Annotated in this window: 139 protein-coding genes, 2 tRNA genes, 6 pseudogenes and 1 other annotated feature; of the genes and pseudogenes, 69 read left to right on the forward strand and 78 right to left on the reverse strand. The window is 58.8% G+C overall.

Going from position 1 to position 167,450, the window contains the following annotated elements:
- The 4 genes from ACVWXZ_RS00885 to ACVWXZ_RS00900 form a co-directional block, all read right to left on the reverse strand.
- Positions 1-493 (reverse strand): RNA-guided endonuclease InsQ/TnpB family protein (locus tag ACVWXZ_RS00885; protein WP_457482021.1); only part of this gene is annotated, 493 nt, incomplete at its 3' end.
- A 353-nt stretch (positions 494-846) separates the two neighbouring features.
- Entirely contained in the window at positions 847-1,458 is a 612-nt protein-coding gene (gene rpsD, locus ACVWXZ_RS00890) for a 30S ribosomal protein S4 (RefSeq protein WP_011432724.1), read from the reverse strand.
- A 176-nt stretch (positions 1,459-1,634) separates the two neighbouring features.
- Positions 1,635-2,771, reverse strand: a complete 1,137-nt coding sequence (gmd, locus tag ACVWXZ_RS00895) for a GDP-mannose 4,6-dehydratase (protein WP_414344822.1) — start codon at positions 2,769-2,771, stop codon at positions 1,635-1,637.
- Positions 2,772-2,903: 132 nt separating this feature from the next.
- Positions 2,904-4,286 (reverse strand): nicotinate phosphoribosyltransferase, encoded by a 1,383-nt coding sequence (locus tag ACVWXZ_RS00900; protein WP_457482022.1) that lies wholly within the window; start codon positions 4,284-4,286, stop codon positions 2,904-2,906.
- 306 nt (positions 4,287-4,592) lie between these two features.
- Between ACVWXZ_RS00900 and ACVWXZ_RS00905 the strand changes: the two genes are divergently transcribed.
- Positions 4,593-5,663, forward strand: a complete 1,071-nt coding sequence (locus tag ACVWXZ_RS00905; RefSeq protein ID WP_457482023.1) for an isochorismatase — start codon at positions 4,593-4,595, stop codon at positions 5,661-5,663.
- Between the two features lie 49 nt (positions 5,664-5,712).
- Positions 5,713-7,029 (forward strand): ATP phosphoribosyltransferase regulatory subunit, encoded by a 1,317-nt coding sequence (locus tag ACVWXZ_RS00910; RefSeq protein WP_457482024.1) that lies wholly within the window; start codon positions 5,713-5,715, stop codon positions 7,027-7,029.
- Here ACVWXZ_RS00910 and ACVWXZ_RS00915 read toward each other — a convergent pair.
- The 4 genes and pseudogenes from ACVWXZ_RS00915 to ACVWXZ_RS00930 all read right to left on the reverse strand — a co-directional run bounded on the left by ACVWXZ_RS00915 (position 7,013) and on the right by ACVWXZ_RS00930 (position 12,023).
- Positions 7,013-8,092 carry a DNA polymerase III subunit delta' gene (locus tag ACVWXZ_RS00915; protein ID WP_457403663.1) on the reverse strand — a complete coding sequence of 360 codons (1,080 nt, stop codon included), beginning with the start codon at positions 8,090-8,092 and terminating at the stop codon, positions 7,013-7,015. The genes ACVWXZ_RS00910 and ACVWXZ_RS00915 overlap by 17 nt on opposite strands.
- Before the next feature lie 3 nt (positions 8,093-8,095).
- A complete protein-coding gene (locus ACVWXZ_RS00920) occupies positions 8,096-8,275 on the reverse strand; it encodes a hypothetical protein (protein WP_011432732.1) in 180 nt (59 codons plus the stop codon).
- Between the two features lie 252 nt (positions 8,276-8,527).
- Entirely contained in the window at positions 8,528-10,780 is a 2,253-nt protein-coding gene (locus ACVWXZ_RS00925) for a hypothetical protein (RefSeq protein WP_457403664.1), read from the reverse strand.
- 320 nt (positions 10,781-11,100) lie between these two features.
- Positions 11,101-12,023: pseudogene (locus tag ACVWXZ_RS00930) on the reverse strand (IS630 family transposase).
- Positions 12,024-12,201: 178 nt separating this feature from the next.
- Here ACVWXZ_RS00930 and ACVWXZ_RS00935 point away from each other — a divergent pair.
- From ACVWXZ_RS00935 to ACVWXZ_RS00945, 3 genes are all read left to right on the forward strand, one after another.
- Positions 12,202-12,369: a hypothetical protein gene (locus ACVWXZ_RS00935; protein ID WP_083757636.1), complete on the forward strand. Its 168-nt coding sequence runs from the start codon at positions 12,202-12,204 to the stop codon at positions 12,367-12,369.
- Positions 12,370-12,464: 95 nt separating this feature from the next.
- Positions 12,465-14,729: a single-stranded-DNA-specific exonuclease RecJ gene (gene recJ, locus ACVWXZ_RS00940; protein ID WP_457403665.1), complete on the forward strand. Its 2,265-nt coding sequence runs from the start codon at positions 12,465-12,467 to the stop codon at positions 14,727-14,729.
- 270 nt (positions 14,730-14,999) lie between these two features.
- Positions 15,000-18,431 carry an AAA family ATPase gene (locus tag ACVWXZ_RS00945; protein ID WP_457404337.1) on the forward strand — a complete coding sequence of 1,144 codons (3,432 nt, stop codon included), beginning with the start codon at positions 15,000-15,002 and terminating at the stop codon, positions 18,429-18,431.
- 5 nt (positions 18,432-18,436) lie between these two features.
- Here ACVWXZ_RS00945 and ACVWXZ_RS00950 read toward each other — a convergent pair whose 3' ends face one another.
- The 6 genes from ACVWXZ_RS00950 to ACVWXZ_RS00975 form a co-directional block, all read right to left on the reverse strand.
- Complete coding sequence (locus ACVWXZ_RS00950; protein WP_457404335.1) at positions 18,437-18,862, reverse strand: GerW family sporulation protein; 426 nt, start codon at positions 18,860-18,862, stop codon at positions 18,437-18,439.
- A gap of 65 nt (positions 18,863-18,927) precedes the next feature.
- Positions 18,928-19,191, reverse strand: a complete 264-nt coding sequence (locus ACVWXZ_RS00955) for a DUF2973 domain-containing protein (RefSeq protein ID WP_457404333.1) — start codon at positions 19,189-19,191, stop codon at positions 18,928-18,930.
- Positions 19,191-19,502: a DUF2605 domain-containing protein gene (locus tag ACVWXZ_RS00960; protein WP_457404332.1), complete on the reverse strand. Its 312-nt coding sequence runs from the start codon at positions 19,500-19,502 to the stop codon at positions 19,191-19,193. Before ACVWXZ_RS00960 ends, ACVWXZ_RS00955 begins: the two co-directional genes overlap by 1 nt.
- A gap of 50 nt (positions 19,503-19,552) precedes the next feature.
- Positions 19,553-21,049: a cobaltochelatase subunit CobN gene (locus ACVWXZ_RS00965; RefSeq protein ID WP_457404331.1), complete on the reverse strand. Its 1,497-nt coding sequence runs from the start codon at positions 21,047-21,049 to the stop codon at positions 19,553-19,555.
- A gap of 35 nt (positions 21,050-21,084) precedes the next feature.
- Complete coding sequence (locus ACVWXZ_RS00970) at positions 21,085-22,263, reverse strand: transaldolase (protein WP_011432742.1); 1,179 nt, start codon at positions 22,261-22,263, stop codon at positions 21,085-21,087.
- Positions 22,264-22,837: 574 nt separating this feature from the next.
- Positions 22,838-23,791 carry an RluA family pseudouridine synthase gene (locus ACVWXZ_RS00975; protein ID WP_414331111.1) on the reverse strand — a complete coding sequence of 318 codons (954 nt, stop codon included), beginning with the start codon at positions 23,789-23,791 and terminating at the stop codon, positions 22,838-22,840.
- 337 nt (positions 23,792-24,128) lie between these two features.
- Here ACVWXZ_RS00975 and ppsA point away from each other — a divergent pair, with 337 nt between their 5' ends.
- Complete coding sequence (ppsA, locus tag ACVWXZ_RS00980) at positions 24,129-26,594, forward strand: phosphoenolpyruvate synthase (protein ID WP_457482025.1); 2,466 nt, start codon at positions 24,129-24,131, stop codon at positions 26,592-26,594.
- Between the two features lie 81 nt (positions 26,595-26,675).
- Positions 26,676-27,950 carry a dihydrolipoamide acetyltransferase family protein gene (locus ACVWXZ_RS00985; RefSeq protein ID WP_457403412.1) on the forward strand — a complete coding sequence of 425 codons (1,275 nt, stop codon included), beginning with the start codon at positions 26,676-26,678 and terminating at the stop codon, positions 27,948-27,950.
- A 91-nt stretch (positions 27,951-28,041) separates the two neighbouring features.
- Here ACVWXZ_RS00985 and lipA read toward each other — a convergent pair whose 3' ends face one another.
- Positions 28,042-28,929, reverse strand: coding sequence for a lipoyl synthase (gene lipA, locus ACVWXZ_RS00990; RefSeq protein ID WP_457403411.1), 888 nt, complete (start codon positions 28,927-28,929; stop codon positions 28,042-28,044).
- 174 nt (positions 28,930-29,103) lie between these two features.
- Between lipA and tkt the strand changes: the two genes are divergently transcribed.
- Positions 29,104-31,104 (forward strand): transketolase, encoded by a 2,001-nt coding sequence (tkt, locus tag ACVWXZ_RS00995; protein ID WP_457403410.1) that lies wholly within the window; start codon positions 29,104-29,106, stop codon positions 31,102-31,104.
- Between the two features lie 407 nt (positions 31,105-31,511).
- Here tkt and ACVWXZ_RS01000 read toward each other — a convergent pair whose 3' ends face one another.
- Positions 31,512-31,640: a hypothetical protein gene (locus ACVWXZ_RS01000; RefSeq protein ID WP_011432750.1), complete on the reverse strand. Its 129-nt coding sequence runs from the start codon at positions 31,638-31,640 to the stop codon at positions 31,512-31,514.
- A gap of 184 nt (positions 31,641-31,824) precedes the next feature.
- Here ACVWXZ_RS01000 and ACVWXZ_RS01005 point away from each other — a divergent pair, with 184 nt between their 5' ends.
- Together ACVWXZ_RS01005 and ACVWXZ_RS01010 are read left to right on the forward strand one after the other, a co-directional pair.
- Complete coding sequence (locus ACVWXZ_RS01005) at positions 31,825-32,310, forward strand: hypothetical protein (protein WP_457403408.1); 486 nt, start codon at positions 31,825-31,827, stop codon at positions 32,308-32,310.
- Positions 32,311-32,649: 339 nt separating this feature from the next.
- The gene (locus ACVWXZ_RS01010) at positions 32,650-33,699 is read left to right on the forward strand and encodes a hypothetical protein (protein ID WP_414344338.1); all 1,050 of its coding nucleotides are present in this window, start codon (positions 32,650-32,652) and stop codon (positions 33,697-33,699) included.
- 81 nt (positions 33,700-33,780) lie between these two features.
- Here the strand turns inward: ACVWXZ_RS01010 and ACVWXZ_RS01015 are convergent, their stop codons facing one another.
- The 10 genes from ACVWXZ_RS01015 to ACVWXZ_RS01060 all read right to left on the reverse strand — a co-directional run bounded on the left by ACVWXZ_RS01015 (position 33,781) and on the right by ACVWXZ_RS01060 (position 45,201).
- Positions 33,781-34,068, reverse strand: a complete 288-nt coding sequence (locus ACVWXZ_RS01015; RefSeq protein ID WP_457482026.1) for a hypothetical protein — start codon at positions 34,066-34,068, stop codon at positions 33,781-33,783.
- Between the two features lie 27 nt (positions 34,069-34,095).
- Positions 34,096-34,713 (reverse strand): hypothetical protein, encoded by a 618-nt coding sequence (locus ACVWXZ_RS01020; RefSeq protein ID WP_457388587.1) that lies wholly within the window; start codon positions 34,711-34,713, stop codon positions 34,096-34,098.
- Between the two features lie 21 nt (positions 34,714-34,734).
- Positions 34,735-36,564, reverse strand: a complete 1,830-nt coding sequence (locus tag ACVWXZ_RS01025; RefSeq protein ID WP_457482027.1) for a proline--tRNA ligase — start codon at positions 36,562-36,564, stop codon at positions 34,735-34,737.
- Between the two features lie 125 nt (positions 36,565-36,689).
- Complete coding sequence (infB, locus tag ACVWXZ_RS01030; protein ID WP_457482028.1) at positions 36,690-39,854, reverse strand: translation initiation factor IF-2; 3,165 nt, start codon at positions 39,852-39,854, stop codon at positions 36,690-36,692.
- 396 nt (positions 39,855-40,250) lie between these two features.
- Entirely contained in the window at positions 40,251-40,541 is a 291-nt protein-coding gene (locus ACVWXZ_RS01035) for a YlxR family protein (protein WP_457384393.1), read from the reverse strand.
- 44 nt (positions 40,542-40,585) lie between these two features.
- A complete protein-coding gene (locus tag ACVWXZ_RS01040) occupies positions 40,586-41,605 on the reverse strand; it encodes an HD domain-containing phosphohydrolase (RefSeq protein ID WP_457482029.1) in 1,020 nt (339 codons plus the stop codon).
- Positions 41,606-42,120: 515 nt separating this feature from the next.
- On the reverse strand, positions 42,121-42,990 hold the full coding sequence (locus tag ACVWXZ_RS01045) for a prohibitin family protein (protein WP_148202707.1): 870 nt from the start codon (positions 42,988-42,990) through the stop codon (positions 42,121-42,123).
- A gap of 51 nt (positions 42,991-43,041) precedes the next feature.
- Positions 43,042-43,326 carry a hypothetical protein gene (locus ACVWXZ_RS01050; RefSeq protein WP_041436379.1) on the reverse strand — a complete coding sequence of 95 codons (285 nt, stop codon included), beginning with the start codon at positions 43,324-43,326 and terminating at the stop codon, positions 43,042-43,044.
- Positions 43,323-43,889, reverse strand: coding sequence for a thylakoid membrane photosystem I accumulation factor (locus ACVWXZ_RS01055; protein ID WP_011432764.1), 567 nt, complete (start codon positions 43,887-43,889; stop codon positions 43,323-43,325). Before ACVWXZ_RS01055 ends, ACVWXZ_RS01050 begins: the two co-directional genes overlap by 4 nt.
- A gap of 133 nt (positions 43,890-44,022) precedes the next feature.
- Positions 44,023-45,201: a TRC40/GET3/ArsA family transport-energizing ATPase gene (locus ACVWXZ_RS01060; RefSeq protein ID WP_414332153.1), complete on the reverse strand. Its 1,179-nt coding sequence runs from the start codon at positions 45,199-45,201 to the stop codon at positions 44,023-44,025.
- Between the two features lie 143 nt (positions 45,202-45,344).
- Here ACVWXZ_RS01060 and psbQ point away from each other — a divergent pair, with 143 nt between their 5' ends.
- Positions 45,345-45,788, forward strand: a complete 444-nt coding sequence (gene psbQ / locus ACVWXZ_RS01065; RefSeq protein WP_414349863.1) for a photosystem II protein PsbQ — start codon at positions 45,345-45,347, stop codon at positions 45,786-45,788.
- Between the two features lie 361 nt (positions 45,789-46,149).
- Here psbQ and ACVWXZ_RS01070 read toward each other — a convergent pair whose 3' ends face one another.
- Both ACVWXZ_RS01070 and ACVWXZ_RS01075 read right to left on the reverse strand, forming a co-directional pair.
- Positions 46,150-47,031, reverse strand: a complete 882-nt coding sequence (locus ACVWXZ_RS01070; protein WP_011432767.1) for a Tab2/Atab2 family RNA-binding protein — start codon at positions 47,029-47,031, stop codon at positions 46,150-46,152.
- A gap of 18 nt (positions 47,032-47,049) precedes the next feature.
- The gene (locus ACVWXZ_RS01075; RefSeq protein WP_414424831.1) at positions 47,050-47,526 is read right to left on the reverse strand and encodes a VOC family protein; all 477 of its coding nucleotides are present in this window, start codon (positions 47,524-47,526) and stop codon (positions 47,050-47,052) included.
- 299 nt (positions 47,527-47,825) lie between these two features.
- Here ACVWXZ_RS01075 and ACVWXZ_RS01080 point away from each other — a divergent pair, with 299 nt between their 5' ends.
- A complete protein-coding gene (locus ACVWXZ_RS01080) occupies positions 47,826-48,965 on the forward strand; it encodes an energy transducer TonB (protein ID WP_457403400.1) in 1,140 nt (379 codons plus the stop codon).
- Positions 48,966-49,134: 169 nt separating this feature from the next.
- Here the strand turns inward: ACVWXZ_RS01080 and ACVWXZ_RS01085 are convergent, their stop codons facing one another.
- The gene (locus ACVWXZ_RS01085; protein ID WP_011432770.1) at positions 49,135-49,842 is read right to left on the reverse strand and encodes an RNA-guided endonuclease InsQ/TnpB family protein; all 708 of its coding nucleotides are present in this window, start codon (positions 49,840-49,842) and stop codon (positions 49,135-49,137) included.
- Positions 49,843-50,098: 256 nt separating this feature from the next.
- Here ACVWXZ_RS01085 and gcvT point away from each other — a divergent pair, with 256 nt between their 5' ends.
- A complete protein-coding gene (gene gcvT, locus ACVWXZ_RS01090; RefSeq protein WP_457403399.1) occupies positions 50,099-51,223 on the forward strand; it encodes a glycine cleavage system aminomethyltransferase GcvT in 1,125 nt (374 codons plus the stop codon).
- Positions 51,224-51,232: 9 nt separating this feature from the next.
- Here gcvT and ACVWXZ_RS01095 read toward each other — a convergent pair whose 3' ends face one another.
- A complete protein-coding gene (locus ACVWXZ_RS01095) occupies positions 51,233-52,192 on the reverse strand; it encodes a sigma-70 family RNA polymerase sigma factor (protein ID WP_011432772.1) in 960 nt (319 codons plus the stop codon).
- Between the two features lie 929 nt (positions 52,193-53,121).
- On the opposite strand from ACVWXZ_RS01095, the gene ACVWXZ_RS01100 reads away from it, so the two are divergent.
- The 5 genes from ACVWXZ_RS01100 to ACVWXZ_RS01120 all read left to right on the forward strand — a co-directional run bounded on the left by ACVWXZ_RS01100 (position 53,122) and on the right by ACVWXZ_RS01120 (position 61,180).
- On the forward strand, positions 53,122-53,496 hold the full coding sequence (locus ACVWXZ_RS01100) for a DUF1257 domain-containing protein (protein ID WP_011432773.1): 375 nt from the start codon (positions 53,122-53,124) through the stop codon (positions 53,494-53,496).
- A gap of 23 nt (positions 53,497-53,519) precedes the next feature.
- Positions 53,520-54,635 carry a pentapeptide repeat-containing protein gene (locus tag ACVWXZ_RS01105; RefSeq protein WP_457482030.1) on the forward strand — a complete coding sequence of 372 codons (1,116 nt, stop codon included), beginning with the start codon at positions 53,520-53,522 and terminating at the stop codon, positions 54,633-54,635.
- A gap of 111 nt (positions 54,636-54,746) precedes the next feature.
- On the forward strand, positions 54,747-57,122 hold the full coding sequence (locus ACVWXZ_RS01110; protein WP_457482031.1) for a phosphoketolase family protein: 2,376 nt from the start codon (positions 54,747-54,749) through the stop codon (positions 57,120-57,122).
- Positions 57,123-57,270: 148 nt separating this feature from the next.
- Positions 57,271-58,293, forward strand: coding sequence for a phospho-N-acetylmuramoyl-pentapeptide-transferase (mraY, locus tag ACVWXZ_RS01115; RefSeq protein WP_457482060.1), 1,023 nt, complete (start codon positions 57,271-57,273; stop codon positions 58,291-58,293).
- Between the two features lie 295 nt (positions 58,294-58,588).
- On the forward strand, positions 58,589-61,180 hold the full coding sequence (locus ACVWXZ_RS01120) for a DUF3536 domain-containing protein (protein ID WP_457403395.1): 2,592 nt from the start codon (positions 58,589-58,591) through the stop codon (positions 61,178-61,180).
- A gap of 42 nt (positions 61,181-61,222) precedes the next feature.
- Here the strand turns inward: ACVWXZ_RS01120 and ACVWXZ_RS01125 are convergent.
- A tRNA-Pro gene (locus ACVWXZ_RS01125) sits at positions 61,223-61,296 on the reverse strand.
- Between the two features lie 144 nt (positions 61,297-61,440).
- Between ACVWXZ_RS01125 and ACVWXZ_RS01130 the strand changes: the two genes are divergently transcribed.
- Positions 61,441-61,896, forward strand: a complete 456-nt coding sequence (locus ACVWXZ_RS01130) for an HHL1-like protein (protein ID WP_457403394.1) — start codon at positions 61,441-61,443, stop codon at positions 61,894-61,896.
- On the opposite strand, the gene ACVWXZ_RS01135 is transcribed toward ACVWXZ_RS01130, so the two are convergent.
- Complete coding sequence (locus tag ACVWXZ_RS01135; protein ID WP_457403393.1) at positions 61,893-62,804, reverse strand: alpha/beta fold hydrolase; 912 nt, start codon at positions 62,802-62,804, stop codon at positions 61,893-61,895. The genes ACVWXZ_RS01130 and ACVWXZ_RS01135 overlap by 4 nt on opposite strands.
- A 308-nt stretch (positions 62,805-63,112) precedes the next feature.
- Here ACVWXZ_RS01135 and ACVWXZ_RS01140 point away from each other — a divergent pair, with 308 nt between their 5' ends.
- From ACVWXZ_RS01140 to ACVWXZ_RS01150, 3 genes are all read left to right on the forward strand, one after another.
- Complete coding sequence (locus ACVWXZ_RS01140; protein ID WP_457403392.1) at positions 63,113-64,306, forward strand: RNA-guided endonuclease InsQ/TnpB family protein; 1,194 nt, start codon at positions 63,113-63,115, stop codon at positions 64,304-64,306.
- A gap of 246 nt (positions 64,307-64,552) precedes the next feature.
- Positions 64,553-65,980, forward strand: coding sequence for a folate/biopterin family MFS transporter (locus ACVWXZ_RS01145; protein ID WP_457403391.1), 1,428 nt, complete (start codon positions 64,553-64,555; stop codon positions 65,978-65,980).
- A 117-nt stretch (positions 65,981-66,097) separates the two neighbouring features.
- On the forward strand, positions 66,098-66,553 hold the full coding sequence (locus ACVWXZ_RS01150) for a DUF6679 family protein (protein ID WP_011432782.1): 456 nt from the start codon (positions 66,098-66,100) through the stop codon (positions 66,551-66,553).
- 151 nt (positions 66,554-66,704) lie between these two features.
- Here the strand turns inward: ACVWXZ_RS01150 and ACVWXZ_RS01155 are convergent, their stop codons facing one another.
- Positions 66,705-67,457: a segregation/condensation protein A gene (locus ACVWXZ_RS01155; RefSeq protein ID WP_414349871.1), complete on the reverse strand. Its 753-nt coding sequence runs from the start codon at positions 67,455-67,457 to the stop codon at positions 66,705-66,707.
- A gap of 156 nt (positions 67,458-67,613) precedes the next feature.
- Here ACVWXZ_RS01155 and ACVWXZ_RS01160 point away from each other — a divergent pair.
- From ACVWXZ_RS01160 to ACVWXZ_RS01170, 3 genes are all read left to right on the forward strand, one after another.
- Positions 67,614-67,685: transfer RNA gene (locus ACVWXZ_RS01160), tRNA-Val, on the forward strand.
- Positions 67,686-67,984: 299 nt separating this feature from the next.
- Positions 67,985-68,425: a hypothetical protein gene (locus tag ACVWXZ_RS01165; protein ID WP_238376922.1), complete on the forward strand. Its 441-nt coding sequence runs from the start codon at positions 67,985-67,987 to the stop codon at positions 68,423-68,425.
- On the forward strand, positions 68,413-69,309 hold the full coding sequence (locus ACVWXZ_RS01170) for a sulfatase-like hydrolase/transferase (RefSeq protein WP_011432786.1): 897 nt from the start codon (positions 68,413-68,415) through the stop codon (positions 69,307-69,309). Before ACVWXZ_RS01165 ends, ACVWXZ_RS01170 begins: the two co-directional genes overlap by 13 nt.
- A gap of 153 nt (positions 69,310-69,462) precedes the next feature.
- Here ACVWXZ_RS01170 and ACVWXZ_RS01175 read toward each other — a convergent pair whose 3' ends face one another.
- The 4 genes from ACVWXZ_RS01175 to ACVWXZ_RS01190 all read right to left on the reverse strand — a co-directional run bounded on the left by ACVWXZ_RS01175 (position 69,463) and on the right by ACVWXZ_RS01190 (position 74,483).
- A complete protein-coding gene (locus ACVWXZ_RS01175; RefSeq protein WP_414341734.1) occupies positions 69,463-70,611 on the reverse strand; it encodes an AI-2E family transporter in 1,149 nt (382 codons plus the stop codon).
- A 32-nt stretch (positions 70,612-70,643) separates the two neighbouring features.
- Positions 70,644-71,420, reverse strand: a complete 777-nt coding sequence (gene fabI / locus ACVWXZ_RS01180) for an enoyl-ACP reductase FabI (protein ID WP_011432788.1) — start codon at positions 71,418-71,420, stop codon at positions 70,644-70,646.
- A gap of 219 nt (positions 71,421-71,639) precedes the next feature.
- Complete coding sequence (gene aspS, locus ACVWXZ_RS01185; RefSeq protein WP_457403390.1) at positions 71,640-73,445, reverse strand: aspartate--tRNA ligase; 1,806 nt, start codon at positions 73,443-73,445, stop codon at positions 71,640-71,642.
- 72 nt (positions 73,446-73,517) lie between these two features.
- On the reverse strand, positions 73,518-74,483 hold the full coding sequence (locus ACVWXZ_RS01190) for a metal ABC transporter solute-binding protein, Zn/Mn family (RefSeq protein WP_457482032.1): 966 nt from the start codon (positions 74,481-74,483) through the stop codon (positions 73,518-73,520).
- 59 nt (positions 74,484-74,542) lie between these two features.
- On the opposite strand from ACVWXZ_RS01190, the gene ACVWXZ_RS01195 reads away from it, so the two are divergent.
- Both ACVWXZ_RS01195 and ACVWXZ_RS01200 read left to right on the forward strand, forming a co-directional pair.
- Entirely contained in the window at positions 74,543-75,304 is a 762-nt protein-coding gene (locus tag ACVWXZ_RS01195) for a metal ABC transporter ATP-binding protein (RefSeq protein ID WP_457482033.1), read from the forward strand.
- A gap of 24 nt (positions 75,305-75,328) precedes the next feature.
- Positions 75,329-76,162, forward strand: coding sequence for a metal ABC transporter permease (locus ACVWXZ_RS01200; RefSeq protein ID WP_011432792.1), 834 nt, complete (start codon positions 75,329-75,331; stop codon positions 76,160-76,162).
- A 68-nt stretch (positions 76,163-76,230) separates the two neighbouring features.
- On the opposite strand, the gene ACVWXZ_RS01205 is transcribed toward ACVWXZ_RS01200, so the two are convergent.
- From ACVWXZ_RS01205 to ACVWXZ_RS01215, 3 genes are all read right to left on the reverse strand, one after another.
- Positions 76,231-76,518 (reverse strand): RNA recognition motif domain-containing protein, encoded by a 288-nt coding sequence (locus tag ACVWXZ_RS01205; protein ID WP_414329140.1) that lies wholly within the window; start codon positions 76,516-76,518, stop codon positions 76,231-76,233.
- Between the two features lie 195 nt (positions 76,519-76,713).
- A complete protein-coding gene (rsmG, locus tag ACVWXZ_RS01210; RefSeq protein ID WP_457482034.1) occupies positions 76,714-77,496 on the reverse strand; it encodes a 16S rRNA (guanine(527)-N(7))-methyltransferase RsmG in 783 nt (260 codons plus the stop codon).
- Positions 77,493-78,482 (reverse strand): hypothetical protein, encoded by a 990-nt coding sequence (locus tag ACVWXZ_RS01215; RefSeq protein WP_457482035.1) that lies wholly within the window; start codon positions 78,480-78,482, stop codon positions 77,493-77,495. The genes rsmG and ACVWXZ_RS01215 overlap by 4 nt, the downstream gene beginning before the upstream one ends.
- Before the next feature lie 420 nt (positions 78,483-78,902).
- On the opposite strand from ACVWXZ_RS01215, the gene guaA reads away from it, so the two are divergent.
- A complete protein-coding gene (gene guaA, locus ACVWXZ_RS01220) occupies positions 78,903-80,453 on the forward strand; it encodes a glutamine-hydrolyzing GMP synthase (protein WP_457482061.1) in 1,551 nt (516 codons plus the stop codon).
- Between the two features lie 45 nt (positions 80,454-80,498).
- On the opposite strand, the gene ACVWXZ_RS01225 is transcribed toward guaA, so the two are convergent.
- The 5 genes from ACVWXZ_RS01225 to ACVWXZ_RS01245 all read right to left on the reverse strand — a co-directional run bounded on the left by ACVWXZ_RS01225 (position 80,499) and on the right by ACVWXZ_RS01245 (position 84,260).
- Positions 80,499-80,720 (reverse strand): hypothetical protein, encoded by a 222-nt coding sequence (locus tag ACVWXZ_RS01225; RefSeq protein ID WP_011432797.1) that lies wholly within the window; start codon positions 80,718-80,720, stop codon positions 80,499-80,501.
- Positions 80,721-80,722: 2 nt separating this feature from the next.
- Positions 80,723-81,049: a hypothetical protein gene (locus ACVWXZ_RS01230; protein ID WP_414329244.1), complete on the reverse strand. Its 327-nt coding sequence runs from the start codon at positions 81,047-81,049 to the stop codon at positions 80,723-80,725.
- Positions 81,050-81,140: 91 nt separating this feature from the next.
- Positions 81,141-82,196: a CobW family GTP-binding protein gene (locus tag ACVWXZ_RS01235; RefSeq protein WP_457482036.1), complete on the reverse strand. Its 1,056-nt coding sequence runs from the start codon at positions 82,194-82,196 to the stop codon at positions 81,141-81,143.
- Positions 82,197-82,594: 398 nt separating this feature from the next.
- Positions 82,595-83,542 (reverse strand): DUF4335 domain-containing protein, encoded by a 948-nt coding sequence (locus ACVWXZ_RS01240; protein ID WP_457482037.1) that lies wholly within the window; start codon positions 83,540-83,542, stop codon positions 82,595-82,597.
- 73 nt (positions 83,543-83,615) lie between these two features.
- Complete coding sequence (locus tag ACVWXZ_RS01245; RefSeq protein WP_457482038.1) at positions 83,616-84,260, reverse strand: DUF3038 domain-containing protein; 645 nt, start codon at positions 84,258-84,260, stop codon at positions 83,616-83,618.
- 502 nt (positions 84,261-84,762) lie between these two features.
- On the opposite strand from ACVWXZ_RS01245, the gene ACVWXZ_RS01250 reads away from it, so the two are divergent.
- The 5 genes and pseudogenes from ACVWXZ_RS01250 to ACVWXZ_RS01270 all read left to right on the forward strand — a co-directional run.
- Positions 84,763-85,179: an FHA domain-containing protein gene (locus ACVWXZ_RS01250; protein ID WP_238376925.1), complete on the forward strand. Its 417-nt coding sequence runs from the start codon at positions 84,763-84,765 to the stop codon at positions 85,177-85,179.
- Between the two features lie 30 nt (positions 85,180-85,209).
- Positions 85,210-85,953, forward strand: coding sequence for a class I SAM-dependent methyltransferase (locus tag ACVWXZ_RS01255; protein ID WP_011432803.1), 744 nt, complete (start codon positions 85,210-85,212; stop codon positions 85,951-85,953).
- A gap of 17 nt (positions 85,954-85,970) precedes the next feature.
- Positions 85,971-86,753 (forward strand): ABC transporter permease, encoded by a 783-nt coding sequence (locus tag ACVWXZ_RS01260; protein WP_414349888.1) that lies wholly within the window; start codon positions 85,971-85,973, stop codon positions 86,751-86,753.
- A gap of 341 nt (positions 86,754-87,094) precedes the next feature.
- Complete coding sequence (locus ACVWXZ_RS01265) at positions 87,095-87,808, forward strand: DUF4394 domain-containing protein (RefSeq protein WP_457394078.1); 714 nt, start codon at positions 87,095-87,097, stop codon at positions 87,806-87,808.
- A gap of 298 nt (positions 87,809-88,106) precedes the next feature.
- A pseudogene (locus tag ACVWXZ_RS01270) lies at positions 88,107-88,319 on the forward strand (sigma factor); the annotation flags it as partial.
- 41 nt (positions 88,320-88,360) lie between these two features.
- Here the strand turns inward: ACVWXZ_RS01270 and ACVWXZ_RS01275 are convergent.
- Positions 88,361-88,544: pseudogene (locus ACVWXZ_RS01275) on the reverse strand (hypothetical protein); the annotation flags it as partial.
- Between the two features lie 42 nt (positions 88,545-88,586).
- On the opposite strand from ACVWXZ_RS01275, the pseudogene ACVWXZ_RS01280 reads away from it, so the two are divergent.
- The 5 genes and pseudogenes from ACVWXZ_RS01280 to ACVWXZ_RS01300 all read left to right on the forward strand — a co-directional run.
- Positions 88,587-88,967: pseudogene (locus tag ACVWXZ_RS01280) on the forward strand (sigma-70 family RNA polymerase sigma factor); the annotation flags it as partial.
- On the forward strand, positions 88,964-89,725 hold the full coding sequence (locus ACVWXZ_RS01285) for an anti-sigma factor domain-containing protein (RefSeq protein WP_457482039.1): 762 nt from the start codon (positions 88,964-88,966) through the stop codon (positions 89,723-89,725). The pseudogene ACVWXZ_RS01280 and the gene ACVWXZ_RS01285, both read left to right, overlap by 4 nt.
- Before the next feature lie 133 nt (positions 89,726-89,858).
- Complete coding sequence (locus ACVWXZ_RS01290; RefSeq protein WP_414329235.1) at positions 89,859-90,080, forward strand: DUF2839 domain-containing protein; 222 nt, start codon at positions 89,859-89,861, stop codon at positions 90,078-90,080.
- A gap of 40 nt (positions 90,081-90,120) precedes the next feature.
- Entirely contained in the window at positions 90,121-90,948 is an 828-nt protein-coding gene (locus ACVWXZ_RS01295; protein ID WP_011432809.1) for a carbon-nitrogen hydrolase family protein, read from the forward strand.
- A gap of 9 nt (positions 90,949-90,957) precedes the next feature.
- On the forward strand, positions 90,958-91,218 hold the full coding sequence (locus ACVWXZ_RS01300; protein ID WP_011432810.1) for a glutaredoxin family protein: 261 nt from the start codon (positions 90,958-90,960) through the stop codon (positions 91,216-91,218).
- Between the two features lie 37 nt (positions 91,219-91,255).
- Here ACVWXZ_RS01300 and ACVWXZ_RS01305 read toward each other — a convergent pair whose 3' ends face one another.
- The gene (locus tag ACVWXZ_RS01305) at positions 91,256-94,753 is read right to left on the reverse strand and encodes a DNA polymerase III subunit alpha (protein WP_457482040.1); all 3,498 of its coding nucleotides are present in this window, start codon (positions 94,751-94,753) and stop codon (positions 91,256-91,258) included.
- Positions 94,754-94,870: 117 nt separating this feature from the next.
- Here ACVWXZ_RS01305 and selD point away from each other — a divergent pair, with 117 nt between their 5' ends.
- From selD to ACVWXZ_RS01320, 3 genes are all read left to right on the forward strand, one after another.
- Positions 94,871-95,938 carry a selenide, water dikinase SelD gene (gene selD / locus ACVWXZ_RS01310; RefSeq protein ID WP_457403377.1) on the forward strand — a complete coding sequence of 356 codons (1,068 nt, stop codon included), beginning with the start codon at positions 94,871-94,873 and terminating at the stop codon, positions 95,936-95,938.
- Positions 95,939-96,081: 143 nt separating this feature from the next.
- On the forward strand, positions 96,082-96,579 hold the full coding sequence (locus tag ACVWXZ_RS01315) for a hypothetical protein (RefSeq protein ID WP_414381897.1): 498 nt from the start codon (positions 96,082-96,084) through the stop codon (positions 96,577-96,579).
- A gap of 156 nt (positions 96,580-96,735) precedes the next feature.
- Positions 96,736-97,872, forward strand: coding sequence for an ABC transporter permease (locus ACVWXZ_RS01320; protein WP_457482041.1), 1,137 nt, complete (start codon positions 96,736-96,738; stop codon positions 97,870-97,872).
- A 47-nt stretch (positions 97,873-97,919) separates the two neighbouring features.
- Here the strand turns inward: ACVWXZ_RS01320 and ACVWXZ_RS01325 are convergent, their stop codons facing one another.
- Positions 97,920-98,861 carry a hypothetical protein gene (locus tag ACVWXZ_RS01325; RefSeq protein WP_457442968.1) on the reverse strand — a complete coding sequence of 314 codons (942 nt, stop codon included), beginning with the start codon at positions 98,859-98,861 and terminating at the stop codon, positions 97,920-97,922.
- Positions 98,862-99,168: 307 nt separating this feature from the next.
- On the opposite strand from ACVWXZ_RS01325, the gene ACVWXZ_RS01330 reads away from it, so the two are divergent.
- Positions 99,169-99,756 (forward strand): hypothetical protein, encoded by a 588-nt coding sequence (locus tag ACVWXZ_RS01330; RefSeq protein ID WP_414329849.1) that lies wholly within the window; start codon positions 99,169-99,171, stop codon positions 99,754-99,756.
- A 221-nt stretch (positions 99,757-99,977) separates the two neighbouring features.
- Here ACVWXZ_RS01330 and ACVWXZ_RS01335 read toward each other — a convergent pair whose 3' ends face one another.
- Positions 99,978-100,862: a hypothetical protein gene (locus ACVWXZ_RS01335; RefSeq protein ID WP_457482042.1), complete on the reverse strand. Its 885-nt coding sequence runs from the start codon at positions 100,860-100,862 to the stop codon at positions 99,978-99,980.
- A 226-nt stretch (positions 100,863-101,088) separates the two neighbouring features.
- Here ACVWXZ_RS01335 and ACVWXZ_RS01340 point away from each other — a divergent pair, with 226 nt between their 5' ends.
- Positions 101,089-101,838 (forward strand): HEAT repeat domain-containing protein, encoded by a 750-nt coding sequence (locus ACVWXZ_RS01340; protein WP_414329744.1) that lies wholly within the window; start codon positions 101,089-101,091, stop codon positions 101,836-101,838.
- A gap of 102 nt (positions 101,839-101,940) precedes the next feature.
- On the forward strand, positions 101,941-103,047 hold the full coding sequence (gene mnmA / locus ACVWXZ_RS01345) for a tRNA 2-thiouridine(34) synthase MnmA (protein ID WP_414350891.1): 1,107 nt from the start codon (positions 101,941-101,943) through the stop codon (positions 103,045-103,047).
- A gap of 58 nt (positions 103,048-103,105) precedes the next feature.
- On the opposite strand, the gene ACVWXZ_RS01350 is transcribed toward mnmA, so the two are convergent.
- The 5 genes from ACVWXZ_RS01350 to uvrA all read right to left on the reverse strand — a co-directional run bounded on the left by ACVWXZ_RS01350 (position 103,106) and on the right by uvrA (position 111,448).
- Positions 103,106-103,900, reverse strand: a complete 795-nt coding sequence (locus ACVWXZ_RS01350) for a glycerophosphoryl diester phosphodiesterase membrane domain-containing protein (RefSeq protein ID WP_457482043.1) — start codon at positions 103,898-103,900, stop codon at positions 103,106-103,108.
- Positions 103,901-103,997: 97 nt separating this feature from the next.
- Positions 103,998-104,759: a glycerophosphoryl diester phosphodiesterase membrane domain-containing protein gene (locus ACVWXZ_RS01355; RefSeq protein WP_457403587.1), complete on the reverse strand. Its 762-nt coding sequence runs from the start codon at positions 104,757-104,759 to the stop codon at positions 103,998-104,000.
- 68 nt (positions 104,760-104,827) lie between these two features.
- On the reverse strand, positions 104,828-106,123 hold the full coding sequence (locus ACVWXZ_RS01360; protein WP_457403586.1) for an FAD-dependent oxidoreductase: 1,296 nt from the start codon (positions 106,121-106,123) through the stop codon (positions 104,828-104,830).
- A gap of 50 nt (positions 106,124-106,173) precedes the next feature.
- On the reverse strand, positions 106,174-108,414 hold the full coding sequence (locus ACVWXZ_RS01365; RefSeq protein WP_457441329.1) for a WD40 repeat domain-containing serine/threonine-protein kinase: 2,241 nt from the start codon (positions 108,412-108,414) through the stop codon (positions 106,174-106,176).
- A gap of 130 nt (positions 108,415-108,544) precedes the next feature.
- A complete protein-coding gene (gene uvrA / locus ACVWXZ_RS01370) occupies positions 108,545-111,448 on the reverse strand; it encodes an excinuclease ABC subunit UvrA (protein WP_457482044.1) in 2,904 nt (967 codons plus the stop codon).
- Positions 111,449-111,684: 236 nt separating this feature from the next.
- Between uvrA and ACVWXZ_RS01375 the strand changes: the two genes are divergently transcribed.
- The 3 genes from ACVWXZ_RS01375 (at position 111,685) to ACVWXZ_RS01385 (ending at position 116,404) form a co-directional block, all read left to right on the forward strand.
- Positions 111,685-114,051 carry a transglutaminase family protein gene (locus tag ACVWXZ_RS01375; protein WP_457482045.1) on the forward strand — a complete coding sequence of 789 codons (2,367 nt, stop codon included), beginning with the start codon at positions 111,685-111,687 and terminating at the stop codon, positions 114,049-114,051.
- A gap of 247 nt (positions 114,052-114,298) precedes the next feature.
- A complete protein-coding gene (locus ACVWXZ_RS01380; RefSeq protein ID WP_457403582.1) occupies positions 114,299-115,642 on the forward strand; it encodes an alkaline phosphatase in 1,344 nt (447 codons plus the stop codon).
- A 336-nt stretch (positions 115,643-115,978) separates the two neighbouring features.
- Positions 115,979-116,404 (forward strand): MarR family winged helix-turn-helix transcriptional regulator, encoded by a 426-nt coding sequence (locus ACVWXZ_RS01385; RefSeq protein ID WP_011432828.1) that lies wholly within the window; start codon positions 115,979-115,981, stop codon positions 116,402-116,404.
- 37 nt (positions 116,405-116,441) lie between these two features.
- On the opposite strand, the gene ACVWXZ_RS01390 is transcribed toward ACVWXZ_RS01385, so the two are convergent.
- On the reverse strand, positions 116,442-117,416 hold the full coding sequence (locus tag ACVWXZ_RS01390) for an ABC transporter permease (RefSeq protein WP_457403580.1): 975 nt from the start codon (positions 117,414-117,416) through the stop codon (positions 116,442-116,444).
- 80 nt (positions 117,417-117,496) lie between these two features.
- Positions 117,497-117,772, reverse strand: a complete 276-nt coding sequence (locus ACVWXZ_RS01395; protein WP_041436392.1) for a hypothetical protein — start codon at positions 117,770-117,772, stop codon at positions 117,497-117,499.
- A 246-nt stretch (positions 117,773-118,018) separates the two neighbouring features.
- Here ACVWXZ_RS01395 and ACVWXZ_RS01400 point away from each other — a divergent pair, with 246 nt between their 5' ends.
- Positions 118,019-118,546 carry a TM2 domain-containing protein gene (locus ACVWXZ_RS01400; protein ID WP_414331507.1) on the forward strand — a complete coding sequence of 176 codons (528 nt, stop codon included), beginning with the start codon at positions 118,019-118,021 and terminating at the stop codon, positions 118,544-118,546.
- 18 nt (positions 118,547-118,564) lie between these two features.
- On the opposite strand, the gene ACVWXZ_RS01405 is transcribed toward ACVWXZ_RS01400, so the two are convergent.
- The 3 genes from ACVWXZ_RS01405 to mfd form a co-directional block, all read right to left on the reverse strand.
- The gene (locus ACVWXZ_RS01405; protein WP_457403579.1) at positions 118,565-119,347 is read right to left on the reverse strand and encodes an ABC transporter permease; all 783 of its coding nucleotides are present in this window, start codon (positions 119,345-119,347) and stop codon (positions 118,565-118,567) included.
- Positions 119,344-120,291, reverse strand: coding sequence for an ABC transporter ATP-binding protein (locus ACVWXZ_RS01410; protein ID WP_457403578.1), 948 nt, complete (start codon positions 120,289-120,291; stop codon positions 119,344-119,346). Before ACVWXZ_RS01410 ends, ACVWXZ_RS01405 begins: the two co-directional genes overlap by 4 nt.
- Positions 120,292-120,400: 109 nt before the next feature.
- Positions 120,401-123,877: a transcription-repair coupling factor gene (gene mfd / locus ACVWXZ_RS01415; protein WP_457403577.1), complete on the reverse strand. Its 3,477-nt coding sequence runs from the start codon at positions 123,875-123,877 to the stop codon at positions 120,401-120,403.
- 490 nt (positions 123,878-124,367) lie between these two features.
- Between mfd and ACVWXZ_RS01420 the strand changes: the two genes are divergently transcribed.
- Together ACVWXZ_RS01420 and cydB are read left to right on the forward strand one after the other, a co-directional pair.
- Positions 124,368-125,801: a cytochrome ubiquinol oxidase subunit I gene (locus tag ACVWXZ_RS01420; protein WP_457403576.1), complete on the forward strand. Its 1,434-nt coding sequence runs from the start codon at positions 124,368-124,370 to the stop codon at positions 125,799-125,801.
- A 193-nt stretch (positions 125,802-125,994) separates the two neighbouring features.
- Positions 125,995-127,044: a cytochrome d ubiquinol oxidase subunit II gene (gene cydB, locus ACVWXZ_RS01425; RefSeq protein ID WP_011432837.1), complete on the forward strand. Its 1,050-nt coding sequence runs from the start codon at positions 125,995-125,997 to the stop codon at positions 127,042-127,044.
- Positions 127,045-127,137: 93 nt separating this feature from the next.
- On the opposite strand, the pseudogene ACVWXZ_RS01430 reads toward cydB, so the two are convergent.
- The 5 genes and pseudogenes from ACVWXZ_RS01430 to ACVWXZ_RS01450 form a co-directional block, all read right to left on the reverse strand.
- A pseudogene (locus tag ACVWXZ_RS01430) lies at positions 127,138-127,740 on the reverse strand (zinc ribbon domain-containing protein); the annotation flags it as partial.
- Between the two features lie 2 nt (positions 127,741-127,742).
- Positions 127,743-129,329, reverse strand: coding sequence for a mechanosensitive ion channel (locus tag ACVWXZ_RS01435; protein ID WP_457403574.1), 1,587 nt, complete (start codon positions 129,327-129,329; stop codon positions 127,743-127,745).
- Between the two features lie 547 nt (positions 129,330-129,876).
- On the reverse strand, positions 129,877-130,410 hold the full coding sequence (rimI, locus tag ACVWXZ_RS01440; protein ID WP_457482046.1) for a ribosomal protein S18-alanine N-acetyltransferase: 534 nt from the start codon (positions 130,408-130,410) through the stop codon (positions 129,877-129,879).
- A gap of 6 nt (positions 130,411-130,416) precedes the next feature.
- Positions 130,417-130,866, reverse strand: a complete 450-nt coding sequence (locus tag ACVWXZ_RS01445) for a hypothetical protein (protein WP_457482047.1) — start codon at positions 130,864-130,866, stop codon at positions 130,417-130,419.
- A complete protein-coding gene (locus ACVWXZ_RS01450) occupies positions 130,863-132,047 on the reverse strand; it encodes a 5-(carboxyamino)imidazole ribonucleotide synthase (RefSeq protein ID WP_457482048.1) in 1,185 nt (394 codons plus the stop codon). The genes ACVWXZ_RS01445 and ACVWXZ_RS01450 overlap by 4 nt, the downstream gene beginning before the upstream one ends.
- A 100-nt stretch (positions 132,048-132,147) precedes the next feature.
- On the opposite strand from ACVWXZ_RS01450, the gene ACVWXZ_RS01455 reads away from it, so the two are divergent.
- The 10 genes from ACVWXZ_RS01455 (at position 132,148) to rplL (ending at position 137,725) form a co-directional block, all read left to right on the forward strand.
- Complete coding sequence (locus tag ACVWXZ_RS01455) at positions 132,148-132,342, forward strand: hypothetical protein (protein WP_414329471.1); 195 nt, start codon at positions 132,148-132,150, stop codon at positions 132,340-132,342.
- Between the two features lie 151 nt (positions 132,343-132,493).
- Positions 132,494-132,892 (forward strand): hypothetical protein, encoded by a 399-nt coding sequence (locus tag ACVWXZ_RS01460; RefSeq protein WP_457482049.1) that lies wholly within the window; start codon positions 132,494-132,496, stop codon positions 132,890-132,892.
- Between the two features lie 5 nt (positions 132,893-132,897).
- Positions 132,898-133,653: a tRNA (guanosine(37)-N1)-methyltransferase TrmD gene (gene trmD, locus ACVWXZ_RS01465; RefSeq protein WP_414342776.1), complete on the forward strand. Its 756-nt coding sequence runs from the start codon at positions 132,898-132,900 to the stop codon at positions 133,651-133,653.
- 3 nt (positions 133,654-133,656) lie between these two features.
- A complete protein-coding gene (locus ACVWXZ_RS01470; protein ID WP_414351005.1) occupies positions 133,657-134,034 on the forward strand; it encodes a hypothetical protein in 378 nt (125 codons plus the stop codon).
- 103 nt (positions 134,035-134,137) lie between these two features.
- Positions 134,138-134,410: a preprotein translocase subunit SecE gene (gene secE / locus ACVWXZ_RS01475; RefSeq protein WP_457482050.1), complete on the forward strand. Its 273-nt coding sequence runs from the start codon at positions 134,138-134,140 to the stop codon at positions 134,408-134,410.
- Positions 134,411-134,472: 62 nt separating this feature from the next.
- Complete coding sequence (nusG, locus tag ACVWXZ_RS01480) at positions 134,473-135,138, forward strand: transcription termination/antitermination protein NusG (RefSeq protein WP_414342805.1); 666 nt, start codon at positions 134,473-134,475, stop codon at positions 135,136-135,138.
- 9 nt (positions 135,139-135,147) lie between these two features.
- On the forward strand, positions 135,148-135,573 hold the full coding sequence (gene rplK, locus ACVWXZ_RS01485) for a 50S ribosomal protein L11 (RefSeq protein WP_011432849.1): 426 nt from the start codon (positions 135,148-135,150) through the stop codon (positions 135,571-135,573).
- A 106-nt stretch (positions 135,574-135,679) separates the two neighbouring features.
- On the forward strand, positions 135,680-136,390 hold the full coding sequence (rplA, locus tag ACVWXZ_RS01490; RefSeq protein ID WP_011432850.1) for a 50S ribosomal protein L1: 711 nt from the start codon (positions 135,680-135,682) through the stop codon (positions 136,388-136,390).
- A 78-nt stretch (positions 136,391-136,468) separates the two neighbouring features.
- Positions 136,469-136,628: a sequence feature (ribosomal protein L10 leader region), on the forward strand.
- 59 nt (positions 136,629-136,687) lie between these two features.
- Positions 136,688-137,251: a 50S ribosomal protein L10 gene (gene rplJ, locus ACVWXZ_RS01495; RefSeq protein ID WP_011432851.1), complete on the forward strand. Its 564-nt coding sequence runs from the start codon at positions 136,688-136,690 to the stop codon at positions 137,249-137,251.
- A 63-nt stretch (positions 137,252-137,314) separates the two neighbouring features.
- Positions 137,315-137,725 (forward strand): 50S ribosomal protein L7/L12, encoded by a 411-nt coding sequence (gene rplL / locus ACVWXZ_RS01500; protein ID WP_414329114.1) that lies wholly within the window; start codon positions 137,315-137,317, stop codon positions 137,723-137,725.
- 57 nt (positions 137,726-137,782) lie between these two features.
- Here the strand turns inward: rplL and ACVWXZ_RS01505 are convergent.
- Positions 137,783-138,049 (reverse strand): annotated as a pseudogene (locus ACVWXZ_RS01505) (hypothetical protein); the annotation flags it as partial.
- Between the two features lie 73 nt (positions 138,050-138,122).
- On the opposite strand from ACVWXZ_RS01505, the gene ACVWXZ_RS01510 reads away from it, so the two are divergent.
- Complete coding sequence (locus ACVWXZ_RS01510) at positions 138,123-139,358, forward strand: RNA-guided endonuclease InsQ/TnpB family protein (RefSeq protein ID WP_457403571.1); 1,236 nt, start codon at positions 138,123-138,125, stop codon at positions 139,356-139,358.
- Here ACVWXZ_RS01510 and ACVWXZ_RS01515 read toward each other — a convergent pair.
- The gene (locus ACVWXZ_RS01515) at positions 139,338-140,183 is read right to left on the reverse strand and encodes a Rieske 2Fe-2S domain-containing protein (protein WP_457403570.1); all 846 of its coding nucleotides are present in this window, start codon (positions 140,181-140,183) and stop codon (positions 139,338-139,340) included. The genes ACVWXZ_RS01510 and ACVWXZ_RS01515 overlap by 21 nt on opposite strands.
- Positions 140,184-140,439: 256 nt before the next feature.
- Between ACVWXZ_RS01515 and ACVWXZ_RS01520 the strand changes: the two genes are divergently transcribed.
- Complete coding sequence (locus ACVWXZ_RS01520) at positions 140,440-141,792, forward strand: TonB family protein (RefSeq protein ID WP_457482051.1); 1,353 nt, start codon at positions 140,440-140,442, stop codon at positions 141,790-141,792.
- Between the two features lie 69 nt (positions 141,793-141,861).
- Here the strand turns inward: ACVWXZ_RS01520 and rpsU are convergent, their stop codons facing one another.
- Together rpsU and ACVWXZ_RS01530 are read right to left on the reverse strand one after the other, a co-directional pair.
- Positions 141,862-142,047 (reverse strand): 30S ribosomal protein S21, encoded by a 186-nt coding sequence (gene rpsU / locus ACVWXZ_RS01525; RefSeq protein WP_011432857.1) that lies wholly within the window; start codon positions 142,045-142,047, stop codon positions 141,862-141,864.
- A 378-nt stretch (positions 142,048-142,425) separates the two neighbouring features.
- Positions 142,426-143,712, reverse strand: a complete 1,287-nt coding sequence (locus ACVWXZ_RS01530) for a trypsin-like serine protease (protein WP_457403568.1) — start codon at positions 143,710-143,712, stop codon at positions 142,426-142,428.
- A gap of 194 nt (positions 143,713-143,906) precedes the next feature.
- Between ACVWXZ_RS01530 and ACVWXZ_RS01535 the strand changes: the two genes are divergently transcribed.
- The 5 genes from ACVWXZ_RS01535 (at position 143,907) to ACVWXZ_RS01555 (ending at position 150,530) form a co-directional block, all read left to right on the forward strand.
- Entirely contained in the window at positions 143,907-144,206 is a 300-nt protein-coding gene (locus tag ACVWXZ_RS01535; RefSeq protein WP_457441336.1) for a nucleotide-binding protein, read from the forward strand.
- A gap of 78 nt (positions 144,207-144,284) precedes the next feature.
- A complete protein-coding gene (locus ACVWXZ_RS01540; protein WP_457441338.1) occupies positions 144,285-145,547 on the forward strand; it encodes an RNA-guided endonuclease InsQ/TnpB family protein in 1,263 nt (420 codons plus the stop codon).
- 388 nt (positions 145,548-145,935) lie between these two features.
- Complete coding sequence (locus tag ACVWXZ_RS01545; RefSeq protein WP_414329119.1) at positions 145,936-147,114, forward strand: 1-deoxy-D-xylulose-5-phosphate reductoisomerase; 1,179 nt, start codon at positions 145,936-145,938, stop codon at positions 147,112-147,114.
- A gap of 59 nt (positions 147,115-147,173) precedes the next feature.
- Positions 147,174-148,937 carry an ABC transporter ATP-binding protein gene (locus ACVWXZ_RS01550; RefSeq protein ID WP_457441340.1) on the forward strand — a complete coding sequence of 588 codons (1,764 nt, stop codon included), beginning with the start codon at positions 147,174-147,176 and terminating at the stop codon, positions 148,935-148,937.
- A gap of 60 nt (positions 148,938-148,997) precedes the next feature.
- A complete protein-coding gene (locus ACVWXZ_RS01555) occupies positions 148,998-150,530 on the forward strand; it encodes a UDP-N-acetylmuramoyl-L-alanyl-D-glutamate--2,6-diaminopimelate ligase (RefSeq protein WP_457482052.1) in 1,533 nt (510 codons plus the stop codon).
- A 2-nt stretch (positions 150,531-150,532) separates the two neighbouring features.
- Here the strand turns inward: ACVWXZ_RS01555 and carA are convergent, their stop codons facing one another.
- The 10 genes from carA to ACVWXZ_RS01605 form a co-directional block, all read right to left on the reverse strand.
- Positions 150,533-151,711: a glutamine-hydrolyzing carbamoyl-phosphate synthase small subunit gene (carA, locus tag ACVWXZ_RS01560; protein WP_457482053.1), complete on the reverse strand. Its 1,179-nt coding sequence runs from the start codon at positions 151,709-151,711 to the stop codon at positions 150,533-150,535.
- A gap of 96 nt (positions 151,712-151,807) precedes the next feature.
- Complete coding sequence (locus ACVWXZ_RS01565) at positions 151,808-152,410, reverse strand: pilus assembly FimT family protein (RefSeq protein WP_457482054.1); 603 nt, start codon at positions 152,408-152,410, stop codon at positions 151,808-151,810.
- Positions 152,411-152,462: 52 nt separating this feature from the next.
- A complete protein-coding gene (locus ACVWXZ_RS01570) occupies positions 152,463-153,575 on the reverse strand; it encodes a prepilin-type N-terminal cleavage/methylation domain-containing protein (protein ID WP_457440041.1) in 1,113 nt (370 codons plus the stop codon).
- 50 nt (positions 153,576-153,625) lie between these two features.
- On the reverse strand, positions 153,626-154,378 hold the full coding sequence (locus ACVWXZ_RS01575) for a prepilin-type N-terminal cleavage/methylation domain-containing protein (protein ID WP_457440043.1): 753 nt from the start codon (positions 154,376-154,378) through the stop codon (positions 153,626-153,628).
- Between the two features lie 63 nt (positions 154,379-154,441).
- Positions 154,442-161,902: a hormogonium polysaccharide biosynthesis protein HpsA gene (hpsA, locus tag ACVWXZ_RS01580; protein ID WP_457482055.1), complete on the reverse strand. Its 7,461-nt coding sequence runs from the start codon at positions 161,900-161,902 to the stop codon at positions 154,442-154,444.
- Positions 161,903-162,043: 141 nt separating this feature from the next.
- Entirely contained in the window at positions 162,044-162,640 is a 597-nt protein-coding gene (locus tag ACVWXZ_RS01585; protein ID WP_457482056.1) for a response regulator, read from the reverse strand.
- A 55-nt stretch (positions 162,641-162,695) separates the two neighbouring features.
- Positions 162,696-163,958: an RNA-guided endonuclease InsQ/TnpB family protein gene (locus ACVWXZ_RS01590; protein ID WP_457482057.1), complete on the reverse strand. Its 1,263-nt coding sequence runs from the start codon at positions 163,956-163,958 to the stop codon at positions 162,696-162,698.
- A gap of 212 nt (positions 163,959-164,170) precedes the next feature.
- On the reverse strand, positions 164,171-164,800 hold the full coding sequence (locus ACVWXZ_RS01595; protein ID WP_457482058.1) for a pentapeptide repeat-containing protein: 630 nt from the start codon (positions 164,798-164,800) through the stop codon (positions 164,171-164,173).
- Positions 164,801-164,886: 86 nt separating this feature from the next.
- Positions 164,887-165,726 carry a DNA-formamidopyrimidine glycosylase gene (locus ACVWXZ_RS01600; RefSeq protein WP_414421773.1) on the reverse strand — a complete coding sequence of 280 codons (840 nt, stop codon included), beginning with the start codon at positions 165,724-165,726 and terminating at the stop codon, positions 164,887-164,889.
- 46 nt (positions 165,727-165,772) lie between these two features.
- A complete protein-coding gene (locus ACVWXZ_RS01605) occupies positions 165,773-165,997 on the reverse strand; it encodes a photosystem I reaction center subunit IV (RefSeq protein WP_011432873.1) in 225 nt (74 codons plus the stop codon).
- Between the two features lie 119 nt (positions 165,998-166,116).
- On the opposite strand from ACVWXZ_RS01605, the gene ACVWXZ_RS01610 reads away from it, so the two are divergent.
- Together ACVWXZ_RS01610 and ACVWXZ_RS01615 are read left to right on the forward strand one after the other, a co-directional pair.
- Positions 166,117-167,001 carry a penicillin-binding transpeptidase domain-containing protein gene (locus ACVWXZ_RS01610; RefSeq protein WP_457482059.1) on the forward strand — a complete coding sequence of 295 codons (885 nt, stop codon included), beginning with the start codon at positions 166,117-166,119 and terminating at the stop codon, positions 166,999-167,001.
- 116 nt (positions 167,002-167,117) lie between these two features.
- Entirely contained in the window at positions 167,118-167,270 is a 153-nt protein-coding gene (locus ACVWXZ_RS01615) for a chlorophyll a/b-binding protein (protein WP_011429120.1), read from the forward strand.
- Positions 167,271-167,450: the final 180 nt, after the last annotated feature.

Consider the following 167,450-nt stretch of genomic DNA (forward strand, 5'->3'; position numbering starts at 1 on the left):
CAAAACCGTCAGGCAAAGGACGGTGCTGAATTATCCGAACAGCACCGATTTTGGGCAGATGGATAAACTGCCCGCAAATGCAGTCCTGTTGCATCAGGGGGAAACTGAAGGAGCGATACCGCCCAACTCCCTTGAATCTGGGTTTCCCTGCCCGCTTGCCGTTACCGTCCCCCTTCAGCCAGCGGTCGAATGCTTTGTGCACTCGCTCTATGCAGTTCTGGAGGACTTGCGAATGGACTGCTCTGTACTCCGGAAACAGGGCTTTCGTGCTCACCAAGTCCCGTTTCTGGGAGTAGAAATCGGGCTTGTCTTTCAGCTCAGGCAAGTGACAGATTAAGGGACAAGCATTGATGTCACAGCGATTGTGTTCCCACCACGCAAAGCGCTCTGCCAAGCGGTAGTTGTACTGCTTGCGTAACAAGTCTAGCCACTCGCTCATCAAAGCAATCTGGCTGGGCGTAGGTCGCAAACGGTACTGGTAAGCAGTTCTCATTGAGGCAAGGGTAATCTACTGGAATGAATCCTACCCTATTGCCCCTATTGCTTCATGCGGTGGGGTTACCGTCTCGGTTTTAGGCCAGTCCATTGAAAACCAAAGTGTCCCCGCCTCTCATCCCGACCTTCACCCTGGATAGTGGTGAGTGGATAGTGACCAGCCACTAGTCACTAACAGAGGGCAGGGCTTCCCGGCGGTCTAGCTAACGCTACGCATCGCCAACAGGAGCGATGAGCAGGGGAAACGCTACAAAAAACAAACCGTGAAAAATCCCCCGGCCTCAAGGGTGAGGAGAACGTCAAACTGCCCAAAATTCCCCTGCAATTTGCAATGGCCACAAAAGGGGATCCCTAGAGCTTGCGGGAATAGAACTCAACCACCAAAAGCTCGTTGACCGGGGCGCAAATTTGCTCGCGGGGGGGCAATTCCTTGATGCGTCCGCGCAGCTTTTCTTTGTCAAACTCCAGGTAGTCCGGCAAAAACAACCCCGGATACTCCGCGTAGGCGGCCACCAGCTTGCGGGAAGATTCCTTGTTTTTTACTGTAATCACATCCCCCACTTTGCAGCCATAGCTGGGAATGGTTACCTTTTGGCCGTTAACCTCTATGTGGCCGTGGCTCACGAGCTGCCGAGCTGCCGGAATGGTTGGAGCCATGCCCAGACGAAACACGATGCAATCCAACCGCATTTCCAGCATTTGCAGCAAGGCCAAACCGGTGGATCCCTTGGAGCGCCGTGCCTTGCGCATGTAGCGGATCATCTGCCGCTCGCTCAGCCCGTAGTTGAAGCGCACCTTCTGCTTTTCTTCTAAGCGAATGGCATATTCGGATTTTTTCTTGCGCTCGGCGCCATGCATACCGGGCGGGTTGGTATTTTTGGGGCGCTTGCGCGTCAAGCCGGGCAGATCAAGTCCCCCGAAGCGACGAATAATTTTTAGGCGGGGGCCTGTGTAGCGGGACATGCGGGCATTTCTCCGAAATCAGCAAACAAAGTCAGCAAGAGATGGTCAGCTGGGGAGCAAGAGGACGAGGCACCAAAAGAATCGGCGATCTACTATATTAAGCGTTTAGTTCCTGCTTTGGACAAGGGGTCAAGGCTGTCTTTTGGGATCCCGTCTCCACCGTTGTATTCACCCTGTCAGTCGTAGTGAACCCCCAGCTGAGTGCGGATGAAAGCGCGATCTTCGCTAAGCAAGCCGTTGAGGGTGCGCCGTTCCCCCAAGATGGGATCCGGATCCAGGCCGATGGCTTCCAAGTCGGCCAGCACCATCAGCTCCACCAACTGCGGGAAGCTCACCTTGGGCTCCCATCCTAGGACTCGCTTGGCTTTTGAAGCATCCCCCAACAGCAGATCCACCTCGGTTGGGCGGTAGTAGCGGGGATCGATCTCGATCAACACTTGGTCTTTGTACAACCCCTGTTCGGCTTGGCCGGAGCCTTTCCAGGTAATCGGCAGGCCCACCAGCGCGAAGGCCCGTTCCACAAACTCGCGCACAGTGTGGGTTTCCCCAGTAGCCAGCACATAGTCATCCGGCTGGGGTTGTTGGAGCATCATCCACATCCCCTCGACGTAGTCTTTGGCGTAGCCCCAGTCCCGCTTGGCATCCAGGTTGCCCAGGTAGAGCTTGTCCTGTTTGCCGGCCACAATGCGGCTGACGGCGCGGGTGATCTTGCGGGTTACAAAGGTTTCCCCTCGCCGTGGGCTTTCGTGGTTGAACAAGATACCGTTGCAGGCGAAGAGGTTGTAGGCTTCGCGGTAGTTGACCGTCTGCCAGTAGCCGTACACCTTGGCACAGGCATAGGGGCTGCGCGGGTAGAAGGGGGTGGTTTCCTTTTGCGGGATCTCTTGCACTAGGCCGAACATCTCCGAGGAGCCTGCCTGGTAAAACTTCACCCGGATCCCGGTGCGCTGCTGGTAGTCGCGGATGGCCTCTAGAAGACGCAGCGTGCCCATGGCCACTGCATCGACGGTGTATTCCGGCGCATCAAAGCTCACCCGCACGTGGGATTGGGCCCCCAGGTTGTACACTTCCGTCGGCTGCACCTGTTCCAAAATCCTGCGCAGGGTGGTGCCATCCGTGAGATCCCCGTAGTGGAGAAACAGCCTGGCCTGGGGGTTGTGGGCATCCACGTAGATGTGGTCGATGCGGTCGGTGTTGAAGGTGCTGGCGCGGCGGATGATGCCGTGAACTTCGTAGTTTTTCTTCAACAACAGCTCGGCCAGATAGGAGCCATCCTGTCCGGTGATGCCGGTAATTAGGGCACGTTGGGTCATAGAGCTGGGGGCAAAGACTAGGAAAACACCAAAAATCAAAATGGCCTGAGGCTCAAGTCCAATGGCAAAACTCAAACCTCAAAGCGGAGACCTTGAAGCTAGAACATTATAGTGCAGCGGGACTCCTTCTCCTCAGGCAGGGCCCGCCGAGGCACATTCCTGGCCAAGGGTGTGGTCTTTCAACCGTTGCAAAGCGGCAGTCAGGGCTGTGGGCCAGGGATCCGGCTGGCGCAGTTGTCGCACTCCCTGGGGCAGGCACAGCACAGAGGCGCGGCTGGTGCGGGCAATGGCTTCCAGATCCGGCAAGGGATCCAGCAGCAGCCCTTTTTCCATAACTTTGCGCAAGAGCGGTTCGTAGCCAGGAGGCGGGGGCTCGTCAGCATGGCCCAACAAGTCTCCTTCAGGGCCGCGAAAGATCTGCTTGCGACCGGGAAGGGTGGCTTTGGCAAAGGAAGCTTTGGCCACTGGGATCCCATTGATTTCCACCAATTTGTACACCCCGTTTACGCCTTCTCCAGTTACCAGGCGGGTGCCCACCCCATAACCGCTGATGGGGGCTTGGGAGCGATGCAGGCGCTCGATCTCGTATTCGTCCAAATCCCCACTGACGAACACCGGGGCGCCTTGAGGCAAAATTTGTTTCACCCGGCGAGAGAGATCTTCCAAATCTCCCGAGTCGATGCGCACCCCGCCGATTTCCCCCTGGGATCCCAGTTGATCTGGGCTTCTGGCCGCAAAGAGCTGGGCTGCTGTGCGCGCCCCTTGGATGGGATCGTAGGTATCGATTAGAAGCGCAGCTTGGGGAAAGTAGCGCCGAAAGGATTGAAAGGCGCGGGTTTCGTCTCCCGAGAGAGCAGCAATGGCCATCACTAGGGAATGGGCCATGGTTCCTGCCGGCTTGCGCCCCAATTTCAGGGCTGCCAAGACGTTGGAGGTGGCATTGAACCCTGCCGCCAGAGCCGCCCGGGCTGCCCACAGCCCCGCCTGGGGACCAAAAGCTCGCCGGGTGCCGAACTCCAACAAAATGGCCTCATCCCCTGCTGCATCTCGCATACGGGCCGCCTTGGTGGCGATCAGGGTCTGGTAGTTAAAGGTGGACAGCAAGTAAGTTTCCACCAGTTGGGCTTGCCAGAGGGGGGCTTCCACCCGCAACAGGGGCTGGTTGGCGAAAATGGCGGTTCCTTCCGGCACCGCCCACACATCCCCCTCAAACCGGCAGCGGGCCAGCAGATCCCAAAAGCGCTCCGGCGCATCGGCGAAAATGCCCGTTTCCCGCAGCGCTCGCAAAGCCTCGGGGGCGAAGCTCAGTTGCTGCAGATAGTCCACTGCCTGGGTGAGCCCCATGGCGATTAGGTAGCCATAGTCGGTGGGCAGCCGCCGCACAAACAGCTCAAAGGCAGCGGGCTGAGACTCTAGCCCTTCCCCCACGTAGCAGGCGGCCATGGTGAACTGGTACAGGTCGGTTAGCAGGCCATAGTCTTGGGGCCGCAACGACGAGAAATCAGGGCTCAACATGAAAAACCTCGGGGCAGAAGCCAGTGGGGAACGGCGGGATCGAGCAGAGGGCTGTTGCGAAGGTTATAGTGAAACTTACCATAAGTAAGGCTGCTTGTAGGGATCCACCAGAAGCATCACAACCCCAAAAAACCCTAAAAATCGGCCTCGACAAGACACCAAACCCAAACTCAGCCAGAAATGCAGGCGGCCATCTGGACAAAATCTTGCCCCCAACTTATAGTGAAACCAACCATAAGTGTTACCCGTCCAACTCTATCGAGCGGGTGCAAGCCTGGTCAATCCAGCCCCCACCGGAAGAACGCCATGAATACCACTCTACAGGAGCTAACTGTTAAGGCTCCAGCGGGCCTTCCCCCCCACTTTGATCCGGAGCGGGTGGGAGAGATTTGGCGCGTGCCCTACCAACAGCGGGCAGCAGAAGCCGAGCGCTGGGCCAAGGAGCAAGGGATCCCGCCGGCAGAGGCGGATCGGGTGCGGGTGGGCTTGTTGCTCATTGATGTGCAGAACACCTTTTGCATTCCCGGCTTTGAGTTGTTTGTGGCCGGTTCCGGCGGATTGGGAGCGGTGGAAGACAATCGACGGCTTTGTCAGTTCATCTACCGCAATTTGGCTTGCCTCACCCAGATCATTGCCACTCTCGACACCCACACGGCCATGCAGATCTTCCACCCCGTCTTTTGGGTGGACGCGCAGGGAGCCCATCCTGAGCCGGCCACGGCCATTTCGGCAGCCGATATCCGCTGCGGACGCTGGCGGGTTAACCCCGCCATGGCTGCCAACCTCACCCAGGGGGATCTGACGCGGTTGCAGGTCTACGCTCTGCACTACGCCGAGCAGTTGGAGCAGGGGGGAAAATATCCCCTCATCGTCTGGCCCTACCACTCCATGCTGGGGGGGATTGGCCATGCCCTGGTGCCGGCGGTGGAGGAGGCGATTTTCTTTCACGGCATGGCCCGCTGCAGCCAGCCCAGCCTGCAGCTCAAGGGAGCCAATCCCTTGACGGAAAATTATTCCGTGCTTAGCCCGGAGGTTTTGACTGGGCCGGAAGGGGATCCCATCGACGAGAAAAATGAGCTCCTCATCCACCACCTGCTGCAGTTTGACGCCCTGATCGTGGCTGGCCAAGCCAAAAGCCACTGCGTGGCCTGGACGGTGAGCGACCTGCTGCAAGAGATCCAGGCCACGGATCCCAGCTTGGCCAAGAAAGTCTACCTTCTGGAGGACTGCACCTCGCCGGTGGTGATCCCCGGCGTTGTGGATTTCAGCGAACAGGCGGAGGCCGCCTTCGCCCGCTTTGCGGAAGCAGGAATGCACCGAGTGCGCTCCACGGATCCCATCTGGGAGTGGCCTGAGTTTCCCCGGGATCCCAGCTGACCTCCAACATCCGGTATGATGCAGCAGGATCCTCTGCTGGAGCAGCCCTGTGTACAATCGCGTTAGCGGTGCGGAGCACTCTCGCGGTAGCGGTGCGGAGCACTTTTGGGATCCCCGCCCTGAGGCCAGTTCTACCGTCTCCAGCAGCCTGCGCCCCCCCAGCGGTGCCCGGGATCTCCTGCCGCGGGAGGTACAACGGCGGGAGAAGCTGGAGGCTCAGCTTACCCAGGTTTTCCGACGCTACGGCTACCAGCGCATCATCACTCCCACCCTGGAGCGGCTGGAAACGCTGCTGGCGGGGGGATCCATCCGTGCCGAGTCGGTGCTGCAATTGCGGGATGGCGAAGGGACGATGCTGGGGCTGCGCCCCGAGTTGACCGCTTCCATTGTGCGGGCGGCAGCCACCCGTCTGGCCGGTGGGCCCTTGCCGTTGCGGCTCTACTACCACGGCAGCGTTTTTCGCAACAGCCGCCGGGAGGAGGGATCCTACAGTAGCCAGGAGTTTTTTCAGTCCGGAGTGGAGCTGATCGGGGCAGGGGGATGGCTGGCAGATGCCGAGATTCTGCTGCTGCTGGCCGATTGCATTCGCTCGATCGGCATCTCTTCTTGTGTAAACGGGACGGAGGCCGCCTGGACGCTGCTGCTGGGAGATGTCAGCCTCACCGAGAGTTTGCTCAGCGCCGTTGCCCCCACGGCTCAAGCGGCAGTGCGCCGTGCCATTGCCCAGCTCGACTACGTTTACCTGGAATCGGCCCCTCTGCCGGAAGCCGCCCGCCAGATTGGCTTGCAGATTCTGGGGCTGCGGGGCCAGCCCGGCTCAGTTCTTTCTGACCTGGCTCAGTTGCCTGTGCCGCCTGAGCGGCTGCGGGATCTGCGGCAGCTCTGCCAGGTGCTGGAGGAACATGGGGTGCGGGTGGTGCTGGATCTGAGCTTGTTGCAAACCCTGGCCTACTACACCGGCATCGTTTTTCAGGCAGTGGCAGGCGGGGAGATCATTGCTCTGGGGGGACGCTACGACCGGCTGCATGCTCTCTACAGCCCTCAGCAGGTCGAACAGCCGGGGATCGGCTTTACCCTTCTGCCGGATACGCTGCTGCGGCTCTTGCCCCCCGATCCCCAAACCGAGGAGATGGGCTGCAAACGGTTGGTGGTGCCCCTGGTGCCGGCAGGGATCCCGGCGGCGCTGGCCTTGGCCGCCCGCTGGCGAGAAGAGTGCACCGCACCGCTGACGCGAACGGAGGCGGTGGAGCTGGAATTGCTGGATCGGGCCCCTGAAGAGATCGAAGCCTATGCCCGCCAATGTCGGATCCCGGAGATCGCCTGGGTACAAGCCGACGGCAGCTACCACATCACCCACCCGGGCTAATGCTGGCAAGGTTGACCTCCCAACAGAGACGGGGCTGCACCAGTTGCAACAGGTGTTGGCGAATGCGTTCCAACTGCCGGATGGCGCTCTGCACCCCTGGCGCAAACGGCTGACGGGATCCCTGCGCCCAAAAATGCTGCTGCAAATAATCGATCAGCCACAGTTGTGCCGGCAGCTCCAAACTGGCCACCGCTCTGCCCAATTCCAATGCCTGCTGGAGAGAAGAGTGCCAGGGCCAACGTTTGAGTTCCTCAAGGAGCGACGGCGGGATCTGCTGCAGGTGCTGGTGGGCCAGCAAGGCCAAGCCGGGGCTGCCCTGGGCCAAGGCAATCAGCTCGGATCGAGAGATCCCTGCCAGATCTGGGCAACCCAACCCACTCAGCACCCGGTCGACCTCTTCTGGGCTGAGGCGGCGAAAAGGCACCATCTGGCAGCGGGACAACAGCGTCGGCAACAGCGAGGCCGCCTGGGGGGCGATGAGTATAATATGGGCTGGGCCTGGCTCCTCCAGGGTTTTCAACAAAGCATTGGCAGCGCTTTCCGCCAAGGTTTCGGCTCCCTCCAGCACCACCACCGCTCCCGTTCGCGTAAGCGGGACGGAGTCCTTTAGCGGGGCGGAGCCCTTTCGCTGGGCTCGAATCGGCTTGCGGGCACAGAAGCGGGATACCCCCTGCACCTGCTCCAGGCGAATTTGGGGCGGCGAGCGCCGTTGCAAGGTTTGCGCCTCCGGGGAGTCTGCCGCAATTAGGCGGCCTTGGTGCAGGTAGGTGGGGCTGACCCAGTGGAGATTGGGATGGTTGCCCGCCAGCAGCCAACGGCAGTGGGAGCACTTGCCGCAAGGGATCCCGGAGCTGGATTCGCACAAGAGGGCCTGGGCAAACCAACGGGCCATCAGCTTCCGCCCCACCCCTTGGGGGCCCAAGAAGCAGTAGCTGGAAGTCACCCGCCCCTTCTCCAGGGCCGCCACAAGCAGTCGTGCCGCCATCTCCTGCCCGACAATGTGCTGTGGAGGCAAGACCTTCATCCGCTTGACGGTCTCGGCGCTCGGACGGAGTTCTGGCATATCTCAGCATCCGCTGGCAGAAGCTGGCAGGAAATGTTTGCGAAAATACTGCAGCGTCTCCGGTCGCAATAACCCCCGCTCCACCAAGGGATCCCCCCAGTGGGGCGAAGATTCATCCATCGGCGGCAAGGACTCCAGCACTTCAGCAGCCAACAAGTCGGCAGCCTTGAGGAACTGATACATTTACGCTGAACACTGCTGAACATCACTGTTCAACTATGCAGCGATAGCATTCTGTTTGTTTCCAAACAGAATGGCGGTATCCCGCAAAGCTTTGAGTAGAATACCCAAAGCGCAGTTTCCGTGTCGTCTTACTACCAATTTTCTGCTTTGCTTTGGCTACCATGTTGGCAGACTCGAAAGTAAACAGAAAGATCAACTGGTAGTAATCCGTACTGAACATATTATACATTATTTTCAGTATAGTTGAGCTTATTATTGACTAGAGTCATGCTCTCCCACCGTGCGGCACCCCGACAAACGGGCAGAATACCCCCCATCCGCAAAGAACTTGAAAGTGCTATGCCTCCGGCACCCTACCGGGAACCGCACCGCTACCGCGACCGTGGTTGCCTTCAGGCCGGTACACTCGCCAATGACCGCGGTCAGCTTGCCCCCCGACTGTTGCCAGCGGCTGAGGATGTCTTGGATCTGGGGCCGATCCAGCAAGCCCGCTGCCTGCAAGTTTTGGAACAGATGCCTGGCCCAGGGGGTGAGTTCCGCCAGCAAAGGATCCGTCGGCGTGTCCTCAGGATTGGCGGGAAGCTCCCCGGCATCGGTCGCAGGTTCCTCCAGTCTCCTCGTAAGGACTGTGTTTCGCTCACGCGAACGTGCTGGCTCATCTTTGGCGGTTGAGCCAGAGAAGTTGGCTGCTCTCAACTGAGCCTGCGCTGCCTCGGCGATCAGCTTTTGCTGTTCGTAACTCACCTGCAGCAGACGGTTGCGATTCTGCTCAATCTTGAGGTTCTCCTGTAAAGTCTCCAAGCTCTGTCGGTAGGCCGCTAGCAGCTCTCGCGCATCTCGCAGTTCCACCGTCAAGTTGGCCTGCTGCTGTTGAAGGGCGCTGAGGCGGGATCCCGTGGTTTTCAGTTGTTGTTGAGCTTGCTCCAAGGCTTCTTGGCGGGCTTGCAGGGATCCCTCCAGTTGGACAATGCGCTGGTCGGCCTCGGCCCGTTCTGCCCTGAGCTGGTGGATCAGGGCTTGGCTCTGCTGCAGTTGCTCCTCCAGTTGAGCAAGGTGCGCTTCGTAGTCACGGTTGGCTGCCATCAGCCGCGCCATTTCCGCTTGCAGTTGTTGTAGCTGCGCCTGTAAGCTTTCCACCTGCTCTGGGGGAACATAGCCGGAAAGCCGCGCCATTTGGGCCTCGTGCTCTTGCTGTAGCTGGGCGTAGCGCTCTTGCCACATCTGCAAAGCGGCCCTCAGCTCCGCAATCTGTTGCTCTAAAGCGGCAACCTGCTCTGGCCAGAAGGAGTCCAGATGCCGGGATGGGGCAGCTTCTGGCTCTGCAGCTTGCTGGGCAAGTTGGGCCTGCAGCTGATCCCGCCCCGACCGGAGCTGCTGGAGCTGCTGGAGCGCCGCTTCCAATTGAGCGCGTAGGTCAGCCACAACGCTGCTGGGCACCGAGTCCAACTGGCGTTTCTGCAGAATCTGGATTTGCTCTTGCAACTGCTCCAATTCCGACTGATAGCAATCTTGCTGGGTTTGCAACTGCCGCTGCGCCCTTTGCTCAGCAGCGCGGGCAAGAGCCAGCTCCGTTTCCAGCCTTTGCAGTTGTTCCCGCCAAACCCGCAAATCCTGCTGCAACGTTGCCTGGTGCTGGAGCTCTGCTTGTTGGAGACGGATGGTGGCTTCCAGTTTTTGAATGCGCTGCTGATACTGGTTTTGAAAATCGGCAATCTGCTGGTTCATGCTGGCCAGGATCCGATCCCATTCCTGTTCCTGGAGCTCGATTTGTAGCCGCAAGGCTTCCACTTGCTTGCGGTAGTCAGCCAAGGTGGCCGGTTGAGGCTCATCGGCAAAGGGATCCGAGGCTGCCGCGGCTAATGTTCCAGGGATGGAATCTCCCCCAGCCGCAGATTCAAGACTCGGCGGCTGAACCGTACTCTCTCTCCTGGCCTCTTCGGGTGCAGGCCAATCCTGAGCTGGGTCTTCTCGGCCAGGAATTGTCGATCTTCGGGGGATAGGCTGAACCTCGGGTACGGGATCCTTAGCCAAAAAAGGCTGCAGTGCTTCCCACGCATTGGGGGAAGCCATCCGTTGCAGTTGCACCTGAACATCCAAGGCGCGATCCAAAATGGCGGGCTGTACCCAGCCTTTCCAGGTGAGAATCTCCCCCAATTTCCGCCCGTAGCGACGCTGTTGGGCCAGAGCAACCCGCAACTGCTCAAAATCCAAGTGGCCCAGTGCCACCAAAATCTCTCCCAGAGAAAGGGACTGGCTGGGCAGGAAGCGGTAGAGAGCGGCTGGGGTGAGCCAGCCGTGCTCGAGACACACTTCTCCCAACTTGAGGTGGTTTTGCTGTTGCTCTCGCAGAGCCTGAGCCAACTGGGATTGGGAGATCAGACCCGCCCGCAGCAAACGCTGTCCCAGCGGTAAGCTCGACTCAGCCCCGTCGGCAGCAGCACCCCGCCCCTCCAGAAAGGGGAATGGGGTAGAGCCACTCTGGGAGGAAGAGGAGCGCGGAGGCATCAATAAAGTTCCCAGTTTAGGACTGTGTTGTTGCTGTACTTTAGCTTATCGCCCCTCAGGATAAAGCACAAAGAGATGCCAACGCCACATTGACCAGAAAACTGGGTTACAAGCCCCGCCCTTTATGACGGCTTCTTGATACAGTAACTGCGAACTCCGCCAGCTTGTTCGCCTGCGGCGGCACTGAGTGCTTCGTGGTGCAGTACCTCTTACTAGAGGGACATTAGAGGGACAAAGTATCTGGGAGTCTCTTCCCAGTAATTAGGGCGGCGGCATCCCTCTTCGTGCATAGGGATGGAGCAGTACAGCCTGTTAAGGAATCAAGGGGCACAGTAGCAACACCTAGCAAACCAACTTCGGAAGCAGAATGGATTGATGAGTAGTCAAGAGGTCTCTGCTATCTGCTCCATCCCATACTTCCCGGCTCTGGAAAACTGCCGGATAAAAGGCTTCAATACCGACCACATCCTCTCAATCGGATTCAACTCTGGTGCATACACAGGCAGGTCTATGATCCGCGCACCTGTTCCTTGAATCAAACCCTCCACTTCCGAACTCTAATCACCACCTTCCGCGCATCCAGTTCCGGACATGAGTCACTTTGCAAAAACTCCAGAAAATTGCTCTTCCGCATTCCACCCTTGATAACACAACAGCCTACTGCCTCTCTCCAGGAAATAGCTTCAATAATCTTATGTTTTTTCCCTTTGCATCTCTGACGGTAACTGTAAGCTCTTTGACTGCGTAAACTCCGAGATACCCCTCCGTTCCATTGCCTCTCACACCCTTGTCTGGTCTAGAATAGCTATATCTTCCACTGGTATATTCTTGACTTCTTAACTATAGGCTAATTGTTGCCTTTGCACCTCCTCTTCTCTGATTTTTACACTGCGGTAATTCTTTTTAGCGTCATTCCTCGCTTTTTTAAAAAGTTGTCTATCGTAACAGCACTCACATCAGTATCCAGTTGCTCTCGTAGCAGTTCTTGATACTACCACGGATAATAGTTCAGGCGCCTTTCAATGACCGTCATAACTTCTTGCCGGTGTTGTTCCAGAATACCTACTCGCTTTGTGCCGACTTTCTTGGGGGATAAATCCTGAGTTTGTTGATACTGATGCACCCAGTGGTGCAGTGTTCTTTGGGTTACCATGAACTGTTCCGCTACCTGGCGAGTGGAGGTCTTGCCTGCCTGATAAGCTGCCACAACTCTTTGGGATAAATCTAACAAATAGGTTGGTATATATCTCTCTTTTCTCTTGGATACTTGTATCCTAATTCATAGGCTGTAATCGGTGAAGTGCCAAAAATGATTCTGATTCTTGTTTCAGCATCGTTGCTGAGCAACCGCTAGGGTGTAGAGACGCGGATCTTCGACAAGAGGATCCCTAGGAAAAAACGAGAAAGAAGGAGAGAAAATCATGTCTGCCAGCACCCTTGTCCGTTGCGCCTGTGAACACTGCAACTGCAGCTTCGAGAGCAGCCAAGGCTATCGCTACGAAGGTCAACTCTACTGCAGCGAAGCCTGTGCCACCCACAATCACGAGCACCCTTCCGCCTGCTGTGTGGCTTCCCACTGCTGTCAATAAGCAGGTCACCAGGCCTTCTTGGGGATCCCAAGCTGCTTTTCTCCCCAGGCAGTTTTTGATAGGCTCCTAGGAACCTTTATCCCTGTCGAGCTTGCATGGAATACCGCTGGGAGCTGCTGCCCACTCCCCCCCAGTTCAATCCGCAACTGAGCCGGGAATATGGCAAGTATGCGGCCAAGGTGATGGCTCTGCGGGGTCTGCACACCTGGGAGCAGGCGCAGGCCTTCGTGGATCCCGAACACTATTCCCCCACACCACCAGCATCCCTGCCGGATCTGGAGCGGGCGGTGGCGCGGCTGCTGCAGGCACGGGAAAGGGAAGAGACCCTGTGCATTTGGGGGGACTTTGACTGCGATGGTGTCACCAGTACCAGTCTCCTGCTCTCGGCGTTACAACCCTTGGGCTTCCGAGTCCAGTTCTCCATACCGCTGCGCAGCACCGAGGGGCACGGGCTCAATCCTCAACGGCTACAGCAGGTGCTGGCCCAGGGCTGCCAAGTGATCCTGACGGTGGATTGCGGGGTGGGCAATGCTGCCGAAATTGCCATGGCCCAAGTCCAGGGGGTGGACGTGATCGTGACGGATCACCACATGCTGCCGGATCCCTTGCCCGCTGCCTATGCGGTGGTCAACCCCTTGCGATTGCCGGCTGAACATCCGCTGCGCTTCTTGCCGGGGGTGGGAGTGGTCTACGAGTTGGCGGAGGCGCTCTACCAAGCCCTAGGGATCCCTGGTGTCGAGCAGCACCTGGATCTGGTGGCGGTGGGAATTGTGGCCGATGTGGCGGTGTTGCAGCGGGAGTGCCGCTACTTGGTGCAGCGGGGCCTGCCGGTGCTGGCCAGTACGCAGCGCCCGGGGTTGCGAGCTCTGCTGGCCCAGGTTAGCAACGGCCAGCTCCAGAGGTCGCCGACAGCCCAGGATATTGCTTTTCGCATCGCCCCCAAGTTGAACGTCATTGGCCGCTTGGAAGACGCCAGCTTAGCAGTGGAGCTGCTGACCACCTCCGATCCAGAGCGGGCCCAGGCGCTGGTGCAACGGTTTGTTGCCCTTGACGAAGAGCGCCGGCAGCTCACCCAGCAAGTGATCCAAGAGGCCAGCCAACAGGTAGAGAGCTTGGATCTGACCCGGGAAGGAGCCATTGTTCTGGCGGAAGCCGGCTGGAACCCAGGGGTTCTGGAGATCGCGGCGGCGCGCTTGGTGGAGCAGTACCGCTGCCCGACGGTGTTGATTGCCAAAGACGAAGCCACAGGGCTGGGCCATGGGTCGGGTCGTTCCCTGCCAGGGGTGAACCTGGTGGAGGCCATCGAGGCTGTGCGCCCCCTCTTGCGGCGGGGAGGCGGACACCCCATGGCCGCCAGGATCCAAGTGGATCTGGCTTGCCTGGCCGCTGTGCAACTGGCGTTGCAGCGGGAGCTGGCCGCGCGGGTTAGCCCGGATCAGCGGGCTCGCGCCTTGGCGGTGGAGATTATCCTCGACTGGGAGCTACTGGTCTCTCAGGATCGGGATGGGGTGGCAGAGCTGGATGAGGTGTATCGGCAATTGCAGCTTCTGCAGCCCTTTGGGCACGGCAACCCCAACCCCGTCGTTGCCTTGATGAACTTCCGTCCCAATAGCTCCAACCTGGGAGTCTCCCGCAATGGCCGCCACCTCAAGTTTGAACTCCAAGGCTCGCTGGGATCCCGTACCCTGTGGTTTTGGCAAGCCGGAGAAGAGCTGGAGCGCTGGCAAAAATGCCAGGCTTTGGACATCGCCCTCCAGTTGGAAGCGGATGACCGGGGCAGACAGCCTTGGCAGGGCAAAGTGCTGGCGGTGCGCCCTGCGGGAGAGTGGCAGGCACCCACCATTTCCGCCCCTCGCCTACAGATCCAAGATTTTCGGCAGAAACCCCTGCCGGATTCGCTGAAAGGGGCCATCTGTTACGACGGGCAGGAGGCCGAGAACCTTGTTCCACCACCAAAAGGGGCAAAGCTGGTGCTGGCCCGCTGGCCCTGGCTACCGGCGGACTTGGCACAACTGCTGCAACAGGTACAGCCCCGAACCCTGATCCTGGCCGCTTCTGCCTCCCCCTGGGAGCAGATCCCCGCCCGAGTCAACTGGCTGATGCAACAGTGGCAGGCAGGCCAACGGGATCCCGAGGATCTGGCTGCAGTAACTGGCTTTCCCCGGCAATGGCTGGCGGAACTGGACGGCCCGGAGCAGATCCCCACGCTGCTGATGGGCCGCCTTCAGGAATCCCAAGCCTTTCACCGCTGGCTGGATGAGGCTAGCCCCACCCAGATTGCCCAACTGTGTCAGCGGCTGCTGCGACCGGATCCCCTCTCAAGAGAGACAAGAGAGAAAAGAGAAAAGAACGGAGAGTAGTGAGAAGGGAGCATGCCTCTAACCCCCAAAACCCTGAACTTTGCTGAATTTACTGAGCTTTAGGCGGTTTGGCAAAAGTCATTGAGAGGGATATAGTAGACCAAGTTTCCCCCTGATCCTTGAGTCCACCGCAACGGTTGCCGGGAAGTGAAGGGGGAAAGCGCTCGAGGGGTATTCCTCAGGGCTTTGCGGGATACCGCCTTCCTGCTCAGAGATAGGCAGGATGCGATCGCTTCTTTCCTGAACCATGTTCAGGAGAGTTCAGCGTGAATGTATCGGTATCCTCACTCCTCTCTCCTCACTTCTCACTCCTCATTGTTGCTCCCCACCGCTGACGCGATACTCTGGATCAAATGGCTCAACCTCATTTTTTCCAGCAACCAGAGCCCCTCAGAGTTTTCTGTGATCCCGGTTCGCCTAACCTTGCACAATTTTCTCTGTTACGCTCACGCCGTTTTGGATCTGCGCGGGATCCACACCGCCTGTATCTGTGGCCCCAATGGGGCAGGCAAGTCTGCCCTGCTCGATGCCCTCACCTGGGGCCTTTGGGGGCAAAGCCGGGCTAGCAATGACAGCGATCTCATCCGCAAGGGGGCCAGCGAAGCCTGGGTAGAGGTGATCTACCGCTCCCGAGGACAAACCTACCGCATCCTGCGCAGCCGTCATCTATCGGGCGAGGGATCCCTGGAGTGGCAAATTCAAACCGGAGAAACCGACGGCCAACCTCGCTGGCGTAGCTTGACCCGCCGCGGCATGCGCGCCACCCAACAGGCCATTCAAAGTCAGCTCAGCCTCGACTACGAGACCTTTATTCACTCCGCCTATCTGCGACAAGGACAAGCGGATGCCTTCACCCTGAAGCGTCCCAGCGAGCGCAAGCAAATTTTGGCCGACATGCTCAAGCTGGGGCAGTACGATCTGCTGGCCGACCGCTGCCGGGAACGGGCACGCAGCGCCAAGCTCAAAGCGGATCTGCTCCAAGAGCGCCTGCAGCAGCTCGACCAACAACAGGCCCACCTTGGCCAAATCCAAGCCGAACTGGAGCAACTCCAACAACAGCAAACTCATCTGCAGCAGCTCCTAGCCCAGCAACAGCAGGAATTGCAAGCCCTAGAGCGCCTCTACGAACATCGCTGCATCCTGCAGGAGCGCCACCAACACCTTACCCAACACTTGCAAAAGCTCGGCGCCAACCTGCAGCACACCGAGCAACAGTGGCGTGCCCAGCGACAGCACCTGCTCCAGTTGGAAGAGCTGATCGCCCAGAGTGAAGACATCCTGGCGGGCTACGAACGCTACCAAGCCCTGATGGCCCAAGATCGCCATCTCCACCACCTCTTCGAGCAACAGCAGCATCTGCTCCAAGAACGCCAAAAGCTGCAAGCCCGGCAAGCAGAGCAGCAACAGCAGCAACTGCGCAAGATGCAACGGCTGCAACAGGAGTTGGCCACCTGCCAAGCTCAGGCCCAAGCCGATGCCCAATTGCTGGCAGAACAGGAGCGCATCGAAATCGGCCTGCGCCACTACCAGCAAGCTCAAGAGCGTCTCCAGGCCTTGAACCAAGCCCAAGCGCAAGCCGCCATCCTTCTCCAGCAGCAACAGCATTGGCAAGAGCAAATCCGCCGCGAGCGGGAACGTCTGCAAGCCCGCCTCCAGCTTCTCAGCCAGCAACTGCAAAGCCAGGAAACTCTAGCCCAGCAGCAGCAGCACCTGGAGCAGAAAATTGCCGAAGGAGAGGCCGCCTTGGCAGAGCTGGAGCGACGGCGTCTCTACCAGCAGCAGGTGTTGGAAAAAGTCCAAGAACGACGGCTGTTCGTGCAAAAGCTCCAGGAACGCCAGCGGGTTCTCCAGCAACAGTGGCAACAGGAAGAAGAACGCTGCCGCCTGTTGGTGACCACCTGGGAGGAAGGTCAAGAGGTGTTTTCCGCTCAAAGTGCTCCGCGCAGCGAACGAGATCAGGTCACCCCCACTTTGGCGAGGGTGACGGCCCTTGTCGAGGAGGCAGCAGAACAAGAGAAGGGATCCCCGGCCCTATCTTCTGTCGGCCAGCCTGCAGAGCCATCCCCTGCAACGCCGACAGCAGAGCCGCAGGGATCCGGCTTTATGGCTCCGCAACGCCGTCGCCACTGGACTTGCCCCCTCTGCGCCCGTCCCCTCAGCCCGCGCCTGCGGGATGTGGTGCTGAAAAAACACCGCGAGCGTCAAGAAGAAATTGCCGGCGAACTGTTTGTTATCCGCGAACAACTGGCGGTGGCCGACCGGGAGATTGAACTCTTGCAAGCAGAATACCACCGTCTCAGCCAAGAACTGGCCACCTGGGATGAGCGCCTGCATCTGCAAGGGCGATTGCAACAGCAGTGGGAAGCCGAGCAGGAACGCCGCCGGCAAATCCAGCTCTGGCAAGCAGAAGCGGCAGAGTTGAGGGAAATCCTCGACCGGGAAGCTTACGCTCAAGAAGCTCGGCAACAGCTCCAGCAGATCCAGCAGGCCCTGCAACAACTGGGCTATGACGAGCGCGAGCACGCCTTACAACGAGGAGAACTGGAGCGCTGGCGCTGGGCCCTGGGCCGCTCTCAGGAACTCCGCAAGGCCCAGGAGCGCCGCTCTCACCTATGGGAGCAAATCGCCTCCCTACAGGCACAACTGGAAACCCTGCAACAGGTGGGATCCAAGGACTCCGTCCCGCCAGTGGGATCGGATTCTCCCCTGGCGGAGCGGTTGGCTCAGGTGGAACAGGTGTTAAACCACCTGGGCTACGATGGATCCCTGCACCAGCAGGTGAAAGCCGAACTGGCCCAAGCGCAACTCTGGCCGGTGCGCCTGCAAGCCCTACAGGTGGCCCGCCAGGAACTGCCGGAGGTGGCAGCCCGCACCCAAGCCTTATCCCAACGCCTACAGGAAAGCCGCCAGCACTTTGCCCAGGCCACCCAAGAGTTGGAACGGCTTCAGCAACAACTGGCGGAGCATCCCGAGGTTTTGCCTGCTCAGCTGGAAGGGATCCGCCAAACCCTGCGGGAGCACCGCCGGCGGCTGGATGAGGTGCTGTCTCAGATAGGGGCCGCCCAACAACGGCTACAACAGGCGGTTCAACAGCAGGCGGAACAGGCCGAGCTGGAACAGCAACTGCAACAGGCCCGCCGCCAGCAGCAGGTGTACCAAGAGCTGGCCAATGCCTACGGCCGCAACGGCATCCCCGCCCTGATCGTCGAAAATGTCCTGCCCGAGCTGGAAGCCCAGGCCAACCAGATCCTGGCCCGCCTTACCCAACACCGCCTGCACCTGCAATTGGTTACCCAGCGCTCCGGGCGACGCTATTGCTCACCGGCCAAGCTGTCCTCCGTAGCGGGACGGAGTCCCTATGACACCCTTGACATTCTCATTGCCGATCCCCACGGCACCCGCCCCTACGAGACTTACTCCGGTGGAGAAGCCTTCCGCATCAACTTCGCCATTCGCCTGGCCTTGTCCCGCCTGCTCACCCAGCGCTCGGGATCCGACCTGCAAACCTTAATCATCGACGAGGGGTTTGGATCCCAGGATGCCACCGGACGCGCCCAACTGCTGGCCGCCATCAACGCCATCGCCCCCGACTTTGCCTGCATCTTGGTGATTACCCACATCCCCAGCCTGCAGGATGCTTTCCCCCACCGCATCGAGGTACAGCCCTCTCCCCAGGGATCCCGCCTCTCCATTCGCGGCTAGTCCCTTCAGGAGTTGCCGGCACGATTTTGCAGCCACTGCTGCAACAGGGGCACCAGAGTCTCGCTGAGTTGGTTCCACTGGTCGGGCTTCTGGACGGTGGTCAGCAGCTCCACTCGCTCGCCTCGGATCACCAGAAAGCCAACTGGCTCGATGCGCACCCCACCCCCCGCTCCCCCGAACAGACTGGCCGGATCCCCGCCGTTGCCGCGACAGCCAGGAGCAGTCTTTCCAAAGTTACCCCCTCCCCCACCCAAGCCAAAATGCAAGGACATGTAAGGGACAATAATCGTCTCACCAATAGTGATCGGCTGACCAAAGGTTTGTCCCGTTTCCGCCAAAACCTTCAGCTTGCCGAGCACCGCCTCCAGCACCGATTCCACGTTGAAGTCGGATCCCATCTCGGTTGACTTGCCCACCAGACGCTCGGGCAAATGGCGCGCAGTACCTTCCCAGGCTAGTGCAGCCACGCCCAAGAGAGAAAGCCCAAGAAACTCCCCTAATCTTCGTCCGGCGAGCCGGAATAGAGATCTTCCAAACGGCTGCGAGCTTCTTCCAAGCTGGCCGAGCGAATCACCAGTAGAGGCTCCTCGGTGAGGTTGCCATCTTCATCCAGCAGCTCTGGGTGAGGGATCCGCTTGCGGGCACGACGAGGAGAGGCCTTGCGCTCTTCCACGCCCAGTGTGATGACATTGGTAACCAAGTTGCGCAGGGCCAAAAAGGCAATGGCCATAAAAGCGATGAGGTAGAGAATCTGCAGCATTACAGGTCGGGGGAGGGGTGAATATGGCGAAATTGACGGCCCAATTCGGCACATTTCATAAGCAGGCGATGCCATTTTGCCATCAGCCCAGGGTCGATGCCAACCTCTTGATCGGACGCCTGATAAAGCGCTTTGGCTACCTGTAGCTCCGCCTGGGCAGCCAAAACCTCTTCCAGCAAGGACTGCTGCTCTTCTGGGCTGATCAATTCCAGGGTCTCTTCCTGCAAAAAGCGGCGAGAACGCTCAAACCAGTAGCGGTAGTCCTCCAACAGTGGCCCCAGAATCTCTCGCAACAGCTCAGATTTGCTCATGGCCTGGGATCCCTCCACAACTGGTTTGGATGAAAAAATCTTAGCAGAACTTAACCTTCTCTCGCCACGGGAGAGCGGGATTCCAGGTAGGCTTCCATCTCCAGCATCAGGGCTTCGATCTGAGGCAGCAATTCCAGGGCCTGCTCTTGCCAGTAGCCCCGCTGGTGGGCTTCCAGCAGCCGCTCGCTCATGTCCCGCAGCGCCCAGGGGTTGCGGGATCGCAGGAACTCCTGGACTTGGGGATCCAATAGGTAGGCGCGGGCCAGGCCGGCGTACATGAAATCCGGCACAGCATGGGTGGTGACGTCGTAGGCAAAGAGGTAGTCCAGGGTGGCAGCCATCTCGAAGGCGCCCTTGTAGCCGTGGCGCATCACGCCGGCAATCCACTTGGGGTTGATCACGCGGGCGCGATAGACGCGGTCAATTTCTTCGGCCAGGGTGCGGATCTTAGGGTTGTGGGGACGGGCGTGATCCCCGAAGTAAATCCGCGGGTTGCGGCCCTGGAGCGTTCGCACTGCCGCCACCATCCCCCCTTGAAACTGGTAGTAGTCATCGGAGTCCAGCAGGTCGTGCTCGCGGTTGTCTTGGTTGTGGAGCACAATTTGCAGGTGGGCCAATTGCCGCCGCAGGGCTTCGGGGGCCGGCTCTCCCTCGCCATCGGCCCGGTAGGCGTAGCTGCTCCAGTTGAGGTAGGCGCGGGCCAGATCCGCTTCTGTTTCCCAGTTTTGCGCCTCGATCAGCCCCTGTAGGCCGGCCCCGTAGGCCCCTGGCTTGGAACCGAAGATGCGCAGCCGCGCCCGCTCCGCCGCTGCTTGCGTTGGGATCCCTTGCTCCTGCCAGTACTGGGTATCGGCCAGCACGTGGGCCCGCAGGGGATTGTCGGCTTCTGGCTCCTCCAGGTCAGCCACGGCCTGCACGGCCCGGTCAAACAGGGCAATCAGATTGGGAAAGGCATCGCGAAAGAAGCCAGAAATGCGCAAGGTTACATCCACACGGGGGCGGCCCAAAACCGCTACAGGCAGGATCTCGATGTCCACCACCCGTCCTCCATCCCAGCGGGGTTTGACCCCCAAGAGCGCCAGGGCCTCGGCCCAATCGTCGCCGCCAGTTCTTAGAGTTGAAGTGCCCCAAACGGATAGGCCCAGGCGACGGGGATATTCCCCCTGCTCTTGCACGTAGCGCTCCACCAGCCGCTCGGCGGCCAGTGAGCCGACCTGCCAGGCGGTGGGGGTGGGGATGGCGCGAATGTCCACCGAGTAAAAGTTGCGCCCCGTGGGCAACACGTCCACTCGGCCTCGGGTGGGGGCGCCGGAAGGGCCGCTGGGCACATAGCCGCCCCCTAGCCCATGCAGCAGGTTCTCCAGCTCCTGGGGGGTTTGCTGCAGGCGCGGCAGCAGATCCGTCTCGATCCAATGCAGCACCTGCCTGGCTGCTGGCCCCGGCGGCGGATCGTAAGGGATCCCTTGCAGCCGCTGGGCAATCCAGCGACGGGCTTGTGCCTCCAGGGCGGCAACCCCATCTCCGATGTGGCGAAAGTTCTCGCCCATAGACCTTGAGGTTTTCCCAGGCCGGCTGCCAGCGGCTAATTCTTCAGATAGACCGCCGCCCCTAGGCCGACCAACATTTCCTCAGGGGTAATTTTGCCATCTTGGTTGGTATCCAGGGCATCGAAAACGCGATCTGCCCCCATCCACTCCTCGCGGGTGATGAAGCCATCCCCATCCAGGTCGTAGAGGCGGAAGACATCCTGGGCGGCGTGGGTAATGGTTTCCTTGGCACCCTCCAGCTTCTGCAGCCGCTCGGTGAGCAGTTTTTCCAGCACCTCCAGCGCTTTGGAGAAGCCCTGGATCCCTTCTTCCAGCTTTTCTGAGGCCATGCGGTTTTCCCGGTGCATCTGGTCGAAGGTAGCTCGATCCATCACCAGGCGCGGGATGTCCATTTTCTTGGCTTTTTCCGGATCCAGTTTGCGCTCCAGGTAACCCTCGGTGTTCTGCAGCTCCGCCAGCAAGGCGGGCGAGATGGTCAGGAGATCACAGCCGGCCAACTCGATGATCTCCCCGATGTTGCGGAAGCTGGCCCCCATCACTTCCGTCGGAAAATCGTATTTGCGGAAGTAGTTGTAAATCTGGGTCACCGACTGCACCCCCGGATCTTCGGCAGGGGGATAGCTCTCCCGGCCCGTGTGTTTCTTGTACCAATCCAAGATGCGGCCTACAAAGGGCGAGATCAGCTTCACCCCCGCTTCGGCGCAGGCTATGGCTTGGTGCAAGCCAAACAACAGGGTGAGGTTGCAATGGATCCCTTCTTTCTCCAGGATCTCGGCAGCTCGGATCCCTTCCCAAGTCGAGGCAATTTTAATCAGCACCCGCTTGGGATCCGCTCCTGCCGCCTTGTAGAGCTCGATCAAATGGCGGGCTTTGGCAACTGTGGCTTCTGTGTCGTAAGAGAGGCGGGCATCCACCTCCGTCGAGACCCGGCCAGGAATGATGGACAAAATGCGCACGCCAAAGGCCACGGCCAGTTGATCGATGGCGTGGGCCACCACGGTTTTGATGTCGGCTTTGGATCCCAGTTCTTGGCGGGCCTTGAGCAAGGTTTCATCGACAATGCCCTGATACTGAGGCATTTGGGCTGCAGCCGTGATCAATGAGGGATTGGTGGTGGCATCCTGCGGCTTAAAGCTCTCGATGGCGTTGATATCCCCCGTATCAGCCACCACGACAGTCATCTGTCGCAATTGCTCCAGCAAGCTCTTGCTCATGTTCGGCTCCTTGAGATTGCGCTACGCGCCGCTTCTGCGACCTAGTTTCAGTGTTACCCATCCCATTCAGGGATCCCGGTAGACATGAGATTGTCTTAATTCTGATACATTCACGCTGAACTCTCCTGAACATGGTTCAGGAAAGAAGCGATCGCATCCTGCCTATCTCTGTTCGCGTCAGCGGGACGGAGTCCAAGCAGGAAGGCGGTATCCCGCAAAGCCCTGAGGAATACCCCCCGAGCGCTTTCCCCCTTCACTTCCCGGCAACCGTTGCGGTGGACTCAAGGATCAGGGGGAAACTTGGTCTACTATATCCCTCTCAATGACTTTTGCCAAACCGCCTAAAGCTCAGTAAATTCAGCAAAGTTCAGGGTTTTGGGGGTTAGAGGCATGCTCTGCCGCTCACCCCCACGGGTGTGGGGACAACTGGGCATACTCGTTTCAAACAAGATGAAGACCCTTCGCCGCTGACCCTCACCCCTTGCGGGCGAGGGGAGCTGGGGATCAACCAACCAGCTGTTCCACAGCCGTTTGCAATGACCAGGCAAAGCAAGGGGGAAACCCCAGAGGCTGCCTAGCCCGCCTGGCTGCGCAACTGCCGCAAGAGCCGCTCAAACTCTTCCGGCAGGGGAGCGGTAAACTGCAGCGGCTGGCCTGTGCGCGGGTGAACAAAGGAGAGCTTCCAGGCATGGAGAGCTTGGCCGCCCAGCTTAACAGGGCTGGTTTTGCTCTGGGTGTAGAGGGGATCCCCGACAATGGGTAGGCGCATGTGGGCAGCATGCACCCGAATTTGATGGGTGCGCCCGGTCTCCAGCTCAAACTGCATCAGGGTGTAGTTGCCCAGCCGCTCCAACACTTGCCAGTGGGTTACCGCCACTCGCCCTTGGCCAGGGGTCAGGACGGCCATTTTCTGCCGATCCACCGGGTGCCTCCCAATGGGGGCAGAGACGGTGCCTTGGCTTTGGGCCGGCCGGCCAAACACCACCCCCAAGTAGATGCGCCGGGCGGTTTTGGCCTGGATCTGGGCTTGTAGGTGCTGGTGGGCCTGATCGTGTTTGGCAATCACCAGGGCACCAGTGGTGTCTTTGTCAAGGCGATGGACAATACCTGGACGCAGCTCGCCGTTGATGCCTGAAAGATGGGGGCAGTGGGCCAGCAGGGCGTGCACCAGGGTGCCACTGGCGTGGCCGGGGGCGGGGTGCACCACCAAACCGCGGGGCTTGTTGATCACAAGCAAATCGTCATCTTCGTAAAGAATGTCCAAGGGGATCGGCTCCGGCTGCAGGGCAGTCGGGGTGGCTGGCGGGATCCGCACCTCGACTTCATCCCCAGCTTGCAGGGGGCGATCCTTATCCCGGCAGGGCTGCCCATTGAGCCAAACCTGGCCCTGGCGGATAAGCTGCTGCAGGCGCGACCGCGACAGCTCCGGCAGTTGCTCTGCCAATCCTCGATCCAGCCGCAAGCCCTGCTGTTTTTCCGTCACCCTGATCTGGCGAATGTCTGCTGCAGCCTCCTTGTGGCCCTCCATGCCGTTGTTGCCCAAATCGCCTTCTTTGACCATTGTGGCAGCCCGGCTACTTTTGCACTGAGTAAAAAAGGTCGAAGATTTGCAGCAACTTCCACAGGCAGGTGGTGGGGGGATCTGCCTTGTCTCATCGCCTTCTAAGCCTTCTTGGGGGGATCCCTGGGCAATTTTAAGGGGCAGAAAATCCTGACTAGAGTGAGGCTATGGCCCACCAAGAATGAGTTGGGCCGAGTGTTGGCATAGGAGAGCCGGGAGCGATCCCAAGCCGACAACACAGCACACCCCAGCAATTGGCGTTGGCTCAATGGATCGCTCAATGGATCTAAGAAGGAGGTAAGGCATGTCGGATGGAGCAACCAGGGGATCCCAGCTTCAGCAACCCTCTCAACCCCAGCTTGGCTCAGAGCCGCCTTTGGTCTTGCCCCTGACGGAGGTGGGGCTGCGGGACGTTGCCCAGGTGGGCGGGAAAAACGCCTCCTTGGGAGAAATGCTGCAGCAGCTCACCTCAAAGGGAATCCAGGTGCCGACAGGATTTGCCACCACCGCCCATGCGTATCGCCAGTTCATCGCCTCTGCGGGCCTAGAGGAGAAGTTGCAGGAGATCTTCAAAGACTTAGACATTGAGAATGTCCAAAATTTGCGCGAGCGGGGCAAGGCTGCCCGCACCTTGATCTTGCAAACTCCCTTCCCCCCTCAGCTAGAGCAGGCCATCGCCGAAGCCTACCAAAAGCTGTGCGAGCGCTACGGCCCCGACACCGATGTGGCGGTGCGCTCCAGTGCCACGGCAGAAGACTTGCCGGATGCCAGCTTTGCCGGCCAGCAGGAGACCTACCTGAACGTGCGTGGAGTGCGGGCAGTGCTCAATGCCTGTCACCACTGTTTTGCCAGCTTGTTTACCGACCGGGCCATCTCCTACCGCCAAATCAAGGGCTTTGACCACTTTCAAGTGGCCCTTTCGGTGGGGGTGCAGAAGATGGTGCGCTCCGACCTGGCCTGTTCGGGGGTGATGTTCTCCATCGACCCGGAAACCGGCTTCAAAGACGCAGTGCTGATCACCGCCGCCTATGGTCTGGGGGAAAACGTGGTGCAAGGGATCGTCAACCCCGATGAGTACGTGGTCTTCAAACCCACCCTCAAGCAGGGACTGCGCCCCATCCTCTCCCGCAAGCTGGGCAGCAAGGCCCTGAAGCTGGTCTACGACGAGGGGGGATCCCGTTCCACCAAAAACGTGGCTGTCCCCGAAAGCCTGCGCCGGCAATATGCCCTCAGGGATGAGGAAATCCTCAAATTGGCCCAGTGGGCCTGCTTGATCGAGGAGCACTACTCGGCGCTGCGGGGCCGCTTCACCCCCATGGACATCGAGTGGGCCAAAGATGGGATCACCGGCGAGCTGTTTATCGTCCAGGCCCGCCCCGAAACGGTGCAGTCGCAAAAAGGGGCCAACCAGCTGACCACCTATCGCTTCACCCAGCCTGGGGCGCAGCCCGAGCCTCTGGTGCGGGGACGGGCCGTAGGCGAGGCCATTGGCCAGGGCACAGCCCGCGTCATTTTGGATGTGCGCCGCTCGGATCAGTTTCAGGCCGGCGAGGTGCTGGTGACCGAAAAAACGGATCCCGACTGGGAGCCAATCATGAAAAAGGCCAGCGCCATCGTCACCAACCAGGGGGGCAGAACTTGCCATGCGGCCATCATCGCCCGCGAGCTGGGGATCCCGGCCATTGTTGGCTGCGGCAACGCCACGCAGGTGCTCCGTTCCGGCGAGCCCATCACCGTCTCCTGCGCTGAAGGGGAAGAAGGGCGGGTCTACCCGGGCCTGTTGCCCTATGAGGTGACGGAGATCCCGCTGGAGGAGCTGCCCCGTCCCCGCACCCAGCTGATGATGAATGTGGGCAACCCAGAAAAAGCCTTCGGCCTCAGCGGGATCCCTTGCGATGGCGTGGGGCTGGCGCGGCTGGAGTTCATCATTGCCAACCACATTCAAGTCCACCCGCTGGCTTTGCTCAACTACGAGCAGGCGGTGAAAGAGGAGCCGCGCCTGGCGGAGCTGACCGCCCAGTATGCCGACAAGCCTGAATACTTTGTGGATAAGCTGGCCCAAGGGGTGAGCACCATCGCCGCCGCCTTCTATCCCAAGCCGGTGATCGTGCGGCTGTCGGATTTCAAGAGCAACGAGTATGCCCACCTGTTGGGGGGATCCCGCTACGAGCCCCACGAGGAAAACCCGATGATCGGCTGGCGGGGGGCCTCCCGCTACACGGATCCCCGCTACCGTGAGGGCTTTGCCTTGGAGTGTCGGGCCATGAAACGGGTGCGGGATGAGATGGGCCTGACCAACGTCATCTTGATGATCCCCTTCTGCCGCACGCCGGAAGAGGGGCACAAGGTGCTGGAAGAGATGGCCCGCCATGGCCTGGTGCGGGGAGAAAACGGTCTGCAGGTGTACGTGATGTGTGAATTGCCCAGCAACGTCATCCTGGCCGACGCGTTTTGCCAGATCTTCGACGGCTTCTCCATCGGCTCCAACGACCTCACCCAGCTCACCCTGGGGTTAGACCGCGACTCAGCCCTGGTGGCCCATCTTTTTGACGAGCGCCACGAGGCCGTCAGGCGGATGATCGCCCAGGTAATCCAGACGGTGAAAAGCCACGGGCGCAAGATCGGCATCTGTGGCCAGGCTCCCAGCGACTACCCTGAATTTGCCCGCTTCCTGGTGCAAGCAGGGATCGATTCCATCAGCCTCAACCCCGATTCCCTGCTGAAAACCCTGCTGGTGGTGGCCGAAGCAGAAGCGGCTGGCGCCCGGTGAGCCCAAAGCCGGCCCAGAGACGTGCGCGGGGATCCCGTCTCCTGAGTTACAATCTCTTCTGCTGTGTTCCCATCCCCATTGATGATCCACGAACTCTCCATGCCGGCCCTCAGCTCCACCATGGAAACGGGCAAGATCGTCACCTGGCTTAAGAACCCCGGCGACCGCGTGGAGAAAGGAGAAAACATCCTGGTGGTGGAGTCCGACAAAGCGGACATGGACGTGGAGTCCTTCCACAGCGGCATCCTGGCCAGTATCCTGGTGCCGGCAGGGGAATCAGCCCCGGTGGGCGCCCCCATTGCCCTGATTGCCGAAAGCGAAGCGGAAGTGGCCCAAGCTCAGGAAAAAGCCAAAGCCCTCGCTGCTGGCGTTACCCCTGCGGCTCCACCTAGCGCAGACCGCGCCTCTGCAGCTCAGCCGACAAGTCCTGCCCCTGCGGCAACCCCCACCTCTACACTGCCAAATGGATCGGATGGCGCCGGATCCCAGCGGGTCGTGGCTTCCCCGCGGGCGAAAAAATTGGCGGAGAGCCTGGGGATCGATCTGCGCACCGTGCGCGGCTCTGGCCCCAATGGTCGCATCGTCGCTGAAGACGTGGAGCGAGCTGCGGCCCTTTCCGCTCCTGCAGTGGCTGCCCCCTCTGCTCCAGCCCCCGCGCCTCCAGCTCCTGTGGCTGTCCCCTTGGGAGAGACAGTTCCCCTCAGCACCCTACAAGCGGCGGTGGTGCGCAATATGAACGCCAGCCTGGGCGTGCCAGTGTTCCACGTCGGCTACACCATCACCACCGATAGCCTGGATCACCTCTACCAACAGGTGAAGCCCAAAGGAGTCACCCTGACGGCCCTCTTGGTCAAAGCGGTGGCCCTGACCCTGGAGAAGCATCCCCTTTTGAATGCCAGCTACACAGAAAACGGCATCCATTACAAATCGGATATCAACATCGCCGTGGCCGTGGCCATGGAGGATGGCGGGCTGATCACCCCTGTCCTAAAGCAAGCCAACCGGCTGGATCTGTATGAGATCTCCCGCCGCTGGAAGGATCTGGTGGAGCGGGCGCGGCGCAAGCAACTGCAGCCAGAGGAGTACACCAGCGGCACCTTCACCCTCTCCAACCTGGGCATGTTTGGGGTGGATCGCTTCGACGCCATTTTGCCCCCCAACCAGGGATCTATTTTGGCCGTTGGCGCTTCTCGCCCCACGGTAGTAGCGACACCGGAAAAAGCGATTGCCATCCGTTCCCAAATGCAGGTGAACCTCACCTGCGATCACCGTGTCATCTACGGCGCCCATGCAGCGGCCTTCCTGCAAGATCTGGCGCAGCTCATAGAGCACAAGGTGGGATCCCTGACGTTGTAGCCGCCCTGAAACCCGGCCTTGAGCCAATCTCAGAGTAGGTTTCTCCTCTCGCGCAACCCACAAGGTCGGGCAGCCGGCGAGGCCCCAGCGCTCAGGAGCTCCTCCTGGGAAAGCGCTGCATCAACTCTTGCACAGCCTCGGCATGGTAAGAGCTGCGGGTGAGAGGGGAGGACACCACCTGCAAAAAGCCCAGTTCCTCTCCCACCCGTCGCCAATGGTCGAACTCTTCGGGGGGAACGTAGCGCTCCACCGGCAGGTGTTTGGGGCTAGGCGCCAGGTATTGGCCGAGCGTGAGGATGTCACAACCCACCCGGCGCAGATCCCGCATCACCTGCAAGATCTCCTCGGCAGTTTCTCCCAGGCCCAACATCACCCCTGACTTGGTGTACAGGCCGGGATCCCATTGCCGTGCCAACTCCAACAGTTTGAGGGAGCGCTCGTAGTTCCCTTGCGGGCGTACACGGCGATAGAGGCGGGGCACCGTTTCGGTATTGTGGTTGAGCACCGTCGGTCGGGCGGCCAAGATCTGCTGCAGCGCCTGCCAGTTACCACATAGGTCTGGGATCAAGACCTCGATGGTGGTCTGGGGCATGCGGCGGCGGATTTCCGCAATGCAGGCCACAAACTGGCTGGCTCCCCCATCGGGCAGGTCGTCCCGATTCACCGACGTAATCACCGCATGGCGCAATCCCAAGCGCTCCACTGCTTCCGCCACCCGCCGGGGTTCGGTGGCATCCAGGGGCAGGGGGCGTTTGGTGAAGTCGATATCGCAGTAGGGGCAGGCGCGGGTACAGGCCGGGCCCATGATCAAAAAGGTGGCGGTGCCGTTGGCGAAGCACTCCCCCAAGTTGGGACAGGAAGCTTCTTCGCAAACCGTGTTCAGGCCCAAGTCCCGCAGCAGTTGCTGGACGGATCCCACCCGTTGAGGGGCCTTGGCCCGCAGCCAGGAGGGTTTGCTACCAGAAGAAACAACAGTCAAAGAAGCGCTCCAGCACGAAACAGCGGCGACGGTATCACTCAGCTTAGCCTGTCATTTGGCCCCCTTGAATTTGGACAAAGCCAATTTCCCGGCCCAATTGATCCCTAGCGCCTCGGAAGCAAGACCCAAAACACGGCATACTGGAAAGCAAATGTCGAGCGATAGGGATCCCACATGGTTGTTGCTGCTCCTCCCTCTCTGGAACAACTTGCCATCAATACGATTCGCTTTTTGGCGGTGGATGCTGTTCAGAAGGCCAACTCCGGCCACCCTGGCCTGCCGATGGGAGCAGCACCCATGGCCTATGTGTTGTGGCAGCAGTTCATGAAGTTCAACCCCCGCAACCCCAAGTGGGTGGATCGGGATCGCTTTGTGCTCTCGGCGGGGCATGGCTGCATGCTGCAGTACGCGCTGCTGCACCTAACCGGCTTCGATGTAAGCCTGGAGGACATTAAGCAGTTTCGCCAGTGGGGATCCAAAACCCCCGGCCACCCGGAAAACTTTGAAACTCCGGGGGTAGAGGTCACCACCGGCCCGCTGGGGCAAGGGGTGGGTAACGCGGTTGGGCTGGCGATTGCCGAGGCCCATCTGGCCGCCCGCTTCAACAAGCCCGGCCACACCATTGTGGATCACTACACCTACGTGATCTTGGGGGATGGCTGCAACATGGAGGGGGTGGCTTCCGAAGCAGCTTCTTTGGCCGGCCACCTGCAACTGGGCAAGCTGATCATGCTTTACGACAGCAACCACATCTCCATCGACGGCAGCACAGAAATCGCCTTTACGGAAGATGTGGGCAAACGCTATGAAGCCTACGGCTGGCACGTGCAAAAGGTAGACGACGGCAACCACGACCTGAAGGGGATCGCCGAGGCCATCCAAAAAGCCAAGGAAGTCACCAACAAGCCTTCTTTGATCATTGTCGAGACCACCATCGGCTACGGATCCCCCAACAAGGCCGGCAGCGAGAGCGTCCATGGGGCACCCCTAGGGCCGGAAGAGGTGAAGCTCACCAAACAAAACCTGGGTTGGCCTCTGGAGCCGGAGTTTTACATTCCCGACGAGGTGCTGGCCCACTTCCGCCAGGCCATCGAAAAAGGGGCCAAGGCCGAGGCCGAGTGGAACGAGCGCTTCGCCGCCTACGAGAAGGCTTACCCCGAAGAGGCCGCCGAGTTCAAGCGCATCATGGCCGGGGAGCTGCCGGTGGGCTGGAAAGAAGCGCTGGCCCCCATTGCCGAAACCGGCAGAGAATCCACCCGCAACCTCTCCAAGTTTTGTCTGAATGCCTTGGCCAAAGCGGTGCCGGAACTGCTGGGGGGATCCGCAGATCTCGCCCACTCCAACATGACCTATTTAAAAGGGATCCCAGAGTTTCAGGCTGGATCTTACGAGGGGCGCAACTTCCGCTTTGGGGTGCGGGAACACGGCATGGGAGCCATCGCCAACGGCATGGCGCTTCATGGAGGCCTCATCCCTTACGACGCCACCTTTTTGATCTTCACCGACTACATGCGGCCTGCCATCCGCCTATCCGCCCTCTCGCAAGTGCGGGTGCTGCACGTCATGACCCACGACTCCGTCGCCTTGGGAGAAGATGGCCCCACCCACCAGCCCATTGAGACACTGGCTTCCCTACGGGCTATCCCCAACCTCTATGTGCTGCGCCCAGCGGATGCCCGCGAAACGGTGGGATCTTACCAGGTGGCCCTAGAAGCCAAGACCACCCCTTCTGTGCTGGTGTTCACCCGGCAGGCGGTCAACCCGGTGGAAGGCACCTCCATTGAAGGCGTAGCCAAAGGGGCCTATGTGGTGGTGGATGCCCCCAATCCAGAGCTGATCTTGATCGCCACCGGCTCTGAACTGGAGCTGGCGGTGAAAGCTGCAGCCCAACTGAAGCAGGAAGGCCGGGCCGTGCGGGTGGTCTCTATGCCCTGTATGGAGCTGTTTGAGGCCCAGCCCCAGAGCTACCGCGATTCCGTTCTGCCCCCCAACGTCACCAAGCGCGTCTCCGTCGAGGCAGGCTGCACCTTCGGCTGGCACAAGTACCTGGGGTTTGAGGGGGTGGCCATTGGCATCGATCGCTTTGGCGCTTCCGCCCCCGGCCCGGTGTGTATGGAGAAGTTCGGCTTCACGGTGGAAAACGTGGTCAACACTGCCCGCCGGCTGCTGGGCTGAGGGCACTTTACCCCTTCCTCGGCGCTTTCAAGGGGCTCAGCAGGGATCCCTTCTCTGCTGGGCTTTTTTCCCTGTTGAGCCTGCTGCCCAGCGGCGTGACCCGGACAGGCGTAGCGAACCTCGCATCAACCAATCAGCAGGACTTCCAAAGCATCCGGATCTGCTTCTTTCTGTAGGGCAGCCATGGCGGAGAACGCAGTCGAGGGCGGCTTCCTGCCCCGCAGACAACACCTTTGCCTTGAGGACATCTTCAACCATGGCGGGGATGATCCTTGAAGGCAAGTTGGAAGTCGAGCAGGCTGCCACCATCGCCTTGAAATCGCCTTGAAGAAGAAACTTTGGCTTCCGCCGCCGTGCTGAGGTGCTTGTGCCGGCTGCAGACACAAACAGCTTTGCCTACTGTTTGCCTACTGTAGGAACCCCGCCAGTAAAATCACCGCGGCTCCCACGGCAGCCAAAATCGTCAGCGCCCGGCCCGCGTCGGCACTGCCCTTCCACGAGAAGTTTTTCTCCGACTTTTTCGGTTCTGCTGGCATGGCCATGCCTCCCTTTGCATTGCCAACTCTAACTTAACTTCCCCCCCACGGGATCTTAGCTGGTTGGGGCATACCCTGGAAAAAACAGCAGCCATCTGGCCCGGCCAGCCGTTTTTGGGAACAATACAAGCAGGCAAGGGATCCAACTCCCACCAGTCTGGAAGCACATCCTGAGGCGAAAGCCATGAGCTATGCAGAACGGAGCAAAAGAATGGTTTTGACGTTGGCGACTCTGCTGGGCGGCTGGGTTGGCGGAGGGTTGTTGCAGGGATCCCTCTGGGTTGCCGCTCAGCCTACCTTTCAGACAGTGCCGTTGCCGCGCCTGCCTGTGGGTGTCGATCAATTGGTTTTTGATCGCCCGGTAGCCCGCTTTAACCCCAACCTGCCGGCAGAGCTGGTGATCCGCAATCGCACCGGTCTGCCTTTGGAATACGGCTTTACCGATCCCCGCCAGAAAGTCTCGGAACTGCCTGCAGGCGAAACGTTGCGCCTGAGCAACCTGTTGATCCCCAATTGCATGGCCATCAACACGCCGATGTTGGCTCCTGTGGGCTACCAGGTGAGCGTGGATTCTTTCAACGTGATCACTGTAGAAGTGCGCCTGGTCAACGATGTCTCCGGCGATCATTGCCTCGATCTGCAAGAGACAGGGGCTATTTTTGTGAATTGAGATGAGCTGATACCCATCGATTACCCATCGAACACAAGTTAAGTCAAATCCTTCAAAGGGATCCCTTACATTCTCACCTACAGTCATCTTCTGGATTTTGCCAGGATGGACGTGGGATCCGGCACGGCAGATGGCAGTTGACTTTGCCCGGTTTTGACGCTGGGATTGAGTCTATTGGAGAGCCGATCAGAGGTTTAGGCGTATCGACAGGGGCCATCCCCTGTGACAGGATGCGAACAGGATATCGAGGCCGATATTCTCCTGGACTCTGTTTAGCCTTTCTCTGGGCTTGTTGCCTGTGTAGTCTGTCTGTACTCTATCTTTTTCTTGGATGGTCTCATGAGCGATAACTTGTATTCCTGGTTTCCCCGGGCCTTGGTGATTGGCGCTGCGGTTGTGGGGTTGTCGAGCTTGCCTGCAAGGGCTCAGCAAATTACGGATCCCAGCCCAGCTCAAGCGGCCACCAATGTTGAACCTACCTCGCCAATCTCGGCTTCTTTTCGCAGCCAAGATGGAGTCAGCGTGCGTCCGGAAACGGTGAGGGTTTTCCTGGATGGCCAAGACGTCACTTCCCAGTCGGTGATTACCCGCGATTTCTTCACCTATCGCCCTGCCCAACCCCTGCCGCCGGGGCGCCGGGAAGTTCTGCTGGAGTTCACCAATACCCAGGGGGTGACCCGCCGCGTGACCTGGAGCTTCACCGTGGGTAGCCCTGTCCGCGCTTCCATCGACCTGGTGGATCACAATGCCGGCAGTCGCCCCTTGGCAGCCGGGGAAATCCTGCTGGTTACCGTCAAAGGCACTCCTTCCAGCCGGGTGACGGTTTACCTCATCCAAGATGGACGGCAAGTGCAAACCTTGCCGGCTCAGGAAGTTTCCAGCGGCACCTATGTAGTGAACGCCCTAATCGAGGCGAAAGATACCACCCGGGAAGGGATCGTCGTCGCCCGCCTGGAAAATGGTGGCCAAGTGCGCTTCATGACCGCCGAACAACCGGCCCGCCTGATCGAAGGGGCCACCGGGGGCATCCAGCGGCTGACCACCCAAGAGGTTTCCGCCACGGTCAGCGCCCCCGGCCCACTCTTGCCTCAGATCACCAACCTGCGGGATGGGGATCGGGTTTCCGGTTCTTCGTTTACGCTGCAGGGCACTACAGCTCCCAATGCTTCGGTGCGGGTGAATGTAACGGCTTCTACTTCTCTGGGGGGCATCATCAGCGCCCAACAGACCGTGACCAACCAAACGGTGCAGGCAGATGCCCAGGGCCGTTTCACAATCACCGTTCGACCTCCCATTCCGGCCTCTGGCACGGTGTATCAGGTGAATCTCACGGCCACTTCCGGCAACCAAACCAGCCCAACGGTAACCCTGCGCCTTACCCAGCAGTAGGGGTTCAAGGGATCCCAATCCATCCCGATAGCCTTCCCCCCACCCATCAAGGGATCTGGGCAGCCTTCCATGTCCAGCAGTTCAGACTTCCCTCTCTCCCCTGGGAGAAGGGCTGGGGGTGAAGGCTCTATCATCTTCAATTCCCAGGGATCCCTTGCCGGCTTGTAGGGGAGTTTTGGATAGAGGAGACTGCATTTGCCAGCGCCACAGGAGCCCGGCCACGATCAGGGTGGGCAAAACGATCATCCCGATCACCACCGGTATTTGCTCCGGCAAGGCCAAGTAAGGGCCACCATACTTGATGGCTGTGCTGATCCCGGCAGCAGCCAGTATCAATTTTAGGGCAAACCAGACTGTTTTTCGATCCATGACTTACTTTTAATTCACGCTTTTAATTCACGATTGGCTAGGGTTGCTGACCATGGCAGTGAGAATGCCGGCAATGGTTTCCAGCTCCTCAGGTACTCGATACAGCGTTAAGTCTTGTTTGATCATCTGCTGATGGGCAAGAATTTGTCCGAACTGCCAGATAGACCCCATCGTCACTGCACCGTAGATCTGAGCCTGCTGCTCCACCTGCGCCAGGGCAATCATTTCTACAGCCATTTGCACAAAGGCCCGCGTTAGATCGTCCTTTTTGGCTTCAACCACCAGCAGGATGTTCTTCCCTCGCAACAGATAATCGAGGCTGCCCTTCAACCAATTGTTGACCATCAGGGGATACTCCAGCCGCAAAGGAACTCGACAATGGAGAGCCACTTCGGTCAGCACAGGAGCCACCAGCAATTCCCGCCGCGCTGTTTCGCTGGTGAGGCTAACCAAAGGTAACAATTGTCGGATCCGATCTTTCAAAACTGGGGTTTGCGGCGGCGCAGGGGCAACAGGCCATGTCCACTCCCCAATTTCCAGTCGATAGCCAAACTGAGCCAAGATTTCATCCGGCTCGTAGGGCATCTCAAAATAAGAGCGAAAAGTATAGGATTCGTCTTCTTTAAGAATGGAGATGTTCAGCATCGGGTTCAGGAGAAGCCACGCTCAGTCTGGCACAGCTAGGGCTGCTTCAATCCGCTCTTTCAGGGTAGTCACCACTTCTTCAATGGGAATTTCCGTGGCTTGGCCGCTGGCCCGCTCGCTGAGTTCCACCTTGCCCTGTTTGAGGCTGCGCCCTGTGGTGAGGCGATAGGGGATCCCGATCAGATCCGCATCTTTGAATTTCACCCCGGCCCGCTCGTCCCGGTCATCCCAGAGGGTCTCGATGCCGGCAGTAGCGAGATCTTGCACCAGTTTTTCCGCCACGCTCATCTGCTCGGCGTCGGAGATGTTGGGCACCACCACCACTACGTGATAGGGGGCAATGGCCACGGGCCAGATGATCCCGTTGGCATCGTGGGACTGTTCCACCGCCGCCTGGGCCAAGCGGGATACCCCAATGCCATAACAGCCCATCCAGAGGGGCTGCTCGGATCCCTGTTCGTCGGTAAAGGTGGCCCGCATCGGCAGTGAGAACTTGAGACCCAACTGGAAGATATGGCCGATCTCGATGCCACGAGCCGTTTCCAGAATCTGGTCGGGGTTGAGTACAGAACGATCCCCCGCTTGCGCTTTGCGCACATCCACCACTTCCGGCAGGGGATATTGCTCGCCCCAGTTGGCCCCCACCACGTGCCGCCCCACCTGGTTGCTGCCGGTTACGAAGTTCTGCAGCAGAGCTGCCGTCTGGTCGGCCAAGCGTAAGATCTGGGGGGCAAGGTTTTTCTGCGGGCCCAAACAGCTATCCGGCAAATCAGGAGCGATGTAGCCCACCGGGATGGGATCCCCCTGCCAACTGTTCTGGATCTCGGCATCGGCCAAGGCGAGCTTGAGCAATTTGCTGGCTTGGTAGCGCTCTGCCAGGCGGCTGAGGTGGTTGGCCAGTTTGACCTCATTGACTTCTTGATCCCCGCGAATGCTGAGCAGCACTGCCACCCGCAGGCCGTTGTCGTAAAGGGCTTGGTAGAGGACGTTTTTGACGATCAGGGTAGAGGAGATTTTTAGGAAAGCGGCCAGCTTCTCGATGGTTTCGGTTCCCGGCGTATCCAGAACCTGGAAGGCGGTGTAGGGAGACTCTGCCGCTGGCGGCGGGATGGAGACGGCCTTCTCCACATTGGCAGCATAGGAGCCATCGGGCGTGTAGAGGATCTCATCTTCTCCGGCAGAGGCCAGCACCATAAACTCCTGCGAGGCCGCCGATGGACCCCCGATCGCCCCGGCATCAGCATCCACCACGCGAAACTCCAGCCCACAGCGTCTGAGGATGCGGCTATAGGCTCGGTACATATCCTGGTAGGTCTGGCGCAGGCTTTCCTCGTTGGCATGGAAGGAGTAGGCGTCTTTCATGATGAACTCCCGCCCTCGCATCAGGCCAAAGCGGGGTCGAATCTCATCCCGGAACTTGGTCTGGATCTGGTAGAGCGTCTGCGGCAACTGGCGATAGGAGCGGATGAGATCCCGGGCCAGCAAGGTGATCACCTCCTCATGGGTGGGGCCTAGGGCCTGCTCACGTCCCTGGCGATCCTTAAGGGCAAACATGATCCCTTCCGCCTGGGTGTACACCTCCCAGCGGCCCGACTCCCGCCAGATCTCTGCCGGCTGCAGCTGGGGCAAAAGACACTCCTGAGCGCCGATGGCGTTCATCTCCTCCCGGACAATCTCCGAGATCTTTTGCAGCACCCGCCAGAGGAGCGGCAGATAGGTGTAGATCCCTGGGGAGAGCCGCCGGATAAAGCAGCCCCGCAGCAGCAATTTGTGGCTGGGCAGCTCGGCCTCAACGGGATCCTCCCGCAGCGTTACAAACAGCATCTGGCTCAGTCTCTGGCTCTGTTGCATCCATTCCCCCCTCTGAGGACTCCTCCCGCTCGCACGATCAGCTCAAACTTTCCCGCCCTGTTTGGGATCCTCTGCCCGAGAACGCAGGCCTGACCGGCAGGCCAACCTGAAGTGCCTTGATGAAGCTAGACAGAGGCCAGCGTCCGCCGCTTGGTGACCATCTGGTACACCTCGATGATGTCGCCTTCCTGCCAGGATTGGAACTTGTCGATGCCGATCCCACACTCGAAGCCGGCAGCCACCTCCCGCACGTCGTCCTTGAAGCGCTTCAGAGAGTCGAGACGACCTTCGTAAACCACCTCCCCTTTGCGACGAACTCGCACCAGAGCATTGCGCTGCACCTTGCCCGAGAGCACATAGCTGCCGGCAACCGCACCGCGCCCGATGGGGATCACCAGGCGCACTTCCGCTTGGCCCAGCGGCTCCTCCACTTCTTCCGGCTCCAGCAGGCCCTCCATGGCCGCCCGCAGATCGTCCAGCAGGTTGTAGATGATGTCGTACTCCCGCACATCCACGCCCTTGTCATCGGCAGCCTGGCGGGCGCCGGGGGCCAGGGTGGTGTTGAAACCGAGGATGATGGCGTCGCTGGCCGCAGCCAAATCCACATCGGTTTCCGTGATCTCGCCAGGGGCCGCCAGCAGAACCCGCAACTGGACTTCCTCTTGGGGCAAATCCCGCAGCGCTGTCTGAATGGCCTCGGCGGATCCCTGGACATCCGTCTTGATGATCAAGTTCAACTCCTTGAGCTGGCCTTCTTGGGCTTTGGCGGAAACGCTACCCAAGCTCACGCGACGAGACAGCAGCGCCTGTTGCAGACGGGTTTGCCGCAGCACCTCCGCCCGCTCTTGGGCAATGCGACGGGCCTCTTTTTCGTCGGTGTAAACCTGAAACTCATCCCCGGCTGCCGGGACTTCATCCAAGCCCAGCAGTTGTACCGCCGAAGAGGGCCCGGCTTCCTGCAACCGCTGGCCGCGGTCGTCCATCATCGCTTTGACCCGGCCCAGCACTGCGCCGGCCACCAGGGTATCCCCCACCCGCAGGGTGCCGTTTTGCACCAACAAAGTGGCCACTGGCCCGCGGGCTTTGTCCAAGTGGGCCTCGATCACCGTGCCGCGAGCGGGACGATTGGGGTTGGCCTGCAGCTCCGCCACATCGGCCACCAATAGGATCATCTCCAGCAGAGCATCCAGGTTACGGCGGGTGAGAGCGCTCACCTCCACCATGGGCGTGTCGCCACCCCACTCCTCTGGCAATAGGCCGTGCTCCGCCAACTGCTGCTTGATGCGCTCTGGCTGGCTGCCGGGCTTGTCGATCTTGTTAATGGCCACGATGATCGGCACCTGAGCCGCCCGCGCATGGCTGATCGCTTCCAGAGTTTGCGGTTGTACCCCATCGTCGGCGGCCACCACCAAAACCGCAATGTCGGTGACGCGGGCTCCCCGGGCGCGCATGGCGGTAAAAGCCTGGTGGCCAGGAGTATCCAGGAAAACGATGCGCCGCTTCTGGCCTTCAAAGTTCACATCCACATGGTAGGCACCGATGCGCTGGGTGATCCCGCCAGCCTCTCCCTGCGCCACTTTGGTGTCGCGGATGGCATCGAGGAGAGTGGTTTTGCCGTGGTCCACGTGGCCCATGATGGTTACCACCGGCGGACGCGAGACCAGATGGTCGATGTCCTCCACGTCCAGCATTTCGGTTTTTTTAGCCTCGGGTTCTGCCTTGGGCCGGCGAATCTCGTAGCCCAACTCTTTGGCCACCGACTCGGCCAGCGACTCATCCAAGACCTGGTTGATGGTCACCATCACCCCCTTGAAAAAGAGGGTTTTGATGATCTCAGTTTCGGCCACGCGCAGGCGATGGGCCAATTCCTGAACGGTGAGGCTGCCATCCAAGAGCAACACCTTCTCTTCGGGCAAGGGCTCTGTCCCGCTAGCGCGATCGGCAGCACCAGCCTCAGCGGAGGTAGGTTGCTGCTGCAAACGGGCAGCAGGGCGGGGGCGGGCAGGGGGAGCAGCCGTTGCCGCGGGTGGGCGATAGGAAGGAGGCTTGGCGGTGGGGCGAGCCAAGGGCTTGAGGGCGTTCAGCTCAGCCTGCTTGACCGCTGAAATGATGGTCATGGGATCCAAATCCAAACCATCTCCATCTCCTTCCCCCCGTCTCCGACTGCGTTTGCGTTTGGCTTGGACGCGGGCAGCCCGCCGACTGAGAGCTTGTAGCTCGTCGTCCTCTTCTTCTTCCGTTTTGCGCTTGACCTTGGGTGGGGTAGGTCTTACGGGAGCCTCCGCCAACACTGGGCTGGGACGTTCCCCAGGGATTCTTTCTGGCAAGGGAGAGGCAGCATCTGGCTCAGGGGGAGCCGGCTTGGCCACAGGACGGGTAGGGGGCCCCACCAATTCCATCCGCCGCTGCGGACGAGGAGCTTCACCGACTTTGCTGCTGCTGACACTGTCTTCTTTGGTTGCCGGGGAGCGCGTGCCAGGGCGAACGGGTGCGCTCACCAGTTGTGGACGGGGGCGCTGCGCAGGTGGAGGAGAAGGAGCTTTTTCTTCCGCAGGCTGAGGAACGCGGGCGTGGCTGGGGGATGGTGCTTCTGAGGGGCTGGGGCGACTGGGCTCGGGAGCTTTTTGCGGCGGTTCAGGCCGCTCTGCCGGCGGTTTTGTCCCGGAGGTAGCTCGTTGAGGGGGCGAGAGTACAATTGGGCGCTTGGCCACAGGACTGGGCTCCGAGCCGCTGGCTTTGGCCGTGGCAGACTCAGAGGGAGTGGGAGGGGTTGCCGGTTGAGAAACAGTCTCCGGCTTTTGGGTGGCCTCAGACGAGCGGACAAGAGGGGTAACCTGCCGCCGCGGTGGGCCTATGAGCTGAGCACCACCAGCCGATCCCTTTTCGGGGGAGACTCGCTCAGGTCGAGACAGCGAGGGCTTGGCAGCCGGCAGAGTTTCAGCAGTCTTGGCTTCGCCAACTGGAGCTGGCTGCTGAGCGGGCGCGGGCCGACGAATGCCGACGATCGCGCTAGCGGTGCCGGGAACTTTCTGCTGAGGGCGCTCACCGACTTTGGCTTCAGCAGGAGGCTCCGGCGGCAGGCTTTCAGATGGGGGTTTGGGCCGGGGTCGAGGAGGTTTCACAATGTGGGGGGCGCCCAGCTTGCTGCGCACCAACTCAGCTTGCTCCGGAGAAATGGTGCTGCTGTGGGTTTTGAAAGGGATCCCCAGTTGCTCACAAACCTCCAGCACATCCCGACTGTCACGCCCCATCTCACGGGCAATATCATAAATTCGAACTTTATCGGTCATTCGTCTGCTAGCCTCTGCTCCTTTACTTCTCGTCAGTTTTACTATCCAAACTCAATGGGAACCAAGTTATTGGGTTGAGCCGAACCTTTCGGGCTTGCGGGGGCTTCCTCCGGCGCATCGAGAACAGCTCGGCAATCCTCCGGGGATCCGGCCTGAAGGGAACCCAGGTCTGAAGCTGCTCTGGCAACATCCACAGGGGACATCCAGTAAAGCAACCGAGGAAGAACGAGCAAATGTCAACAGCGCCTCCAGAATAACCTCTCTGCAGTTCATCCCACTTGGCCTCAGTTTTCCAGCCAACTCCCATTCTGACAGTTGAGAGGGGCTGCCGTGTGGTTCGCAACTTAGCGAACCTGAAGAGGCGCTTTGAATATCTTACCTACATTGGGAATACCTCTAAGGCTCAGGCTTTTGGAGGAGATGCCCCTGGGAATCTTGCTCAAGAGAATCCAGCAGCCGTTGGAACAACGAGTCAGGCACCGGTGCCTTGAGAGCTCTGCTGATTTGCTGCTTGCGTCGGGCTGCCTGCAGACATTCCAGCCGACGACAGACATAGGCAGAACGCCCCATACCCTCATCCAAAAGCACTTGGTGGGAATCAAATTGCCTGACCAGCCGCCACAGTTGTGAGCGAGGAAACAACTGGCGACAGCCTACACAACGGCGCAGCGGATCGGCACCCGGCAAGAGACTCTATCCTGCTGGTACACTACAAGCAAGCCCTATCTAGCCTACTCCAAATCTGGCGCCTGCGATCGCAGAAACTCAAAGAAATACTCCACCAACTGGGGATCCCGCCAACCCCTGTCTGTTTCTTCCCGCAAGATGCTTATGGCCTCTTGAACGGTGAACGCTCGCTTGTAAGGTCGCTCTGAGGTGAGGGCGTCGTAGATGTCGATGATCTGAAAGATGCGGGCCACCAGAGGGATCTCTTCCCCCTTGAGGCCGTCGGGATAACCGCTGCCATCCCAACGCTCGTGGTGGTGACGGATGAGGGGCAACACCTCTTTCATGGTGCGTAGTGGGCGGCAGATTTGCTCCCCGATCAAGACATGGGATTTCATCACCTCCCACTCTTCCGGGGTATGTTTGCCTGTTTTACCCAAGATGGCATCGGGTATGCCCACTTTGCCGATGTCGTGCAGGTAACCTCCCCACATCAGCACCTTGATCAGGGGACGGGGCAGATGCAAAAACTCGCCGAAGCTCTTGGCCATTTGTGCCAGGCGCTCACAGTGATCCCCGGTGGTGGGATCCCGGCTTTCCACACTGCGGGCAATGGCGAACAGAACCTGAGCAGCATGATCCAAGTCTTCATTGAGGTGCTTTTGGCGAACGAGGGAACGCACCCGCGCCAACAATTCCGACTCGTCAAAGGGCTTGCTCAAGAAATCATCTGCCCCAGCTTCAATACCGCGCACGCGATTTTTGCGATCGCTGGCCGCTGTAACCAATACCACCGGGATCAAGCGTGTCTCATCATTCGCTTTGATGCGTCGACAGACCTCGAACCCATCTAACCCCGGCATCATGACATCCAGCAAGATCAGATCCGGCTGGAAGGTTTTCAACATTTGCAGGGCTTGATTGCCGCTTTCGGCCTCGCTGACCCGATAGCCAATGCTCTCCAGCAGATCCCCCAGCAGCAGGCGGCTGTTGGGCTGATCATCGACGATCAAAAGATGACCGATCTCTGTCTCATCCGCCTCATCCGCAGAAGGTGTGACAGGGATCCCAACTGTCACGGGCATCTTGGGCATCTCGAGTTTGGCGAGTTGGGCACAGGAAAAGCTGGTCACTGCAGGATCCCAGTAGCAACACCTCTACGGTAATCCCATCAGAGAAAAAAGAGCATCAGGCTTTACACTGAGCTGCTCCGGGAAAGGGAAGGGTTTTCTCCCATCAACCCAGGGCTTTGTGAGCAATTGTACAAAGCCTAGATATCCTGGCAGCCTCCTTCTGTTTAGTCTGATACAGATGCTCCGGAGAGTGGATGCCCCAGTCAACTCCCCAGGCTCCTACGTCAGCTTGCCAGTTGAGTGTCGGGCCCGGTATTTGGCCCCCGGAGTACCGGAGAGTGCTGGGTTCTCTATGAATGCAAAATGAATGCAAAGGCCGAGAATTACGGCCCATCAAGAAATTAAGGGGCACAGCAGCAACACTTCTCTGGGAGAGGGGCTGGGGCTGATGGTCTGTTGAGAACGGGCTTGGAGTGGATGCACCTGAACTGGATGGATCCAATCCTAACTTGGGACTCTCGAATCGATTACTTGTTGAGAAAGTCCCCCAGATTGAGGATGGTGTTTTGCTCGCTGACGATGGCTTGGATGTCGTCGGGCAAGTTGCGGACATACTCGAGCTGGATGACGTTCGGGTTGCTGCGCAGCGCTTCCCCTTTGAGGGCGATGGCTTGGGCCTCACCGCTGGCTTTGACAATCATTCGTTGTTTGATGAGTTGAGCCTGCTCTACGCGAAACACTTCTCTTTGCTTCTCTTGCTCGGCAATTTGTTTGGCTTCGATGGCCGACTGAAACTCTTTGGAAAATTCCACATTGCGTAAGAGCAAGCTCTGCAGCACCAGCCCTTCTGGCTGCATTAGGCGAGAGAGCTCAGCGGCAATTTGTTCTTGGATTTCAGCTCGTTGCTCAGAATAAACGCCAATGGCCGAATAGCGGGCGATAACATTGCGCACCACGGCTTGGGAGGCGGGGCGAATAATTTTGTTCAGGTAATCGGGGCCTACATTGCGATGGATTTCGGGAACCCGATCCGGATCCAGGCGATAGCGCACCGAAACATCCAGATCCACCCGTTGCCCATCGGCAGTGAGAGCGGTGAGGGTATCGTCGGCTTTGACGCTGCGCTCTTCACTTCGGCTGGTCATGTTGTAGGTTTGGGTGCGCACATCGTAAAGGGTGGGGAACTGCAGCACCGGAATCAGCAGATGGATCCCCTCGCGGCGGGGAGTCATTTCCACTCCCGTGAGGCGGTTGAAGATGACGGCTTCGTAGCCGGGTTGGACAACCAGCAGACAACGGGGCAGGAGGGTCAGCAGCGCCAAAAGCAGGCCCAGCAGAGGCAGAAAGCGCGAAGTCTTGCGGTCAAGACTAAATGGTCTAGGGCGTCGCATGCGCATGGGCAAGGGCTCCGGGATCCAAGAGCTTTTTTATCTTAAGGGGTGTGCTGGCTAGCTCAGCACCCAGCGCTGCAGGGCAATGCCCAGCAGCAGGCCAAGGCCGCCGAAGCGTACCACCTGCCAAAAGGTAGCGGGGACAGGATTAAACACCTCTAGCACATAAGCCTGCAGGCGTTGCTCCAGTTGACTGGCTTCAGCTTGGATTTCGGCCCATTGTTCAGGGGAAAGCTGGGCTATGCGCTCCAATTCTCTGAGGTCGGCAAGACGAGCCTGGAGACTCTGGAGTTTTTCCTGCAGAGCCTCGAGAGGATCAAAGGGATCGGGATTGGCCGTCACGGCTGGGCTTTTGTGGGGGGGTAGGCTTGGGGAGAACGGGATCCGGCAAATCCGGTTTGGATCTCGTTGAAAGGTTTGGCTTTGATCAGCCCTGGGGGAACGGGATCCAACTTGAAGAGGGCGCGAATAGCGTTTTCCACCTCGGTGATGGGGCGGTTGCCGACGGATTGATAGACGATATTTCCCTCTGGGTCGAAGAGGAGGGTTTGAGGCACTTGTCCGGTGTAGTATTGGCCGCGCTCGTCGCCGGGCAGGAGGGAATCGACGGAATAGGGGATGAAATAGACCCCCAGCCCGTAGCGAACCTGCAGGTTGGCAATGGTGGCGGCGTATTTTTTGCAATCGCTACTGTCATCGATGTAATACACGAGGAGGGCCGGGATCCCTTGCTCTTTCGCCTGCTTCAAGGAAACGCGGGGGGGGATCATGCCGCCATTGGCCCCGTAGAGGGCAAAGATGTTGCCATCGTAACGGTCGTCGTTGAGCAGGGCGCTGGCGGGAGGGGAAAACCAACCTGTCAAAGCGATGAGCAGAGCCACCAGGAAGATACGAAGCAACAGCATGATCTCATCCTCTTCTGAGAAGGGATCCTCGGCGATCCATCTTTAGAAGTAGGGAACACCCTCATTGTGCCATCTGGCGCTGACGCTGCCCCGTTGCCGTTCAACACTGACGCAACCAAGAGCAGCTACAGCCTCAAGCAGCAAAATGAATGCGCAGGTAGTCTTCTTCCATCTTGGCGCGGGCCGGGGTCATGGCCGCTAAAGTCTGGGGCAGAACCAAGTTGCGGCGGTGGTTGCCGATGCGGATGTTCAGCTCATCCCCGGTTTTGGTCAATTCCACCTGCTCTTTCGGGATCCCGGGCAAGTAAAGATCCAGCCGGTACTGGCCGTTGTCGGTTACCACATTCAGGGTTTGCTCGGCATAGAGCACGTCCGCCGGGTTGCGATCCCCCCAGAGGTCTTTTTTCAGGCGGGCTAGGGCGTCCCATCCCACCAACTCCTCGGAGTACAGCGGGATCTCGAAGACCGGCAGGGGGGCAAAGTTTTCGTGGATTTCCTGGCGATATTTCTGTTGGGCTGCCTTCCAGGCGGCAAAGTAGGGATCCACCACTCCATCGGGCAAGATGCGGTTGGCAATCACCAAATCGGTGGCCACCCCGTAAAGGCTGAGGTAGGCGTGGGCCCGCAGCGATTCTTTGATCACCATCTTTTCGGGGTTAGTGACCAGCCGCACTGAGGTGATGCGGTTGTTGGTGAGGATGCGCTCCAGCCGCTCAATCTTCTGATAGAACTCATAAGGAGCATCCAGCACCTGGTCATTCGGCAGCGGGATCCCGGTCAGCCCCTTCACAATCGGCTCGGCAATAGGACGCAGCATTTGCGCCAGCCCCTGCAGGGGTTTGTAGAACCTGCGCATGTACCAGCCAGAAACATCCGGCAGGCTCAAGAGGCGCAGGGCCGTGCCTGTAGGGGCCGAGTCGATGATCAACACATCGAACTTGCCTTCGTCGTAATGGCGATTCACCCGCACTAGGGCAAAGATCTCATCCATCCCTGGCAAAATCGCCAGCTCCTGTGCCTGCACCCCATCTAGCCCTCGCGCCTGCAACACCTGGGTAATGTAGGTTTTGACGGATCCCCAATTCAGCTCCAGTTCGTTGAGGGCGTCCAGCTCCGCCCCCCAAAGGTTAGGTTTGACCTCGACCGGCTCATGGCCCAAGGGCTGATCGAAGCTATCGGCCAAAGAGTGGGCCGGATCTGTGCTCAGCACCAAAGTTTTCAGGCCAATCTCGGCACAACGCCAGCCGGTCGCCGCCGCCATCGAGGTTTTGCCGACTCCACCCTTGCCGGTCATGAGGATGATGCGTTGCATGAGAGTGCCATTTACATTCTTTTACATCCCTAGCCTAACCGATTTGCTGTGCTCTTCGAGAGGCAGCCAAGGGGCTGAGGTGCAGCCAGCGGGTAAACTATTCATTTGATTACCAAATGATTGCCAAAAAGCTGATGGCAATCATGGCCAAGAAGTCAAGCCTGTTGCAGGCATGTGGGAGGTATGTGATGATCTGTCGCTGGCGGAGTGTGTTGCTGGTTGCCATCCTGACATTGGGGCTGTGGCTGGGATCCCTTTCTGTGCAAGCGGCTGCTGGCCTGCCCCGAGAGCTGCAACAACTGGAGCAACAGGTAGAGCGGCTGCAAAGCCTGGTGGAGGCGGAGGACTGGTTGGAGATCCGCTCCTACATCCACGGGCCGATGGGACTCACTCGTAAGACCTTGACCGGCCTGGCGGCTACCCTGCCAGATAAACAAAAGCGGGAAGTGCTGCGCCTGGCTAAGGAGATGGGCCGCAGCTTAGAACAACTAGACTTTGCCGCCAAAGCCTATGACCAACCCGAGGTGGAGGCAGCCCAGGCCAAGGTGAAAAAGACCTTGCAGGCGCTGGAGGCTGTGTTTTCCTAGTGAGGATCCCTTCTCTCTTTGGCGACTTTGGCGATATGGTGGTTTCAAGTTAGGGTGAGACGCCTAGGCCACTGATCGCGCCAGCAGGACGGAGTCCTTGAAAAGCCTTCTGGCCCTGCGCATTCAAGGTTTTGGGTGCGGATGCAGGGCCCTAGTTTGAATCGAAAACGCAGTCATTTCAAGTAGTGTAGTCATTTTTTAAACAGGTAATGAAACATTTCTGTCGCATTGGTCTCTAACTCCCCTCTCCCTCTGGGAGAGGAGCTGGGGGTGGTCGCGGCAGCGGCGCGGAGCGTTTGGGGAGTGTCTCAATCTAGTTTGAAATGACTGTAATTTACAAACAGGCTGTAACGGCTGCTACTTACAGCGGATGTTGCATCAGCCAGAAGCCGGCGAAAGACTGGGCCCTGAGATCGGTTTGAATGGCAAGAAAGTGGAGCCCCTGGGCCTGCTGCTGGCGCTGGGCAAAGACTTCTGCCTCTGTTCGCAGTGTTTCATCTCTCAATTGTGCAAACAGATAACAATCGTTGAGGCCCGCCTCGAGCAGTAGCCGTCCGTCTGCCACACTCAAGTAGGCGGGTTCCATACCGCTCATCCAGGCTGCCATCGGCAAAGCCCGCTGCGAGGTAATCACCAAGCCGGGAATGAGGGTGCTCCGCACCACTGGTGCCAATGTGTCGGGCGTCAAAGTGTCCCAGGCAACCGGAAAAAGCTCGCCAAATTCTATCGGCCAGGCGTCGGCTTCCCGCAGATCCTCAGCTCGCAAGGTCACGAAGGCCCAGCGTTCTCCCTGCAACTTGTCCGGCAGACGGATGGGATCCGGCGGATCCGGATCCACAGGAGGTTCGGGGCTGTAGGTAAACTGAGTCTCTTGAGGGTAAACCTGCTCTGCCCGTTCTCGCATCCAAGCTTTGAGGGTGTAAACGCGACGACTGGGCAGCATCGGGATCCCAACCGCATCGCAGGCCCGTTGCAGGATGGAACTCATGCGGGCTCGAAACACACGAATGGCCGAGGGAGGCTGGGGAGCCGCTTCGAGGTAGCTCCGCAACTGTCGTGCCACCCAGGTGCTATTCACCTCTTGGTTACTGCAATACTGCGCTTGGCGAAACCGGCCGGTGGGATCGCATACCAACAGCTCCCAAACCCTTCGGTTCTGCTCATCCCGCAGGGGGACGGCGTTGAAATCCATCTGCCAGATAGGGCCGCGCGCGGGGCCAGAACGCAGGGGTTGAGTGGCCAAAGGTTCCTCCTGTTTGCACTACATGCCACTTGAGCGGGCCGGGGATCGTTCGCGCGAGCGGTGGGAAGCACTGTCCCCGACCAAGGCCAACTCCCGCTCCCCAAAAATGGCGGAAGCGTGGCGGTAGTACTTAAACTCCAGCAGGTTGTAGAAGGGATCCTGCAAAAAGAAGGTGCCGTGTTCCAAGGGGGTGTCAACAAAGCGCCAACGCGGCTCCTGATAAAAGGGCAAGGCTCGCTCCAGGGCACGGTCGGCCAGCGCCTGCCAATCCCCTTGGGTAGGGAAGATCAGGCCAAAATGACGAGGGTAGATGCCCCGCTGGGGCGTCAGCTCTTCGTGGGTGAGGTGGGCCACCAGTTGATGGCCGTACAGGTTAAAAATAACGGCAGCAGAGGTTTCTCGACCGATCTCACAGCCCAAGCCATCGCCGTAGTAGGCCTTGGCCAAGGCAATATCGGCAACTGGAAAGGCCAGATGAAAGCGGATGGGTTCCATAACGTCGCTCCTAAAAAGCCACCAAAAGTGCCCCACCAGCCAACATCAGAGCCAGCACCCCGAGCTGTGGGGCTTTTCCCCGGCTAATGGGATCCCCGCTCTTTTCAAGGTAGGCGATCTTAGAGCTGCTGCAAGGTGGGATCCCTTCCCGAGCCCGAGATAGACTATACGCCTTTGCGCAGGAGTGCCAACTGCTCGGATGCTATAACACTAGCTGGGGTGTTACCCCCGTGGCCCAGTCTGCAACAGACAACTCGGTGTGTTGAGAGCGTTGAAGAAAGGAAAGGGCAATCTTGGCTATGACCAGCATCTGGATTGAGCAGCGCCGCCGCGAGGATGAATCTCGCAACTTTTTTTGGATGGTGGCGCTGTCGCTGCTGCTGCACGTGCTGGTGCTGCTGGGATTGCTCCACTTGGGGCGGCTTTGGCTCACTCGCGAGCCAGAACAAGAAGCCATTGAGTTTATCCTTCTGGATCCAGAAGAGCTGCAGCCCCCAGAGGAAGCAGATCTGGTTTCAGAAGTTGATTCCCGCGATGGGGGTGAGCGGGTAGAAGCCCCTCCGTCTCAAGGCAGTCCACCTCAATCTCAGGCCGCCCCTCCCCAGGAGGCCCCTCCGCCGCCGCCGCCAAGACCCCAACCACCGCCACCGCCTGCCCCTGTTCCACCACCACCTGCCCCGGCTGCAGTTGCCCTGGCAACCCCAACTCCAACCCCTCCACCCAAGCCCACGCCTACCCCAACCCCCGCTCCCCCTCAGCCCACCGCGACCCCGACTGCGGCACCGTCCCCTCCCACGCCTGTCCCCAGACCTACTCCGACCCAAACTCCACCGCCTGTGGCGGCTGCTCCCTCCCCAAGGCCCACTCCCCCGCCAACTGCGGAGCCCTTGCCCATACAGCCAAGCGAGCGGGTTTCGGATCCCAGCCAATTGGCTCCCGTTCCGCCCGCTCCGCAACCGGTGACAGAGGTTCTTCCCGCCCAGCGGCCCTCTGACTCTTCCCAGTTGGGGCCTCCGGTCAGTGCCTCTGCTCCCAGCAATGGAGCCGGGATCCAGGGCAGTGGAGCTAGTGGATTGGCCAACCCCACCCAATCCGCTCCCAATCCCCCCAGTGTGGCAGCGCGGGCCAATGTGGATTGGGGTCCTTGGCTGGCCGCTTTGCAGCGAAAAGTGGAGCAAAATTGGATACCTGGGCAGACCGGTACCTCGCGCCGCACAGTGGTGATCTTTACAGTGGGTCGAGCTGGCGATCTGCAGAGCATTCGCCTGGGGCGCACGTCCGGCAGCCAACAAACAGACGATGCAGCGCTGACGGCTATCCAGAGGGCAGCTCCCTTCCTGCCCCTGCCTGAGGCTTATGAGGGCAACTCGGTGACAATTAATTTCACCTTTGATATCAACGTGCTGGGCCAGTTGACTGTAGGGGGATCCGCCAAGTAAACTACCCGACCCTGACTGCTTCGCGGTACAGAGTAGGCTTTTAGTAGCCCTGCAGTTAGTAAACTAACCACGGACCTCTGGGATGGTTTACGACACCCCCAATCGACCGTTACCAGTGCCTTAAACAACCGTTCCTGGTGTCCGCAGTATTATTATATCACAAGTTATATCACAAGGCAAGTGAAGTTGTGTATTCCTCCCGATACTGACTTAATCTGCGCTGGTGCTGCTTTAACCTCCTTTCGCTGCGTCTGAGAAACTTTGGACACTCTACAGAGTTGCCGTTCTGGTCGGTGTAGAAAGCCTTCCAGCCCAAGTCAATGCCAATAACATTGCCTGTGTATTCTCCCTGCTCCTTGCGCTCCACATCCAAGCAGAACTGGGCATAGTACCCATCTGCCCTGCGTATCACCCGCACCCGATTGATTTTGGAGTTTAGGATATGGTGTCTTGCCTCACCATTGCAGTACAAGGCAAATGTTCCTGCGTTGAAGCCGTCGGTGAACGTGATGGACATGCCGTCAGGAGACAGCTTCCAGCCGGACAGCTTGTACTCGACCGACCGACAGTTCTTCTTGAACTGCGGATAGCCTTTCCTTGGCTCTTTGTTCTTGCAACGGCGGTAGAAGTTGGAGAGGGCAGACCAAGCTCTTTCGGCACTAGCTTGACGGGCGGCAGAGTTGAGCTGGCGGGCGAAGGGGAACTCTTTGGCCAAGTCCTTGCAGAGGGAATACAGAACCGCTTTGGTCGCGCCCCGGTTATCCATCCAGTACCGTAGACACTTGTTTTGCACAAACTGCGCAGTGCGAATGGCTTCATCCAGAGCTTGGTACTGCTCTGCTGTGCCGTTGAGCAGCTTGGCTTCTCTGACCAACATATTGCTATTTTAAAGTGCTACGCACCGCTACCGCGAACAGCGTTCCTGAAGGGATAAAACGGTCTGCGCCTTACATCCCTACCCTCAAGGGCAGGGCTTTACGGCGTTTTCTCGGTAAAACCGCAGGGAGCGCTCCAGGTTGCCGACGCGGATCATGGTGTGGAGAAGGCGCATGGCACAAGCTCCGAGAAATGGGCGATGCTGCACTTATTTTAGTCTTTGACCTTTTAGTCTTTAGACCGCTGAGGATCCCTTGATGAGCCAAACGCCTCTGCAACGCACCCCCTTGTTCTCCCTTCATCAAGCTTTGGGGGCGCGATTTGTCTCTTTTGCCGGCTGGGAAATGCCGCTGCAGTATCGGGGAGTGATAGCAGAACATCGGGCAGTGCGGGAGAGGGTGGGGACATTCGACATTTCCCACATGGGCAAGTTCACCCTCTGGGGGCCGGAGCTGGGATCCCACCTCAGCCGTCTGGTTCCCAGCGATCTGAGCGCCGTTCCTGTGGGATCTGGTCGGTACACCGTCCTGCTCAATCCACTGGGGGGCATTTTGGATGATGTCATCTTCTACCGGCATCCACCGGAGGGTGAGCTGGAGCACTGGAGCGTGATCGTCAATGCAGCCACCCGGCAGAAAGATTGGGATTGGCTCAACCACCACTTCCAAGGGATCCCCGGAGTTAACCTGCAGGATCACTCCGATGCTCAGGTTCTGTTGGCGGTGCAGGGGCCGGCAGCCGAACAGGTTCTCCAGCCCTTTTTGGAGGGATCCCTGAAGGCTTTGCGCCGGTTTCAGCACGGTCAGTTTGCCGGAGCGGCGGGAGCCTTGGGAGAGTCTATCTTCGTGGCCCGCACTGGCTACACCGGAGAAGATGGCTTTGAAGTCATGCTCAGCCCCGAAGACGGCATCCGCCTTTGGGAGCAACTGATTCAGGCCGGCGTACAACCCTGTGGGCTGGGCTGCCGCGATACCCTGCGCCTGGAGGCTGCCTTCCATCTTTACGGGCAGGACATGGACGAGAGCACCACTCCCTTAGAAGCGGGCTTGGGCTGGTTGGTGAACAACCCAGGGGACTACATCGGCAAGCCCGCCATCGAAAGCCAACGGCAGCAAGGGATCCCTCGCCACCTGGTGGGGTTTCGCATGCTGCATCCGGCCATCCCCCGCAGCGGCTATGCCATCTACGCTCCCAACTCCCCTGAGCCGATCGGACGGGTAACCAGCGGCACCCATTCTCCCAGTTTGGGCTACGGCATCGGCTTGGGCTATGTCGCTCCGGCTTGGGCCAAGGTGGGATCCCGGCTGGAAATTGAAATTCGGGGGCAGCGCCAGCCTGCCGAAGTGGTGAAAAAACCTTTCTACAGTGCTGCGCACCGCTGACGCAAACGGTTACAGGTTCCCGTTAACCCAGGGTTTGGCAGCTTTGGGCGTGGAGTATTCCTGTTGCAGCCGCCGCAATTTCCGCAAGGCCCGCCGCTCAATTTGTCGGACTCGCTCTCGCGAAAGGCCGATGTGCTCCCCAATTTCCCGCAGCGTTAGGCCCCTCGATCCATCCAGCCCATAGCGAGCCACGATCACCTGTCGTTCTCGTTCACTCAGTTGGCCCACCAGCGCGCGGACTTCCTCTCGACGGGCAAGCTGGGTTAGGTGTTCAACAGGGTCGTTGTCTTCATCTGGGATGAAGTGCTGCAGCTCGGTGCCGTCTTCATCCCCTACCCCCACATTCAAGGAACGCATCTCTGCCATGTGGCGGGTGATCAGCTCCCGGTAGTTATCGCCAATATCCAGAGAATCAAAAACTTCTTCCGCTTGGGGACGGGATCCCCTTTCGGCAGATAACTCGCGGTAGCGCCGCTTCACCTGGGAGACCTTTTCGTACATGTGGGCCGGCAGACGGATCATCCGCCCCTTGTTTTGGATGCCCCGGTTCACGCTTTGCCGGATCCACCAAGTGGCATAGGTGGAGAACTTGTAGCCACGGGTGGGATCGAACTTTTCCACGGCGCGGGTGAGGCCGATGGTGCCTTCCTGAATCAGATCCAGAAACGGCAAGCCTCGATTGCGATAGCGCTTGGCAATCGACACCACCAAGCGGAGGTTACACTCCACCATTCGTTTCTTGGCTGCTTCCCCCTGCCGCAGGATCTGCTGCAGCTCTGCTAAAGGGATCCCCAGCCGCTGGCTCCAACCTTCCACAGACTCATGGGGCTGCCGTTGCTCCAAGAGCGTCACCATCCGCTGCACCTGGTGAGCCAGGCGGAGCTCTTCTTCAGCGGTGAGCAACGAGTAGCGGCCAATCGTCTTTAAGAAACGCCCCACCGCATCTTGCAAGTCAAGACTTTCTGACATATCAAACCCCACACCATAAATTCATGTCCTGTCAGAATCGCCACTTCTCCTGTTGTTGCATCAAGCCGTCTTCCTGTGTGTGAAGCTGACCTTTCTGCAAACAGCACCTTATTCATAACAGCACAAAAGCCTTTTCGTAAAGGCTTTGACTTCGAAAAATCTAATCCAGAACTCGGTGTTTGACTCACTAAATTTATTGAGTCTGGCTCACTAGACTCTATTAGGAGCGTCTAGCTGCCCATTTTGTTGATTAAAAACTCTACTAAAAGGGTGGCCGAGAAATTAACCATTTCATAAGCCTGGATTTAAGGCTTAGGAAAGTTACGAAAGATTGTTCTAAACAATCAACAAGTTTTTGATGCCAAATCAGATTGCTCATAAGCTAAGAAAGCAAATTTTTTCACTCATTTTGTTAGAACTAGAAATGGATATTTCTGTTTGCAGAACTATCGGAAGGGCTTGCTCGGCAGGGAATAGAAAGGTTCATCAGCAGGTTTTTGGAATGCCTTGAGGTGAATTTGGCACGTCATCGCCGACAACCTCAGCCGGAAACAGATGAGGACGGATCCCTGTGGGACAGATTTTTGCTGCTGCCTCCAAACATAGTGGAGACTATCGTCAATTCTTGACTTTAGACGCTAGATGTAGATCCAAGATTTCTGTGTTACCGAACACGCCAGGCGCGGATGCCTCAGCCTTGGTGCTCCGTACCGCTATCGCGAATGCCGCAGCGCGCGCCTACATAAGAAGGCAGGTCAGGCCAGCCCAGCGACCCTCCAGGCCCAGGTGTGTTGCACTCCTGCGGGAGAAAGGGGGAGCTGCGTTCCGCTCGCTCGACCCACCGCAGGATGGTTTACATTTCTTCCACCACCCCAAGGGCGCTTTATAGTGAGGATCCGGTCTCCATCGGTCAAAGGATTGGAAGGGCCATGTCTCACTTCACCACCCTGCAAGTGCAAATCAAAGACGCCGATCTCCTGGAAGAGACTCTGAAGGAATTGGGCTACGCTGTGCAGCGGAATGCCAGCCTGCGGGGCTATCTCTGGAACCGCACCCGCGCCGATCTGGTGATCCGGCAAAAGAATGGCTTCGACATCGGGTTTCGTCGCAACGGGGATCACTACGAGCTGGTGGCCGATCTGTGGGGGGCGGGCATCGATCCCAAGACCTTCCTGGAGCCGATTTTGCAGCGCTACGCCCACAAAAGTTTGCTGCGCTCAGCCCGTGAGCAGGGCTATACCATCGAGGCCGAAGAAGTGCTGGAGGATGGCACCATCCGCGTGGTGGTGGGGCGTTGGCTATAAGCCAGGTTCATCGGGATCTGCCCATGGTAGGTAAGCCTCAGCCGGCTGTCAGAACTGGCCAGGGATCCCGGCCCCAACCTTGGGATCTGGTGTTGGGGGGGCAAACGGCAACCGGGAGCGCCCCTGCCCACGCCTTGGTGTTGGGAGGTATCGAGGGGGCGCGGCGACGACTCGCCCATAGCGATGAAGCCGTGCGCTTAGCCACCCTGCCCCAGTTGCTGCAGTACGGGTCGGCGGGCCTGGCCGAACTCATTGAAGCCCTCGCCGGCAATAGCTCTTGGGCAGTCCGCTTGGCAGCTTGGCGGCTGTTGTCTCAGCTTGGCCAGCCGGAGGCAGAACAGGCCTGTTGCACCTACAGCCCCTTTCGCCCGGTGGGGGGAGCGCAAGGGGTGATCGTGGCCTATCGGCGTGGGGAGCGGGATTTTGCCTATGCAGACCTGGAGGGAGCCGACCTTCAAGAAGCACGGCTGGGGGGGATCAACCTGTGGGAGGCCAACCTGAGGCGGGCCAACTTGCGCTTTTGCAACTTCAACGGCGCCCGGCTGCGGCAAACGGATTTGCGCCAAGCGGATTTGCAAGGGGCCAAGCTGAGCGGAGCCGACTTACAGGGAGCCGACCTGCGGGGATCCGACCTCAGAGGGGCCAAGGTCAGCGGCACCAGCCTGCGGGGATCCCGGCTTTCGGAAGAGACCCACCTAGAAGAACGGGTGCGCCACATTTGGCAGTTGCAAAACTGGGGGGGACAGGGGCAAGATTTCTCCGGCCAAGACCTGAGCAAAGCCGATCTGCGGGAACTGGTGCTCTGTCAGATCCGGCTGAGGGGAGCGGATCTGAACCGGGCGGATCTGCGTGGATCCAACCTAGAGGGAGCAGATTTGGGGGGAGCCAACCTACAGCGAGCGGACTTGCGGGGGGCCAACTTGCAAAATGCCGACCTGGAAGGGGCCAATCTCAGCGGCGCCGAGCTGCGTCAGGCCCAGTTTCAGGGGGCTAACCTGCGGCGGGCCGATGTCAGCGGGGCCAACCTAACCCAAGCCAACCTGGAAGGAGCTCAGATCGAAGGGTTAAAGCACAGCGGATCCCGGATTGCCGGCCTGATCTTTCCCGACGGCACCCCGATCAAGCCCTGGTGGTGGTAACAGGTGCCTACCGCTCACCCAATGAGCCAAATCCAAAAGAATCCCAAGATCCCCCGGCAATTGGGCAAACCCGGATCACCATAGGAGTAGAGATACCTATGGGGTACAGCTATGGTTCTGGCAGAACAGCTCTCGACAAAACCGCTCACCGCCGACGAGCTTCGCAAAATGGATGCCTACTGGCGGGCCGCCAACTATCTGTCGGTCGGGCAAATCTATTTGATGGACAACCCGCTGCTGCGAGAACCCCTGAAACTGGAACATGTGAAGCCACGCCTGCTGGGGCACTGGGGCACCACACCCGGGTTGAACTTCATCTACGTGCATCTCAACCGCATCATCAAACGGGAAAACCTCAACATCCTCTACATCACCGGCCCCGGCCACGGTGGCCCTGCTCTGGTGGCCAACACCTACTTGGAAGGCACCTACAGCGAGGTGTATCCCAACATCGGCCAAGACGCCGAAGGCATGCGCAAGCTCTTCAAGCAATTCTCCTTCCCCGGCGGCGTGCCCAGCCACGTGGCTCCGGAAACCCCTGGCTCCATCCACGAGGGGGGAGAACTGGGCTATGCCCTGGCCCACGCCTTTGGGGCTGCCTTTGATAACCCCGATCTGCTGGTGGCCTGTGTGGTGGGGGATGGAGAAGCGGAAACCGGCCCCTTGGCCGCTTCCTGGCATTCCAACAAGTTCCTCAACCCCATCCACGACGGGGCGGTGCTGCCGATTCTGCACCTGAACGGCTACAAGATCGCCAATCCCACTGTTTTGGCCCGCCTCAGCCGTGAAGAGCTGCAAAGCCTGTTTGTGGGCTACGGCTACAAGCCCTACTTTGTGGAAGGCTGCGAGCCGGCAGAGATGCACCAGTTGATGGCCGCCACTTTGGACACGGTGATCCACGAGATCCAAGAAATCCAGCAGCATGCCCGCAGCAAAGGGGATCCCACTCGTCCCCAATGGCCGATGATCATCCTGCGCACCCCCAAAGGCTGGACCGGCCCCAAAGAGGTGGACGGCAAAAAGGTGGAAGATTTCTGGCGCTCCCACCAAGTGCCTCTGGCGGATCTGGCCAAAAAACCCGATCACCTCAAAGCTCTGGAAGACTGGATGCGCAGCTACAAGCCGGAAGAACTCTTCGATGAAAATGGCCGTCTGCTGCCGGAGCTGCAAGAGCTGGCCCCCAAAGGGGAAAAACGCATGGGCGCTTTGCCCCACGCCAACGGCGGCCTGCTGACGCAGGAGCTGAAAATGCCAGATTTCCGCCGCTACGCCGTGCCTGTCCCCCGCCCCGGCACCACCGAAGCCGAGGCCACGCGAGTGCTGGGGCAATTTCTGCGGGATGTGATGAAGCTCAACCCCCACAACTTCCGCCTCTTTGGCCCCGACGAGACGGCTTCCAACCGCTTGGATGCTGTGTTTGAGGCCAGTGACCGCACCTGGGTAGCTCCCATCTACGATTGCGACGAGCACCTCTCCCCAGATGGACGGGTGATGGAGATCCTCAGCGAGCACGTCTGTCAGGGCTGGCTAGAAGGCTACCTGTTGACCGGGCGACACGGGTTCTTCTCCTGTTACGAAGCCTTCATCCACCTGGTGGACTCCATGTTCAACCAACACGCCAAGTGGCTGAAAACCACCCGTCACATTCCTTGGCGGCGGCCCATCCCTTCCCTCAACTACCTGCTGACTTCCCACGTGTGGCGGCAGGATCACAACGGCTTTAGCCATCAGGATCCCGGCTTTTTGGATCACGTGGTCAACAAAAAGGCCGAAATCATCCGCGTCTACCTGCCCCCGGATACCAATACTCTGCTCTCGGTGGCCGACCACTGTCTGCGCAGTCGCCACTACGTGAACGTGATCGTGGCAGGCAAACAGCCGGCCCTGCAGTACCTGGATATGGATGCGGCCATCAAACACTGCACCCAGGGCTTGGGAATCTGGGAATGGGCCAGCAATGATCAGGGTTCAGAGCCGGATGTGGTCATGGCCTGCTGTGGCGATGTGCCCACCATGGAAACCCTGGCGGCGGTGGACTTTTTGCGGCAGCACCTGCCGGAGATCAAGATCCGGGTGGTGAACGTGGTGAACCTAATGAAGCTGCAGCCGCCCAGCGAACACCCCCACGGCATTAGCGACAAGGAGTTTGTCAGTATCTTCACCCCCGACAAGCCCATCGTGTTTGCCTTCCACGGCTATCCCTGGCTGATTCACCGCCTCACCTACCGTCGCCCCAACCACCACAACCTGCACGTGCGCGGCTACAAGGAGGAAGGCACCACCACCACCCCCTTCGACATGTGCGTTCTCAACCAGGTGGATCGCTTTAACTTGGCCAACGACGTCTTGGAGCGGGTGGATCGCTTCAAGTACCGGCGGGATCACGTCCAGCAGCTTATCCGGGACAAGCTGGTGGAGCACAAGCAGTACATCTGCAAACACGGGGAAGATCTGCCGGAGGTGCGCAACTGGAAGTGGCCCTATTGAAGGGATCCCCACTCAACTAACTTTCGCCTCTGAGCTCTGGCAGGATAGAGTTTTTGAGGGTTTGGAGGTTGAGGGTGTGAGGGGTTCAGAAAGGGTGGATGCGGATACCCTTCCCGATCTGGAGGTGGAAGAAACAGAGTGGGGCGGGATGGCGCTCTCGCTGGGGCTGGGTTTAGCCCTCTCGGCCCTTGTGATTGGGATCCGCCCCCAGGTGGTCGTTCCTTTTGGGTTGAGCGCGTTGGGTTCGGCCCTGCTGGGATCCCTGCTCATCCCCGGGTTGCGGCGCTGGAAGGCGGGGCAAGTGATCCGCCAGGAGGGGCCCCAATCCCACCAGAAAAAAGCAGGCACACCCACCATGGGCGGGATCAGCTTTTTGCCCGTGGGGCTGCTGGTGGCCGGGATCTGGAGCGGCTGGGATCCCCATTGGCTGGCCGTCGCGCTGCTCACGCTGGCCTACAGCTTTGTCGGCTGGCTGGACGATTGGCTGGTGATCCGACAGCAATCCAACAAGGGGTTGTCTCCCCAACACAAGCTGTTGCTCCAGGTGGGAGTTGCCCTTGGGTTTTGTGTCTACCTGGCCTGGCAGGGGATCCCGACAACCCTAACGCTGCCCGGAATCGGCACCCTAGCTTTGGGCTGGCTGTTCTGGCCCTTGGCCCTGTTTGTGTTGGTGGGCACCAATAATGCCGTAAACCTCACCGATGGTATGGACGGCTTGGCGGCAGGGGTGGTGGCCATCCTGCTGATTGGGCTGGGGCTCCTTCACAGGGATCCAGAGCTATCGGTGTTGGCTTTCACCCTGAGCGGTGCCTGCTTGGGGTTCCTGGTTCACAACCACCACCGGGCGCGGCTGTTCATGGGCGATACCGGATCCCTGGGGTTGGGGGGCGCTCTGGCCGGGTTGGCGCTGCTGGGGGATCAGCTCTGGGCCTTGGCCCTGATGGGGGGAGTGCTGGTGGCAGAGGCGCTGTCGGTGATGCTGCAGGTGGGCTACTTCCAATACACCAAACGCAAAACCGGCACAGGCAGACGGCTGTTGCGCATGTCGCCCTTGCACCACCATCTGGAGCTGGGGGGCTGGTCGGAGGTGCAGGTGGTGGGATCCCTCTATGGGATAACGGCGCTGCTGGTGGGGCTGGGCTGGGCCTGGTGGCACTGGACCGGAATGTGAGTTCGAGCTGGGGATCCACCGGGATTCCAATGGGGGCCTGACCTCAAACGGGTTGTTCGGCGTGGGAAATGGCCACCGGCAGATCGGCCCCCACCCGCTAAGTCCCGGGATCCCTTCTGTTGTGAGGAAAACGCAAAGATTACTGACCGATGTTTGTTCCCTGTCAAATTTCCAACTGAATCTTTTACATTCACCGTTGCAGATCGGGGATCGCTGTAACGTATAGATATGAACTTAAGTTAACATTGCCTTCCCCTGTAACCCAGTTGGAGGCCTCTAAAAGGAGTGTAATCTCATGATGCCGAGTGGCTCCAAAAATTCCGATAGGCCAGCGGCACAGTCAGGGCACAGCGATTTGGTCTCCGACCCGCCGATGCAAGCGGCTCCTTCTCCGGCAGGTGCTGCTGAGCTTTCCTCTGCGCGGCCGTACGTGGTGTTGCACGGCCATTTCTATCAGCCGCCCCGAGAGGATCCCTGCCTCAACCGCATTCAGCGACAGCCGAGCGCCAGCCCCTTTCACGACTGGAACGAGCGCATTTGGGCGGAATGTTACCGCCCCAACGCCTTTGCCCGCGTTCTGGACGACCAAGGACGGGTGGTGCGCATTGTCAACAACTATGAATTCTTGAGCTTTAACTTCGGCCCTACTCTCCTCTCTTGGCTAGAGGAGCATGACATTGAAGTTTACCAACGCATTTTGGCCGGCGACCGCCTCAGCGCTGAGCGGCTGGAGGGTCATGGCAATGCCATCGCCCAAGTCTACAACCACGTCATCCTGCCCCTGGCCAACGAGCGAGACAAGTACACCCAGATCCGCTGGGGAATTGCCGATTTCCAACACCGCTTCGGGCGCCATCCACAGGGCATGTGGCTGGCCGAAACCGCTATCGATGCAGCAACGGTCACAGCCTTGGTTGAGTGTGGGATCCGCTTCGTCATTTTGGCCCCCAGCCAAGCGCAGCGCATTCGCCCCTTGGGACAAACCGAGTGGATCGATGTCAGCCAAGGCCAGATCGATCCCCGTCGGCCCTACCGCTGCTTTACCCCCGATCGGGAGGGGTACTTGGATATTTTCTTTTTCGATGGCCCCATTTCCCGTGACTTGGGCTTTGGGGATATCGTTTACAGTACTTATTCGCTGGCGGAGCGGATCCGTTCCGCTCTGCGCTCGGACAAAGAGGGGGAAGCCTATCTGGTCAACTGTGCCACCGATGGCGAGACTTTTGGCCACCACAAGCGGGGTGTAGAACGCACGCTGGCCTATGCCTTTTGCGAGGAATTTCCCCGCCGGGGCTGGCAGGTGGGCAACTACAGCCATTTTCTCAGCCAACATCCCCCCACTTGGGAGGTGCAACTGAAACCGGTCACCGCCTGGAGCTGCGCCCACGGGGTAGGACGGTGGTCGCGAGACTGTGGCTGCGGAGCGGTGGGAGGGTGGCACCAACGCTGGCGGCAACCGCTGCGGGAGGCCCTCAACTGGCTGCGGGATCAGCTGGCCGAGATCTACGAGACGGAGGCCAGAGCCTACCTGCGGGATCCCTGGCTGGCGCGGGATCGTTACATCGAGGTGATTTTGGATCGGGAGCGCTGTGATGCCTTTTTGCAGGAGCACCAAAGCCACCGCCTCACCGCCGAAGATCGGGTGCAAGTGCTGCGCCTGTTGGAGATGCAGCGCTACAGCCAGTTGATGTTCACCAGTTGTGGCTGGTTTTTCGAGGAGCTATCCCGTCCTGAAGGGGTGCAGATCCTGCGTTACGCGGCACGGGCTATCCAGTTGGCAGCAGCAGTGGCGGATGTCAACCTAGAAGAGGAGTTTTTGCAGCGCCTGAGCAAGGCCCCCAGCAACCTCGACCTCTACAGAGACGGCAAGGGGGTCTATTGCGCCTTGGTGCGCCCCAGCTTGATCAGCCCGCAACGGCTGGTGGCTCAGCACGCCATGTTTTCCCTGTTTAACGGGATCCCCCGTTCCCAAGGATATGTGCTGGATCAAGTGGATCAAGAGCGCCTGACGATAGGCGGGTCGACACTGGCTATCGGGCGGGTGAAGCTCACTTTTCCCACCACCCGCGAAGAGCACGATCTAATCTACGCCATGCTCCATCTCGGCGGCTGGGACTTTCAATGTGGCGTCAAGCCGTTCGCTGGGCGGCGCATCTACGAGCAGATAAAAGCGCGGCTGCTGGCCGGATCCCACAGTCGGATACAGATGATCCTGACCCTGCAAGACCTATTTGGGCCGGAAACCTTCGACTTGAACGCCCTCGACGACGAAGATCGGCAGCAGATGATGCGCTGGCTCACTCAAGATACCCTAGACCGCCTGGCCCAGCTCTACCGCCAAACCTACCTGGACAATTACGGGGTCTTGATGGCCTTTCGGGCCGACGGCCTGCCGATCCCGGAAGAGTTGTTGGCTGCCGCTCAGATCACCCTCAACCAACGCCTGTTGACCAGTTTGCGGGCGATGGAAATGGAAGAGGGCAAGCGGGATCACCTGCTGGAATTGCGGGCAATTGTGCGCGAGGCCGAGCAGTTGGGGTGTCAGTTGCGGCGGGAAGAGGCAGCCCGGGTTCTGGATCGGCTCCTACAGCGGGGGATGTGGCACCTTGCCCACGCTTTTGAGCCGGAGACCTTCGGCGAACAGCTCTACAACCTGGAAGAATGGCTGCAATTGGCTGCAGACCTGCGCCTGCCCATCAACTTGGATCGCCTGCAAGAGCTCTATCTGACAGCGCTGGAGCGTCAAATTGGCCCGCGTTGCCCAGCTTGGCCCCAAGAAGACTGCCGAGACATTTCTGCCGAAAACCTGCACCGCCTCTTACAGGTTGGGCAGCGAATTCGGGTCAACGTCAATGCCTGGCTGCGTCACCTACACCCCCAAAATTAAACCCCCAAGATTAAGTTGAGAGCTCAGTGAACTTTAAAGCCATCGGGATGACAGGATTCGAACCTGCGACCCCTTCGTCCCGAACGAAGTGCGCTACCAAGCTGCGCTACATCCCGACTGACAGGCCCCTTTAACCGCCCGCCGAAGCTCAACAAGTATAGCACGCCGGCTACGAACAATGAGGACAAGGGATCCCCAGCAGAGAAGGGGATCCAATCTGCGCTAAGCTGCAAAAAATCCCCCCTCTCGTCAGCCCAAGTATGAGTCAGTCTAAGGGTTTCCGCAAATCCAAGCCTGAGAAAAAACCGGCCAGCTCCAACACTGCCAAGCGCAAGGAAGCCGCCAAACGGTACGACGAGCTGAAAGCCAAGGGGATGCCGGAGTTCAACATCTTTGCCCGCCGTCGCCAGCCCGCGCCTGGCCAGCCCAACCCTTGGCTGCCGGTGGGATCCCTGGCAGTGGGGCGTTCCAGCGCCATTCACCAGGCCATTTTCCAAAACGAGGAAGAACTCAAAAAAGCAGCCGTCAGGCTGTTTCCCCGTCTCGGCAAGGTGAAAGATGACCTGGAGTTTGGGTTTCGCCTCAAGGACAAGGACTTCCAAGACGAGCCGATCCAGGTGGCGATCCGTCCCCAGCCTTCACCCCTTCAAGTCTGGATGGCCAAAATCCGAGGTTGGTTGGGCCTCTCCAGCAAAGGAACCTCCAAAAAAGCTTAGACCGCCGCAAAGGCCCTGGGCAGCCAGCCCAAAATCAGAGGGTTGACCACCTCTGGGCGCTCGTCGTGGGGGCAATGGCCTGTATCGGGGATGGGGAGAAACTGGTAGTCGATCCCTTGCACATGGTTTTGAAAGCCGCGACCCCGTTGAATGGGCGTCCAGGGATCCCCTTCTCCCCAGAGCACCAACAGCGGGCAGCGCACCTGAGGCAATAGGGCTTCAGGAGTTGGGCCAGGGGGAGCGGTGAGAATCGAGGCAAACACCTGCTGAGCGCCCACATCACAGGAAGGGGCATAGAGAATCTCCACCAGCTCATCCGTAATGGCGGCGGGGTTGCGGTACACCTGCTTGAGAGTTGCGCGAATACGCTGCCGCTGCCGCACCCGATCGAACAAAAATGGCCCCGTCACCGGAGAAGCCGCCAGAGCGGTGAAAACACCCATGAAAAGGCGAAACATCGGGTTGAGCTCATGGGAGCGATGGTTCAATCCCCCGGCGCAGTTGAGCAGCACCGCCCCTGCTGTTAACTGGGGATGCCGGGCAGCCATCATCAAGCTGAGCAAGGCACCGATGGAATTGCCGATAAATACAGCAGGCTGCTGAATGTGCTGCTGCCAAAAATCCACCAGCAACTCCGCCCACAGATCCAAGGTGTAGGGGAGAGCAGGCTTGGCCGAGCCGCCAAACCCCAGCAAATCCAGGGCATAGACCCGGTATCCTGCCGCAGCCAGCACGGGGATGTTGTGCCGCCAATGGCCGATGGAAGCCCCAAATCCATGCACCAAGACCAGCGGGGATCCGGATCCCTGCACCACATAGCGAATGGCATGTCCGCGCCAGCTCCAGACTTGTGGAGCAAAAGGAGCAATGGCATCAACCGCAGAACCGGCAGGAGAAGCAGTCAGCACAGCCTGAAAACAGACCCAGTTAAAGATGTAGGTAGAAACTCAGAGCCATCCCTGTTCATCATAGCTTCGGAATGCCTTTGTCTCCCGTCTCTACTGCCCTGCCTGCTGCTGCAGTTGCGGGTTCAGGTGCCGCCGAGGTGGGGTTGGGCCGGTCAACATGGGACGAAAGCATGCTGGACTTCTTGGGATCCCCGCCCTTGGCTGGATGGCATAGCACCCGGGGATCAGCTAGAAATCGCAGGAGCCCCGCACTGTACCCGTAGGGTCAGTGTCGGGAGGAATGCGCTTTGATGAAGTACAATGAACTTATGAGCCAAATCCTGACCATCTCCTGCAAGCTCAAGGTGTCCCCGTCGCAAGCCGCTAAATTGGACGTGACGATGGATGCCTTTATGCAGGCACTGAACTGGGTCAACCAGAACACGCCGGAGAAGATCGTCAATGCGGTCAAACTGCAATCCCTTTGCTACTACGAGATTCGCGCCCGATTCGGCTTGTCCAGTAACTTGGCCCAGCAGGTCTGCAGACGGGTGGCCGGCGCCCGCAAAGTGGCGAGACAGCGCAACCGTCCAGTTAAAGAGTTCAAGCGTAGGTTCGCTACCTACGACGCTCGTATCTTCTCGTTCCGCGAGAAAGACTGGACGGTGTCGCTGACCACGGTGGAGGGTCGGGAGCGCTTTGAGCTGTCCATCGGCAACTACCAGCGTGGGATACTGGCGGGTTCCAACCCAAAAGCCGCCACGCTGGTCAAGCGGAAAGACGGCTCCTACTACATCCAGATTTGCGTAGAGGAAAAAACACCCAAGCAACAAGATACCGACAAGGTGATCGGGGTGGACTTGGGGAGGACAGATATTGCCCATACATCGGAAGGAGATAACTGGAATGGACAGCAGTTGAACAGAGTCCGCGACCACTACTCCCGGTTGAGGGCGGTACTCCAACGCAAAGCCAGTAAGGGCACCCGCAGTTCGCGGCGCAGATGCAGAGAACTGTTGCAACGGCTGTCTGGCAAGGAGAGACGCTTTCAAGTGTGGGTCAATCATCGCATCTCCAAAGCTATTGTCTCCAGGGCAAAAGCTACCAACAGCGCTATTGCTCTGGAAGACCTGACAGGGATCCGGGAAAGGGTCAATCAACAGCCACGCAGCAAAGCCGAGCGGCGTAGGACCAACAGTTGGGCGTTCTACCAACTACGTCAGTTTCTGGAGTACAAGGCGAGGGTTGCAGGGGTTTCTCTGATTCTTGTTCCGCCTGCCTACACGTCGCAGACCTGCCACCGGTGTTTGCACATCCATCCCGACCCTGCGCAATCCTACCGCAGTGGTAAGTCGTTCAAGTGTGGGCACTGTGGATGGGAAGGGGATGCGGATTTGAATGGTGCGAATGTGATTGCGCTCTTGGGGGCTGTCGTAAACCAGCCTAGAGGTCCGGGCTTGTTTTGTTCTCTGGTAGAGCAGAGCAGGCTCAGGGCTACTGAAAGCCCGCTCCGTACCGCTTAGCGGTCGGAGCCGGGTAGTTTACCTTTCGACCTCATTTCGACCTCATTATTACCTCATTATTTTGTAGATTTTGTAGCTCGGCTGGGTTGAGCAGAAAGAGCGCTGGGAAGCGCAACCCGTCCAAGGAGGTCGGAGCCGGAAGCCAGTTGGACAGGTTAAGGTGAAGAGACTGTTAAGATTCTTATGGTTTTGCTGTTGCCAAGGCAACACCGCACCAACTAACATCTCGCTACACTGCGACCGCTCATGATTCATCCTCTGCTGCAACGGCTGCACCAATCCACCCTGACCCCGCTGCGGGATATCCACTGGACGCCGGAATTGTTCGGAATCCTCTTGGTGTACTTTGTGCAGGGGGCGGTGGGGCTGGCACGGCTGGCCACCAGCTTTTACCTGAAGGATAGCTTGGGCCTCAGCCCGTCTCAGGTGGCGGCGTTGATGGGCGTTGCCATGAGCCCCTGGATCCTCAAGCCCCTCTACGGCCTGCTGTCGGATACCGTACCGGTGGCGGGCTATCGGCGTCGTCCCTACCTCTTGTTGTCAGGGCTTCTGGGGTGTGGGGCTTGGCTGGGGATGGCCCTGTGGGCACCGACGGCTGGTCTGGCCACCCTGTGGATGGTTTTGGGATCCCTGGCGGTGGCGGTAGGGGATGTAATCGTAGATTCGCTGGTGGTGGAGCGGGTACACGGCAGTGACTGGGCGGGGACGGGCACGCTGCAATCTTTGACTTGGGGGGCAACGGCCTTGGGATCCCTGCTCACCGCCTATTTGGGAGGAGCGCTCTTGGCCCATTATCCGCCGCAGGTGGTGTTTGGGCTGACGGCCTTTTTGCCGTTGTTCATCGCTCTGGCAGCTTGGGTTATCGCCGATCAACCGGTGGTGTTGTCTCAGGGCTGGGATCCCTTGCAACAACAGGTGGGGCAGGTGTGGCGGGCGCTGCGGCAACCCAGCATTTTGCTGCCGGTGCTGTTTGTGTTCGTTTGGCAGGCCACTCCCAGCGCCGATGCGGCTCTTTTTTACTTTGTCACCAACGATCTCGGCTTTGGGCCGGAATTTTTGGGTCAGGTGCGCTTGGTTACCAGCATCGCCAGTTTGCTGGGGGTAGGGATCTTCCAGGTGTACCTGCGGCGGATCCCACTGCGGCCCCTGTTCGGCTGGATGACCGTGATCTCGGCAGGGTTGGGCCTGACCAGCCTCATCTTGGTCTATCACCTCAACCGGGATTGGGGTATCGACGATCATTGGTTTAGCTTGGGGGACAGCCTGGTGCTGACGGTGGCAGGACAAATTGCCTTTATGCCAGTGCTGGTCTTGGCCGCCCGCCTCTGCCCCCCTGGGATCGAGGCCACCCTCTTTGCTCTGCTGATGTCGGCCTTTAATTTGGCGGGGTTTCTCTCCCAAGAGCTGGGATCCCTGCTGATGCATGGGCTGGGGGTAACGGAGACCGATTTCAGCCGGCTGGGGCTGCTGCTGATCCTGACCAACCTTTCCACCCTCTTGCCCCTGCCGTTTTTGGGCTGGCTGCCGGAAGAGAGCATGACCCTTGGCGGAGCAGAACTTGAGGCGGAAGCCCATGCCTCTCTGGAATCCTTTCTGCGGGATGTGCAGGCAGAAGAAGCGGAGACAGCCTTGGCGATGGAAGGGGTCTCTCTGGCCGAAACCGACCCAACCTAAAGAGACTCTGTCTGGCCTCGGGAAAGGCATACAGCCTCGGTGTCCAGCCGCTAAGATGGAGGGATGAGCTGGGTAGCCCCCACAACTCACTCGGATCTTTCACTTCAGGAGGGGACCGTGCTTCATCGTAGGATCTATCAACTCAGCCGCGAAGGCAAGGATGTGTGGATCTATCTGCGGGATCAGGGACGCTGGCTGGAACGGGCCAAGATCCTCGATATCGAAGGGGACACCATCCTAGTTCGCTACGAGACAGAAGATGAGGAGGAGATCTGCTCCTGGGAGGAGATGATTCGCCTGGAAAGCATTGGAGCTGTTGCTCAGCGCCTTTCCACCATTCCCAAGGGGATGCTCAGCACGTCAGATTTGCTCACCTCAGAAGACTGCCCTCCGGCTGAATTGCTGCATCCGCCACTGTTGCCTACCGAAGGAGAAGATCATCCCAGCAGCGAGCGCCTCGTGGAGGATTACTACCTGGATCGGGAGGCTCCTGCCGAGCTGCCGGTGCGCTCCAGTGGGGAAGATCTCAAACGGGCGGATCGTGCCCGGCACGATGCTGAAGGCACGGATTGAGTTCTCCGTTTGCCAGAGCGGCGCAGAAGAGCGCTTGACATCCTCAGGTTCAGACGCCAGCTCAGAAGCCTAGAGGTGGATGGCCCGGCCACGGCCAGAAAAGTTCTCTAGAGTTCACCTTGGCAGATGAAGGGGATCCCAAGGGCGGGATTTACTTTGCCAGGCCCTCAGTTGTGCAGGGTCGGATGGTCAGTGGGCCGTAGAACTCCTCTTGGCACAGCTCCACCTGAGAGCGGGCAGCCATTAGCAGCAATGACCAGAAGACTTGAATGGGGTGAATGGTCCCGCTGCTGCCGTTTTGATAGCTTTTTTGGCAAAAGTGTTGCTGGAGATCGACAAAGCTGATCTGGGTCAGACCCTGCTGCCAAAGCTGAGCCAGCAGAGATTCTAGCTCGGCGGTGGTTTCCAAAAGGTTTTCCGGGTGGGCTAGCTGAGTGATGGCCGACAGCGCTTGCTGGCGAGAAATCCGTTGGGCCAGCGGCTTTGGGGCAGCTTCGGGCTGGTGTTCCAGCAGGGTTTCCAGCTCTTGCAGGTGGGCGATGAGTTCTTTGAGGGTGATGGGCCGGGTACGTTGAAGACGGGGTGCTGCCCTGGGTTGCAACACGCGATCCAAGTGCGCCAAAGACCAGCTTGGCCAGGGATCCACTTCTACCTCCACCGGGCTGGGCTCACTTTCTTCTGCTTCCGGTTCTGCCAAAGCCATCGCCTTAAGATAGACCAACATGGCAGCGTGGAGCAGGGCTTGTCCCGACTCAGACAGGTCATGGCTGCTGCTGGTGGGAGCCATACGGGCCAGAAAGCGATCGATAACCTCGATGACCTGCACATCCCAGGGATCGATCTCGCCTCGTTCTGCCAAATCAATGAGCAGAGCAATTGCCTCTTCGGTCGGTGAGTAGGCCATAGCACCCCACAGCTCCCTGACCCTTACTGTAGCCCTCAGGCCGGATCCCGGCTATCTCTAGCCATCTCCCATGCCGATCCGAATCCTCTGGCTCAATCGCTGACGTGGTAATATAGAGATCCTGCTCTAGTCGATAGCTGCTAGAGTGGTATCTGCGGGCGGTTAGCACAGTGGTAGCGCACTTCCTTCACACGGAAGGGGTCACAAGTTCGAATCTTGTACCGCCCATACCCGCAAACCTGCTCCTGCAGCGAGCTTCAACAGTCCAAGTCCTTCTCCTGGAGGAGAGATACAGGCGGCTAGAAACGACTTTTTCCGCCCCGGGGTCTCCCTGAAGCGCGCCTTAGGGAGAGGGCTAATGGCTGTTGAGAACAACTCCGCTTGAGCTTCCAGCGTCTTTGCTGCCAGGCCAGTGGAGAAAGGGAAGAATGGTAGCCTAATCAAAGGGTAGGGTTGAGGCCATGCAAGAATTTCGTCCCGCTAACGCGATCAGAAACCTTCGCTTCATACTCCTGGGCTTGTGGATCTTGAGCCTGCTCGTTCTCCTCATCCAAAACTGGGGATCCCCGGCAAGGGTTGTGGTGGGTGGGCAATCGGGATCCCCGCTTCCTCTATCGTTGGTGCTATTGGCCTCTTATGGGGCAGGGATGGGGCTGGGATTTTTGTATGTAGGCTCCTGGCGATTGCACGACCGGGTGTTCCAGCGACAGGCCATCCGTAAGTTAACTCAGTTGAGCGACCGAGTTCGCTTTTTGGAAGCCCAGCTGATTCCCCCCGACCACTATTTGCCCCAAGATCTGCCGGAGTACGAGCCGGATCCCCAAGCAGGCCGCTATTCCTATTCCAATATCCCGCCGGAACGCATTCGCGATCCCGCTCCTGAGGACGACGATGCGGCAGCAGCTCCCAACTGGCGGATTGTCCAGCGGCCCTACGCCGACGAGGAGGAGGAAGGATGGGATTCCTAAACTGGTGGAAATCGTCTGCCGCTCCTGCGTCTGAGCCCGACCCCCGCCCTGAACCGCGGGGACAGAACAACTATCTGCTCATCGTCCTAGACAGTTGCCGCTTCGACAGCCTGCTGGCGGCCAACCCCAAGCACTTGCTGAAGTTGGGCCCTCTGGAAAAGCGCTGGAGCTACGCTTCCTGGACGGCCCCTGCCCATTACAACCTGCTCATGGGCCTGCTGCCCCACACCAGCCCCATCCACGTTTTTGCGTCCGAGCACTACAAGCAAGATTATCTGCGCTACAACGAGCGGCTCGGCACCCGGCAACCCATTGAGTTCAAGCATCTGCTGCCTCATCTCTATTTGCCGACGCTGCTGAAGCATCAACTGGGCTACACCACCCACGCCATGGTCTCCATGCCGGTGCTCAACCCCAGCACGCTGCTGAATCGGGATTTCGATTCCTACCGCCTCATGCCCCAGCACAACGATATGGCGGCCATGGTGGAACAGTTGCGCTTCGAGCCGGATCGCCCCAGCTTTTACCTGTTAAACGTGGGCGAAACTCACTATCCCTACGCGCTGCCCGATGAGGATCCCAGCTTGTGGCCCCGCATCTCGGGGGTGAATGGGGTGTTGAAGCGGCTGGATGAAGGAGAAGAGGACGGGATCCCCTTTTTCGATTCGGCCCAGTTGGAAGAGCTACGGCAGCGACAGATCCAGGCGGTGCGCTACCTGGATGGGATCTTTGAACAGCTGTTCGACCTGGTTCCCAAAAACACCTACATCACGGTTACAGCCGATCACGGCGAACTGTTTGGGGAGGGAGGCTACTTCGGCCACGGCCCTATCCACCACGAAAAAGTGCTGGAGGTGCCTTTTATCGAGGGCAAGATTCGCTAGGATGAGGCCCTCACCCCCAGCCCCTCTCCCTGAGGACAAGGGTGGCCATCGATAGCCCAGCAACTGGGCTTACCAGGATTGAGCCTCTGTTTGCCTGCCGGTTAACGCGATCGCCTGAATCGCATGGGCAGAGCCTCTTCCCTTTTGGAGCAGCTAGATCTGCTGGGTCTCCGGCTTGGGCAGGGTAGGATCCCGGCGGGGTTCGCCGTTGGCGCTACTCGGACGGAGCCCTTGCGGGGATCCTTTTACACCGGAACCCAACCCATCTTCGGCGGCCAGGTCGGCAGAGCGGGCGATCTCGTAAAGGCTTTTCACCACACTGCTGAGGGGAATGGCGACGATCACGCCCAGGATGCCCCCCAGTTGCGCCCCCACCAACAGGGCAATCAAGATCCACACTGGATTTAGCCCGATCAGCTCTCCCATCAGGCGGGGGGCGATGACCCGATCCTTCACCTGCTGCACGATCAGGGAAACCAGCACCACTTTAAGGCTGAGCCAAATGTCCTGAAAGGCCAGCAACACCGCCGCCGCCCCAATGCCAATCACCCCCCCCACCAGGGGGATGACCTCCAGCAGGCCGATCAGCAGGCCAAACAGGAGCCCGAAAGGTACCCGCAAAAACCCAAAAACCGGCACCAGCATCAAGGCCATGATGAACCCCAACACCAACTGGCTGATGAGGAAGTTCTGAAAGCTGAGGGCTAGGGCTTCGCCAATGCGCGGCCCCCAAGGTTTGGGGAAGAGGCTGAGCAACCCCTGCCAGAACTGGCCCCCGTAGAGCAGCATGTAGAGGGCCAACACCAGCACCAGCACCAAGTCGATCACCTGGTTGAACGTACCCAGAAGGAGATCCAGGGATTGGCCGGCAATTTTCTCGGCGCTGGCCTGCAGGCGGTTGAGAAGGGTATTGACCAGCTCCGTCTGGCCAAGGTTGATGTTGCGCTCGGCGGCCCAAAGGCTAATCTGGTCGAGCCAATTTTGTAAGGTGTCCACCCACTCTGGGATCCGCGCCCCCAGCTGCACCACTTGCTTGGCCAAGACCGGCACCACGGCGATCCCCACCAAGACCAGCAGCACCACCGAGAGAGCAAAGACCAGGGTGACCGCCAAACCTCGACTGACCCGATAGCGCCGCAGCACCTGCACCGGGTAGTTGAGCAAAAAGGCCAGCACCGCCGCTGTCAGGATGGTGGTGAGCAAATGCCCAAACAGCCGACCCACCTGTATGGCCAGCCAGCCGCTGATGACGATCAAGATCCAGGTGAGCAGCAACCGCTGCAAGGGTGAGAAGCGATTCATGCCGGAGCCATCCCCAAGGGATCCCAAAGCGCTTAAAAACCCAGGATGCTATACCCACTATCCACGTAGATCACCTGGCCGGTAATGCCGCTGGCCAGGTCGCTGGCCAGAAAAGCCGCCACATTGCCCACCTCTATTTGAGTGACATTGCGCCGTAGGGGAGCTTTCTCCTCCACAGCATGCAGCATGGCATGAAAATCGGAAATGGCCGATGAGGCCAAGGTGCGGATTGGGCCGGCAGAAATGGCGTTCACCCGGATCCCGGCAGGGCCCAGCTCGGCAGCCAGGTAGCGGACACAGGTTTCCAGGCCCGCTTTGGTGACGGCAGCCATGTTGTAGTTGGGCACCACTCGCACTCCTCCCAAGTAGGTCAAGGTGAGGACACTGCTGCCGGATCTCAGTAGGGGCTTGGCAGCCCGGCAGAGGGCAATCAGGGAGTAGGTGCTCACATCCATGGCCAGGGCAAACCCCTCCCGCGAGATATCGCTGAAGTTGCCGCTCAGCTCCTCTTTTTTGACATAGGCCAGGCAGTGAACCAGAATATCGACCTGACCCCATTTTTCGGTTACCCCCTGAAACAGATCGCTGATCTGCTGATCGCTTTGCACGTCGCAGGGGAGGAGAAAATCTGGCTGCAAGGGATCCGTGAGTTGCTGAACTTTGGTTTTGAAGCGATCCCGCTCGTCCGGCAGATAGGTAACCCCTAGGCTGGCCCCCGCTTTGTGCAGTTGCTGAGCAATGCCCCAGGCAATGGAGCGCTCGTTGGCAATGCCGGTTACCAAGGCTTTCTTTCCCGTCAGCTGTAGCATGGCAAAAAAAGTAGGGGTGTATTCCTTTCTATCCTCCCACAGGTGGGAGCTGGGGCTGGGAGAAGGGATCCCAGGCACTCCTGAACTCCCGTTAAAAAGGCCCGGCTTCCACAATGAAAGTCCTTTTGGTTGAAAAGGAATATTGTCTGCTGGATCTCCGCAGCCCTGTTACCCGTGCCGAAATCATCGAGCACCCGTGGTCGTTGGAAGATACCTCCCTCAACCGGGCTGATAGGTGGAAGCAACGTGCAGTTCCTTGAGCTGCTTCGCCTCAACGCTGGAAGGAGCGCCGGTGAGCAAACATCGCGCCTGCTGGGTTTTGGGAAAGGCGATGACATCCCGGATGGAATCTTCCCCGGCCAGCAACATCACCAGCCGATCCAGGCCGTAGGCAATGCCGCCGTGGGGCGGGGTGCCATACTCAAAGGCTTCCAACAAAAAGCCAAACTTGTCCCGCGCCTGTTCGGGGGTGAGGCCAATCGCTTGAAAAACCTGCTCCTGAATTTCCCGCTGGTAAATCCGCAGGGATCCCCCTCCTACTTCCACGCCGTTCCACACCAGGTCATAAGCCTGGGCCCGCGCCGTTTTCAGGTCGGCCAAGTCGTCGGGGTGGGGGGCGGTAAAGGGGTGGTGCAGGGCTTCCAGGCGATTTTCTTCGGCGTTGAACTCAAACATGGGAAAGTCGGTGATCCAGAGGAGATTCAAGGCGTTCTCTGGGATCAAACCCAGCTCCTGGCCCAGGTGCAGCCGCAGCCGGCCCAAAGACTCGTTCACCACTGCCGCCGGCCCTGCCCCAAACAGCAACAGATCCCCTGGCTTGGCCTGGGTGAGATCCAGCAACCGCTTCTCCTGCTCGGGGCTCAAGCTCTCTTTCAGGGCGCCGATGGTATCGAGGCTGTCGGGCCGCACCCGGATAAAGGCCAAGCCGCCCGCCCCATACTGGGTGACCAGCTTGAACAGATCCCCGCCTGGTTTGATGCGGGTGTTGGAGATCTTTTCATCGCCGCCGGGCACTGGCAGGATTTTGATCAAACCGCCCTCAGCCAGCACTTTGGCGAAGACTTTGAATCGGGATCCCTGAAACACCTCCGAAACATCCACCAACTCCATCCCAAAGCGGGTGTCAGGCTTGTCGGAGCCGTAGCGGGCCATGGCCTCGGCATAGGTCAGGCGCGGGAAGGGACGGGGCAGGTGGATCCCTTTGACAGTTTTGAAGATATGGCAGATCAGTCGCTCGTTGAGCTCCAGGATCCCTTCTTGATCCATGAAGCTCATCTCCATGTCCAACTGGGTGAACTCCGGCTGCCGATCCGCCCGCAGATCCTCATCCCGAAAGCAGCGGGCGATCTGGTAGTAGCGATCCACGCCAGCCACCATCAGCAGCTGCTTAAAGAGCTGGGGCGACTGCGGCAGGGCAAACCACTCGCCGGGGTTGACGCGGCTGGGCACCAGGTAGTCTCTGGCCCCTTCTGGGGTGGAGCGGGTGAGGATGGGGGTCTCCACCTCAATGAAGCCCTCTTCATCCTCTAGGAAACGGCGGATGGCCTGGATGACCCGGTGGCGCAGTTGCAGGTTACGGGACATGCGCTCCCGCCGCAAATCCAGGTAGCGATAGCGCAGGCGGATCTCTTCTCGCACTTCCTCTGCTTCTTCTCCCGAGACGCTGAAGGGGAGCTGCTTGCCGACTGGACTGAGCACTTCCAACTGTTCGGCGTAGATCTCGACCTCGCCGGTGGCCAGGCGAGGGTTGAAGGAGTCGGGGGGCCGTTGCTGGACAGTTCCCGTTACCCGCACCACATATTCGTTGCGCACTTCCCCCGCCAGTGGATATGACTGCGGAGTTTTCTGCGGATCCGCCACCAGTTGCACAATGCCAGAGCGATCCCGCAAATCCAGAAAGATCACCCCCCCGTGGTCGCGGCGGCGGTCGATCCAGCCGTAGAGGGTGACGGTCTGGCCAATGTGGGCCGGGCGGACTTCGCCACAGTAGAGGGTGCGGGCCGGGCGATGGATGGCAGCAGGCATGGAAGAGGTGAGAGAACAAGGGTCTGAGCCCCTATCATACAAAACTCAGACCTCCTGCCTCGACTCAGCTTCTCAAGAGCATTCAGGGGATCCGCCCAGGGCTACCACAATCGTGCAGGTGTTGAGGCGCATCATGGCGATGTAGGTTTCAGCACCGCTGCCTGCTTCCCCCAAAGAATCGGAGTACAGCTCCTGTTCCGCTACCTTGACTCCCGCTTCAGCGGCCACCGTTTGGATCAGGGCCGGGTTGAGGGTGGTCTCGGCAAAGACAGCCGGCACCTGTAGAGCGCGGATCTCGGCCACCAACCGGGCCACTGTCTGGGCGCTGGGCTGTTCTTCGGTGCTGATCCCCAGCAGGGATCCCCCCATTTTCAGGCCGTAGGCTTGGGTGTAGTAGGCAAAGGCATCGTGAGTGGTCACCAAAACCCGGTTGGGAGGGGGGATGGTCTGAATTTGCTCCCCAATCCAGGCATGAAGCTCCTCCAGCTCTGCTCGATAGGCAGCAGCATTGGTTTGGAAGAAGGTCGCCTCGCCAGGCACCTGTTCCGCCAGCTCTTGGGCAATGCGCTCCACCATGAGGATGACGTTTTCCACATTGCCCCACACGTGGGGGTCGGGAGTGGGGATCCCATCCTCCTCATTAGTGACGATGGGATCGAGGATCTCGGCCAAGGCAACCCGCCGCGCTCCTTGGGCCGTGGCTTCGATGAGACGCATCAACCCCGGCTCCAGGTTGTAGCCATTCCAGAACACCAAGTCTGCCTGCTCTAGGGCCACCCCATCCGCCGGCGTTGGCTCGTAGACATGGGGATCCATTCCCGGCTGCAGCAGGCTGGTGAGCTGGATGCGATCTTGGCCCACCTGCTCTACCCAATCGGCGATCAACGTAGTGGTAGCCACAACGCGGGGACGCGCCCATCCCGAACCGGCCAAGGCCAGAAAACTGCCGTTCCCGTCAGCGAGACAGAGTCCTATTGCCAAGCCGAAGGCCGCTACCCAACGGCGCCGCCCCCAAAGGAAGACAAGACTTTTGATCATCGTTTCATGGTTTAGATGTCCCTTTAGGGTACACTGGACTTACCGAAAATGAAAACAAAATGAAAAAGCAACTTCCTCCTCTCCCTCTTGGTCCGGCCAGGGGATCCCTGGTGGTGCGGGATCTGACGGTGCGTTACGGCAGCCTGCAGGTGCTGCAAGGGATCCAAGCTGAAATCGCGCCGGGGCGCATCACGGGCATCCTCGGGCCCAACGGAGCCGGCAAAAGTACGTTTCTCAGAGCGCTGCTGGGGTTGGTGCCGCTGGAACGGGGGGAAGTGCGCTACGGTGGGCAAGCGCTGTGGGGAGAGCAAGTGGCCTATGTACCCCAGCGCTCGGCCATCGACTGGTCGTTTCCCGCCACGGTGTGGGATGTGGTGTTGATGGGGCAGGTGAGAGCTGCTGGCTGGTTTCGCCGCATCGGGAAAAAGGGGCAGCAGCGGGCTGCTCAAGCCCTGGAGCGGGTGGGGATGGGGGCCTACCGGGATCGCCCCATTGGAAAGCTGTCGGGGGGACAACAGCAGCGGGTGTTCCTGGCGCGGGCCTTGGCGCAAGAAGCGGAGATCTACGCCCTTGACGAACCCTTTGCCGGGATCGACCAGCCCAGCGAAGCTATTTTGTTCCAGGTGATGCGGGAGCTGGCAGATGCCGGCCACATCGTGATGGTGGTTCACCATGATTTGGGTCAGGCTTTGGCCCGCTTCGACGAAGTGCTCCTGCTGAACCGGGTGTTGATCGCCCAGGGATCCCCGCGGGAGGTGTTGCAGCCAGCGGTGTTGCAGCGGGCCTATGGCCGAGCCCTGCTGCTGGACTCAGCTGCCTAGGGAGAGTTTGAGGTCAACAACGTTATGGAATGGCTCTGGCACAGCCTGGCGGATCCCTTGAGTTTTGCCTTCATGCAACGGGCTCTGCTGGTGGCGGTGGCCGTCGGCATTCTCTGTGCCGTGGTGGGCAGCTATCTGCTGGTGCAAAGCTTGGCCCTCCTGGGGGATGCCATCAGCCATTCGCTGCTGCCGGGCCTGGCCATTGCCTACATGCTGGGCCTCAACCTGTTTGTGGGAGCCTTTGTGGCCGGTCTCCTCAGCGCCCTCTTAATTCAATGGATCCGCTCCGCCAGCCCCCTCAAGCCGGATGCAGCCATGGGGATCGTCTTTTCGGCCTTTTTTGCCTTGGGGATCCTGTTGATCACTTTGATCCAACGGCGGGCTCGCATCGATCTCAACCACTTCCTCTTCGGCAACCTCCTGGGGGTGAATGCTGTCGATGTGCTGACAGTGGTGGGCATCACCCTTTTGGTGTTGGGGTTAGTGGCCCTCTTCTTCAAGGAATTGACCTTTTACAGCTTCGATCCCTTGGGGGCCAAAGCAGCCGGCCTGCCCACCGAGCGGCTGGGGTGGGGGCTGATGGTGCTCACTTCCCTGACGTTGGTGGCCAGCATGAAGGCAGTGGGCGTGCTCTTAGTGTTGGCCATGCTGATCACGCCAGCGGCAACCGCCTATCTGGTGGTGCCTCGATTGCACCAGGTGATGCTGTTGGGATCCCTATTTGGGGTGAGCGCCAGCCTGCTGGGGATGTACGCCAGCTACTACCTCAACGTCGCCTCCGGCCCAGCCATCGTCCTGGTGGCCTCCGCCTGGTTTAGCCTGGCCTTTCTGGGCAGAGTGTTCTCAGGAACGCGCTAGAAACCAGGGATCGCGGGTTGGGATCCCTGGCTCAAACCTCATCTGAGAAAGGGTAGATGCATGTTAACTCAAAAGCGGGAAGAGCGGCCATCCCGACTGCCGCCTGCACCGGCCTGCCGAGGCAACGCCTTGTTGACCCTCAAATCCCGGCCCATCCAAGTAGCGCCATCCAGCTCGTCGATGGCTTTTTGCTCATCAGCTTCGTTTTCCAGCTCCACAAAGGCAAAGCCCCGTTTACGGCCAGTCTCCCGATCCACTGGCAGCTTAATTTGCTTAACGGTGCCGTATTCGGCGAACACAAGTCGCAGGTCCTCTTCGCTGGCCTTGAAGGACAAATTACCTACAAAAATGGTCATGGTGTAGCAAACTCCGAACCTTACCCTTTAGCGTTCAGTTCGGAGGCTCACCTGGTTAAACCATTCGCTCAATCCGAACCTCATGCCAACCACATCTTAGTCTTCCCAATGGCATTTGCAAAGCCATCCTTCCAGCTTTTTGTCCGAGAATTGGGAGAACTTTTGTAGCAAGATGGAAACTCAGGATCCTAACCTTCATGGGCGATTGCTTTGGCCCAACGGTTGGCGTTTGGGAGCGCCGGGAGAGCGGGGATAAGGAGGCGGCGTGGGGGCTACTTTCTCCAGCAGTAGGCAGTGGCGCACCCCACGGCTGCGGGGTGTGGTGAAGGCTTCTACATGGATCAGTTTTCCGCCCAGGATCTTGAGGGCCCGCTCCAGCGTTTGGGCTTCTGCCTCCGTCCAATGGCCACGATAGAGAATGGCACGCCCCCCCACCTTGAGCAGTGGCAGGCAATACTCGGCGCAGGTCTCCGCCGAGGCCAGGGCCCTGGCCAGAGCAATATCATAGCTGCCCCGTTCCTGCGGGTCTTGCCCCCAAATTTCGGCCCGTTGAGCCACCGCCCGCGCTTGGGTGAGAGAGAGCCTTTGCAAGATGTCCTGCACAAAGGCAATCTTGCGTTGGGTGCTGTCCAGCAGGGTAAAGCGGGTTTGGGGCAGGGCAATTTGGGCCGGGATCCCTGGAAACCCTGCCCCGGTGCCGATGTCGATCCCCCGCCAGGGTTGAGCTTGGATTGCCTCCCAGGATCCCAGCAGGCGTAGGCCCCGCAGCGAATCCCACAGGTGTTTCTCCCAAAAGTCGATGGGATCGGTGATGCGGGTCAGGTTCTGGGTTCGGTTTCCGGCCATCACCAGCGGATAGAGCTGTTGCAGTTGCTGCTGCTGCTGTTCAGAAGGCTGCCAACCCAGCTCCGCCAGCCAGCTTTCCCACAGCGTCTTGAGCTGTGGGGGCTCAGAGGAAGAAGCGTCAGCCTTCTTCATCCCAGGGATCCCAGTTTCAATCCAGCGGGGATGGCTCTGTCGGCCCAGCCTTTCAGCTCTTGGGTCAAGCCCTGCAAAGAACGGTCGGTGCCCAGCAGCTCTTGGTTTAAGCAAACCAACTCCTGCAAATCCAGCTCCTGACAGTTGGCCCAATCTTCCGCCAGCAAGTTAATCGGCTGCGGCTGAGCCTGAAGCAACTGATGAGAGGCCAACTCCAGCTCTACATTCAAAAGCACCTGCTCCAACCGCTCTACCCGCTCCTGCATTTGCGCCAGCAGGGCTGCCAACTGCTGACAGCAATGGTGAACCCGCTGAGCATAGACCTTGAGCGGCAGGGTCAGCGGCAGCAACGACTCAGACAACAGTTGAATCAGGTGCTGGGCCTCCAGTTCTTCCAGTTGCAGGTCTTGCCAAATGGCGTGGTAAAGATGAAGCGAGCGACGACAGGCTTCCAGGCGCTGGTAGCAGGGCTGTAATACAGAACCGCGCAGCTCCTGCAGATAGTCGGCCCACAGTTGCCCAGCCTCTACTACCCAACCTGTCTGGAAAAAACTCCACCCCTGGGCCAACAGCCAACTGATCAACAGGCCCGCCAACAATTGGTTTTTTTGTCGCAACAGGAAAGGCGAAAGGTGCTCTCCCCAAACGGCTAACCCCAGCCAGATCAGGGCAGCCAAAGTCAAATGGGGCAAGCTGATCATCTCGGCCAACAGCTGGGCAGACCAGCGCTGGCGCAGCATCCAGATCACCCCGGCGCCCAAGCTGTACAGCCCTCCCCCCAACAGCGGGATCAACACCAGCCACAGGGGTTGTCCCCTCCACAGGTGCGATAGTGACCCATCTTCGCCCAGCGCATCCCAACTGAGCAAGTACAAAGCCAGCAGAGCCAAAACCACGACCCAGCCCTGCTGTCGCTTGAGACGGCGGGCTAGAAGACGACGGCGGCGGCGCAGATAGGTTTGAAAGGACTCGGCAACAATCGACATAAAAAAATGGCACTGCGGATCCCTACCAATACCCCCACCGGCCTGGAGCGCTCCTTCACGATCATAAGTCTTAACTTTGCTAGGTCATCTGGCTTCTGTATTGCGTTGTTGGCGGGAGTCATGCCCAGCCGGTGGCCAGCTTTTTCAGGGGCTCATCAGGCGGTTTTTCGGCGAGACTCCTCCGAGAAGCGCTGTTTTCTCGGCAAGCCTGACAGAGGCTTTTTAGAGCAGGCAGCCGCGTGCAAGCTCTCCACCCCTGTTACCATGGAAGAGCCCTTAATGTTTCTTTCGTATCCATCGTATCCATAGCCAAGCTAGTCTCTTGGACCGGCTTTTTTATTGTGCACTGTGCCAGGTTTTGTGATCCCTTCTGCATCTCCTCCCAGTTCCGGCCTTTCCCCCCTCGAAGTGCAGCGCCAGATGATCGTCATTCTCGATTTTGGATCCCAGTACTCTGAGCTCATTGCCCGCCGCATTCGCGAAACCCACGTCTATTCGGAAATCCTTTCCTATCGCACCTCTGCTGAGCAACTGCGGCAACTGCAACCGCAGGGCATTATCCTCTCCGGGGGCCCCAACTCGGTGTATGAGCCAGCCGCTCCGGTGTGTGACCCCGAGATTTGGAACCTAGGGATCCCGGTTCTGGGGGTGTGCTACGGCATGCAACTCATGGTGCAGCAGTTGGGGGGCAAGGTGGAAGCAGCCCAGAAGGGGGAATATGGCCGTGCCGCTCTGCACATTTTGGATCCCACCGACCTGCTCACCAACCTGCCGGAAAACAGCATCATGTGGATGAGCCACGGGGATTCGGTTACCGAACTGCCGCCGGGCTTTCACACCTTGGCCTCTACCGACAACACCCCCTATGCCGCCATTGCCGATCCAAGGCGTCGTCTCTACGGGGTGCAATTTCATCCGGAGGTGGCCCACTCAGAGGCTGGCGCCTTTCTCATCCGCAACTTTGTCTATCACATCTGCGGTTGCGAGCCCACCTGGACAACGGCAGCTTTTCTGGAGGAAGCCATTCGAGAGGTACGTGCCCGTGTGGGCAATAAGAAGGTGCTGTTGGCCCTCTCGGGGGGGGTAGACAGCTCTACTTTGGCTTTTCTGCTGCACAAGGCCATCGGCGACCAGCTCACCTGCGTGTTCATCGACCAAGGGTTTATGCGCAAGGAAGAGCCCCAGCGGCTGCTGCGCCTTTTCCAAGAGCAATTTCACATTCCCGTCCACTACGTGGATGGCCAGGAGCGGTTTCTCCGGCAGTTGCAGGGGGTTACCGATCCCGAAGAAAAACGCAAACGAATTGGGGCAGAGTTTATTCGCGTGTTTGAGGAAGAATCCCAGCGGCTGGGTCCTTTTGAGTACTTAGCCCAAGGCACTCTCTACCCAGACGTGATCGAGTCTGCCAATACCCATGTGGATCCGGTTACTGGAGAACGCATTGCCGTCAAGATCAAAAGCCATCACAATGTCGGCGGCCTGCCCGAAAATCTGCGCTTTAAGCTGGTAGAGCCTTTGCGCAAGCTCTTCAAAGACGAGGTGCGGCAACTGGCCCGCTCTTTGGGTCTGCCGGAAGAGATTGTGGGCCGCCATCCTTTTCCGGGGCCGGGGCTGGCCATCCGCATTGTAGGCGAGGTTACCAAAGAACGGCTGGAAACCCTGCGAGAAGCGGACATGATCGTGCGGCAGGAGATCAACCGCTCCGGCTACTATCCCAAACTTTGGCAAGCCTTTGCCGTGCTGCTGCCAGAGGTGCGGTCGGTGGGGGTGATGGGGGATAAGCGCACCTATGCCTGCCCGGTGGTGGTGCGGCTGGTTACCAGTGAAGACGGTATGACCGCCGATTGGGCGCGAGTTCCCTACGACCTCTTGGCCACCATTTCCAACCGCATCGTCAACGAGGTGCCCGGCATCAACCGCGTGGTTTACGACATCACCTCCAAGCCCCCTGGCACCATCGAGTGGGAGTAGGCGGGATCCCTTGCGTCTGGCCTCGATTCCCGGCTGGATCGATGGCTACCTATGGCCAGCTTCCGGCAGGGAATAGGAAGGGCTTGAGCTGAAGGGCTGAGCGGCTTGGACTTCCATTCGGGCCAAAGTCGTAGCGGCATCCGCCAGTTGCAGAGCAAGGTTGGCACGGCTAATCGGATCCCGGGCATTCCAGAGATCCTGTCCCAAACAAAACACCCGATAGCGAAAGGCTTTGATCGAGCGCGATGGGATGACCTTGACAGTCATGGCTACAACCTCTTCTCCACAGAGACGTGAATAGTCAGCAGAACCCGCTCGGGCTCAAGGTAAACAAATGTTACCAAAACAACCTCGTCCTCAGAGGTAATGCTTACCGGGCAGGTGGCTTTCGGGGGTTCCACCCGTTCATGCCGTACCCCCACAGTGTATTCTCCAATTGGCAGGTCATCAAATCCAGCGTCCGCATAGATCAACTCAATGGTTTCTTCCGCAATCAACTGCCCCTCTCGCTCCAGGAAACTGAGAAAAGGGATTCCATCGATGGAGGTGAGCGCGTTGTTGGCCTGATTGCGGATCATCACAAAGATGTCGGACATGGAAGGTAAGCCCTCACCTCTGGGCTTTAGGGCCAAGGCTGCTGGAATATAGCCCAACTTTCTTTAGCCTGGACCGCTGTCAATCCATGGTTCAGCGACCCAACCCTCGACCCTGTGTATCCGGACGGACAAGACAGGCCTGGAGCTTTTCCCGCAACTGGGCTGTATCGAGATGTTGACCGATGAGCACCAACTGGTTCTTGGGCTGACCCGGCCATTCATCGCTGCTGAGGGTATAGCGCCGCCCACTGAGGTGAAAGATGTGTCGTTCTGGGCTTTCCTCGAACCACAACACCCCCTTGGCGCGAAAGACTGCATCGGGCAACTCGTTGAGAAAATTTTGGAAAGCATCCAAAGAGAAGGGCTGATCGCTCTCAAAGGCCAGGGAGTTAAAGCCGTCAGCCTCAATGTGGCTGTGATGGGAGTGGTGGTGGTCAGGGTGTTCGCAGTGGTCATGATCGTGATCGTGGTCATGGTGGTCGTGACTGGGATGGTCATGGGCCTCTTCTCGGGGCAAGGAACTGGCCTGAAACAGGTCTGTATCCAAGATCAGCTCCAGGGGGACTGCGCTGTTGACGGTGCGCAAAATACGGGCATCCTCTTTGATCTCGCGGATGCGTTTTTCCAGACGCTCGATTTCGGCTTCCTCAACCAAGTCAGTTTTGTTAAGGAGAATCACATCCCCATAGGCAATTTGGCTATAGGCCACGTCGCTGTTAAACAGATCGGGGGCAAAATTGGTGGCGTCTACCAGCGTGACAATCGAGTCTAGCCGCGTCAGGTCTCGCAATTCTGGCCCTAAAAAGGTGAGGGCAACCGGCAAAGGATCCGCCAATCCCGTGGTCTCCACCACCAAGTAGTCGATTTTGTCGGAGCGTTCCATCAACCGCAACACGCTCTCGGCGATGTCGTCCCGGATGGTGCAGCAGATGCAGCCGTTGTTCAGCTCGACCAAATCTTCTTCGCTGGAGACAATCAATTGCGCATCAATGCTGATCTCGCCGAATTCGTTGACCAGCACCGCTGTGCGCATCCCTTTTTGGTTGTTGAGGATGTGGTTGAGAAGGGTGGTTTTCCCACTGCCCAAAAAGCCCGTGATGATGGTGACAGGTAAGCCTCGCTTGGGCACTTCGATGGTTACGGTCATAGAGTGGCAGCGATCCGATATAGAGGGAACTCTTCCACTTTATCCTCTTGTCCTCATTGCCCTAGCTGTCTGAAGCCGATTAAACCCTTCAGATGCGATCAGTAGAGCCTTTGCGCCTCGGCATTGGCGGCAGCCTTGGCTGTCTGAACTGGATGGTCTCTCTCTTTCCGGCTTAATCCTCCAGGGTCAGATCGCTTCCTCTAATCCCCCGGCCCTGAAAGTAGGGTTATTTCGATTCAAACTGGGACAATGCACCCAACACCTAAAACGTTGAACGCAGGGGGCCAGGGAGCTGTTCTCAGTGGCCCACGGGTCTCACCCTAACCTGAAGTGACTATCGATAACATCCCTAGGTAGACTATAGTGCTGACCCACCCCAGCTTGGCCTGTCAAGATGCCTACCTGTCCTGGGTTACTTCCACCTGGTTGCCCGGCTCTAGGCTGACGCGGAACTGTTGTGCGCCTGTTGGCAAGGGATCCGGTGTCAGATCGGGCAGGTTGGCAAAGGGGGTTTCGGCTCGGCGCTCTCGGGCAAGCTCATTCTCCGGCTCGGCAGCCAGCAGGGATCCCGTCCTATCCACCGTTACCCGGTAGACCAAGCTCTCTGGCCAATCGGGGGGAGACTGCCACTGCTCTGCCAAAATGTCTCGCAGACGGGAAAGGGGATCCGCCCCTGCTGCCTCTCTTCCCGCTGTTGGGTCAGATTCTTGGAGGGATGTGGCCAAAGGCTGCGATTGACCCGTCAAGGCAGGGGTGGTGAGCCGCTCTTGCGGGGAAGGGGAAACTGCGGGATCCCTGGGGGTGCGGCTGGCCCAGATCCCAACACCGGCCACAACTGCGATCCCTCCCACCAGCAGGGCCGCGATTCCGGTGGGCTGTCGATACCAAGCCCGCGTCACCGGAGTTCCCAGATTGGCCAGTTGGGGAATGTCATCCGCCACCTGGGAGAGGTTCTCCAGCAGGTCGTACAACTGCGTCATCGACAAATCCACCTGCGCGATGCGATCTTCCCCTTGGCGCACCGTGAGACGATGAAAAATAAAATCAAGCGGACGGATGGCCACGGTACCGCTGAAGGTTCCCTTGGGTTCCCCACTCAAGTGGGATCCCACGTAGCGGTCGATTACGGTGATCAAATCGTTGAGCCAAACGTTATCGCCGTGTAAAGTTTTGACTGTCTCCCCCTGGCGGATTTCCAACTGACACTCGAAGCTGCGCTGGATGGCTTGCAGCGGCGGCGTTGCAGAGGAGTCTGAAGAATTGGAATCGGCAGGGGCTTCTCCCCATACAGTCAGCGTAGAAGTGGGCTGTTGATAGGTGTGGCTAATCAGGGTGAGGCTGGGCATGGCAACTGCGGGCAAACAACACGGGTAGAGGGCTACAGAGGCGATAACAGAGGTGATAATTGACGAACCTGCCTCAAGAAGAGGGTGAGGTATCGGGGCCGGAGCTGTGGGCTACCCCCTCTTCTTCCAGATCGCTGCCGGCAGGCAAATCCATCTCAGGACGGCTGAGCAAGGCTTTCCACAGGCGCTGAGCGCCTTTCGGGCTACTGTAGAACATCAGCTCAATCAAGATGCGCAGGGCCAGCTCGGTGAGGCTATTCTCATCGCGCACGTCCCCATCCACCATGCGGCTGCGGTAGTGAGAGAGGAATTCATCCAAGTAATCTCCCACCAGCGGCTGACGGAAGGGGCTGAGCTCTTGATCGACAGCGGCTTCCAGTTGCTCCAAGGTGCTGCGGATACGGGCTTGTTGCTGAGCAGCCAGATAGGCAATCACCATCACCAGGGCACGGGCCTCTTCGATATCCACCTTTTTGCGCCCACCGCTGCTGCGGCGCAAGGGGTTAGCATTGCGCAGTCGCCAGAGAGTCACCCGATCGCCAATCTGCTCTTCCAAGTTGAGGGCTTTGGCTGCGGACAGAACCGCTTCGGAACTTTCTCCGCTCAGGGACTCCAGCCCCAGCAGTAGCAAGTCCAACTGGGCTTTGATGGTACCGGTGGCTGTGTTCAGGCCAACGGGCCGACTGTCTAACTGAATGTGCTTGTGTTCCACCGTCACGCTGTCAATGGGAGCTTTGGGTTTTGACGAAACTCTATGATCTCCTGTCCAAGCCAAACCTGCAACCTACCTCCCTGCGCTCTAGTCTAAAAGACTTTGGGCATGCTAGACTGCTCGCCAGCCTGCCGAGAGTTGAGCTCTCAGGGTTCTTCCCCAAAACGGGGTAACTCTGGATGCATCTTAGACCAATAAGAATGGGTTTTCTGGGCCGGTTTCTGTTTCGGCAACACCCCTACTCCTAGCTGAACTTGGGCTTTTGGACTCAGGGGGATGGCTACTTATAATGGGGAAAGCAGCTGCTGCTTTGGCCTTTAAGAGCTAAGTGACTACCCACCTTTATTGAGTTTCCCTTTTGTTGACACCAGCGACTCTAGGTGCAGCTTGATTCATCATGGCCTCTTCTGCTCGCTGCAGTACTCAGCCTGTCCCTGTTCACTGGGTCTTGATCTTCAGGGATCGATTGGGGCAGAGGGGGGTTGTTCTGGATAGTATCTATTACTCAGTGGGACGGTCTAAAGACAATCATATTCGCCTTTACGATCCCTGCGTCTCTCGGAAACACGCTTCCCTCATCCGCATCCCAGGTTCAGGGCCAACTGCACAGGGATCCCTGCAGTACAGCTACATGGTATTCGATGGCAGTCCGGGATCCAGGCCCAGCACCAATGGCCTATTCGTCAACGGAAAACGGGTTTTGTCCCATCGCCTTCAGCTTCTAGATAAGATAAGGTTTGGGCCGAACGTAACAGCAATTGTGGAGACAACGGATCGACTCAGCCCGGAAACCCTAGCCAAGTTATTGCAGCCTCTGGATGCTGCTAGCTCTACATCCCCATCCACCTTTGATTTTAATAAAGACACGGAGCCGAACCCGGAAAACCTGGCTCAGCCAGAGGAAGAGGATTTCACTGTTGCCTAAGCCAACCCAACCAGTCTTCTGAATCCTCCTGTGCCCCCCATCCCACCTGCTCTGAGCGGCTACTGGCAAAATGCCTTTGACCTAGAAGCCCATCTGGGATCCTTCCTGGGCCTTGGGGCTGCCGATCTGCGGGAGAAACTGCGGGCAGGGCAGCAGCAATTGGCGGAGTTGGGCCGGCGAGACTTTGGCTGGGATCGGGCAGATGCGTTTTATCGGGATCAGGTGAGATCCGCCTATCTGCTGGATTTGGCGGCTTGGCACCTGAGCAGCACCGACTACATCGGCGATACCTTACGCCTGGTGGCGGATCATGCCCGCGGGTTGGTGTTGGATTTTGGCGGCGGCATCGGCACCCATGCTATCGGGGCGGCCCTCTGCGCAGCGGTGGATCAGGTGATCTTCTGGGATATCAACCCCATCCATCGGCAGTTTGTGCAATGGCGGGCGGAAAAGCTGGGCTTAACCGAGCGCATCCACTGTCCAGAAAACTTCCCAGAAGAGATCTTTTTTGACACGGTCATCTGCTTCGATGTGGTGGAACATCTGGCGGATCCGGCAGCGCAGTTGCGGCAGTTTTACGACTGGCTCAAGCCGTCAGGTAAGCTTTTGATCAACTGGTACTTTTTCAAGGGGTTTAACGGCGAGTTTCCTTTTCACCTGGACGACCCGCAAAAGGTAGAGCAATTCTTTCAGGTGCTGCAAAGCTGTTTTTTGGAGGTGTTTCACCCCTATTTCATTACCGCCCGCTGTTACCGCAAGTGGGATAAAAGCTGAGATTGGAGAAAACCAAGGTGCTGCGCTATTTGCGGATATTGTGGCTGTTTTGGAGCACCTCAATCGCGGCAGAAATGGAGTACCGTGCCAATTTTTTCTTTGCCAGCCTCAGCAGTCTGGGTGGCTTGGGATCCGCTCTGTTTGGGCTGTCGTTGTTTTACCAGCAGGGGCACCGGCTGGGCGGTTGGAGTTGGCCGGAAGCCCTCATCGTGTTGGGGGTGTTCACCATTCTGCAGGGGGTGTCGGCCAGTCTCTTTAACGTCAACCTCAATCGCATTGTGCAGCAGGTGCAGGAAGGCACCTTGGATTTTGTTTTGCTAAAGCCAATAAGCAGCCAGTTTTGGCTGTCGGCCAGGGTGTTTTCCCCCTGGGGCCTGGTGGATATCGGCTTTGGCCTGTTGCTGATTCTCTACGCCGGGATCCAGCTCCATTTGCCTGCTTGGGCCTATGCTCTGGGGCTGCTGCCTCTGCTGCTGGGGCTGATCATCCTCTACAGCCTCTGGTTTATGTTGGGAGCCACCAGCATTTGGTTTGTCAAAATCTACAACGTCACCGAGGTGCTGCGGGGCCTAGTAGAGGCAGGACGATTTCCGATAGTGGCCTATCCGGTGGCCTACCGCGTGTTTTTCACCTTCGTCGTGCCGGTGGCTTTCCTGACCACCATCCCGGCGGAGACCCTGCTGGGGCGAGCCCAATGGCCGTGGCTGCTGGGATCCGCTCTGCTGGCGGCAGGGCTGTTGTGGGGATCCCATCTCTTCTGGCGCTTTGCCCTGCGCTTTTACACCAGCGCTTCCAGTTAAAGTCTGGGCCAAAAAGCTTGGATCCCACGCATCCGAGTTTCCAGGAGTTGAGTAATTTCTACAGACGCGCCCCACGCGCTGACATCGCGGAGAACAACTGCCTTCAGTACAAGGCAGAGGGAATCGCAGAGTTCTCTGGGTTGAGGGCAAAAAAGTTTTCACTGCAGCGCTTTGCAGCCACAGGCTCTGTGGTTTAGGGGGGCTTGTCTGTCAGTGGTTTTGATGGTTTGTCGATCTTTTGAGGAGCCTGTTCAATGCACAAACACACAAGCTTTGTAGCAGCATCTGTGATAGCCGGCAGTTTTGCTCTCTTGGGCTGTGGCAGCAGCACTTCGTCTTCGATGATGCCTTCCCAAGCGGATTTGGTGGCTTTGAGCAGCGGCAATCGCCTCACCTTTATCCGCTCTGCCGATGCCTTTGTGCAGGGATCCCTGACGGTAACAGGAGTGAACGGCAACCTCATTGGTATCGATGTGCGCCCTGCCAACCGGCTGCTTTACGGGCTGACCGACACCAGCATCCTTTACACCATCAACTTGCAGACCGGTGTCGCTACCGTGGCCAGCACTCTGTCGGTTCCCTTCACCGCGGGCACGCTTTCTGGCATGGATTTCAACCCTGTTCCGGATCGGCTGCGCTTGGTGGGAGCCAATGGCCAGAACTTCCGCATCAATGTGGATACGGGCGAAGTGATCCAAGATAGACCTTTGGCCTTTGGCCCAATGGAACTACAGGGATCCCAGCCGGCCATCACCGCCGCCGCCTACACCAACAATGTGGCGGGTGCCCAATCCACGCGGCTGCTGAACATCGACGGGCAACGGAACCTGCTGGTGTTGCAGAATCCCCCCAACGATGGGGTTCAGGTGCCCATTGGCCCTCTGGGGGTGAACTTCGGCCCTATGGGTGGGTTTGACATCCGTACTGCTGATGGAGTGGATACCGGCTTTGCCATCGGCGGCTCCACCTTGTATCGAATTGACCTCAACACCGGTCGGGCCACATCCCTGGGCACCCTGCCGGGTGGGCCGTTCTTTGGCTTGGCCGCCCTCTAGGAAAGCCGATTCCCATTTGCCTATCTAAATCAAGGTTAATCAACATTAATCAATGTTTTGGATTCATTGATTTGGAACCAATTGTTGGAATCGTTTTGAGATCGTTGCTGCTGTTGATCCTTGACCCGGCCCGATCCCAGCTCAGGATTGGGCCTTCTATTTCCCCACAAGTCAGGGTTGACCTTCGCCTATGCAGACGATAAATTATGAGAGCCGCTGCCCTGCTTGGATTACTCTGGGCGATGCTTGTGCCTCTGCAGTTTCTCTCTCTCTTCCATCCCGTTTCCTCTTCCCGCTCATGAAGATCGAGGGCGACAAAGCTGAGGAATCCCTGCAGGAAAAAACCGATGCAGAGGTGTTTGCAGCCCTAAAAGCAGGCCGGTCACAAGCTCTGGCCATTCTCTACGACCGACACGCCGGCTTGGTGTACGGAATTGCCTGCAAAATGCTGGGCAGTACTGCCGAAGCCGAAGATCTCACCCAGGATATTTTTTTGAACTTGGCTCGTTCCTGATACATTTACGCTGAACACTGCTGAACATCACTGTTCAACTATGCAGCGATAGCATTCTGTTTGTTTCCAAACAGAATGGCGGTATTCCGCAAAGCTTTGAGTGGAATACCCAAAGCGCAGTTTCCGTGTCGTCTTACTACCAATTTTCTGCTTTGCTTTGGCTACCATGTTGGCAGACTCGAAAGTAAACAGAAAGATCAACTGGTAGTAATCCGTACTGAACATATTATACATTATTTTCAGTATAGTTGAGCTTATTATTGACTAGAGTCATGCTCCTTTGATCCCAGACGGGGATCCCTGCGCACCTACCTGAGCATCTTGGCTCGCTCTCGCTGTTTGGATCGGCTGCGCTCTTGGCGGAATCGACAGCGCTCCCTGGAACAGGGCAGAGTGGAATTGCAGGGTAGTCCTGCTGCGGATCCCACCTTGGAGCAGTTGGCCCAAGCGGAACGGGTGGCCGAGGTGCAAACGGCCTTGGCCGAGTTGTCCGAAAGTCAACGGCAAGTCTTAAAGATGGCCTATTACGAAGGCATGAGCCAAACGGAAATTGCCAAGCAACTGGATCTGCCTTTGGGAACGGTCAAAGCCAGAGCTCGGCGGGCTCTGCTGCGGCTGCGCGAGTTGTTGGGAGGCCCCTCATGAAAGCCGAATCTGTGTCTCCCGAAGAACTGCAACTGTGGCTGGCAGGCTATGTGCTGGGGGATCTCTCCCCGGAAGAGGCCGAGCGGCTGGAAGCCTTGCTCAAGCTGCGCCCGGAGCTGCACCGAGAACTGCAAGCGTTGCAACGGGCGTTGGAGACAGCCTACGGCGTGGAGGAAAAGCAACCTCCCCCCGCCCTGCGGGCTTCTCTGTTGCAGGCACATGCGGAGCAGGCAGCCCAACCGATGCGCACCCCCGCCTGGATTGCCAAGGGATCCCGTCTCTGGCAACGGGGCTTGGGGGCGGTGGCCGCAGGCTTGATCGTCGCTTTGGGGCTGGGGAACCTCTACCTGTGGCGCAGGCTGCAGCTAGCCCAGACGCAAGGGATCCCGATCCCTGGCGAGGTGTTGACCTATGAATTGCAGCCGACTGCGGAGAACCTAACCGGCTCGGTCAAGCTTGAGGTGGATCCCCAGCGCCTGCAAGGGCGATTGGTGGCCCAAGGGTTGCCGCCTTTGCCGGAAGGCCGGGTCTATGCCCTGTGGGTGGTGCTGGAACCGGAGGCGCCCTTTACCACCGATAGGGCGGGGGCCGTTCTCGTGGCAGCTTTTCCGGTGGATGAAACAGGAAATCGCCAACAGGAGCTGCGCCTACCGCCGGTGTTTGAATCTACAGAATGGGTGCGGGCTGTGGCCATTACCGAAGAGGATGGCAATCGTCCCCAAGAGCACCAGGGATCCCCTTTGTGGATTTCCGGCTAGGGATGGATTGGCGTGGCCCGATGGCACAAGTAGGCGATTGTGATGCAGATGGATGTCAACCCAGTCTTGTGACCAAGGCAGAAGGCCTTAAGATAAAAGTCGCCACCCCAGCGAAGAACTTGGAGGCCACCCCATGGGCGAAGCGAAGCGCCGTAAAACCCGCATCAGCCAAGATCCCGACCAAGAGCTGGTGTTTCCCAACCTCAAGGATATTCCCCTCACCAAAGGGCAAGCTCGCGCCATCTACAATTGGACAACCCGTGGCGCTTGGGCAGGCATCATTCTCCTGGCCATCATTTGGGTGGTGATCCGATTTGTAGGGCCTGCCTTCGGCTGGTGGCATCTGGTCGGCTAGCCGGCCGGATCCCCTCTAGCATCCTTTGGAGTTTCCGTCTATGCGCTCTTATCTGGCAGCCGCCATTCAAATGACCAGCATTCCCGATCTGGCCAGCAACTTGCAGCAGGCGGAAGAGTGGATCGACTTTGCAGTGCGCCAGGGATGCGAGCTGGTGACGCTACCAGAAAACTTTGCCTTCATGGGGCCGGAAGCCGAGAAAGCCCGCCTTGCTCCTGAGATTGCGGAGCGGGCGGAGGAGTTTTTGGCCAAGATGGCCCAGCGTTACCAAGTATTTATTTTGGGAGGAGGGTATCCTGTGCCGGACGGGCAGGGCAAAGTTTACAATACCGCTGCCCTCTACAGCCCTGACGGCAAAGAGCTGGCCCGCTATCGCAAAATCCACCTGTTCGATGTCAATCTGCCCGACGGCAATACCTACCGCGAGTCGAACACGGTGGTCAGCGGAGATGAGGTGGTCACCTGCGAGCAAGAGCAACTGGGGAACCTCGGTTTGTCGGTCTGCTACGACGTACGCTTTCCAGAGCTGTACCGATCCCTGGTGGATCGCGGCGCCCAGATTTTGCTCATCCCTGCCGCCTTCACGGCCTACACGGGTCGGGATCACTGGCAGGTTTTGCTGCAATGCCGGGCCATTGAGAACACCTGTTACGTGATAGCCCCCGCCCAGGTGGGCACCCACTACGAGCGGCGACAGTGTCACGGCCATGCCATGATCGTGGACCCCTGGGGGACTATCTTGGCGGATGCGGGTGGCGAAAAACCGGGGGTGGCCATTGCTGAAATTAACCCAGAGCGTTTCCAGTTGGTCAGGCGGCAGATGCCTTCCCTACAACACCGTCGGCTGGCCTGCACCGTCACCCGCTAGGGATCCGCTATGCCTTGGCCCCCCCTGATTCTCTACAGCAAACCCGGCTGCCACCTCTGCGAGAGCTTGGTGGAGAAGTTGCGGCAGATCCCCGAAATTCGTGATCTGGAAGTCCGCGACATCACCTCCAACCCGAGTTGGTGGGAGCAATACCAACTGGAAGTTCCCGTGCTCACCCTGGCAGGGGATCCCGAGCGACCTTTGCCACGTCCTTCCCCTCGGCTGACGGTGAGCCAGTTGCGGGCTTGGCTTGAGAAACAGCTCCGTTGAATTTCTCCTGCTGCTGCCGGAGCTTTCTCTGCCATGCCTATGGAGAGAGCAGCGATTCGCTGCGGGCGGTGTAGCCGGCTTGACGCAGGGCTTCAACGGCGGCTTGGGCATTGTTAACCCAAAATTGGGATCCCATTCTCACCCAAAGGGTATGGGGATGGGCGGTGATGGCAGCCACGACAGGAATGCGATTTTCTTCTTTAATTTCCGAGCGTTGGCGAGCGATTAGCGTCTGTAAACGGTATCGATCCTCCAGTGTCCCAGCAGAGTCGAGAGGGATCTCCACCGTTACCCAACTAACAGATTCAATCGGTTGTAAATCTTCCACAATCAGTTGCACCTGTTCATCCCGCTGATCCACTTTGGCCCAGACCCACAGCCGTTGATCCACCTCCAGGCGACCTCGCAAACGTTCGTAGGTTTTGGGAAAGATCACCGCTTCACAACTGCCGGTGAGATCTTCCAGTTGCAAAATGGCCATGCGATCCCCTTTCTTGGTTGTGACATTTTTAATGGCAGTCACCAGGGCGAGAACGCCCACAGAGGCATCGGCTGCGCAGCCGCCCAAGTCAGCTAGGTTTACAGGGGCCAGCAGCCGCGCTTGCTCCTGAATGCGCCGCAGCGGATGATCCGAGACATAAAACCCCAGCAGCTCCCGTTCCAGCCTCAACTTTTCCTGAGGTGGAAAATCTTCAGTAGCCGGCCCACGCGGAGCCTCCACAAATCCATTGCCGGCGCTGCTATTGCTCTCCAGTAGATCGAACAAGCTGGCTTGGCCGATGGCTTTGGACTTGGCTCGCTGCGCTGCCCAACTGAGGATGGGATCCAAATCGGCAATTAGTTGTTTACGATTTCCAGAAATACAATCAAAAGCGCCCGCACAAATCAGGGCCTCCAGGGCACGACGGTTAACAATGCGCAGATCCACCCGCTGGCAAAAATCCGCCAGAGAGGTGAAGGGGCCATCAGCTTGACGGGCAGCCAAAATGTTTTGAATGGCCCCCTCCCCTACATTCTTCACTGCCCCCAGACCAAACAAAATGCTGGATCCCTGGGGAGTAAAGTCCATTCCAGAACGGTTGATATCCGGCGGCTGAATTTGGATCCCAATTGACAAGCAATAGGTAATGTAGCGCTGTACCTTGTCCTGATCTCCCCCCACAGAAGAGAGCAAGGCTGCCATATATTCCGTTGGGTAATTGGCCTTGAGGTAAGCTGTTTGAAAAGTAATCAACCCATAGGCAGTAGAATGCGATTTATTGAAGCAATACTCGGCAAAAGCAACCATTTGATCAAACAATTCTGTGGCAACTTCTTGGCTTACACCCCGCTTAGCTGCCCCCTGCACAAATTGCTCGCGGTGTTTCTCCATCTCGGAGACTTTCTTTTTCCCCATCGCTCGCCGCAGCAGATCGGCTTGGCCTAAGGTGTATCCGGCCATGTCTTGGGCAATGCGCATGATCTGTTCCTGGTAGAGGATGGCTCCGTAGGTATCCTGAAGAATGGGCTTGAGGAGTTCGTGGGCATAGGTTACCGGTTTGCGACCGTGCTTGCGATCGATAAAGTCGGGGATCATTCCCGTATCCAATGGGCCTGGCCGGTACAAGGCCAATACTGAAGAAATATCTTCCAGGTTGGAAGGTTTGAGCTCCCGCACCACCTGCTTCATGCCAGAAGATTCCAGTTGGAAGATCCCTTCCAGCTCTCCCTTTTCCAAAAGCTGGTAGGTTTTCTTGTCGTCTAGGGGTAGGTTATCCAGATCTATATTGACGCCATTGTGTTCTCGGATCAGTTCCACTGCCCGCTGAATCATCGTCAGGTTGCGCAGACCCAAAAAGTCCATCTTCAGCAAGCCCAAAGACTCGATATCTTCCATCGAGTACTGGGTGATAATTTGGCCTTCATTGTTGTACTGCAGAGGCACGATCTCATCTAAGGGATCCTTAGCAATCACCACACCGGCAGCGTGAACCCCGAAGGTTTTGTTGGTGCCCTCCAACAAACGTGCCAGCTCGATCCAGCGGTGGGTGGTTGGGTCTTTCTCGTATTTTTCTTTGAACTCTGGAGCCGGAGTATCCTCGCCAATCATCTCTTCCAATTTTGCGGGCTTGCCTCGGGATACCGGGATCAATTTTGCCATTTTGTCGGCTTCTGAGTAGGGAATGTCTAAGACTCGACCGACATCCTTGAGAATGGCTTTAGAGGTCATGCGGTTAAAGGTGATGATCTGGGCGACTCGCTCTTGGCCGTATTTGCGGGTCACATAGTCGATCAGCTCTCCCCGCCGCTCGATGCAAAAATCCGTATCGATATCCGGCATCGATTGACGTTCTGGATTGAGAAATCGCTCAAACAGTAGGCCGTATTTAACCGGGTCAATGTTGGTAATTTGTAGGGCATAGGCCACCAGGGATCCTGCTGCCGAGCCTCGCCCCGGCCCCACCGGGATCCCCTGCTCGCGGGCATAGCGAACGTAGTCCCAGACCACCAGGAAATAGCTGGAGAAGCCCTTTTGTTGGATGATGTTCAGCTCAAAGCGCAGGCGCTCCTGGTAGTTTTGGGGGATCTGATCCGGCTGAGCAACACCGCAGCGCTTCGCCAGCCCCTGCCAGGCCAATTCTGTGAGATAGCTATCGGCAGAATGGCCCGGTGGAACCGGGTAGTCGGGCATGCGCATTTCCCCAAATAGGTCATAGCCCTCGATCTTTTCCAGCACCTTCAGGGTGTTGGCGATGGCCTCGTCAATCACCTCCTGTTCCAAATGGTCACGGCAGAGACGGCGCATCTCTTCTGGGCTTTTCAGGTATTCGGTTCCGGTGTAGCGAAGGCGATTTTTTTCAGTAAGGGATTTGCCTGTTTGAATGCAGAGCAGCGCATCGTGGGCCTCTACATCCCAGCAGGAAATAAAATGGCTATCGTTGGTGAGGATGATCGGGATCCCCAATTCGCGGGCGATGCGCACCAACTGCACATTGACAAAGCGATCTTCTTGATAACCGTGATCCTGAATCTCGATGTAATAATCATCCCCAAACTGCTCTTGGTACCAAGCGGCAACTTCACGGGCAATTTCTGGCCGCCGCTGCAAAATAGCTTGAGGCACTTCTCCTGCCAAGCAGCCGCTGGTGACGATCAGCCCTTCTTTGTATTGCACCAAATACTCTTTGTTGATGCAGGGGCGAGAGAAAATCCCTTTCCCTTGAATGCCATTTAGATGGGAAATGGTGGTTAGCTTCACTAAGTTTTTGTAGCCCTGGGTATTTTTGGCCAGAACCACTTGGTGATACTTGGGGTACTTGCGGCTTTTGTCGCGGATATCGCCGTTGATTACATACATTTCATTGCCGATGATTGGAGTAATCCCTTTGCTTTTACACAGTTTCACTAGCTCTAACGCCCCATACATGACACCGTGATCCGTCAGGGCCAGCCCCGGCAAACCCATAGCCACCACCTGCTCGATCAGACGCGGCAATTGGCTGGCGCCATCCAAGAGGCTGTATTCGCTGTGGAGATGCAAAGGAACAAAAGACATGGCAACGCTATGGATAGTGGGATCCCTTTAACCTTAACTCAGCGTGTCCATTTCTCGACTGCCTGCAGATGCCGCTACAGTAAAGTCAGCTGATGTTTTTTCCCTTTTCTTGAATCTATGGATGCTCCCATTCGCCTCACCCAGTACTCCCACGGCGGTGGCTGCGGCTGTAAAATTGCCCCGGCCCTGCTGCAACAAATTCTTAAGGATGTGCCCCTGCTATCCCCAAATCCGGCTTTGTTGGTGGGAGCTGAAACCAGCGATGATGCGGCTGTCTATCAAATAAGCGACCACCAAGCCCTAATTTTGACCACCGACTTCTTCATGCCGATTGTGGATGAGCCGGTGGATTTTGGTCGGATCGCGGCGACCAATGCCCTTTCCGATGTCTACGCGATGGGGGGCACTCCCATTCTGGCTTTGGCAGTTTTGGGCATGCCGGTCAATACCCTGCCGATGCAGGCCATCCAAGGGATCATGGCCGGAGGGATCCAGGTTTGCCAAGAAGCCGGGATCCCTTTGGCAGGGGGGCACTCCATCGATTCGCCGGAGCCCATCTTCGGCTTGGTGGCAGCAGGTTTGGCCCATCCACACCACATTCGCCGCAATGCCACGGCCCAAGCCGGGGACGATCTGATCCTGACCAAGCCGCTGGGGATCGGGGTGATGACCACCGCTCTGAAAAAGGGTCAGCTCAGTGCGGCAGGCTACGCGGAAGTTTTGCAGGTGATGACCCAGCTGAATCGCATCGGCTCGCAACTGGCCCAGCGACCGCAAGTTCACGCCATGACGGATGTAACAGGGTTTGGCCTGGTGGGACACTTGCTGGAAGTCTGTCGCGGCTCGGGGGTGGGGGCCAGTTTGGATCTGGCTTCCATTCCGTTTTTGGCAGAAGCGCTCTCGCTGGCAGAGGCGGGGATCTTCCCAGGGGCGGCTCGTCGCAATTGGCAGGGCTATGAGGGGGTACAGGCAGAATCCCTGCCCGAGTGGCAGCAACTGCTGCTGGCAGATCCCCAAACCAGCGGGGGCTTGCTGGTGGCGGTGGATCCCGGCTACACCTCAGACCTCTTGCAAGAGCTGCACAGTGCCGGCTACCCCTACGCCCGTCGCATTGGCCGCTGCCAAGCTGGAGACACCAGAATCCATGTTACCGGCAAGATCAGCCTCAGCCCAGCGGCAGCCTGAAGAAGACCCTCTGGCAATACTCACCATGCAAAGTCTCATGCAAAGTCTCGATAGAGGGCTCAGTATGAAGATTGCGTCAAGCAGCTCTGAGAAAGTTAAAGATACCATGTGAGGCAAGGGAAGGTTAGGATATCCTGAGATCTATGAGCGAGCTTCCCCCCAGCCGTAGTCTGGTTCAGCGAGTTGAGCCTGGCCAGCTGATTCGAACCCTCAGCAGTGGGCAATTGCTGATGGTGGATCCCCAGCGGCACAACGCCCTGATCATCTGCAAGACGTTTCATGCTGAGTTTGCCGGGCCGGGTGCTGCTGTTGGGGGGCCATTGGATGTGGAGTCCGGCGGCGTTGTCCCCATTGGGGATGTGGTTTTGCTGCATCCGCAAGACCACCAAGAGCGGCAAAATGCCTATGCCAAGCGGCTGCACTGGATGCGTTGGCTGCAGCAAATCACCGATAATCCTTTGCCGGCGCAACGGGCGCGGGTTTTGCTCTTTAGCTTAGAGGAATTTTTCTCTGCGGATTTGGTTAGCCAATTGCCAGATGACATTTTGGCGCGGCTGGTGGGGGTGCTGCCCCAGACGATTGCTGCGGTGCGGATGGAGATGACGGCCCTCTACAGCCCCAGCTATTCCTTGGCAGGCTGAGCTTGTCTTGGACTGGGGAAGGGACTCGTCCTGCCAGCATGAATCGGTGACACCTTGCAGCCCTCTCTGCAACTGGAACAAGACACGATCAGCTACACTGAAAGCCAATTTGCGTTGGCATTTGGTTCAACTGGACTCGACTGGAATCTCTGCCTTATGCAGTGGTGGAAACGGCTTCGCCGCAATCGATGGGCCCAAGCAGGAGCCTACATTCTTCTTGTTTTCTACGCCTGCGCCATTTTTGCCGAGTTCGTTGCCCCCTACAGCCCACTGGAATCTCAACCGGGGGGATCCCTTCTGCCGCCCACCGCCATTCACTTTTGGGATGAATCGGGCGCTTGGATTGGGCCCCACGTTTATCCAACCCGCCAGGGGCCAGTGGATCTGGAAACGGGAGAACGCCCGCTCTTGGTGGATACCAGCCGTCCAGCCGGGATCCGCTTGTTTGTGGCCGGTACTCCCTACCGTTGGTTGGGGTTGATCCCCTCCAATCGGCATCTGTTCGGCACCGTCCCGCTGCGGCCTGTTGCAGAAGCAGGACAAGTGGGATCGCAAATCAGCGAAGAGCCACCTCTGGCACGGCTGCACCTGCTGGGCACAGATGATCAAGGTCGGGACTATTTCAGTCGCTTGGTCTATGGCGGGCGCGTCAGCCTGTTTATCGGCTTGGTGGGCATTGGCATCTCTTTCCCCATTGGTCTGCTGGTGGGGGCCATATCCGGCTACCTTGGGGGCTGGGTGGATACGCTCCTGATGCGCTTGGCCGAGGTGTTGATGTCGATTCCGACGCTGTATCTGCTGGTGTCGCTGGCAGCGGTGTTGCAGGTGAATCCGCTGACCGGGGTGCCTTTCAGCAATGCCGAGCGCTTCTTGGTGATTGTGGTGATCCTCTCTTTTGTGGGTTGGGCGGGCCTAGCCAGGGTGATTCGTGGGCAGGTGCTGTCCTTGCGAGAGCGGGACTTTGTGCAGGCAGCGCGGGTAGCCGGGGCGGGATCCCTGTATCTGCTGGTGCGGCATATTTTGCCCCAGACAGCCACTTATGTGGTGATCTCGGCAACCTTGGCGGTGCCCGGCTACATTGCGGCAGAGTCGGTGCTGAGCCTCATCGGGTTGGGGATCCAACAGCCGGATGCCTCTTGGGGCAACATGCTCTCGCTGGCCACCAACGCTTCGGTGATCATCCTACAGCCCTGGCTGGTGCTGGCCCCCACTTTGATGGTGGTGCTGACCTCTCTATCCTTTAACCTGCTGGGGGATGGTTTGCGGGACGCCCTCGATCCTCGGGAAGGGTGAGCTGCTTCCCCATTGCGCCGAGTGAGGGGAATGGAGTGGCCTGCAAATCACCGCTTTCCGTCGGGATAGAGCCGGTTTAGACCCTTGCGAGCCTTAGCATGGACATCCAGGGTGGCATCCATTTTCAGGATCTGCCGGTAAACTTGCTCGGCACGAGCCACTTCCCCTTCCTGTTCCAACTTTTGTCCTAGCTTGAGCAAGTTTTGGGCTGAGAGATCTGCCCAAGGATTCTGTTCGGCTGTTGGCTCCTGCAGTTGCCGCAGCTCTTCTAGGCGCTCTTGCACCATCGGTCGTAACAGCCAAGAGTCATCCAGATCCAAAACCTCTCGGTAGTAGCGCTGGGCCTCTTTAAAGTTCTTTTGCTCGTCGTAGGCTTCCGCCAGTTGTAGCGCCAGTTCCGCTGTGGGCTGATCCTTAAACTGGCGATGCAGTTGGTTCAGTCGCCGCACAAAGGGGGATCCCTGCTGCGGGTTTTTCAAATCCGGGGCGTGCTGAACCGGCAGATAGTCGTCCCTCTCCGCCGATGGTTGAGGGGAAGGGGCAGGCTCTGCAGCTTGAGGTCGAAGGGGCGCTTGGCGGCTGATACTTTTGGGATCGATGGGGGTGGGCTTGTAAACCCAAATTGGCTGATCCGGAGGAGATGCGGGTGGGGTTGGGCGTGGGATCGGCTGCGGCAAGGGAATGGTCTTGCGATCCGGCGGTTCAGGAGATGGCTGCTTCAGCTCCTCAAGGGTGCCGGGAGGTTTGGGGGCCTGAAATTGAATCGCTTTGGGAGTCTCCCTGCGCTCTTGGGCCAATTCTCGGTACAGAGCGGCCAATTGAAGGTAACCCGCCTCCTCGTAGGCGGTGGCCAGCCAACGGGCATTCTCTGGGCTGGGATCCGCACGATAAGCTCGCCGGAGCAACTGCAAAGCAGTGCCGTAGTTGCGCTCTCGAATGGCTGCCCGTCCCAAACTCGCTGAGCTGACCCCGATGGTATCGCTGGCCATAGTCCCCCATCTGTCTTGGCGCCGACAATAGAGCTAAGAGTCAAGGCTGAGCTGCTGATAATTCAGGTTTTCCAAGCCAGCCACGTGGGTTGACGCTTGCTTAATATAACTGGATTCCTTGGCCATAGCATACCCTCACCAGCCGGGATATTATCTGCTCGGACAGCTCCCTCTTGTTGAGATCTCTCGCTTTATATCAATTCAATGTCGATATTGAGGGTGGGATTGGATTGAGATCTGGATGCCAAGTTAACTTTCGGGCTAGCTTGTAGTCAGAGCTTCAGCAGCAACAGGTTCTGACACCAACATGATCCAAGACTTTCGAGAGCGGTACCCTATGGGCAGTTTGCTCACCGATCTGTTGCGGGTGGAAGAAGGGATCTACATCGTCAGAGCCCAGGTGGTGGTGAACAACACGGTTTTGGGCAGTGGCATGGCTGGCTCGAACACCGTCGAAGAGGCGGAAGATGCTGCCTTGAAGCGCGCCCTCCACCACGCAGGATTTGGTCGCCCCACTTCCTCTTTGAGTTTGGGCATGGATTCTGCTGCCGCCAGGGTGCCTTATCTGCCAACTCCTGAGTTGGCCAACGGACACGCTCAGTCTTCCCCTGCTTCTCCAGCCCCCGAGTCGATAGGGATCCCTGCAAAGCCAAGTTCCCCAGAGCTGCCCGGTCTAAGTGAGCCGGCGGCCTATGGGGATGACCTATCGGACATCATTGCCCAAACGGATGTGGAGATGCAGCGCATTGGCTGGGGCCGCAAGGAAGGACAAGAGTTTTTGGAACGTCGCTTTCAGAAGAAATCTCGCCACCAACTCAGCGACGCCGAGCTGCGGGAGTTTTTGCGCTACCTAAAACAGCAGCCCTCCCGCCTCAGCAGCGAACCCCGCTTTTGAAGTCTTCTCGGCCTTGCCGCCAAGATCTCGGGATCTGGAGATCTGGCAACTCCTATCTTCCAACTAGGGTTGTTCCGAGCCCGTTCAAGTAGCCTCTGACCCTTGCCCCCGGCCCCTCTGGAAGGGGGAGTTGGGAATCAAGCCAGCCAACTGTTTTACTGCTAGTTGGCTGCTACTTGGAATAAGCCCGTTCTACCGTCGGTGTCTTGCTGCTGCTGAAGCTAGGGCGCACCTACAATCACGCTGGTGTCTTCCATTTGCTTCACGACCGTTTCTCCCCCTTCCGAGAGCACAACCCGTCGCTCTGGCACTGACACTCCGGCCACCTTGGCAGTTTGATAGTTTTGACCGGCCTGCACCACAGAGGGAATAACACCTGGGCCAGAAACCAGAGCAAAGGACTCGCCGCCAATCTGTATCATCCCGGAAACCTGTACACTGCGGGCAAACGCAGCTGGGTCAGGGGTAGGCGTTGGGATCGGGGTGGCCACGGCTACAGGGGCGCCATTGCCGCTGCCAGGAGGGGGCAAAACCGGAGGTGGAGGCAGGGGCGGCAGGACAATCTGCGGTTCAGGAGCACGCACGTTTTGAGGCACAAAGGGATCCACACGGCCAGCCCCACTCAAGGCCCGCTGGGTTTCCTGCTCTCGATCCACTGGCGGGATCAGGCTAGAGGCAGCTTGGGTAACCTGCAGAAGGGAGGGCACCGGCGGCGGGGGTTGATCGGGGGCGGTCTGGCCAAAGCCGGCAGGCAAGTTCACCGTTTGTTGCCGGGCGAGAGCTTGCATCTGGCTGGCTCCGCGGGCCAAGGTGGCGCTCATATCCTGTTCCCAAGTCCCTGCAGCATTCAGCCGCATGATCACAGGGCTGGTTCCCCCCCGAGACTCCACCCAAATTTCCGCTTCTGTGTCGCTCAATCGCCGCGAGCTGAGGATCCGGGATCCCGGAGGCAAGAGGGGCCGAAGCGCCAGTTCGGCCTCAGGAACAGCCTGTTCGTTGGCCAGAGCCGGGAACCAACGGGGGGCCAAAAACGCAACGCCCCCTGCCAACAGCAGGCCGGCTACAAGAAAGCAGGACAATGGGCGAGCAGGCAGCGATTTCAGCATAGAGACCACCGGGAGAGAGCCTCGTATCCTCTCCACCAAAATATCCAAAATCTTCGTGATGGGGCCAAGTCAACCTGCTTTTCTCGACAACAGTGCTAGGATTTGTCGATCGAAACAGTGGCACCATGTCCCCAGAGATCCCGACCGGGCCAGACAAAGACGGCCTCTGTCCAAGCGCAGCCTCGTTTGCCATACTGAAGAAAGATTGTAAATATTTGTTAACGCCATGACTGTCTCTGCTTTGGATCCCGCCAACCCCGCCCGTTTACAGGAGATCGCTCAACGCTTGCGCAGCCCGCGTTCTGCAGACCGGATGGTGGCCTTGGCCCAGTTGCGGGATGTGCCGGCAGAGCAGGCGGTGCCGCTGATTTTGCAGGTCATCGACGATGAGAACCTGCAGGTGCGCTCTTTTGCCGTCTTTGCCCTGGGGATCAAGCAAACGGACGCCTGTCTGCCCAAATTGCTGGAAATCCTCACCCAAGACCCGGATTATGGCATTCGCGCCGACGCGGCAGGTGCCCTGGGCTACTTGGAAGATCCGCGGGCTTTTGAAGCTTTAGTGCGTGCTTTCTACGAGGATGTAGAATGGCTGGTGCGCTTCAGTGCCGCGGTGGCCTTGGGGAACTTGAAGGATCCGCGGGCTTACGAGGTGCTTCTGCGAGCCTTGGATGGGCCGGAGGTGTTGCTGCAGCAAGCGGCCATTGCGGCTTTGGGAGAATTGGGGGATCCGCGGGCCTTGGATCACATCCTGCGGTTTGCCCAATCAGAAGACTGGCTGGTGCGGCAGCGGCTGGCCCAGGCCTTGGGCAATTTGCCTTCCCCCAAGAGCGTTTCTGCTCTCAACTACCTGGCCAGGGATCCCCACGATAGCGTTGCGGCGGCGGCTCTGGATTCGCTGCGGCGCTTGCGGCAAAGGGGCATCTCAGAAACCACCCCTGAGAAGGGATCCGGGCCAGCCAATTCTGAGGAAGGCTAAAGTAAAGATCCCGGCTCAGCTTGTTCCGGGTTCCCCAATTCCCAGAGAGAGGCTTCCTCTGTTTCCGGCTGAGCCTTTCTTTTCCTAGGATCCCTTGTCTCAATGGTTATCAGCCCCCACTCATCGGTTTCACCTGTTGCATCCCCGTCGCGGCCCCGCATTGTGGCGGCCCTTTCTGGGGGTGTGGATAGCTCTACGGTGGCGGCCCTTTTGCAGGAACAGGGCTACGCCGTGGAGGGGGTCACCCTCTGGCTCATGAGGGGGAAGGGGCAGTGCTGTACCGAAGGCTTGGTGGATGCGGCAGCTGTTTGTGAGCAGCTGGGGATCCCGCACCATGTGGTGGATAGCCGCGAGCTGTTCCAGGCCAACATTGTCGATTACCTGGTAGCCGGCTACGCGGAGGGCATTACCCCTCTACCCTGCTCCCAATGCAACAAAACGGTGAAGTTCGGCCCCCTGCTGGCCTATGCCCGCGAAAAGCTGGGCATCTCGCAGATGGCCACCGGCCACTACGCACGGGTGCGCTTTAACGCCGAGCTAGGACGTTACCAACTCCTGCGGGCGGTAGATCGGCAGAAGGATCAGTCCTATTTTCTCTACGACCTCAGCCAAGAGCACCTAGCCCATAGCCTCTTCCCCTTGGGCGAGTACACCAAGGCCCAAACCCGTCAGTTGGCTGCCCGCTACGGGCTGGTTACAGCCGATAAGCCCGAAAGCCAGGATCTCTGCTTGATTGAAACCTATGGCTCGATGCGGAGCTTTTTGGATCAGTACCTTGGGCAAAGGCCAGGGGAAATCGTCGATACCCAGGGGCGAGTGCTGGGATCCCATGAGGGCATCCACCACTACACGGTGGGCCAGCGCAAGGGGTTGGGGATTGCCTCTTCCCGTCCGCTTTACGTGGTGCGCATCGATGCGGCCATGAACCGCGTTGTCGTGGGGGAACGGGAGGAGGCTACCCAGGCTGAAGCGTGGGTAAGCCAAGTCAACTGGGTCTCTATCCCGGCGCCGACGGCATCCTTGGCTGTTGAGGTTCAGGTGCGCTACCGTACCCCCCCAGTGCCCGCCATGGTGATCCCGGAATCGCCAGAGCGGGTAAAGCTGCAGTTTGCCGAGCCGCAGTTTGGGGTCACTCCTGGCCAAGCCGCCGTCTGGTACCACGGGGATCTCCTGCTGGGGGGAGGGATCCTGGAGCGCCCTTCTCCCTAGGCCAACTGCAACTTCCCTCTCGCCAGGGGGGAAGGATTGGGGGTGAGGGCAAGCCAAACTACGCTGCTTGCGCTTGCAGCTGCTGCAGGGATCGGAACAGGAGCACCGTGTAGACATTGAAGATAGGCGTGACTGCCGTGAAAGCGACAAACCCGACCACAACTGCTAAGAGAGCTACCACAGGCGCCCAAACCAGAAGCGCAAGTCCTATGATGTCGGTATTACCCCCAGTTACAACTGCAGCTAGGGTAGCTCCCAAGATCGCCACAACAAAAGGCAAAAGCAGGATTGAGATGCCGAAGATCAAAACCACGACCAGGAATGCCCAAAACACCCCCCACCAACGGCCCCTGACGAGGTTCCAACTGTAGCCCAACCCTTCTGTGGCACCCTTGTCCTCCAGGGCAATTGCGCAGAGGGTGAAAGCTAGCCTTACCCGGCAATAGATGCCGGGAAACACAAACAGCTGCATCCCTAGTGAGGAAATCAGATTCACCAGGAGGCTGCCGAATATCAGAGGCACTGCCTTAGAGAAAGCCTGATCCAAGCTATTGCCCAGCAAGGGAGTTCGCTGCTTCAAGTGCTGATCCACCAGCCAAAAGGCTGCTCCTGTCAAGATGGGCGCGCCGACTAGGACACAGGCCAGGAGGAGCAAGGAGAGGATCATCCCGAGGGAAGGTGAGGTCAGACCTACAACGAAGAACGCGATATGGCTAGAAGAGGTCAGGATCAGCAGCGGCCAGTAGATGGGACCTACCAACTCAAACGACCGCCGCAAGAGCAGAATCGGGCTAAGGGTGGCGCTTTGCATGGCAGAGGGATCCTCGTGGGCAGCCCAGTCCACCCCCTTCATACCACGGGATCTCACCTAGGACATCTTGGGTTGAGCCGAAATCCCAAAAAGGGATCCCTTCTCATCTCAAAGCTAGGCACGGGGAGCACCCTTTTTGCTATCCCCAACAGGAGGCCGCCTGCCCCTTCAATTGTTGCAGGGATCGGAACAGGAGCACGACGTAGACATTCAGGATAGGCACGACTGCCGTGATGGCAGCAATCCCAGCCACAGGGCTTCCAGCTTCCACGATTCTGTCAGAAAAGGTCTCAGCGGAAGGCGAAATCACAACTACCGTGAAGACAAAGATGTAAATCCCGGCCAGAAATGCCACAACCACCGTGAGGCCAAAGATAAGAAGTGCCCAAAACACTCCCCACCAGCGACCCTTGACAAGGTTCCAACTGTAGCCCAACCCTTCTGTGACTCCTTTGTCTTCCAAAACAATCGCGCAGAGAGCGAAAGCCAGCCTTACCCCCCAGTAGATGCCGGGAAGTACAAGCAGCGGCATCCCAAGCAAGACAATCAACACCAACAGGATGTTGGCGAATACCAGAGGTACTGCCTTCGAGACAGCTCGGTTGAGGCTGTTGCCCAGCAGGGGAGCTTGCCGCTTCAGGTGCTGATCCACCAGCCAAAAGGCTGCCCCTGCCAGGATGGGCAGGCCAATCAGGCCATAGGCCAAGTTGAGGATCCCCCCGGCAAGCGGGATCAGCTCCGCGACGATGAGAATGACAAAGCCAGGAGAAGCCAGGATCAGCAGCGGCCCATAGATAGGGCCTACCAGTTCCAGCGAGCGCAGCAAAAGGGAGAAGGGGTTGAGGGTAACATTCTGCATAACAGAGGGATCCTCGTGGGCGACCAAGTTCACCCCCTTCATACCACGGGATCCCAGCTTTGTTGCTGGGAATAGGCTCAAGAAAGTCTGTATTGCTTTGTACAGATTTTTTACGCCGATTTTTGGAGAATCCACGCCGCTGCCTGTTCGCCGCTGCGCAGGGATCCCTCGAGGCTGCTCTGGTGGGTGTATTCTCCAGCCCAGAGAAGGCCCGGCAGGCCGCTGTAGGTGAGAACCAAATGCTGCTGAAAGCCGGGCGGCTGCACAAACTGGGCAAAAGGGATCCGGTATACCCGCAACAGGCGAAATTGCTCTAGGGGAGCTTTCGGGAAGTAAGCTTGCAGCTCGGCCCGGCAGGCTTGGGCCAGTTCCTCGTCCCTCAAGGGGGGATCCCCTAGCACCACCACCGAATACAGGTGTTGGCCAGGAGGAGCCAGCGCCGGGCTGATACGGGTAAGTTGGACCCAATGGTTGATCCAGCCCTGGCCGGTGGCGTTGAGGTACAAGTAGGCGCCGCGGCTGAGGGAAAAGGGGGCGCAGAAGTAGAGACAGGTCACCGCTCGCCCCTGGGTGGGAATGGGGGTGGGGGCTTGAGGGCACAGCTCCGCCTGCCAGGCCCGTGCCTGAGGGGCATCAGTAGCACAAACTACCCACTCGGCAGGGATCTCTTCACCCTTGGCGGTGCGGATCCCGCGCACTCTCCCTTCCTCGACCAGGATGCGCTCCACCGGGGTTTGGTAGCGAATCTGTTCGGGGGACAGGTGACCGGCCAGTTGTCGGGCCAGTTCTCCCATGCCCAAGGCCGGGGTGACAATGGATCCCTCGGCCATCATCTTGAAATAAAAGGCAAAGAGGCGGGCGCTACTGCCCAGATCCGGATCTAGAAGGATCCCGCGGAAAAAGGGGTAGAAAAAGTGCTGGCAGATCTGTTGGGAAAAGCCGTACTGCTCCAGAAACTCCCGCAGCGAGCAATCGGATCCCCCTAGCCCTTCTTGAAAAACCTGCTCCGGGCTGCGGCGCGCCAGCTCGGATCGCAATTGCAGCACCTTGAGCTTGTCCCCAAAGCTGGCCAAGGGGTTGAGCAAAGAGGGGAGAAGGCTGGACAGATCCCGTAGGGGATCCCCCAACAGCCAGCAGCGACCGGGTTGAGCCAAAATAGCGCCGGGCCGGTAGGGACGGGGATCGAGCTTGCCCAGATCCAAATGCTGTCGCACTTTGGGATAGGCGGTGAACAGCACCTGAAAGCCGCGATCCAGGCGAAAGCCATCCACCTTGTCGGTACGCACCCGCCCCCCAGGGCCATCGCTTTTTTCCAGAACCAGGACATCCCTCCACCCCGCCTGGCTCAGCACTTTGGCGCAAGCCAAGCCGGCCAGCCCCGCCCCAATGATGACAACTTTGCCCATGCTCTGCCGGGATCCCTTCTTCGTCGAGTATTTTATCTGCTTGGATCCCACTAGGGCTGAGCTGGGTCGGCTGGCCCCCAAATGCGAATTGAGCCATCGGCGCCACCACTGAGAAGGGTCTGCCCATATCGCTGCGCGACGCTTCCGCGACCGGGGCCAAACAGCAAGACGCTCACCATCCAAGTCTGGCCGCCCAGGGTGCGCAACTGTTCTCCGCTGCGCAGATCCCAGAGCTTGATCTGGTGAGCGCGGTAATCGGTGCCGCTGGCGAGCAAGCGGCCATCAGGGCTGAGGGCAAGGGCGGCCAAGCCGGACAAAGTCTGGGGCAAGGTGCGCTCCAAGGATCCCGTGCCCAAGTTCCAGACCAAGATGCCACCGGTACTGCCAGCGAGCAAATAGCGGCCATCTGGGCTCAGAAGCACCTGCTCGATGGGGTAGTCGGCCTTTAGGGTTTCCAGCAAGGCCCCGCTGCCAGGATCCCAAAGGTGAACGGTGGGATCTCCATTGGCGGCCACCAAGATCCAAGGGGGGATCCCTTCAGATTGGTGGGAAGTATTCATACGGGTAGGTCTTGGGCCAAAGGCCACTGCTGTAATGCCAGCCCTCTGAGGGGTCTCCTGGGCGGCAGCAGTGGGAGGCGCCAGGGTGCGGATCAACTGGCCGTTGTCGGCCTGCCAAAGGCGGATGGTGCGGTCGGCGCTGCCACTGGCAATCCAACGACCATCGGGGCTAATGGCGACACTGTTGATCAACCCGGTGTGCCCTTGCAACTGCAGCCGCGCCAGCACATCCCCAGGCGAGAGAGCCGGATCCCCCAGGGTCGCCAGATCCCAGACCCGTACCGTCTTGTCTGCCCCCCCACTCACCAAAAAGGTACCATCTGGGCTGATGGCCAGTGCCTCAACGGATCCCTCGTGGCCTGCCCAGCTCTGGAGCAGTTGGCCAGCCTGGGGATCCCAAAGCCGGATTATGCCGTCGTCTCCCCCGGCAGCAAGGAGATTTCCATCCGGGCTGATGGCCAGAGCAGTGACGGCGACAGGGCCTTCCAGCGTAGCCTTGAGCTGCAAAGACTTGGCCCAGTCTGCCGGGTCGTTATCGCTACGCGACGCTTCCGCGACCGTGACGGCGGTGGGGACGGAGGCATGAGAACCGTTCTCGCGAGTAGGACGGAGTCCCAGGCCGTTGCGCTTTGCCGGGCCAGAGGATCCCGTTCTCGTGAAGGGGACAGAATCCTTGGGCTCCCCCCGCAGGCCAAAGTTCGCCCTCATCTGCCAGGCCCCTGCCACCGTCAACGCCAGCAAAGCCGCCAAGCTGCCTCCTGCCCAAACCGGTGGGATCCGGAGACGCGCCCGCAGCGATACCGGAGAACGCGGTGGGGTGGTTGGCTCCTGTAAGGGCTCGGCGGCGACAGGGCTGGGCTGGGACAGGAGTTCGGCGGCAGGGGGGCTCTCGGCGGGGGGCAAAGCCTGCAAAGCGGCCAGAGCTGCTGTTGCTGAAGGAAAGCACTGTTGTGGGTTGCAGCTCACCAAACGATCCAGAAAAGCAGCAAAAGGAGCGCTAGTAGAGGCCAGATCGTGCCAGCGCAACTCCCCCGTCAACGGGTCGCGAAACAGCTTCTGGGGCGGGATCCCGCAGAGGGCCTGCAGGGCAATCAGCCCAAGAGCATAGAGGTCGCTGCAATGCCTGGGGCCATAGGGGTTCCCGAAGCCAGAGCCGGAAAAAGCCAGACCCTGTTCCTCACCCCCCCACTTCAACAACACCCATCGGCCATCCGCCTGACGGTAGATCAAGCGAGAGGGCTGCAGGTTGCAGCAGCTCACCCCTTCCCCATTCAGGAAGGCCAAGGTTTGCAGCACATCCTGCAACAAGGCTCGTACCTCAGCCTCTGTCCAGTCGTGCCCCCAATGGCAGTGCATTTGGCGGGACGGAGTCGTTAGCTGGCCCCTCTCGGTTGCGTTACCTAGCAATAGAGCTTGTTCCAGGGTGGGCCCTTCAACCCATTCTTCCACCCAATAAAACTCCCCCTCTTGCTCAAAGCAGGCCAACAGGCGGGGGATACCCTCGTGGGATCCCAGGTGCTCCCGCAGCGCCACTTCTTGCTGAAAGAGATGCCGTAGCGAGGCGGAGTCCTCACTGTGTTCGCGGTGCGGAGCATTTTGGCCGGCCTGCCAGCGTTTGAGCACCACCCGAAGCCGCTCAGGATGATGGCTATCCTGTGCCAAGTAGGTTTGTCCGCTGGATCCCAGTGCTTCCAAGATCTGATAGCGGCCACCCAGGGTCTGCCCTACCATGGGGAGAGTGCGAACCTTTTCCTTCCGACCCATCATGCCATAGCGACGTGAGACTCAGGCCAACCGTTCGCGGTGCGGAGCACTTTGGGCCGCTTTCGGTCAACTTTCTCCCTGGAGCAGGCTGAGTTGCTCAGCGACCTGGGGGATGTTGTTGCAAAACCTGCTTCAAATATCGCCCTGTATGGGATCCGGGCTGCTCAGCCACCTGTTCTGGAGTGCCAACGGCGATGATCTGGCCGCCGCGGTCGCCGCCTTCTGGCCCCAAGTCAATAATCCAATCAGCACAGCGGAGAATGTCCAGGTTATGCTCGATCACCAGCACGGTGTTGCCTGTATCCACCAGCCGTTGCAGGACGTTCAAGAGCTTGTGGACATCGTAAAAAGACAAGCCGGTGGAGGGCTCATCCAGCAGATAGAGGGTTTTGCCGGTGGAGCGGCGGGCCAGTTCTGCGGCCAGCTTGACCCGTTGCGCTTCCCCACCGGAGAGGGTAGGAGCTGGCTGGCCCAGCTTGATGTAATCGAGGCCCACATCGGCCAAGGTCTGCAGGATCTTGGCGGCAGGAGGCAGGGCAGCGAAAAACTCCAGCGCCTCCCCCACCGTCATATCCAGGACTTCGGCGATGTTCTTGCCTTTGTACTTGATCTGCAGGGTTTCGCGGCTGTAGCGGCTGCCCCCACAGACTTCACAGGTGACGTACACATCGGGCAGAAAGTTCATTTCAATCACGTTCACCCCCTGCCCTTTGCAGGCTTCACAGCGCCCCCCCTTGACATTGAAGGAAAAGTGGCCGGATGGGTAGCCTCTGGCCTTGGCATCCAAGGTTTGGGCAAAGGTTTGGCGGATGGGATCAAACAAACCCGTGTAGGTGGCAGGGTTGGAGCGGGGGGTACGGCCAATGGGAGATTGGTCGATGACGATCACCTTGTCGATGTGTTCGATGCCCTCAAGTTCTCCCATCTCCGCGGGTTGGGGCACCTTGTGTCCAAGATGGTGCTGCAGGGCAGGGTAGAGCAATTCGTTGACCAAGGTGGATTTGCCGGAGCCGGAGACGCCTGTAACACAGACCAACTTGCCCAGGGGGATCTCTACATCAATGTGCTTGAGGTTGTTTTTGTGGGCATTGGTGAGCTTGAGGGCAACCGCTTTCCCAGCCCGCCGCTGCGCAGGGGTAGGGATCCGCAGCCGCCCCGAAAGATAAGCTCCGGTGATGGAGCGCTCGCAGGCCATGATGTCCGCCAGGGATCCCTGGGCCACCACTTCCCCCCCGTGGATGCCGGCCCCAGGGCCGATATCGACGATGTGGTCGGCGGCACGGATGGTTTCTTCGTCGTGTTCCACCACGATCAGGGTGTTGCCCAGATCTCGCAGGCGAAACAGGGTTTGCAACAGGCGCTCGTTGTCCCGCTGGTGGAGGCCAATCGAGGGTTCGTCCAACACGTAGAGCACCCCCGTCAAGCCGGAGCCCATCTGGCTGGCCAGCCGGATCCGCTGCGCCTCGCCCCCGGAGAGGGTCATGGCCGGGCGGGCCAGCGTTAGGTAGTCCAGGCCCACATCCACCAAAAACTGCAGCCGGGTTTTGATCTCCCGCAGCACCAGCTCGCCGATCTGCACTTGTCGCGGGGTAAGTTTCAACTGCTCCAGGCGGTGCAGGCAGTCGCGGATGGAGATCTCGGTGAGATCGGTAATGCGGTAGCCGCCGATGCGCACGGCCAGAGCTTCCGGCTTGAGACGGGATCCCCCACAGGCGGAACAGGGACGGTAGGTGAGGTAGGCTTCCAGCTTTTGCCGATAGATTTCGGAAGTGGTTTCCTGGTAGTGCCGCTGCAATTGGGGAATCACCCCCTCATAGCGGCGATAGTACCCCCGGCCTCGGTACTGAGATTCTACCTCGGCGATGTAGACCTCCTGGTCGGCGCCGTAGAGGAGGATCTGCTGTTGTTGGGGGGTGAGATCGCACCAGCGGGTGCTGAGGTCGAAGCCAAAAGCCTTGGCAGCTCCCGCCAACAAAGCCAGATAGTAGGGGTTCTCCCGCTCCGACCAAGGCGCGATGGCAGCGTAGAGGGGCAGCTTCGGATCGGGCACCACCCGGTCGGGGTCGAAGATCGGCTCAAAGCCCAGCCCGTGACAAACCGGGCAGGCGCCGATGGGCGAGTTGAAGGAAAATAAGCGCGGCGACAGCTCGCTCATCACCGAACCGTGCTCCGGGCAGGCAAATTGCTCGGAAAAGATCAGCTCTGTCGGCTTGCCGTTCAGGTATTGCCCCGCCGACTCGGCCACTTTTTGCAGCAGCTGTTCTCGCTCCTCTTCCCGCGGCAGCAGCTCCACCACCGCAATTCCTCCCGACTGGCGCAGGCAGGTTGCTAGAGAATCGGCCAGTCGCTCCGCTATGTCGGGGCTCTTGACCAGCCGATCCACCACAACCTCAAGGGTGTGGGTTTTGTTTTTGGCTAACTCGATCTCCTCGCTCAGATCCCGCACCTGGCCATCGACGCGCACCCGCACAAACCCCTGCTGTCGTAGGCTTTGCAACAAGTTGGCATGGGTGCCCTTTTTCCCCTTCACCACCGGCGAGAGCAACTGAAACCGCGTCCGATCCGGCAGGGCCATGATCTGATCCACAATCTGATCCACCGTCTGCGGGGCGATCACCCGGTTGCAATGGGGACAGTGAGGGATCCCAGCTCGCCCATACAGAAGCCGCAGGTAGTCGTAGATTTCGGTAACGGTGCCGACGGTGGAACGGGGGTTGTGGCTGGTGGACTTTTGATCGATGGAGATGGCCGGACTCAGCCCTTCGATGCGATCCACATCCGGCTTGTCCAGTTGCCCCAAAAACTGTCGCGCATAGGCACTGAGGGATTCCACATAGCGCCGCTGTCCCTCGGCAAAGATGGTGTCGAAAGCCAAGGAGGACTTGCCCGATCCGGAGACGCCGGTGAACACCACCAGGCGATCCCGCGGGATCCGCAGCTCGACATTCTTGAGGTTGTGCTGCCGCGCCCCCACCACGTGAATTTCGTTTTGGCTGGACATCTCACCACCTTTTCGCGCAGCGTGTCACAGGTATCCCGTCGAGACCGGCGAGTAACAAAATCTTAACGATTCTTAGCTAACGATTCTAATGCCCTTCGCTTTGTCCAGAAGGGGATCCCAGCCGACCAGGGGACGACAAATCGGTAGCAAAAAAGACTTGGCTATGCTGGAAAAGATCGACCCCCAAGGGCCATGACCTGGACACTGCCATCCGTTCAAATCGACCCCCAAGGGCCATGACCTGGACACTGCCATCCGTTCAAAAGGTGTTTGTTTACCTGTTGGTGGGGATCGCCTTCACGGCCCTTTGTCTGGGGGATCAGGCTCTGTCGCCACCGGTCATTGCCGTTTGCTTGGCCGCAGGGGCCTGCAGTTGGTTTTGGGAGCCGCCAAGGATTGCTTTTGCCCGCTATGCCCCCCTGTGGATGCCCCTGACGGTGGCGGTGTTGCTTAGCCTGCTGGCTTTGGTTATCTTTGGGATCCTTCCCTTTTCCGATGGGGCCATTGGCTTGGTGCTTTACCTAACGGGGGCCAAGCTGTTTCAGCGGGAACGGGCAGCCGATCACATCCAGTTGGCGGTGCTGTCTCTGCTGCTGATGGCCATTGCCACCCTGTTCAACGAAGACATCAGCTTTGGGCTGCTGTTTTTGCTGTACGTGGGGGTAGGGCTAATCAACCTCACCCTTTACCACCTGCGCCTGCAAGCAGAGCAGCACCCGCAGGCAGCCAGCCAAACCCGTGGCATCAACCTCAACTTTTTGGGCTTTCTCGGATCCCTGGCTTTGCTGGCGGTGATCCTGTCCGTGGCTTTGTTTTTCTTGTTCCCGCGGGTCAGTTTAGGAATTCTGGGTCGCCAGGCCCGCTCGCCGGTGATGACCACTGGCTTTGCCGAGGAAGTCAGCCTGGGAGCATTCGGCACCCTCAAAACCGATAACACCGTTGTCATGCGGGTGGAATTTCCGGCAGGGGTGCCGCCCCGTGTGGAGTCCCTCTACTGGCGCGGGATCAGCTTCGATCGCTACGATGGACGGGCCTGGTCGCGAACGCTAGACCGCTTCATCCCCATTTTCCCCAACGCAGCAGGGGTATTTGATCTCTCTGCCTCCAGCTTGATCCCCACTGCTCCCGACCTGCTGCTTCTCCCCTTGGAGCAGCTTATCTATCTGGAGCCGCTGGTCACCAACACCGTTTTTGGGGTGGCCCCGCTGGTGGAGATGGAATGGCTGGAGCGGGGGGGAGCGGCGACGGTGCAACAAGCTTGGCAACGGCAGAATCGCCGCCTCATCCTGAGCGAGACCGGAGATGTTGGCCATTCTCTGCCTCGGCAGGTGCCCCATCTTTACCGCGCCCGGAGCCGGATCCCAAGGGAGTTAAGCCCGCGCTTGCGCCGGCTAGGCCACGCGGAGCTGCTCAATGCCCTCGATGCGGTTCAACGGGAAGCCTATCTGCAACTACCGCAAGATTTGGATCCGCGCGTTCCGGCTTTGGCGGAGCAGATCACCGCTGGGATCCCTGACGTTTTCAGCAAGATGACCGCCTTGCAGAATTACCTGCTGGAGAACTATGCCTACACCACCGATCTGCCGGATCCCGGCTCTGAGCCGCCTTTGGACGCCTTTCTGTTCACCCATCGGCGGGGCCACTGCGAATATTTCGCCACAGCCCTGACGGTGCTGGCCCGCAGCATTGGCATCCCGGCCCGAATGGTGAATGGCTTTTTGGGCGGGCGCTGGGTGGCGCAGGAACGGTATCTGGCAGTGCGCAATGCCGACGCCCATTCCTGGACAGAGATCCCCTTTGGCTCCTACGGGTGGATCATTTTCGATGCCACACCGGCAGAGGCCAATGTCAGCCGGCGGGAAACCTGGTGGGATCCCCTTCAAGATTTCTACGACAGCTTGCGCTTTCGCTGGTTCAAGTACGTCATCCAGTACGACCTATCCACCCAGCAGCAGATCTGGCGGCAGATTCAGGAGATGGCCAGCGCTGTAGCCGCCTCTCCGGATCGAGAGGATGTCGGTGCTGGCTTCCGTCGCAGCCTGGTTGCCTTGGGGCAAACGTTGCAGCAGAATGGCCTGCCGGTGTTGGGGGTGGTTTTGATCACCGGATCCATGGCCTATTGGGGTCGCCGCCGCCGCTATCGGGCTTTGCGCTGGCAGGATGGGGGGTGGATTCTGTTGGCCACTGCCGGCAATGGGGTTTTGCTGGGATCCCTGTGGCAGCCTCCGCCCCCCTGGCCCACCTGGATGGTTGGCCTCTTGCTACCGAGTCTGGCCTTTGCTGGGATGCGCTGGAGTCCGGCAGCTCTGCCCAGATCCCAGCACCGGCGACAGGCGATCTCAAAGCTGTACCTGCAACTGCGGGAGGCTTCGACAGCAGTGGGGATCCCAGCCCACCTAGGCCCTGAGGCCTGCCTGGAACACTTGCGCCACTCCGACTTACCACAAGCCCAGGTGGCCATCCAGTTCTTGGAGCGCTACCTGGAGGTGCGCTTCGGTGGGATCCCGTTGGAGGCGGGCGAATTGCAGCGCTGGCAACAGCAATTCAAACAGCTCAGACGAGCATGGCAGCCACTGGCCAAAACCCCCAGAAGAGCCGCCTGACCAGAAGGACGGCTATGCCCTGGAGCAGGTACCCCAAAAGCCCTGCGAGAAGCCTTGACAGTTATGAGACAGTTAAGAGATAGTTAACGTTAGTTATAGACCCCGTAAGCTGCACTGTCAGACGGGGAAGTCGCTCAGTGGCGCACTCGCTTCAGGCACGTTTCGCGCTGCTGCGTTGCTATGCCCTTGCAAACTCATCTGAAGCTGTGTTACTTTTTTCAACGTTCAGCTTCGAACGAGCAAGGGCGTGTTAGCTATGCGTAGCTATTCTTTGAGGGCGGCTTTGGCTGCAACTTTGTGTCTGCTGTCCTCGTCAGTTTTTTCCTCTAGTGTGGCTCAAGCGGCGCCTAAGCCAACCGGCAACGGTGCAATCTTCTTTCACCCAGATGGAACCTCAGCTTCCCACTGGGACATTACGCGCATTCTCCACTACGGCCCCGATGGCTTTCTGAACTGGGATCGTCTCCCCGTGATTGCCCCCTATCGCGGGCACCTTTTCGACCAGCTTGGGGGAACTTCCAACGCCGGAGCGGTGACCCATGCCACAGGAACTCGTGTCCACGCCAAGAGCTTTGGGTTGGATCCGGACGGCAAAGAGTACCCCTCTGCCAACGGCACCCTGAACACGATCATGGAAGATGCCGTGGCGGCAGGCTTGGGTACGGCTCTGGTGCAAACGGGATCCATCATTGAGCCGGGGACGGCTGCCTTCGTTGCCAAAGCTGCCAAGCGCAGCGACTATGAGGAGATTACCCTGCAGGTGGTGGAGTCAGGGGTAGACATCATCCTCGGCGCTGGCGAGGAATGGCTGCTGCCGGAAGGTGTCCAGGGCCGCTTTGGCAAAGGGAAGCGCAAGGATGGCCGCAACCTGATTGAGGAGGCCAAGAAAAAGGGGTACGCCGTTGTCTACACCCGCGACGAGCTGCTCAAGCTGCCGGCAGATGTCTCCAAGGTTTTGGGGGTGTTCAACGTCGAGGACACCTTCTACGACAAGCCTGAAGAAGAGTTGCGGAAAGAAAACTTGCCCAACTACATCGCCAGCGCCCCCACCATTGCCGAGATGACCGAATTTGCCCTGGCGCGGATCTCCCGCAATCCTAAGGGCTTCTTCGCCGTCATCGAAGAAGAGGGCACTGATAACATGTGCAACAACCTCAATGCCTCTGGCTGCCTGGAGGCCATGAAGCGGGCCGACGATGCCATCGGGGTGATTCTCAACTTTATCGAGAAGAATCCCAAGACCTTCATGATTACCACCAGCGACAGCAATGCCGGTGGCATGCAGCTGGTGGATGTCGAGTCTGCCGATAATCCTCTGCCGCCCACTGACGAAAGCGGCGCTCCCCTTGACGGGGTGGACGGCACGGGCACAAAGCCGTTCATTTCCGCTCCCGACAAAAATGGCAAGCGCTTTCCCTTTGCCGTGGCTTGGGCTACCGGAGATGACGTCGGCAGTGGAGTCATCGCTCGCGCTGCGGGCTTGAACGCTCGAGAGCTAGTGCCGGTCACTGGAATCCTGAACACAGACATCTACCGCATTCTCTACTTCGTGCTCTTCGGGGAGCGCATCCCCAGCGAGCTGAAGCCCTAGTGTCTGCTGTGGTCACCTGCCTTGGGCGGGTGTTTGCCCCACAAGCTCTGTCCGTCACGGGGGATCCATCCAGTGGATCCCCTTTTTTTATGAGAACCACATAACGGCGAAGGGGCTAGCTCAGCAAAGCAGATAGACGTAGTTCATTTTGCGTTAGAACTGTACTACAGTGGGCTATCATGGAGCCGAGACTGTCCTTTGGGTTTGAGTTTGTTCCACCAACGCGAACTGCGATCTTCAACCATGCCCACTCCCGCTGACTCCTCTCCATCCCCCCTTCTCCAAAGCGACGAGGTTCTCAAGCCTGAGGACTCTGTTCCGCTGAGGGGGACGGTATTGGCGGCCCGTGAGCCTTTTTTGGGGCTGTTGCGGGATCTGGCGCGGGCCTACCAAGCTTTTGAAAATTACGCCGGGGTTCACATTCGGCAAATGGGGCTGACGGCCCCCCAATTCGATGTGTTGGTTACCCTTGGCAATACCCCTGGGATGACCATGAATGTCTTGGCCCAAAAAACGCTGGTGACCAAAGGGACACTGACCGGCATTGTGGATCGCCTGGAACAAAAAGGGCTGGTGCGCCGGGAAGTGCCCCCGGAAAACCGACGCTGCTTTAAGGTCGTGCTGACAGAAGCGGGGGAAAAACTGTTTGAGGAAATTTTCCCGGCCCACGTCGCCTACTTGAAAGAGCGCTTCCAAAAGCTGGATCCCTCGGAGATGGCGCAGATCCAGGCTTGCCTTAAAAAACTGCAGGCTATTTTCTAGCGCTTTCAGATTCCCCCTTGCTGAGGAGGGATCCCCTCTAGCCCGGTTCAAACGGCTGCCCCAGAGCTGCCGGCGGAGTGGCCTTCACCGCCTGCTGGATCCAGCGCCGCAGCCGAGGTGGGATCCCGCGCAAGCCGTACTCCCACCATTCCCCAGAAGTGAGCACCAACACCAAAATCATCAACACAAAGGGAGCCACCGTAAAAACTTGGGTGGGCACGGCGCGGATGGTAGTCTGGGCAACTCCGGCAAAGGACTGCAAAATGCCGAACAGGTAGGCCCCCAGAGCTACCCGCAAGGGGTTCCAGCCGCCGAAGATGACGATGGCCAAGGCAATCCAGCCATACCCTGCTGTATGTCGGTGGCTCCAGCCGGCCTTGAAATCCAGAGAAAAGGCAGCCCCCGCCAAGCCCAATAGGGATCCCCCCACAAGGGTGTAAACATAGCGCCAGAAAATGACATCGGTGCCGCGGGCAAAGGCTGCTGCCGGCTGTTCTCCCATGGCCCGCAACATCAGGCCAGGCTGAGTGCGATACAAAAAGAACCAAGTTCCCCCGATGAGCGCGTAGCTGGCGTACAGCAACAGATCCCCTTGGAACAGGAGTGGCCCCAGCAGCGGCACCTCTCTCAGGAAGGGGATGGGCAGGCTGGGCACCGTTGGCCCTGGGATCCGCACGAACGGATTGCCCAAAAAGGAAGACAAATCCGCCCCCAATAGGGTCAAGACGAAACCAATGGCAATTTGGGATCCCTTCAGGGTCAGCGAGCCAAAGGCCACGATCCCAGCAAACAGCGCTCCCACCGCGGCGGCAGCCAAAAAGCCCAATACCAAGCTTCCCGTCAGCTTGGCCACGGCGAACCCAACCATGGCGGCCAGCATGATCGTCCCCTCTGCGGAGAGGTTGATCACCCCTGCCCGCTCGGTAATGGTTTCCCCTATGCAGGCAAAGACCAACGGTGTGGCGGTGGCAATGGCAGTGGAGAGAATAGCAACCAGTTGGGCAGCGGTCATTATGAGCCTGTCGAGAACTCGGGTTGGGTTAACGCATTTGCAGTTGCTGCGGGAATGCGCCTGTCGATCTGGTCATCGCCTCACCCCAACACCCAGAGCATGAAAGCCACCCCTAGGGTGACGGCACCAAACAGAGCATAGCTGATCCGGCGCAGCGGCCTCAGTTGCAGGGCATGCAGATCCTTAAGCCAGCCCAGCCCCAAGGATTCGACAAAGCGATCCAGCACCGCCTGCATAGGGTAGGCGTAAACCGATCCTTGCTCCTTAAAGTTCACCAGCACAACCAGCAGTGTAGCGTAGCCCCAGAGGAGGCCCCAGAGCACAGCGCTCAACCCGATTAAAATTGGCTCAAACATCGACTTTCCCTTGCCTTCTATAGGCATGTCCACTGCTTGCGTGAGCGGGAGACGGAGTTCTTTGAGCCTGGGGGACTTGGATCTCATTATTCCGGTTGTTTTCCCGTTGAGGCTGCCCTCCCTCAGACAAGAGCGTAGAAGGGATCCCAGCTTGCTTGCAGAGATCACGCCGGTTCTCTTCTGCCCGTCCAGGCCAGAAGATGACAAACTGGAAGTACCCGCTCGGAGTTATCTCGTCAAATCTCCATGAGTTCTCGCTACCTGCTGCCCCCCGCTGAACCCAAGTCTGTCGGTACTGCCTATATCCTCTGGGCGTTGGGCATATTCGGGATCTGTGGCGTCCATCGCTTCTACCTGGGCAAGACTGGAACAGGCATCCTCTGGCTGTTCACCTTTGGCCTGCTGGGCTTTGGCCAGTTAATTGACCTGTTTTTGATCCCAGGCATGGTGGAAAATCACAACTTCAAACTGGCAGTTCTACAGGGATCCCAGCCTTCCCCAACGCCTGCAAAGGCCGTTTCAGCGCCTTCTCAGCCCTTGAAAGGTCAAGCTCTGATGCGGGAGATCCTGCGGCTAGCCCAACAGCGGCAAGGGATCCTCACTCTTGCGGAGATAGCTATCGACTTACCTGCCGACTTTGACGAAATTGAAAAGGCGCTGCAAGAGCTGAGCCGGCGGAGCATGGCTTTCCCCGAAAACAACCCGGTCACTGGAGCGGTAGAATACCACTTCCCTCACCTGCTGCACCGCTCCCCCGACCAACGTTCGCTCTAGATGCCCTCCTGCAGACCTCTACTGGGATCCCAGGATCCCTTGACGTTTGGCTAGCCGCATTGCCCGGCGAAAGGTCAGCAAGCCCAGGCCGAAGTAGAAAACGCCGCTGGCTAGAGCCATGGCCAAGCGCACGGGATCCAAGCCCGCCTCCCGCACCATCACGTCTCGCAGCAGCCCCGCCCCCGCTGTCATGGGTAGCATCTGCCCCAGCCCCTTCAGGGATCCCGGCCATTCTTCCGTGGGAGCAGCCAACAGGAAAAGCAGGCCGAATTGGCTGATGATCAAAAGCTGCTGAATTCGCTTCCAAATTAGAGCAGCGGATCCCAGCAAAAACGAGAAGCCGTAGGCCCCCAGCACCACGCTCACCAAAGGCAACACCAGAGCAGGGGGAAACCGCAACCGGCTGCCCGTCAGCAATAAGATGACGCCCAGAATGACGACGACAATGGAAAAGCGCAACACCAAGCTGGCACAAGCCCGTGCCAGAAACAGGGTGGCCGCGGAAAAGGGCGAAAGCAGCACCTGCTCTAGCGTCCCCGTCTGGGCTTCCACCTGCAGGTTAAGGGCAATATCGTTGACCACAAAAATGACCAGCGTCCAGAGCACATAGCCAATCACGACCGCATCCAACCGTTCGCCAAATTGGGAGGCAGGCCCTGCCACATATTGGGCGCCGGCAAAGAGGGCATAGAAGAAGAACGTGGTGATCAGGATCCCGCCCAGGGCCTCCGCCGGATAGCGAATGTACTGGATCCAGGCCCGCTTTAGTTCAGCCCAAAACAGGTGTATCACCGGCATCATCCTTGCCCCTCTCCCCTTTTCAACAACTCGAGGAAAATATGGGTGAGATCGGCTTCCTCTCGTTTGAGGCTGAGCAAGGGCAAAGGCTTCAAGATCTCCAGCACCTGATAGAGCATCTCTGGCGGGCCGCTGAACCGCACCCGATGGGATCCGAGAATCTCCACCCCTTGGCGGGCCAGTTGTTCAACCCTCCAGGGATCCAGCCCCTGTTCCAGCTCGATCCGGTAAGTACCGACGGCGCCGGCAAAGTGCCGGATCAACTCTCCCGTGGGGGCTTGGGCGATGATCACCCCTTGTCGAATAACGGCTACCTGATCCGAGAGCGCTTCCGCAATATCCAGTTGATGGGTGGTGAGCAAGATGGCTCGACCCGAAGCGGCAATTTGGCGGATCAGGGATTTCACCGCTTGCGCCGATTCCACATCCAACCCCAGGGTGGGCTCATCCAGCAGCAACAGGGCCGGTTGATGCAGGAGGGCGACGGCAATGGCCACCTTCTGCTGCATGCCCCGCGAAAGGGTTTGCACGGCAACATCCCGCTTTTCCCACAGGCCAAAGGTCTCCAGGAGCTCTAGCCCCCGTTGCCGAGCGGTTCTGGGGGATAGCCCCCGCAGCACACCGAAGTACTCCAGGTTCTGTAGGGGGGTCATCCGCCAGTAGAGGTTGCGGTTGCCTTCCAGCACCGCCCCTACTTGGGCCAATGTGCCAGGATCCCTGTGGGGATCCCGTCCGAGAACGCACACTGTGCCCGCGTCGGGTTGGATCAGGCCGGCAATCATCTTAATGGTGGTGGTCTTGCCGGCCCCGTTGGGCCCCAAAAAAGCCAGGATCTCCCCTGCCGCCATCGTCAGGGATACATCCACCACCGCCCGCACCTCCTTGCTCCCCTGCCGGTAGGTCTTCTGCAGGTGGTGGGCTTCTAGAACTTTACATGACGCGAACACGATGCAAACGCGAAGCCGATGCAAAAAGGAGCGCTGAAGAGAGGAGGGCCGGCCATTCCACTCTCTCACACCAGAGCATGGGCCCGCCTCGAGAGGGATCCGGCAAGATCTAGGGGGTCATTGGGATCCCAGCCTCCATCCGGCTCAGGGCCAGGCTCATCTTGTCCAGCCACTGCAAAAGGCTCTCCAGTTGCTGCGCTGCCGGTACCATCCCCAGCCCTCGCACCGTCACCTTGCCCGGTTGGTAGACAAAGCGAGGCTGCAGGTGAGTGGGCAGAGCCTCTTTCAGGCGATTCCAAGCCGGCTCCTCCATGGGGGTTTCCAAAAGGACATGCTCCTTGGCTGGCCTAATGCGGGAAAAGCCCAGCGTGCGGGCCAGGATCTTCAGCTCCATCACCCGCAGCAGCTCCTGGGTAGGCTTGGGCAGGGGGCCAAAGCGGTCTTGCCATTCCTGGGCAATTTGCAACAGCTCGACCCGAGAGCCAGCAGCGGCCAGTTGTCGATAAGCCTGCATCTTTTGATCTTCGTCGGGAATATAGCTTTGCGGGATCATAGCGGTAACATTCAGGTCGATTTGCGTGTCCTCCACCTGTGGGATCTCCTGGCCGCGAATTTCTCGAATAGCCTCTTGCAGCATCTCCAGGTAAAGATCGAAGCCCACTGCATTGACTTGCCCGGATTGTTCCGTTCCCAGCAGGTTGCCAATGCCACGAATTTCCATATCCCGCATTGCCAACTGATAGCCGGATCCCAGTTGGGTAAATTCCTGAATGGCCTGTAGGCGTTTGCGGGCCTCCTCGGTGAGGATCCCGTCTTCTCGGTAAAACAGCCAAGCATGGGCTTGGATCCCAGCCCGGCCCACCCGCCCCCGCAGCTGGTATAGCTGAGCCAATCCAAACTCCTGAGCATTTTCAATCAAAATGGTGTTGACGCGGGGAATATCCAAACCGGATTCGATAATCGTCGTGCAGACCAGGATATCGATTTCCCCATTGTTAAAAGCCAGCATCGTTGCCTCTAGCTCCCCTTCCGGCATCTGCCCGTGGGCAATGGCAATGCGAGCACCGGGCACCCACTCCCGCAATTTGGCACTGGTTTCTTCGATGCCTTCAATGCGGTTGACGACATAGAAGACTTGACCGCCGCGATCCAACTCTTGGCGGATAGCCGTGCGGATGACTTCGGGGTTGTAGGGAGAAAGGTGAGTTTTGATAGGCCGGCGGGAAGGAGGCGGAGTTTGGATCAAGCTCATTTCCCGCAAACCCGACAAGGCCATATACAGAGTGCGGGGAATAGGGGTGGCGGTGAGGGTGAGTACATCCACCTGGGTTTTGAGAAGTTTGATTTTCTCTTTTTGGTTGACGCCAAAGCGCTGCTCTTCGTCAATAACCAAAAGGCCTAAATCCCGAAATTGCACATCCTTGCCCAAAAGCTGGTGGGTGCCCACCACAACATCCAGTTCGCCACTCTTGAGACGGGATAGGATTTCTTTTTTCTCCTCCGAGGTGCGGAAGCGGTTGAGCAAGCCCACTTGAATAGGATAGGGAGCAAAGCGCTCTTTGAGGGTGTGGTAGTGCTGCTGGGTAAGAATGGTGGTTGGCGCCAGGAGAGCTACTTGCTTGCCGGCGGTTACGGCTTTGAAAATGGCACGGATTGCCACCTCTGTTTTGCCAAAGCCCACGTCCCCACACAGCAGCCGATCCATAGGGCGTGGAGATTCCATATCCCGCTTGATCTCCTGGACAGCTCGGAGTTGATCCGGCGTCAGGGGATAGGGGAAAGAATCTTCCAGCTCCTGTTGCCAAGGAGAATCGGGCGGGAAGGCATAGCCCTCCTGTTCGGCGCGTTTGGCATAGAGCTGCAGCAGGTCAAAGGCCACTTTTCGCAGGCTCTTTTTCACCTTCTGTTTGGTCTTTTCCCAGGTGCTGCCGGACATCTTGTGCAGGGCAGGTGGTCCATCCCCGCTGGCGCGGTAGCGGGAAAGGGAGTTGACCTGGTCGGCAGCCACCCGCAACAGGCCATCGCTGTATTGAATAACCAGGTACTCGCGGGTTTCGCCCCCAATGGTGAGGCTTTCTAAGCGCAGAAACTGGCCAATGCCATGGGCCTTGTGAACGACAAAATCCCCTGGCTTGAGCAGGTTGGGATCCACCTGGCGAGAGCTGGCCTGGCGGCGCTTGCGCACATAAGTAGGGGTGGCCAGGCTGTGCTGGCCGAAAAACTCGCGGTCGGTGAGCACCACCCACCCCAAGGTGGGCAGGAGAACCCCCTCCAGCTCGGCCAGGCCGGAATACTTGAGGGCCACCGGGGTGTAGGACTGCAGCTGGCGCTCGATGGCCGGGAAGTCTTTGGGATTGGGCACGTACTGGGCGGGGCAGTCGTGTTCCTGCAGCAGAGCTACGGTGCGGGAGGGCTGAGCAGAGAGGATCCACACCTGCAACTGCTGCTTGCGGTACTCGCGCAGGGTTTTGGCCAGGGATCCAAATTGGTGGGGAGCAGTAGGCACAGGCCGGCTTTTTAGGTCAAGGGCAGCTTCGGCTTCGCCAGCAGGGGCAAAGGTGCGGGCCAACAGGCAGGGGAAGGGATCCCAGTCGGGAGCCTTGAGATCAAAGGGGCGGTGGAAAGGCACCAGAGCTGGCTCGCTGGCCCGGGCCAGCTGCCACTGCTCCTGGGCGTGGCTTAGCCACTGCCGGCTGTGGGCTTGGCACTGCTCCGGCTCGTCGATCAGGATCAAAGCCTCGGGATCCAGATAGCTGAGCAGATTGGCGGGAGGGGTGTAGAGCAGGCCGAGAAAACGGCGCAAGCCCTCCGGAGGAGACGGCGACTGCTCCAACTGCTGCCGTAGGCCCTGGGAGAGCTGATCGGCTTTTTCGTGCAGAGCTGGCCAGAGGATGGGTCCGTAGCCAGTGGGGGTCAGCCAGACGTAGGGGATCCCATCTTGGGAGCGCTGGCTGACTGGGTCAAACTCCCGCAGTCGCTCCAGCTCGTTGCCAAACCACTCTAGGCGCACCGGCCATTCGCAGGCCACCGGGAAAACGTCGAGAATATCGCCTCTCTGGCTCCACTCCCCTTCGCTTTCCACCAGGCTTACCCGCCGATAGCCCAGACGAGCCAACTGCTGCCCCAACTGCTGCGGCGACATCTCCAGGCCGGGTTCCAGCTTGAGGCAAAAGGCCCGCAACACCTCTGGAGGGGGAAGGTGGGGTTGGAGGGCCCGCTCCGTGGCTACAATGGCCATGTCCTTCCTGCCCTGGAGACCATCGGCCAGCACCTGAAACTGACCCCACACCAGCTCCGGTTCCAGGTCAAAAGGTTCGTAAGGGGAAGCCTCGGAGGTGGGGTAGAGCTGCACCGTCTCCCAGCCCATGCCCTCCAGTTGCGCCGTCCAGCGGCCTGCCTCCTCCAAGGTGGCGGTGACCACCAGCAGGGATCTTCCCTCCTGCTGGGCCAAAGCCGAGGCGATCAACCCCTTGGCAATCCGCCCTGCCCCCTGCAGATCTGCCTGTCGCCGTGATCTCAACCGGGCGGCCAACTCTTGCATCAAGCCAGATTGGGCCAGAAAGCGCACCAGCGGAATAAACGACATCTTCCACCCCACACTGCAAACTGCGATCCCAACAAGCAGGGATCCCAATTCTGGCAGGCTCCGGGGACAATCAGCAGCTGTCTGCTGGCGCTGTAGACGGGAAGTCGCCCCTTGCTGGGAATTGCTCCTCGATCTATTGGGACAACAGTTTTGTTGTTTAAAGACGAAGAAAACCAGAACCCTATGTCAATGGCCTGCCAGTTTTTGGCCGCTAGGTTCACAGAGGGCTTTTTGCTTTGTAGTCCAAATTACAAAAAAAGGTCTATATCTCACAGAATCCTAAAATTAACCTTTAGAGTCGGACGGCTTGTCGATTGTCTTAGCCAAGATTCGATGTTAGAAGGAACCACAAAGCGCGGCTTTCCCGGCCTCATCTGATGTCTGCCAGTCAGCAAGATGTTTTTCATGCAAGAGATGTAGCTGTATCAATTGCAGCAGATGTTGTCGGAAAAAGCTGCATGAATCAATCCACCTAAACTTGGTACAAATTATGTTTCTAGACACCGTCGCGCTTTCTCGGCTACAATTTGCCCTCACGGCCATTTTTCACATGTTGTGGCCGGTTTTAACAACGGGGATGGCCATTTACCTTGTTGTTATTGAGGGGCTTTGGCTAAAAACCCGCAACCTAGATTACTATCGTCACGCTCGTTTCTGGTCAAAACTCTATGTGTTGAACTTTGGCATTGGCGTGGCCTCAGGCTTGCCAATGGCCTTTCAATTTGGCATGAACTGGGCACCCTTTTCCGAAGCGGTGGGAGATTTTTTTGGAACCATCCTGGGCTTTGAGGGCACGATGGCCTTTATGCTGGAGGCCAGCTTTCTGGGGATCATGCTGTTCGGCTGGGAGCGCGTCCCGCCGGTGATTCACTGGATCTCGACGATCCTGGTGGCTTTTGGCGCCAACCTCTCCACCTTTTGGATCCTGACGGCCAACTCTTGGCTGCAGACGCCGGCAGGTGGCGTGTTCGTCGATGGGAAATTTGTGGTGCGGGACTACCTGCAAGCTATTGTCAACCCCTTCATGGTCAACAGCTTTCTGCACATGTTTTTTGCCACCTTGGAAACCTCTTTGTTTGTTATCGGTGGCATCAGTGCCTGGTACATTCTCAAGCGGCGGCACAGCGAGTTCTTCTCCCGCTCCCTCAAAGTGGTCTTGGCAATGACCCTGGTGGTCGCCCCTTTGCAGGTGTTCGTCGGCCATCTGAGCGCGGAGCAAGTCTATCGCTATCAGCCGGCCAAGCTGGCGGCCATGGAGGCCCAGTGGGAGACGATCCCTGCCGGCGAGCGGGCAGACTGGAGCCTGTTGGCTGTGCCCAACGACCGCGAAGAGCGCAACGAGTGGGAGGTGAAGATCCCTGGCGCGCTGGGCTATCTGCTGGAGTTCAAACCCAGGCTGGATCGACCCATTCAAGGGCTCAAAAGCTGGGATCCCCAAAATCGTCCCCACATGGTTGGCCTCATCTACTACTCCTTTAGGACAATGGTGGCCATTGGCCTCCTCCTAGCCGGGCTTGTCGGAGTTACCCTTGTGCAATGGCTGAGGGGCAAGCTCTCAGTGGAGGCCCTTTCTCAGCAAAAGTGGCTGATGAGAGCTTGGATCTTCGCAGCACCCCTGGGATACATCGCCGTTGAAACCGGTTGGATCGTCCGCTGTGTGGGTCGGCAGCCCTGGATTGTGTATGGACAACTGCGCACGGTGGAATCGGTTTCGCCCCTGCCGGCAGGAGAAGTGCTGTTTTCTCTGGTTGGCCTGACCGCGTTGTACACTGTGTTCTTCGTTGCCGCTCTCTACTTTGGCAGCCGCATCATCCGCGAAGGGCCAAACCTGGAGTTGCCCGCCCCTGTCCCGGCAACGCAGCCGGTGATCGTGGTCGAGCCTGCCCGCCACGAGCCAGATCGCCGTCCTGCAGAAGCTCGGTAGCAGCAGTTTGGTAGCCATCTAACTGGTGACTCCAAGTAGCAACAGGGCAACGTAGCAGGCCCATTCCCCACAGCAGTGAAACCCTTCGCTACGTCAACTCCCAACTTCCCTTCCCTAGAGGGAGAGGGACTGGGGATCGCCATCGGGAACTGTCTCGCACTGGTCAGAAATACTCAAAGCAGAGGGAACAGCGATGGAATCTTTTGAGCCTTTACAGCGGTTTCTGCCCCAGGTTTGGTTTTTTATCCTGGGCCTATTCCTATTTCTCTACGTTCTGCTGGACGGGTTTGATCTGGGAGTTGGTATCCTCTCCCTGACGGCCTCCAGCGAGACGCGGCGCAGCATTCTCATGACCAGCTTGGGCAATGTTTGGGATGCCAACGAGACGTGGCTGGTGTTGATGGGGGGATCCCTATTTGGATCTTTTCCTCTCGCCTACGCCACCATTCTCAATGCCCTCTACATACCCTTGGTGATCATGGTGGTGGGCCTGATCTTGCGGGCCGTTTCCTTCGAGTTTCGGGAAAACGCCGACAACAAGTTGGTTTGGAACCTGGCCTTTGGAGTGGGCAGCTTTTTGGCAGCCTTGGGCCAGGGATTTGCCTTGGGCAGCGTCTTCGAAGGGATCCGCGTGGACGAAGCCGGCCACTTTGCCGGCAGCCCCTGGGATTGGCTGACCTGGCGCACGCTGTTGGTGGCTCTTACTTTGATCCAGGGCTATGTGTTAATCGGCTCAGCCTACCTAATCGTTAAGACCACCGGCGAGCTTCAGGAAACCTACTACAAGACGGCAACCATCGCCACCTGGACAACTTTACTGGGGGCAGTGTTTATCACCATCAGCACTCCTATCATGTCCGAGCAGGCGCGTGCTCAGCTTTTCTCGCCCCCTCTTTTCTACATCTTTGCTGCCATCCCAGTTCTGGGACTTTTGTTGGTGGCGTTGTTGCTGCGCAGCCTGCGCCGGCGGGAAGAAAATAGCGTTTTGGTTTACACTTTTTTGATCTTTGCGCTTTCTTTTATCGGCTTGGGGTTCATGGTCTTCCCCAACATCATCCCCCCCAGCGTCACCATCTACGAAGCGGCAGCCTCCCCCAGCTCGCTGGTGTTTATGCTCACCTTTATTGGCTTTCTGATCCCGGTTATCTTGTCCTACAACATCTACAACTACGTGGTGTTCCGGGGCAAGATCGTGGTGCAGGAAGTGGCGGCGGAAGAGGCCAAAGTTCCAGAGGCAGTTTAAGCTGGCCTGAGGATGCAGCAATAACCCCGCCCGGTGATGGGCGGGGCAATTTTTTAGGTGCAATCGAACGTCTACAGAGAAAGGCTGATACATTTACGCTGAACACTGCTGAGCATTACTGCTCAACGGTGAAGCGATAGCATTCTGTCCGTCTCCGAACAGAAAGGCGGTATCCCGCAAAGCCCTGAGCATAACACCCAGAGCGCCTTGCCAATCTCGTGGTAGCCTATGGTTGCACTTTGGGCATCTAAACACCTTTGCACCACCCAACTTAGTGTGGATGTGCCCGCACTTGGTACAGGTTTTGCTGGTGTACGCTTCCGATACTTCCACGACAACCACGTTTTTCTTCTTGGCTTGAAACTTCAGGAACTGCTTGAACCGGTAGTGCGCCCAGGTGAGCATCGCCCTTGCTGTCTTGCTACCAAACTTCCTCCCTGCCTTGGCAACCATCTTGGCTGACTCGAAAGTGGGGAGGAATATCAATCGGTAGTTATCCGTTAGGAACGCCGCTACCTTGCGATGGCACTCGTCCACCAAGTTCCTGATTCTCTCCCGCAGACGAAACGCCGCTTGCCGCATTCGCCTACGCTTGGGTCTCGGTGCTTTACTCAGCCTAGACTGCAGATCGTCTAGGTGGTAGCACAGCCGAGTGATTCTACCAAAGTCCCCCTTGGCGATATCTACAAAACCTGCTCTCACTCTCTCTTGAGCCATTGCCGGATCTGCTCGGCAGCTACATCGCGACCTCCCAACCCAAAAGCCAACGCCACCGCCACGGCAATCGCCCCCAGAACCAGACCAAAAGCCAACACCACAATGTCGGTGGCCACGCCCATCTGCTGCAGGGCCATGGCGCCAACAAAAACCAAGATAGCCACCCGCGCCGCCTGGGCCAGTACCCCTGAGGAAGGGCTACCCAAGCTCTTGATCATAGAGTGGGCCAAATTGGCCAAATAAAGACCGATCCCAAACACCAGGGCGCCGATGAGCACCCGACCGGAAATCAGCAACAGCCCCTGCACAATGTCGGTTAGGGCGGCAAACTGCAGCAACTCCACTGCCGGCACCGCCCCAAACAAGACCACGCCTACCCAGACCACCAAGCCGGCGATCTCGGAGGGAGTGCGACGTTTGGCAGCGGGATCCCCTTCAGGCTCAGGAGCAGCGGCCAGGGGCAAGCCCAGCCCCGCGACCAGACGGTCAAAACCCACCGCCTGCAGCAACTGGGTTACCAAGCTGGCCAAAAATTGCCCCAGCAAGTAAAAGACGGCCAGGATCAAAGCGGATCCCGCGATCAAGGGAATGGCCCGCAACACCTGCTCCAGCATCGCCACCGCCGGATCGGAGATGGCCCGAATTTCCAAGGCATTCAGCGCCGCAATCACCGCCGGGATCAACACCAAGACATACACCACCGTCCCGACGATCTGGGCCAACTGGGGAACGCCAAAGCGTGCCCCCAACCGATTTGCCCCTGCTGCCACCAACAAATTGGAGACGATCCCACGCACGATGCGGGCCAAAAACCAGCCCACTGCACCGATGATCAGCGCTCCCAAAATCCGCGGCACCATCGACAGCAACTGATCCAGCAGGTTTTGCACCGGCTGCAGCGGCCCCTGCAGGTTCAGGGTATCCAGGATGATCGGCAAAAAGAACAGCAGAATCAGCCAGTAAAGGGCATTGCCCAAAGTTTCATTCAGCAGGAAAGGGGTGACCTCTGTACCTCCCTCTTGGCCGGTCGGGGTTCCTTCTGCACCTGCCTCACCGGCAGTGCTTTCCTGCTGTAGAGGCCGGGCCAACTGCTCATCGAGGTTGAAACGCCGCAGCCCCTGGATGACTGCCAGCCGGGCAACTGTAGCCACCGCCCAGCCCACAGCCAGCAGCACCAGCGCCCCACCCACCCGTGGCAGATAAACGAAGATTTCCCCCAAAAACCTGTTGAGCGGATCGGAGACAGCTTGAAGCTGCAGGGCATTCAGTACCGCCACCAACACAAAAGCAAGAATCACCCAGTAGACGGCAGCGGCCACCCAGCGCTCCGTTTGGGGCAGCTTCTCGCCGGGCTTTTGGCCCAAAACCCAAGCAGCCAAGCGATTGTCCAGTTGCGTCCTTTTGAGCAGTCCTCTAACGCCGAAGGCTACTGCCATGGCCACTATCCAACCCAGAATTAAGATGGCAATCGCCGCAAGGAGATTGGGCATAAAATCGATAAGCCTAGACCAAAGACTGACGACAAAAGAGATGGCCTCATCTCCAATGGTGTTTCCAGAGGTGTCCATAATGATCCTCACAGCTTGAAAATGCTCAGGATGGACAGATAACAAGTGTAGGTTAACCTGAAGTGTTTTTTCAGGCAAGTTGGCCAAAGGGGGAATATGATATGAGAAATATATATTGAGGCAGAAATGTCGGATCTCGAAATAAAACTTCACATTCTATTAACCCAAGGGCTCCAGCCATCAGTCAAAGCTCCGATGGGCCATCGAACGGCAAGGATCGAATTCAAGTTGTTGATACCGCAGATTATAGCTTTTCCCCACCGAGCAGGAGCTTTGTAGATTAAGTCAGGATCTCTGTTGTGCGATGGATGCGGCTGCATTGGCTAGAGTCAGTGTTGCTGGGAGGAACTGTAGCGGGCAGTTTGCATCCACAGAATGAGAGCATTTTGATGACCTATATAAAGAATCAAACGGGCAATCGACACTCGGTCAATGGGTTGGATCCCCTGTAGCCTTGATATGCTTAGCCTATTGGCTTGCTCACTGTCTGACCTAAGGTGTATCCCGAAATACGTTTGCAGTTCTTCAATTTACAATTGATAGCCTTCTAAATCGGTTTCTTCCAATACACCAGCGCATCTTCTCCGTTGTAATACCCCTTGCGACGTCCCAGCCGTTGAAACCCTGCCGATTCGTACAGGCGGATTGCCGCTTGATTGGAAGCCTTTACCTCCAGAGTGGCCCAGCGGCAGCCTGCTGCTCTCGCTTGGTTCAGCAGTTCTTCCAGAATCCGCCGGCCCAAACCCTGTTGCCGGTGCTCGGGATCCACCGCCAGAGAGATGATATGTGCTTCTTCTTCAATACGCCAGAGAATGCCGAAGCCCACCAGCTCTTTTGTCGTCTGCGTCGGCGAAGTGGGGCCTGGAGAGGGAAGGGGAAACTCGGCTCGGCCCGAGCCACACGAAGCGCCAACGGCAGCGGGTTCCGCCACTACCCCAATCACCGTGCTTGTGGGTCGTTCCAGCTCCGCTCGATATCCCTGTTCTCCCCAGTATCCCCCATAGCACCGCCGATCCAGCTCCAGCAGTTGGGGCAGGGCAGTGATGTCCAACAGCTGCAGCCGATAACTCGTACCGCTCATGGTGGCCTAGTCTCGCAATTCGCAGAATTCCGCCAACAACAACTGCCCCAAGGGATCGTCATCGGGAGCCGCGTAGGGCAAGGCTCTGCGGCTGATGCTCAAGATGTTGCCCCCCGATTGGGGATGGTGCTCTGCACCGCTTTCGCGAACAGGCTTGAATTCGTAGTCGATCCCTTCGGTGAAGCCGGCTTCCTGTAGGTAGTCTTGGGCGGCTTTGAGGATCCCTTCTCGCAGTTGCGCTTTGACCGCAGGGGCCATGAGGTGGCGAACAAACCACTGGGCGCTGGCGGGATCCACCTCGGCCAGGTATTGGAGGGCAGGGGTCAACACAGCAGGGCGCTCTTGGGGGGAGAGGCGGTTGACCTGCTGAGCTACCGCGGGCACATCCCGCCGTTGCATGGCCTGGATCAGGGCTTGAATGTCTGGGGAGAAGGAGGGATCCGACACTTGGCTCATGGCTGGGGGTACCAGAGGGATTCGAGGGTGCGGACAAGGGCTGCTGCTTCGAAAGGAGAGGGAGCAGTCGGCAGACAGACGGTTACATGGCCCAGTTTTCGCCCTGGGCGGGCAGGGGTTTTGTGGTACCAATGCACCGTGGCATTGGGGAGCTGGGCCAGGCGCTGCCGCTTTTCTGGGTAATCGCCGGTGGCATGCTCATAGCCCAAGAGATTGACCATCACTGCCCCCGCACACTTGAGGGAGGGATCCCCCAAAGGCAGGCCGAGGATGGCCCGCAGGTGTTGCTCGAATTGTGAGGTGTGGCAGGCTTCTAGGGTGTAGTGGCCGGAATTGTGGACCCGCGGCGAGATTTCGTTGATCCAGATCCCGGCCTTGGGGTGGGTCGGCGGCACCCAGAACAGCTCGATGCCGAACACGCCAACTGCACCCAGTTTTTCCATCAGATCGGCTGCCAAGCGCCGGATCTCGGCCTCGGTGGTTGGGGGGATGCGGGCAGGCACCAGGACATGGCGGCAGACTTGCTCGATCTGCACAGTTTCCACCACCGGGTAAACCCGGATCTCTCCCTTCAGCCCCCGCGCCACCATCACCGCCAGCTCCCGCTCGAACGGGATCCATTCCTCCAGCAATAGCGGGATCCCCTCAGATTGGCTAAGGGCCTGCTGCAAAGCCGCTCGCTCGCGCAAGATGCAGGTGCCCTGCCCATCGTAGCCCTGTCGCCGTCGCTTGAGCACCACCGGAAAGCCCAGTCCAGCCAGGTCTGCCGAATCCAACACCGCCTCCAGCGGGAAGAAAGTCGGCACCGGCAACCCCAACCGCGCCAGGAACTGCCGTTGGTGCAACTTGTCCAGCAGCGGCTCTAGCGTGCTGAGGCTGGGACGAAAGCGGGATCCCTCCGGATCCAGTTTTTTCAGCTCCGGCAGAGGGATAAACTCGTTTTCAAAAGTAACCACCGGGCAGCGCTCCAACAACTGGGCCGTGGCCTGGCTGTCGGCTGTGGATCCCCAAACCACCCCATCGGCCACTGCCACCGCCGGATCGGTGGGAGCAGCAGCCTGCACCACCAGCGGGATCCCCATCTGGCGAGCTGCCAAGGCCAACATCTGCGCCAACTGCCCGCCGCCGATCACCCCCACAGGTTGGGATCTCTGGTCTTTTGAGGATACCTGGGTTTCCACAGCCGTACCGTTATACTGGGTGGTGGGCCGCTGTCCATTGCTTCTTGGATCCAGAACCCCATTATGGGACCCCTTGCCCTCCAGCGCTAGGAGAAAAACGGTGGAACCCTCTCAACCCTCTGAGCTGAGAGCTCTAATCAACCGGGCTTTGGCGGACAAAGTCTTGACTCGCGCCGAGCAACAGCAGATTCTCAGTGCCGTCATGGCCGATCAAGAAATTTCCCCAGAAGAGCACGAACTGCTGGAATCGATTGTGGAGCGCCTAAACAGTGGCGAGATCCGCGCTGTCGATTGAGCCCTGCCTTAAGACTGAGAGTGTCCCTAGGATTTTGGAGAATTGGATCCCAGTCTGTCCTTCGGCGCTGGGTATTCAGTCTGCAATGCTTGGGTCAATCCCGGTGGGTGGATCGCCTAGAATAATCCACAACCCACCTCTTTCTGCTGCCATGAGTTCTCACTCTTCAGATTGGTTCACGCGGGCTCGCCACATTTTTTACGGCACGGCCACCGCTCTGGTGGAGATCCTGCAAGACCCGGAAAAGCGCACCGAAAACCTCAACCGCCTTTCGATGGACTTGGGACAACTGGCGGCGGAGCTGGAGCAAAAGGGAGAGTTGATCGAGCAGGAGGCAGTTCGTTACGTTGAGAGTCTCAGGGATCCAGCCGCCAACGCCCCCTCGGCAAGTCCTGACTCTGAAGCGCCTGTCGAGAATGCTCCCCCGACACCAGCTTCCTCCCCCAACAAGCCGGCTATCTCCAGAGAAGAGATGACTGAGTTGATGGAGCTGATCCATCAGATTGAGTCCTTGCGCCTGGATTTGGAGCGGTTGCGCACCTCGTCCTGAGTCCTGTGCGGTTCGATATCCTTACCCTTTTCCCCGAATTTTTTGAAACGCCGCTGCGCATTGGGCTGGTGGGCAAAGCCCTACAGCAGGGGATCGCCGAAGTCCACTGCACCAATCCACGCGACTTCGCCACCGATAAGCACCGCCGTGTCGATGATGAGCCCTACGGGGGTGGGGTGGGCATGGTGCTCAAGCCAGAGCCTTTCTTCGCTGCTGTCGCCTCCCTGCCCCGGTTGGATCCCTGCGAGATCATTCTGCTGACGCCCCAGGGGCAACCGCTAAACCAGGCGCTGCTGCAGGAGCTGGCCCAGAAGGCGCAGCTGATCCTGCTGTGTGGCCAGTACGAAGGCTTTGACGAACGCATCCGACAATACCTGGCCACCCGCGAGGTGTCGCTGGGGGATTTTGTCCTGACCGGGGGGGAAATTCCGGCGCTGGCCCTGATCAACGGCGTGGTGCGGCTCTTGCCGGGCACCGTAGGCAAGGTAGACTCGTTAAAGAGGGAAAGCTTCGAGGCGGGGCTGCTGGACTATCCTCAGTACACCCGCCCGCCAGAGTTTCAGGGGTACAAGGTGCCGCCGGTACTCCTCTCAGGCGACCATCAAGCCATTGCCCGTTGGCGTCTGCAGCAGCAGCTGGTTCGAACCTGGCAAAGGCGGCCAGACCTGTTGGCCAAGCGCCCCTTGACCGCCGAAGAGCAGCAGTTGTTGGTAGAGGGGCTGGCGGAGCAGCACCCTCGTGTAAACGAAGCGGAGAAATAAATCATGCTCGGCAAGCTTCTCAACCGTCTCCTGAATCCATCGCCCGTCTGCTGGCGTGGGATCCCCTCGCCCCCAGTGCTGCTTCTGGTGGGAATGGCCTTGAGCTCGGTTCTGAGCGGTTCTGGGGTGGCCCTGGCCCAAAGCGGAAGTGTCAACGATGCCATTCGCCGCGACAGCAATCCCCCTCTGTTGGATGGCACCAGCATCAACGTCAACGATCTCTTCCGGGCTGCCGACTTCCTCTCCCGCCAGAATGCTGCTTCCCGCTGGGACGGCAAGGCCAGCGTTGATGCTGCTGTGGAGCAATTTAACCAATCCCGCCGCCGCTCCCTCCCGCTTTCTCCCGGTTCCTTGGCACCTGAGCCCACCCCCACTCCCTAAGGTTGGATCCCATTCCCGGTAAATCTGTTAGGATCGCAAAGCCGATCCCGTGCCTGCTGAAATGCGGTACACCGTTTTCGGGATCCATTAGGAGAACACCGCCGTGGTTAAGAGCACCCCCTCCAGCAAAGCCGATACGGAACAGCGTTTGGATCCCGCCAGCCGGGGTCACTCCAAAGACAGTTCCACCGCACCCAAAGGGATCCTGGGTTTTATTCAAGAGACCCGTGTGGAATTGGGCAAGATTGTTTGGCCGAGCCGCCGGCAATTGATCGGTGAGTCCGTAGGAGTCTTACTGATTGTGTTGGCTTTTGCTTCCTTCATCTACCTGGTCGATCAAGTGTTTGCTTGGGTAGCCACTCAGCTGTTCTTGTGATGTTCTGTCCTGAGGGGCAAGAGAGTCATGTTCAAGGATGGCTACAGGGAGGATGTGAGGTGATGAGGCCAGAGCAGCAGCGAAAACGTCGTGGGGGCCGTGTGGAGCACTTTGAGCCTGCAGACGCGATCCCGGAACCAGACGAGGGGGAAGGTCAAGAGCGTCGTAACCTGCGCTGGTACGCCGTGCAGGTGGCCTCAGGCTGCGAGAACAAAGTGAAGAGCACCCTGATGCAACGGGCGGCTGCTTTGGATGTGGCGGATCAAATTGTCGAGGTGGTGATCCCGAAGCGGACGGGCTTCAAGCTGGATCGAACCGGCAAGCGCCAGGAGCAAGAGGAGAAGATTTTTCCCGGCTATGTCCTGGTGCGCATGGACATGAACGACGACACTTGGATGGTGGTGAAAACAACCCCCAATGTGATCAACTTTGTTGGCACGGAAGAAAAACGGGCCTACGGTCGTGGTCGGGGGCATGTTACGCCGCGTCCCCTCAGCCAAAGTGAGGTGCAGCGCATCTTCAGCAGCGTCGAGGTGGAGGAAGTGCCCCTCAAAATCGACATGGCCCCTGGCGATCGCATCGAGGTGCTATCCGGCCCCTTCCAGGGTTTCTACGGCGAGGTGGTGGAGGTCAGCCCAGAACGGGGCAAGCTCAAGGCGTTGATCTCGATTTTCGGGCGCGATACCCCGGTAGAATTAGAGTTTGGTCAAGTGCGAAAAGAGGTGTAACTGCGTTTCATGGCTAAGAAGTTGGTGGCCGTGGTCAAGTTGGCCATTCAGGCGGGCAAGGCCACCCCCGCTCCCCCCATTGGCCCAGCCTTGGGTCAACACGGGGTCAACATCATGGCCTTTTGTAAGGAGTACAACGCCAAGACGGCGGATCAGGCCGGGATGGTGGTGCCTGTTGAAATCTCCATCTTCGAGGATCGCAGCTTTACCTTCGTCCTCAAGACGCCGCCAGCTTCGGTGTTGATCAAGAAGGCTCTGGGCATTGAGTCTGGCTCCAGCGAGCCCCACAAAACCAAGGTGGGATCCCTGACCCGAGCTCAACTGCGCCAGATCGCCGAGCAGAAGCTGCCGGATTTGAATGCCCACGATGTGGAGGCGGCCATGAAAATTATTGCCGGAACTGCTCGCAGCATGGGGGTGACGGTAGTGGATTGATGGAGGGATCCCTTGCCCGGTCTGAGGTGTTCACGGTCTTGAAAAAGTTGTTCTAGCAAACCACTGTGGGGGAGAGAAGTTCTCGTCAGTACCCCGAGGAGAAACGATGGCTCGAAAGCTTTCCAAACGTATGCAGGCTTTGCGGGAGAAGGTGAAGCCCATTGCCTATGCTCCCGAAGCGGCTTTGGCCCTGATGAAAGAGACGGCCACCGCCAAATTTGAAGAGGCGGCAGAGGTTCACATCCGCCTGGGGATCGACCCCAAGTACGCCGACCAACAACTGCGCACCACTGTAGTCTTGCCCAGGGGCACCGGCCAAGAGATCCGGGTGGCGGTGATTGCCCGCGGCGAGAAAGTGGTGGAGGCCCAAAATGCAGGGGCGGATCGGGTTGGATATGAAGACCTGATCGAGGAAATCAGCAAGGGCATGATGGATTTTGACCTTCTGATCGCCACCCCCGATGTGATGCCCCAAGTGGCCAAGCTGGGGCGGCTGTTGGGGCCGCGCGGCCTCATGCCCTCTCCCAAGGGGGGAACGGTAACCATGGATCTGGCCCAAGCGATTAAGGAGTTCAAGGCCGGCAAGCTGGAGTACCGGGCAGATCGCACCGGCATTGTGCATTTGATCTTCGGCAAGTGCAAGTTCCCCGTCGAAGCTCTGCTGGAGAACCTAAAAGCGGTGCAGGAGTCCATCGATCGCAACCGTCCTTCTGGAGCCAAGGGCAAGTATTGGCGAACCCTACACGTTTCTGCTACAATGGGGCCCTCGATTGAGGTTGATATCAATGCCCTGCGGGAGCTGAAGTTGGCAACTTAAGCCTTGCTTCGGTGCCGCGATGGGTTGAGAAGAGTTTGAGTGGGTGAATTTGGAGGAGGATCCCGGCAGAGCGTTTTTCCCCAGTTGAATAGCAAGCCGAAGACAGCAGGTGCCCGCGGGCTTAATGTCCTGCCGAGGTTTGAGCGAAGTTCAAAGGGATCCCTTCTTGGATCGCTTTTGATGGTGCGCTTATCTCCATGCGTCTCGGCTACGGCTGGGGCGCATTCTGTTTGGTAGAACCCAGATTCACCACCCGTTCAACCCTGGGTGACCATTGACAACAAAGGAGGTGAGCGCATGGGCAAGCAACCTTTAGCGAAGAAAGCGGAGATCGTCGATAAAGTCCGATCCCTGCTGCAGGCCAGCCAAATGGTGCTGGTGATCGACTACAAGGGGCTGACCGTTGCGGAGATGGACCAACTGCGGGCAGAGCTGCGCAAGTCGGATTCGGTTTGCATGGTTGTTAAGAATACCCTGATGCGGCGAGCCATCGCCGACCAAAAAGCTTGGGCAGGGATCATTCCCTTTTTGGCGGGGCCGACGGCCTTTATCTTGATTCGGGGCGATATTTCAGCCGCCCTGAAGGCGTATCAGGATTTTGCCAAGCAAACCAAGAAAACCGAGTTCCGCGGTGCCGGCATTGAAGGGCTATCCCTGACCTTGGAGCAGGCCAAGGCCATCGCCGAGCTACCGCCCAAGGAAGTGCTCATGGCCCAAGTGGCGGGCAGCCTCAAGTCGGTGGCCACCGGCCTGGCGGTCGGGCTCAATGCTGTGCCCACGCAAGTGGCGCGCGGTATCCACGAGATCCCAGCCTCTCTGGGGCGGGCCATCCGGGCCATTGCCGACAAGGAGGCCGCATAAAGGGCTTCAGTTCATCAGCCCAAACCTGTGTATCGATTCTGTTACCCCCAAGGAGAAACCATCATGTCTTCAGAGCGCGTTGCAAAGATTTTGGAAGAGTTGAAAGCCTTGAGCTTGCTGGAAGCTTCCGAGCTGGTGAAAGCCATCGAGGAAACCTTTGGCGTCAGTGCAGCAGCCCCAGCCGGCGGTATGGTCATGGCAGCTCCTGTGGCAGCGGCGGCGGCAGCTCCGGCGGCAGCCCCTGAGCCGGTGGAAGAGCAAACTGCCTTTGATGTCATCCTCGAGGCTGTGCCAGCCGACAAGAAGATCGCCATCCTCAAGGTGGTGCGCGAGTTGACCGGCTTGGGTCTGAAGGATGCCAAAGATCTGGTCGAGGCGGCTCCCAAACCCGTCAAAGAAGGGGTTGCCAAAGAGGAAGCCAACGACATCAAGAAGAAGCTGGAAGAAGCCGGCGCTACCGTCAAGATCAAGTAGTTCAAGTTACGGGGAAAGCGCTTCTTTCTGGTCTAACGAGAAATCCAATCGAGACACTCAAACCCAAGAAGGGGGGCTGCTTCGGCCCCTCTTTTGGGTCTGCCCGACCATTGGCGTGAGTTCAGGATCCCTGCTCCGCCGCGCTTCCACCTCTCCGTGAGCTTTCAAGAGGGCAGCCAGCTTGCGACGCATGACGATGCTGGGTTTATCGGTAAACATGTGCTGCTCCGCCTTGATATCGAGGGGAACGTCATAGTCGGTGCTTTCCAGAACCCGTTGATCCTCAAGGGTCACCTGCCGATCGAAGGCGATGATACTCTCAGCTAGAAATCGCAGGAGCCCCGCACTGTACCCGTAGGGTCAGTGTCGGGAGGAATGCGGAAGTTATGATAGAACCATGACCCAAGTCCTGACCGTATCCTGCAAGCTCAAGGCGTCCCAGTCGCAAGCCGCCAAATTGGACGCGACTTTGGAGGCTTTTGGCCAAGCCTTGAATTGGGTCAACCAGAACACGCCGGAGAAAGTCGCCAACGCCGTTAAGCTCCAGTCTCTGTGCTACCGCGAAATCCATGCCCGGTTCGGCTTATCCAGTAACTTGGCAAGGACTACGTCCCGCTTACGCGACCAGCAGGTCTGCAGACGGCTGGCCGGCGCCCGTAAAGTTGCCCAACAGAAAAACCGCCCCGTCAAAACGTTCAAAGGGGGCTTCGCTACCTACGATGCACGTATCTTTTCGTTCCGCGAGAAAGACTGGACGGTGTCGCTGACCACGGTGGAGGGTCGGGAGCGCTTTGAGCTGGCGATTGGCCGCTACCAGAGAGAACGGCTGGCTGGTTCCAACCCCAAATCTGCCACCCTGGTCAAGCGTAAAGACGGCTCCTACTCCATTCAAATCTGTGTGGAAGCGGAGCCATCCCCGCCGCAACGCACGGGCAGAGTGCTGGGGGTGGACTTGGGGAGGACGGATATTGCCCATACGTCAGAGGGGGACAACTGGAATGGACAGCAGTTGAACAGAGTCCGCGACCACTACTCCCGGTTGAGGGCGGCACTCCAACGCAAAGCCAGTAAGGGCACACGCAGTTCGCGGCGCAGATGCAGAGAACTGCTGCAACGGCTGTCTGGCAAGGAGAGACGTTTTCAGGCGTGGGTCAATCATCGCATCTCCAAAGCTATTGTCTCTAGGGCAAAAGCTACCAACAGCGCTATCGCCCTGGAAGACCTGACAGGGATCCGGAAAAGAGTCAATCAACAGCCGCGCAGCAAAGCCGAGCGGCGCAGGGCCAACAGTTGGGCGTTCTACCAACTACGCCAGTTTCTGGAATACAAGGCGAGGGTTGCAGGGGTTTCTCTGATTCCTGTGCCGCCTGCTTACACGTCGCAGACCTGTCACCGGTGCTTACACATCCACCCTGAGCAGGGCAAGTCCTACCGCAGTGGCAAGTCGTTCAAGTGTGGGCACTGTGGATGGGAAGGGGATGCGGATTTGAATGGTGCGAATGTGATTGCGCTCTTGGGGGCTGTCGTAAACCAGCCTAGAGGTTCGGGCCTGTTTTGTTCTCTGGTAGAGCAGAGCAGGCTCAGGGCTACTGAAAGCCCGCTCCGTACCGCTTTAGCGGTCGGAGTCGGGTAGTTTACCACTCACCTCTGCTTCTGAATCGTTGCGCAAACAGAATTGCACCACCTGCGAGGTTTGGTCGTCGATGGGGGTAGCCGCTGTGAAAATGATGTGGATGAGGCCGTTGGGGTAGGTGATTTTGAGCTTGCGACCAAAAGGCATAAACCAGGTGCCCTCCAGGATACGCACTGTGCGATCCTCTGACATCCGCAAGTTTTGCTTCTGCAAGTCACTGTTGAACACCGGCAAAACAGAGGTGGCCCGAAGGCCGTACTCCAGCCCTTCAAGGCTGTCCAGATCGGGGGGTACAGGCTCGGAGATCACCCCAAAGCTCTGCTGATGGACGAAGTGGGGATGGGCATTGTCAAAGGAGTTTTCCATCAGGCGCAGGCCAGCACATTTCCAGACCTCATAGAACTGATGAATTTGGCGAAACCGGGGATCCGCCACCTCTGAGATCTCGGGAATATCGGTCAAGGGATCCGCCAATGCCACCCAAACATAGCCATAGCGCTCTTGGCAGCGAAACCCCTCCACCTTGTAGGTGCGAGGGATGAAGTTGTCTGTAAGTTGGGGTACCTTCACACAGGTGCCAGAGCCGTCAAATTCCCAGCCGTGATAGGGGCAGCGGATGTGACCATTGCAAACAACCCCTTTGGAAAGTTGGGCCGAGCGATGGCAGCAACGATCCAAGACGGCGCAAGGCTGCCCTGACTCATTGAGCCAAAGCACCAGAGGAGTCTTCAGCAGCGTGAAAGCTTGTGGGCCGGTTTCCAGGGCCGACATCGGGATCACGGGGTACCAAAACCGCCTCAGGACAGGTTGCTGGGTAACAAGCATAAACCCGCTCCACAAGCTCTAGTTCGGAGAATCATGAGCTGGCTTTTCGTGAGCCTAGGTGGCTCAAAGCACCGCCCCCCGTGAAAAAGATAGGCGTTGAAATGGCAGAAGTCCGTATAAGCCAACACAGCTTTGCCCTGGGCGCGTTTGTGCATCGATGGCTACCCCCCTGCCCGGGGATGGGCTATTGATCGAAGGAAGCAGAGAAGCGTCGGTGGGCTTCTGTTGGCATGTGGCTGTGAGGAAAGGTGGAAAGGTGCAAAACGAATTGAACCCCGCTCGAGATCCTTGTAGCGCAGGGATCCCGGCCCAACCTACTGCAGAGTCCACCTCCCCCAAACCAGAACCGGCTGCTGAGAGCCGGCCAAACCAACTGACGGATCCAGATCCTCGCCTCAGCCGTTCTCAACAAAAACGAGAGCAGGAACGCCGCTCCTTACCTTGGCGTCTGGGGCTGGCCAACGTGCTCTCGGCAGGGTTGCATTTCATCGCGATGAGCTGGGTGGGTTGGCAGCCTAGGATCCGGGAAGAGGAGGAGATCCTCCCCTTTCAGTGGGTGGAGGTGGCAGACGAGCCGCCCCCAGAGCCGCAGTGGATTGCGCCCGTCTCCGCCCGTGAGTCCGGTGTCTCTGAACCTCGGGATCACGTATCGGTGCGGCAGTCGCAAGTGCCCAGCCCAAGTGAAGAGGCCACTTCTGCGGCGGCACAGCCTTTGGTTGCCTCAGCCGCAGGGAGTCCTGTCCCTGGGATCCTCCCCCCATCCCCAAGGGAGCTTGAGATGCCCCAACCCAACCGCGACTCTGCCTCTCCTCAGCAGCAGCCAAAGGCCAGGTTAGAAAATCTGTCAGCGGGTTTAGCAGCTCTGGAGCAGGCAGTTGCCGATCACAATTGGGCGGAGGCGCTACATCTGACGGAAGAATGGCTGGATCACTGGCCTCTGTCCTCTCCACAGCGCCAGCAACTGCAGGACTATCGTCAGCATCTGCAAAGCCTACTGGCTACCTCCTCGGCAGCAGCAGTGGAGACCAAATCGGCTCAGATCTCTCCTGCTCAATCCCTCAAGCCTCAACCCGAAAGAGCAGCAAGTTCTCCTGAGGTTTTGCCACAACCCTACCTGTCGGCTCCAGCGGATCCGCATCCAACTTTGCCCTCTCCAGAGCCGATCGCAGCCCCGTTGGAAGAGCCTTCTCCCACCTTGCCCCCGACTTTTCCTACCGGATCCCACAGCTCCAGCCTTGGTCGCACCAGTGGGATAGAGTCCTCGCGGGCAGGCCCACCCAGCCTCAATGCCGTCGCCGATCCGGATTGGGGAGACTACTTGGCTCAATTCCAAGAAAGGGTTCGCCAACACTGGATGGTACGGCGGGCATCCGGATCCTACGTAACAGTGGTGCAGGTGCGTCTGGATCGACAGGGATCCTTGCGGGAACTGCGCCTGCAAACCCCCTCAGAAGATCCCCTGTTGGATGCAGCCGTGCTCAGTGCCATCCAGCGCTCAGCCCCCTTTGCTCCTTTGCCCGAGAGCTATGTTGGCGAAGAACTGATGCTGGAAATTAACGTGTTGAGCGGATCCCTGCAGGCTGGCCCAACCCAGATTCCGAGAAACTAACGTCAGAACCTCAGGCAAGGCCACAAGCCCTGTTCAGAGGGGTTCAGATTTCCGAGTGTCGGCAGTAGCCTAGGCCATGGACTTGCGGCGGTTGCGCCGGACGGCCACCGCTTTGCGCTTGCGCTTTTCTAGGTTGGTTTCAAAGTGCCGATGGTTGCGCAAATCCCGCAAAATGCCCGCCTTAGAAACCTGGCGCTTGAAGCGGCGCAGCGCCGATTCGATCCCTTCGTTTTCGCCAATCGTCACTTGGGTCATAGGAAAGACATCTCCTCCGTCAATCAAATGGGTTTGGTTACAACAGGGATCCCTATCGTGACATACTCCCGACTCCGACTGCTGGCGGTACGGAGCGGGCTTCTCGCTTCAAAGTGCTACGCACCGCTGACGCGAATGGGGAGCTAGTGCAAGAACCCTCCACGAGCAGACACGGGATGCCCCACCGCGTAGCTGTACCAGATTCCGGCAATGCCGTTTTGCACAGCCAGGTTGATTATAGAACAGGGGATGTCCGCCTTTCATTCCGACCCTCGTCCTACGGGCAGAGGGCAGGGCTTCAAGGACTCCGTCCCGCTAGCGCGAACGGCGGCCTAGCTAAACAATCGCCACACCACTGCTTGCTGCCACAGTTCGTGTTCACTGCGCCCGGCTGCCAAAGTTGAGCCCCGAAACCACCTCACCTTCCCTCAAATTCACAACAAATGAGGCCGTTGTCCCAGTGGGGGGCGGGGGAGAGGGTGCTGGAGTTGGGCTGGGGGCACTGCCGATTACCGATTGCACAAAACCGGCGAAGCTAGACACCCGCGTATACACCCCATAGAAATTGGGCTGGGCGCAGCCGATGCCAAAACTGGTGATTCCGGCCAGGGCAAAACCCGTGCCACTGGACACAATCAAAGGCCCACCACTATCGCCCTGACACGTATCGACTCCCCCCTGAGGAAAGCCGGCGCAGAGCATGGTATCTAAAATGGTGCCATTGTAGGATTGGGGCGCATTGCACACCGCATTGGAGACGATGGGAACGGTGGCCTGCTGCAAATCTCGGGGAAAGCCGCTGGGTTCCTCGTTGTCCAGAGCACGGGGGAAGGTAGCTCCCCAGCCGAGGATGGTGGCGGCAGTGCCAGGGGCCGTCAGGTTGGTTTGGTTGGGCTGCACCAGTGGCAGGGTGGCCAGAGCCACTGGCCGAGAAAGGCGCACCAGGGCAATGTCGTTCCCCCCAAGTTTCCCCACCTGGGGGTTGTAGCCGGGGTTGAGGACAATTTGCGCGGCGCGAATGCGTTGGCCGGCACCGATTTGCAAGCGGTTGGTACCCAACAGCAGATCCAGATTTTGGGCACTCACTACCTGGTTGCCTTGTCCGTCGAAAAAACAATGGGCAGCGGTAACTACCCACTCCGGCGCGATCAGGGATCCGCCGCAAAACTGCGCTTGAAAAGGATCTGGCTCAGCCGCCCTCAGCAAGGCCACCATCCAGGGAAAGGCTCCTTCGGGAGCAGGACTGCCGCCCACAATCCGCTCCAGCCCCAAGCCTGAGCGCGGCGTGGTGAAGATTCGCCCTGGGGGCAAAAGGGCGGTGACGCGGTAGATGCCAGGGGGCAAGTTGGAGAAGCGGAAGTTGCCGCCGCCGTCGCTGACGGTGCTGGGCTCCCCCGGGTCGAGGCGGCCATTGCCGTTTAAGTCCAAAAACGTGGTAATGCCCGGCAGCCCCGGCTCCCCCGGATCCCGCAGCCCATTGCCGTTGAGATCGTCGAAATGGGATCCCTCAATTCGTCCTGTGGGAGGGGCCGAGACTGGGGGAAGCAGGCGACTGGAACCGCCACCGCCACAGGCGCTCACACTCAAGGCCAGACTCAACCCCAGCAGAACAGACCAGGAGCGAGCCAAGCCAAGGGGGGAATGGGATCGCGAGAGATGAGGCATGGTCAGATTCTCCAAAGCCAGCCGGTTATGCCAGCCAAGGATATCCTACCGGCGAAGCCTAAAGATTGCGCAACCGGGAGAACTTCTCCCCGCGGCCGGCTCTCCCGAGTTGCCCCAAGACCCCAATGCCCACTTTTGCCTCTTGCCGCCCGTGCACCTGGGCAGTAAAACCAGGGTGGGAGGGTGTGTGGCAGATGAATATCGCGGTCTTGGGGTTCAAAGGGGGCGTGGGCAAAACCACCACAGCGGTGCATTTGGCCCTCTACCTTCAGCAAAAACAAGGGGCAGCTCCTGCGGGTGGGTCGGGGATGGCCCTGTTGATCGACGCCGATCCCAATCGCTCGGCCTCTCGCTGGGCAGAACGGGGATCATCCTTTCCTATTAAGGTATTGGCTGCGGATCCCACCACTCCCACGCCCACAGGCTTTCAGCACACGGTGATTGACACCCCTGCCCGTCCCACCTCGGAACAGTTACCAAAAAACTGGGTCTAAAGCCCCGCCCTAAGGCCTACGGCCCGCTGACGCGACCAGGGCGGCTTTTATCTTGCTAACCTGCGCTAGAGTGGGCCCATGCGCGTCCTCGAAGCCAAGCTCCTCAACGGCACAGCCCAGCAGTACCAAGCCCTGGATGAGGCCATCCGGACTGCCCAGTTCGTGCGCAACAAGTGCCTGCGCCACTGGATGGATCATCAGGGGGTGAACAGGGCCACGTTGTACTCCCTCTGCAAGGACTTGGCTCAGGAGTTCCCCTTCGCCCAGAAGCTCAACTCCTCTGCCCGACAAGCCAGTGCCGAGCGAGCTTGGTCTGCTATTTCCAACTTTTACCGCCGCTGCCAGAACCAGGCAGCCCAAAAAGGCTATCCCCAGTTCCAGAAACACTGTCGCTCCGTGGAGTACAAAGTCTCCGGCTGGAAGCTCTCCCAGGATGGAATGTCCATCACCTTCACGGACGGCTTCCATGCGGGTACTTTTGCCCTCTACTGCAACGGCGAGGCACGGCGGGACATCCTCACCCTGAAAATCAACCGGGTGAGGGTCATACGCAGGGCCGATGGGTACTACGCCCAGTTCTGTCTGGACGTGGAGCGTCGGGAGAAGGTGGGCTACACCGGCGAGGCGGTGGGGCTGGATGTGGGCTTGATGCACTTCTACACCGACAGCCACGGCCACAAGGTAGAGTGCCCCAAATTCTTGCGTCGTGCCGAAAGGAGGTTGAAGCGAGAGCAACGCAGGTTAAGTCGGAAGTTTCGGAGAGGGGCCAAACCTCAATCCAAGAACTACCACAAGCAGAGGAAGCGGCTGGGCAAGGTACACCTGAAGGTCCAACGCCAGCGTAGAGACTGGGTCATCAAGCTGGCCCGGTGCGTGGTGGCGTCTCACGACGTCGTGGCGTACGAGGACTTGCAGGTGCGCAACTTGGTGCGGAATCGCCACTTGGCCAAGTCGATTCACGATGCGAGCTGGAGTTTATTCACCGGGTGGCTCGACTACTACGGGAAGGTCTTCAACAAGGTGGTGGTGGCCGTGCCGCCCCAGTACACCAGTCAGGACTGTTCTCGGTGTGGCCACCGGGTGAAGAAGAGGCTGTCCACTCGCACCCATCAATGCCCGCAGTGTGGGGTGGTACTTTGCCGGGATGAGAATGCGGCCATCAACATCCTGCGCCGAGGGCTGGAGTTGCTGGGTGAGGAGTGGAACAACGGTACCTTTGGGCAAAAGGGAACCGCCCCGAAAGGGGGAACGCCTGGAGAGACAAGCACCGCTGCTGTGGAGGGGCAACCTGACACGGTAAGTGCTGTCGCAGAACCAGGAACCAGAATCCCCTGTCTTTAGGCAGGGGAGCATGTCAAATCCCCAAAGAGACCCACCGAGCCGTGAAGCGCCTTCTGTTGGAGTCGGATCAAGATCTCTCGGAGTTAGTCGAGACGCTGCTCAGCCAGTGGCTGCGTTCTCAGTCGGGAAAGGTTTGAAACCAAAATCTGGGGAAGGGGGGCATCGCGGACCCCACAGCCGCATAGGATCCCGCTGTCGGGGATCGGAGGGAGCACACAGATTCCAGATCAGAACCAGATAAGAATAAGATGAAGGGGCGTGAGGCAGGGATCCCCGAACGCGAGGTGGGGCCGTTCGCAATAGCGGGACGGAGTCCTTGGGCAAGTTGCGCGAGGGGAAGTCTGCGTTGGGAGGACGTCACGCTCTTTCAGGGGTAAAGGGATCCTTTATGCAAGCCATCACCTTGCTCGGCTCCACCGGCTCGATTGGCACCCAAACTCTGGACTTGGTGGCCCAGTATCCGGAGCGTTTTCAGGTTGTTGGCCTGACCAGCTACAGCAACGTCGCCCTCTTGGCCGAGCAGGTACGGCGGTTTCGGCCCCAGATGGTTGCCATTGGCCGGGAAGAACTGCTGCCGGAGCTGCGGTCGCTGCTGACCGGGATCCGACCGCTGCCGGAGTTGGTGGCCGGAACGGAGGGGCTGTGTCAGGTGGCGGCTCACCCGGCGGCCCAGCGGGTGGTGACGGGGATCGTCGGCTGCGCCGGTTTGTTGCCAACCCTGGCGGCCATCCGTGCCGGCAAAGACATTGCCCTGGCCAACAAAGAAACCCTGGTGGCAGGGGGGCCGGTGGTGCTGCCCTTGGTGCGGCAGTACGGGGTGAACCTGATCCCCGTCGACTCTGAGCATTCGGCCATTTTCCAGTGTTTACAGGGGGTGCCCGCGGGATCCCTGCGAAGAATCCTGTTGACTGCCTCGGGTGGCGCCTTTCGGGATTGGCCTGCCGAAAAATTGGATCAGGTCACCCTGGCCGATGCCCTCAAGCACCCCAACTGGGTGATGGGGCGCAAAATCACCATCGACTCGGCCACCCTGATGAACAAGGGCCTGGAGGTGATCGAGGCCCACTGGCTCTTCGGCCTGGACTACGACCACATCGACATCCTCATCCATCCGCAAAGCATTGTCCACTCCCTGATCGAGCTGGCCGATACCTCGGTTCTGGCCCAGTTGGGCTGGCCGGACATGCACCTGCCCATCCTCTACGGCCTCAGTTGGCCGGAACGCCTGGCCACCCCCTGGGATCCCCTCGATTTGGTCAAGCTGGGATCCCTCACCTTTAAGGCTCCGGATCACCGCAAGTACCCCTGCATGGAGTTGGCCTATGCCGCTGGACGGAGGGGGGGAACGCTGCCGGCAGTGTTGAATGCGGCCAACGAAGCGGCGGTGGCCCTGTTCTTGCAGGAGCGCATCCGTTTTTTGGATATTCCCCGTCTCTTGGAGCGGGTTTGTGAGCGGCATCAAGTCATTGCCGATCCCAGCCTGGAGGACATTTTGCAGGCAGATGCCTGGGCACGGCGGGAAACGGCGCAACTGGCCCAGCAAGCCCCGGCTCAGGTTCTGGTCTGATCCCCACCGGGGGGATCCGGCTGAACGCTAGAGTGGAAGAGGATGCAGGGAGCAAGTGAGTGACCGGATCCCATCTCCGACAATTGGCCCATTATCTGCGCCCCTATCGACGACAGGTGGGGTTGGGCATTGGATCCCTGCTCCTGGTCAATGGCCTGGGGGTGTTCCTGCCCTGGTACGTCAAGCTGGTCATCGATGACCTCAGCCAGAACCTGGCCACTTTGTCGGACCGGCGCATTGCCCTTTACGCCCTAACGGTGCTGGTCGTCTCCAGCCTGATGATGGGCATTCGCATTGCCTCGCGGGTGTGGATGTTTGGGGTGGGACGGCAGGTGGAGTTTCACCTCAAGCAAGCCATCTTCGAGCATTTGCTCACCCTGCAGCCTTCCTACTTTGCCCAGCAGACCATCGGGGACATTCTCACCTGCATCACCAGCGATGTGGAAAACATCCGCCGCCTGTTGGGGTTCGCCCTACTCAATTTGGCCAACACGATCTTTGCCTATGCCACCACCTTGCCCGCCATGTTTGGCATCGAGCCCCGTCTGAGCACCTTGGCGCTGTCGGTGTTTCCGGTGATGTTGGTGCTGGTGAAGTTGAGCAGCAACCGCCTGCAGCAGGAGCAGCTCCAGGTGCAGCAGGAGTTGGCGGATCTGAGCGATCTCATTCAAGAGGACCTGAACGGCATTGCCCTGATCAAGGTGTACAGCCAGGAACAGCACGAGCAGCGGGAGTTTCGCCGCCAGAACCAGCGGCTGCTGCAGGCCAATTTGCGCTTGGCCCTCACTCGCAACTTGCTTTTCCCTTCTTTGGTGGCGCTGGTCAGCCTCAGTTTGTTGCTACTGCTGGCGGTGGGGGGGCCGCAGATTGCGGCAGGGACGCTGACCATCGGGGATTTTTCGGCCCTCACCCTCTACGTGGAACGGTTGGTATTTCCCACCGCCCTGCTGGGCTTCACCATCACGGCCTACCAGCGGGGGCAGGTCAGCTTGGAGCGGATCGATGCTCTGTTGGGGGTAGAACCCACCATCCGAGACGCCCCAGGCGCTTTGCCGTTGCCTCTGGAGAGGGTGCAGGGTCGCCTCGAGGCCAGAGGTCTCGCGTTTGCCTTCGCCGGCCCTGCGGCAGCTCCGGCTCTAGAGGATTTGCACTTTTGCATAGAACCGGGCCAGATGGTGGCGGTGGTGGGGCCGATTGGGGCGGGCAAGTCCACTCTGGCCAATGCCCTTCCTCGGCTGCTGGAGATCCAGCCGGGGCAACTGTTTTTGGATGGGCAGGATATCACCCAGATTCAACTGGGATCCCTGCGCCGGGCCATTGCCTATGTGCCCCAGGAGAGCTTCCTGTTCAGCGCCACGGTCCGGGACAACATCCGCTACGGCAAGCCAGATGCCGAAGATTGGGAGGTGGAATGGGCTGCCAAAGCCGCCCACATCCACGCCGAGATCCTCAACTTTCCCAAGGGCTACGACACTCTGGTGGGAGAGCGGGGCATCACCCTCTCCGGTGGCCAGCGACAGCGGGTGGCCTTGGCCCGGGCTTTGCTGGTGGATGCTCCCATCTTGATCCTGGATGACTCTCTCTCCAGCGTGGATAACCAGACGGCCCAAGCCATCCTTCGCCATCTGCGTCGGGTCACGGCCCAGAAAACGGTGATCTTCATCACCCATCGCCTTACGGCTGCGGTGGAAGCCGATCAGATTTGGGTGATGGACAGGGGCCGCCTTGTGCAGAAGGGATCCCATGCCGAATTGCTGGCGGACGAGAAGGGCCTCTACGCTTCTCTGTGGGCCAAGCAAAAGCTGGAGGAAGCCCTGGCCTAATTTGACGGCGGCAATCCCTGGCCGCTACCCTAACCGGCAAAGCTGTGGGGAGTGGCAACGATGGAAACTGCTGGGATCACTTTGTCCAAATTGCTCCACCAAGCCGGGATCCAGCCCCGATTGGCCCAGGGATCCCTGGAGGGGGTGCAGGTCTGGGGCCTCTGTGCCGACTCTCGCCAGGTGCAGGCCGGGGATCTCTTCTTGGGGATGCCGGGATCCCGCGTGGATGGGGGTTGCTTCGTGGCCCAAGCCCTGGCGGCAGGGGCAGTGGCGGCCCTCATTTCCCAAGAGGCGTGGGAGAGCGTCAGCGGAGAGGCTGGATGGGGAAGTCAGCCCGTCCTGGTTTTGCCTCGCGCCAGCCTGAACAGGGCCGTGGCCCAGGTGGCGGCAGCTTTCTATGGGTTTCCCGCCCGCCAACTGACCTTGGTGGGGGTGACGGGCACCAATGGCAAAACCACCACCACCCACTTAATCGAACATTTGGTGCAAGCTGCCGGCCGCTCCGCGGCTTTGCTGGGCACTCTGTACAACCGCTGGCCTGGCTATAGGGAGGTGGCCTCCCACACCACCCTTTTTCCCCTAGAGCTGCAGCGCAGCCTGCGGCAGGCCCACCAAGTCGGGGCAGAGGTGGCCGTGATGGAAGTGAGCTCTCACGCATTGGCTCAAGATCGAGTGTGGGGGTGTTCCTTTGCCGCTGCCGTCTGGACCAACCTTACCCAGGATCACCTGGATTTCCACGGCAGCATGGAGAACTACTGGCAGGCCAAAGCCACCCTCTTCCGACAGGAGTATCTCCAAGGGCGGGCGGTGATCAACGCCGACGATGCTGGGGGACGGCGGCTCTTGCAAGCCATTCGGCCCGATCTGCAGCCCTGGGCCTACTCGCTGCAGCCCCTGCAGGGGATCCCCAGCCTCTGGCCCGGCCAAGTTCAACTGCGCCCCACCGGCCTGAGCGCGACCCTGCACACCCCTGCGGGCACGTTTGCCGTGGAGGCCCCCCTGGTGGGATCCTTCAACCTGGCCAACCTGCTGGCGGCGGTGGGGGTAGCCCTGCACTTGGGGATCCCTGTCGAGATCATCCAGTCGGCCCTGCCCCACTTTCCGGGCGTACCGGGGCGGATGGAGCGGGTGACCCTGCCGGGGCAGGATATCGCGGTAGTTGTGGACTACGCCCACACCCCCGACGGCCTGGAAAACTTGCTCAAGGCCCTGCGATCCCAGGTGCAAGGGCAACTTATCTGCGTCTTTGGCTGTGGCGGGGATCGGGATCGGGGCAAACGACCGCAGATGGGCCGCATTGCCGCCACCTGGGCCGATCAGGTGATCGTTACCTCCGACAACCCCCGCACCGAAGATCCCCAGCAGATCCTACGGGATATTTTGGCCGGGATCCCTGGATCCCCCAGGGCGGTGGAGGTGGATCGGCGGCAGGCCATTCGCCTGGCCATCCTCGCAGCCCAGCCAGGGGATACGGTGGTCATTGCCGGCAAAGGCCATGAGGACTACCAAATCCTGGGCACCGAGAAGGTTCACTTCGACGACCGGGAAGAAGCCCGCGCCGCCCTGGCCCTGAGGGAAAAAAGCCGGGGGTGAGGCTAACGGGAGCGGTGCTGCAGCATCAGCTCCACGAACTCGCGGAAGAGGTGATCGGCGTCGTGGGGGCCGGGGCTGGCCTCCGGGTGATACTGCACAGAAAACAGGGGCAGGTGACGGTGGCGGATCCCGGCCACGGTACGGTCATTCAAGTTGAGGTAGGTGATTACCACCCCATCGGCGGGGATCGAAGCGGCATCCACCGCAAATCCGTGGTTCTGGCTGGTGATCTCCACTTGCTTCTCCAACCCGCAAGGGTGGTTGAGGCCGCGGTGGCCAAACTTGAGCTTGTAGGTGGATCCCCCTAGGGCCAAACTGAGAATCTGATGGCCCAGGCAGATCCCAAATAGGGGCTTCCCGGTTTGCAGCAGCGCTTGCGTGGTGCGGATGGCCGTGGTCTCTGCCGCCGGATCCCCTGGCCCATTGGAGAGGAAGATCCCATCGGGGTTGTAACTCAAAATCTGCTCCGGGCTGGCATTGGCCGGCAACACCATCACCCGACAGCCATAGCGGGTAAGGCGGCGCAGAATGTTGCGCTTAACGCCGAAATCCAGGGCCACCACCCGCAGGGGCGGCTCCGGGATCGGGATCCCTTGGCTGCGGCCATAGTCCCAGTCGGCGGGGGTAGGTTCCAGCCACTCGTAGGGTTGAGGAGTGGTAACCTCTGCCACCAAGCTCAACCCCTGCATGGAAGGAGCTTGGCGCACCCGCTCCAACAAAACCTGGGGATCCAAAGTCTCCGTGGAAAGGGCCCCGTTCATCACCCCCTGAGAGCGCAGCCGCCGCGCCAAAGCCCGCGTATCTACCCCAGCAATGGCCGGGATCCCATATCGTTGCAGGTATTCGGGGAGGGTGGATGTAGCCCGCCAGGAGCTGGCCAGGCGAGACACATTGCGGGCGATGATCCCCGCAACCTGAGGCCGAGCCGATTCTTCGTCCAGCTCATTCACTCCGGTGTTTCCCAGCTCAGGGCAGGTGAAAGTAATGATCTGCCCCCGGTAGCTAGGGTCGGTGATCACCTCCTGGTAGCCGGTCATGCCTGTGTTGAACACCACCTCGCCCACCGCCGTGCCCGGCGCCCCAAAAGACCAGCCGGAGAAAGCAGTGCCATCCGCCAGCACCAAGAGAGCCGGCTGACGAGTTTGCCAGGGAAAAACAAGCGGTGGGGAAGCCGTGAGCATAGAAGGAACCTACAGCATTACCAGCCCCCCAAACCCTCCTCTCCCTTTGGGAGAGGGGCCGGGGGTGAGGGCGGCAGTCCGACCATCCTACCCCAACTATTCTCCCTCTACCACGCTGCCACACTCAGGGTTGTTGTCCTTGCGAATGGTACCGATTAAGGTGCTTACCACCACGCAGCGGTTTTCTCCCTGAGAGTAGGTGCTGCTGACTACAAAGCGACCCAGTTGACGGGCTCGGCCATCGGATTCAAAAACCGCCCTTCCGTTGGCGAAGGTGGGGGCGTTCTCTATAACCTCCACTGACCGCTCTGGTATGGCAATTAAAGTGGATGTCACTTCATCAGGGAAGATACTGTTGACGGTTACAAAATTATTCAGGCGCACCCGCTGACAGGGGGTGGGTTCATCGCAAAGGCCCTGCTCATCTTGAATAACCAGAGTCGGTACATTCGGCTCCGAATTGTCCACCCCAACCACCCAAGCTCGGCCCAAGAGAGAAGCCCTGGCATTGGTGCGAGCAGTGCGTAAGGCCCGCTCCACCTTGTTTTGCGCATCGTCTAGCTGGATCCGCGCCCAGATGTTGATCCCAGAAGGAACCGCCAGCACAGCCATGATGCCGATGATGACGATGACTGCCAAGACTTCTACTAGGGTAAAGCCCTTCGTCTGGGCAGGTGCAGTCCGTCTGAATCTGCTCATCGAGGCCAACATAGGTAGGAATCCTCCCTCGGGGCAAGTCACATAGGCTTGACTAGGCTTGACGATTAAACACACCACGGGCCAACACCTGAGTTTGCATTGTCGTCAGATACCGCGACACCTGCTCCGCATCAACGCTGGTGGCATCTTGGATGTAGCGCCGGAACAGGCCGGGATTGGATCGCTCCATGGCAGTTGCCGTGATGGTAACAATCACATCTTGGGGAAGGCTGGCGGCGGCGCTGCGCCGGACGCAAACATGGAAGCCCACGTCGTTTTGATTGACCTCTAGGCCTGAGAAAGTGACTCCATTGGGCCTACCCCCTCCAAAGGCATAGCCCTGTGGGCAATTCGGCGCAACCTGCGGACTTCCCTGTCGGCTGCTGAAGATGTTGGAGACCAGAGTTACAAGACGAGGGCCTCGATTGCCTGCCGCGGCAATGGGTTCCTGGGGTGTCCCCCTCCGCTCGAGATCTTGAAGATCCTTCTCAGCGGGCCAGTCAAGGAAGCCTTGCCGATATGGATCGGGATCAACCCTGAAGAATGGGCTGCGCTCAATGCATGTATCATTAAAAGGTTGCAACTCAAACCTAGCAATGCGCGCGTTGCCCTCCCAAGGGGTGTTGCCGTCTGGGTTACCGGCGTTGTTGTAGTTACGTTGCAAGTAGTACACAACCAAGCTATAGATGTTGCGGCGGTTGCGGATGTTGTCCCAGTCAGCTTCGGAAATACCCGTAGGTCTCTCCTTCAAAGTTACTCGGCCTTCTCGAATTTGTTGCAAGGTCGGAGGGCCTTGATAGCAATCGCGTGGGATCGGATTCAGCTTCCAAAAGGCGACCACTGGAATGGCTCCATCGGGGCGGCGAATCCAGCCGGGGGTGTAAAGCCTTTGGATGAGATCTGGCGTTCCGTCTCCGTTGGGCTGTTCCGCATCGTTGTAGATGTAAAGCGCCTCCGCCAGATCCTGCTGGATATACTGCATGGCCTGGGTCAGCTCTGCCTGCACCTGAGTGCGCCCTGTCTCTTCCCGATCCACCCGCATGGTTTCAATGACGATCATGCCGGTGGCCAGCAGAAAGATCGAGGCTACCACCAGCGACACCAAAAGCTCGGTGAGGGTAAACCCCGCACTCTGGTAAACCCTGTGGCGAAAAACCTTGAACATAGGAAAACACCACCTTTTTGTGAGCCTGCAGGAGGAGCTTACCCGTCGCTTCAAAGCGAGGTAGGGCTTGGGCTGGGCAGCGGGAAGGCATTGCAGTTGTTGGTCGGGATCCCACCCCTAGCTTGAACATCGGCCAAAATGGCCCGGCAAACATCCCCCAAATTGGCGGCCAGGTTGACTTCTACAATCGAGCTGGCCATGGGAAATAGCCACACATCGGCATTGGCCAAGTTCTGATTGGCGGAGACCGTCTCAGTGCGCAGCCCAGGAAGAGCCTGTCGAGTGGTTGGGTTGAAGGAAAAGCGGTGGTACACCCTCACCCCCAAAAAGAAGGAGCAGGGAACCCCTGAGATGACGGTGTTGTTGCGTCGGTCAATGCATTCCCCGCCCCTATCCCGAAAGGTTTGGATGACATAGACCTCGGGGTTTCGCCCCGGCAACCGCACTTCGGCCAGGCGAATGGAGTAGTTGGGGCCGGGGTTGTCCATATCGGCAGGGGGCGGTGTATTGCGCAAGGGGCTTGCTCCAATCCTGGGCAGACGAGCCAACTGAGCTGGGTCCTGGAAGGCGCTTCGGTTAGCGGCCAGCTCCAGGTCAACCAGGGTGCGGATGCGATCCACTTCAGCCCGGGCCAGTTGATTGGCCACTTCTATCCGCTCCGTCATGGCCCGTCGATAGGCGATCAGGGTGAGAGCAGGAGCAAGAGCGGCCATAGCCAAAGCCACAATGACCACCGACGCCAAGACCTCAATGAGGGTAAAGCCCCCTGTTTCTTGTTGCCGCCAAAGCCGCCACTTGTTCATGGATCCCTCCCTTAGCCCACTCTGCTCCTACCTTGAATCTACCCCTGGCATGGGAAGTCAATATCAGTTGAATTCGTTGCAGCCTCCAATCCGAGCAGCCGCCTGCAGGGGCACATCTGGCTGAGCTTGCAGCCCGCAGCGCAGCCGCCGCACATACGGATCCTGAGGATCCAACTCCCGCAAGAACTCAGTGCGGGCATTGGAGGGGAATTGGAAGCGAGCCGACACCGCGCTGGGACGACGGGCAATTTGCAAGCCCACATCGTAGCCGAAGCGGCGGTTGGGTGGGTAGTAGTAGTCGTAGCCCCGCGTGAGGGCCGAGCCCGTAACCAAGTTGGGCGGCTCAAAGCTCTGCTGCAGGAAGGGGCCGGTGGCATAGGTGCTGTAGTTGAGCTGGATCATCGAGCCGCTGAAGAAGAGGTTGGTATTTCTCCACAGCTCGTTGAGACGCAGGAAGTTGTGCATGCCGCCGGCAGTTTGGTCTAGCCGCGAGGGCAGGGTGCCGCTGATGGCAGTGGCATTCACCCGCGTTTCCCTGGCCGGCTGCAGCTGCCGGTTTTGGCTGCCATCGTCGTTGCGGCGGCGCTGGTTCACATCGGTTGAAGCCAGCTCTTGGAAGCGGGGAATGGGAATGGGCCGACGGGTCACCTCATCCAGGATTACCCCCAGCACCGGGTTTTCGCCGGCAAAGCCAGTGGGAGCCTTGTTCAGGTCCAGGGTGAACGGCTCCACATCCACCCAAGCAAAAGCGGCGGTGTCGTTGGTGAAGTCGCTGTCGGTCATTGTGGAACCGTTGCGATCAATCTGGATTTGAACCCTCTTGGTGCCCGAGTCCGAGCCCACCCTGACGTAGAAGCACAGGCCATTGCGGATATCTTCGCTCCCCTTGGTGTCAATGTAGTAACCGCCACGATAGTTGGAGCTTGGGGAGTAGTTCTGAGTGTCACCTTCGTTTACCCAAGCATAGGGGTTCAACGCCATCTGGGGCTGAACCAGCAGTTTATTGGGATTGTTATTGGGATTGGCAGGATTCTTCTCCGCAAACAGCGGATCCCGATCTCGAATCTCACCCGGATCCGGTTGACCGTTGTCGTTTTTGTCCTCAAAGCGCAACGTGCTGGGGCGGCTGTCACCGGTGTAGGCGGTGTACTTGAAGCGGTCGTTGAAGTTGGGGCGAAACACTCCGGGCACCCAGAAGCCGCCTTTGGAATCTGGGCCTTCCTCCTCCGAGGGGCAGCCCACCGTCAGATCTTTCTTGAGTAATTCGCGCCTCAGCCTTCTGGCCCAGTCTTCGCTCCCCTTCGTAAACGAGCCTTCTAGAGCCTCTCCCTTGATAGCCGGGCGGATGCCGGGCTCGCGGTTGGGTTGAGAAACGATCTCGGAGAGAACGCCACCTCTCACCAAGCCCTCGCGGGCAGCATAGGCCGGTTCGCCAAACATCCAATTGAAGGCCGCCTGCAGAGCCTCGGCAGGGTTGGGCCACTTGGGCGGCTTGGGCACCCCGGCTTTCACCTCCAGCACCGGCGAAAGCTGCGGCTGCAGAGCAATGGTTACGCCCTCGGCAGGAGCCGCGGCCACCGTATTCACGCTGATGGTCTCCGGCTCCGGATCCGCTTGGATTTCCCAGACGGGGCGCAGATCCACCGTGTTGGGCTTGGCCGCCATCCACTCGCCCAAGGGGCTCTTGGAAGGAGTTTCTGGGGCAAAGGTGCTGGGCCCGCAAGGCCGACCTTGACAGGTCAAATTTTGTGTCCCCGTTGTGGTGGGCGAGCAGGTGGGGCTGCTGGTGCTGGCGATGAGGGTGCCCGTCCGGGTTTGGGTAAAGGTTTTGGTTGTGCCGCAGGCGATCTGGTTGATGACCTCATCGCAACTGGCCGGTGACCAAGGGCCCCAGTTGTAGTTGCAGGTCTGCGGGCAAGTAACCGTCTCGGATTGCGTCTCGGTGTAGCTGGTTCTGCAAGCTTCCACTGTGCAGGTGCGGCTGCGAGTTTGGGTGACTTTGGTGCCGCCGTTGGCCACCGTACACTTAGGAGTCCATTCAGACCAAGCACCGCACCTAGCATCTGGAGGCCTGCAGGTAAAGGCTCGGGTTTCTTTTTCGGTGAAGGGGCTTTGGCTGGTACAGAGCGGCGTTACCGTGCGGCTGCGGGTTTGGGTAATGGTGGTTTTGTTGCACTGCTGCTGCTGGGTACACTGAGGCGTCCAGTCCGACCATTTCCCGTAGTTGTACTGAGGGTAGCAGGTGATCGTCCGAGTTTCCGACGGCGGAGTGCCAGGGCAACCGGCAGGCAAGGTGGCAGTTCTGGTTTGTTTAATAGTGGTTTGCTGACAGATGTTGGTTTTACATGCAGGAGTCCAGTCTGTCCAGATGGGATCGCAATTGAGGGGTTCTGCGCAGTACTGCTGGTTGGGTGCCAGAGGTTTAGTCTGATCCGGCTGGCAAGGTTGGTTGACCGGCTTCAGCGGCTTCAGGTAGCGCAGGTCATAGTTTTCCAGCGGCTGCCCATCTCCCTGGGTTGTAAAGCGGACGAAGGCATTGCCCATGTTCTCGTAGGTTTGGATCTCCACCAGGTAGGGAGAAGGCCGAGTGTAGTCGGTAACGCACTGCAGCTCCAGCCGGAAGCTCACGTGGTTATTGCCGCCATCCCACCAGGCTTCGACACCAACAGCCTCATCCTCCGACAGCTCTTCTAGACGAGTGCCCGCATTGCGATAGAAGCCTCTAAAAGCTGGCTCTTCCTCATCTGGGTTAGGAGTGTAGTTGGGGTTCCTGCGGATGATGAGTCGGCCCCCATCGTCGGTGTTGAGGTTGTAGGTGGCAACACCTGGCCAACGGGGATACAGCTCCCCTACCCAGCGCACCACAAAAAAGTCGTTGCCGAGGTTGTTGCCACTTCCCCATGATCCGTCTCTGCGCCGCCAGCAGGAGCGCCAGAAGCCTATGTTGCCCCTGTCTATGTCTGGAGCATCAGCGGGAAGTTGAGGCGGATTCATATCCGGCTCACTGCATCTTGGCATCCACAAAAAGTCAGCCTTGGGAAAGTTGGGTTGAGTATTCCACAAAGGCCAGCCGTCCCAGCCAAAGGGCCAGAGGAAGGGGGAGTTGGTGTTCAGGTAGTTCTGGTCGGCAAACAGGTAGTAGAACCCACCCCAAGGCGGGAGATCGGGATGGCCACCGTCTTCCCAGAAGGCAAAGCCTTTTCCAGGTGGATTTCTAGGGGGATCCCAGCCGGAAATACCGGAACCATCGGTTTTTAAAGCATCGCGAATACAGGCCCATCGCGAGCCGGCTGAGCTGCCCCAGCCGCCTGAGGTGTTGCAGGTTGGCCCTTCCTGAGCCTCCTCCCTCATGAAGGAGCCAATCTGCCAATCTTGAACAGGGTAGGTTGGATCCGGCCAGCGCACTGCCCGCAGGTAGGGCAGGTTGGCCGGAGGCAGGGGGCCTATGGCTCCGGTGTCCCCAAACCCTGTGTCGCGGTTGTAGTTGTACTGGTTCTGCGGGCTGGTTATCCAGCCGTTGTAGTACTCGGCCAACAGGCCACCGCCTCCTTCTATTTCAGGCGGTCGGCAAGGCTGGAGGGAAGCTATCAGCAGCCAGCGGGAGGTATCCAGCACCGGGTTGCCCAAAGCCGAAATGCGGGTGCCAAAGTTGGCATAGCCCGCATCGGGTGCGCGCAAGAGCCGCACTTCTGGCACGCCAAGCCCTGCTGTCCTGTCAGCGTTATTTGAGCTCGGGTCGGCACTGTCGCGACGGGCAAAGATGGTGTCGCGGGCGAAGACCTCCGGCCAGCCTGGCCGCCGCACGTGGTTGCCCAAATTCTGCGCCCCGTTGGTGTTGTCGAAGCGCAGAACCCCAGCACCATCTCTGTTGGGATTCGGAGCCGGCCAGTTGTTGCCCCGGATCACCAGCGCTTGGTTGAGGAAGGAGGTGTTGGCTCCTAAGTTACTTCCGCTGCAGCCGTAGTGGTCGTTGCGGCGAGGAGCAGAGGCCCGCGCTGGGCTACCCTGGTAGTTACGATCGGCTACAAAACTAGTGCCACCGCCGTTGAGCGTAGCATCCTGCACAAAGCCGTCGTCGATGCTGCCATCGCAGAAATCGGCAGAGAGGATGTTCACCGAGTCGCCCAACACGTCGCTAGGCCGCCAGAGATCCTCCGCCGCCCGGGCAAAGCGCCGATCTTCATTGGCCCGCAGCCGCCCGTAGAAGTTGCTGTAGAGGCCGTCTGCTCCGAAATTGAGGAGAGTTGTGAACTCCTCCAGCCGCTGCCCGTTCCTCGTCCGGTGCAGGTTAAAGTCCCCTTGGATGTAAACGGGGTTGTCGGAAACGAAGGAGAGGCCAAAAATCGCGTCATCAGGGTTGAACCCGCCGCGGGCCAGCACCGCCCCGTTGCGCAGCCGGAAGCCGTAGGGCCGCCGATCCGGATCGGCATAGTAGTCCACCGGTTTGGGGCTGAGTCCACCCGGATTGGAAACAGGGGGATCCCAGACCGTTTGGCCATTGGCCGTGCCTCGATTCGGCTGACCGGCGTTCATAACGCCAGCGCTGCCCAAAGTGCCGCGGGCGTTTGCGTTGCGCCAGTTGGTCAGGTAGCCAGCAAAAGCGCCCAAGGGTGGGCGGGCAATGGCATCTTCCCGCACGGCATCTTCCCGGAAGGCGTAGAAAATCCCTCCTTCTCGGTTCTCGCCAATGCCGGCAGGCAGCCAAGTGTCCCCGTTAATCAACCCCCTGGCCTGTCCGTTGACGTTGTTGGTCAGCAGGGCCAGGTCGATGTTGAGGGCCCGCACCGCCATCGCCTCGCGGCCATCGTAGAAGACGGAATCTTTAAAGGGCACGCGATGACACTGGTTACCATTACCAACCCGAATCAGCTCAAACTGGTTGCTGTTGGGGCCAGCAGTGTTATTGGGGCAGTTGGCAGTGGCACGGGGCAAAGTCCACTGGTCAATGGTGGCCCGGGGCCTCAGCCTCATGGATTCCAGATCCACCACGGCTTGATAGGTTACTGGCCCCTGTAGGAAGGGGTAGGCCTGCCTCCGCTCATTTTCAAGGTCATCGTCGGGGTTGGGAGGCACACTGTGGTGGAAGGTCTGCAGAGGGAAAATGTAGCGCAGCGGCAGATAAAACCGGTTGGCTGCCTCTCGGTTCCCAGCTCGGCTGGCTTGGATGTCATCCCGGAGGATTTCGGCTATGGGATTGCTGGCAGTGGCAGCCGCCTCAATGCGCAGGATGTTGTCGGCCAGCATGCCCAACATGCAGCCTGCCGTTTGCAGGGTGGTTTGGTCGGCTAGGCTCAATTGGTCAACAGAGGTGCCTCGGTTGACGATATCAATAACCCGCCGCAGCTCGGAGAAGTTGCCAAAAGCCGTAATAAACGGATCCGGGTGAATGCGGCCCGCTTCTTGCCTGGGTGGATAGGCCCCGTCAGGATCGCCGGCAAAATTGGCCAGGTTGGTGAGCGCTGTCCACAAAGGAGTGCCAGGCCGCAGTTGCTCCCGCATCGGCTCGGGGTCATACTCCCAAACGTTGGTGCCCTCTCCAGTAAAGAAGTTGATGCCCAGTTGAGTGCGCTGGTCGCCGGTAGGGAAGGTGGAAGCCCGCTGCAAGCTCCAGGGAGAGCCTGGGTGGGCCACCGTAGCCAGGCAGGCTATCGGAAAGCGGCCATCTCTGTGGCTGTAGTGGTAAACGGCTGTAGCCTGCACTGCCGCCGGGTTATCCCGCAGCGTCAGGCGTTGCCGCGCCTCGTTGCTGATGAAAATGGCCTGCAGCTTGGTGGGATCATCCGCATTCCCGGTGGGCACCAGAGGCAAAGGCAAAGAATCGGTGCGGGTTAGTTCCAGCCGCTGGCCCACGATCACCCGCAGACCTTCCACACGGGCCCGCCGCTCCCAATAGCCATCCAAGCCCACCTCGGAAAGGGCGCCTGGGGGTGGGTTGTCCTCGGTCAAAGACTCATTCTGGTTGTTCCTGGCATTAGCAGGAATCGGGCTACCGGCACTGACACCAAACCTCTGAGCAAAGGTGTCCACATCGCAGCCCCTCTGCAGGTCAGGTTCGACCGGTGGACGGTCATAGCTGGCCTTGGGGCCAAAGCGGTTGTCGGCCCGGTAAACATCGTCCACGTAGGGGGGGCAGGTCTGGTCGGACCGAAAGCCGCCAGCTTTAATCCGGCCAGGGTTCTCCCTCTCTTGGGCGTCAGGGTTCTCCCTCCTTCTGAGAGGAGAATTTGCCCATCCTGTTGCATCTTGGGCGTAGGTTCCGCGGGTGCGAATGCGGCCAAAAAGCTGGAGCTCCAGCGGATCCAGAGCTACCATTTCGGGGGCTGCCGAGTTCTGAACTGAATCGAAATTGAGGTTATTCAGGCGGGGAAGCGGCACACTTGGCGGTACATTCGCCTCCCTAGGGTGGGCATCAAAAATTAGGGTGTCGCTCGCCTCCTGTCCGGCGTAGCCAATGGCCCCTGCCACCAGCTCTCCATAGGCTGTAATTTCCGAGTTTTCCGGCGGCATGTAGAAGCAAGACTGCTCCGAGCTGATGGTGAAAGCCCGGAACAAGTTGTTGGCAGTGTACCGGAAGAAAAGGCTACCGCCTGCGTAGATAGCACCGTTCCAGTTGTAGCCAGGAGTAAAGAAAAACTCCACGTCGCCGCGGTTGAAAATTCCCCACTTGTTCAGCAGATCCCGCCGCCGATCTTGCTGAAACTGCAGAGCCGAAACGGCGCGGGTGGTGGAGTCGGCCCCCTCAATGGGAAGAGTAACTGCATAGACCTGAAAGGGCTTTTGCAAAGATGAGCCCACCTGGAACCAGTCCCCCACGTTGGGGTTGACCGTCTGTTCAGCCGGAGAATCGGTACACCCCGCCAAGGCCGAACCCTGCAGTGGCCCACCGCGGATCACCAGTCGCCGCGCCCGCTCAGTATCGGAAATGTTTTCCTCAAAGTCCTGGAGGTTCCTTTGCCCCGTAACCGGCGCTCGGCGGTTGTACAGAATGGTGTAGGCGGTAACGGAGTCGTCGATCCCGTTGTTGTCGGTATCCACCAAGAACCACCAGACTGGGGCTTGCCGCTGCACTTCAATTCCCTGGCTCCGATTCTGGGGATCCGGAACAAGGGCGCTGTAGTTCAGCAAAAAGCGCCGCTCATCGGGAAGGGTGTAGGGATCCGAGGGCTCTGCAGGCACCGCCGTGCCATCGTTGGTCAGGGCAGAGGTAAATTGGGCATCGGTGGGGGCACTGTTGGGCAGGCGGCGATCCCGAATCAGGTTGTCGATCTTGGCCCTGGCCCGGTCGATGGCAGCATTCAGTTGCCGGCTGATGGTCAGCTCCGCCCGTTCCACCTGGGTTTGGATGGTGCGCTGGGTAGAGCGGGTCAGCAGGCCTACCGTAACCAAGCTCAAGACCAGCACGATCAAAATGGCAACCGGCAGGACGAAGCCCCGCTCTCGAATCTTGCGCCGATCCACCCGTGCTTTCAAAGAGGCGAGCAAGCGCAGGGTGAGCTTGAGCAGCAGCGTGGAAGGAGCAGACATACCGTATCTCGGACAACGTGAAGGGGAAGGCGGCACCCCAGGGATCCCTTGTCAAGATGCCAAGCTAGCAACAGTATGGCGGTGATCATGGCCGCCGCAAATCCCCACCTCTGGGGGGAATCCCCAAGCCCTTTCTCCAATTCACAAGATCCCCAGTTGCTGCGCCTTGAGCAGGGCGGTGACACGGTCGCTAGCATCCAGCTTGCGGTAGGCGGTGCTGGCGTATTCTTTGACAGTTTCGATGCTGAGGCCCAGACGGCGGGCAATCTGTTTGTTGGCCAAGCCCTCTTTCATCAGTTGCAGCACACACAGCTCGCGGGGGGTGAGCTTGGGCAGCTCCTGTCGGGCAGGCAGCCAGTCTCGTTCGGGGTTGGACAAAATCTGACGGATGACGCGGGCCAATTCCGCCGGGTCGGTTTCTTTGGAAAGGTAGCCTTTGGCCCCGGCGCGGCGGGCTGCCTCAATCAGACCCGGCTCCTGAAAGGTGGTCATCATCACCACCACCACCGGCAGGCCCAGCTCGGTGATTTGCTGGCAGGCGGCGATCCCATCCCCATCCGGCATGCGCACATCCAAAATGGCTACGTCGATGGGGCAACTGCGGCAGTACTGAACGGCCTGGGATCCCGTCTCCGCCTCCGCCACCACCTCAAATCCTTGCGCCTGCAGGGCAAACTTTAGCCCCAACCGAAAGAGGGGATGATCGTCGGCAATGAGAATGCGGACAGGAGAACTCATGGCAGGGGATCCCAGCCGAGGGGGTGCTGGTTGTGACATCCTCCCGACGCTGACCCTACGGGTACAGCGCGGGCTTCCTAACCTCACGGTTAGGCATTCCTGCCCCACGCCACTTATCTAGGTCATAGACCCCCGACAGAACGACTTGGCAGGCTGTTTCCGTTCCCCAGAGTCCCTGGGCTACTAAATTCTCTAGTCCACGATGCAAAACCATTTCTGCTGCTGCATGGTCACGATGAGTTCGATACCCACACTCAGGACAATGATGCTCCCTTGCTGTCAACGTTTTGCTGACAGTAGCAAAACATTTGGGACAGGTTTGGCTAGTCCCGTTGGAGTTGACTTTAGCGAAGTACACTCCACGTTTCCAGCACACCCATTCCAACAGAGACAGAAATTGTCCAAAGGCGGCATCAACACAACCTTTTCGCAGCATTCCCCGTGTCAAGCCTGTGACATTGAGGTCTTCTGCAAAGATGGTTTGCGCTTGGTCACAAAGCTTATGAGCCGTCTTCAGGTGGAAATCTTTACGACGGTTCGCAATCCGATGGTGCATTCTGGCAACTTTGATTTGTGCCTTCTCCCAGTTTCGTGACCCCTTCTGTTTTCGTGCCGCTCTGCGTTGCAGCAATTTCAGCTTGCGTTGCATCGACCTAAAAAACTTGGGTCGCTCCTGGAAGCTACCATCTGAAACCGTCAAAAACCGTTCCAATCCCAGATCAATCCCAATCGCACGACCGTGAACCGGAGCATCGGGAACCGATATGTCCGATTCGATGGTAACGACGACATACCATTGCGTCCCTCTTACCTTGGACAGTACCCTCACCTGCTTGACCTTGAACCCATCTGGGATAGGACGATGCAAGTTGATAGGCACTTTTCCTATCTTTGGTAGCTTGATACTGCTGCCGGAGATGGGATTGTCCTTGAACTGGGGAAACACAAAAGACTTAAATTGGCCTTGTTTCTTGAAACGGGGAAACCCATATCCCCGCTTCTGGAATGCCTCCCAAGTATCATGCAGCCTGCGAATCGTAGCCTGCAAGACCTGAGAATGCACCTTGGCCAAATGCGGGAATTGCTTCTTTGCTTTGGGTAGGTTATTTTGCTGACGATGATAAGACGGAAATGGCTCATCGGCAGGAATGATGTACTCCTTCTCCAGTGAGCATCTGTCTATGGGACACTTACGGGAAGCAATCCAGTCTTTGAGTTCGCGCAAAGCGTAGTTGTACACGCCTCTGCACGTCTCAAGCCACGACCGCAGCTTGGCCTGCTGCGCGGCATCTGGATAGATCCGGTAAGTGTAGTTCATGGTCAGCATAGTGGCAGTTTACCACAAGCTATAGCTGCTGGTAAATACTTGTCTTATCCCATCGAGAGAATCGACAAGTGCGGGGAGTCCATGTATCCCGACGCTGATGCTTTGCATACAGCGCGGGACTTATAGCTCCCCGCGCCCCTCCTTTGTTAATCTGCCCAAGGGGGGATCCCAAATCAAATGGCGGAGCAAGCGGTAACTCTTGGTCAAGATCCTTCTTTCACGAAAACCATGCCCCAAGCACTAGGGTTGAAGGTGGGATCCAGCCGGGTTTGGGCATTGTACAGGGCGCCGGTCAGATCCGCCCCCTCCAGAAAAGCGCCTCGCAGGTCGGCCCCCCGCAGATCGGCATTGTGTAACTTGGCCCCTGTGAGGTCGGCGCCGGTGAGGATGGCTCGACGCAAGTCGGCCCCGCTTAAGTTGGCCACCTGCAGATTGGCACCCGTCAGATCTGTCTGCTGCAGGTTGGCCTGCGCCAGATCGGCTTCCCACAAGAAAGCCCCTGCCTGAGCTGAGCCACTCAGATTGGCCCCTCTCAAATCGGCCAGATTGAGGATTGCTTGGGAGAGGTCGGCAGCTTGGAGATTGGCCTGTCTGAGGATCGCTTCTTTTAGGTTGGCCCCCCTGAGGTCAGCTCCCGGCAGTTCTGCCCCCGTTAGGTTGCAGGCGGGGCAATCTTTGCTGGGAAAAACAATTTGGGAGCGGCCCAGTTGGGCATCCAACTCCAGTTGGGCAAAGGCCGCAGCCGTCGGGATCCCCAGCGCCAACAGCGCTCCCGACCAGAGGCGACTTCCCCTCATCAAGGGCTTTACAGGTTGGAGCCGTGCCCATCCCATGGTTTTCACCGGGATCCCCTCCTACTGCTGATGGTAGCCGCTCTGGCCCATTTCTCCAGGGATCCCCCATATCTTGAGGAGCGCCACTAGCTCTGTTGCGGCTGGCAGCGGGGGCAAAAGTGGGCCGAACGCCCTGCCAGCTTGATCCGCCGAATCGGATGGCCACAGACGCGACAGGGATCCCCTTCCCGACCGTACACCCACGCTTGCCCTTGATAGTTGCCGTTGAGCCCACGCAGATCCCGGTAATCCCGCAAGGTGGTGCCCCGCTGCTCCAGCCCGGCCCGTAACACCTCGATCAAAGCTTCTCGCAGGCGTGCCTTGGCCACATCCGAAAGCTGAACTGCTGGCGTCAAAGGGTGAATGCCGCTCAGAAACAGGGCTTCGTCGGCGTAAATGTTGCCCACCCCGGCTACCAGCGATTGATCCAGCAGCGCGGTTTTAATAAGACGGCGGCTCTTCTGCAGGGCAGCCTGGAAATAGGCCTCAGAAAAAGCTGGCGAAAAGGGCTCCGGCCCCAAAGTCTGCAGGGTGGGGATCACCGCCTCCAGCTCAACACCGGCAGGCACCAGCCACATCTGGCCAAAGGTGCGCTGATCCACAAAGCGCAAGTCCCACCCTTCCTCGAAGGCCAAACGAACACGAGTGTGAGCTGATAAAGGGGTGGATCCCTGCACCCAGAGCAACTGCCCGGTCATGCGCAGATGCACGCCCAGAACAGCTCTCGAATCCAGGGATCCCAGGAGATACTTTCCTCGCCGCTGCCACTGGGTAAAACGGGTGCCAATCAAGCTCCGCCCAAACATCTCCCCTGCAGGGTAGGCAATGGTGCGGGCCAGGAGCACCTCCACCGCAAGTATCCGCGGCCCCAAGGTGAGGCGTTGCAAATCTTGCCGAACTGTTTCAACTTCCGGCAGTTCAGGCACAGAACGACTTGCTCAAGAACACAGTCCCCGGCATCAGAACTTTGGCTTAGCTGGCCGCAGCTTTGGCCTTGGCTTTGGGAGCTTCCAACACTTCCAGTTCATCTTCGCGGAAGTTGTTGGTGTTGATGTTGTAGTAGTTGATCTTGTCAAAGCGGACGATCACCGGGTAGAGAATGCCGCTGGTATCCACCGCCGCAACCGTTCCCACATCCCGGTACCAGTAGGATTCTTTCCGCAGCACACGGACTTTGGCACCACGCTGAATTGCCATGAGGGTTATCTCCATTGACCTGAACTCAGATTACCCTAGTCCGTGAGAAGGCTGCGATTTCCGAATTTTTGTAACAGGGATCCGCTTTTGTCTGGCTGGGTTTTCGGGGCCAACAGCAGATGAACCGTCGCACCTGTGGAGCCTGGCTATTGGGTTCTGCTTTGACCTGGGGCTTGCAGGGGAAATCTGCAGGGCTGCCCCATCCGCGCGATTTTGCCGCCGTCCTCAACCTGAACACCGGTCGTTTAACAAGGGTTTGGCAGCCGGAGCAGGCTTCCAGAATCAGGGCCAGCCCTGGCTCAACCGTCAAGTGTGCCGTTGCCGCTGCTGCTCTGCAGACCGGGATCAGCTCCGGCGAGCGCTTGATCCACTGTCCGGGTTGGTGGGATCCGCCGCCGCAACTGGGGTTGGGCCGCCTACCCTGCTGGGATCCCCGCGGCCATGGGGCTTTGAACTTGCGCCAGGCCCTGGCCCACTCTTGCAACGTGCATTTTTACCAGTTGGGCTGGGAGCTGGGGGCCGATACCCTGGTGGAGTGGCTGCGGCGCTTCGGCCTAGGGAGTGTGCAGAATACGGCTCCGGCTCCGCTCTTGGCGACCGGTCTGGCTGGGCCGGTAGATCCCTGGGAGCTGTTGGTTTATGGGGGCGTGATTGCCCGCCGAGGTGTACCCCTTTCTGGCGAGGTCTCTCTGCCCGCTTTCTCTTTACCGGCTTGGATTTGGGAGGCTCTCCATGCCGGCATGAGCTTGGCGGCAACAGCGGGCACCTGTCGCGGCATTGCCCCAGAAGGGATCCCAGTGGCAGCCAAGTCTGGCACCATCCTCAATCCTCAACGACGAGGACGACCAATTCTCTGGGCAGAAGATTTTCAAGCCTGGTTGCTGGCCTTTTGGCCCCTGCCGGATCCCAACTGGACGCTGGTGCTGCACCTGCATCAGGGCAAAGCCTATGAGGCGGCCATTCCCCTGGCGCGGCAGATCATCGCCGCCATCGGCAGCGGGTGACCACCTTGCTTGCGATCATGAAGAAATGCAAACTATACTGAAGGTCAAGTGCCGTTCTCGTTTTCGTTCTTTACGGATCCCACTCCCTGTCGTTCCCATTTACCCTGGAGGTTCTCATGTCTAATCCCAATTTGTCTGAGCCCAAGTTTGGCTTTAACGAGTATGCCGAGCGCCTCAACGGTCGGGCTGCCATGATTGGCTTTGTGTTGGCCATTGTCATCGAAGCGGTGACGGGCCAAGGCGTTGCTTCCTGGCTGGGCCTGATCTAAGAGACCTCAACTTACCGCCTTTTGGCTTTTCCTTGGGTCTGCTGGCTTGCAGGCCCTTTATTGTATTGAGCAGGAAGCGTAAACTACCCGACACCCGCGCTATGCGCAGGGTGCGGGCTTTATCCCAATCCCTAGCGGCCCCAGAGGACAGCTAAGTTTCGGAATTTCAGGCGAGTTTAC

The organism is Thermostichus sp. MS-CIW-38 (assembly GCF_054058415.1).

What these genes read in the sequence shown, in the direction of transcription:
- rpsD (WP_011432724.1), bottom strand. Translation starts at nt 1,458, where the DNA reads ATGTCCCGCTACACAGGCCCCCGCCTAAAAATTATTCGTCGCTTCGGG.
- gmd (WP_414344822.1), bottom strand. Translation starts at nt 2,771, where the DNA reads ATGACCCAACGTGCCCTAATTACCGGCATCACCGGACAGGATGGCTCC.
- ACVWXZ_RS00900 (WP_457482022.1), bottom strand. Translation starts at nt 4,286, where the DNA reads ATGTTGAGCCCTGATTTCTCGTCGTTGCGGCCCCAAGACTATGGCCTG.
- ACVWXZ_RS00905 (WP_457482023.1), top strand. Translation starts at nt 4,593, where the DNA reads ATGAATACCACTCTACAGGAGCTAACTGTTAAGGCTCCAGCGGGCCTT.
- ACVWXZ_RS00915 (WP_457403663.1), bottom strand. Translation starts at nt 8,092, where the DNA reads ATGCCAGAACTCCGTCCGAGCGCCGAGACCGTCAAGCGGATGAAGGTC.
- ACVWXZ_RS00920 (WP_011432732.1), bottom strand. Translation starts at nt 8,275, where the DNA reads ATGTATCAGTTCCTCAAGGCTGCCGACTTGTTGGCTGCTGAAGTGCTG.
- ACVWXZ_RS00925 (WP_457403664.1), bottom strand. Translation starts at nt 10,780, where the DNA reads ATGCCTCCGCGCTCCTCTTCCTCCCAGAGTGGCTCTACCCCATTCCCC.
- ACVWXZ_RS00935 (WP_083757636.1), top strand. Translation starts at nt 12,202, where the DNA reads ATGTCTGCCAGCACCCTTGTCCGTTGCGCCTGTGAACACTGCAACTGC.
- recJ (WP_457403665.1), top strand. Translation starts at nt 12,465, where the DNA reads ATGGAATACCGCTGGGAGCTGCTGCCCACTCCCCCCCAGTTCAATCCG.
- ACVWXZ_RS00945 (WP_457404337.1), top strand. Translation starts at nt 15,000, where the DNA reads ATGTATCGGTATCCTCACTCCTCTCTCCTCACTTCTCACTCCTCATTG.
- ACVWXZ_RS00955 (WP_457404333.1), bottom strand. Translation starts at nt 19,191, where the DNA reads ATGCTGCAGATTCTCTACCTCATCGCTTTTATGGCCATTGCCTTTTTG.
- ACVWXZ_RS00960 (WP_457404332.1), bottom strand. Translation starts at nt 19,502, where the DNA reads ATGAGCAAATCTGAGCTGTTGCGAGAGATTCTGGGGCCACTGTTGGAG.
- ACVWXZ_RS00965 (WP_457404331.1), bottom strand. Translation starts at nt 21,049, where the DNA reads ATGGGCGAGAACTTTCGCCACATCGGAGATGGGGTTGCCGCCCTGGAG.
- ACVWXZ_RS00970 (WP_011432742.1), bottom strand. Translation starts at nt 22,263, where the DNA reads ATGAGCAAGAGCTTGCTGGAGCAATTGCGACAGATGACTGTCGTGGTG.
- ACVWXZ_RS00975 (WP_414331111.1), bottom strand. Translation starts at nt 23,791, where the DNA reads ATGGAGGGCCACAAGGAGGCTGCAGCAGACATTCGCCAGATCAGGGTG.
- ppsA (WP_457482025.1), top strand. Translation starts at nt 24,129, where the DNA reads ATGTCGGATGGAGCAACCAGGGGATCCCAGCTTCAGCAACCCTCTCAA.
- ACVWXZ_RS00985 (WP_457403412.1), top strand. Translation starts at nt 26,676, where the DNA reads ATGATCCACGAACTCTCCATGCCGGCCCTCAGCTCCACCATGGAAACG.
- tkt (WP_457403410.1), top strand. Translation starts at nt 29,104, where the DNA reads ATGGTTGTTGCTGCTCCTCCCTCTCTGGAACAACTTGCCATCAATACG.
- ACVWXZ_RS01000 (WP_011432750.1), bottom strand. Translation starts at nt 31,640, where the DNA reads ATGCCAGCAGAACCGAAAAAGTCGGAGAAAAACTTCTCGTGGAAGGGC.
- ACVWXZ_RS01005 (WP_457403408.1), top strand. Translation starts at nt 31,825, where the DNA reads ATGAGCTATGCAGAACGGAGCAAAAGAATGGTTTTGACGTTGGCGACT.
- ACVWXZ_RS01010 (WP_414344338.1), top strand. Translation starts at nt 32,650, where the DNA reads ATGAGCGATAACTTGTATTCCTGGTTTCCCCGGGCCTTGGTGATTGGC.
- ACVWXZ_RS01015 (WP_457482026.1), bottom strand. Translation starts at nt 34,068, where the DNA reads ATGGATCGAAAAACAGTCTGGTTTGCCCTAAAATTGATACTGGCTGCT.
- ACVWXZ_RS01020 (WP_457388587.1), bottom strand. Translation starts at nt 34,713, where the DNA reads ATGCTGAACATCTCCATTCTTAAAGAAGACGAATCCTATACTTTTCGC.
- ACVWXZ_RS01025 (WP_457482027.1), bottom strand. Translation starts at nt 36,564, where the DNA reads ATGCAACAGAGCCAGAGACTGAGCCAGATGCTGTTTGTAACGCTGCGG.
- infB (WP_457482028.1), bottom strand. Translation starts at nt 39,854, where the DNA reads ATGACCGATAAAGTTCGAATTTATGATATTGCCCGTGAGATGGGGCGT.
- ACVWXZ_RS01040 (WP_457482029.1), bottom strand. Translation starts at nt 41,605, where the DNA reads ATGCCCGTGACAGTTGGGATCCCTGTCACACCTTCTGCGGATGAGGCG.
- ACVWXZ_RS01045 (WP_148202707.1), bottom strand. Translation starts at nt 42,990, where the DNA reads ATGCGCATGCGACGCCCTAGACCATTTAGTCTTGACCGCAAGACTTCG.
- ACVWXZ_RS01055 (WP_011432764.1), bottom strand. Translation starts at nt 43,889, where the DNA reads ATGCTGTTGCTTCGTATCTTCCTGGTGGCTCTGCTCATCGCTTTGACA.
- ACVWXZ_RS01060 (WP_414332153.1), bottom strand. Translation starts at nt 45,201, where the DNA reads ATGCAACGCATCATCCTCATGACCGGCAAGGGTGGAGTCGGCAAAACC.
- psbQ (WP_414349863.1), top strand. Translation starts at nt 45,345, where the DNA reads ATGGCCAAGAAGTCAAGCCTGTTGCAGGCATGTGGGAGGTATGTGATG.
- ACVWXZ_RS01075 (WP_414424831.1), bottom strand. Translation starts at nt 47,526, where the DNA reads ATGGAACCCATCCGCTTTCATCTGGCCTTTCCAGTTGCCGATATTGCC.
- ACVWXZ_RS01080 (WP_457403400.1), top strand. Translation starts at nt 47,826, where the DNA reads ATGACCAGCATCTGGATTGAGCAGCGCCGCCGCGAGGATGAATCTCGC.
- ACVWXZ_RS01085 (WP_011432770.1), bottom strand. Translation starts at nt 49,842, where the DNA reads ATGTTGGTCAGAGAAGCCAAGCTGCTCAACGGCACAGCAGAGCAGTAC.
- gcvT (WP_457403399.1), top strand. Translation starts at nt 50,099, where the DNA reads ATGAGCCAAACGCCTCTGCAACGCACCCCCTTGTTCTCCCTTCATCAA.
- ACVWXZ_RS01095 (WP_011432772.1), bottom strand. Translation starts at nt 52,192, where the DNA reads ATGTCAGAAAGTCTTGACTTGCAAGATGCGGTGGGGCGTTTCTTAAAG.
- ACVWXZ_RS01100 (WP_011432773.1), top strand. Translation starts at nt 53,122, where the DNA reads ATGTCTCACTTCACCACCCTGCAAGTGCAAATCAAAGACGCCGATCTC.
- ACVWXZ_RS01105 (WP_457482030.1), top strand. Translation starts at nt 53,520, where the DNA reads ATGGTAGGTAAGCCTCAGCCGGCTGTCAGAACTGGCCAGGGATCCCGG.
- ACVWXZ_RS01110 (WP_457482031.1), top strand. Translation starts at nt 54,747, where the DNA reads ATGGTTCTGGCAGAACAGCTCTCGACAAAACCGCTCACCGCCGACGAG.
- mraY (WP_457482060.1), top strand. Translation starts at nt 57,271, where the DNA reads ATGGCGCTCTCGCTGGGGCTGGGTTTAGCCCTCTCGGCCCTTGTGATT.
- ACVWXZ_RS01120 (WP_457403395.1), top strand. Translation starts at nt 58,589, where the DNA reads ATGATGCCGAGTGGCTCCAAAAATTCCGATAGGCCAGCGGCACAGTCA.
- ACVWXZ_RS01130 (WP_457403394.1), top strand. Translation starts at nt 61,441, where the DNA reads ATGAGTCAGTCTAAGGGTTTCCGCAAATCCAAGCCTGAGAAAAAACCG.
- ACVWXZ_RS01140 (WP_457403392.1), top strand. Translation starts at nt 63,113, where the DNA reads ATGAGCCAAATCCTGACCATCTCCTGCAAGCTCAAGGTGTCCCCGTCG.
- ACVWXZ_RS01145 (WP_457403391.1), top strand. Translation starts at nt 64,553, where the DNA reads ATGATTCATCCTCTGCTGCAACGGCTGCACCAATCCACCCTGACCCCG.
- ACVWXZ_RS01155 (WP_414349871.1), bottom strand. Translation starts at nt 67,457, where the DNA reads ATGGCCTACTCACCGACCGAAGAGGCAATTGCTCTGCTCATTGATTTG.
- ACVWXZ_RS01170 (WP_011432786.1), top strand. Translation starts at nt 68,413, where the DNA reads ATGGGATTCCTAAACTGGTGGAAATCGTCTGCCGCTCCTGCGTCTGAG.
- ACVWXZ_RS01175 (WP_414341734.1), bottom strand. Translation starts at nt 70,611, where the DNA reads ATGAATCGCTTCTCACCCTTGCAGCGGTTGCTGCTCACCTGGATCTTG.
- fabI (WP_011432788.1), bottom strand. Translation starts at nt 71,420, where the DNA reads ATGCTACAGCTGACGGGAAAGAAAGCCTTGGTAACCGGCATTGCCAAC.
- aspS (WP_457403390.1), bottom strand. Translation starts at nt 73,445, where the DNA reads ATGCCTGCTGCCATCCATCGCCCGGCCCGCACCCTCTACTGTGGCGAA.
- ACVWXZ_RS01190 (WP_457482032.1), bottom strand. Translation starts at nt 74,483, where the DNA reads ATGATCAAAAGTCTTGTCTTCCTTTGGGGGCGGCGCCGTTGGGTAGCG.
- ACVWXZ_RS01195 (WP_457482033.1), top strand. Translation starts at nt 74,543, where the DNA reads ATGAAAAAGCAACTTCCTCCTCTCCCTCTTGGTCCGGCCAGGGGATCC.
- ACVWXZ_RS01200 (WP_011432792.1), top strand. Translation starts at nt 75,329, where the DNA reads ATGGAATGGCTCTGGCACAGCCTGGCGGATCCCTTGAGTTTTGCCTTC.
- ACVWXZ_RS01205 (WP_414329140.1), bottom strand. Translation starts at nt 76,518, where the DNA reads ATGACCATTTTTGTAGGTAATTTGTCCTTCAAGGCCAGCGAAGAGGAC.
- rsmG (WP_457482034.1), bottom strand. Translation starts at nt 77,496, where the DNA reads ATGAAGAAGGCTGACGCTTCTTCCTCTGAGCCCCCACAGCTCAAGACG.
- ACVWXZ_RS01215 (WP_457482035.1), bottom strand. Translation starts at nt 78,482, where the DNA reads ATGTCGATTGTTGCCGAGTCCTTTCAAACCTATCTGCGCCGCCGCCGT.
- guaA (WP_457482061.1), top strand. Translation starts at nt 78,903, where the DNA reads ATGATCGTCATTCTCGATTTTGGATCCCAGTACTCTGAGCTCATTGCC.
- ACVWXZ_RS01225 (WP_011432797.1), bottom strand. Translation starts at nt 80,720, where the DNA reads ATGACTGTCAAGGTCATCCCATCGCGCTCGATCAAAGCCTTTCGCTAT.
- ACVWXZ_RS01230 (WP_414329244.1), bottom strand. Translation starts at nt 81,049, where the DNA reads ATGTCCGACATCTTTGTGATGATCCGCAATCAGGCCAACAACGCGCTC.
- ACVWXZ_RS01235 (WP_457482036.1), bottom strand. Translation starts at nt 82,196, where the DNA reads ATGACCGTAACCATCGAAGTGCCCAAGCGAGGCTTACCTGTCACCATC.
- ACVWXZ_RS01240 (WP_457482037.1), bottom strand. Translation starts at nt 83,542, where the DNA reads ATGCCCAGCCTCACCCTGATTAGCCACACCTATCAACAGCCCACTTCT.
- ACVWXZ_RS01265 (WP_457394078.1), top strand. Translation starts at nt 87,095, where the DNA reads ATGATGCCTTCCCAAGCGGATTTGGTGGCTTTGAGCAGCGGCAATCGC.
- ACVWXZ_RS01285 (WP_457482039.1), top strand. Translation starts at nt 88,964, where the DNA reads ATGAAAGCCGAATCTGTGTCTCCCGAAGAACTGCAACTGTGGCTGGCA.
- ACVWXZ_RS01290 (WP_414329235.1), top strand. Translation starts at nt 89,859, where the DNA reads ATGGGCGAAGCGAAGCGCCGTAAAACCCGCATCAGCCAAGATCCCGAC.
- ACVWXZ_RS01295 (WP_011432809.1), top strand. Translation starts at nt 90,121, where the DNA reads ATGCGCTCTTATCTGGCAGCCGCCATTCAAATGACCAGCATTCCCGAT.
- ACVWXZ_RS01300 (WP_011432810.1), top strand. Translation starts at nt 90,958, where the DNA reads ATGCCTTGGCCCCCCCTGATTCTCTACAGCAAACCCGGCTGCCACCTC.
- ACVWXZ_RS01305 (WP_457482040.1), bottom strand. Translation starts at nt 94,753, where the DNA reads ATGTCTTTTGTTCCTTTGCATCTCCACAGCGAATACAGCCTCTTGGAT.
- selD (WP_457403377.1), top strand. Translation starts at nt 94,871, where the DNA reads ATGGATGCTCCCATTCGCCTCACCCAGTACTCCCACGGCGGTGGCTGC.
- ACVWXZ_RS01315 (WP_414381897.1), top strand. Translation starts at nt 96,082, where the DNA reads ATGAGCGAGCTTCCCCCCAGCCGTAGTCTGGTTCAGCGAGTTGAGCCT.
- ACVWXZ_RS01320 (WP_457482041.1), top strand. Translation starts at nt 96,736, where the DNA reads ATGCAGTGGTGGAAACGGCTTCGCCGCAATCGATGGGCCCAAGCAGGA.
- ACVWXZ_RS01325 (WP_457442968.1), bottom strand. Translation starts at nt 98,861, where the DNA reads ATGGCCAGCGATACCATCGGGGTCAGCTCAGCGAGTTTGGGACGGGCA.
- ACVWXZ_RS01330 (WP_414329849.1), top strand. Translation starts at nt 99,169, where the DNA reads ATGATCCAAGACTTTCGAGAGCGGTACCCTATGGGCAGTTTGCTCACC.
- ACVWXZ_RS01335 (WP_457482042.1), bottom strand. Translation starts at nt 100,862, where the DNA reads ATGCTGAAATCGCTGCCTGCTCGCCCATTGTCCTGCTTTCTTGTAGCC.
- ACVWXZ_RS01340 (WP_414329744.1), top strand. Translation starts at nt 101,089, where the DNA reads ATGACTGTCTCTGCTTTGGATCCCGCCAACCCCGCCCGTTTACAGGAG.
- mnmA (WP_414350891.1), top strand. Translation starts at nt 101,941, where the DNA reads ATGGTTATCAGCCCCCACTCATCGGTTTCACCTGTTGCATCCCCGTCG.
- ACVWXZ_RS01350 (WP_457482043.1), bottom strand. Translation starts at nt 103,900, where the DNA reads ATGAAGGGGGTGGACTGGGCTGCCCACGAGGATCCCTCTGCCATGCAA.
- ACVWXZ_RS01355 (WP_457403587.1), bottom strand. Translation starts at nt 104,759, where the DNA reads ATGAAGGGGGTGAACTTGGTCGCCCACGAGGATCCCTCTGTTATGCAG.
- ACVWXZ_RS01360 (WP_457403586.1), bottom strand. Translation starts at nt 106,123, where the DNA reads ATGGGCAAAGTTGTCATCATTGGGGCGGGGCTGGCCGGCTTGGCTTGC.
- ACVWXZ_RS01365 (WP_457441329.1), bottom strand. Translation starts at nt 108,414, where the DNA reads ATGGTAGGGCAGACCCTGGGTGGCCGCTATCAGATCTTGGAAGCACTG.
- uvrA (WP_457482044.1), bottom strand. Translation starts at nt 111,448, where the DNA reads ATGTCCAGCCAAAACGAAATTCACGTGGTGGGGGCGCGGCAGCACAAC.
- ACVWXZ_RS01375 (WP_457482045.1), top strand. Translation starts at nt 111,685, where the DNA reads ATGACCTGGACACTGCCATCCGTTCAAAAGGTGTTTGTTTACCTGTTG.
- ACVWXZ_RS01390 (WP_457403580.1), bottom strand. Translation starts at nt 117,416, where the DNA reads ATGACCGCTGCCCAACTGGTTGCTATTCTCTCCACTGCCATTGCCACC.
- ACVWXZ_RS01395 (WP_041436392.1), bottom strand. Translation starts at nt 117,772, where the DNA reads ATGTTTGAGCCAATTTTAATCGGGTTGAGCGCTGTGCTCTGGGGCCTC.
- ACVWXZ_RS01400 (WP_414331507.1), top strand. Translation starts at nt 118,019, where the DNA reads ATGAGTTCTCGCTACCTGCTGCCCCCCGCTGAACCCAAGTCTGTCGGT.
- ACVWXZ_RS01405 (WP_457403579.1), bottom strand. Translation starts at nt 119,347, where the DNA reads ATGATGCCGGTGATACACCTGTTTTGGGCTGAACTAAAGCGGGCCTGG.
- mfd (WP_457403577.1), bottom strand. Translation starts at nt 123,877, where the DNA reads ATGTCGTTTATTCCGCTGGTGCGCTTTCTGGCCCAATCTGGCTTGATG.
- ACVWXZ_RS01420 (WP_457403576.1), top strand. Translation starts at nt 124,368, where the DNA reads ATGTTTCTAGACACCGTCGCGCTTTCTCGGCTACAATTTGCCCTCACG.
- cydB (WP_011432837.1), top strand. Translation starts at nt 125,995, where the DNA reads ATGGAATCTTTTGAGCCTTTACAGCGGTTTCTGCCCCAGGTTTGGTTT.
- ACVWXZ_RS01435 (WP_457403574.1), bottom strand. Translation starts at nt 129,329, where the DNA reads ATGGACACCTCTGGAAACACCATTGGAGATGAGGCCATCTCTTTTGTC.
- rimI (WP_457482046.1), bottom strand. Translation starts at nt 130,410, where the DNA reads ATGAGCGGTACGAGTTATCGGCTGCAGCTGTTGGACATCACTGCCCTG.
- ACVWXZ_RS01445 (WP_457482047.1), bottom strand. Translation starts at nt 130,866, where the DNA reads ATGAGCCAAGTGTCGGATCCCTCCTTCTCCCCAGACATTCAAGCCCTG.
- ACVWXZ_RS01460 (WP_457482049.1), top strand. Translation starts at nt 132,494, where the DNA reads ATGAGTTCTCACTCTTCAGATTGGTTCACGCGGGCTCGCCACATTTTT.
- ACVWXZ_RS01470 (WP_414351005.1), top strand. Translation starts at nt 133,657, where the DNA reads ATGCTCGGCAAGCTTCTCAACCGTCTCCTGAATCCATCGCCCGTCTGC.
- nusG (WP_414342805.1), top strand. Translation starts at nt 134,473, where the DNA reads ATGAGGCCAGAGCAGCAGCGAAAACGTCGTGGGGGCCGTGTGGAGCAC.
- rplK (WP_011432849.1), top strand. Translation starts at nt 135,148, where the DNA reads ATGGCTAAGAAGTTGGTGGCCGTGGTCAAGTTGGCCATTCAGGCGGGC.
- rplA (WP_011432850.1), top strand. Translation starts at nt 135,680, where the DNA reads ATGGCTCGAAAGCTTTCCAAACGTATGCAGGCTTTGCGGGAGAAGGTG.
- rplJ (WP_011432851.1), top strand. Translation starts at nt 136,688, where the DNA reads ATGGGCAAGCAACCTTTAGCGAAGAAAGCGGAGATCGTCGATAAAGTC.
- rplL (WP_414329114.1), top strand. Translation starts at nt 137,315, where the DNA reads ATGTCTTCAGAGCGCGTTGCAAAGATTTTGGAAGAGTTGAAAGCCTTG.
- ACVWXZ_RS01510 (WP_457403571.1), top strand. Translation starts at nt 138,123, where the DNA reads ATGACCCAAGTCCTGACCGTATCCTGCAAGCTCAAGGCGTCCCAGTCG.
- ACVWXZ_RS01515 (WP_457403570.1), bottom strand. Translation starts at nt 140,183, where the DNA reads ATGCTTGTTACCCAGCAACCTGTCCTGAGGCGGTTTTGGTACCCCGTG.
- rpsU (WP_011432857.1), bottom strand. Translation starts at nt 142,047, where the DNA reads ATGACCCAAGTGACGATTGGCGAAAACGAAGGGATCGAATCGGCGCTG.
- ACVWXZ_RS01530 (WP_457403568.1), bottom strand. Translation starts at nt 143,712, where the DNA reads ATGCCTCATCTCTCGCGATCCCATTCCCCCCTTGGCTTGGCTCGCTCC.
- ACVWXZ_RS01535 (WP_457441336.1), top strand. Translation starts at nt 143,907, where the DNA reads ATGAATATCGCGGTCTTGGGGTTCAAAGGGGGCGTGGGCAAAACCACC.
- ACVWXZ_RS01540 (WP_457441338.1), top strand. Translation starts at nt 144,285, where the DNA reads ATGCGCGTCCTCGAAGCCAAGCTCCTCAACGGCACAGCCCAGCAGTAC.
- ACVWXZ_RS01545 (WP_414329119.1), top strand. Translation starts at nt 145,936, where the DNA reads ATGCAAGCCATCACCTTGCTCGGCTCCACCGGCTCGATTGGCACCCAA.
- ACVWXZ_RS01555 (WP_457482052.1), top strand. Translation starts at nt 148,998, where the DNA reads ATGGAAACTGCTGGGATCACTTTGTCCAAATTGCTCCACCAAGCCGGG.
- carA (WP_457482053.1), bottom strand. Translation starts at nt 151,711, where the DNA reads ATGCTCACGGCTTCCCCACCGCTTGTTTTTCCCTGGCAAACTCGTCAG.
- ACVWXZ_RS01565 (WP_457482054.1), bottom strand. Translation starts at nt 152,410, where the DNA reads ATGAGCAGATTCAGACGGACTGCACCTGCCCAGACGAAGGGCTTTACC.
- ACVWXZ_RS01570 (WP_457440041.1), bottom strand. Translation starts at nt 153,575, where the DNA reads ATGTTCAAGGTTTTTCGCCACAGGGTTTACCAGAGTGCGGGGTTTACC.
- ACVWXZ_RS01575 (WP_457440043.1), bottom strand. Translation starts at nt 154,378, where the DNA reads ATGAACAAGTGGCGGCTTTGGCGGCAACAAGAAACAGGGGGCTTTACC.
- hpsA (WP_457482055.1), bottom strand. Translation starts at nt 161,902, where the DNA reads ATGTCTGCTCCTTCCACGCTGCTGCTCAAGCTCACCCTGCGCTTGCTC.
- ACVWXZ_RS01585 (WP_457482056.1), bottom strand. Translation starts at nt 162,640, where the DNA reads ATGAGTTCTCCTGTCCGCATTCTCATTGCCGACGATCATCCCCTCTTT.
- ACVWXZ_RS01590 (WP_457482057.1), bottom strand. Translation starts at nt 163,958, where the DNA reads ATGAACTACACTTACCGGATCTATCCAGATGCCGCGCAGCAGGCCAAG.
- ACVWXZ_RS01595 (WP_457482058.1), bottom strand. Translation starts at nt 164,800, where the DNA reads ATGGGATGGGCACGGCTCCAACCTGTAAAGCCCTTGATGAGGGGAAGT.
- ACVWXZ_RS01605 (WP_011432873.1), bottom strand. Translation starts at nt 165,997, where the DNA reads ATGGCAATTCAGCGTGGTGCCAAAGTCCGTGTGCTGCGGAAAGAATCC.
- ACVWXZ_RS01610 (WP_457482059.1), top strand. Translation starts at nt 166,117, where the DNA reads ATGAACCGTCGCACCTGTGGAGCCTGGCTATTGGGTTCTGCTTTGACC.
- ACVWXZ_RS01615 (WP_011429120.1), top strand. Translation starts at nt 167,118, where the DNA reads ATGTCTAATCCCAATTTGTCTGAGCCCAAGTTTGGCTTTAACGAGTAT.